Source organism: Paucibacter sp. PLA-PC-4, assembly GCF_026241155.1.
Lineage (GTDB): Bacteria > Pseudomonadota > Gammaproteobacteria > Burkholderiales > Burkholderiaceae_C > Roseateles_E.
Genome location: NZ_JAPFGP010000008.1, coordinates 1 through 221,913, shown reverse-complemented (window position 1 = coordinate 221,913; position 221,913 = coordinate 1). Strand labels below are relative to the sequence as shown.

Below are 221,913 nucleotides of genomic sequence, written 5' to 3'. Positions count from 1 at the left end.
TCGAGCCAGCGCATCTCATCGGCGTATGCCATCACCTGCAGGAAGTCGCCCGACGATTGCCGGCCGTGCTGTTTCTCGTACTGGCGCCGCTCCAACTCGACCAGCACGCGGTGCAGGTCGAGGAGCGCGATGCGCAGGGCTTGGCAGGGATCTTTTTGCATGGCTTGTGGCGGGATGGTTTGCTCGATTGTCATATCCATCCATACTGGGCCAGTCGCCAAACATGGACTTTCGAGGAGCTTGCATCATGAGTGGAAGCAGACAGCAGGACTTTCCGCCCGGCCTGCAGGGCGGGCTCGAGCACGACAACGAAGACCATCGCCTGGGCGAGACGGGGCAGACCGGTCCGGAGGCGCCGGGCGACGTCAATCGCAGCCATCCGGAGCTGGGGGACACCAAGTCGGACAAAGCGCATGACGAGCCCGCTGCGCCGAAAAGCTAGAGGCACGCCCCGACCCCTGATGTGTGGACAGGGGGCGCTACTTGATCTCAAGCACCTTCATCGCCTTGGCCAGCGTGTCCACGGACTCCTGGTGCTTGCCGGCCTTGTGCAAGGCTTCGCCGTCGGCGCGCAGCTTCTTCACATCACTCATCTGTTCGGCACTGAGCTTGGGGCTCTTGGCCAGCGCCTCGTCGATCTTTTTCATGTCGGCGGGGCAATGGAAGGCAAACGCCGCACTCGAAGCCATCAAGGCAGCCGCAGCGAGGTAGGAACGTAGCGTCATGCTGATCTCCAGTCGATGGGGGAAACGGGTCAAGCCCGGCGGCCGAGTCTAGTCCCGGCACCGGCCAGGGCCGTTGCCCCCTTTGAATGTGCGGGTATCGGTCGGTCGAGCCAGACGCTCAGCCCGGCCAACAGACCGCCCGACGCCGTCAACAGTGCGGCCATCCAGGGCAGGGCTTCGATGCTCGGCCCGCGCGCGACGACCCAGCCGCCAATCCCACGCCCGAAGGCTGACCCTGGCCGAGCAGGGACGCGCGCTGATTGGCGATCTGCAAGCCCTGACCGGCAAGCTGCGCGAGGCCGGCACGGACATCGCCGGCACCCTGCGCCTGACCACGTCGGCCACCTTGGGTCGCCAGTACGCCTCGCCGCTGCTGCCCGAGTTCCGGAGGCATCATCCGAAGCTGAAGATCAGCGTGGACCTGAGCGATCAGCGGCAGGAGTCGGTGGCCGCAGGCTTTGGTCTGTCGATACGCATCGGGGCACTGGACGACTCCAGTCTGGTCGCCCGACGCCTGAGCAGCAACCCGCGGGTGCTGAGCCGCCGCCAATGCCTGCTGCTGGCAATCAGGTCGGGCCGCAACAATCTGTGGCGCTTCACCGCGGCCGATGGGCGGGAGATCAGCGTGCAGGTCGACAGCCGCATCGACTGCCATCAGGGCGAGTTGCTGCGCGACGCCGCCGTCGCAGGCCTGGGCATCGCGATGCACTCGACCTGGCATATCTGCGATGACCGGCGCAGCGGCCGCCTGCAGGTCGTGCTTTCCGACGACGTCTTGCCCGACACGGGCATCCACGCACTGATGCCGCAACGCCGCCTGGTGCCGCCGCGCGTGCGGGCCTTCGTCGACATCATGGCCGAAAAACTTGGCGGCATGCAGCCCTGGGAGCGCGACCCGGACCGACGATCGGCCAGGAGTGCGGCGCGGCCATCGTCACACCAATGCCCGCCAGCGTTGCGTGCAGGGCCGCACCCCGAGCTCTGCGACCACCTTGCGGATCGGTTCGAACTGCTCGGCGGGGCCGCGGCCGAGGTGCAGGACCCGCGCAACTAGGCAGCGCTGGCACCACGCCCGCGCAGCATGAGCACGGGCGCCGGGCTGGTGCGCAACACCAATTCGGCATCGCTGCCCATCAGCAATCGGCTGAGTCCGCGCCGACCATGCGTGCCCATCACAATCAGATCGCATCCCTGCGCGCCGGCCTCATCGACGATCACGTTGGCGGCACGTTCACCCACCGCCTCGCGAACTCGGCGCGTCGTCTGCACCCCATGCTCAAGGGCCTGCAGGGCAGCCTTGTCCAGTAAATCCTCGCCGTGGGCGCGCAGCAGTTCCATGGAGTGCTGGAAAGCAGTTGCGCTGGCGTGCTCGGCAAACATCGGGTACGCATCGATCACATGCAACAGACTCAACCGGGCACCCACGGCCTCGGCTAAGTGGACGGCCTCATGAAGTCCGCGCTCGGCGGTAGCGCTGCCGTCCAGCGGCACGAGGATCAGCTTGTACATGAATGACTCCAGTGGCTGGCGCGCCCGGTGAGGGAACCCTCATTCTTGGTGATGCGCCGGGCCCGCCACTTGCGCTGCGTCAAGACGACTTGGCCGGATGCCCACGGCGGCGGGGCTTTGCCGAACTGCCGATAGGTAGCGTGACCGTGAACTGGCTGCCAAATCCGATTCCCGCGCTGCGCGCGACCACGCGTCCTCCGTGAGCCTCGACCAGATTTCGCACCAGGGACAGGCCGATTCCCAACCCGCTGTCGTTGAATCGCACGGCTTCATCGGTCTGCACGAACGGCTCAAAGATGTGGACAAGCCCCGCTGCTGCGATGCCGATGCCGTTGTCGGAGACCGTCATCGCGATGCGCTCGTTGTTTTGCCTCACCGACAACGTGATTCTGCCGCCGCAGGGTGTGTACTTGGATGCGTTGTCCAGCAGATTGCCGAGGATCTGCACGAGGCGTAGCGGGTCGCCGTAACACCGAAGCGCGGGCGTTGCCGGAATATCCAGGACGAGGTGCTGCTCGCGTGCGACCATGCCGGGCCGACAAGCCGCAATCGTCCGGGCCAGGACATCGGCCACGTCCGTATCGGTGCATTGCAGCCGAAGCTTGCCGTTGCCGGCTCGGGCGTTGTCAACCAGATCGCCGATCAGGCGCGACATGAGATCGAGTTGCTGCTCGATCGTCACTCGCAGGCGAGGCAGACGCGACTCGTCGCCATGAACTGCGCCGAGCTGCGCTGCAGCGAGGCGGATCGGCATCAACGCGTTGCGCAGTTCGTGGGCCACCGTATCCAGAACGCCAATGCGCAGGCGATGTTCATGCGGGTCCGCGCTCAAGCCCGGGCGCGGACACCACAGCCCCGTTCGCCGTACGGTCGCCAATGCATTCGGCAAGGGTTGGGAATCGCCGGCCTTGATTCCATGACCGTTGATCGGGAACGACTGCATCTGGATCTCCTGGCGGTGTGACACTGGCTGTTTGGCAGAGGACGATGTCCGCCGCGGCGCGCTGGCGTCGGAGCAGTGCTGCTTGGCCCGCGGCGTCAGTGAAGTGCTCGAGATGCTCATCCCTTGAAGATCGAGGGCTTCGGCCTGCGTCATGGGTGTCGTCATCGCGATTCAGAATAGGGGGTCACCAGCAGTTCTTATGTACGCTGCGGCACATAGCCGGATCGTTTTTCGGTCCTCGCACGGGCTCCTTGACCTGGCGCAAGGCCGCCCGCGACGACCGGCCCATTGCCGCGGTCTTTCGCCAGTCGCGCAAAAGCGTTGGCCAACAGGGCGGCGTTGAGTCGCGAAAAGTCGACAGGCAGGGGAATTCATGACGCTGCCGTCCGCCCCTCTTGAAAGCCTGCAAACCAACCCTATAATCCATCTGCTAGCACTCACCAAGATCGAGTGCTAACGATCCGAAACGGCTTCGCCATGACGGGTCTTCGCATGTGAATGGGTGCTCGATTCACAGTGCACCCAAAGATCCAGCACCAATCTCAAGGAGATGAAATGAAACTGCGTCCTCTGCACGATCGTGTGATCGTCAAGCGTCTGGAACAAGAAACCAAGACCGCCTCTGGCATCGTCATCCCCGACAACGCCGCAGAGAAGCCCGATCAGGGCGAAGTCCTGGCCGTGGGCCCGGGCAAGCGCAATGAGAAGGGCGACTTCATCGCCCTGAACGTGGCCGTCGGCGACCGCGTTCTGTTCGGCAAGTACAGCGGCCAGACCGTCAAGGTCGACGGCGACGAACTGCTGGTGATGCGCGAAGAAGATCTGTTTGCGGTCGTCGCCAAGTAAGTCGGCGCACCACAAGATCTGACACCTTAAAGAATTCGGAGAAATACATATGGCAGCAAAAGACGTGATCTTTGGCGGCGAAGCTCGTGCTCGCATGGTTGAAGGCGTGAACATCCTGGCCAACGCGGTCAAGGTGACCCTGGGCCCCAAGGGCCGCAACGTGGTGCTCGAGCGCTCCTTCGGCGCCCCCACCGTGACCAAGGACGGTGTGTCCGTGGCCAAGGAAATCGAGCTGAAGGACAAGCTGCAGAACATGGGCGCTCAGATGGTCAAGGAAGTTGCTTCCAAGACTTCTGACAACGCCGGTGACGGCACCACCACCGCCACCGTGCTGGCCCAAGCCATCGTGCGCGAAGGCATGAAGTACGTGGCCGCTGGCATGAACCCGATGGACCTCAAGCGTGGTATCGACAAGGCCGTCACGGCCCTGGTCGCCCAGCTGAAGGCCGCCTCGAAGGCCACCACCACCTCCAAGGAAATCGCTCAAGTTGGCACGATCTCGGCCAATAGCGATGTGGAAGTGGGCCGCATCATCGCCGAGGCGATGGACAAGGTCGGCAAGGAAGGCGTCATCACCGTTGAAGACGGCAAGAGCCTGGACAGCGAGCTGGACGTCGTCGAAGGCATGCAGTTCGACCGCGGCTACCTGTCGCCCTACTTCATCAACAACCCCGAGAAGCAAGCCGCGCTGCTGGACAACCCCTTCGTCCTGCTGTTCGACAAGAAGATCTCGAACATCCGCGACCTGCTGCCCACGCTGGAGCAAGTGGCCAAGGCCGGCCGTCCGCTGCTGATCATCGCTGAAGAAGTCGAAGGCGAAGCGCTGGCGACCCTGGTGGTCAACACCATCCGCGGCATCCTGAAGGTTGTGGCCGTCAAGGCTCCGGGCTTCGGCGACCGTCGCAAGGCCATGCTGGAAGACATCGCCATCCTGACCGGCGGCAAGGTCATCGCCGAAGAAGTCGGCCTGACGCTGGAGAAGGTCACGCTGGCCGATCTGGGCCAAGCCAAGCGCGTCGAAGTGGGCAAGGAAAACACCACCATCATCGACGGTGCTGGTGCTGCTGCCGACATCGAAGCTCGTGTGAAGCAAGTGCGCATCCAGATCGAGGAAGCCACCAGCGACTACGACCGTGAGAAGCTGCAAGAGCGCGTGGCCAAGCTGGCCGGCGGTGTTGCCGTGATCAAGGTCGGCGCAGCCACCGAAGTCGAGATGAAGGAAAAGAAGGCCCGTGTCGAAGACGCGCTGCACGCGACCCGTGCCGCCGTTGAAGAAGGCATCGTGGCCGGTGGTGGCGTGGCCCTGCTGCGCGCCAAGCAAGCCGCTGGCGAGATCAAGGGCGACAACGCCGATCAAGACGCCGGTATCAAGCTGGTGCTCAAGGCCATCGAAGCCCCGCTGCGCGAGATCGTCTACAACGCCGGTGGCGAAGCCTCCGTCGTCGTGAACGCCGTGCTGGCCGGCAAGGGCAACTACGGCTTCAACGCCGCCAACGACACCTATGGCGACATGATCGAAATGGGCATCCTGGACCCGACCAAGGTGACGCGCACTGCTCTGCAGAACGCAGCATCGGTCGCTTCGCTGATGCTGACCACCGAAGCCATGGTGGCTGAGTCCCCGAAGGACGACGCTCCGGCCGGCGGCATGCCTGGTGGCATGGGCGGCATGGGCGGCATGGGCATGGACATGTAAGACCGCGCCGGGTGCCTGCTGCACCCGTGCAACAAGTCTGACCGTCTCGAAAGGGGCCGCGAACGCGGCCCCTTTTTTCGTCCGGGCCCCGCCGCATAATCCGGTCAAGAATCGGTCCCGCCTCTCCATGCCCGCACCCACCCTCGCCGCCCTCGTCCAAGATGCCCACGCCCAGTTGGGTCTGCTCAGCCGCCATCTGCTGGACCGGATACAGGACGAGCTCGGCGGCCGCCCGCAGCAGCATGCGCTGCTGGACGCCTGGCAGCGCCAGCGCCTGCGTTTCGCCGAGCGCTTCGAGCAAGCCCTGACCCCCTTGCTCGAGGCCGCTGCCCGAGGCGAAGACCCTCTGCACCGCAAGCCGGTCAGCATCGACACGCTGAGCCTGGTGGACGAGCAGCAGGCGCTGCAGGACGTGGCCGTGGCTCATGTGATCCAGGCGGTCGATGACCACTGCCGCGCCGAGCTTCACCAGCTTGGCAACTTCTTTGCCGCGCTGCGCGGCACGGCCCGTCCTCGCAAGCAAGACAACCCATTGCGACCCGCGCTGTTTGCCCAGGCTCTGCTGCAGGCCCTGCGACCGGTGCAACTCGATGCCGAAGGCCAGTACGCGCTGATGCGTGCGGCCGCCCAGCCGCTGGCCCAGGGCCTGGGCAGGCTCTACGGCCAGCTCTGCGCGCAGCTGCGCGCGGCCGAGCTGACCCCGCTGATCGCCGGCAGCACGGCGATGCAGCAAAGTGATCAGCAGCGCCTGCGCCGCGCTGCCAGCATCTTTGTGGACTCAGGCCCAGCGACCGCCGAGCCGGTCACGCTAGACAGCCTGGCGCGCCGCGTCGACGCCTACAACTCGCGACCGCAGCGCCTGGGCCCCGCCGTGGCCAGCGGCGCCACCGGCAAGGACATGTTGTCGCGCCTGTATGACCAGATCCTGGCCGATCCCGAACTGCTGCCCCCGGTCAAGGCTTTGCTGGCGCGGCTGCAGGTCGCCGTGGCCCGACTGGCAATGAGCGACATCAGCCTCTTGCGCCGCCAGGACCATCCGGCCTGGCAACTGCTAAACCGAGTCGCCGCCCATGGCGCGGCTTTTGAGCGCGCCGACGATGCCGGGCTCCAGCAATTCCTGCAGTTCATGGATCAGCACATCAGCTCGCTGCTGAACCAGCCTCAACCCAGCGCGGCGCAGTTCCTGCAGCTGCTCGGTGAGGTCGATGCTCATATCGGCGCCCAGGCCCGCCAGCGCAGCGAGAGCAGCGCCAGCGCGCTGGCACTTCTGGAGCGCGAGCAGCGGCGCCAGCCCTGGCTGGCCCTGCTGCGCGAGCAGGTCCAGGCCCAGCTCGACGATGCGCCGGACGCGCAGACCACGCCGCTGCTGCGCCAGTTTCTGGACAAGGTCTGGACCCGCGTCATCGTCCAAGCCATGGTGGAGCACGGCCAGGACGCTCCTCAGGCCCATGCCCAGATCGCACTGGTCGACCAGTTGCTCGACAGCCTGCGCCTGCCGGCCGACGAGGCCCAGCGCCTGCGCCGCCGCGCCGAGCTGCCGGCGCTGATCCAGCGGCTGCAGGCCGGCTGCGATAGCGTGGCGTTGCCGCCCCCGCAGCGCCAGAGCCTGTTCGACGAGCTGATGCGCCTGCATGGCCGGCTGTTGCTGGGCCATCAGGTGGCCGCGCCGCAGCCCGAGCAGGGTCCCAAGCCCGACGCCGACCCCGAGGCGCGGCTGCGCCAACTGCTCAGCGAGCGCGAATCGCAGATGCCCTCGCGCTGGGCTCATGAGGCGGTCGACCGTGGCCGCCTGCCGACCGTGCCGGTCACCTTGTACGACCATCAGTTGGGTGCCGATCCGAAGCTGGCCTTGCAGACCTGGATCGAGAGTCTGCGCATCGGCGCCTGGTACCACATGTTTGTGCAGAGCCAGTGGCTGACGGCCCAGCTGGCCTGGGTCAGCGACAGCCGACAGTTTTTCCTCTTCGTCGGCCAGGACGCTGACGAACGCCACTCTCTGACCCGCGGCGCACTGGAGCAGCTGCTTGCCCATGGCTTGATCGCGGTGCTTGAAGAGGACGACCTGGTGCAGCGCGCCGTCGCGACGCTGATGCAAGACCTGAACGACGAGGCCTGATGAGAAGACCCGCCCTGACCCTGGCCCTGCTGCTGATCTGCGCCAGCAACACCTGGGCGCAAGACCCGACTTCTGCAAGCCCCTCGGCCACGGCCCCCCGCCCCAAGCTGGGCCTGGTGCTCTCGGGCGGCGGTGCCCGCGGCCTGGCGCATGTGGGCGTGCTCAAGGTGCTGGAGCGCGAGCGCATCCCGGTCGATCTGATCACCGGCACCTCGATGGGAGCCATCATTGGCGGGCTCTACGCCAGCGGCATGAGCGCCGCCGACCTGGAGCGCGAGCTGCTGCCGCTGGCTTGGGACCGGGTGTTCGCCAGTCGGGTTGAACGCCAAAACTTGTCGCAGCGCCGCAAGGAAGAGGACTTCGAGTTCTCCGCCGTGCTGGAGCTGGGCATGCGCGACGGCGAGTTCCGCGCGCCGCAGGGCACGCTGTCCAGCCGCGGCCTGGAGATCTTGCTGCGCCGCTACACCCAGCCGGTGCGCAATATCGAGCAGTTCGACGCGCTGCCGACCCCGTTTCGCGCCATCTCCACCGATATGGAGAGCGGCAGCCAGGTGGTGTCGGACCAGGGCGATCTGGCCCTGGCGATGCGCTCCAGCATGAGCGTGCCGGGCGTGTTCGCGCCGGTCGAGACCAAGGGCCGCATCCTCGGCGATGGCGGCTTGGTCAACAACCTGCCGGTCGATGTGGCGCGCCGCCAGGGCGCCGAGCGCCTGATCGCGGTCAATGTCGGCACGCCGCTGGCCGCGCGCGAGACCCTGTCCTCGCTGGTCGGCGTGACCGCGCAGATGATCAACATCCTGACCGAGCAGAACGTGCAGCGCAGCATCGCCAGCCTGTGGGCCGAGGATGTGCTGATCACGCCCGAGCTGGGCAAGCTGGGCTCGGGCGACTTCGACCGCGCCCGCGATCTAATACAGCAGGGCGAACGCGCTGCCGAAGCGATGCTGACCCAGCTGCGGCCGCTGGCGGTCAGCCCCGAGGCCTATGCACAGTGGCGGCTGGCCCGCACGCCAGGCGGCACGCCCAGTGCGCGGCTCAGCGCCATCGAATTCGAGGGCAGTGAGCGCAGCCATCCCGAGCGCTTTGCCGCCCAACTGGCCAGCCAGCCCGGCCAGGTTTTCGATGCCGCGCGGGCCGAGCGCGATGCCCAGCTGTTGGCCTCCTCGGGCGACTATGAGCGAGTCGACTTCCATGTCGCTGCCCGTGCCGAGGGCGATGCGCTGGTATTCGCGATGGAGGACAAGTCCTGGGGCCCTAACTACTTCCGCATTGGTCTGGACCTCAGCACCGACTTCTCCGGCGAAAGCGCCTTCAATATCCGCATCAGCCACAACCGCCATTGGCTAACGCCCCAGGGCACCGAGTGGCGCAACCAGCTGACGCTGGGCCAGACGCCGCGCCTGTACAGCGAGATCTACCACCCGCTGATCGCCAAGCTGGGCACATCGAACGACTGGTTTGTCTCCGGCTGGGGTGAACTGGAGCGGCGCTCGATCACACTCTACGACGAAGACAGCGGCCAGGGCCGTGCCCGTCTGGGCCGGCGCAGCGCCACGCTGGGCCTGGACATCGGCCAGCCCTGGGGCCGGCTCGGCGAGCTGCGCCTGGGCCTGATGCAGCAGAACTGGCGCATCAGCCCCGACTTGCTGACCATCGACGTGCCCGACGGCATCCTGAACCAGACCTGGCGCGAGCGCGGCGTGCGCATCAAAGCGGTGGTCGACCAGCTGGACTTCGCCAACTTTCCGCAGAACGGCTACCGCCTGCTGGCCGAACTGGCAGGCGGACGCCAGTCGGGGCCGGATGTCAGACGCGCCCATTTCCAGCGCCTGGAGCTGCAGGCCACCGGCGTCAAGAGCTGGGGCGCCCACACGCTGAACCTGCACACCCGCATCTTCGACGCCAAGCAGCGCGAGGACTCGACCCAAGGGCCTTATGCCCTGGGCGGCTTCCAACAGCTCTCCGGCTACCAGCCCGATCAGTTGGTCGGCCAGAGCCTGGTGTTCGGTCGCGCTACCTACTACATGCGTTTGCGCGAGACGCCGCTGCTGACGCGGGGCTTCTTCGTCGGCGGCTCGCTGGAGGTCGGCAATGCCTGGGCCAGCCGACACGAAGCCTCGTTACGCGATCTGCGCAAGGCCATGAGCGTCTTCGTCGGCGCCGACACCGGCCTGGGCCCGCTCTACCTGGCCCTGGGGCATGCGCCGCGCGGCAGCACAGCCATCTACCTCTTCATCGGCAGACCCTGAGAATCGCCTCGGCCAGCAGCGCGGGCCGCTCGTGGACGATCCAGTGGCCGGCACCGGCCACCCGCTGCAATTGCAGCAGCGGTACGAACTGCGCCAGTCCGTCAAGCATGCCGGGCGGCAGCGCGCGATCTTCCTCGCCCCAGATCACCAGGGTCGGCAGCCTGACCGTGACGAACTCGGGCGCAAAGCTCAGCGCCATCGCGCCGGGGTCCTCGGGTGTCGGCGGACGCATCGGCGAGGCGCGGTAGTAGTTCAGCGGCCCGCTCAGGCCCTGATCCCAGACCTCGCGGTAGCGCTGGCGCAGCGCATCGCTGAGCCATGCCGCGCCGCCCATCTCGGTGAAAAAGGGCCACATCCGCGCATAGTCGTCCGCAGCCAGCAAGGCCTCGGCATCGGGCCGGCACAGCCAATTCATATAGGCGCTGGCCTCGCGCTGCGCCGCATTGAGCTGCAGCTCGCGTAAAAAGGTGCCTGGGTGCGGCGAGTTGATGATGATCAGCTGGTGCATCAATGCCGGAGCTTGCACCGCCAGATTCCAGGCCACCGCCCCACCCCAGTCATGCGCGACCAGGGCCGCCAGCGGCTGCGCAGCGCTCCCTGTGGCCGCGATCAGGGCCTTGATATCGGCCATCAGATGCTTGGCCCGGTAGGCCTCGACCTCGGCCGGGCTACTGGAGCGCTCGTAGCCACGCAGATTCGGGGCGATGCAGCGAAATCGCGGCGAGAGCATCTGCATCAACTCGTCCCAGACAAAGGCCGCCTCGGGAAAGCCGTGCAGGAACACCAGCCGCGGCGCATCGCGCGGCCCGCAGGCGCGGCATGACAAAGTGATGCCGTGCGGCAGCGGCAGCTCGAAGGTCTCAATCATCGGCGGGCGCCTCCTCAGCAGGACAGTATCTGCCCGGGCGGCGACGCCGGCTTGTCATTCCGGCGACAGCGCCGCTTCGGGGTTGTCGCTGATTTTGGGTGCGGCCTGCACCCATTCGTAGAGGATTCGCGCCACATCGGCCACGCCCTGCTTCTTGAGCGCCGAGAACAGCGTCACCGCCACATCCGACTCCTCGGTGGCCAGCTCGCCCAGGAAGGCCTGACAGGCGGCCAGCGCAGCATTGGCCTCCTTGCGATTGAGCTTGTCGGACTTGGTCAAGAGCACCAGCAGCTTGACCTCGCCGTTGCCCACGCGCGGCGCGACGAACTCCAGCAGCTGCTTGTCCAGGTCGGTCAGACCAAGGCGCGAATCCACCATCAGCACGACGCCCGACAAGCTGCGCCGCACCTCCAGATAGTCGGCCATCACCTTTTGCCAGCGCAGCTTGGCCGAGCGGGCCACCGCCGCATAGCCGTAGCCGGGCAGATCGGCGAACCATGCATTGGCCTCGTCCTTGGGGCCGAGCTCGAACAAATTGATGTGCTGTGTGCGCCCAGGCGTCTTGGATGCGAAAGCCAGGCGCTTTTGCTGGGCCAGCGTGTTGATCGCGGTCGACTTGCCGGCGTTGGAGCGGCCGACGAAGGCGATCTCAGGCAGCTCATTGGGCGGCAGGTGGACCAGCTCGCTGGCGGTGGTCAGAAAACGGGCGGTGTGGGTCCAGCCCAACACCATCTTGTCAGTGAGCAAACCCGCCTCTGCGGCGTCGGTTTGCGGTGGGTTCGGGGTGGTGTTGGTCATGAAGATACCGGGCTTGTTGGATTGCCATTGTAAAATCCCGCAGTTGCGCTTACCGAACCTCGATAAAACTCATGAAGACTGCCGCTATCCTGTTGTCTGGTTTGACGTTTGCTGCCGCAGCCTTTGCGAGCGGTGCCCCGGTGCAAGCCAAGCCTGATCTGGCCAAGGGTCAGGCCATCGCCACCCAGGTCTGTGCCGCCTGCCACACAGCCGACGGTTCACGCGGCAGCCCCGCCAACCCCATCCTGCAGGGCCAGCACCCAGACTACCTGGTCAAGCAGTTGCTGGAGTTCAAGGAAGGCAAGCGCAATAACGCCATCATGAAGGGCTTCGCCGCCACCTTGAGCGATGAGGACATGAAGAATGTCGCCGCCTTCTACGCCAGCAAGCAAGCCAAACCCGGCTTTGCGAAGAACAAGGAGCTGGTGAGCCTGGGCGAGAAGATTTATCGCGGTGGCATCGCCGACCGCCAGATTCCCGCCTGCGCGGGCTGTCACAGCCCCAACGGCGCCGGCATCCCGGCCCAGTACCCGCGCCTCTCGGGCCAGCACAGCGACTACACCGAGTTGCAGCTGACGAACTTCCGCGTCAACACCCGTGCCAACAGCGCCCAGATGACGGCTATCGCGGCCAAGATGAACGACCGCGAGATCAAGGCCGTGTCCGACTACATCGCCGGCCTGCGCTGAACGCCCGGCGCCGCTTCACTTCCCCCGCTTTCTGAAAGCAAAGGCCGGCGCCCAGCTCCGGCCTTTTTTCATGGCGAGTTCCGCATCCACGGTCAGCCGCCACAATCCCCGCCATGTCCGAGTCCACCACCACCGCCCCCCCGCCCAGTTCCCGCCTGGGTCGCGATCTCTTCGATCTGCTGTCCTCGATGCGTTTCGCGATCGCGCTGCTAACGGTGATCTGCATCGCCTCGGTGATCGGCACGGTGGTCAAGCAGCGCGAGCCGTTGACCAATTATGTCAACCAGTTCGGCCCCTTCTGGTCCGAGGTTTTTGCCAAGCTGGACATCTACACGGTCTACAGCGCCTGGTGGTTTCTGCTGATCCTGGCCTTTTTGGTGCTGTCAACCAGCCTTTGCATCGCCCGCAACACGCCCAAGATCATTGCCGACCTTCGCAGCTACAAGGAGCACATCCGCGAGCAGTCGCTCCAAGCCTTCCCGCACAAGGCCATTGGCAGCCTGCCGGTACCGGCCGAGCAGGCCTACGCCCAGGTCTCGGCACTGCTGGACGCCGAGGGTTGGAAGGCGCGGGCCCAGGTCCGCGACAAGGGCACGATGGTGGCGGCGCGCAAGGGCGCGGCCAACAAGATCGGCTACCTGGCCGCGCACAGCGCGATCGTGCTGATCTGCCTGGGCGGCTTGTTCGACGGCGACCTGATCGTGCGGGCCATGATGTGGGCCCAGGGCAAGACCATCTACCAGGGTGGCGGGTTGATCATGAATGTCGAGCCGCAGCATCGCTTGGCTAGCAGCAACCCGAGCTTTCGTGGCAATCTGATGGTGCCCGAGGGCGGCCGCGCCACGACGGCCATCCTGTCCATGCCCAATGGGGTGGTGCTGCAGGACCTGCCCTTCGACGTGGAGCTGAAGAAGTTCATCGTCGAGTACTACGCTACCGGTATGCCCAAGTTGTTCGCTAGCGAAATCACGATACGCGACCACGAGACCGGTGCCACCCACGAGGCCTTGGTCAAGGTCAACGAGCCGGCCTATCACCGCGGCGTGGCCATCTACCAGAGCAGCTTTGACGACGGTGGCTCGCACCTGACCCTGCGCGCCCAGCCGCTGAGCAGCGCGGCGGCCTCCTTCGAGATCGAAGGCACGGTGGGCAGCAGCACCTCGCTGAGCAATGGCGACGACAAGCTAGGGCTGGAGTTCAGCGGCCTGCGGGTCATCAACGTCGAGAATATGAGTGCGCCCAGCCAGGGCGGCACCGATGTGCGCAAGGTCGATCTGGTCAGCTCGGTCCAGGCCCATCTGGGCAGCGGCGCCAAGGTCAAGACCGAGAAGGCCTTGCAAAACGTCGGGCCTTCGTTCAGCTACAAGCTGCGCGACGCCGCCGGCCAGGCCCGCGAGTACAACAACTACATGCTGCCGGTCGATCTGGACGGCCACAAGGTCTACCTGGCGGGTGTGCGAGACACGCCGGCCGAAGCCTTCCGATATCTGCGCATCCCGGTAGACGAGCAAGGTGAGATGGCCGGCTGGCTGGCGCTGCGCCGCGGACTTGCCGATACGGACCTGCGTGAGCGCGCCGCGCGCCGCTACGCCGAGGGCGCGACGCCCAGCGACAAGCCGCAGATGACCCCACAGCTGGAGGCCACCGCGCGGCGCGCGCTGGCGCTGTTTGCCGGCGCCGAGGGCATCAAGCCGGGCGCGGCGCCCGGCCCGGCGGTCGGCGGCCTGCCGGCGCTGTCGGCCTTCATCGACAGCGAGGTGCCCGAGGCCGAACGCAGCCGCGTCTCCGAGGTGCTGCTGCGCATCCTCAATGGCAGCCTGTTCGAGCTCTACAAGATCGTCCGCATCCAGGCCGGTCAGCCCACGCCCGAGGCCGGCGACAACACCCAGGCCTTCATGACCCAGGCGGTGCTGGCACTGTCCGACAGCATGTTCTACCCGGCCCCGGTGCTGCTGCAGCTGGCCGACTTCAAGCAAGTGCAGGCCAGCGTGTTCCAGGTGGCGCGCGCGCCGGGCCAGAAGCTGGTCTATCTCGGCGCCATCTTGCTGATCATCGGTGTGTTTGCGATGCTCTACATCAAGGAACGCCGGCTTTGGATCTGGCTGGAGCCGGTTCAAAATGGCACGACGCGGGTGCGTATGGCGCTGTCCTGCACGCGCAACTCGCCCGACACCGATAGCGAATTTGAGGCCCTGAGACAGGCCTTGTTGAAGGAGCAAGCATGAATACTGCCAGCGCATCACTGCCCTTGGGACGACGCGGCCTGATCGCCAGGCGCGACTGGCAGGACTGGATCTTCGCCTTGATGGTGGTCTGCGGCGGGGCCTTCGCCTTCGTGCGCTACGGCGCCTCGATGGACGGCTACGAGAAGGGCATCCTGGCCTTCGCGATCCCCTCGCTGATCGCCTTGGGCTGGTTTTGGAAGCCCTTGCGCCTGCTTTGCGTGCTGGTCGGCGCGGCCGCCCTGCTGGCGATCAATCTCTACAACCGCACGCCCGACAGCTTCGGCGCCGACCTGGCCGCCGCCGAGCAGGTCTTCCTGCTGAAGTACATGCTGTCCAGCCAGAGCGCGATCCTGTGGATGAGCCTGCTGTTCTTCATGGCCACCCTGTTCTACTGGGGCGGCTTCTTCACGAAGAGCGGCCAGACCAGCGCCGCCGAGGCCATCGGCACCCGGCTGACCTGGGGTGCCGTCTTCATGGCCCTGGTCGGCACCATGGTGCGCTGGTTCGAGAGCCACCAGATCGCACCGGACATCGGCCACATCCCGGTCAGCAATCTCTACGAAGTATTCGTACTGTTTTGCTGGATGACGGCGCTGTTCTATCTCTACTACGAAGAGCGCTTCAAGACCCGGGCGCTGGGCGCCTATGTGCTGCTGGTGATCAGCGCGGCCGTCAGCTTCCTGCTCTGGTACACGGTCAGCCGCGAGGCGCATGAGATCCAGCCGCTGGTGCCGGCGCTGCAGAGCTGGTGGATGAAGATCCACGTGCCGGCCAACTTCGTCGGCTACGGCACCTTCGCGCTGGCCGCGATGGTAGCCCTGGCCTACTTGCTGAAGACCGCCACCCAGCGCGCGCTGATCATCGGCCTGATTGGCGTGCCAGCCGCACTGATCGCGCTGATATTGGCAGTGCGCTTCGGCGCGGCGCTGCCGGCCGAGACCATCAGCGGCCTTGACGGCTGGGCCCGCAAGATGGGAGGCGTGCTGGGCTTCTTCGTGGTCTGTGTGCTGCTGCGCGACAAGCTGACCGCCCGCCTGCCCTCGCTGACCCTGCTCGACGACCTGATGTACAAGGCCATTGCGCTGGGCTTTGCCTTCTTCACGATCGCCACCATTCTGGGCGCCTTCTGGGCTGCCGAGGCCTGGGGCGGCTACTGGAGCTGGGACCCGAAAGAGACCTGGGCCCTGATCGTCTGGCTCAACTACGCGGCCTGGCTGCATATGCGGCTGATGAAGGGCCTGCGCGGCGTCGTCGCCTCCTGGTGGGCCCTGGTGGGCCTGGTGGTCACGACCTTCGCCTTCCTGGGCGTCAATATGTTCCTGTCGGGCCTGCACTCCTACGGCGAGCTGTAATCCCCGGCGGCAGCGAAGAGATGGCGCACAGCGTAAGCTTTGCGCCATCTGTCCGACTGAAGGTGCATTCCCGCACCGAAAGAGCCGCCATGCATTTCCATTCCGACCGTTTCGGGCGCATTGCGCCCACCGAGATCACCCCGCAAGCCGTCTACGAGAGCCGGCGCGACTGGCTGCGCCTGATGGCCGGCGGTGCGGCCGGAGCGGCACTGGCCGGCTGGGCCGGGCGTGAGGCGCTGGCCCAGTCTGCAGCCAAGCTGCCTGGCGCCAAGAGCGCCCTCCCCGGCGCACTGACCATGGAGAAGCCCACCAGTTTCAAGGATGCCAGCACCTACAACAACTTCTACGAGTTCGGCACCGACAAGGCCGACCCCGCGCGCGCTGCCGGCACGCTGAAGACCCGGCCCTGGACCGTGGCGGTCGAGGGAGAGGTCGGCAAGCCCGGCCTATTTGACCTCGACGCGCTGCTCAAGCTCAGCCCGATGGAGGAGCGTATTTACCGGCTGCGCTGCGTCGAGGGCTGGTCCATGGTGATCCCCTGGGTCGGCTATTCGCTGGCCGAGCTGATCAAGAAGGTGGAGCCTACCTCCAAGGCCAAGTACGTCGAGTTCGTCACCCTGGCCGACAAGGCCCAGATGCCGGGCCTGCGCTCGGGCGTGCTGGACTGGCCCTATACCGAGGGCCTGCGCATCGACGAGGCCATGCAGCCACTGGCGATGCTGGCCTTCGGCATGTATGGCGAGGTGCTGCCGAACCAGAACGGCGCGCCGGTGCGACTGGTCGTACCCTGGAAGTACGGCTTCAAGTCCGCAAAGTCCATCGTCAAGATCCGGTTTGTCGAGAAGCAGCCAGTGTCCAGCTGGACCCGCGCAGCGGCCCAGGAATACGGCTTCTTCTCGAACGTGAACCCCAAGGTCGACCACCCGCGCTGGAGCCAGGCCACCGAACGCCGCATCGGCGAGGACGGGCTGTTCGCGAAGAAGCGCCCGACGCTGATGTTCAACGGCTACGAGGCTCAGGTCGGCCAACTCTATGCGGGCATGGATCTGAAGAAGTTCTACTGACGTGGCACGACGCTCGTGGTGGCTGCACCCTGCAGCCAAGCCCCTGCTGTTCCTGCTCTGCCTGCTGCCCTTCGCAGACCTGCTATGGGGCGCCATCGCCAACACCCTGGGCGCGAACCCGGCCGAGGCGCTGATACGCGGCCTGGGCGACTGGGCGCTGCGCTTCATCTGCATCACGCTGGCGATCACGCCGCTGCGGGTGATCAGCGGCCAGCCGGCGCTGGCGCGCTTTCGGCGCATGCTGGGCCTGTTTGCCTTCTTCTATGCCAGCCTGCATCTGCTGGCATACGGCTGGCTAGACCAGGGCCTGGATCTGGGCGAGATCGCCCTCGACATCGCCAAGAGGCCCTTCATACTCCTGGGGTTCACGACCTGGCTGCTGATGCTGCCGCTGGCGCTGACCTCGTTCAACCGCGCGATCAAGACGCTCGGCGCCAAGCGCTGGCAGGCGCTGCACAAGGCCATCTACCTGCTGAGCCTGGTGGCGGTCGCGCACTTTCTGTGGCTACGCGCCGGCAAGAACAACTTCACCGAACCGCTGGTCTATCTGGCCGTGTTGACCCTGCTGCTGGGCTGGCGGGCCTGGCGGACGCTCAAGAGCCGGCTCAAAGCTGTCTGAACCACATGAGCACCAAGTAACTCAGGGCCAGCAACCCGTGCAGCCAGAGAAAGAACCTCACCGACGTTGGACGTCGCACGGGCTTTTGCTGCAAGGACGATGCGATCAGCGAGCCTTGGCCGTCAAGCGACTGGCCAAGCTGTACATCGAAACAGCCCAGCAAGCCTTCGTAGCGAATCAAACGCTCAATGCACTGCGCATAGAGCCTGAATAGCGTCTGGGTCAGCACCACGCCAACCAGCGCGATGGCCAACGGCACCAGCAGCAGCAGGCGCGACTGCATCGCAGAAAGGTGCTCGCCCAGTGACTGGCCGACAAAAATCGCCGCAGCTGAGATAATCAGCGTGTTGGCGTTGACAATCAATTGCTCGTAATGGCGCGTCCATTGCTGTGCCTCTCCGTAAAGCTGGCGCACCGTGCTCAATAGCGGTTCGGTGAGGTGGGTTTTCGGAGCTTCGGCAACGTTGGTCATGATGGCGATGATCGGGGCGAGAGTGAAGCCGAGCCGATTGTCCAACAGCCTGCGCCCGCCCACACCCACCAGAATTGCCTTGCATGAGTCCTCGCTCTGTTGTCCTGATCACCGGCGGCGCCCGCCGCCTTGGGCGTGCTATGGCCATGGAATTGGCCGCCGCGGGCTACCACATCGCCGTGCACTACCGCCAATCGGCTGACGAGGCTCACCATCTGCTGGTGGAGTTGCGAGCCGCTGGCGCAACAGCCCAGGCCTTCTGCGCCGACCTGGCAGATGAAGCACAGTGTGAGGCCCTGGTGCCAGCCGTGAGCACTCACTTCGGCCGGCTCGACGCCGTCGTCAACAATGCCTCGCTGTTCGAGTATGACGACGTCGAGAGCTTCAGCTATGCCCGCATGGACGCACACTGGCGCGCCAATACCGCACCAGCGATCGTGCTGGCACGCGCGCTGCATCGCCAGGCGGCCACTCAGCAAAGCCAGGCCTGCGTCGTCAATGTGTTGGATCAGAAGCTCTGGAACCCGAATCCGGACTATCTTTCCTACACCCTGTCCAAGGCCGCACTGGAAACCTGCAACACCTTGCTGGCACAGGCTCTGGCGCCAAGGCTGCGGGTCTGCGGCATCGCGCCGGGCGTGACGCTGGCCTCGGGCCCGATGAACGAGGCCGAGTTCAGCGCCGCCCACCGACTGACGCCGCTGCACTACTCCTCCACCCCCACCGACATAGCGCGCAGCGTGCGCTTTCTGCTGGAATCGCCGGCCATCACCGGCACGACGCTGCTGGTCGATGGCGGCCAGCATCTTGCGGCCCAGGCCCGCGACGTGATGTTCCTGACCCCCAAGACCGAACAAGGCCTTTGATATGCACAGCCCTCTTGCCCACCCGGCCCTGCTCGACTGCCGCCGCCTGTTTCTGCGCGACTACGAGGTCTGGATCAACATCGGCGTGCACGACTTCGAGAAGAAGGGCGAGCAGCGGGTGCTGATCAATGTCGATCTCTACATCCCGCTGGCCCAGTCGACACCGACCGCTGACGAGCTGCACGAGGTGGTCGACTATGACTTCATGCGCCGCACCATCGCCGAGCGCGTCGGCCGCGGCCATATCCATCTGCAGGAGACGTTGTGCGACGACATCCTGGCCCTGATGCTCGCGCATCCGCGAGTCAAGGCGGCCCGCGTCTCCACAGAAAAGCCCGATGTCTACCCCGACTGCGACGCGGTCGGCGTCGAGGTCTTCGGCCTCAAGCAATCGTAAGGATCAAGCCATGAGCGACACCCTGCTCGCCCAAGCCGAAGCACCGACTACCAGCAACGAGGCCGACAAGAAGGCCGCGCTGGAGATCAACAAGCTCTCCAAGCGCCTGCATCGACAGGTCGGCCAGGCCATCACCGACTTCAATATGATCGAAGACGGTGACAAGGTCATGGTCTGCGTGTCGGGCGGCAAGGACAGCTATTCGCTGCTGGACATCCTGATCAACCTGAAACAGCGCGCGCCAATCAAGTTCGACATCGTCGCGGTCAACCTCGACCAGAAGCAGCCTGGCTTCCCGGAAGACATCCTGCCGGTCTATCTCAAAAGCCGCGGTGTGGACTTCCATATCGAGGAGCAGGACACCTACTCCATCGTCAAGCGCCTGATCCCGGAAGGCAAGACCACCTGCAGCCTGTGCTCGCGGCTGCGTCGCGGCATTCTCTACCGCGTGGCGGAGGAAATCGGCGCCACCAAGATCGCGCTGGGCCACCACCGCGACGACATCGTCACGACCTTGTTCCTGAATATGTTCTTCGGCAGCCGAATGAAGGGCATGCCACCCAAGCTGGTCAGCGATGACGGCAGGAACGTTGTGATACGGCCGCTGGCCTATGTGCGCGAGCCGGACCTGGTGCGCTGGGCCGAGCACCGCGAGTTCCCCATCATCCCGTGCAATCTCTGCGGCAGTCAGGAAAATCTGCAGCGCGTGCAGGTCAAAGCCATGCTCAATGACTGGGACCGCCGCTTCCCGGGACGGGTCGAGAACATGTTCACCGCAATGAGCAATATCGTGCCCTCACACATGATGGACCGCAAGCTCTTCCCCTTTGAAACCATCAAGGCCAGCGGCCAACCCGAGCCCGACGGCGACATCGCCTTCGACGAGGACGAAGCCTGCGCAAGCCCGGCCGCGCCAGCCTCTGTGATCAAGCTTCACCGCGAAGAAGACTGAGCTTTACACGCGGCTAACAAGAGCGGTTCAGAATAGGCGCTTACCAAGGAGGCAAGAATCATCATGAAGCGACGTCACCTCTTGTTGAGCGCTGTGGCCCTGGCGGCCCTGAGTGCCTGCAGCGGCCCCTACACGATACGCTCCGAGGTCAGCACCTTCGGCACCTGGCCGGCAGGACGAGCGCCCGGCAGCTATGCCTTCGAGCGCCTGCCCTCGCAGCAGCAAGAAGGCTCGCGCCAAACCGAGCTTGAAGATGCCGCCCGCGTGGCGCTGGAGAAAGCCGGCTTCAGGCCCGCCGCCGATGCCAAGAGTGCCGATGTGCTGGTGGCACTGGGCGTGCGGGTCAGCGCACAGGAGCGCGCGCCCTGGGACGACCCGCTGTGGTGGCGCTGGCACGGCAATATCAACGCCTGGCGCTATGGCCGCATGGGGCGCTACTACTACCCGATGCACTACCCGGGGGACCGCCGCTACGACCGCGAGGTGGCTCTGCTGCTGCGCGACCGTGGCAGCAGCGAGCCGCTGTACGAGGCCCGCGCCAGCAATGACGGGCTGACCCAGGGCGATGCCGACCTGATCAGCGCGATGTTCGAGGCCGCGATGAGCGACTTCCCGAACACACGCCCCGAGCCGCACGCGATCGCGGTGCAAAGAGTTCGGTAAGCAGCGTCGTCGATAATCGCGGCTTCTCAAACCGCGCTGATCGCTATGACGTTGAACTTGGTCATCATGGCCGCGGGCAAGGGCACCCGCATGAAGTCCACCCTGCCCAAGGTCCTGCACAAGCTGGCGGGGCGCCCTCTGCTGAGGCATGTGCTGGACACGACGGCCGAGCTGGGCGCTGCCCAGCGCCTTGTGATCACCGGCCATGGCGCCGAGCAGGTCGAGGCGGCGGTTGCCGGTCCTGACATCGGCTTTGTGCGCCAGATGCCCCAGCTCGGCACCGGCCATGCGATTCAGCAGGTCGTACCCCATTTGCCCGACAGCGGCAGCACCTTGATACTCAACGGCGACACGCCCCTGATCAGTGCCGCGACGACGCGCCAGCTGGTCGAGGCCTGCGCCGGCGAGAAGCTGGTGCTGCTGACCATCGAGTACAGCGACCCGAGCGGCTATGGCCGCATCGTGCGCGAGGGTGAGAAGGTCAAGGCCATCGTCGAGCACAAAGACGCCACGCCCGAGCAGCGCCAGATCCGCGAGTGTTACACCGGCATGATGGCCGCGCCGACGGCGGCGCTCAAGCGCTGGGTCGGGGCCTTGACGAACGACAACGTCCAGGGCGAGTACTACCTGACTGACATCGTCGCAATGGCCGTGGCCGAGGGCGTGCCCGTGGTCAGCGTCAAGACCGGCAGCGAGACCGAGGTGCTGGGCGTCAACAGCCCCTTGCAGCTGGCCGATCTGGAGCGCCGCTTCCAGCATCTGCAGGCCGGTGCGCTGCTAGAGGCCGGCGTGCGCCTGGCCGATCCGGCGCGTTTCGATCTGCGCGGCTCGCTGAGCTGCGGCCAGGATGTCGAGATTGATGTCAACTGCGTCTTCGAGGGTCAGGTCGTGCTCGGCGACGGCGTACGCATCGGCGCCAACTGCGTGATCCGCAATGCCCGCATCGCGGCTGGCGCCCGCATCCATGAGTTCACCCATATCGACGGCGAGACTCAGGGCGTCACAGTCGGCGAGGGCGCGCTGATTGGCCCGTTCGCACGGCTGCGCCCCGGCGCCGAGCTGGGCGCCGAGGTCCATATCGGCAACTTTGTCGAGGTCAAGAATTCGACCCTGGCCAAGGGGGCCAAGGCCAACCACTTGGCCTATCTGGGCGACGCCACCGTGGGAGAGCGGGTCAACTACGGTGCCGGCTCCATCACCGCCAATTACGACGGCGCCAACAAGCACCGCACGGTGATCGGCGCCGATGTGCATGTGGGCAGCAACTGTGTGCTGGTAGCTCCCGTCGAGATAGGCGCCGGCGCGACGATTGGCGGCGGCTCCACGATCACCAAGCCGGTGGCAGCCGGCGAGCTGGCTGTTGCGCGCGGCAAACAAGTCGGCATCGCCGGCTGGACTCGCCCGAGCAAAAAGCGCTAAGCCGTGACAAATGCACGAGAATCCATGGCCATGCTCGCCAATAACCCTCAACAACCATGAACAAGGGACAGCTGCAGGACAGTCCGATGCCTAGCATTGGCAGCAGTTTCTCCTTCTTCAAGGCCTGCAGTCATGGCGATCCCGAACCGACAACGAGCTGGCACCTCCGTGCAGTCTGAACACGACTCCACCTGGCAAGGCCTGGATGAGTGCCGGGCCGAGGTCGATGAGGATTCGGCCGAGCGCAGCGCGGCGCTGGAGCAATTGGCGCTGGAGCATGCCCGCTGCGACGACGCCGCCAGCGCCTGTTGGTATCTGTGTCGCAGCCTGGGCGCGGCGCGCCAGCTGGAGCCTGGCGGCGAGCCGGGTCTGGAGCTGCTTTTCGAACTGCTGGGCGCGCTGGCCGATCTGCCGGCGCTGGCTACCGTCGCCACACCGGATGCGGTGGCCGGTGAGGCCGATGGCCTGGGCGTGTTCGAGCTATGCCAGCAGTTGCAAGCCGCCCGCGAGCAAACCCAGGAAGCCTGGCGCGAGCGCTCCGATCCGGACCGACCTGCGACTCTGCTTCACTGAGTCAGCGTCAGAAACCTCGAACCGGCAACTGCGGCCCGCGCTGCAGCCAGTTGCGCGGCGAATAGGTGCTGGCCGCATCGGTCACATGCAATGTGTAGGCATGGCGTGAGTGCGCCGAGCGGTTCGGCGCGCTGTAGTGCGGCAACAGGCCATGAAACAGCACCAGTGCGCCGGCCTCGACCTCCAGCGGCTCGGCCAGCGCATCAACCGAGGGCCAGGGCGTTTCGTCCAGCGTCTCCATCCAGGCCCGCCGGCCTTCGCGCACAAAGCGCTCGCGCAAAACGCCACGAGGCCCGCGATGGCCCCCCGGCTCGGCCCACAGGCAGCCGTTGTCGCGCGTCGCATCCTCCAGCGCGAACCAGAAGGTCGTCACGGTGATGGGGTCGCTGTCGAAGAAGCTGGCGTCCTGGTGCCAGCGCACCTCGCCACCTATTCCCGGCTGCTTGAAGATATACATGGACTGCCAGACCTGTGGCCGGCTCAGGCCCACATCGCGGGCCACGGCCGCCAGCGCCGGGCCGCTGGAAAACTCCCGGAACACCGGGTCCAGGTCATGCATCGCATGGCCGATCTTGTTGATCGACAAGGCTTTAGCCTGGCGCAGCCGGCCCTGGGCATCGAAGGCCTCCTCCTCGAAAAAGCAGCGCATCTTGTCGTCGGAGTCGAGGAAGTAGTCGTCGACGTTGCGCTCCTGCTCCTGCGTCGTGAAGATGGCGCGCTGCGCGGCAGGGTCGAAGGCCTCGACCAGGGCCTCGGCGCGCTCACGCAGCGCGGCGATCTGGGCGGCATTCTTGAAATGGGGCAGTATCAGGAAGCCCTGTTCGTCAAACTTAGTTTTCTGTTCTTGGCTCAGCATGGTTCACTCCTGGTGGACTGCAGTTTAGGGCCTGTCCCCCTTGCCGCCGGCGTGGCAAAGTCGCCAGCTGGCCAGCCAGGAGATCAACATGAAACTGCTGAAAGCACTCGCTGTTTTGCTGATGGGTCTGTTCGCGGTGCTGCTGCTGGGCGGCCTGCTGCTGTCGTCCAAGTTCACTGTGACGCGCACGGCACAGATCCAGGCCGCGCCGGACAAGATCTATGTGCTGGTGGCCAACCCGCGCCACTGGAAGCAATGGTCGGTGTGGAACCAGCGCGACCCTGCGATGCAGATCGAGTACAGCGGCCCGGAGTCGGGCAGCGGCGCCGTGTGGGCCTGGAAAAGCAAGAGCGAGGGCGACGGCCGCATGACTTTCACCACCGCCGAACCCGGCAAGCGCCTGGGCTACGAGCTGTTCTTCCCCGATTTCGGCACCACCTCGCAGGGCGAACTGCGCCTAGAGCCCAGTGGCACGGGCACGCGGATCAGTTGGGTGATGAACGGCGATATGGGCGCCAACCCGCTGTTCCGCTGGCTGGCTCTGTTCGGCGACCGTATGGTCGGCCCCGACTTTGAAGCAGGCCTGGCCAATCTGAAGGCGCTGGCCGAGAAAACCTAGCCTGCCTCATATTGCAGCAGACCAAGCAATCCCCTTAGGAATCAATCACTTGACGCCGCTGTGGGCAGCTTGCCCACGAACTTGTCCACAGCGGGCGGGGACAGTTCAGCGCAGGTGGCTTCGCACCTGGCTGCGCACATGGGTGGCCACTGCGGCCAGCGTCGCCGTCAGGCATTGCCGCAGCGGCTCGAAGCCGGCGTTGCGCTCGCGGCTGAGCTCGTCCATATACAGCGGGCGGCGGATCTCGATCTGCAGGCTGTGGCGCCGCTCGGCCGGCCGGCCGATGCGCCCGATCAGGGCCACGCCCTTGTAGGGATCGTTGCGCGCGACGCTGTAGCCGTGGCTGCGCAGGCTGGCCTCGATCACATCCAGCAGGGCCGGCTCGCAGGTCGTGCCGTCGCGGTCGCCCAGCACGAAGTCGGCCAGCGCATCGCTGCGCGCCAGGCCCAGGCGTTCAAATGCATTGTTGGGCATCGAGTGCAGGTTCAGATGCCAGACCGCGCCGAAGCGGGCATGGGCGCGCTCGACCGCCGCGTCAAGCGCCGCATGATAGGGCTTCCAGCAATTGTCGATGCGGGCCTGCACCTCGGCCACCGAGAGCTTGCGCGCGTAGATCAGCCGGTCTTTGGCCACTTGGCGCCAGATCAGGCCATAGCCCAGCCGGGTCTTCTCGCCGGGCGCCAGCGGCTCGGGCCAGGGCTGCGCCAGCAGCGCCGGATCAAGGTCGGCGAGCTCACGGTTGGGGTCGATGTAGCTGCGCGGAAAGCGTGCCGCCAGCAGCGTCGCGCCTTGAGCCGGCGCGGCCTGCCAGAGCACGTCCACATGGGTGTCCTCGCCGCGGCGCAGCGTCAGCGGCGGCAGGCAGCTGCCGAAGTCATCCGGGTAGTCGATGCCGCTGTGCGGCGAGTCGCAGACCAAAGGCAGCTCTTGCCCCTCGGGCATCTGCAGGCGGAACGCGGTGTCGGGCGTAAAGCGCATCGTGATCAGTCCAGGCGGATCTTGGCCTTGGTGACGATACGCTGATATTTGTCCAGCGCGGCGCGGATCTGCACGGCAAACTGCTCGGGGCTGTTGGCCATCGGGATGCCGGAGATCGACGCGGCCTTCTCCTTGAACTCCGGCGTCTGCATCGCCTTGTGGGCCGCCTCGTGCAGCTTCTTCAGCACCGCCGGCGGCGTGCCCGCCGGCGCTACCAAGCCGAACCAACCGCCCTCGGCCATCTCGGCAAAGCCCAGCTCCTTGTAGGTCGGCACCTCAAGCAGCACCGCCGCCCGCTGAGGCGCCAGCACGGCCAGCGCGCGCAGCCTACCGGCCTTGATATGGGGTAGGGTCGAGGGCAGGTTGTCGGTCATCGCATTGACGACACCGGCCAGAGCATCGGTCGAGGCCTGGCCCGCGCCCTTGTAGGGGATGTGCAGCAGCTCAATGCCGGCCAGGTCCATGAACTGCTCGATGTTCACATGTCCCAGCGAGCCATTGCCCGGCGAGGCGAAGCTGTACTTGCCCGGCGAGGCCTTGGCCAGCGCAATGAACTCCTTCATGGTCTTGGCAGGCACGCTGGGGTGAACGACGAAGACGCTGGGTACGGCCAGCACGTTGGTGATGGGGGCGAAATCCTTCACGGCGTCATAGGGCAGCTTGGTGTAGACGGCCGGGTTCGCGCCGTGGGTGCTTTGCGTCGCCATACCGATGGTGTAGCCGTCCGGCGCGGCCTTGGCCACCGCATCGGTGCCCAAGGTACCGCCACCACCTCCGCGGTTTTCGACCACCACGGTCTTACCCAGAAAAGGGCCCATCTTCTCGGCGAGCAGACGCGCCACCATATCGGTGGAGCCACCTGCCGCGAAGGGCACGATCAGCTTGACCGGCTTGTCCGGATACTCAGCCAGAGCCGCCAGCGGCGAGACGAGCAGCAGAGCAGCACAAAGGGCCAGCAGGGGGCGGCGGTGAGGGCGCATGGGAGGGGCTGAGGTGTTGAACAAGAGCCGCGATTCTCTGACCTGCGATCTGCGCATGAGGCGACAATTTCTCACGCAGGCATGCGCAACACTCATAGCAAAATCCGGCCATGCGCATCCGCTCCCCCTCTTTGCATGAACTGCATGCCTTTGCCGCGACCGCCCGGCTCGGCAGTTTCTCGAAGGCGGCCGAGCTGCTGTGCGTGACCCAGGGTGCGGTCAGCCGCGCCGTCGCCCGGCTCGAAGAGCATCTGGGGCAAAGCCTGCTGCTACGCCAGCCGCGCGGCAACGAGCTGACGCCGGTGGGCCGTAGCTATCTGGAACTGATTGAGCCGGCGCTGCAAACGCTGGAGTCGGCAGCGGTGGCGCAGCGCGCAGCCGAGGGGCCGACACGGCTGCGCATCTCGGTGGCCCCGACACTGGCGACCAAATGGCTGATCCCGCGCCTGCCCGACTGGCAGGCCTTGCATCCGCAGATTGCCTTGAGCCTGGCGCCCTACCGGCGCGACGAGGACTTCGGCGACCCCGATGTCGACGCCTGGCTGCGCCCAGGCGAGGACCTGTGGCCGGCCGCAGTCACGGCCGAGTACATCGTCGGTCGCGACATTGTTCCGATCTGCCGCCCGCAGGAGCTGCGTGGCCGCCAGGCGCTGCGCGAGCCGGCCGATCTGCTAAGCCGGCCCCTGCTCTATCACAGCAACTATCCGGACAACTGGCGGCAATGGCTGGAAGCGGTCGGTGTGCTGGGCGCTCAGCTCAAGCCCAGCGCCGATTTCGAGCAGGTGGCGATGCTGGTGCAGGCGGTCGTCTCCGGCCTGGGCGTGGCCGTCGTGCAGCGCTGCCTGATCGACGATGAGCTGGCCGCCGGCCGCATCGTCGTTCCGTTTGAGCAGCCGGTGCAAATCAGCCGCGGCTACATGCTCTGCACCCGCCGCGCCAGTCAGTCGCAGCGAGCGCTGCGCAGCTTGCGCCAATGGCTGCTCGCGCAAGGCAGCTAGCCCCAGCTACTCCAGCCCGAACAGTGCCGCGCCATTGCCCCAGGCGATCTTGCGCGCAGCTTCGATCGGCAGCTCGCCCAGCCATTGGCGGGCCTCGCTCATCAGGGCTTCGTAATGCTGCCAGCGCTGGTTGACCCAGGTGTCCGAGCCGATCAGGAAGCGCTCGGGCTGCTCGCTCAGCAGGGCCCGCCAGTCCGCGCTGAGGCGGCCGTTCTCGGTCAGGCCGGGCCGGTAGGACAGTTCGCCCAGCAGGCTCGGGTAGCGCTTGAGCAGCTCGCGCACCCGCGTGATCGGCACGCCGCCAATGCCGGTATGGGCCCAGATCAGCCGCGCCTTCGGTGCATGGACCATCAGCTTTTCGATCGCGGCATCGTCGACATGGGCCAAGACCACCAACCCTCGCTCGCCCGCCAACTGCATCAACTGACGTGCCACCGGGCCATCGGCATTGGCGCTGTCGTAGAGATGGAACTCGCCCAGGCCGCGATAGGGACCGGCCGGCGTGCCGCGCTTGAGCTCATCCAGCACCATCTGGTAGATGCTCGGGTCGGCAAACCAGCCGCTGTAGTCGGCGCGGTTGCGGTACAGACGCACAAAGGGCACGACCCGCAGGCCGGCCGCGCGGGTCGCCTCGCCAGCCCCGGCCAGGCTCAGCGTGCCGGTGTTGGGCCGGCTGTTCGCGACGATGGCGCGCACGCCGCTGCGCTGTATCCGGCCCAGCATATCAGGCAGCGGATGCGGGCCCTGGGCCTCGTCGTTGTAGTGCAGATGGGCATCGAACAGCGGGCCCTCGTAAGGCGCGGCCTGCGTAGCGCAGCCCCAAAAGGCCAGCGAGGCGAGCACGCAGGCGCTGTAGCGTGAAGCACTCAAGACTAGCTCACGATGCACTCAGACTGCGCTCGTGACCGGCGATCAGCCGGCTGATGCGCGACACCGAAAGACCCAGCTCGCCGGCCAGCACCGTCATCGACAGGCCGCCCTCGGTATGGGCGCGGTACAAGGCCTGCTCGCGCGAGGCACTGTCTCGCCGCCACTGCGCAAAGGCCTTGGGCGCCAAAGCCTTGCGCGGTGACCTGGCCACCCGGCCCGCGCCGCCGACCTGGGCCAGCATGCGCTGGGCAAAGGCCTCGTCGCCTAGAAAGATCTGGTGGCGCAGATGGACCCAGATGTCCAGCCCAGGCTCGGCCGCCAACAACTTGGCGTAGCGCTCGGCGGCTCGCTTGCGGTCGGCCACGCCCCGGGCCTCGCGGCCGAGCACATGGCTGAACAGACCTTGCACATCAAGCCATTCCGGCGCCAGCTGCTGGCCCAGGTGCGCGCCCAGGCTGTGCCAGGGCCAGTCTACGCCGCGCCGCACCAACCCAAGGCGCTCAACGCTCAGATCGACATAGCGGCAGGCATCGAGCAACAGCCTCTCCCGGTCCACCAGCACCGCCTTGAAGCGGCCCTGGAACAAGGGGCCGGTGCCGCCGTGGCGGCGGTTGAAGCTCTGCGTGTAGACACCGTTGAGATGGCGCATCAGGCGCGAGAGATTGGCTTGACGGGTGTAGATCAGCAGTTGGTAGGCATCGCCCGCAAAGCTGTAGGCCAGCACCTGGGCGTCGAAGCGCTGGGCCGCCTGGGCCATCACCGCCAGCAAGGTGCTGCGGTCGGCGTCGTCGCGAAAGATCGCCGCGCCCTGCTCGCCATGAGAGCTCAGCAGGTAGACTGCGCCGGCAAATTCGATGCGAGGGGGTCTGGCCATGAGGGAACTTAGGCCATCAAACCCCAAAAGGCAAGGCCTGACCCCGTTGTCGAGGCCCGCCGCCGACCGGCACGTCCGTTGTTTGAGGTACAAACTCGGCCTGACCACCGCGACCGAACCCACCTATGGCCTCCAGTCTGCTTGCCCTGCTCGATGACATCACCACGGTGCTCGACGATGTGGCCGTGCTCAGCAAGCTCGCCGCCAAGAAGACCAGCGGCGTGCTTGGCGACGATCTGGCGCTGAATGCCCAGCAGGTGACAGGTGTTGCTGCGGAGCGCGAGCTCCCGGTGGTCTGGGCCGTCGCCAAGGGCAGCTTCATCAACAAGCTGATCCTGGTACCGGCGGCGCTGGCCATCAGCGCCTGGGCACCATGGGCCGTGACGCCACTGCTGATGCTGGGCGGTGCCTTTCTGTGCTTCGAGGGGGTCGAAAAACTGGCCCACAAGTTTCTGCACAGTGCCGAGGATGCCGCTCACGAGCAAGCGCTCAGCGAGGCCGTCAAGAACCCGGCCATCGACCTGGTGGCACTAGAGCGCGACAAGATCAAGGGGGCCGTGCGCACCGACTTCATTCTGTCGGCCGAGATCATCGCAATCACGCTGGGCACGGTCGCGGCCAGCGACTTCACGACCCGGGTGCTGGTGCTCAGCACCATCGCCGTGCTCATGACGGTGGGCGTCTACGGCTTAGTGGCCGGCATCGTCAAGCTCGATGATGCCGGGCTCTATCTGAGCCGTCAGGCCGGTGCCTTGCAGCAGCGGCTGGGCGCGCTGATACTGGCGGCTGCGCCCTGGCTGATGAAGGCCTTGTCGGTGGCCGGCACGGCGGCGATGTTCCTGGTCGGCGGCGGCATCCTGACGCACGGCATCCCGGGTGCCCACGACCTGATCCATCATGCGGTGCAAGGCATCAGCGGCAACGGCTTCATCCAGGGCCTGCTGGGTCTGCTGGCCGATGCCGTCGTGGGCATCGTCGCCGGCCTGGTCGCGCTGGGTCTGGTCAGTGGCGTTCAGAAACTCTGGCGCGGGGTCAAGTCTTGAGTTCGCTGCCGCCCGGCACATCGTGCAGGTAGGGCGGCAGCTCGGCGCCGCAATCGCGGCAAAAGCGCGCCTCGGGCAGATGTCCCTCGCTGAGGCAGTCATGGCAGCTGCGCGTCGTCGTCGGCCGGCCGTGGCGCTGGGCCGTCATCTCGGCGGTGACGATGCCGGTCGGCACGGCCAGCACGCCCCAGCCCAGTAGCATCATCAGCGAGGCGATCGCGCGGCCCAGATCGGTCTTGGGCGTGATGTCGCCGAAGCCCACCGTCGTGATGGTGGAGATGGCCCAGTAGAGGCTGGTCGGGATGCTGGTGAAGCCGTTTCCCGGGCCCTCGACCACATACATCACTGTGCCGAGTATCAGCACCACCATCAGCACCACTGACAGGAACACCAGGATCTTGCGCGCGCTGGCGCGCAGTGCATGGGCCAGCATCGCATACTCGGCCACATAGGCACCCAGCTTGAAAATTCGGAACACCCGCAGCAGGCGCAGCACCCGCACATCGACCAAGAAGTACAGCTGCGGCGCGAACAGCGCCAAATAGGTGGGCAGCACGGCCAGCAGATCGACAATGCCGTAGAAGCTGCGCGCATAGCGCCAAGGATGGCGCACGCAGACCAGACGCAGCACATACTCGATCGTGAACAGCGCGGTGAAGACGAACTCCAGCACACGGAACAGTCCACCCCAGCGCGCCTTGATCGGCGCGACGCTCTCCAGCATCACCACCGCGATGCTGGCCAGCACCAGCGCGATCAGCGCCATGTCGAAGGCACGGCCGGCGCGCGTATCGGCCTCGAAGATGACGGTGTAGACCTTCAGGCGCCAGCCCGACAGCGGCCGACCCAGGCGATCCGCCTGTTGTTGCTGAAGCGGTGATCGCAGGCTGTTGTTATCGGTTCGCATAGCTGTTGGAATGTAGCGGCAAGCGCTGAGGTCTAATACCGGTCCGCGTTTTTGCAGATTCACGAGGATGGCCGCATGAAAATCCACAATGTCGAGATCCAGAAGTTCAAAGCCGCCTCCAACACCATCAACGGCCTGATGGTGTTCAAGGTCGATGCACTGGTGACGCCCAAAGCCCCGGTCGACGGGATCGAGCCCAGCAGCCTGATCAGCATGACCGAGGCCAACGCCCGAGTGCTGATGGCCTTGCTGAAGGCCCAGCTGGCCGAATTCGACGGCAAGAAGGCCAAGAGCCGCTTCTGAACCACAACGGCGACAATCGGGCGATGGAATACCCCCAATACAACCCCCAGTCCGACAACCTGCCCCTCTCCGACGAGGAGCTGTCGACGCTGGATGACATGCTGTCCCGGCTGCCAAGCGACGGCGCGATGAATATCGAGGCGCTGGACGGCTACCTGTCCGGCCTGCTGCTGAGCCCGCAGCCACTGGCCGAGCTGCCCGGCTCAGACTGGCTGCCCCTGGTCTGGGGCGGCGACGGCGAGGAAGGCCAGCCCGACACCTGGCCCTTCGTCAGCGGCAAGCAGAAAAAACGTGTGATGCTGCTCGTGCTGCGACATCTGCGCGCCATCGCCCATCAGTGGGAGCTGGCCGCCACGCGCCCCGAGGCCTGGGAGCCGATCTTCAGCATCGCCGAAGTGGATGAGCAGGACCTGACCGATGCCGGCGACTGGTCGCTGGGCTTTCTCAGCGCGGTCGACCTGGCGCCCGGCGCCTGGAAGCCATTGTTCGAGAACGCCGAGACCGCTGCGCTGCTGGAGCCCGTCACGCTGCTGGGCAGCGAGGAATCGCAACTCAGCGAACTCGACGCCGCCCGCCTGGCCGACCCGCAGCAGCGCGACGCGCTGAGCCGCGCGGTGCCGGACAACGTTCTACAGCTGCTGGCCTCGCGACAGGCCTCCTGAGCCATGCTCAGGGCTGGGCGCGGCCCAGCTGCTGCAGCCAGAAGGCCTCGTACTTGCGGTGCAAGCCGACGGTCTTGACCGCGCCGCCCATGGCGTGCTCGCCATCGGGGTCAAGGAAAAGATCGACCAGGGGCTGCTTGCCGGCCTCCATCAGGGCTCGGTAGACATTGACTGTGTCCTGGTACAGCACATTCGGGTCCAGCATACCGTGCACCAGCAGCAGCGGTTTCTTCAGACCCTTGGCCAGTGGCAGCAGCGAGTACTTGCGCAGCACCGGCTTCTTGCGGTCCACCGGGCCGATGGTGCGACCGCTGTACCAGCTGTTGTAGTTCTCCCATTCGGTCGGACCGGCGCCGGCAATGCCAGCGGCGAACAAGTCAGGCTTGGTGTACATCGTGTACTGGGTCTGGAAGCCGCCAAAGCTCCAGCCGTTCAAGCCCACGCGCGCCGGATCGACGCCAAGCTTCGCAACCATATGGCGGTGCAGGTCCTCCAGGTCCTCGGTCTGAGGCTGGCCCGGCTGCTCCCAGTTGGCGCCGGCGAAGCGGCCGCCGTAGTTGGAATGGCCGCGTGGGTCCACCGTCACCATTACATAGCCGTGGCGCACAGCCATGTACATCGCGAACAGATAACCTGTCGGCTGGAAGCTGTCGGTCTCGACCAAATGGCGATCGTTCAGCGGGCCGCCATAGGTGTAGATCACGGCCGGGCGGCGATCGCTGCCCTGCCACCCAGACGGCTTGAACACATAAGCCGCAATGCTGTCGCCATAGCGATTCTTGAAGCTCAAACGCTCGGGCCGCAAGCGGTCCACCTGGGCCCAAGCCGGGTCATGGCTCTGGGTCAGCACTCGCGATGGCTGGCCCTGAAACGTGGAGATCAGCTTCAGTTCGGGACGCTGAGCCCAGTGACCGGCGTTGGCGGCCAGCCAGCGGCCGTCCTGCGAGACCACGGCATTGCGGTGATAGTCGGGCGCTGCACCCAGCGCTTGCATTGCGCCGTCGGCCAACTCGACTTTGTAGAGGTTCATCGCGGCCGCATCGTCGCGGTTGGCCGCGACAAACATCGCGCGGCTGTCCGGCGTGAAACCCAGCACCTGATGCGCCTCGAACTCGCCCTTGAGCAGGGGTTTGAGCTGGCGCGACGCGATGTCCCAGGCCCAGGGCTGGCGGAAGTCATTGTCGGACAGCAGCGCGATCAGCCGCTTGCCGTCCGGCGTGAAGCGCGGTGAGAACACATTGACCAGCTCATGGTGCACGTCGCCGCGCCGCTCGATCACGATGTCCGGCTTGGTACCCTCTTCGGCGCGGCCCAGGTAGACGCGCAGCAGCTCTTTCTCGCGCTCCCATGTAGCGAAGGCGTAGTGGCTGCCGTCGCGGGACCAGGCCACCGGGCTGATCTCAAACCAGCCGTCGCCGCCGGCCTGGGTGAAGACAGGTGCCGGCTGGCGCGCCGGTGCGCCGTCAAGACCCGGCACCCGGCGGACGTAGAGCGCCAGCGGCTGCTGCATGCGCTTGTTGTCCGAGACCTCGCGGTCGACTTTCTTGGCCGACGCGAAGCGCTCGCCGTAATTCATGATCTCAACTTGGCGGCCGGGTTTGGGCGCCGGGCCGCTGCCGCCGGCAGGCGGCACCAGCGGCGCGCGCGCCAAGAGCGACATCCAGCGGCCATCCTCGCTGAGCACGGTGGACTCAATGCGGTATTTCTTTGCCGCCTCGTCCTCATCAGCATGGATCAGTTCGCGGTTGATCACCTGCACAGCCATGCCGGCAAAGCGCGCACGCAGCACCCGGCTCTCGTCCATATAGACAAAACCCTGGTCGTCGGGCGTGTAGGCCACGATGCGCAGCTGGCGCTGCGTGCCCAGCAAGGACGTGACGCGGTTGCCGTTGGCCTGCCAGCGGAACAAGCCGCCGCGGTACTGGAAGATCAGCTCATCGCGCTGACGCGCCCAGACGAGCTCGCTGACGCCGGGATAAAGGTCAGTCGGCTTGAGCTTGTCCTTGGCGAGCTTCTTCTTCAGCTCGTCGCGCCATTCCCAGAGTTCCTTTTCCTTCTCAGGCGCCGAGGCCGCGGCACTGGCCGGCGCGGCGGCCGGCGCGGTCGTCACCGGCTTGCCGGCACGCCGCGCGGCCAGGGCCTCGGCGGCGCGCTTCTCGGCGTCGGCCTCGGCCTTTTCGGCGGACTTCTGCGCGTCCTCGCGTTTGTTCTTCTCGGCGAATTCCAGCTTCAGGGCCGCGATCTGCTCGACTTCCCACTGCGCCAGGTCGACCGCCTCGCCGCGCAGGTAGGCAGACTGGGCTTCCTCGCGGGCCTGGCGCTCGGCCTGCTCGCGCTCGCGCTGCAGGCGCTTCTTCTCGAATCGTTCCAAATCCTCTGGCGCCTCGTAGTCCCGCATCAGCGCCGGCGAGGTCAGGCGCAGCGTCTTGCCGCTGCGCGTGTCATGCACATAAAGATCGCTACCGGGCTCGCCATGCGGATTCCACAGATACGCCAGATAGCGGCCGCTGCGGCTGAAGGCCAGCTCGCGGGCCGGCTCGCCCCGGTAGGGCTTGTCGCGAAACAGCGACTCCAGCGTCAACACCGACGGGTTCTGGGCCAGCACCGGCTGCGGGCTGGCGCTAAGGGACAGCGCGGCCAGCAAGGCGGCAGCCACAGAGAGGAACTTCCAGCGTGCCAAATCGTTAACTCCGACCAGCCCGTGCTTCGGGCGGGGGGGATTCTAGGGTTGCGCGGCCCGGCTGCCGCCGCCAGACATCGACAAAGCGCGCGCGGCAGCAGGTCTCTCAGTTAATATCCGCACTACCCGTCTTGGGTCCACCCGCCCGCCTCATGCTCGTCAAGATCTTTGCCAGCCTCGGCCTCGCGATCTGCCTCGTGCTGACCTTGCACATGTGCTTGAGCCGGCGCCATCAGCTGCGCATGGAAGCCTGGTGGGCCAAGAGCTGGCGCTGGATCTCAAAACGCGCCATCAGCCCTTTCGATGCCCGCGAACGCCGCCGTGCCGCGCACGAAGCCGCGATGGAAGCCATCAGCCGCGCCAAGCGCAGCGCCCCCGACACCGACCGCGGCCAGTGGGACGGCAACGTCTACCGCCCCAAGCAGTTCGACAAACCGCGCAAACCGCATTAGCGCTTCAGGCGGCTTGCCCCCGCAGCAAGACCGGCGCCAGCGCGCGGCCCGAATGCGAGCCCGACGCCACCACCTGCTCCGGCGTGCCGGCCACGACGATGCGCCCACCGGCCGTGCCACCCTCAGGGCCCAGGTCGATGACCCAGTCGGCTTCAGCGATCACATCAAGGTCATGCTCGATCACTACCACCGAATGCCCGCCGGCCACCAACCGGTGCAGCACACGGATCAGTTTCTCGACATCGGCCATATGCAGGCCCACGGTCGGCTCGTCCAGCACATACAAGGTGTGCGGCGCCTTCTGGCCGCGGCGCGTGACGTCGTCGCGCACCTTGACCAACTCGGACACCAACTTGATACGCTGCGCCTCCCCGCCCGACAGGGTCGGCGAAGGCTGGCCCAGGGTCAGATAACCGAGGCCCACATCCTTCAGCAATTGCAGCGGGTGCGCGATATTGGGCATGGCCGCGAAGAACTCAACCGCCTCATCGACCTCCATCGCCAAAACGTCGCCGATGCTCTTGCCGCGCCAGCTGACGCCCAGGGTCTCGGGATTGAAGCGCTGGCCGTGGCACTGGTCGCAGAGCACCTTCACATCGGGCAGGAAACTCATCTCGATGGTGCGCATGCCCTGTCCCTCGCAGCCGGGGCAGCGACCCTCCCCGGTATTGAAAGAAAAGCGCGCAGGCGCATAGCCACGTGCCTTGGCCTCCAGCGTCTCGGCGAAGAGCTTGCGGATCGCATCCCAGAAGCCGATATAGGTGGCCGGGCAGGAGCGCGGCGTCTTGCCGATCGGTGTCTGGTCGACTTCCAACACCCGGTCCACCTGCTCGTGACCCTCGATGCCGGCGCAGCCAATCCATGGGTTGGGGGCGCGACGCAGCGGCACGGCCTGGGCCATATTGGCCAGCAGCACATCGCGCGCCAACGTACTCTTGCCTGAGCCGGATACGCCGGTGATCGCGACCAGGCGATGCAGCGGCACATCGATGCTGACTTGCTGAAGATTGTGCAGGGTCGCGTCGAGCACGCGCAGCTTCGGCGCCCCATTGACCATCTCGCGCCGCGCCTGCAACGGGTGAAGCAGCGGATGGGCGAGGAAGCGGCCGGTGATCGAGTCGGGCTGCAGCGCAAGGTCGGCCGCCGTGCCCTCGGCGACAACGCGGCCGCCGCGCTTGCCGGCACCGGGACCGATGTCGATGATGTGGTCAGCCCGGCGTATCGTGTCCTCGTCGTGTTCGACGACCACGAGGGTGTTGCCCTTGTCGCCCAGCGTGCCGAGCGCCTTCAGCAAGATCTGATTGTCGCGCGGGTGCAGGCCTATGGTCGGCTCGTCGAGGATGTAGCAGACGCCCTGCAGATTACTGCCCAACTGGGCGGCTAAGCGGATGCGCTGGGCTTCCCCACCGCTCAGGGTCGGCGCGGCGCGGTCCAGCGTCAGGTAGCCCAGACCCACCTCTTCGAGGAACTCGAGCCGGCCCTTGATCTCGATCACCACATCGCGGGCGATGTCGGCATCGCGGCCGCTCAGTTCCAGCGCCTCGACCCAGGCACGTGCATCCTTGACGCTCCAGCCGGCCACCGTGCTGATGGCCTGATCCTCGAAGGTCACAGCGCGGGCGGACGGGTTCAAGCGCGAGCCCTGGCAATCCGGGCAAGGCTGATCCACCAGGCCCTCGACCTCGGCCTCCTCGGACGGGAAGCTCTGCTCGCGGCCCTTGTTGTCCTTGTCCTGAACCGAATCATCCAGCGCCTTACGCTGCTCGCGGGTCAGGGCAAGACCTGTCCCCACGCAGCTGGTGCACCAGCCGTGCTTGCTGTTGTAGCTGAACATGCGCGGGTCAAGCTCGCCATAGCTGGTGCCGCAGCTCGGGCAGGCACGCTTGGTCGAGAACACCTTGACGCTGCCGATCTGGGTTGTGCTCTGGCCGTCGGCAATCGCCGCGTGCAGGCCGTCCAGCGGGCTCAACAGGTGCAGCACGCCTTTGCCCAGGTCCAACGCTTTCGCCAGCAGCTCGCGCAGCTGGGCCTCGTTGTCGGGGCGTATCACCAGATCGCCGACCGGCAGCTCCAGCGTATGTTCCTTGAAGCGATCCAGGCGCGGCCAGGGCGCCGTCGGCAGGAACTCTCCGTCGACACGCAGATGGGTGTGGCCGCGCGCCTTGGCCCATTTGGCAAGATCCGTGTACAGGCCCTTGCGATTGACGACCAGCGGCGCCAAAAGGCCCACATGCTGGCCCCTGTGATCGCGCAGCAGCTGGGCAGCAATAGACTCGACGCTTTGTGGCTTGACCGGCGTGCCGTCGTGGACGCAGTGTTGGACACCCAGCTTCACATAGAGCAGTCGCAGGAAGTGCCAGACCTCGGTGGTGGTGGCCACCGTGCTCTTGCGACCGCCGCGCGAGAGGCGCTGCTCGATTGCGACGGTGGGCGGAATGCCCCAGACCGCGTCCACCTCGGGCCGGCCGGCAGGCTGCACGATGGAGCGGGCATAGGCGTTCAGCGACTCCAGGTAGCGGCGCTGGCCCTCGTTGAACAGAATGTCGAAGGCCAGCGTCGACTTGCCCGAGCCAGAGACGCCCGTGATCACATTGAACTTGCCGCGCGGGATAGACACATCCACCGACTTCAAGTTGTGCTCGCGCGCATTGACGATACGGATGGATTCGTCCTGAGCCTTGCGGCGCGCCCGCACCACGGTCTGCAGCGGCACCCCCTCCTCCAACGCGAGTGCCGGCCGGTCCATGTGCGCGGCGTACTCGCGCAGCGCCAGCGCGGTGTGCGATGTCGGGTGGTCCTTGACCTCCTCAGGCGTGCCCTGGCAGACCAGCTCGCCGCCCTGCTCGCCGCCCTCGGGTCCGAGGTCGATCAACCAATCCGCAGCGCGTATCACATCGAGGTTGTGCTCGATCAGAATCAGCGAATGACCTGCGCTCAGAAGCTTTCGCATCGCCCGCATCAGCTTCGCGATATCGTCGAAATGCAGGCCGGTGGTCGGTTCATCGAACAGGAACAGCGTGCCTTTCTTCGCAACGGCCTGTCGAGTCTTGCTGGCGGTGCTGGCGGCTTCGGCCAGAAACCCAGCCAGCTTCAGGCGCTGGGCTTCGCCGCCCGACAGCGTGGGCACCGGCTGGCCCAGCTTGATGTATTCCAGGCCCACATCGACGATGGGCTGCAGTTTGGCGACGACCTCGCGGTCGTCCTTGAACAGGCCCACCGCCTCGCTGACGGTCAAGTCCAACACATCGGCCACGCTCAACTCGCGCGGGCCGCGCAAGAGCTTCACATCCAGCATCTCGCCGCGGTAACGGCGGCCATCGCAGTCGGGGCAGCGCAGATAGACATCAGACAAAAACTGCATCTCGACATGCTCGAAGCCCGAACCGCCACATGTCGGGCAGCGGCCGTCGCCGGCATTGAAGCTGAACATGCCGGCCGTGTAGCTGCGCTCGCGCGCCATCGGCGCATCGGCAAACAGCTTGCGCAATTCGTCGAAGGCACCGACGTAGGAGGCCGGGTTCGAGCGCGCAGTCTTGCCGATCGGCGACTGGTCGACGAAGACCGCGCCGGACAGCCAGTCGGCGCCCAGCAGCCGGTCATGGGTGCCGGGCGTCTCGGTGGCCAGGCCGAAATGGCGGGCCAGCGCCGGGTACAGCACGTCCTGCATCAAAGTGCTCTTGCCCGAGCCCGAGACGCCGGTAACCACCACCATGCGTTGCAGTGGGAACTCGACCGTGACATTGCGCAGGTTGTGTTCGCGCGCGCCCTCAAGGATCAGCCTCGGCGTGCTGGCCTCTACCAAGCGCTTCAACCCCATGCCCACATGCTTGCGCCCGCCCAGATAGGCGCCGGTCAAGGTGTCAGCGGCACGTATAGCCTCGGGCGTGCCGTCAAACACGATCTCGCCGCCCTTCTCTCCGGGGCCAGGGCCCATATCGATCAGGCGGTCGGCCGCCAGCATCACGGCCGGGTCATGTTCGACCACCACCAGGGTGTTGCCGGCATCGCGCAGTCGGTGCATCGCCTGCACGATGCGATTCATATCGCGCGGGTGCAGGCCGATGCTGGGCTCGTCCAGCACGAACAAGGTATTGACCAACGAGGTGCCCAGCGCCGTCGTCAGGTTGATGCGCTGCACCTCGCCACCACTCAAGGTGCGGCTCTGGCGGTCCAGCGTCAGGTAGCCGATGCCGACATCGACCAGATATTTGAGCCGGTTGCGGATCTCGTCGAGCAAGAGCTTAAGCGCATCGTCCAGCAGGGTGCTGGGCAGCTGCAACTCGTCCATGAAGGCGCGCAGCCGGTGGATCGGCAGCTGCATCAGGTCGTGCAGGTTCAGGCCCGGCAGGGCTTCGAGCTGGTCGCGCTGCCAAGCGACACCCATTGGCATGATGCGCTGCTTGGCAGGCAGCACCCTATCGGCCAGGGCTTTGGAGCCGACACGCCACAACAGCGCCTCGGTCTTGAGCCGCGCGCCGCCGCAGGTGCCGCAGGGCGTGTAGCTGCGGTACTTGGACAAGAGCACGCGGATGTGCATCTTGTAAGCCTTGCTCTCCAGGTACTCGAAGAAGCGCTTGACTCCGTACCACTGCTTGTTCCAGTTGCCGCTCCAGTTCGGCGAGCCCTCGACCACCCAGTCGCGCTGGGCCGCGCTGAGCTGCATCCAGGCAGTGTCGCGCGGGATGCCGGCCTCGCCGGCGTACTTCATCAGGTCGGCCTGGCAGCTTTCCCAGGCCGGCGTCTGCATCGGTTTGATCGCGCCGCCGCGTAGCGTCTTCTTCTCGTCCGGGATCACCAGGCCCATGTCGACGCCGATCACGCGGCCGAAGCCGCGGCAGGTCTCGCAGGCGCCCATCGCCGAGTTGAAGGAGAACAGCGGCGGCTGCGGGTCCTGATAACGCAGGTCGCTGTCAGGGCAATGCAGGCCGGTCGAATAGCGCCACAGCTCGGTCTCGGCCCCCTCCTCGGCCGAGACCGCGTAGATATTCATGCGGCCGCTGCCGCGCTTGAGGCTCAGCTCGATCGCCTCCATCGCGCGCTGCTTGTCGGCGCCCTGAATGCGGAAGCGGTCCGCCACAACGTCGAGCACCTTGCGCGGCCCGGTCGGCGTGCCCACCTCCCGTTCGGCCTGCACACGCGTGAAACCGCTGGCCGACAGCCACTGCTCGATCTGCTCGGGCGTGGTGTTTCCGGGCAACTCGACCGGGAAGGTCAGTATCAGTCTGGGATCAGTTGCAGCTGTTCGCGCCAGCAGTTCGGCGTATATCGTCTGCGCCGTGTCATGCCGCACACCCTGCGCCGTCTGCTTATCGAACAACTCAGCAGCACGGGCATAAAGCAGCTTCAGATGGTCGTTCAACTCGGTCATCGTGCCGACCGTTGAGCGCGAGGTCCGTACCGGGTTGGTCTGGTCGATCGCAATGGCCGGCGGCACGCCGTCCACCTTGTCCACTGCCGGGCGGTCCATCCTGTCCAGGAATTGGCGCGCATAGGCGCTGAAGGTCTCGACATAGCGGCGCTGGCCCTCGGCATAGAGGGTGTCGAACACCAGACTGGACTTGCCCGAGCCGCTCGGGCCGGTGACAACCGTCAGCTCCGCCGTGCGAATGTCCAGATCCAGATTCTTCAGATTGTGTTGACGCGCGCCGCGTATGCGGATCAGACCTTCGGACATTGCTTGGCAGCCTTGGCAGGGAGGAGACCGGACATTCTAGGGAGCGAGCGGCACAATCCTGTCAGGAGGGCCGATGTCAAGGCCCGCAGTGCAGGGCCCCTGGGCGTTGCGCTGGGACGCTCGACAGGCAACAATTGACCCCACGCCCGGACCTCCACCCAAGAAATAAGGGATAACCCTTAAATCCAAGGAGGCGCCGGGGGCCCGGTGGCGATAGGCTTGGGAGCCACATCGCCGGCGGGATGCACCGCAGGTGCCGGGAGTTCAGCGACGGGATGGATGGGAAGCTTCGAGGCTTATCAATCAATGCAAACAACAACCCTCATCAATATCCACAGGCCGGGCCTGATGGCGCCGCTGCTGGCGCAGCCGGGCCATGAGTCGGGACCGCTGAGCCCGGGCGAGCACAACGACGCCTCACGGCCGCAACAAGCCACTGCGCTGCCCACCGTGCTGCTCGTCGAGGACAACCACATCAACCAGGTCGTCGCGCTGGAGTTCCTTGCCTTGATGGGGGTCCAGAGCCGGCTGGCGAAGAACGGCCTGGAAGCCGTGTCGCTGTGCCTGGAATCGCCGCCCGATCTGGTACTGATGGACATCCAGATGCCGGGCATGGACGGTCTCGAATGCGCCCGCCGTCTGCGCGAGCTGCAGCGCGAAGGCCAGCTGCCCGCCTTCCCCATCCTGGCCCTGACCGCCCACGCGTTGGAAGCCGATGTGCTGGCGAGCATGGACGCCGGCATGGACGAGCACCTGACCAAGCCGCTGGACTTCGTCGCGCTTCGCACCCGGCTGCATCGGTGGCTGAAGTTGCCGGGGTTGAATTGATCAAGGGATCCGGGCGCGGTTCCAACGTCGCCAAGATGTCAGGGACTCAACACAGTCCTGACATCATCTCTTGAACCTGTCTTGAAGATCGGTTTTCTTGATGTAGCCCCAGACCTTCTTGGAGGCAGCAGGCTGCGCAGCGGGCGTACCCTTGCGGGGTGGCGCCACTTCCTCGGCAGGCCAGAGCGCTTGGGCCACGGGCATCTTGCCGATCGCTTGCTGCTTCGCTTTGACCATATCGCCAGCCTCCTGCTTCGACCGGCTCGCCCCCAGCGCAGCCGCCTTGCATTTATAGGCGATGCGGCCCGACTTGACACCCGCTCGACTGCCGCCTCACATCCCACAGAAAAGCCGCTCCGCCAGCGCGAACTGCTCTGGAGAATCGGGCGTCAGCGCGTGGCCGCAGCCGGCAATCGTCGCGATCACCGCGCGGGGCAGCGGGTGCGAATCGCTTCGCCGGTTCCGGCCGTGGGCAGCTCACGGCCTTCGCCGCGCGGGCACTGCAACGGCAGTTCGAGGCTGTCCCAGGCGCCCCCAAGCTCGTAGTCCTGCGGGTGATGGCTGAACAGCTGGACCATGGCCGGGCCGTGATGCGGGCTGACGCAGCCGTCGGGCAGACGCCGCACCGAAGCCTCGGTCAGACGGCGTTATTGCGCATCAGCGCGCCAGCCATCCAGACAGTCACGCCGGCGCCACCATCTAGATCTTGAACACCGCCACCGTCGCCGTCAGCTGCTGGGCCTGCTGTTTCAGCGACTCAGCAGCCGCCGCGGTTTGCTCGACCAGGGCGGCGTTTTGCTGGGTCATGTCGTCGAGCTGGGCCACCGCCTGGTTGATCTGCGCAATGCCCTCGGACTGACCGGTGCTGGCCTGGCTGATCTCGCTGACGGTGGTCGTGACCCGCTGCACCGCGCCAAGGATGTCGCCCATGGTGTCGCCAGCACGGCTGACCTGCTGACTGCCGGCCGAGACTCGCTCGGTCGAATCGGTGATCAGGGCCTTGATCTCCTTGGCCGCCTGGGCCGAGCGCTGAGCCAAGCTGCGCACCTCGGCCGCGACCACCGCGAAGCCCCGTCCCTGTTCGCCGGCCCGGGCCGCCTCGACAGCGGCGTTCAGCGCCAGGATATTGGTCTGGAAGGCCACGCCGTCGATCACACTGATGATGTCGGTGATCTTGCGGCTTGCGTCCGAGATGCCGTCCATCGTCCGCACCACCTCCTGCATCGCCGCCGCGCCGGCGCGGGCCTGGCCGGCGGCCGTGTCGGCCAGTGCATTGGTTTGGTCGGCAGCCTGGGCCGAGTGGCGCACCTGCTGAGTCAGCTCCTGCATCGAGGCCGCCGTCTGCTGCAGATTCGAGGCAGCCTGCTCGGTGCGCGACGACAGATCCTGGCTGCCCAGCGCCACCTCGCTGGAGGCATGGCCGATCGACTCGGTGGCCTCACGGATCGCCCCCACCAGCTCGGTCAAGCGCTTTTGCATGGCCACCACCTCGCGCAGCACCAGGCCCAGCTCATCGGGCCGGCCGGGTTGGATGTCAGCACGCAGATCGCCACCGGCCACCGCGTGCATCAAGGCCTGCATGCTGGAAAGGCGCTTGCGCAAGCCGCGCACGAACAGCTCCACCCCTCCCAGCGCAAGGCCGCCGGCCAGCAGCACCAGCACCAGCGTGAACACCGCGTCCTGGCGCGCCACGGCCTTGACGTCGTCGACATAGACACCCGAGCCAATCACCCAGCCCCAGGGCTCGAAACCGAGCACATAGCTGCGCTTGGGCTCAGGGTCCTTGGCGCCGGGCTTGGGCCACAGATAGTCGACATAGCCGGAGCCGCTGGCCTTGACCACTTCGACAAACTCGATGAACAGGCGCTTGCCGTTCGGGTCCTTGTTCTGACTCAGGTCCTGGCCATCGAGCTTGGTGTTGATCGGGTGCATCACCATGCGCGGGCTCATGTCATTGATCCACAGGTACTCGCTGCCCGAGTAGCGGATCTTGCCAATCGCGGCCGCCGCGGCGGCCTTGGCCTCGGCCTCGGGCATCGCGCCGGACTTGGCCTTGTCGTAATGTTCGCGGGCGATCTTCTCGCCAAGCTTGACCTGATCCACCGTGGTCAGCATCTTCACACCCAACAGACTGCTCGAAGCCCGGTAGGTCAGCAGCAGCACCAGGGCCACGAAGCCGAGCACCACCACCAGCACCGCCAGGCGCAAACGGGTGGCCAACATCAGATTGCCCATGACTGTCCCCTTCTCATCGTCGCGATCACCGCGCAGCCACTATGCGTGTAAGCGTCGGCCCGGCGCAAGGGCGAGACGCGCACAAACAACTGATCTCGGGTCGGGTCGCCCCTTGGCTCGGTTTTAAGTCACAAGCGCCGCCGATATCGCGGCTCGGAGCCCCCTCGGGTCTACCCCGATGCGGGGTCTGCACAAGGCTGTAATTATGTAATCACCAATTTGCCTTAGCCCATGAACAGCTCCGATCTTCCCCTGCGCGGCAGCTCGATGCACGATGCGGTGGCGGCGCGCCTGCGCGCGATGATCTTCGAGCGCGAGCTGGCGCCGGGCGCGCTGGTCGACGAGAGGGCGCTGGCCGAGCAATGGGCGATCAGCCGCACGCCGCTGCGCGAGGCGCTGAAGGTGCTGGTGGCCGAGGGGCTGCTGGAGCTTGTACCGCGCCAGGGCTGCCGCGTGATCGAGATGCACGACGCCGACGCCAACGATCTGTTCCCGGTGATGGCGATGCTGGAAGGGCGCTGCGCCTTCGAGGCCACGCGCAAGGCCACGCCGGCCCAACTGCTGCAGTTGCAACAACTGCACGACCAGCTGGAGCTGGCCGCGCAGGTCGGTGACATCGACGGCTACTACCGCGTCAACCATGTTTTTCACAGCCTGCTGCAGACCTTGGCGGCGAATCGCTGGCTGGAACGCGCCACCGGCGACCTGCGCAAGTTCCTGCGCTTGCTGCGCGGCCGACAATTGAAGTCGCCGGGCCGGCTGCAGGCCTCGCTGGCCGAGCACCGCCGCCTGCTGGCCGCACTGCTGGCCGGCGACGCAGCCCGCGCCGAGGCCGAGATGCAAGCCCATCTGCTAGCCCAGCTGAGCGCCTTGCAGGCGATGAGCCACACGGCTCCCGCGGAGGTGAACCATGTTGGATGAGCTCAGACAGGCCTCGGCGCTGCGAGGGCTCAGACGCCAGCAGCGTCAGGTGCTGATCGATGCACACCGCCTGCTGTCCGAACGCGGCGAGGCCAACAGCCTGGGCCAGGCGCGCGAGCTTCTCGACAAGATCGCCAAGCTGCCCCCCGAGGGGCTGGATGAGCTGTTCGAGCGCCTGAGCCTGGACTTCAACCCCGATCCGCAGGCCGTCCTGGTGGCGGCCCAGGCCTATGCCGAGCAGCCCAATGCCGCCCACTTGCTGGCACTGACTCGTGCCAGCGAGCCGCCGCGCCAGGAACTGTTTCGCCGCCTCAACCGTGCGCCCGGCGCCACCGGTGTGCTGGTGCGGCTGCGCCGCAATCTGCTCAGCGGCTTGGCCAAACATCCGGAGTGGCGCAGCGTAGAGTCCGATCTGCTGCATCTGTTCGGCTCCTGGTTCAACCCGGGCTTTTTGCAGATGCGACAGGTCGATTGGAACTCGCCGGCCCAGTTGCTGGAACAAATCATCCGCCACGAGGCGGTGCATGAGATCGACGGTTGGGACGATCTGCGGCGCCGCCTGCAGCCGGACCGACGCCTGTTTGCCTTCTTTCACCCGCAACTGCCGGACGAGCCGCTGATCTTTGTGGAGGTAGCGTTGCTGCCGCAGATGCCGGCCGCGATCGGGCCGCTGATCGACAAGAAGGCCGAGACCGCGGCGCCGGACAAGTTCAAGGTCGCGGTGTTTTACTCGATCAGCAACTGCGAACCCGGGCTCAAGGGCGTGTCGCTGGGGAACTTTCTGATCAAGCGGGTGGCCGAGCATCTGCAGCGCGAGCATCCGAAGCTCAAGACTTTCTGCACCCTGTCGCCGATCCCCGGGTTTGCCGCGTGGCTGCAGCGCAGCGGCACTTCTTCCAACTTTGGAGCCGATCTGAACCAGCTGAAGAAGCCGCAGCTTGAGCGCGCCCGCGAAGCCCGCGAACTGCTGCTGCAGGCCAGCGGCGGCGATCTCGCCAAGCTGAGCCAGGCCGACACGCTGGCGCGCCTGGACAGCGCCGCACAGCAGGCGCTGCAGCGCCTGGCTGCGGTCTATCTGGTCGGCCAAACCACCGGAGTGCAGGGCGATCCCGTGGCGCGCTTTCATCTGGACAACGGCGCCCGACTGGAGCGGCTCAACCCGATGGGCAATCGCGCCGCCAAGGGACTGAAGCAAAGCTGCGGCATGATGGTCAACTATCTGTACGACCTCGGCAAGATCGAGGGCTATCACGAGGCTTTCACTCAGGGCGAGATCGCCTACTCGCGCGGCGTCGCCGCGCTGCTTTGATCCCTATCCACAAGCCGTCACACGCGGCAATTACAGGAGACAGACCGATGAAGCAAACCATGACACGCCGCTGCTTGCTGGCCGCCGCCGCCATCTTGGCCGCCACAGGCGTCCAGGCCCAGAGCTGGCCCAGCAAGCCCGTCACCTGGGTCGTGCCCTTCCCGGCCGGCGGCGGCACCGATGCCTTCGCCCGCCCGCTTACCGCCGTGCTCAGCAAGCAGACCGGAAAGCAGTTCATCATCGACAACAAGGGCGGTGCAGGCGGCACCGTCGGCGCCGGCATCGCCTCCAAGGCCGCTCCCGATGGCTACACCTTCTTTATGGGCGCGGTGCATCACGCGATCGCACCGTCCATGTATCCCAAGCTCGAGTACAAGCTGGAGGAGGACTTCGTGCCGGTGGCCCTGATCTCCAGCGTGCCCCAAGTCATCGTCGTCAACCCGGCCAAGGTGCCGGCCACCGATTTGAAGGGCCTGCTGGAATTCATCCGCAAGAACCCGGGCAAGCTGAACTACGGCTCGGCCGGCAACGGCACCTCACACCATCTGGCCGGCGAGCTCTTCAAGCTGCAGACCAAGACCTTCATCACCCACATCCCCTACCGCGGCGCCGGCCCGGCCCTGCAGGACCTGATCGCCGGCCAGGTGGACATGATGTTCGACGGCCTCGGCTCGTCCGCCACGCACATCAAGAGCGGCCGCATCAAAGCCCTTGCCGTGGCGGCCAACAAGCGTGCGCCCGGCTTCCCCGATGTGCCGACCAGTGTCGAGGGCGGCGTGCCGACCTACCAGGTTGCCACCTGGTACGGACTGTGGGCACCCAAGGGTACGCCCAAGGACGTGATCACCGCGATGCAGGGCGAGCTGCGCAAGGCCTTTGCCGACGAGGCCATCAAATCGGCCTGGAATGGGCTGGGTACAGAGGTGCCCAGCATGTACGGCGATGCCTTCGGGAACTTCGTCAGCAGCGAAGTCAAGCGCTGGGCCGAGGTCGTGAAAAGCTCTGGAGCGAAGCTGGACTGAGTCAGATGAAGAATGCCAACGTCTTCGCCGCGCTTCGCGCGGCTTTCCCGGCTGCTCTGGATGCCGTGGCCGTCGAATGCGCTGATGGCCACGGCCTGAGCTACAGCTGGCGCGACATCGAGCGCGCCACGGCGATGATGGCCAATTTGCTGGCCTCGCTGGACCTGCCGCCGGGCAGCCGGATCGCTGTGCAGACGGAGAAGAGCGTCGAGGCGCTGATGCTGTACCTGGCGGTGTTGCGCGCCGGCTACGTGTTCCTGCCGCTCAACACCGCCTACCAGGCCGCCGAAATCGAGTATTTCATCGCCAATGCCGAGCCGGCCGTGGTGGTTTGTGCCGGCAAGAACTTCGGCTGGGTGTCGAAAATCGCTTTCAAGGCCGGCACGCAGAACGTCTTCACGCTCAATGAGGACCGCACTGGCACCCTGTTGGACCGCGCCGCCGCAATGAGCGACCAGCACCAGCCGGCAATCAAGCGCGCCGATGAGCTGGCCGCCATCCTCTACACCAGCGGTACGACCGGCCGCTCCAAGGGTGCGATGCTCAGCCACGGCAATCTGCTGAGCAATGCGCAGACGCTGAAGGACTACTGGGGGTGGCGACCGGGCGATGTGCTGATCCATGCGCTGCCGATCTTCCATGTGCACGGCCTCTTCGTCGCCTCGCATGGCGCGCTGCTCAATGGCAGCAAGATGATCTGGTTCAGCAGGTTCGACCCCAGAGCGGTGATTGCGCGCTTTTCCGAGGCCACGGTCTTCATGGGCGTGCCGACGCTGTACGTGCGCATGCTGGGTGAGGCCGCGCTAACGCAGGCGGCCTGCAAGTCTATGCGCCTGTTCATCGCCGGCTCGGCGCCGCTGCTCTTGGAGACCTTCAAGGACTGGCAGACCCGCACGGGCCACACCATTCTGGAGCGCTACGGCATGAGCGAGACCGTGATGCTCACCTCCAACCCTTACCGCGCCGAGGATGGAGATCGCTTGGGCGGCACGGTCGGCTTCGCGCTGCCGGGTGTCGGCGTGCGGGTGCGCGACGAGCAGGGCCGCGACTGCGGACACGAGGAGATCGGCAATATCGAGGTCAGCGGCCCCAATGTCTTCTCGGGCTACTGGCGCATGCCCGAAAAGACCAAGGAAGAGTTCACGGCCGATGGCTGGTTCAAGACCGGCGACGTCGGCAAACGCGACGCACGCGGCTATTTCACGATCGTCGGCCGCAGCAAGGACCTGATCATCTCGGGCGGCTACAACGTCTACCCGGCCGAGATCGAAGGCTACATCAACGAGATGGCCGGCATCGCCGAATCGGCGGTGATCGGCCTCCCCCACCCTGACTTCGGCGAGGGCGCTGTGGCCGTGGTTGTGGCCAAGCCCGGGGCGCAGCTGGACGGCGAAGCCATCATCGCGGCGCTGAAAAGCAAAATAGCCAACTTCAAGATCCCGAAAAAGGTCTTCGTCGTTGCCGAGCTGCCGCGCAACACCATGGGCAAAGTGCTGAAGAACCAACTGCGCGAGCAGCACAAGACGCTCTTTGCCTGATGGACCCGACGCCGTCACCCGCCGCTGCCCTCAACGAGACCTGTCCGCGCTGCGGCGGGCCTTTCCACTGCGGCGCCGGCGAGGCGAGGTGCGACTGCTTCGATCTGCGCCTCTCGCCGGAGCTGATGAGCCAGCTGCGCGCCAGCTACCAGCGCTGCCTGTGCATTGCCTGCCTGAAGGCCTTGCAGGAAGGCGCGTCGGTGCTGCATCCCTCCTGAGGGTGTGGCGCCAAAGCGCCAGAACGCCTTGCCGAAAATACTAGGGTTTACGAGAATGCCGCACGCCTCCCACAAAGGGGGCGTTTTTTCGTTTAAGCAGTCCAAAACAATCCCTCGGAGGAATCCTCTCATGAAGAACATCATCGCCCTGGCCCTGGCCGCCACCCTGGCAGCGCCGGCTTTTGCCGCTTCCGACTTCTACATCGGCACCGATGTCGGCCAGACTCGAATCCACGAAGAAGGTGTCAAGGTCAAGAGCACCGGCATCAATGTCTATGGCGGCTACCAGCTGACCCCCAGTGTCGCGTTCGAAGCCGGCTATCGCAATCTGGGCAGCGACACCGTCCAGGGCGTCAAGATCAAGGGCTCGGCCGTGCAAGCCTCGGCCCTGTTCCTGGCTCCGCTGAGCACCGACTTCAGCCTGTTCGGTCGCCTGGGTGTCAATCGCGTCGAACTCAAGGCTTCGGCCGCCGGCAATAGCATCAAGGACAGCGAAACCAAGGCCTTCTTCGGTATCGGTGGTCGCTACGCGCTGAACCAGCAAGTCGGCCTGCGCGTTGAGTTCCAAAAGCCCCATAGCGATGTCAAGGTCTTCTCGGCCGGTATCGACTTCCGCTTCTGATCGTTGGCGTCCTGCCGGGCAAGGTCCTGGCAAGACCTGACACCAGGCCCGCAGCTGTAACAGGCTGCGGGCCTTTTGCCATGCTTGGCACAATGGGCGCACGATGAGCTCAACCCTCGATACAGCAGCTCGCGCGGCATCCCAGTCAGCGCCCGGCCGCTGGCTCGATTCGCGGGCCGGCCAACGCCTGCTCGCGGCCGGGCCTTTTGTCGCGCTGGGCCTGGTGCTGCTGATGCTGTGGGGCGTGGTGGCCTGGTTCTCCATCGCCTACCCGCAGCGGCTGATGGACGAGTACAAGCGCGAGTTAGCCAGCCAAACCGCCGCCGCGTCCGCCCAGACCGAGGCGGTGCTGCGCGATGCCGAGGGCAATCTGCGCACCCTCGATCTGTGGCTGCTGACCCGCAGCCGCGGCGACCCGCTCAATGATGCCTCGCTCATCCAGCTTGCCGAAACCCTGCGCGGCACCTCGCGCGAGCTTGTCGACGTGATGCTGGCCAGCGCCGATGGTCGCATCTACCGCCTGCCGGCCCAGCCGGACCAGCCCTTTGCGACCCTGCCCGAGGCCGACTTCATTACCTTGCTGGCCTCGCCCGAGGCCGAGGGGTCGATGTTGGGAGCGCCGCTACAGCTGCGCGCTGGCGGCCCGATCTATCTACCGCTGGCGATGCGCATGAGCGCGCCGATCGGCGAGCTGCACAGCCTGGTGGCCATGATCGACACCCGGCGCCTGACCGAGCTGCTGCGGCCTTACTCGCGTGGTGACGAGAGTGCAGTGGCACTGCTGCGCCGCGACGGTCTGGGCCTGCTGCGCGTGCCCGAGCTGGTCGGTTTCGTGGGGCGCGATCTGTTTGCCGGTGAGCCCAAGCGCCGCCAATCGCTGGCGGGCGCCAGCGGCAGTTTTGTCAGCAGCGGTGCCGCCACCGACGGCCTGGCCCGGCTGGTCAGTTTCGAGACGCTGGAAGACTTCGGCATCCAGGTGCTGCTGGCCCAGGGCCTCAGCGCGACCCTGGGCAACCATGCCGAGCAGCGCAACCTGCTGCTGACACTGAGCGCGGTCATCTCGGTCGCGGCTTTGCTGATCACGCTGATGCTGGCCCGCATGCAGCGGGCCGCGCGCGAGCGCGACGCCGCACTGCTTGCCACCAGCAATGCCTCGCCGCTTGGCCTGTTTCGCTGCGACGCCCAGGGCCGCATCGTCTACGCCAACGAGACCTATCTGCGCCTGCATGGCTTTGGCGCCGAGCGGCAGGAATGGGGCTGGCTGGAGATGGTGCCCGAGGCCGAACGGGCCCAGGTGCGAGAGCGCTGGCGCGAGCGCATCGGCCAGGGCGAGGCCATCAATGCGATGCGCCAGTTGCTAAGACCCGACGGCCACCAACGCCTATTCTCGGTGCGCACGGCGCCGCTGCGAGTCAACGGCCGGGTGGTCGGCGCAGCCGGCACGGTCGACGATGTCACCGAGCGGGTCGCGCAGCGCCAGGCCGAGCTGACCCTGGGCGCGATCTTCGACCGCACGCCGGACTATGTCTGCCAGTTCGACACTGAGGGCCGGCTGCGCTATCTGAACCCGGCCGGCCGGCAGCGCCTGGGTCTGTCGCCGGATGCTGCGCTGGACGGGCTGGACTTTCGGCGCTTCATGCGCAGCATCGAGCAGCGCGGCTTTCTCGACGCGATACCGACCGATGCCTTGCAGCAGGGCTATTGGCAGGGCCGCAGCGAGGTTCTGGACCTTCAGGGCCGGAGTGTGCCGGTGGCCAACACAGTGCTGGTGCATCGCGACGAGCGCCAGCAGATCGAGACTGTCTCGGTGCTGCTGCGCGACATCTCGACGCAGGTGCAGGCCCAGCACGAACGGGAGCGCAGCGAGGCGATGCTGAAGGCTGTGGCCGAGGCCGCGGCAACGATGATTGCCGTGCTGGACTGCGAGCAGCGCCTGCTGTTCTTCAACCGCGCCTTCGCTCAGCGCTTCCAGATCGAGCGGGCCCCCTGGCTGGGCCGCCCCCTGAGCGAGCTGCTGGGCGAGGCCGACTATGCACTGAGCAGGCCGCTGATCGAGGCCGCACTGGCCGGCCGCGTCGCCTATCTGGAGAAGCGCTATACCGACCCACCGCTGGTCATCGAGCTGCACTATGCGCCGTTGCAGCTTGAGAGCGGCGAGATCGAGGGCGTGATCAGCATTGCCCGCGACATCACCGAAGTCCGCACCGAAGAGGCGCGGCTGCGCGACGCCTCGCAGACCGACCCTCTGACCCAGCTGCTCAACCGCAGCGGCTTCGCGCTACGCGCCGATGAGCAGCTCGCCCATGCGCGTCAGCACAACAGCCTGCTGACCCTGCTCTATCTGGACCTGGACCGCTTCAAGCCAATCAATGACCAGCACGGCCATCCCGTGGGAGATGCCTTGCTGAAGGCGGTGGCGGGCCGGCTGCGCCATGCGCTGCGGCCGCAGGATCTGGTGGCTCGGCTGGGCGGCGACGAATTTTCGGTGCTGCTGCCGGCCCTGCCCTCGGCAAGGGATGCCGAGGCGGTGGCAGCCAAGCTGCTGCGAGTTTTCGCCCAGCCATTCAGCATCGAGGCGCTGGAGCTCAGCATAGGCGTGAGCATCGGCTTTTGCGTGGCCGCCGGCGGCTCGGCCGATCTGGACACCATGGTGGCCGAGGCCGACGCCCGGCTCTACGAGGCCAAACGAGCCGGGCGTGGCTGCTATCGGGGCGGCCCAACTACAGCAGCGCCGCCACCCGTTTGACTCTTTGCAGCGCCAACTGCAGTACCCGCGCGTCACTGCTGGCGCGATGACGGCGCAGGTTCTGCTCAGCCCGCACCTGCAGGGTCGTCTCGTGCCAGCGCGCCGCCTCAGCTTCGCTGAGCAGCATGCGCAGATCCTGCAGCTTGAAACCCGGCACTTGGCCGGTGCTCTCGAACAGCCGCGCCAGCCAGGGATAGTCATGGCCCCAGCCGTCGCAATAGACGGTCTGGCCATGCAGGCGACGGTTGATCTGTTGGGCCACCCAGTCGGCCGGCTTGCCGCGGCTGTGCAACACATCGCGGCTGATGCCGTGCAAGGCCTCGGCCTGCTCGTCCCAGTGCTGCCAGTCAGGCAGCGGCTGAATCAGGCTGCAGAACAGCGCCCCCTCGGGCTCGACGAAACCGACTTCGATTGGATAGCTGCCGCGGCCGAATCCGGAGGCTTCAACATCGAGAACTGTGGGCGGCAGCATGGTGGGGGTGTAGGACCTCGGCCCGAGCATGCTATGCCTCGCCGCAAGAATCAAGCCTTGTTTTCCGGGGGATGCCCCGGGCTTCAAGCGGCAAGCAACTGGCCCATGCGCAGGCGCTGGCCGCTGCCCACCTGTAGCGCCAGGCCCGGCGGCAGGAAGACGAGGATGGTCGAGCCATGCTGGAACCAGCCCATCTCCTGGCCCTTGCGATAGCTAGCATCGCAGGGCAGCTCATGCGGGCCGGCATAGCCGGTGTGCAGCAACAGGTCCAGCGCATGCAAACGCAGGCTGGACACCAGGATGGCCGCCACCGGCACCAGCGCAATCGGCCGACCATCGGCCAGGCGGGCATGCAGCGCGGCACGCTCGTTGCGGCAGAACAGGCGCTCGATGCGCTTGAGCGCAATTGGGTTGACGTTCCAGGTGTCGCCGGCGATGTGAGTCACATGCTCAACGCGCAGATCGGCTGGCGCATGGAAGCGGTGGTACATCGCCGATGTCAGGCGCAAGGTGACGAAGCTACCCTCGAGATAGGGCGCGGCGCGCGCGGCATCGCCGAACAAGTCCTCGATACGGTACGCAAAGCCCTTGGCCTGGTAGAGCTGGCCGGCCTCGACACGGCCGCAGGCGCCGACGATGGCATCGCAAGGGCTCAAGAGGGCGCCGGGCTCGGTGTCTAATGGCCGTGCACCGGGCTTGAGCTCACGGATGAAACAGTCGTGCAGGCTGCGAAAGCGGCTGTGCTTCGCGTCGCTGAGGTCCAGCTCGGTGAAAAGCCGCCAAACAGCGATCGACAAACGCGCTAGCAGCGGGCTTTCGATGCGGCTGAAGCGCCCCATCCAGCGGCTGACCGCGATACGGGGAATCCGGTTGGTCAGCAAGAAGTTCAGATCCTCCTGCAGCAGCAGGCGGTCGCGCCAGCGGGTGGCGGCGGCTTGAATGGCTTTCATCAAGGAGTCAAGAGCCTGGGTTACAGATGCAGTCTGCCCGTCCTCTGTGACATCTCGATGGTGAGCCGTGATGATTGAGACCCTGCCTGTTCTTCAGCTGACCCTGATTGCCGCTGCTGCTGCCGCCCTGCTCGCTGCGTTGCCACGCGCGCGCCAGCGCCTGCAGCTCTCACGCGCCAAGCACCGCTCGTTGGCCGGCCATTCGCGCATGGCCAAGCGGGTGGCCGGCTTGCTGCCCGGCTATGCCTATGACGAAGCACGCTTCTTCAGCGCCGATGCCGCCCCCGCCGACGTGCAGGAGCGGCGCCGCGCCGGCTTCGCCGCGCTGGCTGCCGAACTCAACAGCCGCCATACCCGGAGCATCGCGCTGACGGCCGAGGCCCGCGAGGCCATCTCAGATCTGCAGTTCACCGGCGCCTACCGCGTGCCCTTCCAGTTCAGTCCCTATCTGCGCGAGCACCTGAAACTGGGCAGCTTCATGCAGGCCAGCGACGGTCCGCGCCTGACCGATCTGGACGGCCATAACTATTGGGACCTAAGCGGCAGCTACGGCGTCAATCTGTTCGGTCACGAGTTCTACAAGCGCAGCATCGCCGAGGGCAGCGCGCGGGTGGCCCAGCTCGGGCCGCTGCTGGGTGCCTACCACCCGGTGGTGGCCGACAACGTCGCGCGGCTGCGCGAGATCTCGGGCCTGGATGAGGTGAGCTTTCATATGTCGGGCACCGAGGCGGTCATGCAGGCGGTGCGCTTGGCTCGCTATCACACGCGACGCAGCCATCTGGTGCGCTTTTGCGGCGCCTATCACGGTTGGTGGGAGGACGTGCAGCCCGGCCCCGGCAACCCGCAGCCGCCGCGCGACACCTACACGCTGAAGGACATGGACGAGAAGAGCCTGCAGGTGTTGCGCACGCGGCGCGACATCGCCTGCGTGCTGGTCAACCCGCTGCAGGCCCTGCATCCGAATCGCGGCGCGCCGGGCGACTCGACCCTGGTGGACAGTTCGCGCAGCGCCGGTTTCGACCGCGCCGCCTACACCGCCTGGCTGCAGCAGCTGCGCCAGGTCTGCAGCGAGCGCGGCATCGTCTTGATCTTCGACGAGGTCTTTGTCGGCTTCCGGCTCGCGCGGGGCGGCGCGCAAGAGTACTTCGGTGTCCAGGCCGATATGGTCACCTATGGCAAGAGCCTGGGTGGCGGCCTGCCGGTGGGCGTGGTCTGCGGCAAAGCCGCGCTGATGAAACGCTGGCGCGAGGAGCGGCCGGCAGACATCTGCTTTGCGCGCGGCACCTTCAACGCCCACCCCTATGTGATGGGCGCGATGGCGGTCTTTCTCAATCATCTGGAGCAGCCCGAGGTGCGGGTCCTCTACCGCAATCTGGATGCGCAGCAGGACGCGCGCGCCGCGCGCTTCAACCGCCTGATGAGCGAGGCCGGGCTGCCGCTGCGTGCCGCCCACCTGTCCTCGATCTGGACTCTGACCTTCGAGCTGCCCTCGCGCTACAACTGGATGCTGCAGTTCTATCTGCGTGAGCAGGGGCTGTGGCTGTCCTGGGTCGGCAGCGGCCGGCTGATCTTCAGCCTGGACTACAGCGAGGCCGACTTCGACGAGGTCTGCCGCCGCTGCCTGGCCGCCGCCCGGCGCATGCAGCAAGACGGCTGGTGGTGGCAGGGCGAAGGGCTCAGCAACAAGACCATCAAGCGCCAGATCCTCAGGGAGATGCTGGCCGAGCGGTTCTGAAGGCAGGGCAGGTCAAGCGGAATGCCGGGCGCATCGGGTGAAGGAGTCCGCTCCCGATACGCCCGGCAAGCGGCCGTGTGCGTTGCGCACGATAAGCATCAGCCTCGCTCGGCGGCATGTCCCATCGGATCGATCAGTTCGCCGCGCAGCAGGTGCAGCGGCGCCTTGCGGTAGAGCATGATGTCGTGGAAGGGGTCGGTCAGTATCTTGCTCATCCACACCAGGCCGGTCTGCACATCCTTGATGATGAAAAGGTGCAGGGTGCGGAACAGCAGGCCGGCCACACCCAGCCACAACCACATCATCCCGACCTGGCGCACAAACTCCAGCGGCGCCTCGGCCGGCTCGAATGCACCCAGCAGGGTCGGGTCGATATAGAGCAGCAGCGGCGAGGCGGCCCACAGCGCCATCAGCACCACCTTGCGCTGCAGGTTGTAGCCGACCTTGATTTCTTCCTTGTGCTCGTGCGTAGCCTTGTTCACATGGTCGTAGCCTTTGGGCTCGAAGAAGAAATGGCCAGCCTGGCGGCTGGTCATCGAGACCAGCCAGCCGATCAGCGCGGCCACCGCCGGGTCCTTGAACAGCATCAGATAGGCCAGCACAAAGCTCAGCGCGCTGAGCAGGTGCAGCGACTGGTTGATGCGGCTGTGGTGGTAGTAGCGGTGGTCATCCCAGCGCTGGATCTCGAGTGCCTTCAAAAAGTCTTTCACCGTCGCTCCTGTTGAACCCGCGCGCCAAGCGCGTGCGTGGCGGGATGGTGACGATGCTTTGTGAAATGTGGGTGACGGTCCGGACGGCGCGCTGCGCACCAGCGGCACTTTCCGATGCCCGCAGTTCAAGGCATCATCTGGCCAGCAATCACAAGCACCCACCATGCCCCTGCTCTTCTCCTACGGCACGCTGCAGCAAGACAACGTCCAGCTGTCCACCTTCGGCCGGCTGCTGGGCGGGCGGGCGGATGACCTGGTCGAGTTCGAGATGGCGATGCTGCGCATCGAGGATCCGGACGTCATAGCAACCAGCGGCAAGACGCACCACCCCATCGTCAAGTTCAACGGCGATGCGGCCAGCCGGGTGCCGGGCACGGTGTTCGAGATCAGCGAGGCCGAACTGGCCAGCGCCGACCGCTACGAGGTCGCGGCCTACAAGCGGGTGCTGGCCAAGCTCTCGTCGGGGCGGCAGGCCTGGGTTTATGTCGATGCACGTTTCGCACCGCCGGACTGAATGAACGGTCGCACCGCGCTGCGCGCCGCCACGCCGGCCGACGCCGCCAAGATAGCCCAGCTCTATCTGGGCTCGCGTCGACACTTCCTGCCCTATGCGCCGCTCGCGCACAGCGACGCGGACGTGCACACCTGGATCCGCGAGCACTTGCTGCCCTCGGCACAGGTCACGCTGGCGCTGGACGGCGGCGAACTTCTTGGCTTTATCGCAAGCACCAAGGGCGATGCGTGCCAGTGGGTCGACCACCTCTATCTGCGCCCCGCCTCGGTCGGCCTGGGCATAGGCTCGGCCCTACTGCAACCCATCATCGCCGGCCAGACCCGGGAACTACGGCTCTACACCTTCCAGCAAAACCTCGGCGCGCGGCGCTTCTACGAGCGTTTCGGCTTCGTGGCCATCGCGTTCAGCGACGGCAGCGGCAACGAGGAGCGCTGCCCGGATGTGCTCTACGAAAGGCCGGCGGCAGCGATGCCGCGCTGAACCGTCATCTCGCCGTCATCGAAGCGCCGCAATCCCGGCCCATGATGCACAGCATGAGGCTGCCCGCGCACACCGATATCGAGGTCGACGAGGCCCCGCCGCTGCAGCGTTTTCTGCGCGTGGCCATCGTCACCGAAACCTATCCCCCCGAGGTCAACGGCGTGGCCCGCACCATCGCCTGCCTAGTGGAAGGCCTGCGTGCGCGCAACCACGCGGTGCAGCTGGTGCGGCCACGCCAGTTAAAGGGTGAGCAGTCGGATGACGACGACGAGCGCTTCCACGAGGTGCTGATGCGCGGCCTGCCGATCCCGCGATACCCGCATCTGCGCATGGGCGTGGCCTCGAAGAAAAGCCTGGTCAATCTGTGGACGCTGCGCCGCCCCGACATCGTCCACATCGCTACCGAGGGCCCGATGGGCTGGTCGGCGCTGCAGGCCGCCAGCTACCTCAAACTGCCGATCTGCTCGGACTTTCGCACCAATTTCCACGCCTACAGCAAGCACTACGGCGTGGGCTGGCTGCACAAGCCCATCATGGTCTATCTGCGCAAATTCCATAACAAGACGCAGTGCACGATGGTGCCGGACGCCGGCCTGCGCCAGCAGCTCGACGAGCTGGGCTTCAAGGGCGTCAGCGTGGTGGCGCGCGGCGTCGATACCGCGCTGTTCAACCCCCTGCGGCGCAGCGCCGCACTACGTGAGGGCTGGGGTGCAGGCGCCGACGATCCGGTGGTCATCCATGTGGGCCGGCTCGCGTCAGAGAAGAACCTTGCCACGCTGGCCGACGCCTTCGAGGCCTTTCGCCAGGTGCAGCCGCACGCACGCCTGGTGCTGGTCGGCGACGGGCCGGCACGCAAGCAGCTGCAGGAGCGCCTACCCGAGGCGATCTTCGCCGGCATGCGCCATGGCGAGGACCTGGCCGCCCACTATGCCAGTGCCGATGCCTTTATCTTCCCCAGCATCACCGAGACTTTCGGCAACGTTACGCCCGAAGCCATGGCCAGCGGCCTGGCAGTGCTGGCCTATGACTATGCGGCCGCGTCCCAGCTGATCAAGCCCGGCCACAATGGTCTGCTAGCGCCCTTCGGCAACGGCCCCGAGTTCCTGAAACAGGCCACGCTGCTGGCGCGCGCGCCGGCGGCCCTGCGCGCGATGGGCCAGGCCGCGCGACTGACCGCCGAGGCGCAGAGCTGGGCCGGTATCGTCGCCAATGTCGAGACCATCTACGCGGCGGTGATCGACGGCCGGGCCCTGCCCGCCACGCCGGCGCGCGCCGACATCGCGGCAGCTCAACCCGGTTGCTGAATTCCGATTGAGGCTCGGCGCCAGCGCATCAGCGCGAGCATCACCAACGCGATCAGGCTGCCGAACACCGTCATCAGCGGCAGCAAAGGCGCGTCCAGCGCCAGCGCGCCGGCATACAGCGCCAGCATGCCCAGGATGCTCAGGTTCTCATTGAAGCCCTGAACGGCGATGGAGCGCCCGGCCGTCAGCAGCTGGTAGCCGCGATGCTGCAGCAGTGCGTTCATTGGCACCACCAGCAGGCCGCCGACCGCTCCTACAAGGGCCAGCAGGGGTAGGGCCAGCGCAAAGGAATCGACCCAGGCCAGCCCCGCCATCAGCAAGCCCAGCAGCACACCCAGCGGCAGCACCCGCAGCGCCCTCGTCAGCGGAACCCAGCGCCCGGCCGCAGCGGCGCCGAGCACCACGCCCACAGCCACCACCGCCTGCAGATAGGCGCTGCGGTCCAGCCCTAGCTGCAAGACCTGCTGGGCCCAGCGCAGCACCGCGAACTGCAGCGTCGCACCGACACCCCAGAATAATGTCGTCACCGCCAACGACACGCCACCCTCGGCATCGCGCCAAAGCGCGCGGTTGGCACGCAGGAAGTCGCGCAGCAGCGCCCCGGGTCGCAGGCTGGCGCTGCGGGCATAGCGCGCGCCGCTGTCCGGCACACCCAGCTGCGCCACGGCGGCCAGACCGTAGAGCAGCAAAAGCAACGCCAGCGAGGGGCTCAGGCTGGACAACAACCCGGGCAGCGACACCAGCGAAGCCAGCATCGCACGCAGCCCGTCGCTGACCAGCACCCCACCCAGCACCGTGCCCAGCAGCGCCGCGCCAACGATGGACACCTCCAGCCAGCTATTCGCCGCCACCAGCTGTCGCGGTGCCACCAGCTCGGTCACCAGCCCGTACTTGGCCGGCGCATAGCAGGCCGCGCCCAGGCCGACCACCGCATAGGCCGCCACCGGATGCAGGCCGGCCAGCAGTGCCACCAGACCCAGCATCTTGACCCCATTCATCCAGGCCATCAGCCGCGCCTTCGGCAGCGCATCGGCCAGCGGCCCGACCCAGGGCGCCAGCAGTACATAGGAAATCGTGAACGAGAACTTCAAGAGCGGCGCCCACCAGGCGGGCAGGCCCTGCTCGTGCAGCAGCGCGATCGTGACGATCAGCAGCGCGTTGTCGGCAAGCGCCGAGGCGAACTGCGCGGCGATCAGCAGATGAAAACCCGGCGGCATGCGCATGGCCACCATTGGCGCTGACACAGATGCCAGGGCGATGACGCCGACGTGACGCTTTCGCGACGGCCTCGCGGCCAGATCGACCGGTAAGACCTGTCACTATGATGCGCCGACACCCTGCACCGGCTCCGACAATGAACACGACGCCCACCGCCACGCTCGCCAGCCCGGCCGACGACCACGGCCTGATCTGCGGCTATCTGTTCCAGGCGGGCCAGCCGGCTCGATCCATCGCCACCGATGCCGCCCAGCATTGGCTGCACCGCGACGCCAAGACGGCTCAGGCCGACAGCGAGGCCGACTTCATCTGGCTGCACTTCAATCTGACCCACACCAGCGCCCATGGCTGGCTGCGCGCCCACACCAGCCTGCCGCACGACTTCCACCAGTCGCTGCGCGAGGGTTCGCGCTCGACCCGCATCACACGGCTGGGCGAGCGGCTGATGGCAGTGATCAACGATGTGACCTTCGATTTCTCCTTCGACCCCGAGAACGTTGCAACCCTGTGGCTGAGCCTGGAGCCCGGGCTGGTCGTCAGCGCCCGGGTGCAGCCGCTGCGCTCGGTGGACCGGCTGCGCCGCGCAGTCGGCGCCGGCGATGTGATCGCCAGCCCGGTGGCCCTGCTGGAGCATCTGCTCAGCGACCAGGCCGACGAGCTGCAGCACATCGTGCGCAGCGCCAGCGACAAGGTCGACGATATCGAGGACGCGATGCTGGCGCGCCGCAACAGATTGGAGGGTGGCGACGAGCTGGCGCGGCTGCGCCGCCTCTCGGTGCGGCTGCAGCGCCTGCTGGCGCCCGAGCCGGGCGCGCTGCTGCGCCTGCTGGCCAACCCGCCGGCCTGGCTCAATGCCGAGGAGCGCGACCGGCTGCGCCGCGTCAACGACGAGTTCGCGGTGGCACTGCGCGACATCGTCTCGCTGCATGAGCGGGTCAAGCTTCTGCAGGACGAGTCAGCCTCTCATGTGGCCGAGCAGAACAACCGCAGTCTGTTCACGCTGACCATGGTCACCGTGCTGGCCCTGCCCATCAATCTGTTCGCCGGCCTGATGGGCATGAATGTCGGCGGCATCCCGCTGGCCAATCACTCGTATGGCTTCTGGCTGATGCTGCTGTTGATCGCCACCTTCACCGCGCTGGCGGCCTGGCTGGCGCTGCGCCGGCTAACGAAGCGCCAGCGCTGATTCGCCCATGACGCCTGCTGCCCTTGCCCATGGACCCAGCCCGCGAGATCTTTGAACTCGGCGAGTGGCGGGTCGATGCCGCCGGCAACCGCCTACAGCGCGGCGCCGAAATCCGGCCGCTACGCAACAAGGCCATGGCTCTGCTGGTATTGCTTGCCGGCCGGCCCGGCGAGACCGTGAGCCGCGAGGAGATCATCGACACGATCTGGCAGGGCAACCGTTTTGTCGCCCCCAAGGCCATCAACACCGCCGTCTGGACGATTCGCCAAGCCCTCGGCGACGACCCAGAGGCGCCGCGCTATCTGGAGACCATCGCGAAGAAGGGCTACCGGCTGATCGCGCCGGTGCGTGCGCTGGCGCCGCCGCCACCAACGCAACCGCAGATCACGGTGCCACCGATCACAGCACCCGCGCCGACGCCAGCGCTGCCCCCGCCGCGCTGGCCGCTGCTGGCCGGCCTGCTGGTGCTGGCCGCCCTCCTCGCCGTCTGGTGGCTGCGGCCGGGCGGCACGGCGCCAGCGACCTTGCCCGAGGTCAGGCCGCTGACGCACCAGCCCGGCCATGAATACCTGGGGCAGCTCTCGCCCGACGGCAGGCTGCTGGCCTTCGCCTGGTGGCAGGGCAAGGGTGGGGGCCGGCTCCATCTGCGCCCAGCCGCCGAACTGGACGCCGTGCCCCAAGCCCTCAGCCCCGAGGGCATGGATGTGCAGGGCCTGAGCTGGTCGCCCGACGGCAACGCCATCGCCTACATCGCCGCGACCGCCGACGGGCAGTGCCAGCTCTGGGTGTACCGGCTGAGCGAGCCTGCTCAGCAGCAGGCACTGGCGCGCTGCAGCGCGCTGTTCACGCCCAGCGTCGCCTGGTCGCCTGATGGCAGCAACATCGCCTTCAGTGCCGAGGCCGACGGAGTCGGCGGCCTGTTCCTGGTGGCCCCCGATGGCAGCGGCCTGCGACGCTTGAGCAGCGCCCCGCCGGCCGCGATGCCTGACCACCAGCCGAGTTGGTCGCTGGACGGCCGGCGCCTGGTGTTTGCGCGCCAGGACCCGGCCGACGGCAGCCGCGACTTTTATGAGGCCGGCCTGGACGGCCAGGTGCAGCGCCTGAGCCAGATGCGCCTGTACCGGTTGCACGGCCTGACCCATGCTGAGAACGGCCGCGACCTGATCTTCTCGACCACCCGGCAAGACAGCCGGGTGCTGATGCGCTGGCAGCGCGAGACCGGGCAGAGCATTCCGCTGGGTCTGGAGGGCAGTGCGCCCCTGCGCAGCGCCGACGGCCCGCTCGTCTACGCGCTGATGCGCTCGCATATCGGCATCGCGCGGCTGGCCTGGGGCGCCGGTGCGCAGCCGCAACGCCTGCCCGGCGCGGTGGTCAACGACCGCGCCCCGACGTCCGATCCGGCGACCGGCGGCCTGTTCTTTGTCTCGGCACGCTCCGGCCGCGCCGAGCTGTGGCGCTCCGAGCCCCGCAGCGGCCAAGACGGCCGGACTCGGGCGCTAACCGCGCTGGACCTTCAGCCCGCCGCGCCGGCGGCCTCGCCAAGCGGCGAGTGGCTGGCCTTTCTTGGCAATTGCGGGCCCGGCAAGCGAGTCGGCCTGTGCCTGCTCGATGTGGCGAGCGGGCAGGTTCGGCCGCTGACGGCCGATGCGGCCCAGTACGGCCGGCCCAGCTGGCACCCCAGCGGCAGCGAGGTCTGGGTTGCAAGCGACCGCGGTGGGCGCTGGCAGCTCTGGCGCTTTGGCCTGGCCGGTAGCCCGGCCGCCACGCCGCTGGACACCGAGCGGCCGCCAGGCCAGGCGCTGCAGTGGGCAGTCGACGGCAGCGCCCTGTTCTACCAGGCCCGCTTCAGCGACGAGCTGCGCCGGCACCCGCTGGCAGGCGGGCCCGAGCAGCTGATCGCAACCGCCCTGCCTGAGGGCGAAACCCTGCTGGACTGGCGGCTGGGCCCGCAGGGGCTGGTGCTACTGACCCGCGGCAGCCAGGGTGAGTATTTCCGCCGCCTCGATCTGGCCGGCGAGCACCCGACCGAGCTGCTCAGCAGTCATGCGCTGGGCAGCTTTCCGGAGCGGGCCAGCTTCGCGCTGGACGCCGATGGCAGCGCCTGGGTGGAGCTGGCCAATACCGCCGTGGCAGATCTGATGCAGGCGCGCTAAGCCCGGTGGTGCACGCAAGTGCTTGTCAGGCCTTAAGAAATATTTTTTGGACAGGGTTTGGAGCGGACCGGGCTTGTGGGTCAGGCCCGGCTCGCGGCCTACTGCGGGCTTGCTGCCGGGACGGGCTCGGCGGCCGCTTGCAGGAGGCCGTGGTGCTGGACGACAACGTTGACGGTTCACGCCGTTGGTGCCTCAGGCTGAGCTTGGCGGTCGTGACGCTGGGGGCGCTGGCCTGTGGCGGCGGCAGCAGCCCGGCGCCGGCCGACTCGGCGGAGCAGCCGACGCAAACGGCACCCGCCGATGCCGACATCACGCTGCTGATGATGGGCAACAGCCACACTTCGCTCAACGCCCTGCCTCGGCAGCTGGAGGCCCTGCTGAGCGCCGGCCTGCCCGGCAAACGCGTGGCCGCCACCGAGGCACCGGGCTGGATGTTCCTCGACGAGCGCCTGGCCGATGCCGGCTCGATGGCCTTGCTGCGCGGCAGGCGATGGACCGTACTCGTGCTGCAGGCCCAGAAGTACAGTACCACCGGGCAGTACAGCTACTCGACCAGCGAGGCTCAAAGCCTGATCCGTGTGGCGCGCGAGCTCGGCGCGATGCCGGTGATGTTCCCGGAATGGCCGCGCCTGGGTGTGGCCGAGACTGAGCGCATCTACTCGCTGCACGCCGCCATCGCCGGCCAGCAGCCGGCTTGCGTGGCCCCGATCGGCCAGGCCTGGGAGCTGGCCCTGCAGCGCCACCCGGGGCTGGGCCTGTACGCCGGCGACGGTAACCACTCCTCCCCGGCTGGCGCCTATCTGACCGCCCTGATGCTGTACACCACCCTCACCGGGGCCTCGCCACTGGCCCTGCCCGCGCTGGCCAACAATGGCGTGCCCGCCGAACAGCAGGCCCTGCTGCGACAGGTGGCGGCCGACGCGGCAGCGGCCACCGCGCCGCGCCAGCATTGCCCGGGCGATGCGCCGCTGGGGCAGCGACCATGAAAAGGCGGCTGCGCGCCACGGCGTTGATCGCCGCACTGCTGCTGGCGCCGCTGCTGGGCATGGCCGAGGTGCAGGTGATGGTGCTGGGCAGCTACCACTTCGCCAACCCGGGGCTGGACCTGCACAACGCCCAGCTCGACGATGTGCTGTCACCCCAACGCCAGGCCGAGCTGGTCGAGCTGACCGAGCGCCTGGCCTCGTTCCGGCCCACCATGGTGGCGGTCGAAGCCCGCGCCGATGCCTTGCCGGGCCGGGCTGTGCCGGGCTATCGGCGCTATCTGAGTGACGTGGGCTCGCCCGATCGCAACGAGATCGAGCAGATCGGCTACCGACTTGCGCGCCGCATGGGACTGGCACAGGTGCTGGGCGTGGACGCGCCGGGCGAGTTCCCCTTCGCGGCGCTGCAGGCTTTTGCCGCCAAGATCGGCCGCGCCGCCGAGCTGCAGCGCTCGGTGGACGAGATCGGCGCGCGCACCCGAGCCTTCGAGCAGCGTGCGCGCAGCGCCAGCGTGGCCGCGCTGCTGCGCGAGATCAACCGCCCCGAGGCGATCCGGGCCGACCATGCTTGGTATGTTGGCGTGCTCGGCTATGGCGCCGGGGCCGAGCAGCCCGGCGCCGAGCTGCTCGGCCGCTGGCAGGCACGTAACACCGCGATCTGCGCCCGCCTGCGCCAGTCGGCGCGGCCCGGCGACCGGGTGCTGCTGCTGTTCGGTGCCGGCCACAGCCATCTTCTGCGCCAATGCGTGCTGGAGCAGCCCGGCTGGATGCTCGTCGAGGCCGAGCCCTATCTGCATTGATGGACAAACATAGGAACCGCGATGTGCAAGAACAATGCCCTAATCCTGTCACTGGCCCTGAGCCTGTCCAGCCTGCTCGCGGCGGCTCAAGTCCCCGCGGGCGGCGGCGCCAAGCCGGCGCAATGCCGCCAAGCCGTGGACACAGGCCTAGAGATGGCACGCCAACTGCCGGCACCTAACCCGCGCGAGCTCGAGCGCAAAAACGCGCTGCTCAGCCGGCTGCAAACCCTGGTCAGCGAGAACCGCAAGAAGCAGCTCGATGAGTGTCAGACTTGGGCCGAGTTCAACCGCATCGCCACTCAGCAGTAACTTAGGCCGGGTTCTCAATCACCGCTTCGCTTTCGAACAGCTCCTGAGCCGCCTGCGCCACCTTCAGCGTGTCGTAATAGGCATAGGCGCTGACCCCGGCCGCGCCCAGCAGAGGCACCCAGCGCCCGACCGATTTGGTCACTGCGCGCTGGCTCAGCTGCAGGCCCAGCGCTGCCGCGACACGGCTCAGGCTGGCTGCGGCGAGCGGTCGCACGAGCAAGCGCTCGCCGACCCGCACCGCCAGATCGCGCAGCGCCTGCGCCGCCGTGTGGCGAAACAGGCAGTACAGCATCTGCGCCTGCCCCAGCTCGGCGCTGCGCCCATACAGCGCGGCCACATCGGCCACCAGCTGCGCCTGGATGCGCCACACCGTCATCATCTCCGGCACCACCGTCAGCCAGCCCAGGGGCCCCGGCGGCAGCGCCAACGCGCCGGCCGCCAACGCCGCCTTCGACGCCGCCAGCCGCGCCAAACCGCGCGCCTCCTCGGCTGGGCGCGAACTCAGGCGCTGGGTTGAGCCGGGTGTCTGCGCCACCAGGGCCAGCACGGCGCCGGCGAAGCGGTCGGCGGGGGCGACAGATCTGCTGATTTCGCTGCTACTGCTCATGGCGGGCGTCCTTGCTGGAGAGGCTGGGAGCGATTGTCCATGCAGCATGGCAAAGGCTGCTGCTTCGGCTGTGACATAGCAGCCGAAACCGGGGCCAACTACAGTCAAGAAATCAGCAGTCAGGCCAACTGACCGCGCAGTCTCGGAGATGTTGAAGCCGGTGGCGGCCCGGATTTCGTGGATATATCCCCGCTCCAGGGTCTAGGTCCAAGAATGCGTTCGGCCCCTTTGACTCGCCCTCGCCCTAAATCGAGATCCCGTGAATGATCAGGCCTTCAATGGCCGCGAAATACTTGATGTTGCCAGTCAGCAGCGGCAGTCGATGCTCCTGGGCTGTGGCGGCGATCAGCGCATCGCCCATCTGCAGGCCATGGCTCAAGGTCAGCGCTTCCATCAAGCCGGTGGCCTGGCTTGTGATGGCTTCGGTCAGCGTCAGGACGGTGGCGCCGCGCCGCTCTAACATCTCTGTCAGCGCCGCGAGCTCGGCTTTGTTGCGCATGCCCTGCAGCAGCTCAAGATAGCTGACCGCCTACAGTGTGAGTGCGTCCAGCGCATCAAGCTGGCGCGTGGTCTGTGCGTAGCCGCGCAAATGCCAGACCAGCACATCGGTATTGACCAGCATGGTCGCGCGTCAGGTCGACTCCATGCGCGCGCCATCGCGGCCGTAGCGTGGGGCACGCAGCTGACGCACAGAGGCCTGAATATCGGCGAGGTCCTCGCGGTCGCGCCAGATGCCGAAGGCGGGATCGTCGCTCACAAACTCTGCGGCCGGCGCGGTGGCTTTGGCTTTGGCTTTGGCTTGCTCTTCCTTTTCGATGCGCACAGTGCCCAGGGTGTCCGCTGTCTGGGCCCGTTGAGCGCGCCAGGCCGGGGGCAAGTCAGCCACGGGCACATGCTCGATCACGATGGCAGTCATGGGGCGTCCTCCTTCACAGCAGCCTGCGTGGGACGGCCTTGCCAGGCTCGCGCCCAGTGTACGCGCCAGCAGGTCCGGCGCCTGCCATGCACTGATCCGACCTCGCGCGAACCTCCCCTACTTCACCCGCTGCTTCTCCAACTTCCTCGCCAGCGTGCGCCGGTGCATGCCCAGGCGCCGCGCGGTCTCGGAGATATTGAAGCCGGTGGCGGCCAGGGTTTCGTGGATGTGCTCCCACTCCAGGGTCTTGATCGAGGTGGTGCGCTCGGTCAGCTCGACTTCGGCGTCGCCCTGAGCGCGGGCGAAGGCGGCTTCGATATCGTCGGTGTTGGCGGGCTTGGCCAGGTAATGACGGGCGCCGAGCTTGATGGCTTCGACGGCGGTGGCGATGCTGGCGTAGCCGGTCAGCACAACAATCAGCATCTGCTCGTCATGGGCATACAGGGTCTGCACGCAGGCTAGACCCGAATCGCCGCCGGCGAGTTTAAGGTCAACCACCGCATAGCCGGGGTTGTGGGTGCTCAGCAGGGCCTGGACCTCGCCGAGCTGGGTGGCGCGCAGCACGCGGTAGCCGCGCCGCTCGAAGGAGCGCAGCAGGGTGCGGGCGAATGCGTCGTCGTCCTCGACGATCAGCAGCAGGCGTTCGTCGTCGTGACTCATTCGTCGTGCTCTTTCTGATGCGGGCTCAGCGCGGCCAGCGGCAGCCGCATGCTGACCTCGGCGCCACCGTCGGGGCGGTTGCGCGCCTCGATGCGCCCACCCAGGGTGCGGGCCACGTTGACCGACAGAAACAAGCCCAGCCCGCCGCCGGGCTTGCCCTTGCTGGACTGGTAGGGTTTGCCGAAACGCTCCAGCATCGCCGGAGCAAAACCTGGCCCCCGGTCCAGCACGCGCAGCACCAGGGTCTCGTCCTCGCAGAAGGCCAGCAGGCGCAGCGGCGCCTGCGGCGCGGCCTCCAGCGCGTTGTCCAGCACATTGCCGACCATCTGCTTGAGCGCGAAGTCGGAGATGATGGGCAGATCGGGCAGGCCGTCGCGCTCGTAGTGAAGCTGCTGGCCCGGCCGGGTGCTGCGCCACTCGGCCACCAGCTCGTCGAGGAAATCGTGCAGGCCGCGCTCGATCGGCGCCTCGCCGCGCGCCTCGCCGGCCGACAGCAGGATGCCGCTGACGATGGTCTTGCAGCGCTTGAGCTGCACCTGCATCTCCTCGATCTCCTCGCGCAGCTCGGGGTCGCCGGCAAACGGCGCCATGCGCGACCAGTCGCCCAGGATCACCGACAAGGTGGCCAGCGGCGTGCCCAGCTCATGGGCCGCGCCCGAGGCCAGCAGGCCCATGCGCACGATGTGCTCCTCCTCGGCCGCGCGCTGGCGCAGATCCGCCAGCCGGGCATCGCGCTGGCGCAGATTGCGGCCGATGCGAGTGATGAAGATCACCAGCAGGGCCGCGTTCAGCGTGAAGCACAACAAGAGGCCACCGACGTAGTGCGTGGACAACGCCGGGATGCTCAGATCGGGCAGGCGAAGCGGCCGGTGCCACTGGGTCAACACGATAAAGCACAGACTCGTCAGTGCAACCATCGCCCAGATGTAGCGGGGTCGCAGCAGCACCGCGCCGACCGCCACTTGCAGCAGGAACAGGAAGATGAAGGGGTTGGTGATGCCGCCGCTGTAGAACAGCTGGCCGCTGAGCACGCCCACATCGACCAGCAGGCCAGCGAACAGCTCGCCGTTGAGCACACGGCTGCCGACGCCGGTCGCAACCCGGCTGCGCAGCCAGCTCGCCACGTTGAAAAGCGCCAGCGCCGCCAGCAGGGTCAGCATCTCCAGCAGCGGCAGCTGTACATCGAGCGCGAAATGCACGCAGAGAATGGTGGCCAGCTGCCCGGCCACCGCCAGCCAGCGCAACTGCACCAGCTGCAGCAGATTGTTGCGGCCGGCCTGGTGCTCGGGGGCCTGGCCGCTCTCTGCGGAGGGCATCGGCCGTGCTTCAGTCTCGGTGGGGGACAAGCGTCGGTTCTCCAGCGGCATGATGGCGCCACAGCAAGACGGCTGCGCCGCCCACCATGACCGCCAGCGCAAACCAAGTCAGCGCGTAGACGAAGTGATTGTTGCTGAACTGCAGCACTGTCAGGCCGGGCCGCGGCCAGGCCACGGCGGTGGCAGGGTCGTCGGCACCGGCATCGATGAAATAGGGGGCGACCGGGCCCTTCAGGCCCTGCGCGGCGGCAACGGCCGCCACATCACGCGAGTACCATCGGCCGGCGGACGCGTCGTTGCGGCGCAGCAGGCTGCCGCCCGGCTCACTCAGGCGCAGCAGGCCGGTGATCTGCTGCGGGCCTTGCGGCTGCGCGCGGCCGGCCGGATCGCGCTGCTCGGGCGGCACAAAGCCGCGGTTGACCAGCAGCCAAAAGCCCGCTCCGGCGGCCTGCTGTTCAACGACCCACAGCGGCGTCAGCACCCAGTAGCCGCTGCCCAATGCGGTGCTGGCCCAGACCTGGACCTCGCGTGTGTGGTCGAAGCGGCCCTGCACGCGCAGGCGGCGATACTCATGTTCTGCGCGATTCATCGAGGGCCAGGTCTTGCCATCGGACAACGGAGAGGGCGCGCCCACAGGCTCGGCGCCCAGGCGCTCCTCGACGCGAGCGATCAGGTCCTGCTTCCATGCCAGGCGCTGCAACTGCCAGACGCCCAGGGCCAGCAGCCCGGCAAACAACAAGGCCGCGAGCAGCAGCAGCGCCACGAGGGCGCCGCGCCGACGCGGCCCAGGAGCAGCAACGAATGCCGTCACGGATCAGGGCATGTTGCGCATATCGTGCACGGGCATCATGTTCTCATTGAGGTGGAACATCACCCAGATCGAACCGGCCAGCATGATGACGACCAACACGATGGTGAAGATCAGCGCGAGCATGGACCAACCGCCCTCGATCTTGGCATTCATGTGCAGGAAGTAGATCATGTGGACGACGATCTGCACGGCCGCGAAGCCGAGGATCACGAAGGCCGTCAGGCTCGACGAAGGCAGAACCTTGCCCATCACCAGCCAGAAGGGGATGGCCGTCAACACCACCGACAGCACGAAGCCAATCACATAGCCCTTGACGGTGGCGTGATAGGCCGCGCCGTCATCGTGATGATCGTCGTGGTGGTCGCCGCCGTGTTGCTGGCCGTTTTGCTGACTCATGGCAGCACTCCCATCAGATAGACAAAGGTGAAGACACCGATCCAGACAACGTCCAGGAAGTGCCAGAACATCGACAGGCACATCAGGCGGCGCTTGTTCTCAACCGTCAGGCCCAGCTTGTTGACCTGCACCATCAGCACGAGCAGCCAGATGATGCCGAAGGTGACGTGCAGACCGTGGGTGCCGACCAGGGTGAAGAAGGCCGACAGGAAGGCGCTGCGCTGCGGCGTGGCACCCTGCGCGATCAGGTGGTGGAACTCATAGAGCTCCAGGCCCAAAAAGGCCAGGCCGAACAGGCCGGTGATCGCAAGCCAGGTCAGCACGCCCTGCTTGCGGCCATGCTGCATTGCGATCATCGCCAGACCGTAGGTGATGGACGAGAACAGCAGCATCGCGGTGTTGATCGCGACCAGCTGCAAGTCGAACAGATCGGCGCCGGAGGGGCCGGCCGCATAGCTGCGGCCCAGCACTGCATAGACCGCGAACAGCACCGCGAAGATCAGGCAGTCGCTCATCAGATAGAGCCAGAAGCCCAGGAGCGTGCCTTGCTGCGGGTGGTGATCGCCGTTGTCGTAGAACACCGGGGATCCGTGGTTAGGGCCGGCGGTGAGCGTGGGAGAGGTTTGCATGGTCGGGGTCGCTCTCAGGCAAGGGCCGCCAGGGCCTTTGTGCGGGCGTCTTCGCTGCGCGTTACAGCATCGGCAGGGATGTAGAAGTCGCGCTTGTAATTGAACGTGTGGGCGATGGAGGCGATCACGGTCAGCGCGAAGCTCAGCCCGGCCAACAGCCACATATGCCAAACCATCGCGAAGCCGAACACCGTGCACAGCGCCGCGATCACGAAGCCGGCCGCAGTGTTCTTGGGCATGTGGATAGCCTTGAAACCGGCAGTCGGACGCTGCGCGCCGCGCTGCTTCATATCGTGCCAGGCGTCGAGCTCGTGCACGACCGGTGTGAATGCGAAGTTGTAGTCAGGCGGCGGCGACGACGTCGACCACTCCAGCGTGCGACCACCCCAGGGGTCACCCGTGTGGTCGCGCAGTTGCTCGCGACGCATATAGCTGACCACCAGCTGGATCAAGAAGGCAGCAATGCCCAGCGCGATCAGCACCGCACCGAAAGCGGCGATCTGGAACCAGATCTGCAGCGAGGTGTCTTCGAAGTGGCTCATGCGGCGGGTCACGCCCATCAGGCCCAGCACATACAGCGGCATGAAGGCCATCCAGAAACCAACCAGCCAGAGCCAGAACGATGTCTTGCCCCAGAACGGGTCGAGTTTGTAGCCGAAGGCCTTGGGGAACCAGAAGCTAATGCCGGCGAACAGGCCGAACAGCACGCCGCCGATGATGACGTTGTGGAAGTGGGCAATCAAGAACAGGCTGTTGTGCAGCACGAAGTCGGCCGGCGGCACGGCCAGCAGCACGCCCGTCATGCCACCGATCACGAAGGTCACCATAAAGCCTATGGTCCACAGCATCGGCACTTCGAACTCGATGCGGCCGCGGTACATCGTGAACAGCCAGTTGAAGATCTTGGCCCCGGTCGGGATCGAGATGATCATCGTCGTGATGCCGAAGAAGCTGTTGACGCTGGCCCCCGAGCCCATCGTGAAGAAGTGGTGCAGCCACACAAGGTAGGACAGGATGGTGATCACCACCGTCGCGTAGACCATCGAGGCATAGCCGAACAGCTTCTTGCGGCTGAAGGTGGAGACCACCTCGGAGAAGATGCCGAACACCGGCAGTATCAGGATGTAGACCTCGGGGTGGCCCCAGATCCAGATCAGGTTCACATACATCATGGCGTTGCCGCCAAGATCGTTGGTGAAGAAGTTGGTGCCGACGTAGCGGTCCAGGCTCAAGAGCACCAGCACGGCAGTCAGCACCGGGAAGGCGGCGACGATCAGCACATTGGTGCACAGCGAGGTCCAGGTGAACACCGGCATCTTCATCATCGTCATGCCCGGCGCACGCATCTTGATGATGGTGGCGATCAGGTTGATGCCCGATAGCGAGGTGCCGACGCCGGCGATCTGCAGGGACCAGATGTAGTAATCCACCCCGACGCCAGGGCTTTGCAAAATGCCCGACAGCGGCGGATAGGCCAGCCAGCCGGTGCGCGCGAACTCGCCCACGAACAGCGAGATCATCATCAACACCGCGCCGCTGGTGGTCATCCAGAAGCTGAAGTTATTCAGGAAGGGGAAGGCCACATCGCGCGCGCCGATCTGCAGCGGGATGAGGTAGTTCATGAAGCCGGTCACCAGCGGCATCGCGACGAAGAAGATCATGATCACGCCGTGCGCCGTGAAGATCTGGTCGTAATGGTGGGGCGGCAGGAAGCCCGCGTTGTCGCCAAAGGCCATGGCCTGATGGGCACGCATCATCAGCGCATCGGCAAAGCCGCGCAGCAGCATCACAATGCCCAGCACCATGTACATGATGCCGATCTTTTTGTGGTCGATGCTGGTGATCCAGTCGCGCCACAGCGGGCCCCAGACCCGGTACTTGGTCATCACTGCCAGCAGCGCCGTGCCGCCCAGCAGCACCATCGCGAAGGTGGCCCAGATGATGGGGTCATGGGGAATCGCATCCGGACCAAGGCGGCCGAACAGGAGCGTGTTGAAATCTTGCATGGAGAGGGTCTCGCTCTGTATCCGGTTCGCGTCAGGGCTGGCTGCGTGCGAGGCTGAAATCGCCAGCGTTCTCGGGCGTGCACAGCGCAGCCACATAGCTGCGCTCGACGCTCCGCCAGGGCTTGGTCGACAGGCCGTCGATGCTGCCCTTGCCCAGGCCGCCGGCGGCGTCAATGGCCATCATCTGGGCCATGCACATCTTGCTGCCGTCGACGCAGCGGTTCAGGATCGCGTCGTACAGGCCAGGTGCCACCGTCGCATAGCGGCGCACCGGCTCGCGCGCGCTGGGCTGCTCCAGCTGCATATAGTCGGCGCGGGTCAAGGCCAGACCCTCGGCCTTGTTCTTCTGCACCCACTGATCAAAGTCGGCCTCGGACAAGCCGTGGAACTTGAAGCGCATGTGCGAGAAGCCATCGCCGCTGAAATTGGCAGAGAAACCATCAAACGCGCCGGGCTTGTTGATCACCGCATGCAGCATGGTTTGCATGCCGGGCATCGCATAGATCTGGCCGGCCAGCGCCGGGATGTAGAAGGAGTTCATCACCGTGGACGCGGTGATCTTGAACTGGATGGGCCGGTCCACCGGCGCGGCCAGCTCGTTGACCGTCGCGATACCCTGCTCGGGGTAGAGGAACAGCCACTTCCAGTCCAACGCCACGACCTCGACCACCAGCGGCGCCTGCCCCTGGGGCACCGGCCGGCCTTCCGCGATGCGGTCCAGCGGGCGGTAAGGGTCGAGCTTGTGGGTGCTGATCCAGGTGATCGCGCCAAGCGCGATGATGATCAAGAGCGGCGCGCCCCAAATCACCAGCTCCAGCCGGGTCGAGTGATCCCAGTCGGGACTGTAGGTGGCGGACTTGTTGTTCTGGCGGTAGCGCCAGGCGAACAACAGGGTCAGCGCGATCACCGGCACGATGATCAGCAGCATCAGAATCGTCGAGGTGACGATCAACTGCGCCTGCTGCTGGGCGATATCGCCCGAGGGTTTCATGACCACCATATTGCAAGCGCCCAGCGGCAGGGCTAGGGCCAGCAGGCCCAGTCGTGCTAAGGTGGTATCGACTAAAGGTTTTGGGGACATCGGGAATACCAGGCCGGCGGGAAAACGCTAGTTGCGCATCGGTCAGAAATGTATCTTGATTGACCCAAATCAACGATAGGACATTTTGTCCAAGGCAAGCGAGACATGGCCAGCAGTAGCACCCTCACCCATCCCGGCATCCAGGGCTCTCAGCCCGAGCACAGTCTGGCGCCCGGCGATATCGCCGTCGGCGTCGTGATCGGCCGAGCCTCCGAGTATTTCGACTTTTTCGTCTACGGCATCGCCTCGGTGCTGGTATTTCCGGCGGTTTTCTTCCCCTTCGCCGACCGGCTGGAGGGCACGCTGTACGCATTCGCGCTGTTCGCCTTTGCCTTTGTCGTGCGGCCGATCGGCACGGTGGCCGGCATGGCCATCCAGCGTCGCTGGGGCCGCAGCGCCAAGCTGGCCTCAGCGCTGTTCCTGCTGGGCTGCTCGACTGCCGGCATGGCCCTGCTGCCCGGCTATCACAGCCTAGGCCTGGGCGCCATCGCACTGCTGGCTCTGTTCCGCATCGGCCAGGGCCTGGCCCTTGGCGGTTCCTGGGACGGCCTGCCTTCGCTGCTGGCGCTGAACGCTCCGGAAAACCGCCGAGGCTGGTACGCGATGCTGGGCCAGCTCGGCGCGCCGCTAGGATTTCTGATCGCCTGCGGACTGTTTGCCTACCTGTGGGGCAATATGTCCGAGCACGATTTCCTGGACTGGGGTTGGCGCTTCCCCTTCTTTGCTGCCTTCGCAATCAATGTCGTGGCGCTGTTCGCGCGGCTGCGTCTGGTGGTCACTCATGAGTACGAGCGCGAGCTCGATGCCAAGGAACTGGAGCCCTGCGATGTTGGCGAGTTGCTGCGCAGCCAGGGCAGTAATGTGCTGATCGGCGCCTTCGCCGCGCTGGCCAGCTATGCGCTGTTCCACATCGTCACGGTGTTCCCGCTGTCCTGGATCATGTTGTTCTCGGAGCGCCCGGTCAGCGAGGTGCTGGTCGTGCAGGTGATCGGTGCGCTGCTGGCGGCTGGCGCAATGCCGCTGTCGGGACTGCTGGCCGACCGCATCGGCCGGCGCCGCACCTTGGGCATGCTTGCGACGGCCATTGGCGTGTTCAGTCTGTTCGTGCCGCTGCTGCTGGATGGCGGTCAGGCGGGCCAGGATGCCTTCATCTTGCTCGGCTTCGTGCTGCTGGGCCTGAGCTATGGCCAAGCGGCCGGCGCGGTGACGGCCAACTTCCTGCCACGCATGCGCTACACCGGCGCAGCGCTGACGGCGGATCTGGCCTGGTTGATTGGCGCCGCCTTTGCGCCACTGGTGGCGCTGGGCCTGTCGGCCCGCTTCGGCCTCGGCGCCGTCACGCTCTATCTGCTGTCGGGCGTAGCCTGCACGCTGCTGGCGCTGCGCGCCAACCGCCTGCGCAACGCCCGCGACTGACTCAGCTCACTGCTGCTGCCTGGCGCGCCCGGCGCCAGCCTAGCAGAGTGAGGCCCAGGGCCAGCAAGGCCCAGCTCTGCGGCTCGGGCACCGGCGCCGTGTTGCCGAAGCCCTCGCCATAGTCAAAGCCGCTGTCCGAGCGCAGGTAGTAGGTGGACGGGTCGAGCAGGGCACCGCTGACGCCGTCGTACACCTTCAGCCCTATGAAACTGGCGGTGTTGCCATAGTCGGCGCTGTAGCTGCAACCACCCGACGGGGCCGGCAGATGAGGCGGCAGGGCCGAGAGCGTGAACAGGCATTGCGCCCGCAGATCCAGCGTCCAATCCACATCGAAACGGTAGGTCCCGAACTGCGGTTTCGGGCCAAGCCTCATGCTGAAGCCGGTGGCCGTGACATCGAAGAGGCCGCTACTGGCCAGCGTCGTGCGCGTCTGGCCGCCGGCCAACACATCGTGCGTGGCCCAGGTGCGCTCGGTCACGCTCATTCCCTCGGGACCGAACCGCATGCGCAGCTCGGCCACGATGTCCAGCTCGTTGCCGTACTCGGTATTGGTCTCGATGCGCCCGCCAGCCTGGCCGCCGAAGTGGTAGTCAATGCGCACCACCGCGCCCTCCTTGATCCCCGCGCCGTCCAAGCCCACCATGTCCTCGAAGGAGGCCGAGCGCCCACTGCCACCGATGCCAAAGCGGCTGCCATCCGTCGCGAAGGCCCGGCCCGAGCCGAACTCGGCCACGCGCAAGCGGCCCAGCTCGGCCGAGACCAGGCCGCTGGTGTTGGTCGCATCGTTCTGCCAGGTCATCTGCAGCACCTTGCCGGGCAGCGGGTTGAAACGGTTGCTGCTGCCATAGGGCTGGCCGCCGTAGGTGTAGGTGTAGCCCGGCGTGCCCGCGCCCGGACCGCCTACCGTCAGAACTTTCTGGGTGGAGGCCTGGGCGGCCAGGGCCGCAAACGCCCACGGCAGGGCCAGCAGCAATGGCGACGATCTTGACTTCATGATGAGCTCCCTGGGGAAACGACAGGAAAATTCCTTGTCGCAGGGGCATACGCCAAAACGCCGCCAACGCGGACAGGCCCGTCCAACACAAATTAGGGGGTCGAGCGGGTCAGGGAGTGCGTCGGCCCGAGCTGGGTCAGCAGGCCGGCCCGGCCCTCGCTCAGCAGTTCGGCGGCACCAGGGCCACCGCTGCGCTGCAGCGCCTGGCCCAGGCGCAGGCGGGCCAGGGCCAGCTCCCAGGACTGCGCCCACAGCAGCTGCTCGCGCAGCCCCAGCGCGGCGCGCAGCGGCACCACCGCCTCCGATGCCCGGCCCTGGGCCAGCAAGGCCTCGCCCAGGCCCAACCGGGCCTCGGCCAGCGCGGTCAGCGCCGGCGCGCCCAGCGCCTCCAGCGGTGCCAGCAAGGCCTCGTACCGCCGCTGAGCACTGGCATGGTCGCCGCGCTGCGCCGCCAGCCGGGCCCGTAGCAGGCCCAGGCGCAGGGCCAGCAGATGGCCAGGCCCCAGGCGCTCGACCAGCCGAGCCTGGGCCGCATCCAGGCTGGCGGTGGCCCCGGCCAGATCACCTGAGCCCATTTGCGCCTCGGCAAGAATCAGCCGGCCGCGCAGCGCCAGCGGGCTGGCCGGGCCGGCAAAGCGCTCGGCCAGGGCCAGGGCCTCGCGCAGCACGGGCAGGGCCTCGCCCCAGCGCTCGCGCTGGCTCAGCGCCGCGCCGTACATGCCCATCGCGGCAGCTACGGCCGCCGAATCGCCGCCGCGCCGGCGCTGCGCCTCGAAGGCGGTCTTCAGCACCGGCTCGGCCTCGGCCAGCCGCCCCAGGCGCAGCGCCAAGGTGCCGGTGTTGCCGCGTATCACTAGCGCGTCCAGGTCCTCGGCGCGGCCCAGTTGCTCGAAGATGACCAGCGTGCGGCGGTAAGCGGCCAGGGCCTCGTCGAGCCGGTTGGCCACCGTCAGCGTGATGGCCATCGAGTTGTAGAGCAGGGCCGTTTCGCGGTGCCGCTCGCCCGAGAGCGCCTGCCGCTGGGCGATGGCGCCGCGAAACGTCGCCAGGGAGCCCTCCAGATCGCCCTGCGCCCGCTGCAAGCTGCCCCGTATCAGAAGACCCTCCAGCAGCGGCTCGCGATGGACTGCGGGCGCAGTCGCCCAGAACGCCTCGGCCTTGGCCAGCTGATGCGCAGCCGCCGCCACGCGGCCGCGCAGCAGCTCGACATTGGCCAGCTTCTGCCGCACCAGGGCCAGATCCTGTGCATCGGCCTGAGGCCCGGCCGCCGCCAGAAAACCTTCGAGCAGCGGCAGCTGGCCCTCGACATCGCCCAGCGCCCCATACAGATCAGCCAGCGTGATGGTCAGCTTGCCGGCGCGCTGCGGGTCGTCGCGATACTCGGCGATCACCCGTGCGGCGCTGCGGTCCAACATCGCCTTGGCGGTCAGCGGGCCGGCGGCCATCGCCGCGCTGGGATCGGCTATCGCGCTGCGGAATAGGCCGATCAGCTGGTAGCGCAGCGCCTCCTCGCGCGCCGCCGCCCGCTCGGCCACCGCGCGCTGCAGCTCGGCCCGCTGCATCTGCCACAGGCTCAGCCCCAAGCCGCCGGCCAGCGACGTGAACAACAGGCCGCCGCCGGCCACCCACCAACGGTAGCGACTCAGAAAACGGCCCAGCAGATAGCCACCCGAGCGGCCGCGCACCGCTAACGGCGCGCGGGCCAGATGGCGCTCGATGTCCTTGGCCAGGGCATCGACGCTGGCATAGCGAGCAGCCGGATCCTGGTTTAGGCAGCACATCACCAGCGCATCCAGATCACCGGCCAACACGCGGCGCCAACTGCTCGGCGGCCTGATGCCCAAGCCCGCCAGCGCAGCCCCCATCGCCTCGGCCGAGCCGGCCGGCAGTCGGTAGGGCCGCCGGCCGCTGAGTAGCTCGTAAAGCACCACACCCAGCGAGTAAATATCCGAGGCGGTGCCCAGGCTGCGCCCGGCCAGTTGCTCGGGCGCGGCCGCGTCGGGCGTGAATGTGTGCCCGTCCAGCGGCAGAGCCGTGCCCAGCAGATGGGCGATACCAAAGTCCAGCAGCTTGACATGGCCATCGGGCGTCACCAGGATATTGGACGGCTTCAGGTCGCGGTGGATGACCAGGGCCGAATGCGCATGGCCGACCGCGCTGAGCACTTGTAGAAACAGCCGCAGTCTTGCTGCCAGGTCAAGGCGGTTCTGATCGGCATAGCGCGTGAGCGTCTGCCCGCGCACCCATTCCATCGCCAGATAGGGCTGGCCGTCGATGGCGAAGCCGGCGTCATACAGGCGCGCGATATGCGGGTGCTCCAGCCCCGCTAGCAGATCGCGCTCCTGGATGAAGCGCCTGGAGACGCTCGCGGCAGCGGCCTCCTCCGTCTCAGGGCCTAGGCCGCGATGCGGCAGTTTCAGCGCGACACGGCGCAGCACATGCTCGGTCTGCTCGGCCAGCCAGACACTGGCCATACCGCCTTGGCCTAGCGGCTCGATCAACCGGTAGCAATCGACCATCGCACCCGGCACCAGCGCCGCGCCGGCCCGCTCGACCAGGGCTTGGGCCACCAAGCCCGCGGGCGCGGCCGCCAAACTGCCGTCATCGGCCTGCTCATGGGCAGCAAGCAGGCCGCGCAGCGCAGCCCCGATCTCCGGCTCGCTGGACTCCAACGCCACCAGCCAGGCCGCGCGCAGCGTCGGCGCCAGATCCAATGCCTCGTCGAAGCGTCGCGAGATCCGGGCCCATGCGGCGGCATCGACCGGCGCGCGCATCAGGCGTTGCCCTGCAGCCGCAGCCGCATGAAGGCGCGCGCCTTGTCCCAGTAGCGGCGCACGCTGCGGTCGGTGATGTCCATGGCCAGCGCGATCTCGGCATCAGTGCAGCCGCCGAAATATCGCATCTCGACCACCTGGGCCAGCTTGGCATCGAGCAGCTCCAGCTCGTTGAGCACGCGTTCGACATCGAGTACGGCGGCGGCATCAGCGCCCTGCCCCGCGCCCACATCGGACGCGCGCTGGGTATCGAGAGTTAGGTCTTGCCCACCGCCGCCACGCCGGGCCGCGTTGCGGTGGCGAGCGAAGTCGATGACGATGTGGCGCATGGTCTTGGCGGCGTAAGCAAAGAAATGCTTGCGGTCCGCTATCGTCAGCCGGGCGCCCTGGACGAAATGCAGAAAGCTCTCGTGTACCAGAGCCTGGGTGTTAAGCAGGGTGTCGGGCCGGTGGCTGCTGCGCAGGCGCGCGCGGGCGATGCGCAGCAGGTCAGGATAGAGCTCGGCAAAGGCCCGGTCGGCTGCGGCCCGGTCGCCGCCATGGGCGGCGCGCAGGAGGGCGGTCAGCGACTCGGGGGGCGGCGGGCGGTCCATGCTGAGCCCAGTATCACATCAAGCCCGGGCCGGATCTTGCGGGCCAAAGCGCCAAACTTGGGGATCGACATGCGCGCAGAAAACCTCGCGGCCCGGCCGCGAGTCCCTCAGGCTTTGGTCGTCATGCGCTCGACCGCCTTCCTCGCCAGCGGCGCGACCAGCAGCACGGCGGGAAAGGCCACCAGCCAGGCAGTCAGCCAGGCGGCGATCCACAGGCCGGCGAAGTCGGGCGACAGCCCGAGGGAGCGCCAGGTCGCGATGCCCGAGACCAGCAGGGACATCAGGCCGGACAGGATCAGGCCGAACAGCAGGGGGGCGTATTGCTTGGGAATCATCAGAATCTCCGGATGAAGTGAAAAAACAGACCCGCTCGTGGGTCCGGGTGAAATGCTGTGGAGTGCCGTGAAATTCCGCTCAGGCAGACGCCATCAGAGACGGCTCAGCACGGCGGCCGACAGGTAAAGCCCCAGGCCGAAGACCAGATGGTTGGCCAGACTGCGCAGGCAGTTCTTCAGCGGCGTCGGCGTCTTCGACGATGCGATGCCCGCGCCCATGGCCGGCTGCATCACGAACAGCGGTGCCAGCACGGTCGCCGCCCCCCAGACCAGCGCCGGCACCAGCGTGGGCTGCCGGGCCCAGCCCAGGCCCTGCACACCCACCAGCAAGGCCGCAAACACGACACCCGTCCCGTAGTGCGTCAGCCAGCCCAGTGCCCGCTCACCGGGCACGGCCGCAGCGGCGCCGATCGGTGCGTGGCGGAAGCGGCCGCGCGGCAGATGCCCGATCCAGCGCCCGATCAGCGCGAAGTTCAGCGTCGGCAAACCCAGGCGGCGCAGCAGCCAAAGCCAGCCGTCCATCACAAGGGTGGCGCCGGCGCCGATGAGGACGACACGAGAAATGTCCTGGAGCGATGTCATGCGAGGTATGCCTTTGCGGTTGACTTGATTGCGACTTGTGCTCAGGATAGAAGTTAAAGTCAACTTCAAGTCAAGCGGTGATTGCCTGGACTCAAAACGCATGGACATCTCTGAAGTCGCCAAACGCTCAGGCCTGGCCGCCTCCACGCTGCGCTACTACGAGAAGCGCGGGCTGATCGCTTCGCTGGGGCCGGAGGGCACGCGACGCCGCTTCGCGCCCGCAGTGCTGGAGCAGCTGGCGCTGATCGCGCTGGGGCAGGCGGGCGGGCTGTCGCTGGACGAGATTGGCGCCATGCTGACCCCGAGCGGCCCGCCCCGCATCGACCGCGAGCTACTCGCGGCCAAGGCGGAGGATATCGACCAGACCATCCGGCAGCTGCGGGCCATCAGCCGCGGCCTGAGGCACGCCGCCGCCTGCAGCGCGCCCAGCCACGCGCAATGCCCGACCTTCCAGGGCCTTCTGAAGGCGGCCGCATCCGGCGCGCTGGACCGGCAGCGCCAGGGCCTGCGTGCCGCCGTGCGAGAACAGACCGGCACCGCGCCAGACGCCGGGTCTAGCGCCGCTGCAACAGCACGCCGCGCCCGTCCGCGAAGCTGATAGTCGCCAGCGCGCCATTGATCAGTGTGAACTGCGGCATCTTGTGGCCGATGTCCAGGTCGATCAGCACCGGGCAGGCCAGCTCGCCCAGCACCGAGTCCAGCGCGTCCCGGTAGGCAAGGCCATCGGCTTGGAGCGCCTCAGGCCCGCTGTTGCGGCCGACCAGCAGCCCGGTCAGGCCGTCGAACCAGCCCTGGCGGCGCAGGCTCCACAGCGCACGCGCCAGCGTCGGCGGGTTCAGCTCGCAGTTCTCCAGATACAGCAGCGTGCCCGCAGTGCCGCAAGCGCGGATGAAGTTCGGCACCGCGCCATAGCGCGTGCCGGCCAGCCAGGCGATGGTGTCGATGCAGCCGCCGATCAGATGGCCCTGCAGGCTCAGCGCGCCGTACCGCCGTCCAGCCGCTGCCATGCCACAGGCTCGCTGAGCAGCAGCGGCACATCGGGCCGTGCCGCGAAGTCACCCCAGCGGCCTTGATAGAGCGGGCCCGGCCGCTGCAGCACCGGTTCGCGCCAGTCGGCCGCCAGCACCGCCATCACCTGGGTGGTCAGCGGATCGGTCTGGCTGGGCACCAGGTCCATCAGATTGGCACCATGGGCCGAGGCCCAGCCGCTGCACAGGGCCAGCGGCAGCTGCAGCGTGCTCAGGTCCGAGAAGCCCAGCAGCCATTTCGGCGGCAGCCCGCGCAGCGCCTCGAAGTCCAGCCGGTCCAGCAGCTCGGTGGCCAGTTCGCCGCCCCAGGGCGGCAGCACCGCCGCGACGGAGGGGTCGGTCAGAAAGCGCATCAGCTCGGCCGCCCGCTCAGCCGCTGGTGCGCTGGCATCCTTGTGCTCGGCACGTAGACAAGCGCCCTCGATCACTCGATAGCCCTGCGCCCGCAGGTGCGCGATCACCAGGTCCAGCCGCGCATGCAGCGGCGCAGGCACGCCCGACGAAGGCGCGGTGACCGCGATCAGGTCGCCAGGGCGAAGCGGGGCGGGAAAGTTCAGCATCGGGGCAAGATAGCAAGGGTGGGGTCAGGTTTTGCTATACACAGTGTGACAGGTGCGCCGCCAGGACCGAGCCCCCCACAGGGATGATTGACGGGCGACACGCGCTTGCATCCAATCGGCGGCACGCGCGCGTCCATCGGACTCGCGGCCCGCAACGCGGGCCCTAACTCAAATCCTACGCACCAACACCACCACCATGCGACCCAGCCTCCTTGGCATCGTGAACACAGACTGGCCGGCGCTCTTTGCCGCGATAGGCCTGCCGATGATTCTTGTGATTGCGGCGCTGTATCCGCATGGCTTTCCGGTCGCCGGCTCCAAGTGGGCGCTGCTGCTGGAGGTCGGACTGCCTCTTGCTGCGGCGTGTGCCGGCCTCCTCGCGTGGCGCTGTCTGCGTGTTCTTGAACTGTTTCGCAGCGGCATTCCATCCGCTGGGCATATCACGCAGATCCAGCTGGTGAAAGATCGGGGGCGCATTGATTTCTCGTATGAGCTCAACGGCGCGACCCACCGATGCTGGCAGCCGGTTCATCGAACCAGGCGGGTGCTCGCACTTGAAACCGGCCAGGACGTACAAGTCCTGGTACACCCGCGCAAAGCGGGCGTGGCCATCATCAAGGACATCTTTCACAAGAGCGGGGAGGCCTAGCCTCTTGCTGGCCTTCCCTGCAGCCTGAACCAGATCGCATTGAGTCTTCTCTACCCACACTGCCCCGCATACCCACAAGCCGTGCAGAAATCGCAGCCGTCCTTGTTAAACATGGCCGCGTTGCCGCATTCCGGGCAGGGTTTGCCGGTCTGGTGCCGGTACGCGGCTCCTCGCGGCTGAACATCGCGTCGATCACCGGGGCCGGTCCATCCTCCTACAGCGCACTGGGCTGCTCGCAGCGCCTGCGGATCACGGCTGCGGGAGCCATCAGGCCGCCTGAACGAAGCGGAGCGGGATAGCAGGAAGCATGGTCTGGCCCGCAAGGACTTCTTGCTGTTTCGAGCACCGAGCAGCAAGACCTGACCCTGAAACGTCTTTGCTTTGAGGGCTTGTGTAACGTACTGTATGGCCTTGCCACAAGCGCTACACAGGCACACGAGAACCGCGCAAAAAGGCGGCCGCGCCCAAACAATGAAGGCTCCACCTCAGTTCAGGAGCATTCTCATGTCCAAGATCGATCAAGTCATCTACACCGGCTGCACCCACACCACCGGGGGCCGCGAGGGCGCGGCGCGTAGTGCCGACGGCCGCCTGGATGTCCAGCTGTCCCGCCCCGGCAGCAGCGGCCCCGGCACGAATCCAGAGCAATTGCTCGGTGCCGGCTGGTCGGCCTGCTTCATCGGCGCCATGGGCCACGCGGCACGGCAGCTGAACGTGAACCTTCCCGGCGATGTGGCAGTGACGGCCGAGATAGATCTCGGCACCGGTGAGGGCGGCTTCTTCCTGCAGGCGCGCCTGCAGGTCAGCCTGCCCGGCCTGCCGCGCGACGCGGCCCAGGCCTTGATCGATGCCGCCCACCAGACCTGCCCGTACTCCAAGGCCTTGCGTGGCAATATCGACGTCGCGACCGAACTGGTGTGAGCTCGCACCGTTGGCTCGGCCGCAAAGGACCTGGCATGCAGACCCGCACTGACCCACCCGGCGTTCCGAGCGCCAGCGGCTGGCGCCGCTGGATGCCGAGCACGTTGTTCGCGCGTGTCGCGCTGATCATCGTCATCGGGCTGGCGATCGCGCAGCTGCTGGCCTTCGCGTCGATCCGCTACGAGCGCGGCCTTGCGATGCGCGCGCTGATGATGAGCGGCATCGAGATGGACATCGCCAGTTCGGTGGCGATCCTGAACCGGCTGCCGGCCGCCGAGCGCGCCGACTGGCTGGACCGGCTCGAACGCCCCAACTACCGCTTTGCTCTCACGGGCACAGTGCAGGGTGCCGCGCCTGCCTCGTCATTGATGCGCAGTTTTGCCGCAGCGATCACCGAGGCGGTGCGGCCGTTCCCGGTGATCGAGGTCGTGCAGCCGCCCGAGCTGCATCAGAGCCTGCAATTGCAAATCCGGCTGAGCGATGGCAGCGATCTGATCGTGCATGCCCGGCGCGTCGAGCGGCCCATCTCAGCCTGGGTGCTGTGGGCGCTGGCCTTGCAGCTGGTGGTGTTGGCTTGCTGCGCCTGGCTTGCAGTGCGGCTGATCACGCGCCCGCTGCAGCAACTGGCGGCGGCGGCCGATGCGCTAGGTCCCGACCTGAAAGGGGTGACGCTGGACGAGGCCGGGCCCAGCGAGGTGGCTCGGGCCGCACGCGCATTCAACGCGATGCAGCGCCGCATCACCCTCTACACGAACGAGCGGGTCGAGATCCTCGCGGCCATCTCGCATGATCTGCAGACGCCCATCACGCGGATGCGCTTGCGCGCCGACATGCTGGGCGACGAGACCGACCGGGAGAAGTTCCGACAGGACCTGGAGTCGATGGACGCGCTCGTCAGGGAGGGCGTCAGCTATGCACGCACCCTGCATGGCGACACCGAGACACCACGGCGCCTGGACATCGACGCGCTGCTGGCCAGCATGAGCGCCGACTATGAGGACTGCGGCCAGGCGGTCCAGCTGGAGGGGCGGGTCGGCGAGCCTGTGCTGACGCGGCCGCATGCGCTTCGCCGCATCCTGATGAATCTGATCGACAACGCGCTGAAGTTCGGACGCGAGGTCCGGGTGCAGGTGCGCACGGAACCAGAGGGTCTGGTCATCGCGGTGCTTGACGATGGCCCGGGGATTCCGGCCGAGCAGCTCGACGCGGTGCTGCAACCCTTCTACCGGCTGGAGGGTTCGCGCAACCGCAGCACCGGTGGCACCGGCCTGGGCCTGGCAATCGCGAATCAGCTGGCCATGGCGATGGGGGCCCAGCTGGCACTGGTCAATCGCCCCGATGGCGGTCTCGAAGCACGCCTCACGCTGAGCCTCTAGCAAGCGCCTCACGACACAGCGACGCAAGCCGGCGTCGTCCCCCCAAAGAACCGAGAACCTCCGATGCTGATCCTGCTGGCCGCCTATCTGGGCGGCGTCTTCACCCTCCTCAGCCCCTGCATCTTGCCGGCGCTGCCCTTTGTTCTCAGTCGGGCCGACCGCCCCTTCGGCTCGCACGGCCTGCCGCTGCTGACCGGCATGGCGCTGGCTTTCGCTGCTGTCGCGTCGCTGGCTGCCGTGGGCGGAGGATGGGTCGTGGCGACCCACGAGACCATGCGTTGGCTGGCGCTCGCGGCCTTCGCGCTGTTTGGGATGAGCCTGTTGTGGCCCTCGCTGGCCGCTTGGCTGAGCCGGCCATGGGTAGCGCTGGGCGGCCGCCTCGTCGCCGCCAGCCCCGCCGGCAACGGCAGCCACTCGCGATGGGCCGCGCTGGTGCAAGGCGTCGGTACCGGGCTGCTGTGGACACCCTGCGCCGGTCCGATCCTGGGCCTGATACTGACAGGCGCCGCCTTGCATGGTGCCAGCGTCGGTAGTGCGCTGCTGCTGCTGGCTTATGCGGCCGGCGCCTGCAGCGCCCTGGCCGTCGTACTGCTGCTGGGACGCCGCATCGGCGTAGCGGCGCCGCTGTCCTTGCTTGGCGGCGCGCTGATGCGACGCATCGCCGGTGTTGCGGTGCTGGCCTCCGTCAGCGGCATCGCGCTGGGTGCCGACACCGGGCTGCTCGCACGCCTGTCCTCGGGACCGACGGCAGCACTGGAGAACCTACTGCTGCAGCGGCTGGGTGGCGCCACGGAGTCGGGCTCGGCGGGCCCGCAGGCCGACACGCCGCGCGCGCTGTCCCCCGCCTTGCCGGTCGAAGGCCTGATGCCGACGCTGGACGGCGCCGTCGGCTGGATCAATTCGCCGGCGCTGACCACGGCCTCGCTACGCGGCAAGGTGGTGCTGGTCGACTTCTGGACCTACTCCTGCATCAACTGCCTGCGCACCCTGCCCTATGTGCGCGCCTGGGCCGACAAATACCGCAGCGCCGGACTTGTGGTGCTGGGCGTGCACACGCCCGAGTTTGCCTTTGAGCGCAAGCTCAGCAATGTGCAGCGTGCCACCCAGGACCTGGGCGTGAACTTTCCCGTCGCCGTCGACAGCGACTACAAGATCTGGCGGGCCTTCCGCAACCAGTACTGGCCGGCCCTGTACTTCGTCGACGCGCAGGGGCGTATCCGCCACCACCAGTTCGGCGAGGGCAGCTATGCACGGTCGGAGCGCGTGATCCAGCAACTGCTGCGCGAGGCGGGCCAAACCCAGCTCTCCGAGGAACTGGCCGCGCCCCAGGGCAGCGGCACCCAGGCCGCACCGCCGGACACACGCGCCGCCTCGCACGAGACCTATCTCGGCTTCGCCCAGGCGCAGGGCTTTGCGCCGGCCGGAGGTCTGGTTCGCGGGCGGGCCCATGACTATCGCGGGGCATCGCCGCTGCGCGGGCAGCAATGGGCGCTGGACGGCCGCTGGCAAGTGGAGGATGAGAGCGCGCTCGGACTTGCCGGCGGCGGCCGTGCCATGCTGCGCTTTCGGGCCCGCGATCTGCATATGGTGCTGGGATCAGCCGACGACGGCCAGCCGGTGCGATTCCGCGTCCGCATCGACGGCAAGCCGCCGCTAGACGACCACGGCACCGACATCGACCGGGAAGGCCAGGGCACCATCACCGGGCACCGGCTCTACCAGTTGCTGCGACATCGGCAGCAGCTCGGCGAACGACTGTTCGAGATCGAGTTCCTCGATCCCGGCGCACGCGCCTACGCCTTCACATTTGGTTGAGAGAAACGCTCAGTGGGAGAACGTCTGATGCAAGTGAAGCCAAGCGATCATGTGCTGCTGGTCGACGACGACCGGGAGATCCGCAGCCTGCTTACCGAGTACCTGAGCCGCAACGGTGTGCGCGTGGCGGCGGTACCGACCGGGCGGCATATGCGTGCCGCGTTGGAAGAGTCGGGGCCGTTCGATCTGATCATCCTCGACCTGATGCTGCCCGGCGAAGACGGCCTAACGCTGTGCCGGGATCTGCGCAGCGGCAAGCACAAGGCCATCCCCATCCTGATGCTGACCGCTCGAGGGGAGGAGGCGGACCGCATCCTCGGCCTGGAGATGGGCGCCGACGACTATCTGGTCAAGCCCTTCGCACCCCGCGAACTGCTCGCCCGACTGCGTTCGGTGCTGCGGCGCACACGCATGCTGCCACCCAATATGCGGGAGGCTGAGAACACATCCGTGCTCGCCTTCGGCGAATGGCAGCTGGACACCATCGCGCGTCATCTCGTCGACGCCCAGGATGTGGTGGTGCCGCTCAGCGGCGCCGAGTACCGGCTCCTGCGCGTCTTCCTGGATCACCCGCAAAAGGTGCTCAGCCGCGACCAGCTGCTGAGTCTGACCCAGGGCCGCGAGGCCGAGTTGTTCGAGCGCTCGATCGACCTGCTGATCAGTCGCCTCAGGCAGCGCCTGCGCGACGACGCGCGCGAGCCACGCTACATCAAGACGGTACGCAGCGAGGGCTATGTCTTCTCGACCCTGGTCGACAAAGGCTCGCCATGAGCGAGCTTTTGTCCTGCCACGTCAGTAGCATCGCCTTGAGTCTTCTCTACCCACACTGCCCCACATAACCACAAGCCGTGCAGAAGTCGCAGCCGTCCTTGTGGATCATGGTCGCATTGCCGCATTCCGGGCAGGGTTTGCCGGCCTGGGGCCGGACGCTAAGGCCGACGGCGGCTTTGGCGACCGGGGCCTGCAGCAGGCCCATCTCGACCAGGGGCTGACCTTGCTCGTCGAGCACGCCCAGCATCGCATAGCGGTGAATGATCAGCCGGGCCACATAGGCCACTGTCGAGGGCCAGATCTGCTGGCGGCGCTCGCCTGAGAGCGTGGGAACAGGCGCCATGAAATGACCCAGCGGCTCGCCGACGTTCAGCAGCTTGCGCAGCTTCATGCCTATCCAGGCCGGGTCCATCACCCGCATGTCCAGCGACAGCAGCCGCGCCATGCCGTCCAGCGCCTTCGGGTAGTTGCCCGAGAAGCCCATGGCGCAGGGCCGGGTGATGTGATGGCCGCCCTCGGGGGTCGGTAGGCTGACCTCCTTGAGCGTCAGCGTGAACTGCTCGCCAGTGGCGGGGTTGTCGACGTCGACCGCCCAGGCCAGCGTGCCCATGGTGCTGGTGCGCGGCTCCTCGCGGCTGAACATCGCGTCGATCACGGGGGTCGGGCCGCCCTCTTGCAGCGCGCCGAGCTGCTCGCAGCGCCAGCGGATCACGGCCGCAGTCGCGGCCACAACGCCGGGGAACAAGCGCTTGTCGCCGCCCGGCGGCATCGGCATCTCGAAGGCACGCTCCTCGGCCACGGTCGCCAGCGCGTCGAGCTTCAGACGCAGCCAGGCGGCGTCATTGGTGCGCAAGTCCATCGACAGGGTCTTGGCCAGCGCGGCCAGGCCGCGCGGCTGCTCGGCGCCGTTGATCCAGACCTCGAAGGGCAGGGTCTTGCCGAACAGGCCGGCATCCGGCCCCTCGGCCGGCAGTTCGCCGACGAAGAGCGCGAAGTCGCCATGCGGGTGGCGGATCATGTAGCTCCAGGCCGGGTTGCCGCCGGGCAGCTCGGGTCGGCTGGGCCAGCGCAGCGAGGCCAGCACCTGCTTGGGCAGGCGCTCGACACGCAGGCGCTGGTTGCTGCCGTCCTCGGCCACCACCGGCTTCAGCGGCTCGGGCGCCGTCACCGTAGGCTCGACGCTCAGCACCGAGCCGAGGATGCTGTTGGGCCGGTAGGTCGCCAAGCCCTTGAGACCGCTCTTCCAGGCCTGGGTGTAGAGGTCCTGGAAGTCGATATAGGGATAGTCGGCCGGCACATTGACAGTCTTCGAGATCGAGGTGTCGATATAGGGCGCGACCGCGGCCACCATCGCCGCATGGTCGGCCGCGCTGAGCTCCAGCGCGGTGACAAAGGCCGGCGACAGCGCCGCCTCGGTGCCAAACAGATGGCGGTAGAGCCGCCAGGCATGGTCCTCGACCTGGTATTCCTTGAAGCCGCCGCCCTCGGCCTGGCCCAGACGCTTCTTGCGTGTGTAGGCCCAGCTGAAGGCCGGCTCAATGCCGTTGCTGGCATTGTCGGCAAAGGCCAGGCTGATGGTGCCGGTCGGCGCGATCGACAGCAGGTGCGAGTTGCGCAGGCCCTGGGCGCGGATCTTGTCCTTCAGCGTCTGCGGCAGGCGTGTCGCGAAGCTGCCGCCGGACAGATAGAGATCGGCATTGAAGAGCTTGAACGGCCCCTTCTCGGCCGCCAGATCAGCGGACGCACCATAGGCCGCGTCACGCATCAGCTCGCTGATGCGGCGGGCCTGTTCGCGCGCGGCCTCGCTGTCGTAACGCAGATTCAGCATTACCAGTGCATCGCCGAGGCCGGTGAAGCCCAGGCCGATGCGGCGCTTGTTGGCGGCCTCCTGGGCCTGGGCCGGCAGCGGCCAGGGCGTCACGTCGAGCACGTTGTCCAGCATTCGGGTGGCCAGCGCGCAGACCTCGGCAAAGCCGGCCTCGTCGAAGGCCGCCTTGGCGCCGAAGGGCTCGCGCACGAAGCGGGTCAGGTCGATCGAGCCCAGGCAGCAGCAGCCGTAGGGGGGCAGGGGCTGTTCAGCACAGTTGTGGACATAGAGCCCGTTGGCGTCAAAGGCATGGATGTGTTCGATCGTGACGTCGAACACATCCTCGCTGCCGTCCGGCGTTAGCGACTCGACGGTGGCGACGAAGCGCTCGCGATTGAGCTCGCGCCGGTAGCTGCCCAGCAGCTGTTCCAGTCGTTCGCGCTTGGCCAGATCCTCGAAGCCCACCAGCTCGGCATAGCGCAGCAGATTGACGCCGCTAATGATCAACTCATGCATGGCCTGAGTCGGATAGTCGCGCCGGCCGCCCAGCCCATCTGGCAGCGGAAGCCGGCCGGCCGGCCGGCGCCCACGGTAGATGGAGGAGGAAATACCCAGGCGCTGCAGCATGCGCTGCGCCGCCCTCAAGTTCGCCAGATCGGCCTGACTCAGACGCACGCTGACGCCCTTGACCCGGTTGCCCTGCACCGAGCCATCTGCATCAAACAGGCCACGCAGCAGTGCACGATGGAAGTCGGAGGACGTGGCCTCCATCGAAGGCGTGATGCACTTGTGGCACGGCGCAGCCCCCATCTGCAGCGCCAGATCGCGCAGCGCGGTCGAGGCCATGCGGAACTCCCCACGGCCGGCAATCGGCCGTTGCCAGCCCTTGAAATCGCTGCGATGCACCAGCGTGGCGGCAGCCGCCTCCGCCGCCGCCATCACAGCGCCCACACTGCGCGGGCGGTGCTCACTGGGGGCGACATCGCTGCCCACCACTTTCAGCTCCGGTGCCCACACCGACAGCACCGCCTTGTCGGTCTTGAGCGTGCCATCGCCGATCAATAGGCCCAGCAAATAGCCCTCAGCCGCCGTGCCGCGCCCGTCCCAACCCTCCAGCGCTCGGTGGTCATGCAGCACCACCTCGTCACCGGGCTGCAGCTCGCCGGCCGGCACCCAGGCGCTCTCGACCAGGTAGCGGGTCTTGCGCATGACCTTGCGAACCGGGTGATCGGCCGTCAATCGCAAGACCTGACCCTCGGCCAGGCCGAGTTTGAACACCGGCTTCTGGCCGGTCGGGAAAAATCCCTCGGATTCGCTGGCATAGGGCTTGCCATCGACCACCGCCGTGAAGCGCCGGCCGAGCAGCTGATGCACCTGACGCGGGCCGTCGGCCGTCATCACCCAGGTATCAGCCGTCACGCAGGGATTGGTCGCCGCGATCGACTCGCAGTAGTGCAGATTGTTGTCGGCATTGATGCGGTCCAGGAACAGCACGCCGGGCTCGGCATGGTCATAGGTCGAGCGCATCACCTGGTCCCACAGCTCGGCAGCGGCCAGCTTGCGGTAGACCCACAGGCCATCATCGCGCTGGTAGGCGCCCTCCTCCTTTTGCGCGGGGCCGGGCTCGGCCCTGTGCACCAGCTCCACCAGGCCGCGCGCCAGCACCGCCTCCATGAAGGCATCGGTGACGCCGATCGAGATATTGAAGTTCTTCAGGTCGCCCTGGTCCTTGGCGCGGATGAAGTCGACGATGTCCGGATGGTCGCAGCGCAGCACGCCCATCTGCGCGCCGCGCCGGCTGCCGGCGCTCTCGACCGTCTCGCAGCTGCGGTCGAACACCCGCATATAGCTGACCGGACCCGAGGCATGGCTTTGCGTCGAACCGACCCAGGCACCCTTGGGGCGGATGCGCGAGAAGTCGTAGCCGACTCCGCCGCCACGGCGCATGGTCTCGGCGGCCTCGGTCAGCGCGGTGTAGATGCCAGGATGACCATCCTCCACCGAGGCGATCGAGTCGCCGACCGGTTGCACAAAACAATTGATCAGCGTGGCCGAGAGCTCGGTACCGGCAGCCGAGAGGATGCGCCCGGCCGGAATGAAGCCTCGCTTCTGGGCCTCGAAAAAGCGTGCCGTCCAGCCCTCCCGCTGAGCCGGCTCCTCGGCCTCGGCCAGCGCACGGGCGACTCGCTGGCGCAGCTCGTCCAGCGTACGCTCCTCGCCCTTAGCATATTTTTCCTGCAGCACCTCGGCGCTGATGTCCTGGGCCGGCAGCGAGGCCACCGGCGCCTGCGGCGTAGGGGCGAGAAAGATGTCGGACTGGGTAGGACTGTGCTGGGCCATGCTGATCTCCGGAACCTCAAGCCATCTTAGCGAAGTGAGATGGCGATCCTCTTGATCCAGACGAAGCCGAGGCCAGGGGCAGGAAACATTTGAAACAAAGCCCCAGTTGTTGGAAATCCGGCTGATACCGGCCCCGCCGAAAGTCCTGTCATTCACTCCCGGGAGCACCTCCATGCCGCAAGCCCTCAGCAATCCCGTCTGGCCCGCCTGTGAGCGCCTGCTGGCAGGCCAGATCACGGCCCGCATCGAAAGGCATGCCGCGCTGCAGCGCGCCGAGGAGCGCACCCGCGAGCGGCTCAAGAGCCTCAGCTTCGTCGACACCCGCCCGGCCCTCACCCGCAGCGAGGCGTTTGCCGAAGACCTGATGGAGCTGACGACGCCGATCCATGAATCGGGCGTCGGACGCGCGCTGATGCGGGGTTTGGCCGGTGTTGCGCTGGGCCGCCGGCTGGCATGATCGCCCGGTCGCCACGCACTCTGGCCCGCCCATGAGCCCTCCGACCTCCTTGCTGCTGGTTGATGACGAAGCCGAGCTCCGCGAGCTGCTGGCCGAGTATTTCACGCGCCAGGGTTTTGCGGTCCGCTGCGCCGCCGACGCGGTCGAGGCCCGCCGCCTGCTGGCTGAGGCCCGCCCCGAGATGGCCCTGCTGGACCTGAACATGCCCGGCGAGAACGGCTTATCGCTGGCGCGCTGGCTGCGCGAGGCCCATCCGCAGGTGGCCATCCTGATGCTGACCACGGCCAGCGACGCGGTGGACCGTGTGGTCGGCCTGGAGCTGGGCGCCGACGACTATGTGGCCAAGCCCTTCGATCTGCGCGAGCTGCTGGCAAGGGTGCGCGCAGTGCTGCGCCGCACCCAGGCCGTCGCGGCGCCCCCCGCCACCCCGGCCACGGCGCCCGCCAGCAGCGGCCGCCGAGTCGCCTTTGGCGCCTGTGCGCTGGACCTGGATGAGCGCAAGCTATGGGATGCGCAGGGCCAGGAGGTCACAATTACCGCCGCCGAATTCGATCTGCTGGCGCTGTTCGCGCGCCACCCGAACCGGCCGCTGAACCGCGACCAGATCATGGAGCAGGCCCACAACCGCGGCTGGGACGTGTTCGACCGCTCCATCGATCTGCGCATCATGCGGTTGCGCCGCAAGGTCGAGCGTAATCCCGACAAGCCCGAAGTCCTAAAAACCGTCCGTAACGTCGGCTACGTCTTCGTCAGCACTTGATGCCCGCGGCGCAAGAACCGGCCCTGCAGCAGCTGGCGGCCACGCGCCGCCTGATGGCCTGGTTCGTCGCGCCGATGGCCCTGCTGCTGCTGGTGCTCAGCGCTCTCCAATACCAGCAGCGCATGGCCGAGGCCGAAGCCGCGCTGGAACGCGCCGCACAGCAGCATGCGCAAGACCTGCAGCTGCTGGCGCGCCCTGCGATGGACCATGTGCAGGACCTGCGCCGGCTGATGGAGGCCGTCTGGGAGCAACCACCAGACCCCGGGCCGGCACTGGCCCAGGCGCTGCAGCCGCAGCAGCGGGCCGGCCAGCCGGACGGCGTCGCGATCACCGGCCACAGCGCCGGCCTGCAATGGGGTCAGGTCTGGTGGTCGGCGCCCGACGGGCGGCCCGTCGAGCCGCTGTGGCTTCGCCGCGCTGCCGCGTTCGTGAGCCAGGCCCGCATCGCCCATGCCCGCACCCCGGGCTTTGAGGCCACCTGGTTTGCTGGCATTGATGTCAACACCTCATTTGGCTACCCCTGGATCTCGACCGACAGCATTCTGCAAAGTCTGGGAATGAGCCGCATGCGGGAGATCGCCGCGCTGCGCGCGCTGGCGGCGCAGCGCACCCGCGCGCGGCTGGCGCGCCAGCCGGCCGATTCGCACTGGGGCCCGCCCTACGCCAGCCAGCTGGCCGGCCATCTGGTGGTCTCACACACCGCACCGGTGCATGCCGGCGGCGAGCTGGTCGGCGAGGTCTCACTGGACTTCCGGCTCGACGCTTTGCAGGCCAGCGTAAGGCAATGGGCACAGCCTCAGGAGCGCGCCTGGATCGTCGACAAGGCAGGCTATGTGCTGGCCGATTCGCAGCAGCCCCTGCTCGGGCCCAGCGGTCCGGGCCAAGGCGACCAGCACGTCAAGACCGCTTGGGCCGAGCGTGCGCCGGCCGGGCTGGGCGAGGCCCAACTGCAGGCCGCGCTGGAGGCGGCCGGTGGTCGCGTCCGGGCCGATGACTGGGCGCTGGTAGCAGCCGGCCGGCCGGACTCGCCCTGGCTCTATGTCTCGGCCACGCCAGTGGCTGAGCTGCGCCAGCGCATCCTGCCCAGCTTGCTACCGCATGCCGCGCTAGCCCTAGCCCTGCTGGCAAGCCTGCTGATCGGCCAATGGCTGCTGGCACGCCACTTTGTGCGTCGTCAGCATGAGTTGATGCGCCGCGAGCGCGGCAGCGAGGCCCGCAAGTCAGCCATCCTCGACCATGCGCTCGAGGCCATGGTATCGACCGACGAGCAGGGCCGCATCCTCGAGTTCAACCCGGCCGCTGAGGCCATGTTCGGCCGCAGCCTGGCCGAGGTGCGCGGCGCCGATGTGGCCGACATCATCATCCCCGAACGCCATCGCGAACGTCACCGCACCGGCATGGCGCGGCTGCGCACCGGCGGCAGCCCGGCCCTGCTGGGCCGTCGCCTGGACATGCAGGCGCTGCGCCGCGACGGCAGCGAGTTCGCGGTCGAGATGGTGCTGTGGCGCAGCGAGCTGGAGGGTCAGGAGCACTACACCGCCTCGCTGGTCGACGTGTCGGAGCGGCTGCAGGCGCGCCAGGAGATCGAGCGCCAGCGCGAGTCGCTGCGCCAGACCGAGAAGCTCGGCGCGATGGGCAGCCTGCTGGCCGGTGTTGCCCATGAGCTGAACAACCCGCTGGCCATCGTGATGGGCCGGGCCAATCTGCTGGAGGACAAGCTGGCCGGCAGCCCGCTGCAGGACGATGCCCAGCGCATCCGCGAGGCCGCCGAGCGCTGCGGCCGCATCGTGCGCACCTTTCTGAACATGGCGCGAGCCAAGCCGGCGCGCCGCGCGCCCGTGGCGCTCAACGACATCGTCCACGCCGCGGCCGACATGCTGGGCTACACGCTGCGCAGCCACGGCATCACGCTGGAGCTGCGCCTCGATCCGCAGTTGCCACAACTGATGGGTGACGCCGACCAGTTGGGGCAGGCGCTGCTGAACCTGCTGATCAATGCGCAACATGCGCTGGCCGGCCAGGACGAGGCGCGCCGCATCACGGTCAGCACCGGGGTCGAGGCGCGCCGCGCGGGCCGCGCGCCACGCATCTGGCTGCGCGTGCAGGACAACGGCCCGGGTGTGCCGCCCCAGGTACGCGAGCGCTTGTTTCAGCCCTTCTTCACGACAAAGGGGGAGGGCCTGGGCACCGGCCTGGGGCTGTCGGTCTCGCGCTCGCTGCTGCGCGAGCATGGCGGCGATCTGCTGCTCGAGCACAACGGCCAGCCAGGCGCCAGCTTCCGTCTGAGCCTGCCGATCAGCGGCGCGCCCGAGTCGGACGGCGAGACCGCCGAGGCACCGGCCGGCACGGACAGCCAGGCACTGCGCCTGCTGGTGGTCGACGATGAGCCCGAGCTGGCCTCATTGATGCGCGAAACCCTGGAGGGCGCTGGCTACGAGGTCGCCACTGCCGAGGACGGCGCGGTCGCACTGGCCTTGCTGATGGAGGCGCGCTTCGACGCGATCGTCAGCGATCTGCGCATGCCCGAGGTCGACGGCGCCGAGCTGTGGCGCGCGGTCCAGGCCCTGCAGCCCGACCTGGCGGCGCGCATGCTGTTCGTCACCGGCGACATCCTCTCGCCAGCCGCCGCCGAGTTCTTGAAGGAATGCGGCTGCCCCGCCCTTGAAAAGCCCTTCCAGCCCGACGACCTGCTGGCCGCCGTGCGCCGCCTGGAGCCACTGCCATGACCCCGCCTACCGATCTGCACGCCAGCAGCGCCGCCCGGCTGGTGCAACGCTATCACCGCCTGCTGTGGCTCGTCAGCCTACCGCTGCTGCTGCTGGTGCTGCTGTTGGGCATCGGCCAGGGCCTGGCAGCGCACCGCAATGCAGTCGGCGAATTGGAGCGCGGCGCGGCGCGCCAGCGCGCGGCGCTGCAGGCGTTGGCGCGCGCGGCCGAGGACCATGTGCAGGACCTGCGGCGCTTCGCCGAGCGTGAGCTGATCACGCCGGCGCGCGCCCCCGACGCGCTGCTGGCCGAGGCGCTGCGCGCGCGCGACGGCGGCTTCACCTTGGACGAGCTGCCGCAACTGCTACAGCCGGGCCTGGCCCAACTACTGTGGCCCGGCGCCGAGCGGCCGGACATGGCCGCGCTGTGGCGGCTGCAGGCATTTGCGACGCTGGCCGAGGCCGCCCACAACCGCCATGCCGATCTGGCCCGCTCCTACTGGCTGGCCTGGCCGCAGCGACATGCCCTGCTCTACCCCTGGCTGCCCAGTGGCAATGTGTTGCTGGGCCTGGGCCGGCCCGAGCTGGGCGGCGCGCTGGACGCCTGGTATGCGCAGGCCGAGTTCGTCGCCGCCACACCGGAGCGTAACAACGCGCAGCGCAGCTTCTGGCTGAGCCGCACGGCCGAAGGCCGGCTGATGCACGGCGCGCCGGTCTATGCCGGCGAGGAATTCCGCGGCCTGGTGGCCACCGAGCTGCGCCTGAGCGATCTGAGCCGCGCCGCCAAGCTGGTGGACGGCGGCTGGCGCTGGTGGCTGCTTGGCGAGGACGGCCGGACGATTCTGCAAGACCGGCCCGGCGCGTTGCCACATGGCCCCGAGGTGCTGGAGCGGGCCCTGGGGCTGGAGGGCCGCGCTCTGGCCGACCACGGCCAGCGCCTGCTGGCGCTGCCGCTGCGCAGTGCGCCGTGGACCCTGGTGGCCACGCAGTCGGAGGCCGCCCTACTGACCCGCATCGCCCCCGAGCTGCTACCCTTCGGCCTGATCGCCTGCGGGCTGCTGGCCCTGATCCTGCTGGGCCAGTGGCTGCTGCGCCGGCGCGTGATCGAGCCGGCCCTGGCGGTGATGCGCTATCTGTTCGAGCGCTCGCGCGATGCCGCCACGCCAGAGCCGCAGTTGAACGCGCGCTGGCAGCCCTGGGTCGACATGGTCAGTACCACCTTTGCCGCGCAGCAGGAGGCACGCGAGCGCGAGCGCCGCAGCGAGGCCTACAAGTCCGCCATCGTCGACCATGCGCTGGCCGCCATCATCAGCACCGACGAGAGCGGCCGGGTGGTCGAATGGAACCCGGCGGCGACCGCGATGTTCGGCCACCCGCGCAACGCGGTGCTGGGCCGCGCGGTCGGCGAGTTGATCATTCCCGATCGGCTGCGCGCGGCGCACGAGGCCGGCATGGCCCGGGTGCGCGGCAGCGGCGCGATGATGTTGGCCGGCAAGCGCCTGGAGATGAGCGGGCGGCGCGCCGACGGCAGCGAGTTCCCGATCGAGATGGTGCTGGCCCGCACCGATGTGGCAGGCAGCCACCACTACACCGCCTTCATCAACGACGTCAGCGAGCGCCAGCAAGCCGCGCAGGAGATCGAGCGCCAGCGCGAGGCCTTGCGCCAGAGCGAGAAGCTGACCGCGATGGGCAGCCTGCTGGCCGGCGTCGCCCATGAGCTGAACAACCCACTGTCCATCGTACTGGGCCGGGCCGCGCTGCTCGAAGGCAAGGCCTCCGGTGGTGCGCTGGGCGACGACGCGCGACGCATCCGCGAGGCCGCCGAGCGCTGCGGCCGCATCGTGCGCACCTTTCTGAACATGGCACGCGCCAAGCCCGAGACCCGCGCCGCCGTGCCGCTCAACGAGCTGGTGCGCGCCGCCGTCGAGCTGCTCGGCTACAGCCTGCGCTCCGGCGGCATCACGCTGGAGCTGGCGCTGGCCGCCGACCTGCCCGAGCTGCCGGCCGATCCCGACCGGTTGGGCCAGTTGGTGATGAATCTGATCGTCAATGCCCAGCAGGCGTTAAGCAGTCAGGACGGTGAGCGCCGCATCCGCATCGACAGCGGACTCGATGCGGACAGTCAGCGCGTCTGGCTGCGCGTCGCCGACAACGGTCCCGGCATCGCGCCGGGCCTGCGCGAGCGCATCTTCACGCCCTTCTTCACGACCAAGGGCGCCGGAGAGCTGCAGGGCACCGGCCTCGGGCTGGCGGTGGCGCGCGGCGTGGCGCGCGAACATGGCGGCGAGCTGCTGCTGGAGGAAGCGGCCGGCGGCGCCAGCTTTCTGCTGCGCCTGCCGCTGGCCGGAGGCACCCAGCCAGCCGCCGCCGCACCGGCGCCGATCGCCGACGCACCCCAGCAGCTGCGCATCCTGGTGGTGGACGACGAGACCGAGCTGGCCGCGCTGATGCGCGAGGCACTTGAGGGCGCCGGCTACGACGTGATGACAGCCGAGTCCGGCCTGGTGGCGCTGGAGCTGCTGGAGGAAGCTCGCTTCGAAGCCATTGTCAGCGATCTGCGCATGCCCGGCATGGACGGCGCGGCGCTGTGGCGCTCGGTGCGCGAGCGCCAGCCACAGCTGGCCACCCGCATGCTCTTCGTCACCGGCGACACTCTGAGCCCTGGGGCGGCCGAATTCCTGCGTGAGGCCGGCTGCGCGGTGCTTGAAAAACCGTTCGCACCTGCCGAGTTGGTTGCGAGGGTGGCGGCGCTTACAAGTGCCACAGCGCCATAAGACACCCGATCACGGCGGCGCCAGCCCCAAGAATTCAGCCATGCGGGCCAGTTCGGCGTGCAGCGCTCGGGCGTGGCCGGCCTCGCGCGGCGGCCTGCCGGCGACATAGGCGATCTGGGCTTGCAGCCGCCCCTCCATGGCCGACAGATTACCCCAGCCCAGCACCTGACCGCGCCACAGCAGCGGCAGCGCGTAATAGCCGAGCTTGCGCTTGGGCGCCGGTGTGTAGGCCTCAAAACGGTAAGCCCAGCCCCAGAAACGCTCGAAGCGCACACGGTCCCAGACGATGGGGTCGAAGGGCGCCAGCAGGCGCAACTCCTCATCGAACTGCCAGCGCCGCGCGCGCGGATCCTCGCCCTCGGGCCAGAGCCAGGCCTGGCCGTCCAGCTCGACGCTGGGCAGCCGCTCACGCGTGTGCGACAGGGCCTGCCTGATCTCGGCATGCAGATGCGGGGCGCCGTAGCCCAGATGGCTGCACAGCTGGCCCAAGCTGCGCGAGGGCAGTGGCGCGTACTTGGCCAGCACCAGGTCGATCAAAGCCTGGGCCTTCTCGGCCGGCTCGCGCGGATCGGGCGCATGCGCCGCGGCGGCATACACGCGCAGGCCCTGCTCGCGCCGCACCACCCGCAGCAGGCCGCGGTAATGCATGCCGTCCAGCAATTGGGTCACCGCGTTCGAACTGCCGCCCCAGGCGTTGCGAGTGCTGCCATGGTCGAACTCAGCCTGCACCTGGCGCGGGTGGGCCTCGCCACAGGCGCGCACAAAGTCCAGCACCGCGGCGGCGCGGCGTTCGGTCTCGCCATCCCAGCGGCGCTCGGCCTGCCGCGGGTGCATCAGGCGCAGATGCTCGCGCGGCAGAAAGCCGTAGTTGACGAGGCAGTCCTCCTCGATCTGGAGTCGCGCATAGCGCCGCTCAAGATCGCCGACCCGGTAGTCACGCACCCGCAACCGCAGGGTAAGGTCTTGCGCACGGGCCGGCGCGCGGATAGGGTCCGCCTGCACAAAGCCAAGGCGCCGGATCGCCTGAGGAAGGCTGGTCGGTTTGAACAGGCTGCGCGCCACCGCGTGGCGGCGCAGATCGTCCAGCGTGATCGCTTTTTTGGCCATGGCGGACAGCCCCAAAACTGTTTATTTTTACAGTATTCTAAATTGCGTAGCATCCCACCCATGACGCTAGAAACCCTTGAACTGCAAACACCCGTCGAACCAAGCGCCAGCCTGATCGTGCTGCACGGCTTGGGCGCCGATGGCAGCGACTTCGTGCCGGTCTGCGAGGCCTTGGACCTGAGTCCGCTGCTGGCGCAGGGCGGCGGCCTGCGCTGCGTGCTGCCGAACGCGCCGGTGATGCCGGTAACCATCAACGGCGGCTACCGGATGCCGGCCTGGTACGACATTCGCGGCACGGCGCTGGATCGCCAGGAGGACGAGGCCGGCCTGCGCGCCTCGCAACAGGCCATCGAAGCCCTGATCGCGCGCGAGGTCGAGCGAGGCATCCCGGCCTCGCGCATCGTGCTGATGGGCTTCTCGCAGGGCTGCGCGATGGCCTTGATGACGGGGCTGCGCCACCCGCAGCGCTTGGCCGGCATCATCGGCCTGTCCGGCTATCTGCCGCTGCTGCCCAGCACGCAGGCCGAGCGCCACGCGGCCAATGCCGATCTGCCGATCTTCCTGGCCCACGGCCTACAGGACCCGGTCGTGCCGCTGGCCCGCGCCCACGCGGCACGCGCTGAGCTGCAGCGCCTGGGCTATGCGCTAGAGTGGCACGACTATCCGATGGAGCACTCGCTGTGCAACGAGGAGGTCGCGGATCTGAACGCTTGGCTGCTGCGGGTGCTAGCCCCGGCCTGAGCGGCGCCCCGGCAGCTCGCCGTAGCGCTGACGGTAATAGGCCGCGAAGCGGCCCAGATGGGCGAAGCCGCAGCCCAGTGCCACCTCGGTGACGCTGAGTTCCGGATCGGTCAGCAGGCGTGCCCGCGCTGCCTCCAGCCGCAGTTGGCGCAGGACCGCCATCGGCGCCATGCCCAGCGTGCGGTGGCACAGCAGGTTCAGCGAGCGCTGGCCCAGGCCGGCCGCCGCGGCCAGCTCCGTCAGGCTCAGCGGCTCGGCCAGATGGGCACGAATATGGCGCTGCAGCGCGGCCAGGCGCGTGCCGTCGCTGTCGGCCTCGACCCGCTCGATCCCGAGCAGTGCAGAGGGGCCGCGATGCGCCTGCACGAACAACGCCAGCGTTCGCTCGTAGTGGTTCAGCCAGCCGGCATCCGCCTGCTCGCCCATGTCCAGCGCGCCCAGCAGGCCTTGCAGCAGCAAGGTCCATTGGGCATTCAGCGGCGCCACCCAGCCTTGCAGCGGGGTCAGGTCTTGCGCGCCAGCAATGCTGCGCAGCAGCGCGCCGGGCAGCTTCAGGATCAGGCGCTCGGCCCCGGCCGAGCAGCGCAGCCGCACGCGCCGGCGCGGCGCCAACACGGCGGCCTGGCCGGCACGCAACCCCAGCATCCTGCCGTCGACCTCGATCTCGGTATGGCCGCGCAGCACCAGATGCACCAGGGCAAAGTCGTCGAAGGGGGCCGAGTCGATCTCGACCGCGGCGCCGTAGCGCAAGCCGTAGAGCTCCAACTGCGGCGACTGCAGCTTGAACAGGGCCGTGTCGGCCGCGCCGCCACGCCAGTGCAGATCGTGGGCGCAGAGCTCGCGCGCCATCAGCGCATGGCTGGCCACCCGCGCCGGCGAACGCAGCACGCAACGCCGGTATAACGGGGCCAGATCGAGAGCTGGGGTCGGAAGCATGCACGTTTATAGGCCAGAGTGGCCGCTGCAAGAACTGGATTTGCCCTAGGGCAGGCGCTGCAAAAAGCGGCTAGCGGCTGCCCTGCTCGCTGCGCAGAATCGGCCGCCATACCTCCCAACGCAGCCACCCACGCCATGCACGCACCCCATCACCTCGCCCTCATCGCCCTGCTGCTGGCCGCCGGCAGTGCGCAGGCGCAAAGCGTCACGATCTACGGCATTGCCGATCTGGCGGTCGAGCACCTGACCCGCGTCAATGCCGCCGGCGACTCGATCCAGCGAATGCCCAATTTGAGTGGCTCGGTGCCCTCGCGCCTGGGCCTGCGCGGCAGCGAAGACCTGGGTGGCGGCCTGCGGGCGATCTTCCAGCTCGAAAGCGGCATCGGCATGGACACCGGCGGCCTCGGCAACGGCGGCCGCTTCTGGGGCCGTATGGCTTTTGTCGGTCTCAGCGGCCCATGGGGCACGCTGAGCGTGGGCCGCATGGCCAACATGACCTTCGCCGCCGCCGGCATCGAAACGCTGGGCGGCAATCTGTACTCTAACGCGTCGTTGGACCCCTACATCCCGAACGCGCGCAGCGACAACAGCATCGGCTACCAAGGCCAGCTTGGCGCCTTCAGCCTTGGCGCGACCTACAGCCTGGGTCGCGACACGGTCAACGGCCTGGGCCCGGCGGCCACCAACTGTGCCGGCGAGTCGGCCGACAGCAAGGCCTGCCGGCAATGGACGGTGATGGTCCGCTACGACAGCAAGCCATATGGTCTGGCCCTGGTGCACGACCGGATGCATGGTGGCCCCGGCGCCACCATGGGCCTGGGGAGCAGCGCCTACACCGACACGCGCAAGACCATCAACGGCTATCTGATGCTGGGCCAGACCAAGCTGACGGCCGGCGCGCTGCTGCGCGAACGCCGCACTGCCACGACCTTCGAGTCGACCTTACTGTTCGCCGGCGCCAGTCACCCGCTGAGCCCGCAGCTGACATTGGACGCCCAACTGAGCCGGCTAGATGTCAAGAGCAGCGCCGACGATGCCCAGCTGCTGGCCGCCCGACTGGTCTACGCGCTGTCCAAGCGCAGCGCGGTCTACGCGATGGCTGGCCAGATGCGTAACCGCGGCCGCTCGGCGTTGTCACTCAGCGCCGGCGCTACCGTGGGCATGGGCATGACGCAGAGCGGCCTGGCGATGGGCATGCGTCAGGTGTTCTGACGCTTACTCTCGGCCAGCAGCGCTTCGCAGCGCTCCTCGTGCTGGCTGATCTCGGCCAGGGTGACCTCGATATCGTCGAGCTGCTGCTCCAGCTGGCGGCGGTGCTGGCGCAGCACTTCGAGAAAGGCCGTCAGCTGCGGCGCGGCATCGGACTCGGAGTCATACATGTCCACCAGTTGCTTGACCTCCTGCAGACTAAGGCCGAGGCGCTTGCCGCGCAGGGTCAGCTTCAGGCGGGTGCGGTCGCGGTGGGTGTAGACGCGGTTGCGGCCGTCGCGACTGGGTTCGAGCAGGCCCATGTCCTCGTAAAAGCGGATCGCGCGCGGAGTGATGTCGAACTCGGCGGCCAGCTCGGTAATGGTGAAAAGGCGGCCGGAGCTCTCGGCGGAGGGGGTCGAGCGGGGGGCAAGGCTCATGGCTACACTGGCGCTGAAGGATGACGTTAACGTAAACGGAAGTCTAAGGCACGAGCACACCATGGCGAACCCACGCGAATCCGAACTTTCCTACCCCCTGGGCGACGCCCTGCCCGAGCCCGGCACAGCGCTGGAGATCGGCCCGGGCGTGCGCTGGCTGCGCATGGGCCTGCCGTTCGCGCTGGACCATATCAATCTCTGGCTGCTGCGTGACGAGATCGACGGTCAAGCAGGTTGGAGCATCGTCGATTGCGGCATCAGCAGCGACGCCACCAAGGCAAACTGGGAACAGGTGTTTGCCGAGCATCTGGATGGCCTACCGGTGCTGAGGGTGATCGTCACGCACTTCCATCCCGACCATATGGGCCTGGCCTATTGGCTGACCGAGAAGTGGAACTGCCGCCTGTGGATCAGCGCGACCGACTTCCATCTGGCGCGACTGGCCAGCGCCTCGACGGTGGGCATGGGTGGTGAGGCGGCCGCGGCCTTCTTCGCCAGCCACGGCCTGAGCGACCCGCAGGCTCTGGCCAAGATTCGCGGCCGCGCCAGCTACTACCCTAGCATGGTGCCGGCCGTGCCAAGCAGCTTTCGCCGCCTGATGGGCGGCGCCCGGCTGCGCATCGGCGGCCACGACTGGACCTGCATTGCCGGCTTCGGCCATGCGCCCGAGCACATCAGCCTGCACTGCGAGACGCTGGGCTTGCTGATCTCCGGCGATATGGTGTTGCCGCGCATCTCGACCAATGTCTCGGTAGTCGATGTCGAGCCCGAGGCCGACCCGCTAAGCCTGTACCTGGCATCGCTGCAGCACATGCTGGATCTGCCCACCGACACCTTGGTGCTGCCCTCGCATGGCAAGCCCTTCCGCGGCCTGCATGCCCGCGTGGACCAGCTGCGCGAGCACCATGACGAGCGCCTGGCCGAGGTGGCCGAGGCCTGCGCGGCCAAGCCCTGCCATGCGGCCGAGCTGCTGGATGTGCTGTTCAAGCGCAAGTTGGACCTGCACCAGACCACCTTCGCGATGGGCGAGTCGGTCGCGCATCTGAACGCACTGTGGTTGGCTGGTCTGCTGCTGCGGCGGCTGGGTGAGGACGGGGTGTACCGCTTCTCGACGGTGTGAGGAGCGGTAAGAGTCAGTGGCCGCCGCCGACCGCGTGAGCGGGCGGCGGCGGTCTGATCTTTGACGACGCATCCACTTTTCGGTGCAGCTGCCAGGGTCTACCCAGAAAACCTGGGGGCCGTGGTGCCACCGGGAGAACGGCAAAGACTGACGCCGAACTCAGATGCTTCGTGATGACAGCTTGTGGAACGCAGTGTGCTTGCCGGACCGCCGCGCCACAAGCCCCCCTGAAGAGGGAGACGCCCGGCAAGTCGTCAATCGCCCAGTTGGGGAACAGCCTCGTCGCGCAGCCGCTCACGGGCCTGCTCATAGTCGGGCACAACCGAGCGCACCACCTCCCAGAAACGCGCGCTGTGGTTCATCTCGCGCAGATGGGCCAGCTCGTGGGCGACCACATAGTCGATGATGGCCGGCGCGAAATGGATCAGCCGCCAGTTCAGGCGGATCGCGCCGCTGGCGCTGGCGCTGCCCCAGCGGGTCTGGGCAGAGCTCAGCGACAGCCGGGTGTAGCGCACGCCCAGCGCGGCGGCGAAATGGGTGCAGCGTCGCTCGAACAAGGCCCGTGCCTGGCGCTGCAGCCACGCCTGGACCGCGTCGCGCATCTGATCAGGCGTGACGTTTGATGGCAGGCCCAGGTGCAAGACCCGACCCTCGGCGTCATAGCGCGCCAGACCGCCAAGCCGCAGGCGCAACGGCGCGCCCAGGTAGGGCAGGCTGGCGCCATCGGCCCAGACCACACGCGCCGCTTGCAGTGCTTTCGCGCGTTCACGCTGCTCGACAAGCTTGCGCAGGATCCAAGCCTGCTTGTCGCGCAGAGCCTGCTCAATATCGGCCACACTGACCCAGCGCGGCGCGCTGACCTTCAGCCCATCGGCACTGACGGTGAAGCCGATGCTGCGCCGGCGTGCGCGCCTGAGTTCGTAGCCGACGCTGTGGCCGTCCAGCAGCAGGGCCCGATGCGAGCGCGTCTGGGGCAGCACGGCAGGCGCTGCGACGACGGGCATTGGCGGCGGCGCCTCCGCCTCGAACAGCGAGAGCTGATCCACTTGAAGCAGGCTGGCCAGGCGCTTCAGCATCGACATCGCGCTCAGCTGCTCAAGCCAGCGCTCCGGGGCTGGTGTCGGGCGCCATCTGCTCGCCGCGCGCATCGGCCTTGGCGCGACGATCGCGCTGGATCAAGTATTCGGCGAACGCCCCCAGATTCGCATGCACGGTAGTGCCGGGCACCTGGGCCACCAGGGCCGCCAGCTGCGCCTCGTCGAGCGCGCCGAGCCGATCGCTGCGCAGCAGATGCGGGATGCAACCGGCAGCCTGCGCGGTCTGCAGATCGCGCAGCGAGGCGCCCACCATATGGACCAGGGACAGATCGGCACCGAAGCGCTCGCCGATCTGCTGGATCAGGCCCGGCAGCGGCTTGCGGCAGCTGCAGCCTTCCTCGGGCGTGTGCGGGCAGAAGAAGGCCGCATCCAGCCGCCCGCCCTTCTCGGCCAATAGCTGACTGAGGCGCATATGGATGGTGTTGAGCGAGGCCATGTCCAGCAGACCGCGGCCGATGCCGGGCTGGTTGGTGGCCATCACCGTGTGCCAGCCGGCATGATTGAGCCGGGCCACGGCCTCCAGCGCACCGGGCAGGGGCTGCAGCTCGTCGACTGACTTCACATGGTCGTCGCGGTAATGATTGATGGTCCCGTCACGGCCCAGGATGACGAGCTTCATGCTGTGGCTGTGGTCGGGTCGCATCGGCATACCTCGTGTGCTCGTATCAGCTGGCCAGTCGAGACAGATCGGCGACGCGGTTCATCGCTTCATGCAGAGTCTTCAGCAGGCCCAGGCGGTTGGCACGCAGCGCTGGATCGTCGGCATTGACCATCACGCCGTCGAAGAAGGCATCGACTGGCGCCTTCAGCGCCGCCAGTTCGCGCAGCGATGCCGCGTACTCGCCTTGCTGGAACAGCGCATCGGCCTTGGGCGCGATGCCGTCCAGCGCGGCCGCCAGATGCTGCTCGGCAGCCTCCTGCAGCAGCGCCGCATCAATCTTGGCGTCGACCGCCGTCTCGCTCTTCTTCAGGATGTTGCCGATGCGCTTGTTGGCTGCGGCCAGCGAGGCGGCCTCGGGCAGGGCCGCGAAGGCGCGGACGGCTTCCAGGCGCTTCGTCACCTCGGACAAGCGCAGCGGACGCAGGGCCAGCACGGCATCGACTTCCTGGGCCGTGTAGACCTCACGCCAGCTCACCGCGACACGATCAAAGACAAAGTCCACGAGCTTGGCGCTGGGATCCTCGATCAGGCGACCGAAGGCCGGCACGGCGGCAGCGATGACCTCGTCAAGACTGAGTTGTCGCGTCAGCGACGACTCCGACAGCATGCGCACCACACCCAGCGCATGACGCCGCAGCGCAAATGGATCTTTGTCGCCGGTGGGCAGCTGGCCGATGCCGAACAGTCCCACCAGGGTCTCCAGCTTGTCGGCCAGTGCGACTACCACGCCGGCATCGTTACGCGGCAGCGTGTCGCCCGCGAAACGCGGCTTGTAATGGTCTTCGACGGCGAAGGCCACGGCCTCGCTGAGGCCATCGTGACGGGCGTAGTAGCCCCCCATGATGCCCTGCAACTCGGGGAATTCGCCGACCATATCTGTCAGCAGATCGGCCTTGGCCAAACGCGCGGCCTGGTCGGCATCAGCCGCCAGTGCGGCGCCGCCCAGCATGCCGGCAATCGCCTTGGCAATGGCGCGCACTCGCTCGACGCGCTCGCCCTGAGTACCCAGCTTGCCGTGATAGACCACCTTGGCAAGACCCGGCACCCGCTCTGCCAGACTCTTCTTGCGGTCCTGGTCGAAGAAGAATTTCGCATCGGCCAGGCGCGGGCGCACGACGCGCTCATTGCCCTGGATCACCGCGCTGGCGTCGGCCGGGCGGATGGCACTGACGACAAGGAAGTGGTTCGTCAGCTTTCCGGCGGCATCGAGCAGCGGGAAGTACTTCTGATTGGCCTTCATGGTCAGGATCAGGCATTCCTGCGGCACGGCCAGGAACTCTGGCTCGAACTTGCAGCTCAGCACATTTGGACGCTCGACCAGGGCAGTGACCTCGTCCAGCAAGTCTTCGTCGTCGATTGGCGTCAGGCCACCGGCGGCGGCCTGCAACTGACGCGCGATCTCGGCGCGGCGCTCGGCAAAGCCAGCGACCACGGCGCCCTGCTCGCGCATCTGCGCGGCGTAGCTGTCGGCGCTTTCAATCGTCAACTCGGGCGCGCTGGCCTCGAAACGATGGCCGCGTGTGATGCGGCCCGATTGCAGGCCGAGGGCCGAGACATCCACCAGATCGGCGCCATGCAGGGCGACGATGCCATGGGCTGGGCGCACGAACTTCACATCGGTCCAGCCATCTTTCAGCTGGTAGGTCATGACCTTGGGGATGGGAAGCTTGGCAAGGCTTTCGTCCAGAGCTTTTTGCAGGCCCTCAGCCAGGGTGGCACCTGGTACCAGTTGATCCAGAAACAGGGCATCGGCCTTGCCATCGGGCAAGCGCTTGAGTTGGGGCAGCACGGAGGCGTCGGCACCGACGCTGGCCAGTTTCTTCAGCAGGGCCGGCGTGGCCTGGCCCTCGGCCGTCAGCGCCACGGCCACCGGCATCAACTTCTGCTGCACGGCGCGGTCGGCAGCCTTAAGTGCCACCTTCGTCAGGTGCAGGCCGAGGCGGCGCGGTGTGGCGATGGCGGTCGCCTGCGCGCCTTCGCCCACCAGGCCTTGGGTCCTGAGGCTGTCCACCAGTACAGCGGCGAAGGCCTCGCCCAGCTTCTTGAGCGCCTTGGGCGGCAACTCTTCCACAAACAGTTCGATCAGCAGATTCTTCTCAGCAGTCGTCATGGCTCAGGCCGCCTTCTTCTTTTCAATCTGGGCGATGACTTGATCGGCCCATTCCTTCGGTGCCATGGGGAAGCCCAGGCGTGCGCGGCTCTCCAGATAGCTCTGTGCGACGGCGCGAGCCAGATTGCGGATGCGGCCGATGTAGGCGGCGCGCTCAGTCACGCTGATGGCGCCGCGCGCGTCCAACAGATTGAAGCTGTGGCCGGCCTTGAGCAACTGCTCGTAGGCCGGCAGCGCCAGTTGCTGCTCCATCAGGTGCTTGGACTGCTTCTCGTGCGCGGCGAAAGCGGTCAGGAGGAACTCGACGTCACTGTGTTCGAAGTTATAGGTCGACTGCTCGACCTCGTTTTGGTGGAAGACATCGCCGTACTTGATGTCCGGCGCGCCGTCCTGACCTTGGACATAGACCAGGTCATAGACCGACTCCACGCCCTGCAGGTACATGGCCAGGCGCTCGAGGCCGTAGGTGATCTCGCCGGTGATGGGCTTGCAGTCGATGCCGCCGACCTGCTGGAAATAGGTGAACTGGGTCACCTCCATGCCGTTGAGCCAGACCTCCCAGCCCAGGCCCCAGCAGCCGAGCGTCGGGTTTTCCCAATCATCCTCGACAAAGCGCACATCGTTCTTCTTCAGATCGAAGCCCAGCGCCTCCAACGAACCCAGGTAGAGCTCCAGGATATTGGCCGGCGCGGGCTTGAGCACGACCTGGTACTGGTAATAGTGCTGCAGCCGGTTCGGGTTCTCGCCGTATCGGCCATCCTTGGGGCGACGGCTGGGCTGCACATAGGCGGCCTTCCAGGGCTCGGGACCCAGGGCGCGCAAAAAGGTGGCGGTGTGGCTGGTGCCCGCACCCACCTCCATGTCATAGGGTTGCAGCAGGGCGCAGCCCTGCTTGGACCAGTAGTCTTGCAGGGTCAGGATGATTTGCTGGAAGCTCAGCATGGAGATGTCGGTGTCTGAAGTGAGGGAGGGGCAAACAAGCGATCGCCCTGGATTCTACGAGGCACGGCGGCGCAGCCACGCCAGCCCCAAGCCGGCGAAGGCGACAAAAACCAGGGGCCAGAGCCCGCAGGCGGCCAGCCAGCGCGCATAAGGCGTGCTGCCGCTGCGCCCCTCGACCGAAGCCTCCAGCACCACGCTGCGCGCCTGCGGCGCGGCGGCGGTGATACGACCGCGATGATCCAGCACGGCGGTGGCGCCGGTATTGGTCGAGCGGATGAAGGGGCGCTGGAACTCCAGTGCGCGCATCTGCGAGAACTGCAGATGCTGATCCTGCACCATCAAGGTGCCGAACCAGGCCAGATTGCTGACATTGACCAGCACGGTGGCCGCCTCGGTGCCGACCACGCTGCCGACAAAGTCTTCGCCGAACAGGTCTTCGTAGCAGATCAGGGGGCGCAGGCGCTGGCCGGCCACCGCGAAGGATCGCTGGTGCTGGCCGCGCGCCTGGTCGTCCATTGGGATGCCCATCGCTCGCACAAACCAGTGAAAACCCGGCGGGATGAACTCGCCGAAGGGCAGCAGATGGCGCTTGCCATAGCTGTAGTTCGCATGCACGCCAATCGCTATCAGCGAGTTGACATAGCCATCCTGCTCATTGCCCAGAAAGGTGCCCAGCAGCAGCGGCCGGCGCATTGCGCTGCGCTGCAGGCGCTGCATATAGTCTGGGGCCAGATAGTCCAGAGGCAGCGGCACAACCGACTCCGGCGTCACGACGATCTGGCCTTGCGAGGCCTCGATCTGCTGCGCCAGGCGGTCAAGATTGGCCTCCATCAGCGCGCGGTCAAACTTCTGATCCTGTGGCACATTGGGTTGCAGCAAAGAGACGCGCAAGCGGCCTGTGCTTTGTGTGAAATCGTGCGGCAGCACCTGACCCAGCGCGAGCAGCCCAAGCACCACGGCGGCCGGCTGCCAGCTGTGCCGGCCCAGCGCAGCAAACGCGGCGGCGCCGCCGGCCGCCAGCAGCGTGATGCCGTAGACGCCGATCCACGGCGCCCAGTCAGCCAGCAGGCCAACGCTGTGCGCATAGCCGCTGGCGATCCACGGGAAGCCGGTGAACAGCGTGGCCCGGCCCAGCTCGGCCAACAGCCAGCACAGCGCCCAGGTCAGCGCATGCCAGCCGGGGCTGCCACCCTTGCGCAGCCAGGCCGCCAGAGCAAGCGCGCCGGCGTAATAAAGACTCAGAAAGGCCGACAGCAACAGCACCGCCAGCGCCGCCAGCAGCCAGGGGATATGGCCGAACTGGTGCATGCTGATATGTAGCCACCACAGGCCGGAGGCCAGCCAAGCGATGCCGAAGGCCGCACCCAGCGCCGCCGCGCGGCTCGGACTGGCGCTCCAGGACAGATGGGCCAGCCAAGCCAGCGCAAGGATCTGCAGCCACCAGGCTTCAAGCGGGGCGAAGGAGGCGGTGTGCAGCACACCGGCCGCCGCAGCGGCCAGCATCGCGTAGCGGCCCCGCATCAACCGTCCAGACTCTCTGCGGGCGCGCGCGTGACTTTGAACCAACGCACCGAGCCGCCACGCGTCAGCATCACGGCAAAGCGCAGGCCGCCGATATCAACCGCCTCGCCGCGCCGCGGCACGCGGCCATGCTCATGGGCGACCAGGCCGCCGATGGTGTCGAACTCGGCCTCGGGCAGGGTCACGGTAAAGGCCTCGTTGACAGCCGCAATGTCGGCGTCGCCAGCGACGCGCTGACTGCCGTCGGCCAGGGTGTAGATGCTGGACTCGCCGTCCTTGTCGTCGAACTCGTCCTCGATCTCACCGACGATCTCCTCCAGCACATCCTCGATCGTGATCAGGCCGGCGGTGTTGCCGAACTCGTCGATCACGATGGCCAGATGGTTGCGGTTGGAGCGGAAGTCGCGCAGCAACTCGTTGAGGCCCTTGCTCTCGGGCACGAACACGGTCGGCCGCAGCAGCGCGCGCAGATTGAGTTCGGGTGAGCGCTGCATCTTCAGCAGGTCCTTGGCCAGCAAGATGCCGATGATGTTGTCGCGCTGGCCCTCGAAGACCGGGAAGCGCGAATGCCCGCCGCGTATCACCAGGCCCAGCAGTTCGTCATAAGGCGCCTCGATGTCCAGCAGGTCCATGCGCGGCGCGGCCACCATCACATCGCCGGCGCTGAGCTCGGCCATGCGCAGCACGCCCTCCAGCATCTGGCGCGATTCGGGCTCGATCAACTCGCGCTGCTCGGCATCGGCCAGCGTCTCTATCAGTTCGCTCTTGGAGTCGGGCCCGGGGTGGAGGAACTCCAGCAGGCGTATCAGCAGGCCGCGCGGCTCGGCTGCGGCAGTGGATTTGTGGCCCCCTCGATGAGAGGGCCGACTAGGCTGAGGCTCAGACACTGGTGCGTCGGGCAGTTGCAAGGCCCACAGAATAACCCATTGACATTGCACCCCTCTTGCACCACAGTCAGCCGCCCCCATATTCGGGGCTGCTTCCTTACTGCTCTCAGCGCTTCATCACCATGTCCCAAGGTCTCATCCCCGCCACCATACTGACCGGTTTTCTGGGCTCTGGAAAAACCACCCTGCTCAAGCGCATCCTGTCCGAGGCGCATGGGCAGAAGATCGCCGTGATCGAGAACGAGTTCGGCGAGGAAAACATCGACACCGACATCCTGGTGGCCGAGACGACCGAGCAGATCATCCAGATGAGCAATGGCTGCGTCTGCTGCACGATCCGCGAGGATCTGCGCACCACGCTGAGCGATCTGGCCGAGAAGCGCCGCAAGGGCGAGCTGGATTTCGAGCGCGTCGTCATCGAGACCACCGGCCTGGCTGACCCGGGCCCGGTGGCGCAGACCTTCTTCATGGATGACGAGATCGCCGAGAGCTATCTGCTCGACTCGATCCTGACCCTGGTCGATGCCAAGCATGCCGAGGAGCAGCTCAACAGCCGCCAGGAGGCGCGCCGCCAGATCGGCTTCGCCGACCAGATCTTCATCAGCAAGTCCGACCTGGTCGATCCGGCCGCGGTCGAGGCGCTGACGCACCGAATCAAGCACATGAACCCGCGCGCGCCTGTGCAAACCGCCCATTTCGGCGAGGTGGCGTTGGCCCAGGTCTTCGATTTGCGCGGCTTCAACCTGAATGCCAAGCTGGAGATCGATCCCAGCTTCCTGACAGTCGACGACCACGACCACGATCACCACCATCACGATCACGATCACGTGCACGACGAGCACTGCGATCACCCGCACCACCATGCGCATGACGACGATGTGAAGTCCTTTGTGTTTCGCTCCGACAAGCCCTTCAACCCCGCGAAGCTGGAAGATTTCCTGGGCGCCATCGTCCAGGTCTATGGCCCCAAGATGCTGCGCTACAAGGGCGTGCTAAATATGAAGGGCACCGACAAGAAGGTGATCTTCCAGGGTGTACACCAGCTGATGGGCTCGGATCTAGGCCCGAAATGGCTGCCGGGCGAGAAAAAGACGAGCAAAATGGTTTTCATCGGCATCGACCTGCCCAAAGACATTCTGATGCAAGGGCTGGAAGGTTGCCTGGCCTGAGCTCCCGAGGAGGTGTCAGCATGCTGGGGATTCATCATGGCTACAATGCGCCCCGCCCGACCCCGGCGACATCGCCCCAGGAAAGCTGGTCAGCTTTGCCATCTAGCCCTTCAGAGCAGGTATAAAGCCCAGCAGTGAGGAGATTCAACGTGAGCAAGACCCCGGCCCCCAAACCCACCCCGACCACTGCCCAGGCAGACGAAGGGCGGCCGGCCGTCAAGGCTGGCAAAAGCAGCCCAAGCGGCAGCAGCGCGAAGGCCAAGGCCGCCGCACTGGATTCCTCCTCCTCCGCCTCGGTAGCCACACTTGAGGCGGCAGCACCACCCCTCGGCAGCAGCCGGTTTGCAGATCGTTTTGCGCCACCGAAGCCGCCGACGCGACAAATGAGTACGCCCGTGATTGAAAGTCCCAAGAGCGCCGCCAAGGCCGACCCCAAACTCGTCAACGCCTGGAAGACCAAGGCCGGTCATGAACTGACCGACGCCGAAGTCATGGCCATGCCCGAAGCCGAGTACATGAACGACAAGCAGATCGAGTTCTTCCGCGCCAAGCTGACGGCGCTGAAGGACGGCGTGCTGTCGAACGCCGGTGAGACCACCGAGCATCTGCGCGAAGACACCTCCATCGTCCCGGATCCGGCCGACCGTGCCACCATCGAGGAAGAACACGCGCTGGAGTTGCGTACCCGCGACCGCGAGCGCAAGCTGCTGAAGAAGATCATGCAGTCGCTGGCACGCCTGGATACCGGCGAGTACGGCTATTGCGACGAGACCGGCGAGCCCATCGGCCTGGGCCGGCTGATCGCCCGCCCGACCGCCAATCTCTCCCTGGAAGCCCAGCAGCGGCGTGAGCTGAAGCAGAAGATGTTCGGGGACTGAGCCCGTCCTGTCCTCTCACCCCCCAGCCAAGGTCCGGCGCGCATGACAGAACCGAAAGACGGCGAGAGTTTCTTCCGCAAGGTCGCGCGCTTTGTGGCCAACCCGACGACCGACTGGGCCGAGATCAATTCGCGCCAGGACGACCCCGAGGGCGATCTCGCCAAGGCCGAGTTGCGTGCGATGGTGGAGCGCAAGCGCCGCAATGATTTCGTGCGCAAGCGCGAACTCGACATGCTGCGCCGCGTGCGCCGCGAAGGGCTCAGCCCCGAGCAGCTCGCCGCCCTGGGCAGCAGCAGCTCTCGCATCGACGAGATCGAGCGCAGCAGCGATCTGAACTCCAAGATCGACTTGGGCGTCAAGGCAAAGATCGACGAGATCGAGCAGCAGATGGTCGGCGAGAGCTTCGCACCGACACAAATCGCCGGCAACCATCCGCCGGGCTTTTTCGAGACCAGCACCCGGCCGGTGCATTTCTCCGCCACAACGACCACCGCTGCGCCGCCGGCACGCGTTAGCCAATTCGCCACACCCGAGGAGGTCGAACGGCTGGAGTCGGTGCCACCACCGGCCGCTGCCGTGATGGGCGCGGGCCTGCCGCCGCTATCGGATGCCAAGCCCAGCGTGTTGCCCTCGTTGCAACCGCTGAGCTTCAGCAAGGACAGCCGCTCCTTCGCACTGCCGCCCAGCGCAGCGCCGCTGAGTTTCCGAGCGGTAGACCCGGGCGCCCTGGCGGTCAACGAGATGGTGCACGACCCCGAGCTCGACGAGATGGTGATCGCATTTGCCAACGCCGACTACGCGAGCTGCGAGCAGGGTCTGACGGCCCTCATCAAGCCCGGGGGGTCCCGCCATCAGCATGCCGAAACCTGGCTGGTTGCCTTCGATCTCTACCGGGCTACCGCCCAACAGGCCAAGTTCGAGTCGCTGGCGCTGGACTATGTGCACCTGTTCGGCCTGTCGCCACCTCAGTGGTTCTCGCTGCCCAAGCTGGTGGCAGAAAGCCTCAGCAAGGAGCGCGCACCCATGGGCGCGGCCGGCGGCGTCTGCTGGGCCGCCCCCGAGTATCTCGACGCCGAGTCGGTGGCCCAGCTGCAAAAGCGCTGTGAGAACCTGCCCATGCCCTGGGTGCTGGACTGGGCCGCGCTGCGCCGCCTCGACACCGAGGGATGCGCCAAGCTGCGCGAGCTGTTTAGGCGCTGGGCTGGCCAGCAGGTCGATATGCGCTGGCTGGCCGGCGACCAATTCCTGCAGCAGCTGCGCGAGCTGGCGCCGGTCGGCGCCCGCGATGTTGACCCCGCCATCTGGATGCTGCGCCTGGAAACACTGCGTCTGGTCAACCGGCCCGACCAGTTCGACGAGGCCGCAATTGACTACTGCGTGACCTACGAGGTTTCGCCGCCGTCTTGGGAGCGTTCGGTCTGCCGTGTGCGGGTCAGCGGTCTGACCCTGTCCACCAGCAGCCCGCCCAGCAGCAATGCCCATCCCGATTCGGTCGCGGTAACCACCAGCTTCCTGGAATCGACCATCACCGAACAGACCCGCATGCCCTCGGCCGTGCAGTTGGAGTTGTCCGGCCAGCTCAGTGGCGACATCAGCGAGACCCTGCAGCTGATGACGGCCGAGCTCGGCGCGGCCACGCTGGTGACCATCGCCTGCCCCAAGCTGATACGCCTGGACTTCATGGCCGCCGGCGATCTGCTGAACTGGGTGCTGAGCCGGCGCAGCGAGAACCGTGCGGTGGTGTTCAGCGAGGCGCACCGCTTGGTTGCGCTGTTCTTCGGCGCGATGGGGATCAACGAGCACGCCAAGGTCAAGGTCCGCCAGGCCTGACGGCGCGCGAAATGCCTTTCTGGCGTCCTTGCCCGGCCTCGCCGTACCCTCGCTATTGTCTTCGGCCCGACGTCTAGCCAGTACCGGCTTCGCCGGGCATTGTGCGCACCGACGCTTGAATACATCGGCGGCGGCACCACCTGAGAATCCTATGGACCAACAACAACATCCCGCTTATCACGGCACGACCATCGTCAGCGTGCGCCGCGGCAACCAGGTTGCCATTGGCGGCGACGGCCAGGTGACGCTGGGCCACATCATCGTCAAGGCCAGCGCCCGCAAGGTGCGCAAACTGCATCACGACAAGGTGCTAGCCGGTTTCGCCGGGGCCACCGCCGACGCTTTCACGCTGTTCGAGCGCTTCGAGGCGAAGCTGGAGAAGCACCAGGGCCATCTCGTACGCGCCGCCGTCGAGCTGACGCGCGACTGGCGCACCGACCGCGTGCTGCGCCGGCTCGAAGCCATGCTGGCCGTGGCCGACCGCACGGCCTCGCTGATCATCACCGGCAACGGGGATGTGCTGGAGCCCGAGCAGGGCATCGTCGCAATCGGCTCGGGCGGTGCCTATGCCCAGGCCGCCGCCAAGGCGCTGCTCAACCACAGCGAGCTGAGCGCCGCCGACATCGTCAAGCAGTCGCTGGTGATCGCCGGCGAGATCTGCATTTACACCAATCTGAACCACACGATCGAGACGCTGGACTGAAACCATGAGCAGCATGACCCCCCAGGAAATCGTCTCCGAGCTGGACCGCCACATCGTCGGCCAGAATGCCGCCAAGCGCGCCGTCGCGATCGCGATGCGCAACCGCTGGCGCCGCCAGCAAGTCGACGAGAAGTTGCGTGGCGAGATCACGCCGAAGAACATCCTGATGATTGGCCCCACCGGTGTGGGCAAAACCGAGATCGCACGCCGCCTGGCCAAGCTAGCCGATGCGCCCTTCATCAAGGTCGAGGCCACCAAGTTCACCGAGGTCGGCTACGTGGGTAAGGACGTAGACTCCATCATCCGTGACCTGGTGGACATGGCGATCAAGCAGGAACGCGAGCTTCAGATGCGGCGCCAACGCACCCGCGCCGAGGATGCTGCCGAGGACCGCGTGCTGGACATCCTGGTGCCCGGCAGTGAGCCCGACAACAGCACGCGCCAGGTGATGCGCAAGCGCCTTCGCGAAGGACTGATGGACGACAAGGACATCGAGGTCGACCTGCTCGACGCAAAACCGACGATGGAAATCCTCGGCCCGATGGGCGGCCAGGGCATGGAAGAGATGGCAGAACAACTCAAGGGCATGTTCTCACAGCTCGGGGCCGGCAAGCGCAAGACCAGAAAGCTCAAGATCGCCGAGGCGATCAAGCTGCTGGTCGAGGAAGAGGCCGCCAAGCTGCTCAATGAGGACGAGATCAAGGCCGCCGCCCTGGCCAATGCACAGGAGAACGGCATCGTCTTCATCGACGAGATCGACAAGGTGGCCAGTCGCGCCGAGCATGGCGGCGCCGATGTCTCGCGTCAGGGCGTGCAGCGCGACCTGCTGCCACTGGTAGAGGGCACAACGGTCAACACCAAGTACGGCATGGTCAAGACCGACCACATCCTCTTCATCGCCTCCGGAGCCTTCCACCTGAGCAAGCCCAGCGACCTGATTCCAGAGCTGCAGGGCCGTTTCCCGATCCGCGTCGAGCTGGGGTCGCTGTCGGTGGAAGATTTCGAGGCCATCCTGAAGAGCACCCATGCCAGCCTGGTGAAGCAGTACCAGGCCCTGTTGGCCACCGAGGGTCTGACGTTGGAACTCAGCGACGACGGCATCCGCCGCCTCGCCCAGATCGCCTACGAGGTCAACGAGCGTACCGAGAACATCGGCGCGCGCCGCCTGGCCACCGTGATGGAGCGCCTGCTCGACGAGATCAGCTTCGACGCCCACAAGCTCGCAGGCCAGACCGTAACCCTGGACGGCGCGGCGGTGGACGCTAAGCTGGGCGAGCTAGCGCGCAACGAGGACCTCAGCCGCTTCATTCTCTAAAGCGCCAGGCGGTGCGCCTGCAGGGTCAGAATCCCGTCGAAGATCAAACTTTCGATCAGTTCATGCTCGATATCCAGCGCCGGTGAGACCTTCCAGCCGGCACCGCCGGTCATCAGGGTCAGCGGCTCATGGCCGGCACGCTGCTTCAGGTGGCGATGCATGCGCTCGATGGCGCCGGTGATGGCGTAATTGCCACCGCTGGTCAACGCATCCGAGGTATTGGTTGGAAACTCGCGCACCTCGCCGGTCGGCACACGCAGGCCCGCCGTGCCGCCCTCCAACGCGCGCAGCATGATGCCGTGGCCCGGCAGGATCAGGCCGCCGAGGAAGTGGCCCTGGGCGTCGATGGCATCCACCGTAACGGCCGTGCCCACCATCACGACCAGCGCGGCCCGGGCCGGGCCGCGCGCTAGCACATGATGACGGCCGCCGATCAGCGCGACGAAACGGTCGGTGCCGAGGCGGCCGGGGTGGTCATAGCCATTCGTGATGCCTCCGGCATGGGCCGATGACACGACCCAGCGCGGTTCGATATCCCACAGCTCCAACTGCTCTTCGACCCGGCGACGCACCGCGTCACCGGCCACATTGCAGCCCAGCACGCTGTGCGGCAGCGCAAGCTCGCGCCACTCGGCCTCGGCCAGGCGGTCGATGTTCTCCAGAAACACCGCGCCATGGGCCAGCAGCACCGCGCCGGGCTGGGGCGAGGCGTAGAGCGCCCACTTGAGACGGGTGTTGCCGATGTCGATGGCCAGAAAGCTCATGGCGGAATAGGTGGGGGTTGGTCCGATGCAGTCGCCAGCCTAACAGAGCGCATAGTGCTCAAGGTCTGGAGAGGCACGCCGATAAGCATCGATAGGGCATGGCCTCGCCGTGGCTCCGGACAACGACAAGGAGACCGTTCCACATGAAGTCCCTCTCAATCGCCACCAAGCTGTGGCTGCCCGTCATTGCGCTGGCTGCGACGGTGGTGCTGATGACGGTAGCCTCGGCCACCCGCACCGCCAAGCTGCAAACCCAGGCTCAGCAGACCCAGCAGGCCCAGCAGCGCAAGTTCGAACTGTCGCTGCGTTGGCGGGGCCTGACCGAGGCCAATGCGGCGCGCGCCGCCGCTGGGCTTCTAAGCAGCGATGTGGCTGTGGCCTCGACCTTCAAGCCACAAATCGATGCAACCACGGCCACCATCTCCGAGATGCAAAAAGAGCTCGAAGCCCTGGCCACCTCGGATGAAGAGAAGGCCGCGATGGCCCGTATCGCCGACACCCGCAAGATCTATATCGCTAGCCGCAACGAGGCTGGCAAGCTCAAGATCGAAGGTCAGGCCGAGGCCTCAGTGGCGGCACTGCAGGGCAAAATGCTGCCGGCCATTGCGACCTATCTGGAGGCGCAGGCCGACTTCGTCAAGCTGCAGCAGCAGCGCTCCGACGCACTGCGCGAGCAGGCCGGCGCCGAGCGCATGCGCACGGTATGGATCGTCGCGCTGGTGATGGGCCTGATCGTGCTGGGCCTGGCCGTGGCGACCTTCTACCTGGTACGCTCGATCTCGACGCCGCTGCGCGAGCTGGTGGGCCAGGCCGAGCGCATCGGCCAGGGGGACCTCAGTCAGCGCATCGCCGCGCAGCCGCGGGACGACGAAATCGGTGACCTGCAACGCGCACTGGGCGCGATGCGCGAGGCGCTGAACCGTGTGGTCGGCGAGGTGCGCCACAGCGCCGACAGCATCCAGACTGCCAGCCGCGAGATCGCCACCGGCAACACCGACCTGAGCCAACGCACCGAGCAGACCGCATCGAATCTGCAGCAGGCAGCCAGCTCCATGAGCGAACTGACCGGCACCGTGCGCCAGAGCGCCGACGCCGCCAGCACCGCCAACCAGCTGGCCCACAGTGCCGCCCAGGTGGCGCAGCGCGGCGGCACCGTGGTGGGCCAGGTGGTCGCGACGATGGACGAAATCAACAGCAGCTCGAAGAAGATCGCCGACATCATCGGCGTGATCGACGGCATCGCCTTCCAGACCAATATCCTGGCCTTGAATGCTGCCGTTGAAGCCGCTCGAGCTGGCGAGCAAGGTCGCGGCTTCGCGGTGGTGGCCAGCGAGGTGCGCTCGCTGGCGCAGCGCTCGGCCGAGGCTGCGCGCGAGATCAAGGGCCTGATTGGCACCAGCGTCGACAAGGTCGAGACCGGCGCCCGCCTGGTGCAGGACGCCGGCAGCACAATGGACGAGATCGTCGCCAGCGTGGGTCGCGTCACCGACATCATTGCCGAGATCAGCGCAAGCACCGTCGAGCAAAGTCAGGGCCTTGGCACGGTCAATGCTTCGGTCGGTCAACTCGATCAGATGACGCAGCAGAACGCCGCGCTGGTAGAAGAAAGCGCGGCAGCGGCCGAGTCGCTGAGCGAGCAGGCGCTCAAGCTGGCCGAGTTGGTCAGCAGCTTCAAGCTCTGAACTTCCTTCCGCTTTCAAAGGTCCCCATCGATGTTGCGCAATTTCAAGATCCGCCCCCGCCTGCTGCTGAGTTTCGGCCTGCTGGTGCTCATGACGGCTCTGCTGGTAGCCATCGGCGGCTTCGGCATGCATGTGGCCCAACAAGGCCTGGCCGGCATCACTCAGCAGCTCATACCTGTCAACAACGCCACCGTGGCGGCACGCAGCAAGCTGCTGGAAAGCCAGGCCGCCACCGCGACCATGGTGGCATCGATCTTCCAGGACACCGAGACCAAGGCTGCCAAGGCGGCCTGGGACAAGGCTCAGCAGGGGCTGGATCAGGCGATGGAGGACTTCGGCAAACTCGCCGCCACGCAGCAATCGCAGGACAATCTGCAGCGCTTTCGCGGCCATATTGCGATCTATCGCCAGGCGGTCGTGCCGGTGGCCGCCCAGCTCCTGGCCAGCGGCTATGCCGACGCCCAGGAAGCCCAGGCCGCGATGAAGGCCGCCGACGCCGGCTATCAACCGGCCGCTGCGATGCTGGCCGATATCGAAGCCACTTTGAATAAGACCGCCGAGGCGGTATTTAGCAAGGTCGACGGCATGGTGCAAAGCATCTTTGTCGGCTTTCTTCTGGCTTTCGCAGTCTTTGTCGCAGTGGCCCTGCTGCTGGCCTGGCGCATCGCGCTGTCCATCGTCGCGCCGCTGACCGAGGCGCAGCAGGTGGCCAGCCGCATCGCCGCCGGCGACCTCGGGCGCGCCCCGGCCGCCCAGGGCCGCGATGAAGCCAGCGCGATGATGGCGGCACTCGGCCAGATGCAGCAGTCGCTGGCCGATATCGTCGGTCAGGTGCGCCAGGCCTCAGAGAGCATCCAGGTGGCCAGCAGCGAGGTGGCAAGCGGCAATCTCGACCTGTCGACCCGCACCGAGCACACCGCCTCGAATCTGCAGCAAAGCGCCAGCGCGATGAGCGAGCTCAGCGGCACCATCAGCCACAGCGCCAGCGCCGCCGCCACCGCCAAGCAACTCGCCGGCACCGCCGCCGAGGTCGCGCAGCGCGGCGGCGCCGTGGTCGGCCAGGTGGTCGCGACGATGGACGAGATCAACAGCAGCTCGAAGAAGATCGCCGACATCATCGGCGTGATCGACGGCATCGCTTTCCAAACCAATATCCTCGCCTTGAACGCCGCCGTTGAAGCGGCCAGAGCTGGCGAGCAGGGCCGCGGTTTCGCGGTCGTGGCCGCCGAGGTGCGCAGCCTGGCGCAGCGCAGCGCCCAGGCCGCCCGCGAGATCAAGGGCCTGATCGGCGCCAGCGTCGACAAGGTCGAGACCGGCGCCCGCCTGGTGCAGGACGCCGGCAGCACGATGGACGAGATCGTCTCCAGCGTCGGCCGGGTCAGCGACATCATCAGCGAGATCAGCAGCGCCGCCAGCGAGCAGAGCGGCGGCATCACCCGCATCAGCGGCGCGGTCGGCGAGCTCGACCAGATGACGCAGCAAAACGCAGCCCTGGTCGAAGAAAGCGCGGCCGCCGCCGCCTCACTGCAGGATCAGGCGGTGAAGCTGGCGGGACTGATGAGCAGATTCAGGTTGGGATGAGGCCGGGGCGGGCTCAACTGTGATCAGCAAGCCTGTTCAGCCGAAGGCCTGCACCTCGCCACCGATCTGCTGCGGCACGACCGCCGCCAGATCGACCACCTCCCCGATCACCAGAATAGCCGGGCTGCCCAGCCCTTGCGTGCGTATCGTCTCGCCCAGTTCGTCCAGGGTTGTCAGCGCCTGGCGCTGCCGCTCGGTATGCGCTGCAGCAATCACCGCGGCCGGCATGTCGCCGCGCATGCCGGCGGCGCGCAGCTGGGCCACGATCTCGGCGCAGCGGGCCACGCCCATATAGATCACCAGGGTCAGGCCGCTCCTGGCCAGCGCCGCCCAGTCGGGCGCGCGGCCGCCGTCGCCGCTGCCCTCTGCGCTATGGCCAGTCACCAGGGCCACGCCCGGCGTGCAGCGGCGGTCGGTCACCGGGATGCCGATACTGGCCGGCCCGGCCAGGCCGGCGGTCAGGCCGTTGACGATCTCGACCTCCAGGCCGGCGGCGCGCAAGGCGTCGACCTCCTCGCCGCCACGGCCGAAGACGAAGGGATCGCCGCCCTTGAGCCGCACAACGCGCGCGCCGTTGCGCGCCTCGCGGATCATCAGCTCGTGGATGAAGCGTTGCTCGGTGGACACACATCCGCCCCGTTTCCCCACCTTCAAAACTCTTGTGTCTGGCCGCAGCAGCGCCAGCGCGCGGGCATCAACCAGATCGTCGACCAGCACGACATCGGCCGCCTGCAGGCGCTTGAGCGCCTTGACGGTCAGCAGCTCCGGGTCGCCGGGACCGGCACCGACAAGGGCGATGGGATAGCTTGGGGTGGTGTTCATGCTGTCAGCTCGCAAGGGGTGGCATCGACCAGCCGGCGCAAGGCCGGCAGGCAGGAACCGCATTGGGTGCCGCAGCGCAGTGCGCCCTGCAGGGCGCGCAGACGCTCAGCCGGATCGGCACCGGCGCATTGCGCCAGCTGGCCCCGGATGCAGGCTTCGGAAACATCGAAACAGTTGCAGACCTGCGGGCTGCGCGGGGCCAGGTCTTGCGCCGGACCTGCCTCGGGGGCCAGCAGGCGGCGTCCATGCGGCGCCACGGCGCCGGCCTCGCGCCACAGCGCCTGCAGCCAGGCGCCCTCGCCCGCCTCGCCGACGCGCAGCAGACCATGCAGGGTCTGGCCGCCGTCATCGAGCTTGAGCAGGCGGGCGCGGCCGCGGCGCGTGTCGGCATAGCGCAGCACCGAAGGCCCCCGCAAGCCCAGCGCAGCGGCGAAGCGCTCAATCTGCGGCGACGCCAGCGGGGCGGCGCTGGCGCCCTCGAAACACCAGCCCTGGCGCCCCTCGGGGCCAGCGACCGGGACACAGTGCCCATAGTCCAGCTCGCCCAGCAGCGCGCGCAGCGCGGCGCCTGCCTGATCGTCCCAGACCGCGCCCGAGAGCCGCCAGGGCAGCTCCAGGCGCAGAATGTCGACCGCAGCGAACTTCAGCTCGGGCTGGCGCGAGTCGGGGCAGAAAGCCGGCTGAGTGATGGCATTGATGCCCAGCAAGGTCCGGCCCTCGGCGTCGCGGCCGGAGACGAACTCCTGGCCCCAGTGCATCGCCACATAGGCCTGGGCCGGCCCGATCGCGGCATCGCCCAGCAGCGGCAGGGTCAGCGCGCCGCGGGCCGAGCGCACACTCACCAGATCGCCGTCCTTGAGGCTGCGGCGCGGCATGTCCTGCGGGTTCATGCGCAGCAGCGGTGTGCCCTCGTGCCCGAACAGCCGGGGCACAACGCCGCTGCGGCTCATGCCGTGCCACTGGTCGCGCAGTCGGCCGGTGCTCAGCACAAAGGGATGTTTGGCATCGGCGCGCTCGCGCGCCGGCCTGAAGGGCTGGCTGATGAAGCGGGCACGGCCGTCGGGGGTGGCAAAGCGCCGGTCCTGGTAGAGCCGCGCCTGGCCGACGCCGGCGCCCTCGGGGAAGGGCCATTGCTGGGGGCCGGCGCTATCCAGCAGACCATAGCTGAGGCCGGTGATGTCGAGGTCGCGGCCGCGCGTGGCCTCGCGGTGCTCGAGCCACAGCTGCTCGGGCCGCTCGTAGCCAAAGCGGCGCGGTGCGCCCAGGCGTTTTTCCAGCAGCTGTGCAACGTCCCGGACGATTTCCCAGTCGGCGTGCGCGCTGCCGGGCGGCGGCACGGCAGCGCGCACCCGGCTGATGCGGCGCTCGCTGTTCGTCACCGTGCCCTCCTTCTCGCCCCAGGTGGCGGCCGGCAGCAGCACATCGGCATAAGCGGCGGTGGCGGTGTCGGCAAAAGCCTCCTGCAGTATCACCAGCTCGCAGCGCTCCAGCGCCCGGCGCACCAGGGCCTGCTCCGGCAACGACTGGGCCGGGTTGGTGCAAGCGATCCACAAGGCTTTGATCTCGCCACGCGCGGCGGCCTCGAACAGCTCGATGGCCGTCTTGCCGGGCGCCTCGGGCAGCGAGTCGACCTGCCAGAGCTTGGCGATCTCGGCCCGGTGGGCGGCGTTGGCGGGGTCGCGGTGTCCGGGCAGCAAGGTGGCCATGCCGCCGGTCTCGCGCCCGCCCATCGCATTGGGCTGGCCGGTCAGCGAGAAGGGGCCGGCGCCGGGCCGGCCGATCTGGCCGGTGGCCAGATGCAGATTGATCAACGCGGTGTTCTTAGCCGTGCCGCTCGTGCTCTGGTTCAGGCCCATGCAGTAGAGCGACAGGCTGGCCGGCGACTGGGCAAACCACTGCGCGGCCTGCAGCAGATCGGCCTCCTGGATGCCGCAGATCCTGGCGGCGGCGGCGGGCGTCATCGCCCGCACCAGGGCCTTGAGCTCGGCAAAGCCCTCGGTATGGGCGGCGATGAAGCCCTGGTCTATCCAGCCCTCCCAGATGCAGGCGTGCAATAGGCCCTGGAACAGCGCGACATCGCTGCCTGGCTGAATCTGCAAATGCAGGTCGGCAAACTCGGCGCTCTCGGTTCGGCGCGGGTCGACGACGATGATCTTCATCTGCGGCCGCTTCAGCCGTGCATCCTCGATGCGGCGAAACAGGATCGGATGGGCCCAGGCCGGGTTAGCGCCGGCGATGAAGATGCAGTCGCTGTGCTCCAGGTCTTCGTAGCAGGCCGGCGGCGCGTCGGCACCAAGGCTTTGCTTGTAGCCGACCACGGCCGAGCTCATGCACAGGCGCGAGTTGCTGTCGATATTGTTGGTGCCGATCAGCGCGCGGGCCAGCTTGTTGAAGGCGTGATAGTCCTCGGTCAGCAACTGGCCGGAGATGTAGAAGCCGATCGCATCGGGGCCATGTTCGGCGCGGATCGCGGCGAGCCGCTCGGCGATATGCGTGTTGGCCTGAGCCCAGCCGACGGCCTCGGCCGCAGCCCCTCGCACGGCGCGCAGGGCCGGCTGCAAGAGGCGCCGGGTCTGAAGCGCCATGGGCGTGGCGGTCAGGTGCAGGGTCGAGCCCTTGCTGCACAGGCGGCCGAAATTGGCCGGGTGATCGGGATCGCCGCGCACGCCGGTGATCTGCGTGCCCTCGCTCGCGATGATCACGCCGCAGCCGACGCCGCAGTAGGGGCAGGTGCTGCGGGTCTCTTGCCGCATGATCTCAGCAGGCCCGTGTGCAGGGGCCGGCCTTGACCGGCGCCAGCTCGATGCCCAGCGTGTCCAGCTCGGTCCGGTTCAGCAAGACCTGGCCCCCTTCGATGCGCACGCTGAAGCGGGGCGTGCTGCCCTCGTCGGGCTCGCGTGCGCAACCGGTGTCCAGCGCAATGGTCCAGTTGTGCAGCGGGCAGGCCACGGCCTTGCCGAACACGATGCCCTGGCTCAGCGGCCCGGCCTTGTGCGGGCAGCGGTCCAGCAGGGCATAGACCTGATCGTCGGCGGTGCGGAACAGCGCCACTTGCGGCCCCTGGGCGCGCTTCACGCGGCGCGAGCCCAGCACCGGGATGTCGGTCAGGGCACAGATTTCCTTCCAGATCTCGCTCATCGCTCAAGCTCCTTGCAGCGCGTCGAACTGACGCAGATCGACCTTGGCCTTGTCGAAATCGAACCAGGGGTCGGGCTCGCCGTCGAGCGCGTGCTGCAGCTCGGCCCACAGCGTGCGGCGCAGCTCGTGGTCGTCGAGGATCCTGGCCTTCACATAGTCCAGGCCCACGCGGCTGACGTAATGCACGGTGCGCTCCAGATACCAGCCCTCCTTGCGGTAGAGCTGCATGAAGGCACCGGTGTACTCCAGCACCTCGGCGGCGGTCTTGAGCTTGGTGAAGAAGTGCGCCACCTCGGTCTTGATGCCGCCATTGCCGGCCACATACATCTCCCAGCCGCTGTCGACGCCAATGATGCCGACGTCCTTGATGCCCGCCTCGGCACAGTTGCGCGGGCAGCCCGACACCGCGAACTTGACCTTGTGCGGCGCATACATTCGCCACATCGCACGCTCCAGATCCTTGCCCATCTGCGTCGAGTCCTGCGTGCCCATGCGGCACCACTCGGAGCCCACGCAGGTCTTCACGGTGCGCAGCGCCTTCGCATAGGCGTGGCCCGAGGGCATGCCGATGTCCTTCCAGACATTGACCAGGTCTTCCTTCTTCACGCCCAGCAGGTCGATGCGCTGGCCGCCGGTGACCTTGACGGTGGGGATCTGGTACTTATCCACCGCGTCGGCAATGCGGCGCAGCTCCGAGCTCGTCGTCTCGCCGCCCCACATGCGCGGGATCACCGAGTACGTGCCGTCCTTCTGGATATTGGCGTGGGCACGCTCATTGACGAAGCGGCTTTGCGGGTCGTCCTGCGCCTCCTTGGGCCATGAGGAGATCAGGTAGTAGTTCAGCGCCGGTCGGCAGCTCGAACAGCCGTTGGGTGTCTTCCAGGTCAGCGCCTTGTAGACGGCGTCAAGACTGGTCAGGTGCTGGTCAAAGATCGCATCGCGCACGTCCTGGTGGCTCAGCTCGGTGCAGCCGCAGATCGCCTTCTTCTTCGGCGTGGCCGAGTAGTCGCCGCCGGCGGTGAACATCAGCAACTGCTCGACCAGGCCGGTGCAGGAGCCACAGCTGGCGCTGGCCTTGGTGTGCTTGCGCACCTCCTCCAAGGTGAACAGGCCCTTGTCCTTGATGGTCTTGCAGATCGCGCCCTTGCTGATGCCGTTGCAGCCGCAGACCTCGTCGCTGTCAGCCATGGCCATCGCTTTGCTGACGCCCTGATGGCCCACATCGCCGATATTGCTCTCGCCGAACATCAGCTTGTCGCGGATGTCGTGGATCTTGCGGCCCTCGCGCAGCAGCTTGAAATACCAGCTGCCGTCGACTGTGTCGCCGTAGAGGCAGGCGCCGACCAGCTTGTCGTCGCGTATCACCAGCTTCTTGTAGACGCCAGCGAAGGGGTCGCTCATCACAACTTCTTCGCAGCCCTCGCCCCCCATGAAATCGCCGGCCGAGAACAGGTCGATACCGGTGACCTTGAGCTTGGTCGATGTCTGGCTGCCCAGATAGCGGCCGATGCCGAACTGGGCCAGATGGGTGGCGCAGACCTTGCCCTGCTCGAACAGCGGCGCCACCAGGCCGTAGGCGATGCCGCGATGCGCGGCGCATTCACCGACCGAGTAGATGCGCGGATCGGTCACCGTCTGCATCGTGTCGCTGACGACAATGCCGCGGCTGCAGTGGATGCCGGCGGACTCGGCCAGCGCGGTATTGGGTCGGATGCCGGCGGCCATCACGACCAGGTCGGCGGGGATCTCCTTGCCGTCCTTGAACTGGACCGCCATCACTCTCCCGTCCTTGCCGCCGATCAGCGCCTGAGTCTGCGCGCCCAGCATGAACCTCAACCCCCGCGCCTGCAGCGACTTGCGCAGCAGCTCGCCGGCCTGGTCGTCGAGCTGGCGCTCCATCAGCCAGTCGCCGATGTGCACGACGGTGACCTGCATGCCGCGCAGCATCAGGCCGTTGGCCGCCTCCAGGCCCAAGAGGCCGCCACCGATCACGACCGCATGCTGGTACTTGGTCGCCGCGTCAATCATCTCGTTGGTGTCGGCGATATCGCGGTAGGCGATCACGCCGCCCAGCTCCTTGCCCGGCACCGGCAGGATGAAGGGGCTGGAGCCGGTGGCGATCAAGAGGCGGTCGTACTCGGCTTCGATGGACTCACCTTTCGGGTCCTCGGCAACCACCTTGCGGCGGATGCGATCGATCTGCGTGACCGTCTTGCCCAGATGCAGGGTGATGCCCTGCTCGGCATACCAGGACAGCGGATTCAGGATGATCTCGTCGATCGTCTGTTCGCCCGCAAGCACTGGGCTCAAGAGGATGCGGTTGTAGTTCGGGTGCGGCTCGGCGCCGAACACCGTGATGTCATAGAGATCGGGGGCGATCTTCAGGAGCTCTTCCAGGGTGCGCACGCCGGCCATGCCGTTGCCCACCATCACCAGCTTCAGTTTCTTGTCGTTCGTCATCATCACAGCAGCTCCAGGCTGAGCGCCGCCCCGCCCAGCCCCAGTGGAGCTAGCGAGCAGCGGCACCACGAAGAATCAATCAGGCGGCTTTTTTCTCGACCGGCGCGGCGTGGCGCGTGTAGAGGAAATCGATCACCGCCTTGCGCGCATGCACATAGACCGGGTCCTCGACCAGCTCGACCCGGCTGCGCGGGCGAGGGATGTCGACCGCATAGATCTCGCCGATGGTGGCGGCAGGTCCGTTGGTCATCATCACGATGCGGTCGGAGAGCAGCACGGCCTCGTCGACATCGTGCGTCACCATCACCACGGTGCTGTGCGTGCGCGCGACGATCTTCAAGAGCTCGTCCTGCAGATGAGCGCGGGTCAGCGCATCGAGCGCGCCGAAGGGCTCGTCCATCAAGAGCACCTTGGGCTCCATCGCCAGCGCACGGGCGATGCCAACCCGCTGCTTCATGCCGCCGGAGATCTCGTGCGGGCGCTTGAACATCGCATGGCTCATTCCCACCAGCTCCAGCGCCGCATCGGTGCGCTCGGCCAACTGACGCTTCAACTCGCGCCCGCCAAACACCGACTCGACGCCCAGATAGACGTTCTCGAAGCAGGTCAGCCAGGGTAGCAGCGAATGGTTCTGGAATACCACCGCGCGCTCCGGGCCGGGCTCGGTGATCTCGCGGTTGTCGCACAGCAGCACGCCGGACGTGGGCCGCAGCAGGCCGGCGATCAGGTTTAGCAAGGTGCTCTTGCCGCAGCCCGAGTGGCCGATCAGCGTGATGAACTCGCCCTTCTGAACCTGCAGATGGATGTCGCGCAGCGCGTGGAACTGGCCCTTGCGGGTGTTGAACACCATCTCGGCCGACTGCACTTCGATAAAGGCTTTGTTTGCGCTCATGGCTCGGCTCCGTCAGTCGTTGTAGGAGAAGTGCTTGGCCACCGCCATCAGCAGCCATTCGAGGGCCAGGCCGACGATGCCGATCACGAAGATCGCGATGATGATGTGCTGGACATTGAGGTTGTTCCACTCGTCCCAGACCCAGAAACCGATGCCGACGCCGCCGGTCAGCATCTCGGCCGCGACGATCACCAGCCAGGCCGTGCCGACCGAGAGGCGAACGCCAGTGAGCATATAAGGCAGCACGGCCGGGAACAGGATCTTGCTGATGATCTTCCACTCGCTGAGCTTGAGCACCCGCGCGACGTTCAGATAGTCCTCGGGTACCCGCTGCACGCCCACCGCAGTGTTGACCACCATCGGCCAGATCGAGCAGATGAAGATGGTCCAGATCGCGGCCGGATTGGCGCTCTTGAAGACCAGCAGGCCGATCGGCAGCCAGGCCAGCGGCGAGACCGGCTTGAGCAAGCTGATCAGCGGCGAGCACATGCGGTTGGCGAACTCGAAGCGGCCGATGATGAAGCCCAGCGGAATGCCTACCGCTGCGGCCAGGCCGAAGCCCACCGCCACGCGCTGCAGCGAGAAGAGGATGTTCCAGCCTATGCCCTGGTCGTTCGGCCCATTGCTGTAGAAGGGGTCGGCGAACAGCTTGACGGCGGCGTCGAAGGTGGTGCCCGGCGTGGGGAAGCTACCGCCCTTTTGCGTCAGCAGCCCCCAGATGCCGATCAGCAGCGCCATGCCCAGCACCGGCGGCAGCACGCGCATCCACAGGCTGTTCAGGTCGATGCGCCGGCGCGGCCTGGGCACAAGGGGCACAGCCACCGGCGGGGCATCAGGCGTGGGCAGAGACACCGCAATCGCTGCGCTGTGCTCACGGGGAGAATGAAAGACGGCACTGACCATGGGGAGCTCCTCAGGCTTTGACGCGGAATCCATCGGCATATTTGGCGGGGTCCTTGCCGTCCCAGACCACGCCGTCGATCAGCTTGGAGCTGCGCATCAACTCCTTGGGCACGCTGATCTTCAGTTGGCTGGCGGCCTGCTTGTAGAGTTCCACCTGGTTGATTTGCTTGGCCACGCCCAGATAGTCCGGGTGCTCCTTGATCAGGCCCCAGCGCTTGTGCTGGGTCAGGAACCACATGCCGTCCGAGAGCCACGGGAAGTTCACCGCGCCGTCGTTGAAGAACTTCATGTGATTGGGGTCGTCCCAGGTCTTGCCCATACCGTTCTGGTAGCGGCCCAGAATGCGTTGATTGATCGCGTCGACGCCGGTGTTGACATAGCTCTTCTCGGCAATCGTCTCGGCCATCTTCAGCTTGTTCTGCAGGCCGGCGTCGATCCAGCGGCTGGCTTCCAGCACGGCCATGATGACGGCGCGTGCGGTGTTCGGGTACTTCTTGACGAAGTCGCCGGTGGTGCCCAAGACCTTCTCGGGATGGTCCTTCCAGACGTCCTGGGTGGTGACTGCGGTGATGCCGATGTTGTCGACGATGGCGCGGTGGTTCCAGGGCTCGCCGACGCAGAAGCCGTCCATATTGCCGACCCGCATATTCGCCACCATTTGCGGCGGCGGCACGGTGATGACTTTCGCATCCTTCATCGGGTTGACGCCGACGCTGGCCAGCCAGTAGTACAGCCACATCGCGTGGGTGCCGGTCGGAAAGGTCTGCGCGAAGGTGTATTCGCGCTTTTCCTTGCCCATCAGCGAAGCCAAGCTGGCACCGTCGACCGCGCCCTTGTCGGCCAGCTTCTTCGACAAGGTGATCGCCTGGCCGTTATTGTTGAGTGTCATCAGCACAGCCATGTCCTTCTTCGGACCGCTGACACCCAGATGCACACCGTAGATCAGGCCGTAAAGCACATGGGCCATGTCCAGCTCGCCGTTGACCAGCTTGTCGCGCACGCCGGCCCAGGAGGCTTCCTTGGTCGGGATGATCTTGATGCCGTACTTCTTGTCGAATCCCAGCACCGAGGCCATCACCACCGAGGCGCAGTCGGTCAGCGGGATGAAGCCGATGCGGACCTCTTCCTTCTCCGGCTTGTCGGAACCGGCCGCCCAGACCGTCGGGCTCAGGCCGCCGACGGCCGCCGTCATCGTGGCGCTAGCACCACCCACTAGGAGCTTGCGTCGCTCTTCACTCATGAGCCCACCACCATCCTTCGACGTATTGCTGAAACGCATTGAGAAGACCTCCGAGACAAACCAGAAATGAAAAAAGGCGTCACGATCACCGACCACTCGTGCGACGAGCGGAGGAGATCGGACGCCTTTGTCCTAGAACCTTGTTGAGAGCGGGGCCCACGCCGTTGCGGGCCTCGTGGTCTGTCTAGCAGGAGCCGTGCCAGCGGTATGCCCAGGGAGCGACGCAAGCAGCTGCGCGAAAAGCGCACCGATTGCCGGCGCGATGCGCCAGCCTGGTGCGATCGGGCCTCATGTCGGGCCTCATGTCGGCCGCAGCAGGTTCTGAGCATCGATAACACGCTCCGCGACTTCGGCCAGCGGCACGCCGCGATCCATCGCCAGGCGGCGCAGGCGCTTGTAGGCGGCGTCCTCGTCCAGGCCCGCCTCGCTCATCAGAATGCCTTTGGCACGCTCGATCAGCTTGCGCGCGCTGAGTTGGGCATGGGCCTTGTCCAACTCCTGGCGCAGCGCCAGGTCCTGCTCAAAGCGGGCGATCGCCACCTGCAGCACAGGCGCCAGGCGGTCCGGGCGCAGCCCCGCCACCACATAGGCGCTGACCCCGGCCTTCAGCGCCCGGCGCATCGGGTCATCGCTGCCGTCCTCGGAGAACACCACCACCGGCCGTGGCATCTGCGCATTCAAGGTGGCCAGGTTCTCCATCGTGTCGCGGGTCGGCGACTCGCTGTCGACGATCACCACATCGGGCTTGAGCCGCAGCACGCAGTCATGGATCAAGGTCGCCGAATCGATCACACCAACAACATCACAGCCCTGCCGCGCCAGCTCCTGCTGGATCAGATCGACCCGGTGCGCGCCGTCATCGATCAGCAGCACGCGCAGGCCTGGGGTGGGGGTGTCGGGCGGGGGGCTCATGATGGGCGGGGTGGATATTGCTGCGCTGCAATATCTATGCCGCGAGCGCCACAGTAACTTAACGTTTACGTAAACGTCAATCAAGCCCTAGAATCCAGCCACCCATGCTGCTAAAACGCGGGGACGAAGCCCGGCCCGGCCGAGCCAACACCGCGCAGGAGACATCCAGATGACCGATCTGTCCGCCGAGTACAAGGCCCTGGCCGAGTACCGCCCCACGCACAAGGTGCGCTTCGTCACCGCCGCCAGCCTGTTCGACGGCCATGACGCCGCGATCAACATCATGCGGCGCATTCTGCAGAGCATGGGCGCCGAGGTCATCCATCTGGGCCACAACCGTTCGGTCGACGAGGTCGTCAACGCGGCGCTGCAGGAAGATGCGCAGGGCATTGCGATCAGCTCCTACCAGGGCGGCCATGTCGAGTATTTCAAGTACATGGTCGAGCTCCTGAAGGCGCGCGGCGGCGAGCATATCCAGGTGTTTGGCGGTGGCGGCGGCGTCATCGTGCCCGCTGAGATCCGCGATCTGGCAGCCCACGGCGTGCGCATCTTCAGCCCCGAGGACGGCCAGCGCATGGGCCTGGCCGGCATGATCGGCGAGATGGTGATGAAGAGCGACCAGGACTTCACGGTCCATGCGCCGAAGTCGCTGTCCGCGATCCAGGGCCATGGCGAAGGCGCCTGGCGTGCGCTGGCGCAGCTGATCACGGCGCTGGAAAACGGCAAGGCCGATGCGGCCATCGTGGCCGAACTGCAGGCTGCGGCCAAGACCATCAAGACCCCCGTGCTGGGCATCACCGGCACCGGCGGCGCCGGCAAGAGCAGCCTGACCGACGAGTTGATACGCCGCTTGCGCCTGGACCAGAGCGATGCGCTGCGCGTGGCCGTGATCTCGATCGACCCCTCACGCCGCAAGAGCGGCGGCGCGCTGCTGGGTGACCGCATCCGGATGAACGCGATCAGCCCCTGGAGCCAAGGTCCGCGCGTGTTCATGCGTTCGCTCGCGACGCGCGACTTCGGTTCCGAGATTTCCAAGGCCCTGCCCGATGTCATCGCAGCGGCCAAGCTGGCCGGCTTCGATCTGGTCATCGTCGAGACCTCGGGCATCGGCCAAGGGGACGCGGCCATCGTGCCCCATGTCGACGTGCCGATGTATGTGATGACGCCCGAGTTCGGCGCGGCCAGCCAACTCGAAAAGATCGACATGCTGGACTTCGCCGAGTTCGTCGCGATCAACAAATTCGACCGCAAAGGCTCGCTGGATGCGCTGCGCGATGTCGCCAAGCAGGTGCAGCGCAACAAAGAGGCCTGGGGCAAGAAGCCCGATGAGATGCCGGTCTTCGGCACCATGGCCAGCCGTTTCAACGACGACGGCGTCACCGCGCTGTACCAGGCGCTCAAGGGTCGGCTGGCCGAGCTGGGCCTGCAGTTCGGCGAGGCAAGGTTGCCCATCGTCGACACCCGCCACAGCACGCACCAGACTCCCATCGTGCCGGCCGCGCGTTCGCGCTATCTGGCCGAGATCGCCGACACGGTACGCGGCTACAAAAAGGCCGCCCGGGAGCAGGCCCGCATCGCCCGCGAGGCCCAGCAGCTGCGCGCCTCAATGGCGATGCTCAAGGCCGCCAACCCGGACAAGCACCGCGCGATGGATGCCTTGAACGAGCTGGCCGAGAAGCGCGAGACCGCACTGGATAAGGCCGCCGCCCAGCTGATCGCCCAATGGCCGGACATGCAGAAGGCCTATGCCGGCGACGAATACGTCGTCAAGATCCGTGACAAGGAGATCCGCACCGCCCTGGTCTCGACCAGCCTGTCCGGCACCAAGATTCGCAAGGTCGTGCTGCCGACTTATGAGGATCATGGCGAACTGTTGAAGTGGCTGCTGCTGGAGAACGTGCCCGGAAGTTTTCCCTACACCGCAGGCGTTTTCGCCTTCAAGCGCGAGGGCGAGGACCCGACCCGGATGTTCGCCGGCGAAGGTGATGCCTTCCGCACGAACCGACGCTTCAAGTTGGTCTCCGAGGGCATGCCCGCCAAGCGGCTGTCGACCGCCTTCGACTCGGTGACCTTGTATGGCGCCGACCCCGATCCGCGCCCCGACATCTACGGCAAGGTCGGCAACTCCGGCGTCAGCATCGCGACGCTGGACGATATGAAGGTGCTCTACGACGGTTTCGACTTGTGCAGCCCCACGACTTCCGTCTCGATGACGATCAATGGGCCTGCACCCTCGATCCTGGCGATGTTCATGAACACCGCCATCGACCAGAACCTCGCCAAGTTCAGGAGCGACAACGGCCGCGAGCCAACGGCCGATGAAGCCGCAAAGATCAAGGACTGGGTGCTGGCGAATGTGCGCGGCACGGTGCAGGCCGACATCTTGAAGGAAGACCAGGGCCAGAACACCTGCATCTTCTCGACAGAGTTCTCGCTGAAGGTGATGGGCGATATCGCCGAGTACTTCGTCCACCACAATGTGCGCAACTTCTACTCGGTCTCGATCAGCGGTTATCACATCGCCGAGGCCGGCGCGAATCCGATCAGCCAGCTAGCGCTGACCCTGTCGAACGGCCTGACCTTTGTCGAGGCCTATCTGGCGCGCGGCATGCACATCGACGACTTCGCGCCGAACCTGAGCTTCTTCTTTTCCAATGGCATGGACCCCGAGTACACGGTGCTGGGCCGCGTCGCGCGCCGCATCTGGGCCGTCGCGATGCGCGACAAGTACGGCGCCAACGAGCGCTCGCAAAAGCTCAAGTACCACATCCAGACCTCGGGCCGCTCACTGCACGCGCAAGAGATCGCCTTCAACGACATCCGCACCACCTTGCAGGCGCTGATCGCGATCTACGACAACTGCAATAGCCTGCACACCAATGCCTACGACGAGGCGATCACGACGCCCACCGAGGAAAGCGTGCGCCGTGCGATGGCCATCCAGTTGGTGATCAACCGCGAATGGGGCCTGGCCAAGAACGAGAACCCCAGCCAGGGCGCCTTCATCATCGAGGAGCTGACCGAGCTGGTCGAGGAAGCGGTGCTGGCCGAGTTCGAGAAGATCGCCGAGCGAGGCGGCGTATTGGGCGCGATGGAGACCGGCTACCAGCGCAGCAAGATCCAGGAAGAGAGCATGCACTACGAGATGCTCAAGCACACCGGCGAGTACCCCATCATCGGCGTCAACACCTTCCGCAACCCGCATGGCGAGACCGTGCCGGAGACCATCGAGCTGGCCCGCTCGACCGACGAGGAAAAGCAGTCGCAGCTGGCACGGCTGGCCGACTTCCATGCCCGCAACGCGGCCCAAGCGCCGGCCATGCTGGCCCGTCTTCAGCAAGCCGTGATCGAGAACCGCAATGTCTTCGAGGTGCTGATGGAGGCCGTGCGCGTCTGCTCACTGGGCCAGATCACCAGCGCGCTGTTCGAGGTGGGCGGGCAGTACCGGCGCAGTATGTGAGTCCGGGCGGCAACGCCAGCACAAAGCGCTTTTTGTCCAGCGCGGTCGCGCCGGCGCGCAAGTAAAAGCGCTGCGCGCCCTCGTTCCAGTCCGGCGTCTGCCATTGCAGCTCGGCGCATCCCTGCGCAGCCGCAAAGTCCAGGGCCTGGCGCAGCAGCTTAGCGCCCAGACCCTGGCCGCGCGCCGCTGGCCGCAGATACAGACAATCCATATGGGCGAAGGGCTGCGCGCCCAAAGTCGCGAAGTCCAGCGTCAGGCTGACATAGCCCAGGGCCTGACCTTCACGCCAGGCCAGCCAGGTGTGCAGCCGCCGCGCGGCCAGCGCCGCCGCCAGCCTCGCCTCGAAACCGACATCATCGACACAGGTTGCGAGGCGCTCATAGGCCGCATGCTCGCGGCACAGCGTTGCCAGTGCTGGGGCATCGCCAGGCCCAGCGGCGCCCAGTTCCGCGATCAACTCAGCACTCACAATTGATGGCCGCCGGGTCCATGCTGCCGGGCTGCGCGCCGGTCGCGACCGGATGGCCGTCGCGCTTCCAGAAGTCCAGTCCGCCCAGCAGCTCCTTCACCGAGAAGCCTTGCGCGGCCAGCTTGTAGGCGCCCTTGGTCGAACCATTGCAGCCGATGCCGTCGCAGTAGCAAACATAGGTCTTGCTGCGATCCAGCTGCGCGGTGCTGGACGCATCCATCTTGCGATGCGGGAAGGAGATGGCGCCGGGCACATGGCCGGCGGCATAGGCCTCGGCCGAGCGGGTGTCGACCACCACCAGGGAGCGAACGCCGGCGCGCAGGTCCTCCGCCACATCCCAGGCGTCGGCGTGGTAGTGCAGCTTGGCCAGCATGAAGTCGCGGCTTTGATCGGGCGCCGGTGCAGGATAGGACAGGACGATGGACTCGAAGACTTGCAGTGACATGGTGGATTCCGTCTGAAGTGGTGATGGGGAGCAGCGCCAGTGTCGAGCGGATTGGACTTAGCATTGAGACCGATTTATTTCATGAGATAAGGCCAATGTCACCCACCCGCCTATGGCTTCAGTTGTTCGAGCGCCAGTCAGGCCGAGGACTGGGTCGTCGCGAGCAGCTCTGCGCCAGCCTGCGCCAGGCCATGCTGGGCGGCGAGCTGGCTCATGAGGAGCGGTTGCCCGCCAGCCGGGTCCTTGCGGCCGATCTGGGTCTGTCGCGAGTCACCGTGGAGGCGGCCTATGTCCAGTTGGAGGCCGAGGGCTATCTGCGGCGCCAGACCGGGCGCGGCAGCTTTGTCGCCATCGAGGCCCAACCTCGACCGATGGCGCGGCGCAACCTGGCGCCGCAGGCCGCTGGGCAGACGCTGTCGCAGCGCGGCCAGGCGATTGCGGCGACGGGGGGCTGCGAGGACCCGCGCAGCCCGCGCGCCTTCGCGGCCGGCAGCCCTGATTTGCGCGCCTTTCCGCTGGAAACTTGGCGCCGGCTGATCAACCAGCGCCTGCGCCGCGAGCCGGCGCTGCTGGGCTATGGCGACCCGCAAGGTCATGAGGATCTGTGCGCCGCCATCGCCGGCTATCTGCGCCAGTCGCGCGGCCTGCGCTGCAGCGCCGAACAGGTGCTGGTGCTGACCAGCTCGCAGCAGGGCCTGCAACTCGCGGCGTCGATGCTGCTGGATGCCGGCGACACGGTGTGGATGGAAGAACCCGGCTATCGCGGCGCCAGCACGGCCTTTGCCGCCGCAGGCGCCCGCCTGCAGCCAGTGCGACTGGATACCCAGGGCCTGAACCCCGAGGACGCCACCCTGCCCGCGCCGCGCCTGATCTATCTGACCCCGTCGCACCAATACCCATGCGGCATGGCCCTGAGCCTGGAGCGCCGCCTGGCCCTGCTGGCGCTGGCGCGGCGGCAGCAGGCCTGGATTGTCGAAGACGACTACGACAGCGAGTTCCACTACGAGGGCAGGCCGATGCCGGCGCTGCAAGGCCTGGAGGAGGCGGACGACCCCAGCCGGGTGATCTATCTGGGCACCTTCTCGAAGGTGCTGTTTCCGTCGCTGCGCCTGGCCTATATGGTGCTGCCTGCGGCCCTGGTCGCGCCGCTGGCGGCGGCACGTAGCATCCAGGACGGCCATAGCGCTCAGCTGGCGCAGGCAGTCACCGCCGACTTCATCGGCCAAGGTCATTTCGCCGCCCATCTGCGCCTGATGCGCAGCCTCTACCGGCAGCGCCGTGAAGTCCTGCTGGAGGCGCTGGGGCCGCTGCAGGCCTGGCTGCGGCCCCAGCCCAGCGCCGGCGGACTGCAGCTGGCGGCCCTGCTGCCCGAGGGCAGCGAGGCCGAGCTCAGCCGCGCCGCCGCGTTACAGGGCTTGGTCACGCCTTCGCTAAGCCGGCTCTACCTCTCGGCGCCGCGCCAGGACGGCTGGCTGCTGGGCTATGCGGCCTTGACGCCGACCGAACTCCGCAACGCCGTCCAGCAGTTGGCTCGGCTGAGCATCCCCGCACAGTGATAGTCTTGGTGCTAAGTCAGCCACGCGAGGAGACCTTATGGGCCAAGGCTTCGGAATGGAGACACCCGCCAAGCACCATCCCGGCGCGCTGCGCCAGGCTGCCCGCTATCTGGTGGTGATCGAGTCCGGCGGCGTGATGCTGGCGCGGCTGTTTCTGGAGACACGCGAGCAGATCGCCGAGTTCGATGCCAGCACCGAGGAGATGGCCTCCATGATCAGCGGTGCCGAAGCAACCCAGGGCGCCGGTGGCGCGCAATGGGACCGAGCGCTGGCCGGCCACAGCGCCGACGAGCGCGCGGCCGCCAAGGTCTACCGACTCGCCATCTAGCGACCCAGGCCCTTGCTGACCCTGCACCACTGCCTCAGCGCCCGCTCCTTCCGCCCATTGTGGGCGCTTGAAGAGCTTGGCCTGAACTACCAGCTGATCGTCCTGCCCTTCCCGCCGCGCGTGCACGACAAGGGCTATCTGGCATTGAACCCGCTGGGCACGGTGCCGCTGCTGCTGGACGGCGAGACGCGCATGACCGAATCCGCTGCGATCTGCCAGTATCTGGCAGCAAGACATGACCCCGGCGGTCTTGATGTGGGCATGTCCGAGGCCGATTACGGTGCCTATCTGAACCTGCTGCACTTCGGCGAAGCCACGTTGACCTTTCCGCAGACCCTGCTGCTGCGCTACCGCTTCTTCGAGCCGGCCGAGCGCCGCCAGCCCCAGGTGGCCGAGGACTATGCCAAATGGTTTCTGGCCCGGCTGCGCACGCTGGAGCCGCGCCTGGCTGAGCAGGACTGGCTCTGCGCCGGACGATTCACGGCGGCCGACATCTCGGTGGGCTATGCACTGATGCTGGCCAGCCATCTGGGGCTGGATGCGCAGTTCTCGCCGGCCGTGGCCGCATACTGGGCGCGGCTGCAGCAGCGCGACGGCTGGCGCCGCGCGTTGGCCGTGCAGACTGAGGCCGCCCAGGCCCAGGGCATCTCGCCCATCGCCGCGCCCGATATCCGCCCCTAGGACAGGTTAAACGAGAAGCGGCCAGAATCCGCCCCCATGGATTCACTCTCGCAAATCGCGCTGGGCGCCGCCGTCGGCGTCGCTGTGATGGGCCGCCGAACGGCCTTGTGGAAGGCAGCGGCTTGGGGTGCCGTTTGCGGCACCCTGCCCGATCTGGACGCATTCATCGACCACGGCGATGCGCTCAGCAATATGGTGCTGCACCGGGGAAATAGCCATGCGCTGTTCTGGCTGAGCATGGCCGCCGTGCCGATCGCGGCCGGCATTGCCGTGCTGCAGCGCGAACGCGCGCTGTTCGGGCGCTGGCTATTGGCGGTCTGGCTCGCCCTGATCACGCATCCGCTGCTGGACTACATGACGATATACGGTACTCAGCTGCTGCGCCCCTTCAGCAGCGAGCCGCTGGGCCTGGGCAGCATCTTCATCATCGACCCGCTCTACACGCTACCACTGCTGATCGGCACCGGCGCTGCCCTGGCCGGCGGCGCGCGGTCGCTGCGCTGGAACGCGGCCGGCCTGCTGCTCTCGACCGCCTATCTGGGCTGGAGCGCACTGGCCCAGCAGCATGTCGAGCAGCTGGCGCGTCAGAGTCTGACCGGTCAGCCTGTGCAGCGGCTGCTGGTCACGCCCAGCCCCTTCAACACGGTGCTGTGGCGCATCGTCGCGATCACTCCCGATGGCTATCGTGAAGGCTTCTACTCGCTGCTGGATGCCGGCGCGACGATACGCTTCGAGCGCTTTGAGCGTGGCGAAGCGCTCTACGAGGCCTTGAAGACCCACCCGCCGGTCGCGACCCTGGCCGACTTCAGCGACGGCTTCTTCAAGCTGGAGCGCAGGGCCGACCAGGTGCTGATTACCGATCTGCGCATGGGCCAGGAACCGAACTACACCTTCAGCTTTGTCGTCGCCGAGCAGCACTCGCCCTTGCGGCCGCTGGCCCGCCCGCAGCTGGCCGGCTCGCGCGGCGATCTGCAGGCGGGTCTGGCCTGGCTGTGGCGCCGCCTGCGCGGCGAGGACATCGCGCCGCCGCGCTGAACTTCTCGCTGGCATGCATCCTGCTGATGCAGAATCAGTGCGACAAAGCGCCAGGGAGCGTCCAATGGAACTGCTGCGGAATCTGCGTATCGGCCGGCGTCTGGGCCTGGCATTCGGACTGGTCCTGCTCTTGCTGGCCGTCGTCAGCTGGGTCGGCGTGCAAGGCAGCACGCGCGTCTTTGCGGACCTGAAGACGATTTACGAGGACCGCACGATTCCGCTCAAACAGATCGGCGAGGTCGACGGGCTGATGCTGCGCAACCGCATCCTGGTGATGGAGATGCTGCGCGACCCGGCCGCGCTGCCGGCGCTGGACAGCCAGCTGCAAGCCAATATCGCCCAGGTCAGCAAGACCTGGAAGGCTTATATGGACAGCTATCTGACGCCGCAGGAAAAACAGCTGGCCGAGGCCTTCACCCAGGTGCGCGGCAGCTATGTGCGCGATGGCCTGCTGGCTGCCCGCGACGCGCTGAAGGCCGGCGAGGTGGAGCGCGCCCAGACCCTGTACGGCGAACGCATCGTGCCACTGGGCCAGCAGGCCAAGGACGGCATCGACGCGCTGATCAAGCTGCAGATCGAAGTGGCCGCCGCCAGCTACAGCCAGGCCCAGGCCACCCGCGACAGCGTGCGCGCCTGGAGTTTTGGTGTCAGCCTGGCCGCGGCGCTGATCGCGGTGGTGGCCGGCCTGATGAGCACCCGCTCGATCACCGGCCCGATGCGGGAGGCGGTGAGCTTCGCGCAGACCGTGGCCAGCGGTGATCTGCGCGCCGCAGCCGCCGTCCAGGGCCGCGACGAGGCGGCCCAGCTGATGACCGCGCTGAACCAGATGAACGGCTCGCTGGTGCAGATCGTCTCCCAGGTGCGCGACAGCAGCGAGAGTATCGCCACCGGCTCGCGCGAGATCGCCAGCGGCAGCATCGACCTGTCCCAGCGCACCGAAGAGCAGGCCAGCAATCTGCAGCAGACAGCCGCCTCGATGGAAGAACTCTCCAGCACGGTGCGCAACAACGCCGACACCGCCGCCCAAGCCAATGCGCTGGCCTCGGCCGCCGCTGCTGCCGCCGGCCAGGGCGGCACGGTGGTGGCCCAGGTCGTCAACACCATGCAAGGCATTGCCGAGGCCTCCAAGCGCATCGCCGACATCATCGGCACCATTGACGGCATCGCCTTCCAGACCAACATCCTGGCGCTGAACGCGGCGGTGGAAGCGGCTCGGGCCGGCGAGCAGGGCCGCGGCTTCGCGGTCGTCGCCGCCGAGGTGCGCGCGCTGGCCCAGCGCTCGGCCCAGGCGGCGCGCGAGATCAAGGTGCTGATCAATGACAGTGTCAGCCAGGTCGAGTCGGGCTCGCGCCTGGCTGACAATGCCGGCAGCGCGATGGGTGGCATCGTCGAGCAGGTGCGCCAGGTCAGCCAGCTGATCGCCGAGATCGCCGGCGCCAGCAGCGAGCAAAGCAAGGGCATCGGCCAGATCGGCGACGCAGTCAACCAGCTCGATCAGGTCACGCAACAGAACGCCGCCCTGGTCGAGGAAAGCACCGCCGCTGCCGAAAGCCTGCAGCACCAGGCCGCCGAGCTCGCGCGTCTGGTCGGGGTGTTCCAGCTGGCACGTTGAGCAGGGCCTCGGAGGCTGAAAATTTTTCGGAGCGAGCCGTTGCCAGACTAGGCGGACGCAACACACGAACCGGTGCGTACTTGGGTACGTGAGGATTCCGAGCACCGCCCGACGGCACATCGCGGCGGCGCAGCAGAAAAATCCTCAGGCTCTCAGCCCGGCTTCTGGAACTCCGCCGCGATCCAGGCGCTGGCGCTGGCGCGGCTGAGCTTAAAGCTCGGCCGCACCTTCACCTCGGCCAGCTGCGTGCCCATCTCATCATGCGCGCTCAGCAGCGCATAGGGCTCGTCCTCGTCGGGCACGATGTCCAGCCGCACCTCGATCTGGGCGCTGTCGGTGGTGATGCGCAGGCTCTGATGCAGCTGAGCATGCAGCTGCTGCTCATGGCGGCGCAAGACCTCGGAGGCGGTCTTCACCAGTGTGTTGAAGGCGTTGACGTCCAGCGGCTTGGGATTCTTCTTGTCGCGCCCCATGGTCCAGGGGCCAACCAGGGCCGGCTCGCTCTGGCCTGCCAGAATCATCGCGACGGCCCAGCCCTCGTCGTCCTCGTTCTTGATCACGCGGGCGGTCCAGCGGGCGTCCTGCCACAGGCGCGGCTCCTGGATATCGGGGCGTTCGGTGTTGTCGGCGTCGGACATGGCGGCTTCATTCAGGGCGGGCGCGCAGCATACCTCGCCGCCGGGCCGCCAAGGGTGTAAAACAGAGGTCCCGACGCCCGATCACGGAGGCTGCCCATGAGTTCTCTCTCGCCCACCCTGCCGTCCCTTGCACCGCTGCCCGAGCAGGCGCTGCTGATCGATGTGCGCTCCTACAGTGAGTACATGTCCGGCCATGTGCCCGGCGCGCGCTGCATCCCGCTGCCGCAGCTGGCCGAGCAGATTGCCCATCTGGCGCCGGATCGGGCCACGCCCATCATCCTGTACTGCGCCTCCGGGGCGCGCTCCGAGCAGGCCCTGGGCCTGCTGCAGCAGCAGGGCTATACCGAGGCCTATAACGGCGGCGGCGCCGTGCAGCTGGCTGAGCGGCTGCGATGTCCGCTGGAGCGGGGCCTGTGAGCACGCTGGCCCAGTACCGCCGGCGTGCCCCCTTCTACGATCTGGAGCTGGCGCCCTTCGAGCCGCTGCGGCGCAGCGCCATTGCCAGTCTCTGCCTGCAGCCCGGCCAGCGCGTGCTGGACCTGGGTTGCGGCACCGGCCTGAGCCTGCCGGGCCTGCTGCAGCAGGTCGGGCCCCGCGGCCATGTCACAGCGATCGAGCAATGCCCGGAGATGCTGGAGCAGGCCCGCCGTCGGGTCGCCGCCCAGGGCTGGCGCAATGTCTCGCTGCTGGCCGCCGGGGTGGCCGAGGCACCGCTGAGCGGGCGCTGCGACGCCGCGCTTTTCCATTTCACGCACGACATCCTGCAGCAGCCGCAGGCGCTGCGGCATGTGGCCGCGCACCTCAAGCCGGGAGCGGCGCTCGCGGCCACCGGCCTGGTGTGGGCGCCGCCCTGGGCGGTGCTCAGCAATCTCTTCGTGCTCGGCGCGGCCCTGCATTCAATGGCCTCACTGGCCGGCCTGGACCACCCCTGGGCCGGGCTGCTGGAGCTGACCGGCGAGCTGGACCTGCGCTACCACTGCATGGGCACGGTCTACCAAGCCACAGGCCGCATGCTCTGATCCTTCGCTCAGGGCACGACCGCCAGGAACAGAAACACCGCGAACAGCACCAGGTGTACCGCGCCCTGCAGCACCGTCGCACGGCCGGCGCCCAGGGTCAGCGTGCCGACGACAAAGGTCAGCAGCAGCAACACCATGCTGACCGGCTCCAGCCCCAGCACCAGCGCATGCGGGAAGAACAGCGAGAGCACGGCCACCGCCGGAATCGTCAGTCCGATGCTGGCAAGGCCGGAGCCCAGCGCCAGGTTCAGACTGGTCTGCAGCCGGTTGTGCATCGCCGCGCGTACCGCGGCCAGCGTCTCCGGGGCCAGCACCAGCAGGGCCACGATCACCCCCACCAGCGCGCTCGGCGCGCCGATGCTGCGCACCGCGTTCTCGATGCTGGGCGCCAGCAGCTTGGCCAGACCGACAACGCCGACCAGGCAGACCATCAGCAGCGCTAGGCTGGCCAGCGCGATCTTGTTGCCGGGCGGCGCGGCATGGGCGTGGTGATCGTCCACCCCCTCGGCCGGCAGGAAGTAGTCGCGATGACGCACCGCCTGCACGAACACAAAGGCCGCGTACAGCACCAACGAGACGACGCCGGCAAACATCAGCTGGCTCTGCGAGAAGGTGGGGCCGCGTGTGCTGGTCGTAAAGGCCGGCAACACCAGGGTCAAGGTCGACAGCGCGGCCAGCACCGCCAGCGTCGGGCTCGTGCCCTCGATGCGGAAGGCCAGCACCCGGTGACGCATGCCGCCGACCAAGATGCACAGACCCACCACACCGTTGCAGACGATCATGATGGCCGAGAACACCGTGTCGCGCGCCAGCGCATTGGCACTCTCGCCGCCGGCCAGCATCAGCGACACGATCAGCGCCACCTCGATAATGGTGACCGCCACCGCCAGCACCAGCGATCCATAGGGCTCGCCGACACGGTGGGCCACCACCTCGGCATGGTGGACTGCGGCCAGCACCGCAGCGATCAGGCACAGCGACACCAGCGCGATCAGCAGTCCCGACAAGGCCGCGCCACCCAGCAGCAGCAATAGGGCCACTGCCGCCAGCGGCGACAGCAGGCTCCACAGGGGCAGGGCGAGGGGGAGTTTCTTCAGTGGATTTGGCATGGTTCGAGCATAAAGGCAAGACCGAACCCCGCCGTGGGTGTGCCGGCTAAGGTGTCGGATCCGCGCGGGTCGCGACCTGCGGCGATGGCGGATCGGAGCGCGGGCGAGGCGGCAGCAAGCGGTCGAACTCGCGCAGCGTCTGGTCCACGTCGAGCGGCTTGGTCCAGTAGCCGACAAAGCCCTGCGCCCGCGCGGCCGCCACATCCTCTTCCGCCGCCGCCGCCGACACCATGATGGCAGGCACGTCGGCCATGGCCTCGATGCGACGCAAGGCCGGCAGCAGCGCCATGCCGCTGATATCGGGCAGGTGCATATCGAGCAGCAGCAACTCGGGAGGCGCCGCTCGGGCGGCCGCCAAGGCGCTGGCACCATCGGTGGCCAAGCTCAGTCGCAGACCTGGTCGCATACCGACAATGGCCTCCATCAGCATCGCGTTGACCGGATTGTCCTCGACATAGAGTACCGTGCCACACGCGCCGCCGGCCCCTGCGTCGAGCGCAGCCGCCGGGTGGTCGCCGGGCCGGTCGAACGCTGCACCCAGGCCGACCGGCATCGCCAGATGGACCTCGAAGCGGCAACCGGCACCGGGCTCGCTGTGCAGGGTCAGACGGCCACCCATCAATGTGACCAGATGCCGCGAGATCACCAGCCCCAGGCCATAGCCCTCCACGGTGGTCTTTTCGGCGCCCAATCGCTGGAAGGGTTGAAACAGCTCGGCCTGCTGTCGCGCCGACAGTCCTGGTCCGGTGTCGGACACCGCGATGCACAGCCCGCCGTCGAGCTCCTGGACGCTCAGGCGTACATGGCCGCCGGGGCGGTTGTACTTGATGGCGTTAGACAGCAGGTTCAGCAGTACCTGCTGCAAACGCAGCGCATCGGCCTGCACGGCCAGCCCGGCCGCCACCTCCAGTGGTAGCAAGGCCACGCCGGCTGAACCTGCCTGCGGCTGCATCTGGCTTAACGCCAACTCCAGCTGCGGCGCCAATTCCAGCGTCTGCATCTGAACCTCCATCTGCCCCGCCTCCAGCCGCGTCACTTCCAGCACCTGATTGATCAACTGCAGCAGATGCTGGCCGGAGCTGCGCAACAGGCGCAGCCGCTCCTGCTGCTCAATGCTGAGGTTGTCGGCCTTATCGCTCTCCAGCAGTTGGGCAAAGCCCAGGATGCCATTCAGCGGCGTGCGCAGCTCGTGGCTGACGCGCGACAGGAACTCGTTGCGCGCACGATGCACCCGCTCAAGCGTCTGCTGCTCAGCCACCGCCGCCTGCATTTGCTTGCGCTCGGTGATGTCAGCGATATGCCCATGCCAGAGTATGGAGCCATGGGCCAGATGACGCTGGGTGGCCTGCAGCTCATGCCAGCGCGGACTGCCATCCGGCGCGCGCAGGCGATAGATGCAGTGCAAATCGCTGCCCTCGCGGGCGGCCTGTCGCATCGCAACCTGCAGCGCCTGCCGGTCGTCGGCATGGAGCTGACGAAACACTTGATCGGCCGAGGCCCGCGCCTGGTCCGGCGTGACTGCGTAGAGCCGACGTATCGCCTCACTGGCATACGGAAAGTGCAGACCCCCATCGGCCAGTTGCAGCAACTGGAACACCAGGCCAGGCGCCTGGTCGGCGGCACGCTTGATGCGCAGCATCTCGTCCTCGATGCGCCGGCGCTGGCGTATCGGCGCCAGCACCATGTCGAGCACGGCGCTGTCATCGGCCTCTCGCCTACCGGTGTAGACCAGCACATCCGGACTGCCGCCTTCCGACTGGCGCAGCGTCAGCGCGAATTCCTCGACATGGCCGTGCAGCTGCAACAGTGGTTGGAGGTAGCTCTGGTAGAGCACCCGGGAGGCATTGCTGAGCAGCCGGTCGAAAGGCTGACCGACGATCTGCTCGGCCGACAGTTGCACCAGGCGGCACAGCGCCCGGTTCACCGTCAGCACGATGCCGCGCGCATCCAGGCTGAGGCAGCCGCAGGGCCACGTGGCCAACTCGGCAGCCTCCACCGGCAGGGACGGAGCGCCTGACTGCACGGTCTAGTGCTCCGCCAGGTAGCGGCGAATCAGCTCGGCCGTTTCCTGCGGGTGAGTCATGTGGGGGCAGTGCCCCGAGGCCTCGATCACGGCCAGCGTGCTGGCCGGCAGATGGCTATGCACATACTCGCCGACGGCACGCGGCGCGATCGCGTCGTCCGAGCACTGGATCACCAGCGACGGCACCGGCGCCAGCGTCAGATCGGCCCGGTTGTCGGCAAAAAAGGTCGCGATCGCAAAGCGGTGCGCGATATAGGGGTCGGAGGCGCAAAAGCTCTCACGCAGCTCTCGGGTCATTTCGGCCGAGCTGCCAGCCCCCATCACCTGAGGCGCAAGGAAACTGGCCCAGCCCACCATATTGCTCTCCATCATATCGATCAAGCCATCGATGTCTTCACGCTCGAAGCCTCCGATGTAGCCGGTCGGCGGCTCGTTCAGATAACGCGGCGACGGCCCGATCATCACCAGCCGCGAAAAGTGTTGAGGCGCAGCAATCGCGGCTAGCAAGCCGATCATCGCGCTGACGGAGTGGCCGACAAACACTGCATCGCTGAGCTCGGCGGCCGCCATGATCTCCACCACATCCTGCGCATAGCCGCGCAAACTCGAGTGGCGACCCGGCTCATAGGCGGCCGTGTCCGAGCGGCCGCAGCCGATATGGTCGAACAGCAGCACCTGATGATCGGCCTCGAATTGTGGAGCGACAAAGCGCCACATCTGCTGGTCACAGCCGAAGCCATGGGCGAACACAAGCGTCGGCTGGCCCTGTCCGCGCTGCACCACGTTATTGCGTTTGAAGATATCGATTGCCCCGGCCATCAGTCGCCTCCGTCGGTCGTGGATCTTGCCTCTCAACACGCAAATGCAAGCGGCAAAAATACCGCAATCAGCGCTCAATTGTGCGACCCAAGCACATTGTGCAACCAGAGCTCTAGATCCTGTGGCGCCAACGGTCGTGCAAACAGATAGCCTTGGGCAACCGGGTAGCCCTGTTGCTGCAGTATCTGCTGCTGGCCAGGGGTTTCGACGCCCTCGGCCACCACCGTCATGCGCAGGCTCTGGCCAATGCCCAGGATGGCGCTGCTGAGCGCCTGCGCGGCCTCGTCATGCGCCAGATCGGCGACAAAGCTGCGGTCCAGCTTGAGCTCGCTGACCGGCAGCCGGCGCAGATAGCCGAGGCTGGAATAGCCGGTGCCGAAGTCATCCATTGATAGACGCACGCCCAGCGCATGCACGGCCTCGATGGTCTTGAGCGTGCTCGGATGGGTATCCATCAGCACACTCTCGGTGATTTCCAGGGTCAGGTCTTGCGGCAACAGCCGATGATGCTGCAGCGTGTCGGCAATCATGCGCGGCAGCGCGAGGTCGTGAAAACTGGTGGCCGACAGATTGACGGCTATCGCAGGCACGGCCAGATCGCGCCCCCGCCAGTCACTGAGCTGGCGGCAGGCTTCGCGCAGCGCCCAATGCCCGAGCTCGCCGATCAAGCCACATTCCTCGGCCAGCGGGATGAAGCGCGCCGGCGAGATCTCACCGAGCTCGGCATGACGCCAGCGTGCCAGGGCTTCGACACCATAAAGTCGTCCGTCGCGCAGATCGATCTGCGGCTGGTAGTGCAGATACAAGCCACCGTCTCGCAGCGCCGCGCGCAAGGCCGACTCCAGCGCCAGCCGCTCTTGGGCGAGCTGGTTCATTTCATTGCTGAAGAAGCGGAAGCGGCTGCGGCCGCCGGTCTTGGCCTGGTACATGGCCACATCGGCACGGTGCAACAGGGTCGCCATGTCGCGGCCGTCGGCCGGAAACATCGCGATACCGACGCTGGCCGACGGGCTCAGCGTGGCGCCGGCCACCACACAAGGGCGGCCAAGCGCCGCCTGCAGTCGCTCGACGGTATCGGCCGCCTGATCGGCATCGCACTGCGGCAGCACCACGATGAACTCATCGCCCGACAGACGCGCTGCAATGTCCGAGACACGCACCTCGGTCTCGATGCGCCGCGCCACAAGGCGCAGCAGCTCGTCGCCGGCAGGGTGACCCAACGAGTCGTTGACCCGCTTGAAGCGGTCGAGATCAATGAAGAGTACAGCGAGCTCTTCACCATGGCGTGTTGCGCCCGCAATCACCTGGTCCGCCTTGGCATGCAGCAAACTGCGGTTGGGCAGGCCGGTCAGCCCGTCATAGAAGGCCAGCTGGCGGATTCTCAAGCGCGAGCTTTCGCGCTCCAGCGCCAGCGCGCACAGATGAACGCAGGCCTCGACCAGTTGCTGGTGGAAGGGGTCAGGGCCGCCTGGTCTCCGGTAATAGAAAGCAAAGGTGCCGACGACCCGGTCCTGGCTGTTACGTATCGGGGTAGACCAGCAGGCGGCATAGCCCAGCGGCAGAATCATGTGCTTGTAGTCGGCCCATAGCGGATCGCTGGCGATGTCGCTGACCAGAACGGACTCTTTGCGAAAGGCCGCCGTGCCGCAGGAGCCGGCCTGCGGTCCGATCGCCAGGCCGTTCAGCGCCTGCGAATAGTCGGGCGGCAGGCTCGGTGCAGCCAGTGGGTGGAGCAAGCCCCGTTCGTCGACTTCGAGAATGGTCGCCGTCACCTCGGGCGCAATGCGTTCGACCTCACGGCACACCAGCTCAAGTACATCGGCCAGTGGCTGATCACGGGCCATCGCTTCCAGCACACGCTGCTGCAGCACCTCATGCATTTTGGCGCGGGTGATGTCGGTCAGCACGGTGACGGTATTGAGCAGCCGGCCATCCGGGTCCAACACCGCATTGCTGACCGCATTGACCCAGTAGCGCCGACCATCCCTGCCGCTCAGGATGGCCTCGCGCCGCACCGTACGGCCAACACGCAGCGCGCCCCGGTAGTCCTCAAGTTCATCCGGCGACGCCAGCGGCGCCAGCAACTGCAGTGGCGAGCGGCCTTGCAACTCATCCAGACCCCAGCCAAACAGACGGCTGAAGCCGGCGTTCACATGCAGGGTGCCCCAGTCGCCATCGGTGATCACGACCGCGCTGTCGGTAGCGTCCGCCACGAGGGACAGGCGTCGCATATGTTCATGCTGATCGCGCTCACGCCGTACCCGGGCACTGACATCGGTGGCGATCTCGAGCACGCCACAGACCCGCCCCGCCTCGTCACGCAGCGGGGCGTAACTTGCCTCAAGCCAGCAGGGGCTGCCATCACGACGGCGGCGCTCACAAACTCCGGAAAACTCGGCTCCGCCGATCAAGCCGCGCCAAAACTGCTGGTAGTCGGCCGAGGCGGCATAGTCGGGCGGGCAAAAGCTGGCATGGGGTTGACCCAGCGCTTGCGCCGCGCTGTGACCCAGCATCGCCAGGCAATTGGCGTTGGCGCGCAGCAGCCGGCCTGAAGCATCGAACTCTGCAATGCTCATGACGCGATCCAGCGTCTGCAGCAGCAACTGATGATCGGCCGGCTGATCGCCGGTACGCTCCGCCTCAGACATTCGCCCAGCCCCCTGTTACCCGGCTAATCTTAGGCTCATGCAAAGGCACAGGCCTTGATGCGCATCACCCGAGTTTCAAGGGGAATGATAAAGGCCTTGCCCGCTGGCGCAGCGGGGCGGGGCGGCGCTCAGAAGCTGTGGCGCATCCCGAGCTCAACGCCGCTGGAATTGCCACTGCCGGCGAGGCCGCTGGCACCGCCGGGGATCACATAGGTTGACGCCCCCTTGTTGTCGACGCGTGAAACCGTGCCGTAGAGCACACTGCGCTTGGACAGCTCGTGCACATAGCCCAGGCCCAGCTGGCTGGCCCCATTGGCGCCGATTGCGGTGCTGCCGACACGGCCGGCCAGATCCACCTGGTTCCAGCTCAGCTTGAACTGCCCGTTCGTGCCCGCCGGCAGCCAGGCACCCAGCAGGGTGTGGGTCTGGCGCGCATCGCCGATCTCGAAACGGCGCCAGGCGGCCGACAACTTGATGATGCCCAAGTCATAGCTGCCGCCCAGGGCCAGATCGTCGAGCTGGTTCGAGCCGGTCAGATTGTTCTCGCTGCGGGTCAGCGCGGCGGCGATGTTGAAGGTCTTGGTTGCGTAGCCCAAACGCGCGCCGAGGACCTTGTGCTGGCCGGCAGCCGCCGTGCCGCCCTCACCGGCGGCCGCCATCAATCCACCCTCCCAGCCGCCCAGACCGCCGGGCAGTAGGTACTGGAGAGCGTTGCTGGACCGAACCGTGGTGTTGGCACCCGAGCCAAAGGCCGAGCGCAGCGGGCCGACCGGCGAGGCCGAGACGAAGTTATTGGAACCCGCGACACCGACATAGCTGAAGGGGTCGTAGCGACTCCAGTTGCTGTAACTTGGCACGAAGTCTCGGCCGGCGCGCAGCTCGCCCCACTGCTTGCTGATCAGGCTGACGGTGGATCTGCGGTCCCAGAACATCGTGGCGTTGGCTTGGGTGCCGCTGTCCAGCAAGATGCCGTGCTCCAGATGGAAGCCGGCCGCGAGGCCGCCGCCCAGGTCTTCGCTGCCGCGGATGATGATGCGGCTGGTCGAATTGCCGCCGCTGACCAGGGAGCTGACGCCACCACGGCCTTGGTTGCTGACATGGCGCACGGCCGCATCGGCGATGCCACCCAAGGTCACGTTCTGCGCGCCTGCCGCCAGCGCGGCGCTAGCGCCGAGCAGTGCCACCATAGTCGCCTTGAAATTGTGTTGCATACCGGTTTGTCTCCTGTTGTTATCGGGGCTTGATCGCGGCGGCTCAATCGGCGCTCAGCTTGGCCTGCACGACGACGCGCTTCCACTTGGCCAGCTCGCTCTTGACCAGGGCGCCGAATTGCTCGGGCGTGCTGGTTTCGACATCGGCGCCGTGGTCCTCGATGCGCTTGATCGTGTCTTTGTCGGCCAGCACCTGGTTGAGCGCCTTGTTGAGCTGCTCGATGATGGGCCTGGGTGTCTTGGCCGGCGCGAAGAAACCGTACCACTGCTGCACCTCGACCCCGTCGATGCCGGACTCCTTCAGCGTCGGCACATCGGGCAGGGCGGCCAGGCGCTTCGGACCGGCGACGGCCAGCGCGCGCAGCTTGCCGGACTTGACATGGGGGTAGGCGGTGAAGACGCTGGGGAACATGAACTGGGTCTGGCCGGCCACCGTGTCGGTGACCGCCGGGGCCGAGCCCTTGTAGGGCACGCCGGCCATCGAGACGCCGGCATTGAGCTTGAAGAGCTCGGCGGCGAAATGCGGCGCCGTGCCGTTGCCGGCCGAAGCGTAGAAGTAGGCCTCGGGCTTGGCCTTCAGCTGAGCCAGCATCTCCTTGACGTCCTTGATCGGCAGCTTGGGATTGGCCACCAGCAGGGTCGGCGAGTAGCCGACCAGGCCTATCGGTTCGAAGTCGGCCACCGGGTCGTAGCGCAGCTTCTGCAGCACCGGGTTCATGCCATGGGTGGCGATATAGCCGAAGAACAGGGTGTAGCCGTCCGGCGTCGCACGGGCCACATACTCGCTGGCGATAGAACCGGTGGCGCCGGCGCGGTTGTCGATGATGATGGTCTGGCCCAGCAGCGTGCCGAGCTTCTGCGCGATGCTGCGTGCCATCGCATCGTTGCCGCCGCCGGCCGCAGTCGGCACGACGATGGTGATGGTCTTGTCCGGATAGGCCTGCGCGGCGGGCGCGGCCGTCGCCAGCGTGGCGGCCAGGGTCACGGCCTTGAGCGCCGGGGCGATTGCTTGCTTGAACATCGGATCGTCTCCTTGTGTAGGTCTTGAAAAAACATAGTCCGGGATGTGCAGCTGGCCCTGCAGAATCTTGCGGGCCGTGCGCAGCAGGGCCGCACGCTGGATCTGGGCGAGCTCGCCGCTGCCGGCCAGCTCGACCTCGACCTCGATGCGGCCCTGGGGATGCAGCACCGCAATGCCGCGGCTGCCGCTGCGCTGCAGTGCACCGCTGGCCACCGTGCCGGGCAGCGCGAAGGCGGCGGCCACACCAATGGCGCCAGTCACCGCATGCGAGGCATGGCAGCGGCGCGGCGTGAAGTAGCGCGAGCGGATGCTGTGCTCGTCATCGCCGGGGCTGACGATTACCGGCTTCGGGATCACGCTGGTCGATACATCGCCCAGCCCCATCAGTTCACCGGCGGCGCGGCGCAGCGCCTCCAGGCGCTCCAACAGCGGCAGGTCAGCGTCCAGCTCGGCGGGCGACTCACGGCCGCTCAGGCCCAGGTCGGCGGCACGTACCAGCATCAGCGGCATCGCCGCGTCAATGCAGGTCATCTCGATGCCGTCGATGCGGTCGATGCGGCGGCCGCTCGGGAACACCGCGCCGGTCACGGCACCCCAGGCGTCCAGGAACTCCAGCTTGATCGGTGCAGCCGTTCCGGCCACGCCGTCAATGCTGGTCAGACCCTCGTAGCGGATGCGCCGCTGCGGCGTCTGCACCGTGACATCGATGCGTGAGCGGGTGTTGACATTGAAGACCCGCACCGTGGTCTCGCCCTCGTCGGCCTCGATCAGGCCTTGCTCCAGCGCGAAGGGCACGACGCCCGCCAGCATGTTTCCGCAGTTGGGCCGGGTGTCGACCGAGCGCTGGCCGACGCCGACCTGAGCGAACAGGTAGTCGAGCGCGCAGCCCGGCTCGCGGGATCGCGAGACGATGGCCACCTTGCTGGTCAGCGAGCTGCCGCCGCCGACGCCGTCGACCTGAAGCAGGTCGGACGCGCCGATCGCGCCGATCAGGGCCTGGTCGCGCAGGTCCTCGTTCTCGGGCAGCCATTCGCGAAGGAAGAAAGGGCCGCGCGAGGTGCCAGCTCGCATCAGGAAACAGGGAATGGTCAGGGCTTGCATGGGACGGATCTTGGGCGATCCACTCATGCATGTGAATTGCATAGTTATGATCGATTGATCCACCACACGCATCAGTCAACATGGCTATCAATTTCGACCTGAACGATCTTCTGGCCTTTCGCGCGGTGGCCGAGCTGGGCAACTTCCGGCGCGCGGCCGAGGCCGTTCACATCTCGCAGCCAGCCTTCAGCCGCCGCATCGACAAGCTGGAGCAGGCGCTGGGCGTCAAGCTGCTGGACCGCACGACGCGCCGCGTCAGCCTGACCGCGGTGGGCCGCGATTTCGCCCGCAAGGTACAGCAGCTGCTCGACGAGCTGGACAACACCTTGCTGGGCATACGCGGGGTATCGGCCACCCGCATGGGCGAGGTCAGCATCGCCTGCGTGCCGTCGACCGTCTACTACTACCTGTCGCGCGTGATCGGCCGCTACCGCGAGCGCTATCCGAAGATACGACTCAAGGTCTTCGACGCCGGCGCCGGCGCGGTGCTGGACGCGGTGGCACGCGGCGAGGTCGATTTCGGCCTGAACTTCATCGGCAGCCAGGAGCCCGATATCGAGTTCCATGCGCTGCTGGAGGAGCGCTTCGTCGCTGCCTGTCGGCGCGACCATCCGCTGGCCCGCAAGCGCCAGGTGGCCTGGCACGAGCTGGCCGCCTACGACTACATCGCGGTGGCCAAGAACTCGGGTAACCGGCTGCTGCTGGACCAGGCGCTGGCCGGTGTGGCCGGCCTGCCGGAGGCCGTCTACGAGACCCAGCATGTGACCACCACCCTGGGTCTGGTCGAGGCCGGGCTGGGCGTGGCGGCGGTGCCCTCGCTGGCGATGCCGGACAAGAGCCATCCGCTGCTGGTCAGCGTGCCGCTGGTCGAGCCGGCAGTGAGCCGCCATGTCGGGCTGATACGGCGCAAAGGCCGCAGCCTGTCGCCGGCGGCCCAGCAGCTCTATGACTTCTTCGTCGAGATGAAGCTCAAGCCAGCCGCGCGCAAGAAGGCGGGCTGAGGGCTCAGCCGGGCACGCGGCGCGAGCCGAGCACCGGCGAAGGCGCGGTCACGCTCGGATCGAATGGGTGGCTGCGCTGGCCGCCGATCGCGGCCAGGATGCGCCGCACATACATCCGCGTCTCGGCGTAGGGCGGCACGCCGCGGTAGCGGTCCACCGCGCCCTCGCCGGCGTTGTAGGCCGCCAGCACCAGGGACAGATCACCCTCGAAATAGGCCAGCAGCCAGCGCAGATAGGCCATGCCGCCGCGGATGTTCTGCACCGGGTCGGTCATCTTCCTGACCTTGAAGCGGGCCGCCGTGTCGGGGATAAGCTGCATCAGGCCCTGGGCCTTCTTCGGCGATTCGGCCAGCGGGTCGAAGTTCGACTCGGTGGCCATCACGGCCAGCACCAGATGCGGGGCCAGCTGGTAGTCGGGCGCCACCAGATTGACGAAGCGCACGATGGGCTCTGGCGCATTGGCCGGCGGGGGTGGGGGCGGCAACGGCGGGAGCTTGGCCGCCTGGCCGGGCTTGAGCGGCGCAGGGTCGGTGTCGGGCGGGCGCAGGCAGGCTGGCGGCGCGCCGCGCGGCGTACCCATGGCCTTGAGCATATTCTCCGCCTGCTGCAGGCCCTGCTCGGCAGCGGCGGCGAACAGATGGGCGGCCTGGGCATCGTCGCGCTCGATGCCGCGCGCGTTGGTCAGCATCCAGGCCAGGTTGTACTGCGCGGCGGCGTCGCCATAGCGGGCGGCTCGGCAATAGAGCTGAGCCGCCATCACCGGATCGCGCGGCACGCCGTCGCCATGCTCGTAGGCCTCGCCCTCGCGGCGCCAGCGCTGCACCTGGGGCGGCACCACCGGCCCGATCTCGGGCGGCGGTGTCGTGGGCCGGGGCAGGCCGTCAAGGGTCGGCAGGGCCGAGGGCGGCAGCTGGGCATGCGCGGCCCCGGCACAAGCCAGCAGCAGCGTGGACAGCCTCAGCATTGACAGGGGTTGCAAGCGCACGGCAAGAGGAAGGAGATCAGCGGAACCCTCAGTTTAGCCAGGGCCAAGAGCCCCGGCCGGCCGCAGGTCGATACGGACCTCCAGCCCCCTGCCCGCATGCGGCGCCTGAAGCAGCAGCCGGCCGCCGTGGCGTTCGATGATGGTGGCGACGATGGACAGGCCCAGCCCATAGCCTACGCCGACCCGTCGCTGGTGCCGCTGCGGGATGCAGGCCAGCGCCGCAGCCGGAACGCCTGGGCCGTGGTCGCGCACCCGCAAGGTCGCCGGTGCCTCGACGCTGAGCTCGATTAGGCTGCCAGGCGCATGGCGCTGGGCGTTCTCGATCAGATTGCGCAGCACGATGGCCAGCGCATCAAAGTCGCCCAGCGCCAGCACATCGCAGTCCTCGGGCACCTGCAGGCGCAATCGCTCCAACAGATCGGCATCGGCCCAGAACTCCTGGGCCACGCCGCCGGCCAGCCCGGCCAGATTGACCGGCGCGCTGCTCAGCGCGGCGCCGGACTCGGCACGCGAGAGTTGCAGCAGCTTCTCGGCGCGTCGGCCGAGTCGCAGCAGCGCTTGCTCGGCGCTGAGGGCCTGGGCGCGTGCGGCCGGTGCCAACCCCATATCAAGCAGCTGGTGCAGGCGCAGGCGAACGGTGGCCAGCGGGGTGCGAAGCTCGTGGGCGGCGTTGGCGGCCAGCGCCTTCTCGGTGTCCAGCGCCTCGGACAGGCGCAGCAGCAGATGGTTGGTGCTGGCGCCGATCTGCTGCAGCTCGGCAGGCAGCACGGCTGTGTCGGTTATGGGGCTGAGGTCCTGGCCGCTACGCCGTCCGATCTCGGCGGCCAGCTGGCGCAGCGGCGCCAGGCCGCGCCGCACCCGCCAGCGGATCAGCAGAGCCAGCGCCGGCAGCATGGCCAGCAGCGGCAGCACAAAGCTCAGTGCGTTCTCCAGCATGGCCTCGCGACGATGGTCCAGGTCGTCGGCCACATGGATCCACAGCGGCAGCGTGGCATGGCGCTGGCTGTAGACGCGCCAGCCCGGCAAGTCGACAAAGCCCGCAGCCAGCGGCACCGCCAGCGCCTGCGCGGGTGCGTCCGGCGAGCGCTGTAGCACCCGGCCATACAGGTCCACCAGCTGGTAGAAATGGTGATCGTCCGGCCCCGCCGGCGCCCAGGGAAGCTCCGCCGCCGGCCCGGCCATCAGCAGCAGACGCGCGGCACTGTCCATCAGGGTGCTGTCCATGCCCTCGCTGATCTCGGCGCGCGCATGCCAGGCTCCCAGCGCCGCCGTCAACAGCCAGGCACAGCAGACCAGGCACAACAGGCTGCGCGTCAACTGGCCGGTCAGGCTGGTCGGCACGGCGGGCGCCTCGCTCATCGGGTGCCGCCGCTGAGCCGGTAGCCCAGGCCGCGCACGGTCTGGATGCTGTCCGTGCCGAGCTTGCGGCGCAGGTTGTGGATGAAGACCTCGACGGTGTTGCTGCCCACCTCGTCATCGAAACCGTACAGCGCCTCCACCAAGGCGCTTTTCAGGTGGATGCGATCCAGCCGCAAAGCCAGCACGCGCAGCAGGCTCCACTCCTTGGCGGTCAGAGTCACCGGCTCGCCATCGCGGCAGACCGCCATGCGGCTCAGGTCGATCTGCAGCGCGCCGGCCTGCACCAGGGCAGAGTCCGCACCGCCGCGACCGCGCCGCTCAACCGCGCGCAGCCGCGCCAGCAGTTCGTCGGGATCGAAGGGCTTGACCAGGTAGTCATCGGCGCCGGCATCGAGGCCGCGAATGCGGTCACTCACCTGATCACGCGCGGTCAGCACGACGATGGGCAGCGCCGGTGCGCGGTGGCGTATCGCCGGGATCAGCTCCAGACCATCGCCATCGGGCAGATGCAGATCCAGCAGCACCGCATGCCAGGGCGCCAGAGGCAAGGCCGCGCGTGCCGCCGCCAGACTGGCCACGCGGTCCACGGCAAAGCCCTTGCATTCCAGATAGGCGGACATGGCCTCGGCCAGCGCGGCATCATCTTCGACAAGCAGAACTCTCATGATCGGCAGCGACGCTTCATGCTCGCATCAGACCCGGCAGCGATGAAGCGCAGCTTAAGCTGGGCTTCAGGAGGCCGAAAAAAAGTGCGAGGGATTCGCGCTGCCCTCGGAGAGGCCTCACGATGTCCGACCTGCCACACGCCATCTTCACCACGCTGCTGGCGGCGCTGCTGCTGAACCCGGTTCATGCCGGCCGGCCGCTCAATATCGATGACGCCAATGTCAACGAGGCCGGCGCCGGCCATCTGGAGGCCTGGTATGCGCGCCAGCCCGGCGATGCGCGGCTGTGGACCGTGGCCCCCGCCTATGCCCCCTGGCAAGGCATCGAACTCGGCGCCGCCTGGTCTCGCGAGCATGGCAGCGCGCTCAGCAGCACGAGTCTGCAGAGCAAGATTCAGCTGAGCGCACCCCACGAGGGCCGCTGGCACCATGCCGCCGTGCTGGGCCTGACGCACACCCGGTTTCAGCACGGCGCCACGCGCTATGCCACGCTGATTGCCAGCCGCGAGTTCCCAGCGGGTGCGCTGCACATCAATCTCGGGGCCAGCCGCACGCCCGGCGGCCCGACACTGCCGGCGCTGGGCCTGGCCTGGGAGCAGGCCTTGGGCACGGCGACCGGGCATCTGGAATGGCTGGGCCAGCGCCAGTCCAAGCCGCTGTTCGGCCTGGGCCTACGCCGTGAGGTCTTCAAGGACCTGCAGCTCGACGGCAGCCTCGGCCGCAGCGGCGGCAGCACGCTCTACAGCCTGGGTCTGAAACTGCAGTTCTGATCTTCAGCTGGGCTTCATCGGCGCCATCTGAAATAGGGCTACCGGCAGATGCCGGGATCACTCAACCCTCAGGAAACCCGCCATGAAGACTGTTCTGATCGCCCCGCTGTTGATCGCCCTGTCCGCCACGGCCCTGGCCGGCCCGAGCTGCCAGGTACCCGAAAGCCAGTGGATGAAGGAAGCCGACTTCCGCAAGACCGTCGAAGCCCAGGGCTACCAGATCAAGACCTTCAAGCTCAGCAAGGGCCGCTGCTACGAGATCTACGGCCAGGACAAGGACGGCCGCAAGGTAGAGATCTACTTCGACCCGGCCAGCGCCGCCGTGCTGGAGCGCAAGTGAGCCGCACCTCCGGGCCGCAAGGTCCCATGCAGACAGGGGCCGAGGCGCCGGTCTGGGACCGCTTCGTGCGCCTGTTCCACTGGAGCCTGGTGGCCTGCGTGATGTTCAATCTCTTAGTGCTCGACGACGGCGAGCCGCTGCATCGCTGGTCCGGCTATCTGGCCAGCGCCCTGGTGCTGGCCCGCATCGTCTGGGGCTTCGTCGGCAGCCGGCATGCCCGCTTCGCCGACTTCTTCCCGACGCCGGCGCGCCTGGCTGCCCATCTGCGCGCGCTGCGCTCCGGCGAGCTGCCGCCCCAGCGCGGCCACAACCCGCTGGGCGCGCTGATGATGCTGGCGCTGCTGGCCCTGGTGCTGTTGCTCGGACTGAGCGGCTGGATGCAGGGTCTCGATGCCTTCTGGGGCGAGGAGTGGCTGGAAGAACTGCACGAGGGCCTGGCCAACACCTTGCTGGGCCTGGTCGGCGTGCATGTGGCGGCCGCACTGCTGATGGGGCGACTGGAACGCACGCGGCTGATCCGTGCCATGGTCACCGGCGTCAAGCAGCGCTGGTGACTTGGTGACTCAGGGGCCCGAGCGCCAGACCGCCGCAAAGGCCCGCAGCTTGGCCATGCCGGGCAGGCGCTCGTCGGACAGCACATCGAGGAAGTCCGACAGGCGCTTGGACTTGACCATGGTGTAGATCGTCAGCGCCACCGTCGCGCCCAGGGTCAGGCCGAACACCAGCAGCCGATACCACAGCGGCGCCTCCGACTCGGCCAGCAGATTCATGCCAAGAAAGCCGGTGGTGATGGTGCCGATCAGGCCGAAGATGGTCACCACGGTCAAGCGTACGACGGTATTGGCCTGGCGGCGCACGCTGTCGGTTTCCAGGTAGTCGCTCATATCGCTGATGCGCGACTTGACCTCGGCATAGAGCGAGTCGAGCTCCAGATGCTGGGCGCTCATGCGGTATAGCGCGCGGGTCTGTGCCTGCTCGGCCACCGCGTGAAACCAGTAGCGGTGCGAGAAGCGCAGAAAGCCCTCGAAGCTGGCACGGATCGCGCGTTTGAAGCGCCTCACATTGTCGGCGTCGTTGACATTGAGCCGGCGCAACGCTTCGACCAGGCGGTCCGAGAACATCAAGAGCGCAGCCTTCTGGAAATGTGCGATCAGAAAGACCAGGAAATGCTGGTGGCGGAACTGGGCCAGGACGCCGCGGTCGCGGCAGCAGAAGAACTCGGCGTCGGCGCGGCCGATCACGATCAACGCATGGCCGCTGCACAGATAACGGGTCTGCGGCGCCGCGCCGGCGGCGCTCCAGAAACGGTCGTAGCAATAGCGCTGCTCGAAGTCCTGCAGATAGGGCTCGCTGAAGGGCAGGCCGCTGTCATCGGCCGCCGCACCGGTCACCAGGCCCAGGCGCACGAAGTCGCTACGCGACAGTGCAGCGGGATCGTCCAGCGCCAGATAGGCCATCATCGGCATTCGGTAGTACTCGATCTGGCGAAAACGCAGCACGCCGGGCGCCTGCGACTGGTCGCTGACCAGAGGCCGCAGCAGCCAGTCCCAATGCGCCGACAGCCGCGGCGCACGGTGCTCGGCCACATGGGCTATGAAGCGCTCGCGCTGTCCCGCATCCGAGGCGGCCAAGACCTGGCCCCCGTGCCCCAGCCACTCGGCCTCGGCCAGCGTGTGCAGTGGCAGACCCTGCGCGTCCCAGCCCGAGGGGTAGGCGCGGCCCAGCCGGTACAGCAGGTCCTGGGCCTGGCGCAGCTCCAGATCGCTGGCCGCCAGTTCCACGTTCAGCAGTACCACATCGACATCGAAGAAGAAATACAGATCGACATGGATAACGTCCAGGCACAGCTGCGCCTCGCCCGGCCGGCTGCGCAGCCGCAGGCTCGCCACATCGTCGCGGCGCAGCACCTTCATGCCTGATTCGCCCAGCGCATCGTCGGGCCGTGAGCGCCCCTCGCCATAGAGAAAGCGCTGCACATAGGGCAGGAAGGTGACGAACTCCTGGTAGTGGCGCTCGTGAAAACGCGCCGCGTCGCCGGTGTACTCGTCCACAACCTCGCGCCAGGGCTGATCGCCCTGGGCCAGCAGCAGCTCCCAGGGACGGCGCGGGGCGCCGGGCGCGGCGCCGATGGGCATCAGGCGCAGCGGCCACAGCAAGATCTGGTGCAGGCGCCGGACCTGCTTGGCGGTCGTCGCGACAGGCTCACTCATGCAGGGCTCCCGGGGCTAAGCGCCTATCTTGCATCAAGTCTTGGCTCAGGGGTTGGTCAGATGGGCGCTGCGCACCGCGCCGGGAAGGTCCTCGGCCGAGAATCCATAGGGCTCGATCGCCCGCAGATGGCGAGGCGAGCCCATCAGTGCGGCCTGGGCTGCCATCCAGTTCTGCTGCAGGGTCAGGTCTTGCAGATGAAACTGAAACGCCGCATAGGCCAGGGCAGGCGCGCCCGGCTCCTGGCGAAGGCGCAACGCCTGCAGGTCCTCGGGCCGCTGGGCCGCCAGATGGCGCACAGTCGGAAAGGACAGGCAAAGGGCCTGAACCCGATCAGCCAGCAATGCCGCATGGGCGGCCGAAGCCGTGTCGTACTCGATCAGCCGCGTCGCCGTCAGACCCAGTTGGCGCAAACGCGCCGCCTCCACCGAGCCCTGCAGGACGGCCACCCTGGCGCTGCGGCTGTCGCGCAGATCGGCCTCGCTGCGCAGGCCATGCGGATTGCCTCGGCGCACCAGCAGGCCAGGCAGCACCCGCACGCTTGGGTCGGAGTAAAGCACCCGGCGGGCACGCTCAGGCGTCACAAACATGCCCGCCGCCACCACGTCGAAGCGCCGTGCCTGCAGGCCCGGGATCAGCTCGTCGAAGCTGCTGCGCACCCATTCGATACGCGGCAGGCCCAGATCCTGGGCGACCAGCCGCGCCACCGTCGGCGCCTCGCCCAGCACCGCGCCATCGTCGCCCAGCATCGCATAGGGGGCCTCGACCGCATAACCGATGCGCAACACGCCTGCGCGCTGCACGCGCGCCAGCGAACCGTCGCCCTGCAAGGCCCACCAGGCGCCAAGCAGCACCAGCATGCAAAAGCCGCCTACGAACCATGTTCGCGACAACGCGCGATTCTTCATGGACGCTCCCTGATTTCGCCCTCGCCGCACCGCTAAATGAGGCAAGAGCTGACCCCCGGGTATACCGCAGGCTGCTGGCCGGCGTCAAGAATGACTCAGGCCAGGCGCCGGATCAGGGCCTGGGCCGCCGCCGGCGCGCGCTCCTTGGCGCCGCTGATGAAGAACATGAAAACATCGCGCGGCGCTGCCGGTGGCGCGGAGGCCGGTTCGACCAGCGGCAGCCCGCTCGGCTGCCCGCCGTCGCCCCAGCGCCGCGCGCAGGCGGCCAGCTGGTCCAGCGTGGCCGGCGGGCAGCCCTCGGGCAGGGCCGATTCGGTGCGCATGATGCGGCTGTAGACGAAGCCGCCGGTCAGGTCGGCGATGGCCGGATAGTCGTCGGATTCGGTCAACACGGTGGACGCGCCATAGCGGCGCGCCAGCGCCAGGTACTCGGGTGTGCGGAAGCTCTCGTGCCGCACATCGAGCGCATGGCGCAGGGCCAGGCCTCCGACCTGGGCCGGCAGCAGCTGCAGAAAGGCCTCGAAGTCGACCGGATCGAAGCGCTTGGCTGGCGCAAACTGCCAGACGATAGGCCCAAGCTTGGGACCCAGCTCGGCAATGCCGCTGTCGACGAAGCGCCGCACCGACTCGCCGGCCTCGGCCAGCACGCGGCGGTTGGTCGCGAAGCGATTCGCTTTCAACGCGAACACAAAGCCCGGCGGCGTCGCGTCGCGCCACTTGGCGAAGGTGGGCGGCTTGAAGGTGCTGTAGTAGGTGCCGTTGACCTCGATCGCGCTCAGCTGGCGGCTGGCGTACTCCAGCTCGCGCGCAGCCGGCAGGCCAGGCGGGTAGAAGGTCTGGCGCCAGGGCTCGAAGTTCCAGCCACCGATGCCGACGTAAATGCCTGTGCTCATGTGCTCACCCCCTCCAGCAGTTGTTCCAGGCCAAGCCGACCGCGCCGGGTCGGTCGCAGCGCGCGGCTGTCCAGCTCGGGCTTGAGCCAGCCCCGTGCCAGCAGGGCTTGCAGCCAGGCAGCGCCCAGCGCGCCGCCCAGGTGCGGACGACGCTCGCTCCAATCCATGCAGGCGCAGGCCAGGCGGCGGCGCCGCGCGGCCTGCGCCGCCAGGACATCGACGCCCAGGCCAGCCAGGGCTTTCGTGCCGGCCTCGGTCAGCGCATAGCCGCGTGCCTCGCTGGGCACGGCCCGGATCCAGTCGCGGCGCAGCGCATGGTCGTGCAGGCGCACACCCCACTCGCCGGCCAGATGGTCATAGCAGCGCCGCGCCTGCCGCAGGCCATCTGGCGTGCTGGGTTGGAAGGCATCGACCTTGCCGCCGGCCAGCACCAGCAGGGCCTCCAGCGCCTGGCCCACCTCGTTGCAGGCCAGCCGATAGTAACGATGCTTGCCCTGGGCCAGACACTCCAGAAGGCCCTGGGCGAGCAGCTTTGACAGATGCGCACTGGCGGTCGACGCGCCGATCTCTCCCACCGCCGCCAACTCGGTGGCCGTGCGCGCATGGCCGTCGAGCAGGCAGCACAAGATGCGCGCCCGCGCCGGGTCGGCCATTAGGGCGGCCACCTGCGCCAGTCTCTGATCGGCCGGGCCGGCCGGCGGCGTTATGACAGTCATGCTTCGATGGTAGACGAAGCATTGCAAGGCGTCGATGGCGAGACTGTCGCCATGACTCAAGCCCTTCATCATCAAGCGCCTGCACAACGCGTCATCACGCCGTCGGTGCTGTACTTCGGCACGCCGGTCGCGCTGCTCTCCACCGTCAACCCGGACGGCAGCAGCAATCTCTCGCCGAATTCCTCCGTCTGGGCGCTCGGTGACCGACTGGTCATCGGGCTGGGTCTGGGCGGCCAGGGTCTTGAGAACCTGCGGCGTGACGGCGACTGTGTGGTCAACCTCCCGTCTGCTGCGCAATGGCCCCAGGTCGAATCTCTGGCACGCGCCACCGGTCGCAGCGAGGTGCCGCCGCGCAAGCGGGCCATGGGATACCGCCATGTGGCCGATAAGTTCGCACTCGCCGGCCTGCAACGACTGCCGGGCGAGCTGGTCCGGGCGGCACGGGTGCTCGACTGCCCGCTGCAAATCGAGGCCCGCTTGCAAGGCTCGCTCGACGAGGCCGGCGCCACGGCGCGCGGCTTCGCCATTGCGGAGTTGCAGGTCTTGCGCGTGCATGCGCACGAAGACATCACCCACGCCGGCAGCCACCACATCGACACCTTGCGCTGGCAGCCTCTGCTCTATGTCTTCCGCCACTACTGCGGCACTGGCACACCGCGAGGGGCAAATTTCCGGGCAGAGACCGCGCTGCCCCCGCAGCAGGCCACCGGCGCCGCCGCGTGAAGCCACAGTCGCACTCGGAGAACCCCATGCCCTGCCCCCATGCTTTGCAACACCGCCCGGAGCTGCGCCTGTGGCAGGCCGAACATCCAGCACTGAGTGCTGCGCTGCTGCAGCGCCCCGAGCTGGGGGTGCGCCCGCCCGGCAAGCCACTGCCGGCCCATCTCGAGGGCAGCCGGCTAGGCCGGCTGTTCGGGCTGTGGCTGCGCCAACGTGACGACGCCTCACGCAGCACGCCCAAGCAGGCCCTGGTCAGGGCGCTGAAGGCTCTGCCTGCCGCAGAGCTGCGGGCGCAGGCACGGCGCCAGGCCGCACTGGCCTTGACCGGAGGCTGGAACCACTGGGTCTGGGCCACACCGTCGGCCAGCATCGCCGCTGTACTGGGACTGCCCCTGGACAGCCTGTCCGATCAGCGCTGGCTGCACGAGCAGTTGCGGGCGATTGCCGGCGCCCTGCAGGACGGACAGGCGGGAGCCGCTGACCCGGCTTGTGCGGCCCTGCTGCAATCCCTGGCTACGCCAGCAGCGGCGGCGGCACCCCTGCAGGCCTGCCTGCACCGGCTTGGGCCGGCGCAGCATTGGCCGGGCGGCGTCGAAGAATTCGAGGCCAACCGCCTGGCCCTGCTATGGCAGAGTCATGAGGCCGGCGCCGCGCTGCTCGGCAACGCACTGGCGAGGCTGGCCACGGAACCGGCGCTGCGCCGGCCCGGCCGGATGCTGGATTGGCTGCCGACCCTGCTGCGCGAGGGCGGTGGCGTGCGCAACACCCGCCGCTTCGCACTGGAATCGCTGGAGATCGGTGGGGTACGGCTGCGGCCAGGCGACGCCTTGCTTCTGAACCTGGCCGGCAAGACCACCGAAGCCGATGATGTGGGCTTCGGCGCTGGCGCCCACCGCTGCCCTGGGCAAGACCTGGCTCTGGAGACGGCCGCGGCTGCGCTGGAGCTGCTGCTCGCTTATCAGGACGGCCGGCGCTGGCCGACACCCACGCAAGGCGTGACCCTGGCCAATGCCTACATCCCGGCCTTCATCGACCCACAGGAACACGCCACCCCATGATCGCCATCATTTTCGAAGTCCAACCCCGGCCCGAGGGCCGTCAGCGCTATCTGGATCTGGCCGCCGAGCTGAAACCGGTGCTGGAACAGATGGACGGCTTCATCAGCATCGAGCGCTTCCAGAGCCTGAACGATCCAGACAAACTGCTGTCGCTGTCGTTCTGGCGCGACGAGGGCGCCGTACAGGGCTGGCGCCGGCTGGAGGCGCACCGGGCGGCCCAGAGCGAGGGCCGGGCCGGGGTATTTGCAGATTACCGGCTGCGGGTGGCGGCGGTGCTGCGCGACTACGGCCTGCATCAGCGCGAGCAGGCGCCGGCAGACAGCCGCTGCCACCATGACTGAGGAGCGCCCAAACGCGACTTGAACTTCGACCCTCACCCCACAGATGATGCCAGTCAGAAGCCCTGACGGTAGCCGAACTTGAGGACCGGCCTTATGCTGGCCCACCCAAGCTCCGCTTCTTCCCCTCACTGGAGTGACATCATGTCCCGCAAGACCCCCATCGAGCGCTATCGCAATATCGGCATCTCCGCCCATATCGACGCTGGCAAGACCACCACCACCGAGCGCATCCTGTTCTATACCGGTGTGAATCACAAGATCGGTGAAGTGCACGATGGCGCGGCCACGATGGACTGGATGGAGCAGGAGCAGGAGCGCGGCATCACCATCACCTCGGCGGCCACCACCTGCTTCTGGAAGGGCATGGACCTATCGCTGCCCGAGCACCGCATCAACATCATCGACACCCCCGGCCACGTCGACTTCACGATCGAGGTCGAGCGCTCGATGCGGGTGCTGGACGGCGCGGTGATGGTCTACGACTCGGTCGGCGGTGTGCAGCCGCAGAGCGAGACCGTCTGGCGCCAGGCCAACAAGTACAAGGTGCCACGTCTTGCCTTCGTCAACAAGATGGACCGCGTCGGGGCGGACTTCTTCCGCGTGCGCCAGATGATGGTGGATCGGCTGAAGGCCAATCCAGTGCCCATCGTCGTGCCTATCGGCGCCGAGGACCATTTCCGCGGCGTCGTCGACCTGCTGAAGATGAAGGCCATCCTCTGGGACGAGGCTTCGCAGGGCATGAAGTTCACATACGAAGAGATCCCGGCCGAGCTGCTGGAGACCTGCAAGACCTGGCGCGAGAAGATGGTCGAGTCTGCTGCCGAGGCCGACGAGGCCTTGATGAACAAATACCTGGAGGCCGGCGAGCTCAGCGAGGACGACATCAAGCTGGGTCTGCGCAAGCGCACCATCGCCGGCGAGATCCAGCCGATGCTGTGCGGCTCGGCCTTCAAGAACAAGGGCGTGCAGCGCATGCTGGATGCCGTCATCGAGCTGATGCCCTCGCCCATCGACGTGCCGCCGGTGCCGGGCACCGATGAGGACGACAAGCCGACGACGCGCGATGCCTCCGACGATGCCAAGTTCTCGGCCCTGGCCTTCAAGCTGATGACCGACCCCTATGTCGGCCAGCTGACTTTCGTGCGCGTCTATTCGGGCGTGCTGAAGTCGGGCGACTCGGTGTTCAACCCGATCCGCGGCAAGAAGGAGCGTATCGGCCGTATTCTGCAGATGCACGCCAACCAGCGTGAAGAAATCTCGGAGATCCTGGCCGGCGACATCGCCGCCTGCGTGGGCCTGAAGGATGTGACGACCGGCGAGACGTTGTGCGATCCGGAATCGATCATCACCTTGGAAAAGATGGTGTTCCCGGAGCCGGTGATCTCGCAGGCCGTTGAGCCCAAGACCAAGGCCGATCAGGAAAAGATGGGTATCGCGCTGGGCCGCTTGGCCAAGGAAGATCCGTCCTTCCGTCTGCGCACCGATGAAGAGTCGGGCCAGACCATCATCTCGGGCATGGGCGAGCTGCACCTGGAAATCATCGTCGACCGCATGAAGCGTGAGTTCGGCGTGGAAGCCAACGTCGGCAAGCCGCAAGTGGCCTACAGAGAGACAATCCGCAAATCGGTCAGCGATGTCGAGGGCAAGTTCGTGCGCCAGTCGGGCGGCAAGGGCCAGTACGGCCATGTGGTGCTGAGCGTCGAGCCGCAGGAGCCGGGCAAGGGCTTCGAGTTCATCGATGCGATCAAGGGCGGTGTCGTGCCGCGCGAGTTCATCCCGGCGGTCGAGAAGGGGGTGCGCGACACCTTGCCCAACGGCGTGCTGGCCGGCTATCCGGTGGTGGACGTCAAGGTCACGCTGACCTTCGGCTCCTACCACGAGGTCGACTCGAACGAGAACGCCTTCAAGATGGCCGCCAGCATGGGCTTCAAGGAGGCTTGCCGCAAGGCCAGCCCGGTGATCCTGGAGCCGATGATGGCGGTCGAGGTCGAGACGCCCGAGGACTATGCCGGCACGGTGATGGGCGATCTGTCCAGCCGCCGCGGCATGGTGCAGGGCATGGACGATATGGTGGGCGGCGGCAAGGTCATCAAGGCCGAGGTGCCGCTGTCCGAGATGTTCGGCTACTCGACCACGCTGCGTTCCGCCACCCAGGGCCGCGCCACCTACACGATGGAGTTCAAGCACTACAGCGAGGCGCCAAAGAACGTCGCCGACGCCATCATCACGGCGCGGGGCAAATAGGTTGGCTGAGGCGCCTCGCGGCGTCGTGCTTCGTCCGATGACGGAGCACGACGTACCGCTGATCCATCGCTGGCTGCAAGACCCGCACCTCGCTCCATGGTGGGGTGACGCGGGGCTCACGCTGGCCGAGACCCAGGACAGCTGTTCGCCTGCGGTGTTGGCGGCCGACCAGCACACGCCCTATGTCGCGATGCAGGGCGAGCGCGCCATCGGCTTCGCCCAGTCCTATATCGCGATGGGCAGCGGCGACGGCTGGTGAGACTTCGTGACCGACCCCGGCGTGCGCGGCATCGACCAGTTCCTCGCGCACGGCGAGGATCTTGGCCGGGGGCTCGGCACGCAGATGGTCGAGGCCCTGGTCGAGCTGCTGTTCCGCGACCCGGCGGTGACCCTGATTCAGACCGATCTCGACCCGGGCAATCATCGCGCGATCCGCAGCTACGAGAGGGCCGGGTTTCGCGCGGTCGAGCTCGTCACGGCGCCGGATGGGCCGGCGCTGTATATGGTCGGGGCCCGGGGCGCCGAACAGCGATGAACACTGTCGCCCGGCCCGAGCACTGACATGCCCATCACCCCCCTTACATTTCGGCCTCGGCGGCGCCCTGCACGCCGCCGCGCCTCACCGCATCAGCTTTCTGGCCTTCTGCGCGGCCAACGTCTTGATCGATATCGAGTCGCTGGTCAATCTGATCCGGCACCGCCAGCCGGTTCATGCCTTTCTGCACAGCTATGTCGGCGCCGCACTGATGGTCGGCGCAACGCTCGCCCTCTTCCTCGCGCTGCGCGAGTTCGCTGCGCGGTTCTGGTTGCCGAATCCGCTGCGCTGGCAAGACCTGACACCCATGGCGGTCGCCATCGGCGCCGCGCTGGGGGCCTTCTCACATATCCTGTTCGACAGCATCATGCATGCCGATATGCGGCCGCTCGCGCCCATCAGCGATGCCAACGCCCTGCTGGGCCTGCTCAGCCTGGCCGAGCTATATCTGCTGTGCCTGGGGCTTGCCGTGCTGGGCATCGCCGTCCTGTGCCTGCGCCGCCTGCATGCGGGTTACGATTGATCCACGTTCCTTTCACAGACTGGAGCTCACCATGTCCGAACCCAAGGCACTCTTCGGCGCCGTGATCTTCGCCAAAGACCTGCAGCGCCTGGCGCGGTTTTACGAGCAGGTGATAGGGTTGAGCCGGCAGCAGGAGGCGGCCGACCATGTGCTGCTGGCAGGGTCTGGCTTCGAGCTGGTGATACACGCAATACCGGCCCGCATCGCGGCTGATATCGTGATCACGACGCCGCCCGAGCGGCGTAGCGAGACGCCGATCAAGCTGTTCTTCAACATCGCGAGCCTGCAGGTCGCCCGGGAATCCGCCCAGCGCCTGGGTGGCGACATCGTTGCGGACGAGCAAGGCTGGCTGATTCGCGGCGCCCGCGTCTGCGACGGCCTCGACCCCGAGGGCAATGTGCTGCAACTGCGGCAGCACCTGGCCTGAGCCCGGCCCCGATGGCCAGCGCTGTCACCTGGGCGCCAGGCGCTCGCTTCGTCGGCTGCTAGCCTCAGCGCCGGCTGGTGTCGATGCGCCCGGCCGGGATACAACCGCGAGGACAGCACCGATGGTCAAGATCAATGGCAACTACCGATGGTTCGAGGGTGCGCGTTTCGATCACGCCTACTATCGGGCCGAACATATGCGACTCACCCGCGAACTGCTGCGGCCGCTGGGCCTGCAGCGACTGGAGAGCGATAGAACCCTGTCCACCCACCCGCCGGCACCGGGCCAGATCATCGCCACCTCCAACGCCTGGTTCGCGACGCTCGCCGCCGCCCAGGCCGCGCTGCAACAGGCCGGCGCCGCCCTGCTGGCCGATCTGCCGAACTACACCAACATCCGGCCCGAGTTGCATCTCAGCGAGGTCGACAGCCATCCGCTGGATTGAGGCGGAGCGCGTCTTAAACTCCACGCCCACCGCAGACCGGAGCCCCAGCGTCATGAACACGCTGACTGCCCACCGCCGCCTCTACGCCCGCTTTCATCGCCGCGAGCAGCGGAGCCAGCGATGAGCGCCTGGCTGCGGCCTTCGAGACGGTGCCCACAGAGGACTATCTCGGGCCGGGGCCGTGGCCGGTGTTCATCGGCTCCGGCTATCTGCCGACGATCTCCAATGATCCGGGCCTGCTCTACCAGGATGTGTTGATCGGCCTGGCGCCGGAGCGTGGCATCAGCAACGGCCAGCCGAGCTTGCATGCACGCTGCTTGGCGGCACCGGCATCCGGCGAGACCGTGCTTCATATCGGCGCCGGCACCGACACCGGCTATTACACGGCAGTGCTGGCGAATCTGGTCGGCCCGGATGGCAGCGTGCCGGCCTACGAGATCGAAGCCGATCTGGCCGCGCGGGCGCGCCAGAACCTGAGCTGGGCGGGCGAACGGGTCGAGGTGGTCGCCGCCTCGGCCAGCGCCGGGCCACTGCCAGCCAGCGATGTGATCTATGTGAATGCCGGCGCCACCCATCCGCTCGCCGCCTGGCTGGACGCGCTCAAGATCGGCGGCCGTCTGATCATCCCGCTGACGCCCGATACGGGCATGGGCTGCATGCTGCGCGTCACCAGGCTGGGCGAACGCAGTTATGCGGCCACGGCCCTGATGCGCGTCGCCTTCATTCCCTGCATCGGCGCGCGACCAGGCCGCCTCGCAGTCGCTGGCGGCGGCGCTGGAGCGGCAGTCGCTGGGCGCGGTGCGCTCGCTGCAGCGCGACAGCAGACCTGACGCCAGCGCCTGGTGCGTCGGGCCAGGCTGGTGGCTGTCGACAGCCGAGCCCGGGCGCTGAAGCCCGCTGCCCCTCAGCCTGCCGGCTCGGCCAGGAAGATCTCGACGCGGCGGTTCTGCGCGCGACCGGCGTCGTTGGCATTGCTGGCGACCGGCTCGCGCGCGCCCCGACCTTCGACCGCCATGCGGCTGCGGCTGACGCCGCGGTTGGCCAGGTAGTCGCGCACCGATTCGGCACGGTCCATAGCCAAGGGCTCGTTGATCGCGTCATTGCCGGTGCTGTCGGTATGGCCGACCACGGTCACCCGCACCTTGGGGTCAAGGTTGCGGCCGATCTCATCGAGCACCGGGCGCATCTGCGGCTTGATGTCGGCGCGGCCGACATCGAAGGAGAAGTCGCTGGGCACGTTCAGCTTGAGCTGGTTGTCGGCGGTGCGGTCGACCTCGATGCCGGTGCCGGCGCTTGCAGTGGCCAGGGCCTTGCGCTTGTCTTCGAGATGCTTGGACCAGAGGTTGCCGGCCACCGCGCCGATGGCGCCGCCGATCACCGCGCTCTGCCCGGCCTTGCCTCCGGTGGCCGAGCCCAGGATGGCACCGGCCACGGCGCCGACCGCCGCCCCCTTGGCCGTGCCCTGCTCACGCTCGCTCATCGACGCGCAGCCGGCGGCCAGCAAGGCAAGGGAAACGGTGGCCACGATCAGGGCGGGGCGGCGGACCGAGGGACGGGGGATGGACTTCATTGGCAATGGCTCCGGGTGCTGAATTTGTGGGTGTCGGGCGGCGGCAGGCGGGCGCAGGACTGCTGCGCCAGGGCCTGCTCGGTGGCCTGTAGTTCGTCGGCGATGCGGTCGATCTGGCTGCTCTGCCATGGCAGGTCGCGGTAGGCGCGTGCCAGGTCTTGCTGCAGCCGTCGATATCGCTCCATCAAGCTCTCGTCAAACTCCATCACAAAACTCCATTCGATGGCCGCCAGTATGGCGTTCGCCCCAGGGGGCGGCTGTAGGACTAGAACCCATTTGCAATTTCATACAGGACCGCCGCGCCGGCGCAGCCAGGCCAGGCCGGCCAGGCCCAGCAGCAGCATTGCGTAGGACGCCGGCTCGGGCACCAGACGCACCACCACGCCGTTGATGCCCACGGCATAGAGCCCGCCATTGCCGTCCTCGCCGAAGGAGGCCAGCCCGCTCAGGCCGCTGCCGCCGATAAAGGCCTCGGTGTCGTCGCGCAGATCGCTGGGCGCCCCGCCAACGCCGATCGCAAAGGAGAAGATGCGGTTGCTGACGAAGTCGCCAAAGAAGTAGCGACCGTCGGCATCGGCAATGCTGGGGCCCCGGTAGACATAGCCGCCGGTGATCGAGTTGCCGAGCCCACCGGGGCTGCCCAGATGGCCGTAGTCGAACACCGGATCGGTCAGCCCGGGCGCGGTACCGCCGACACCGGGAGTCGCGATCGTGCCTTCGCGCAGGCGCCAGCCATAGTTGTGACCGCCGGCATCGCCGCTGACCTCGAGGTTGATCTCCTCGCGTCGGCCCTGGCCCACATCGGCGATCCAGAAGTCGCCGGTCTGGCGATCGAAGCTGTTGCGAAACGGGTTGCGCAGGCCCAGGGCCCAGATCTCGGGGGCCACATCGCTGCGGCCGGCGAAGGGGTTGTCGCCCGAGATCGCATAGCCGGCCGTGTTGCCGCGGACATCGATGCGCAGCATCTTGCCGAGCAGGCTTTGCGGATTTTGCGCGTTGTTGCCGGGATCGTTGCCGCTGCCGCCGTCACCGGTGGCGATGTAGAGGTTGTTCGCATCACCGGGGCGAAAACCTATCCAGCCGCCCTTGTGGTTGTCAAAGCCGGGCTGGGCGATGCTCAGAATAGGTTGGGCCAAGCCCACGTCGACGACGCCTCCGGCCACCTGGTAGCGCGCCACCACGGTGTTCAGCGTGGTCTTGTCCACATAGTTCACATAGAAGCGGCCGTTGTCTACAAAACCGGGGTCGAAGGCCAGTCCAAGCAGGCCGCGCTCGCCACCGGTAGCCACCTGACTAGACAGGTCGAGAAAGGGCGCGGCCTGAAGCACGCCGCCAGATATCGTGCGGATTAGCCCGCCCTTCTCGACGACGAACAAGCGAGCATCGCCGTCGGGCGCGCTCAGCAGCAAGGGCTGATTCAGCCCGTTGGCGACCACAACCTGCCCGCCCAACGCTTGAGCGGCACCGGTCGCCAGCCACAACAGACCGGGCAGCAAGGCCCGCACCATCATCCACTTGCCAGAAAAGCCAACGGCCATGGCCAAGCTCCTTGCGGGACGCTGCCAGGGCGCGTCGACCCGGTGCGGCAGGTCGCCGCATCCCAAATTTAGCGCGGGAACCCGTATCCTGTGTAGGCGAAGATCGTGACGCTTTGTAAGCGAGCGCCGTGCGTTCAGTCCGTCAGCCAAGGGCCAGGCCTCGTCCACAATGGCTCCATTGCCCACCACCAAGGGAGCCCCCGTGCCGCCGTTTTCCGTGCAATGCATCGACCATATCGTGCTGCGTGTCCAGGACCTGGAACGCTCGATCCGCTTCTATGCCGAGCTGCTGGGTTGCGAGTTGGTCCGACGCCGCGACGACCTGGGCCTGGTGCATCTGCGTGCAGGCAGCTCGTTGATCGATCTGGTCTCGGTCAACGGCCCACTCGGCCGCAAGGGCGGCGGCGCCGCCGGCGAGCAAGGCCGCAATATGGACCATGTCTGCCTGCGCATCGAGCCCTTCGACGAAGCGGCCATCATCGAGCACCTGCTCGCCCACGGTTTGCCGCGCAGCGCAGCGGCCCAAGTCAACTTCGGCGCCGAGGGCAACGGCCCCTCGCTCTATCTGGCCGACCCTGACGACAATCAGATCGAACTCAAGGGCCCGGGCCTGGCCCACTGAAGAACGTCTTGATCACAAGGAGCTTCCGAGATGAAAAAAACATGGCTGTCCCTGCTGGGACTGGCGGCGCTGGCTGCCTGCGTGCAGGCTGAACCGGTGGGCGAGGTGGACACGGTGTTCAAGTTCCTCGGGCCGGACCACAAGATCGTCGTCGATGCCTATGACGACCCCAAGGTGTCAGGTGTCGCCTGCTATGTCTCGCGCGCCAAGACCGGTGGCATCAAGGGAGCGCTGGGCCTGGCCGAGGACAAGGCCGAGGCCTCGATCGCCTGCCGCCAGGTCGGCCCGATCAGCATCGCCAAGCCGCTGGCGCAGCAGGAGGAAGTGTTCAACGAGCGGATCTCGCTGGTATTCAAGAAGCTACGTATCGTCCGCATGGTCGACGTCAAACGCAACACCCTGGTCTATCTGACCTACTCGGACCGGGTCATCGAGGGCTCACCGCAGAACAGCGTCACTGCCGTGCCGGTGGATCGCGCCACGCCGATACCGATGCGCTGACACCCCCAAGAGTGGGGGGCGGCAAGCGAAGCCGGGCCGGACAGAATGCCGGGGGTCAAATCTTGCCCCCATCCAATGAAAACCTTCTTCATGAAGACGGCCGTGCTCGGCCTGAGTGTCTGCTGCGGCACCGCGCTGGCCAACCCGGCCGAACTCTTCCCCACCCCCGGCGCCTACACCCAGGACTACGCCACCGCCTGGTTCACCGAAGACCTGAGCGCCAGCACCAAGTTGTTCCAGTACGCGGTGATCAATCTGGGCACAGAAGCCCTCCAGGAGCAACGGAGCCAGACCGGCCCCAACAGCTGGAAGCGCGACTGGCGCAGCGACATGCCGATGCTGCGCACCTATGAGGCGCCCATCCTGACCCCGTTCGCCCTGAGCGCGATCAAACAGGACACCATCTTCCAGCCGGACGGCTGGTCCTACCGCTTCATCGATCCCAGCCAACAGCCCGGCGCGTGGGTCAACACCACCGGCGACGCCGCCTTCGACTCGCCCTACCGCATTCTGCAGTGGTATGTGAACACCGACGGAGTGGCCGACCCGGCCGAGCACATGGCCAATAGCGCGATCGCGCCGACCACCTGGTTGAACCGCGACTCGCTGATCGAGAACATGGCCAACCCCGACGCGAGCGCCAAGTTCGGCGGCACCGGCTGCGGGCTGCTACTGTGGAACGAAGGCTGCGCCGGGCTGGGTTTCGGCTTCGAGGCCGAGGCCGGCGAGATGCTGGGCCCGGACCAGGCAGCCTGGACCCTGGTGACACGCATGGGCACCGACAACATCATCGTCAACCCGCTGCCGCCGCAGATCGGCGACCCCGACCTGCCGGTGGGCCGCAACGGCCTGAGCTTCGGCGGCGGCATCGCGATGGTCGCACCGACGGCCGCCGTGCCCGAGCCCGGCACTTACGCGCTGATGCTGGGCGGCCTGGCGGTGCTGGCCGTGCTGGCGCGGCGTCGCCGCCACGCCTGATGAGGCTCCAACGCCAAGCATCCTGTCCGCAAGGTTGAATAGCCAGATCGACACGAGACTCCTCCCGCTTCTGTGTCACGATCTGCCGATGAAAACCCTGCTGCGCGCGTTTCCTGTCATCCACGGCCTGATGGCAATCCTCTTTGCCTGCGCTGCTCTGATGCTCACCCTGATTGCCGCCAAGGTGGGCTGGCTGGCATTCGAGGGCGGGCTGAACCGCGGGGCCGCCCTGCAGATCATTGAAGCGGTTGGCTTGCTTGCCGCCGCTGTGGTTGCACTGCAGATTGCGCAGACCATTGCCGAGGAGGAGGTCGTGCGCGACGCACACATCAGCGGGCCGACCCGCGTGCGTCGTTTCCTGTCGAGGTTCCTCGTTGTCGTGGTCGTGGCGCTGGCCATCGAGGGCCTGGTGGCCACCTTCAAAGCCGCGCACGAAGATCCCGCGCACATGCTCTACGCCGCCTGCATCGTGCTGTCGGCCGGCGCTTTACTAGCGGGCTGGGGTTTCTTCATCCGCATGAACCGCCACGCCGAGGAACTCGAGCCGGAGGCGATGGAGGAAGCGAAACGTGAGGACACCAAGCTCAAGTGAAGGCCCGAATTGGGTCTGCCGGGGGTTTACGGCTTGAATGCGGAAACTCGAATGGAGAGCATCGGCCAGCAAGCTCGCCCGCTCCACCCCCAGGCCTGCGCTTCTTGCTTGCGACATAAACTGTAGGTGAGCTTCTGAACCGCGACCAACGGCGTGAGGTGCTCCTCCCGCTCCTGCTGCAGCAACACGAAGGGTGCGCCAGACTCCGCGAGCCGACCGCCAGCGCTGTAACGCACGACCGGCCGTCCACTGCATTTCTCTGGGCCATCCTCCGCAAAGGTCGCCACGATGACATGACCGCCCGGCCGGACGGCGTGCAGCACGGCACTGACATAGGCCTCGCGCTCCTGGCGAGAGGTGTGGAAGTGAAACACCGCTCGGTTGTGCCGGACGTCATGGCTGTGCTGCGGAAGTTCGATCCGCGTGATGTCGCCGACCAGCCAATCAACACGCGCCGCCAGCGCACCCAGGCGCGGCCTGCGAAAGGACTAGCACGGTGAGATCAGAGTAGCCCTCGGCAAGCAGATCATCAACAAGCGTCGAAGCACCGCCGCCCACATCGATGACTCTCGCGTTTGACGCCACACCTGTTTTTCCAATCAGCTGGACTGACTGCCGCGGATGCTCTTGAAACCAACTGACTCCAGTCGTGGTCTTCGTCGCGTACACCTGCTCCCAGTGTTCCTCGGTCTGCATCTGGGCATCCGTTTTACCGTGGCCTGAATGTACTGCGAGGCGGCCATCATCCACCGGCCACGCCGCACCTACTGGCGTCAACCCTTGAAGGAAAGAGCAGCCATGGGCATCGGCTGGACCATCTTGATCGGGTTTCTTGCGGGGCTGGTGCGCGTGCCGTTAAGCCGGGCGACGACTCGGCCGGCTACATCGTGACCACGCTGATCGGCATGGCGGCGCCTTGGCCGCCACCTTTCTGGGACAAGCGCTGGGCTGGTCTACCGCTGGCCACGGCGCGGGCTTCATCGCTTCGGTGGTCGGCGCCGCCGTGCTGCTCTTTGTCTGGGGCATGCTCAAGAAGAAAGGCTGAACAGGGGCTCAGCCGAACACGGCCGCCGCGGGGCTGCCCACCGCAGCGTACTGTTCGGCAAAGCGCAGCCCGCCGTCGGCGCGGCTGCGCGCAAACACCGCCACATGGTCGCTGTTCTGGTTGCACACCAGCAGCCAGCGGCCGCCCGGATCCAGCGCGGCGCTGCGTGGATAGCTGCCGCGCGTCCACTCCAGGCCGCGCAGGCGCGGCGCGCCATCGGCCAGCAAATCGAAGATGGCAATGCTGTCATGCAGGCGGTTCAAGCTGTAGATCTGGCGGGCGTCGGGCGAGACGAGCAGGCCAGACGCGAAGCTGGTGCCCATGAAGCCGGCCGGCAAAGCGCTGACCTCGCCCAGCGGCACGAGCCCGCCCGCGACCGCGTCGAGGCGCAGCCAGCTCAAAGTCGACGCCTCCTCGTTGAGTACATAGACGAGCTCGGGTCGCTGCGGATGAAAGACGAAATGACGCGGCCCGGCACCCGGCGAGACCGGCGTGGCCTGGGGCGAGCTCAGGCGGCCGGTGGCGGCGTCGAAGCGCCAGACGATCAGCAGGTCCAGGCCCAGATCGCAGGCGATCACGAAGCGACCGCTGGGATCGCTGGCCACCATATGGGCATGGGCAGCATCGTGGCCGCTGATCGCAAAACTGCCCTCGGGGGCGCGTGCGGCGCGCTGCGGCCCGGGCCGCAGCGCCGGTGCGAAAGCAGTGGGCCGCACATCGAGGATCGCACCCGGCCGGCCATCGTCCAGCAGCGGCAGCACGGCCACCGTGGCCCCGCCATAGTTGGCGACGAAGAGATGGCGGCCCGCCGGATGCAGGCTCAGATGCACCGGGCCGGCCCCGCCCGACTCGGTCGAGCCCAGCGGGCGCAGCGCGCCATTCGCCGCCAGCGCATAGGAACCGACCGAGGCAGCACCCTCGTTGGCACTGTAGAGCAGCCGACGACCGGCGTCTAGCGCCAGCCAGCTGGGGCTTTGTTCATTAGGAGTCAGGTCTTGCAGTGTCAGCGCGCCGCTGACCGGGTCGAGGCCAAAGCGATGGATGCCCCTGGACTTCGGGGCATAGCCGCCGATATAAACGGTCAGGGCCTGATGGCTCGTGGCGAGGGTGGTCGCAGCGCTCATGATCGGCAGGGCGGCAAGAGTCAACAGCAGGGTGTGGCGACGATTGGGCATGGTCAGAGAGCCTAGCCGACCTGCAGACCGCTGTCCGGATCGAACAGCAGACACTCGTGGGGGAGGATGTCCAGCGCCAGCGAGACACCGGCCATTGCCCGGCAGCTGGGCTGGATGCGGCAGCACAGCCGCTGGCCATCCAGCGCGACCATCACATACGTGTCGGCACCGGTGGGCTCGACCAACTCGACCACCGCCTCGAAGTGATGGCCGCCCGGCGGCGTCTCGCCCTGGGCATTGACGATCAGCTCGGGCCGCAGGCCCAGCAGCAGCTCGCGGCCGGCCCAGGCGGCCAGCCGCGGGTTGGCGAGCGCCAGGCCCATGCGGCTGCCGGCGTCGGCCAGCCGCAGCAAAGGCGCGCCGTCTTCGACATCAACGCGCACGCGCAACCAGTTGATGGCCGGCGCGCCCATGAAGCCGGCAACAAAGACATTGGCCGGGCGAGCGTAGATCTCGACCGGCGTGCCGAACTGCTGGATCTGGCCGTCCTTCATCACCGCGATCTTCTGTCCCAGCGTCATCGCCTCAACTTGGTCATGCGTGACATAGACGGACGTCGTGCCCAGGCGCTGCTGCAGCAGCTTGATCTCGGCGCGCATCTCCACGCGCAGCTTCGCATCGAGATTGGACAGCGGCTCGTCAAACAGAAATACCTTGGGCGAGCGGGCCAGCGCCCGCCCCATCGCGACGCGCTGGCGCTGGCCGCCCGAGAGCTGGCCGGGCCGGCGCGCCAGCAGGGTCTGCAGCTGCAGCATCTCGGCCACGCGGGCGACAGTGGCCTCGCGCTCGGACTTGGGCACCTTGCGCATCTCCAGGCCGAAGCCAAGGTTCTGCGCCACCGTCATGTTCGGGTAGAGGGCATAGCTCTGGAACACCATCGCGATATCGCGGTCCTGCGGACTCAGCTGTTCAACGCGCCGGCCGCCGATATGGATCTCGCCGGCATCCGGCGTCTCCAGCCCGGCGATCAGGTTCAACAGCGTGGACTTGCCACAACCCGAGGGCCCGACCAGTATCAGGAACTCGCCCTCGGCAATCTCCAGCTCGATGTTCTTCAACACCGCCTGGGCACCGAAGCCCTTGCTCAAACTCTTGATCGCAAGCCCAGTCATCTGTACTCAACCTTTTACTGCACCGGCCACCAGGCCGCGGGTGAAATGCCGACCGGCCACCAGGTAGACGGCCAGGGTCGGCAAGGCCGCCAGCAACGCTCCGGCCATCTCGACGTTGTATTGCTTGACCCCGCCCTCGCCGGCCGCGCCGAGCTGCGCAAGCGCGGCGGTGATCGGCCGGTCGCCGTCGCCGGTGAAGACCAGACCAAACAGGTATTCGTTCCAGATCGTCGTGAACTGCAGGATCACGACGACGACGAACACCGGCTTGGACAACGGCAGCACAATGCGGGTGAACCCGGCCCAGAAGCCGGCACCGTCGATCCGGGCGGCGCGCAGCAGTTCGTCCGGAAAGCCCAGGTAATGATTGCGGAAGAACAGCGCCAGCGGCAGGCTGTAGATGACATGAATGGCGATCAGGACGCCCAACGACTTGTCCAGGCCCAGCTTGGCTAGGCTGATGGCCAGCGGCAGCAGATAGACCTTGATCGGCAGGAACAGCGCCACCAGCAAGAGCAGGAATACCGCGTCGCTGCCGCGAAAGCGACACTTGCAAAGGATGAAGCCGTTCAGCGCCGCCAGGAGGCTGGACGCCGCCACCACCGGCACGGCCAGCAGCAGGCTGTTGCCGAAACTGCCGCCCAAGGCGGCCCAGGCCTGGCGCCAGCCGTCAAGACCCGGCACCTGGGGCCAGCCCAAAAAGCCGCCCTGCTGCAGCTCGGCTGCGCTCTTGAAGGAGTTCAAGAGCATGAAGGCCAGTGGCAGGATGAAATAGATCGCGAACAGCGCCGCCAGCGCGTAAGCCAGACTGCGCTTAAGCATGCTCGGCTCCCCGTAGGCCAAGTGCAGAGGCCGAATGCGCGCGTCCGCGTGCATAGGCATACGGCAAGGCAATCGACAGCACCATCATCATCATCACCATCGCACTGGCCGCGCCCAGGCCCAGCCGGCTGCGCTCGAAGGCCATCTGGAACATATACAGGGCCGGCAGCTCGCTGGCGTGACCAGGCCCGCCGTCGGTCAGCGCCACGACCAAATCGAAACTCTTGATCGACGCCGGCAGCAGCACCAGCAGGGCCGAGAAAAGGCTTGGGCCCAGGGTCGGCAGCAGGATGCGGCGGTACAGCGTGAAGCCGCGCGCGCCGTCGAGCCGGGCGGCATTGACCACCGCGTCGTCCACGCCGCGCAGGCCGGCCAGGAACACCGCCATTACAAAGCCGGTGATCTGCCAGACCGCCGCGATCACCAGCGCGAAGAGCGCCTTCTCCTCGTCGGCCAGCCAATCGAAGCGGAAGTCGCTGAAGCCCAGCTGACGCACGCCCTGGGGCAGACCCAGCTCGGGGTCCAGTAGCCAGCGCCAGACCGTGCCGGTGACGATCAGCGACAACGCCATCGGGTGCAGATAGATCAGGCGCAGCGCGCCCTCGGCGCGCAGCTTCTGGTCAAGCAGCACCGCCAGCAGTAAGCCCAGGGCCAGCGGGATCACTATGAAGAGGCCGGCGAAACGGGCCAGATTGGCCAACGCGACCAGCCAGCGTTCATCAGCAAACAGGCGCTGGTACTGCATTCCGCCGACGAACTCGTTGCTGGGCAACAGGCCCGAGCGCGTCACCGAGATCCAGCCGGTCCAGGCCATGAAGCCGTAGAAGAACAGCAGGCAGACGATCACCGAGGGCGCGATCAGCAGCGGCGGCAGGTGGCGTTGCAACCAGGACTTCATCGTCATCATCAATCGACCACCCGGGCCGCTTTCACGAGACGCGCCTGCGCCTGCTCGGCCGTCATTCGATCGCTGGCCCAGAAGGCCGCGACCACATCGCGGTAGGCGCCGTGGGTGGCCTCGGGCAGCTGAGCACCCAGGGCAAGGGTCAGGCGGCCGTCGGCGCCGCTGCGCTTGAAGTCGGCATAGGAGCGCTGGGCGCAGACGTTGAAGCCGGCCAAGTCGGCATCAACCCGCACCGGGATTCCGCCCTTGCTGCGCGCAAAACGGGTCGACGCTTCGGGCTGCAGCAAGGCCTCGGCGAGGCGCGCCTGCTGGCGCGCCTGGGCAGCGCTGGCGGGCTTGAAGAACAGGATGCGGTCGAACTCGAAGTAGTGCAGATCGCCATGGCCCGGCGCGGCCGTGCAGTCATAGTCGCGCCCGGCCACCCAGCCGGCCTTCAGGAACTCGCCATTGGCCCAGTCGCCGGTAAACTGCATCGCGGCCCTGCCCTGTATCAGCAGGCTGGTGGCCACGGCCCAGTCGCGTCCGACCTGGCCGGCATCGGTGTAGCGCTTGACGCGCTTGAAGTCGCGCAGCATCGCGAGCATCTGCGGCCCGCCCAGCAGCGCGACATCACCCTTGACTAGGGCCTGGCGGAAGAAGCCCGGCCCACCCTGCCCTAGCACGACATTGGCGAACACGCTGAACTGCTGGCCGACCGTGCCGCCTATGGCCAGCGGAATCACGCCGCCCGCCTGCAGCGCCTCGGCGACCGCGAAGAACTCGGGCCAGCTACGCGGCACGGCCAGGCCATGGCGCTTGAGCAGAGCCGTGTTGCTCCACAGGCTGTTAAGGCGATGCACATTGATGGGCACCGCCACCGCCTTGTCCTGGTAATGCAGCTCGGTGTAAATGGCCGCGGGCAAGACCTGGCCCCAACGCTGGGCCTGCGCAACCGCAGTCAGGTCGGCCAGCGCCACGGCCTCGCCCCACACCCAGACGGCCTTGTCGAGCTGTGCCAGCGCCGGCGGGTGTCCGGACAGGAAGCGGGTCTTCAACAGGGTGTTGGCATTGCCGGCCCCGGCTACCGAAGACTCGCGCCAGTCCACCCCGGCGGCCCTCGCGGTCTGGCGCATTTCGGCCAGGGTTTGGGCCTCGCTGCCCGAGGTCCACCAGTGCAGCAGATCCAGCGGCTGGGCCCAGGCCCCGCTACCGCCAAGCAAGCCCATCATCAGCAGAGTCAATCTCAAGAGCAGGCCTCCAGCAAGCTTTCCAGCGCCGGCACCAGGGCCAGAACCACTTCGTCGACCATGGGCGCGGCGGAATCCAGCTGGTCCTGAACAGAACGTCGCCGCGCTTCTGTCAAGACCTGGCCCTGCGTCATGGCCTCCAGCAACTCCAGGCCCAGCGCGCGCAGCCCGGGCAGGCGCTCGGCAAGCGGCAGCAGCGCCGCCAGACCGGCGTAGTCACGCAGCAGGGCCGGCAGCCCCCGCCAGTCCTCGGCCAGCAGCGCGCGCCAGCGCGCCGCATCGATGGGTGCACGCGCCAGCTCCTGCATCAGCCGGTTCTCGGCCGGCAGCACATCCGCCAGGCGGTCCAGCGGCTCGTCCAGGTGGTAGCTACCGCTTTGCTTCTTGCGATGCTGGCGGGCGTAGTAGCCGGCCGGCTCTAGCAAGAGCACCAGGCGCTGCAGCTCGGCCAGCGCGCGCTCGTCGCCGTCTACCAGGGCCAGCAGGCCCCGTCGATGCTGGGCCTCGTGCTGCAGACCGAGATCGCGCACGGCCCACAGCGAGACCGCATCAAGGCGCTGCAGCATGGCCGCCTCGCCGGGCGGCGGCGCTGCCGACCAGAAGCGCTCGGCCACAGCGAACAGTCGCGGCCACAGGCGCAGATCAATATTGTGGACGTCTGCCAGCTCGCCCCACAGCGCCGCCTCGGCCCCGCGCACCCGCGCGAGCGCCACCTCATCCAGCAGCGCCGGCGCAGCGCTCGGCTCGGCCGGCGCATACAGGACTTCGCCCTCAGCCGGGTAAAGCACATTGGCAATACGCATCACGCCCCGCAGCCCTGCCGACGGCAGTTCCTCATGCAGCCGCGCGCTGAGCTCACCCATCCAGGTATCGAGGTGAAAGCGCAGCTCGGCGCCGCGCCAGGCCAGCGTCTGCAGGGCCAGCGGCGTCTGGCCCTCGAAGGCGATCCAGCCGCGCCATTGGCCGGCCTTTTCTTCGATCAGGCCCAGCTCAGCACGCAGCTGCTGCACGCCCAGGTCCAGATGCACACGCCAGTGGCGTGCCAATTCGCCGGGCAGGCAGCGCAGTTGGGGCGCGGGAGGCGGCAGCACGGGTCGGCGCCAGTGGTAGGCGCTGGCATGGGGCTGGTCAAGATAAAAACCGGCCGACAGCAGCACCGCATGGCCGCGCCGCGCTAGCCGCACCAGGCTGTCAGGTCCTCGCCAGGACTGGACCATCACCTCGGCTGGCAGCGCCTCGTCTTCGCCAAGCTCGTCCCAGCCCAGCATGCGTTTGCCGTGGCGGGCCAGGATCTCCAACAACCGGCGATTGAACAAGGCCTGGGTGGCGCGCGGCGACAGGCCCAAAGCCTGCCAATGGCTGCCCTCGACCTCGTCACCGCCGATATGCACAAAGGGATCGGGGAAGACCGTGGACCACTCGGCCATGATGTGATCGAGGAACTCGTAGACCTCAGGCTTGCGCGGATCGAGACAGGGCTTGAAGACGCCGAAGCCTCGTTCGATCTGATAGGGTCCCGGCGCGCTGAACAGCTCGGGATAGGCGGCCGCCAGCGCGGTCGTATGGCCAGGCACATCGAGCTCGGGCACTACTCGGATGCCGCGCTCGCTCGCATAGGCCACCAGCTCTCGGGCCTCGGAGAGGCTGTAGCACCGGCCACCGCTGGCATGGGTCTGCAGGCGAGTGAATCGCGCGGAGGCGAGGCGCCAGCCCTGATCGTCGGTCAGATGCCAGTGCAGCACATTGAGCTTGGCGGCGGCCATGCCGTCGATCTGGCGCTTGAGAACCGCAAGCGGCAGCCAACGCCGCGCCACATCGATCAAGAGACCACGCCAGGGATAGGTCGGCGCATCGATGATCTCGACGCAGGGGCAGGTCTTGCCGTCAGCTGCGCGCAGCTGACTCAGCGTCTGCAGGCCTCGGAGCGCGCCGAACGCCGTGGCCGCATGCAGCACGATGCCGTTCTCGCGCACCGCCAGGCGATAGCGCTCGTCCATGCCGGGTGGTGGCGGCGCGCCGTCGTCGGGGCTGTCGAGCAGCAGGGTCAGGCCGGGCTGGTGATGCAGCGTCGCGCGGGTGACCGGCACGGCCGAGCCAGCATCACGGGCCAGCCGGCCCTCCAGGCGCTTGAGCTCGCGCGGCCAGGGCATCAGGGGCAGGAGCGCGGGGGTCAGGAACACTGGGCAGACGAGATCGGCAAAGGAAAGGAAGGCGGCGCGGGCCGGCGGGTAGGTCATCCGAGACCGTTGCAACTGTCGCAGGCATCCGCGTCGAGCTGGCTCAATATTGGATTAAGAGGCGCAGGATTCCCGCCCGTTCAGGTCTGCTCCAATTGAGGCCAACCATCCCCGAGGTGGTTTTCCGATGGAGCACGCATGAGCACCGAGACCCTAATGGCCCCGCCGCCGGCGCACCAATCCTTGTTCAACCGCACCATGGGCGCGGTGTTCGCTGTGATCTTCCTGACCTGGGCCGGGCTGATCGTGCGCGAGCTGGCTGACATCAGCCTGCTGCAAAGTCGCAACGGCCAGGCAGAGAACAAGCTCTGGGCTCAGCTGGTGCGGGCGCAGCTGCAGGACAAGCTTGATGACCCCAAAGCCATCCATGCCGCGCTGGGCGATCTGGAGGAGCTGCGCAACGCCGAATGGCGCCAGAAGGGCCACCGGACGCCGCACAGCGTGGTGCAGGTTTGGCAACACGGCCAACTGCGCCAGCAGCTTGCGCCCCCCGATCCGAAGGACCGTCCGCCGCCCCAGCTGGACCGGCTGGAGAGCGACAAGCTCTGGCTCTACACCGAGGCCAGCGCACCCGAACAGGGCCTGACCGTGCGGCGCTGGCAGGAGATGCCGGGCGACTGGCACTTCAGCGTCAAGGGATTCAGCTACTACGCCCGCCCGCTGCTCTACGGCCTGCCTCTGCTCGTGCTGCCGGTCTGGCTGCTGTTCCGGCGCGGCTTCGCGCCGCTGCGGCGCATCGGAGCACAAATCTCGCAGCGCTCGGCCAAGGACCTGTCGCCACTGCCCAGCTCGCCCTATGTGGAGCTGGCACCGGTCGTCAATTCGGTTAACGCGCTGATGAGCCGGTTGCAGCAGCGCCTGGAGCGCGAGCGCGAGTTCCTGCTCGACGCCGCGCACGAGCTCAAGACGCCGTTGGCGGTGATACAGCTGAATGCCGAGCAGTTGGAGGGCAACGCCGCGACAGGGCGCCAGGCCGAGGCCGCGCAGCGCCTGACCGAAGGCGTCAGGCGAGCCACACACACGGTGCACCAATTGCTGGCGCTGGCGCGCTCGGGCGCCGATCTGGACGCGATGGACATGCGCGAGCACGACCTGGTGACGCTGACGCGAGATCGCATCGTGCTGGCCAGCCAGCTGGCGCTGCGGCGGGGCATCGAAGTGGAACTGAGCGCGCCCGAGGAATGCCGGATTCGCATGAACCGCGAGAACATGGGCTCGTTGATCGACAACTTGGTGGACAACGCCGTCAAGTACTCACCGCCCGGCAGCCAGGTGCTGGTGCGCCTGGCACCGAAGCCCGGGGGCGGCCTGGGGCTGTCGGTCTGCGACCAGGGCCCGGGCATACCGGTGGCGCTGCGCCAGAAGGTGTTCGAGCGCTTCTTCCGCCTGCACGACGGCGAGCAGCCCGGCAGCGGCCTGGGGCTAGCCATCGTCGAGCGCGCAGCAGCCCAGCATGGCGCGCTGCTGCGCATGGACGACGGACCCGATGGCCGCGGCCTGTGCGTCAGCCTGAGCTTTCCGGCAGCCTAGCTCGAGAATCGAGTAGGGTGAGGAGTCACCCCTCAGCCCTCTCACACCACCGGACATGCGAGTCCGCATCCGGCGGATCTCCTTGCCGGGCCGGTTGAGAACTTTCACCTCCAAGTAGGTGCGCCCTGGGCGCACCCAGAAAAAACGGGCCGGGAAATCCCAGGCCCGTTGGGGTCAGAGCAGGCGGCAGAGAGCGGCAACACCAGCGTGTTGCCGGCGCTGCATCAGTAGGTGAAGCGCAGCGTGGCCATATAGCGGCGGCCTGTCTTGTAGATGCCGCGCGTCAGCTTCTCGGTGGCCGCCACCCCGGCCACTTCGGCGTAGGAGCGGTACTCGCTGTCCAGCAGATTCATGCCATCGAGCCCCAGGGTCAGCTTGTCGGTGATTTTGAAGTTGATATTGGCTTCCAGCGAGCCGTAGTCATCGGTAACCAGGAAGTTGCCGCGGTCGGCCTGCGTGTAGTACTTGGAGCGCCAGGAGTAGGTAGCGCGGGCACTCCAGCGATCGGTCTCATAGAACGGGCTGAAGGTCACTTGATGCTTGGAGTTGAAGGGCAACCGGGCGCCCGTCGCTGCCTTGGCCTCGGCATGGGTGTAGTTGGTCAGCAGGCCCAGGCCGTTGCCAAAGGTCGCCTGATAGGCCAGAGAGAAGCCCTTGATCGTGGCGCTGCCCGCGTTGCTGGGGCGCGAGATGTCGTACTCCTCGTTGCGCTGACGGTTCTGGTTGTAATGGGTCTCCTTGCGAGTGGTGGTCAGGATGTAGTCGTCCACCTTTTTGTGGAACAGGGTGCCGGCCAGGATGGCGTTGCTGGCAAAGTACCACTCGGCCGAAAAGTCCAGATTGGTGGACTTGTAGGGCTTGAGGTCGGGGTTGCCGCCGCCGCCCGTCAAGGTCGCGTCGGCGATCCACAAATAGCTGGACATATCGCCGTAGTTCGGGCGCGCCATGACCTTGGCCGCCGAGCCTCGCAGCACCACACTGTCGTTCAGGTCATAGACCACGTTCAGGCTCGGCAGGGTGTTGGTGTAGCTCTTCTTGACGCTGGTTGGGGCGTACTTGTCAGCCGGGCAGGGGCTGGTGTTGACGGTACAGGCCCAGCCCATGCTATTGGACTCGGTCTTCACGAGACGCACACCTACATTGCCGCGCAGCCGGTCCTGACTGAAGTCGGCCTGCACATAGCCGGCATTGACGTTCTCCTTCACCACCCAAGTGTTGGCAGCATAGGAGGGATCGCTGAAGGTACTCGGCGTAGGCATGGTCTGCCAGGGCGCCAGCCACTTGCCGCTGTTGATGTAGTCAGCCAGGGCCCAGCCGTCGATCATGAAGCGCTTGCTGAGGTCGCCCACATCGCCAAACCCAGCCAGATAGCCGCTGGGCACCGATTTCGGGCTGAACTGGGTGGCGCTTAGATCCCCATAGCCTTTGATCGAGGCCAGCGACACGCCGGACATCGTTTGCCCAGTCTCGTGCTCGCGGCGCTTGATGCCGAAGCGAACCTGGTGAACCGGCGAGTCGACGAACTTGACGCCGAAGTCGAGCTGGAAGTACTTCTCCTCGTCTTTGGTCGGTTTGGCGACGATATTGCCGCCCCAGCCCGCGCCCCAGTTGGTCGCGTTCGGCGGATTGGTGTGCCAGCCACCGGCAGGTCCGCCTCCGTCGAGACGGAAGCCCTCGGCGTCGTTAAAGGGGCTGCCCGATTTGGCCGGCGGCATGTGCACGGCGATGTCGCTGATTGGCGCGGTCTGGTAGCCGGTGAAGTTCAGTTTGGGCACCGAGCCGCTCAGGTCATAGCTGTAATTGGCCTTGCCGAGGAATTCACCGAACACCTGGCGGTCAGTACCGCCGGTGGCCTTGGAACTGCCGGCATGGGCCGAGGCGAACCAGCGGTCTTCCTTCCAGGTCAGCTTCAGATCGTGTGAATCGGTGTTCACCGTGGCGCGGCGGTTGATCAGGTCATAGACCGTCAGGCCGTTGCGGAATGATGCCTTGTTGATGACGCCGCCATCGACGCTCAGATCGGTCAACGCGTTCAGCGAGTTCCAGGGATTGCCATTGAAGGCGAACATTGAATGCGTGATGTTGTCGTACTTTGCCTTGACATCCAGCAGATTGAATTCGACGTCGAGCTTCTTGTGCGGCCGGGCCTGCAGCGACAGAGACAGCGTGTCGCGATCACGGGTCTGGTCGAAGTAGTGCGCGCTGATCGAGTTCGGGGCGATGGCGTTCGGGTTGGCCAACAGCGTGGTCTTGCAGTTGCCGACACAGCTCGGGGGCATGGTTGCCGGCGGGTTCTGCGACCAGTCGGTGCTGGTGGTGGTGACCGAATTGGGCGAGCCGCCCACGCCGTTGATGTAGGCGCTGCCGCGCACGGTGCCGTAGGACTCAACGCCGTCACGACGGATGCGCTCCTCCGAGCGCTGCGCCGACACCAGCATGCCAAACGTATTGGCCTCGTTCTTCCAGCCGAACAGGCCCGACAGCGTAGGCTTGCCATTGCCGACGCGATCGTTGTAGAGATAGTTCACCGAGCCGGCCAGGGTCAAGCCCTTCATGTCCAGCGGCTTGCGGGTACTGATATTGACCGTGCCGCCCACCGAGCCTTCGTCCAGCCAGGCCTCCGGCGACTTGTGCACCTCGACCTTGTTCACCAGCTGCGGGGCCAACAGCGTGTAGTTGAAGCTGCGGCCCTGCTGCTCAGCCATGAACCAGTCGCCCGAGGCGATCGCCTGACCGTTGAGCAAGGTGCGGTTGAGTGCCGGGTCGGTGCCCAGGATGGAAATCTTCTCGCCCTGGCCGAAGGCCTTGTCAATAGTGACGCCGGGAATCACCGTGATGGCCTCGGCCACATTGGTGGCCGGGAACTTTCCCACGTCCTCGGCGGTAACGACGTCGATGATGGATTCGGCATCGCGTTTGGTGTCCAGCGCCTTCTTGAGGCTGGCTCGGATGCCGGTCACAACAACAGTCTCCAGCTTCTTGGCGCCGTCCTGCTTGGGGGTTTCCTGTGCCTGGGCGGGCAGGCTCAGGCTCAGCAGCACGGCGGCTGCGATGGCGGACTGTCTGTGCATCGTCTTCTTCTCTCGCATGGTCTTGGACTCCGGTAATCAGCACCCCAACGGGTGCAAAAGGGGAACGCCAAACAGCTGACTGGCGTGTTTGTAAAAATCAATGCGCCGCTGGTTCTTGCGCAGCGCGTCAGGGTCGGCGGGCTTGTCACACTCCAGCGTGCCGTTGATGGCACGCGTGGTGGCACCGAAACCAAGTTGGTCGCGCAGCGCCTGGTGCGGTGAGCGCGCCGACTCGCCGGGCTGAGTCATCCAGTACCAGAGGGCGGTGCGCCAGGCGACGGTGGCGTCGCGCGCGACCAGGTCTGGGTCGGACCACAGGTCCAGACCGAGGAAATCGCCCGCGCGCTTGTACTGGTAGTTCCAACTCAGCTGAATCGGGCCGCGGCCGTAATACTGCTGGCCTGGCGCGCAGGACTCGCCCGGGCCCTGGCGGCAGTAGTTGCCCCAGTTCTCCTTACGATACTCGCGCTGGGCGCGTAGCTCGTCTGACTCATGGGCGATCTGCCCCAGGAAAGCTGCCATCTCCTGGCTGCGCTGCTCGTCGCTGCCCCAGGCGGCGAAACCCGGGGTTTGGCGCACGGCGGCCACAAAACCCTCGTAGCTGTAGAAGGCAATGCGCTGCGGGAACAGGGTGTCGAACTGCGCCTTGCTGGGTAGCATCTGCGCAGCCGGAGCCGCCGTCGCAAGCGCAGCAAAGGCCGACATGGCCCAGATTGCCGAACCGGCAGAAACGGCCAGAAGGCCCTTGAACACTCGCATCTCGCCACACTCCTCTGGTTTTTCCCGCTGTCCGGTGCAAGGGGGCACTGGTACGCTATTGGTTGTATGAATCATCCGATGGATAGCGCTCGCGGTGGCTCAAGAGATGATTAAGAGTGCACCAATGCGACGCCACAGAAGGACGCGGCGATGAAGATCTGCCTGGTAGAGGACGACCTGGAGCTGGGACGCTCACTGCATGCGCTACTGAGCGAGGGCGGTCATGAATTGGTCTGGGTCCGGCGCCTGGTCGACGCCCAGCAGCAGTTGCTGGAGCGGCGCTTCAGTGCCCTGGTGCTGGACCTGGGTTTACCCGATGGCTGCGGGCTGGCGCTGCTGCTGAAGCTGCGCCAGCAGGACCCACAGCTGCCAGTCATCGTGATCACCGCACGCGACGGCATCGAGGACCGGCTGGAGGGTCTGGACAGCGGCGCGGACGACTATCTGGTCAAGCCCTTTGCAAGCGCCGAGCTGCTGGCGCGGCTGCGCGCGCTGGCGCGGCGCTCGGGCCTGCAAGGCTCACACGATGAGCCACTGGCATGGCAGGCCCGCGATCTGTCGCTCGACGAGGGCCGCATGGCGCTGACGCGCGGCAACCAGGCGATCAATCTCTCGCGCACTGAGTTCAGCATCCTGCTGACCCTGATCAAGCGCAGTGGCCACGTCGTGACACGCCGCGAGCTGGAGGCGCAGGCCCTGCCCCACTCGGACAGCCATGCGCTGGATGTGCACATCTTCAATCTGCGCAAGAAGATCGGCGATGGCTATGTGCGCACGGTGCGCGGCGTCGGCTTCGTTCTCGAGGCCGCCTGAGGCTTGACGGCGCCCAGCAGCGCGTCCAGCACCGGCCAGACCGCGGGCGCCAGCAGCTCGCGCGGCCGGTGCACCAGGCCCAGCTCGCGCCATAGCGGCGGCGATAGGGGTCGCAGCTGCATCGCATGTCGATCCGGGGCTTCGGCCTCGATCGGCAGGATGGCCGCGCCGTAGCCGGCCGCCACCAGGCTCTTCATCGCCTCGTTGTAATTGAGCTCGATGCCGGGCCGCGGCACCTGGCCGGCCGCGCCAAACCAGGCCAGCGTGAGCCGCTGCATCTGGGTGCTGGCGTCGTTGACGATCATCGGCCGATCGGCCAGCCAGGCCGGCGTGATCCGGGCCGGCGCCGACCAGCCTGATGGCAAGCAGGCCAGCATCGGATCGCGGCGCCACGGCCGGCACTGCAGGCCCGGCTGAGGTTCGATCGGCAGGGTCACGATGCCGATGTCCAGCGTGCCGGCCAGCAGGCCCGCCAGCGTGTGATGGGTACCCAGCACACTCAGCGCCAGCTCGATCGCGGGCCGCTCGGCCGCCAACGGCAGCAGCAGCGGCGGCAGCACATGGGCCGCCACGCCGGTCTGCGCAGCCAGCCGCACCCGCCCGGCCAGGCCCTTGGCATGGCGACCCAGCTCGGCCAGTGTTTCATCGGCCTCGCGCAGCAGGCCGCGTGCGCGCTGAACCAGCAGGGCGCCGGCCGAGGTCGGCAGCGCGCCGCGCCGGCCACGCTGCAACAGCTGGGCGCCGACGCGCGACTCCAGCTCGCTGATCTGCAGGCTGATGGTCGGCGCTGCCAGGTGCAGGGCCTGGGCGGCGGCGGCAAAACTGCCCAGGTCGGCAATCGCCACCAGGCTGCGCAACTGGTCAAGATTCAGACTACGCATAGGATTTCCTGTGGTCTGTCGTCAGATGATTCAACTTTTCAAATCTTAGTCGCGGACCGAGCATGGCGAGCATCACCACCGGAAACCGCCATGCCAGACGATCATGCCCCGACGCTTTTGCAATGTCTCAGCCAGCGCTGGCATACGGCGCTTCGCCGGCACGCGGCACGCCGCCAGCTGCTGGCGATGAGCGAGCGTGAGCTGCTGGACCTGGGATTGGGGCGAGGAGAGCTGGAGGCCTGCGCTGCCGCGCCACAATGGCGCCATGATGAACAAGCCGCCCTTCTTCGCCCCCATCGCGTTTGACCAGGCCGAGGCCGCGCTGGCGCGCGCCCAGGAAATCTACGCCGCCAGCGTCGCCAGCCTGCGCGAAGCGCTGCAGCGCTTCGTCGCCGGCGAGGAGATCAGCCGGGTACGCGCCTGCTACCCCTTTGTGCGCATCCACACCCGCACGGTGGCACGCGCGGTCTCGACCCTGGCCTACGGCTTTGTCGCCGGCCCCGGCAGCTACGAGACCACGCTGACCCGGCCCGATTTGTTCGGCGACTACTACCTGGAACAGTTCCGCCTGCTGCTGATCAACCACGGCGTGAGCCTGGAGGTGGGCACCAGCAACCAACCGATCCCACTGCATTTCGCGCTCGGCGAGCACGACCATGTCGAAGGCGCGCTGAGCGCCGAGCGCCGCCTGCTGATGCGCGACCTGTTCGACCTGCCCGACCTGGCCGCGATGGACGACGGCATCGCCAACGGCACCCACCAGGGTGCGCCCGGCGCGCCGGCGCCACTGGCCCTGTTCACCGCGCCGCGGGTCGACTACTCGCTGCACCGGCTGCGCCACTACACCGGCACCTCGACCGATCACTTCCAGAACTTCGTGTTGTTCACCAACTATCAGTTCTATATCGACGAGTTCGTGCGCCTGGGTCACGAGCTGATGGCGCGCACGCCCGACCCGGCCCATCCCCATGAGCACGACGACTGCATCGCTTTCGTCGAGCCCGGCAATCTCGTCACGCGCCGCGTCGGCCTGTCGGCGGAAGCGGCCGATGCTTTGGGCCAGGCCCTGCCCCGGCTGCCGCAGATGCCGGCCTATCACTTGATTCGCCAGGACCGCAGCGGCATCACAATGGTGAACATCGGCGTCGGCCCCGCCAATGCCAAGACCATGAGCGACCATATCGCGGTGCTGCGCCCACATGCATGGCTGATGCTGGGCCACTGCGCTGGCCTGCGCAACAGCCAGGCACTCGGCGACTATGTGCTGGCCCACGGCTATGTGCGAGAAGACCATGTACTCGACGAGGAGCTGCCGCTGTGGGTGCCGATCCCGCCGCTGGCCGAGATCCAGCAGGCGCTCGAAGAAGCGGTGGCCGAGGTGACAGGTCTTACCGGCCCGGCGCTCAAGCAGATCTTCCGCACCGGCACCGTCGCCTCGACCGACAACCGCAACTGGGAGCTGCTGCCCAACCATGTCGACGGGGGGCCCGAGCGCCGCTTCAGCCAGAGCCGCGCAGTGGCACTGGACATGGAGAGCGCCACACTGGCGGCCAATGGTTTCCGCTTCCGCGTGCCCTACGGCACCCTGCTGTGCGTCTCCGACAAGCCGCTGCATGGCGAGATCAAGCTGCCCGGCATGGCCAACCAGTTCTATCGCGAGCGGGTTGACCAGCATCTGCGCATCGGGCTGCGCGCGGTCGAGCTGCTGCGCAAGCGCCACCTGACGCAGCTGCACAGCCGCAAGCTGCGCAGCTTTGCCGAAGTAGCGTTTCAGTAGCCCAGACCGCGCAGCAGCCGCAGCGCGGTCTCGAAATCGAAGGCGCGGATTCGCTCGCCGAGCTCGTGGGCAGGTGCCCCATGCCTGGCACTTAGCGCCGAAGCCAGCTCGCGGTAGCGCTCAAGGGCGCGAAAATCCCCGGCCGCCAGCAGCGCCGCCAGCCCGGCCAGTTTGGCCGGGTCGGGGGCCGGTTCGTCGAGCTCGGCCGGTCGCGTCTCCTCCATCAGCGGTGCGGCCCGCAGATCTTGCACGAGCGCATCCAAGGCCCCAGAGGTGCGCTCGACCAGCGAACGCATCTGCGCCGCCGGCAGCTCGTCGCCGGCCTCAATACGGCCCGCCAACTCGCTGAGCTGCTGAGCCCCGACCGCCGCCGCAGCGCCCTTGAGCGAGTGTGCAAAGCGCCGCAGCGTGTCGCCAGCGCCGACCTCAACGCCGACAGCCAGGGCCGGCATGCCGTCCTGGAAGTGGTGGGCGAACTGCTGCAGCACACGCCAGTAGGTGGCCGCCCGCCCGCCCGTGTAGCGCAGCCCCTGCACCACATCCAGGCTCGGGATCCGCGTCAGCCAGTCTGGCAGCACCTCGGTCTCGCTGGCCACCACATCGCACAGCGGCTCGGGTGGCGGCGGCAGCGCCTCGACCGTGTGAGTGCGCGCGGGCAGCCACTGCAGCAGGCGTGCATAGAGCTCGGCCGGCGCCACCGGCTTGGCGACATGGTCGTTCATGCCGGCGCCCAGGCAGGCGGCGCGGTCCTCGCCAAAGGCATTCGCCGTCATCGCAACAATCGGCAGCGCCGCCATGCCCGGCAGGCGGCGGATCTCGCGGGTCGCCTGCAAACCGTCCATCACCGGCATCTGCATATCCATCAGCACCAGCTGGTAGTCGTTGCGCTGTACCAGCTGCATGGCCTGATGGCCATTTGAGGCCAGGTCCACCGTCAGCCCGGCAGCGTGCAGCAGTTCCTGGGCCACGTCCTGGTTGATCGGGTTGTCCTCGACCAGCAGAATGTGCGCGCCGCCATGCCGACTGGCCAGCTGGTCCAGCGCCTCGCGCTCGCTGCCCGCCGCCGACGCCATCACGGCGGTCGCATCGGCGGCCGGCAAGCGCGCAGTGAACCAAAAGCGGCTGCCCCGCCCCGGTTGGCTGTCGACACCGACTTCGCCGCCCATCAGCTCTGCCAGGTGGCGGGTAATGGCCAGCCCCAGACCGGTACCGCCGTAGCGACGCGTGGTCGAGCTGTCGCCTTGTTCGAACACACGGAACAGGCGCTGCTGCTGCTCCGCAGTGATGCCCATGCCGGTGTCGCTGACCTCAAAGCGCAGCAGCTGCGGACCCAGCGGTTCGCCGTGCAGCCGCACCGAGCCCTGCTCGGTGAACTTGATCGCATTGCTGAGCAGGTTCAGCAGCGCCTGCGACAGGCGGGTCGCGTCGCCGCGCACCCAGGCCGGCAGCGCGTCGGCCACCAGGCTCAGCTGTAGCCCCTTGTCGCGCGCGCGCTCGCCGACCAGGTCGCAGCATCGCGTCAGCAGATCGTGCAGCGCGAAGGGCTGATCCTCCATCTCAAGCTTGCCAGACTCGATTTTCGAGAGATCCAGGATGTCGTTGATGACCTGCAAGAGGTGCTGGGCCGCGCCGTCGAGCTTGGATAGCCGGTCCTGGGCCTGCGCATCGCGGCTGTCGCGCCGCAGCAGATGGGTCAGGCCGATGATGGCATTCATCGGCGTGCGGATCTCGTGGCTCATGTTGGCCAGGAAGGCGCTCTTGGCCAGGCTGGCGGCCTGGGCCGCCTGGGTGGCCTCGGCCAGCTCGGCGGTGCGCGCCTGCACCAGGTCCTGCAGATGGTGGCGATGCTGGTCGAGCTCGGCGCTCTGGCGCTTGTGCGCGCTTATGTCCTCGCCGATCGCCAGCACATGGGTGACGCGCCCGTCGGCCTGGCGGATCGGCGCCATATGGACGAACTCGTGGAAGATCTCGCCGTTCTTGCGATGGTTCAGCAGCTCGCCCGACCAGTTCTGCCCCTGCTGCACCGCCCGCCGCATCTGCTGCACGCGCTCGCGCGGACCGCGCTGTGGCTGCAACTCCAGCCGGGTGCGTCCCAGCACCTCCTGGCGGCTGAAGCCGTTGATGCGGGTGAAGGCCGCGTTGACGTATTCGATCGCCCCGGCCAGGTCCGAGATCAGGATGCTGGTCGGGCTTTGCTCGACCGCCAGTGAGAGCTTGCGCAGCAGCTGTTCGCTGGAGCGCCGGTCGCTGATGTCGGTGAATGAGCTGACAACGCTGACGATGCGCTGGCCGTCGGTCGAGCGCAGAGGCTCAGCATTGAGCTTGAGCCAGCGCCGCAGGCCGGCCTGGCTGCGCACGCCCAGCTGCAGGCCCTGCTGGCCATGGCCGGTGCTCAGCACGCGGTTCAGCGGCAGCTCGCTGGGTGCCAGCGGCTGGCCCTCGTTGTCGCACATCTCGAGCGAGCGCCATTGCCAGTCGACCGCTTGCATCTGCGCCTGGCTGTAGCCGAGGATGCGTTCGGCGGCCGGGTTACTGGCCAGCACGCGCCCACCAATGTCGAAGATGATCACGCCCTCGCTGAGGGCCGAGACCATCGAGCGGTACAGACGCTCGCTCTCCTGCAGCGCCTGCTCGATGCGCTGGCGCTCGTCGATGTCCGAGCGCAGCAGCTCGGACGACTCCTGCAGCGCCTGCTCGATGCGGCGGCGCTCGCCGATGTCGCTGACGATACCCAGCACCGCAGGCCGGCCCTGGTAACTCATGCGGCTGGCGCGCAGCTCAATCCAGACGCGTCCGCCCTGTTTGTTGAACCAGCACAGCTCGTAGTGGCGCTGGGGCTCCGGGCCGGCGCCGGTGCGCGCCAGGAAGCGCGCGGTCCACAGATCCAGGAACTCGGGCGCCACCACCGCCGCGAACGGCAGGCCGACGAATTCGTCCTCGGTATAGCCCAGCAGCTTGGGCAGGGCCGGATTAGCGAAGACGAAATGCAGATCCTGGGCCACGAAGACCCCGTCCGCAAGCGCTTCCAGCAGCGTGCGGCTGCGCAGCTCGCTTTCGGCCAGCAGCGCCTGGGCCCTGCGCTGCCGCCGCAGCCGCCAGACCACGGCGGCGATCAGCATGGCCAGCAAGGTGCTCGCGCCGATCCAGCCCGCCTCGCTCCAGACCTTGGCGTCGATCTCGGCACGCGCGACCTTGCTGACCAGCAGCCAATCGGTGCCGGGCACGGCACGCAGCGCGCCCAGCGAGGGTACGCCGGCGTAGTCGAGGCCCGCGATGGTCCGGCCCGGCAGCGCGCCCTCCCGCAGCGCCTGGCCCACCAGCAGCTCGGGCCGGTCCAGCGGCCGGCGCAGCCGGCCGGCCGAGCCTGGCTGCTGGCGCAGCTCGCTGAGCGCCAGCGCCTCGTCGCCGACGCGCTGCCACAGCACCGACTCGCCGCTCTGGCTGGGCAACGGCCAGGCAGCGAGCAGCGGGTAGAGCTGGTCCCAGGGGCTGATGCGCAGCGCCACGGCGCCCGGCGGTGCCGAAGCGGCGCGCGCTCGCAGCGGCACGACGATGTCCAGCCGCTCCGGCAGCGTGGCCGACTCGACCACATAGATGTCGGTGCGCGCGGTCTTGCCGCTGGCCAGCGCCTGCTGCACGGCGGCGCGCAGCTCGGGGGGCGGCTCGTCAGGACCAGGGTTCTCGCGCGAGACGATACGGGCCTGAGCATCGAGCAGCAGTGCGCTGCGCATCTGCATGGCGCCGGCAAAGCGGGTCAATTCCTGCATCAGGCGCTGCTGCGCGGCGGCGTCGGAGCGCTCGGTCCAGGCCTGGTACCACTCGCCCAATTGGCCATGATCGGCAACAAAGCTGGCGGCGCGCAACTGCGTCTCAAGCCAGGCCCGCACCTGACTGGCGCGCAGTTCGGCAATAGTCTCCAGCCGCGCCGCCTCCTGGGCGCGGTGCTGACGCCGCGAGTAGTCGATAGCCAGCAGGCCCAGCAGCAGCAGACCCAGCAGTGTCGCCAGCAGGGTCAGGTATTGCCCACGACGCGCCGGCACAGGCTCATGCTGGGGCCGAACGCCTGGCATCTAGCGCTCGGCGACCGCTGCGGCCGAGGGTGGATGCCCGGGGTCGGCCAGGCGCCGTGCGATCGCGCAGAACTCGTCGAAGCTGGCGACAAAGGCTTCGACGACATCCGGATCGAAATGGCTGCCGCGCTGCTCGACGATGTAGGCTCGCGCCGCCTCGTAGCTCCAGGCCTTCTTGTAGACGCGCGGACTGATCAGCGCGTCGAACACATCGGCCAGCGCCATCAACCGCGCCGCCAGCGGGATCGCCTCGCCCACCAGACCTTGCGGGTAGCCGCCGCCATCCCAGCGTTCGTGATGGCTGCGCGCAATGTCCTTGGCATAGTGCAGAAAGTCGACACCGCCGCCCGGCCCGGCATCGCGCTCTGCCAGCTCGATGGCCTCTGCACCGATCGCGGCATGGGTCTTCATGATGAGCCACTCGTCGGCGTCGAGCTTGCCGGGCTTGCACAGAATGCGATCCGGTATGCCGACCTTGCCGATATCGTGCAAGGGGGCCGAACGCGCCATCAGGTCCACTGTTTTTACGTCAAGGCGCCGCGCGAAACACGGCTTGCCGATCAGCTGCGTGCCCAGCTGACGCACATACTCGCGGGTGCGGCGCAGATGGTTGCCAGTTTCGTTGTCGCGGGTCTCGGCTAGGCGGGCCAGCGCATGGATGCCGATATCGCGCAGGCGCTGGTTTTCGGCCATGCGGCGCTCGATCTCAAGTTCCAGATCATGGTTCTGGTCGGCCAGCCGTTCGCGCGCGCGGCCCAGCTCAACATGGGCGGCCACCCGGGCCAGCAACACCGTCGGCCGCACCGGCTTGGTGATGTAGTCCACCGCGCCGTGCAGCAGGCCGCGCTCCTCGTCCTCGGTAGCCCCCATCGCGGTGACGAAGATCACCGGCACGCTGCGGCTGCGCGGCTCGGCACGCAGCCGCTCCAGAACCGCATAGCCGTCCAGGCCAGGCATCATCACATCCAGCAACACCAGGCTGGGCAGCGGGTCCAGCCGCATCAGTCGCAGCGCCCGCTCGCCCGAGTTGGCCGCCCGCACTTGGTAGAGCGGCTGCAACAGTTCACCCAGCACGGTCAGGTTCTCGGCGTTGTCGTCCACGATCAGGACGACCGGCCGCTGGCTCATTGGCATTTTTGGCTCCCTGCACTGCCCGACGACCGATGGTCGCATTTGCCGCGCATCAAGCCAAGCCCGCGCGCGCCAGATTGCGCACCGCACGCGACAGATTGGTGCGCGGCCCGAAATGCCACCACAATGCGTGGGCCACAGGCCTGCTCATTCAGACCGCCATGCACTTCGACATCGCCACGCTTTTCAGTTTGCTCGTGATCCAGGCCCTTGCCCTGGCCCTGGTGCTGCCTGTGCTGATGGGCTGGCGCAGCGCCAGCCCCGGTGCCCGCCATGCCCAGGTTGGCATGGGTTTGCAGGGCGCCGGCTGGCTGGCCCTTCTGCTGGCCTCGGTGCTGTGGGACCGGGCGCTGGGCACGCTGGCGATGGGCCTGATCAGCGCTTCGCTGAGCGCCTTGTGGCTGGCGATGAACGCCTGGCTGGGCACCCGCCGCGGCCGGCGCCTGATGTTAGCGCTGCCGCCGGGAGTGGCCCTGCTCTATCTGCTGAGCTTCGATAGCTATGTTTGGCGGGTCGGCTTGTCCAATCTGGTCTTCGTGCTGCAGCTCTTGATGATCTGTGTCACGCTGGCCCAGCCGCCCAAAGCCCTGGAGCCCGAGCTGGCGCGGCCCAGCCGACGCTGGCGCGGCCTGCTGCTGGGCTGCCTGCTGCTACTGGCGGTGCTGACCCTGTGGCGTGCCTGGCTGGCGGTGTTCGCCACCGCTAGCTACCCCGACTTCTACACGCCGCACCCGGTCAATGTGTTGGCCGCCGTGCTCAGCAATGTCGCGGTGACGCTGAGCCTGGCGGCCGTGCTGGTGGCCTGGCGCGGCGAGACCGAGGGCGCCTTTCTTCGCCTGGCCCAGACCGATGTACTGACCGGCCTGAACAACCGCCGCGCCTTCAGCGCCCGCGCGGTCGACATGATCTCGATGGCGCGGCGCTACCAGGAGCCGCTGGCCCTGATGATGCTGGATATCGACTTCTTCAAGGCCGTCAACGACAGCCACGGCCACGAGGTCGGCGACAAGGCGCTGCAGCTGTTCGCCCGCTGCCTGCGCGAGCAGCAGCGGCTCGGCGATCTGGTCGGCCGGGTCGGCGGCGAGGAATTCGCGGTGCTGATGGCTCGCTGCGACGCCCAAGGCCCGCAGGCGCTGGACAAGCGCATGCGCGACGCGCTTGCCCTGACGGCCCCCAAGGAACTGGGCTTCGCGCTCGACTTCAGCGCAGGCTGGGCCCGACTGCGCCACGGCGACCGCAACATCGACGACCTGATGCGCCGCGCCGATGCCGCACTCTACGAAGCCAAGCGCGCCGGACGCGGGCAGCTGCTGGCCGAGCCGGGGCTGGACGGCTGAGAAGAGCGGCGGCGGCGCAATAACGGCAGACCCGCGAGCCCGCCGCTCATCAGCAGCCAGGCCGCAGGCTCGGGCACTGCTGTCATGAACTGTCCCGAGGCCGAGCTGTAGCTGACGCCCTCGGGCAGGGTCCAGTTGAAGTGAAGGGTGTTGCCGAAGTCGGCCACCGCGTCCCAGCCACCGCCCTCCCAGTTGCCTACCGCCAAGGCCGACACCGTCAGCTCGGCGTAGACAAAGAAGGTCGACCTTCCCAGCGGCAGTGCCAGGCCGTCATCGAGGACCGTGGTGCCATTGCTCAATGCCCGGGTTTCGGCGTAGCGATCAACATTGCTCCAGAAATCACCAGGCTTGCCGCCGATGTACCAGCGCACGCTGGCACGGCTGCCCTGCTCGCTCATCACGCCGTCGATGCTCAGCTCGATATCGGCCAGACCGAGGTTCTGACCGTTGACGAAGCTGATGGTGTCCCAGTAGATCGCGGTCGCGGTGGCGCCTGTCTTCGTATGGCAGCCGCGCGGCCCGCAGGACATGCGCGTGGCAGTGGCCGACGCATGCAGCTTGCCATCGGCCAGCGAAGCCTGCGCCCAGTTCTGCGTGTAGCGGTTCGGAAGGCTGGCGACGCTAGCACTGAACTGCCCGCTGCCACCGCGCCACCCGCCGGATGAGCCGCCCACATAGGCGCCGAAGTTGCCGTTAAAGGGCGAGGCCGCGGGCTCCACGACATTCACGGCCAACGCCGGGACTGCAGCGGTAAGGGCAAGCGTCGCCAGCCCAAGCAGCCACGCTGGGCGTGGCTGCTTGGGCCGCGCCAAGCGGGAACGCAGTGCGCCCAGAAGGGGCAGCATAGAAGTGAGGTTCATCAGGGTCTCCAAGGTTTCTTTCAGTTGATGAGCGCGGCCAGGCGCGCGAAGTCGAGTGCGGCGATGGCGTCGCGCATCGGTGGGTGGTAGCTGGGGCTGCGTTCCAGTTGGGGGGCGCAAACGGTGATCAGTTGGATGCGACCTCGGTGCTTGCCGTCCCAGGGGAAGCTGGGGTCGAGCTTGACGATGCGCTTGGGCGGTCGCGCGGCTTCCGCCGCCGTTTGCAGGCGGTGCGGGCCGGTGCCTAGGTAATAGGGCTGCGCCAACTCGACAGCGCTCATGGCCGCGAGCGCCGCACGCAACCGCTCCAGCTCATCGACCTGCCGCTGCCGCTGTGCGCGCAGCTGTGCGTGGTAGCCTGCCTCGCCTTCTTTGCGCTGGCGCGCCAACTTCAGCATCAGCGCAGCGGCCTGGGCGTTTTGCGCGCTGATTCGGGCCGCCTCGCGTTCGGCGGCGGCCAAATCGAAAGGCTGCAGTGTGCGCTCGTGGCTGCGGTCCCAATCGGCCAGTTTGCGCTGCTGGTCGCGCTCGTAGTAGGCCAGCATCTCGCCCACCGTCACCGCGATCCACGGCAGGCGACGCTCCTTGCTTAGCACTGCGCATTCGCGATAGGTCGGCCAGCCCTGGAACGAGGGCGTGAGCTCGCCCTCCAGGTAGGTGACGAGCTGCTCGTCATGCTCCCACCTGTTCATCGTCGCGGTGGGCACATTGATGAAGACCGAGATGCCGGCGCGCGGGCCCAGGCGCTCGGCCTGTGGGATCACCTCGCACGACCCGCGTCCCCAGGCCTTGGGTCCGAAGCCGTGGGCATGAATGACCGCCTCGTACGGCATTCGCTGTGGGTCGATCGCGCCGAGCACAGCGCGCTTCAGGCGCAGCCGCACCTCAGGCAAGGCGAGCAGGCCAGGGTTGGGTCGGACCATCGCCTCGACGACATCCATCGCCGCATGTATTGGCTTGTAGGCGGGATGGTGGATCGGCCGGTCCTCGGCGCTGATCGGCTCATCGACGTTGGCCGCCCAGCAGTTCGGTTCGGCCCGCACGACACCGGCGATCAGCAGCGCGGAGATCAATAGAAGTCGCTTCATCACAGTCCCCACCTCATTGCGGTCTCAAGGACCAGCGAAGCCGCGCGCTGCCGACCACGCCGGGGAACTCGCGATGGCTTTCGGGGTCAACCCACTCGGCGCGGTCGCGCTCGCCCAGCAGCGCCGGCAGCAGCCGCTCCTGGCCAAAGGCGCGCCGCCCGGCAAGCGCATAGTCGGCGATGCGAAACGACAGGCCGCTGAGCTTGGCATCCATCTCTTGGGTCACGCCTTGGAAAGTGCGCAGATGCCGAGCTGCCACCGGCACATAGCCGATGAAGTCCATCTTGCAGGTATGCAAATTGAAGAAGGCTCGCAGCAGCGGCACGTTCGGATCGACCCAGGGCGTGCCCAGGGCCATGACCTGGATGGTGTCGGGTGCATGGGTACTGCTGTAGAACTGGTCAACGCCGACGCTACCCGTCTGCGCGCTGCCGGAAAACCACACCGAGCCGACAGGAGACAGCGGGTCGCGCCGCAGCGTGCCGGCTACACGGGCGCGGTGCTCGTAGCGGGCGCTGCCTTCGGCATCGCCTCCGGCCCAGCGGTAGTCCTGCTGCAGCTCCAGCGACAGGGTGTTCACACCCTGAAGCCAATCACAGCCGGCCTGCGGATCGATCACCGTCAGATGGGCGACCAGCTCGGTGGGGCCATCGACCGAGTCGAAGGGGTCATCGAAACGCACCGAGACGGCCACCGGGTTCAGCGCAGGCAGCGCCGCCGGCGCCCGATAGCTTCGCTGCGAGCGCTGGCCATCATCGCTGCCGCTGAGCGTGCCCACACCGGAGTTGCCACCGGCCACGCCATTGACCGACCAGGCCTCAGTGGCCAGCGGGATGCGTCCGTCCTCGTGGCAGGCGAAGTGCAATTGCTGGCCAGGCAGCGCAGCGTCGTCGCCACGGCCGCAGATTTGCACCGTCAGCAGCTGGGTCTGCTGCAAGCCGAGCTCGGCAGCGCCGGGACGCAGCTGCGCACCGGCGACCAGCGACCAGTCGCTGAAATGCGTGCTCGTGCTGCGCACCAGGCCGTCGGCATCGCGGCTCGAAGCCGCGCTGCGCCAGACACCGTCGGCCCCCTGCGTGGCGATGCGCAGATGCCTGGCGCCGTTGCGCTCGGCGGCACTGGGCTGCCACTCCAGGGCGATCGGCCGCTTGGCCTGCAGCCCCTCGGGGCCGACGCGCCAGGCCGCGCCGCGCGCGCCCGGCGCCTTGTTCTCGATGGGCTGCAGCGTCAGCAACTGCTCGGCGTCGAAGGCGTCCGGCGGCACGATGATGGCCAGGCCATAGTCAGGCGCATCCAGACGGCCGCCAGCGGCACCGATGCGGGCGCTGGCCACCACGGCACCCAGCGGGGCACCGACCGCCGTGACGGCCGGCACCGGCATCGGCATCGGCACCGGCATCGGGGTCGGGGTCGGGGTCGGGGTGGGCGCGGGGCCGGGAGCTGGGGCCGGGCTGGGTGCAGGAGCGGGCACTTGCGTCGGGGCGGGGGTAGGTGTCGGCGTTTCGCCCTCGCCGCCGCCACAGGCTTGCAGCAGGGTGGCGGCGAGCAGGGTGCTTATCAGGCTAGGACAGGGTCTCATTCGATCTCCAATAGGCAAGGCTTCGCCCCGACCAGGCCAGGGCGGCTCCGGTCAACGGCGATTCGGGGGCGGGGCCGGCGCGCTGCCGGCATGGGCTCTACTGTGGGCGCCGCGGGCGCCCCGCGCTGCTAGTTATCGCTTAAGCGCTTGTTAAGTGTTTGCTAAGCCGCCGCCGGCCCTTGATCTAAGATTCGCTGCCTCAACGCCAAGTCGCCATGCACCGCCTTCCCGCCCACTGGATCGACCACTTCAGTCTGGGGCCGACGCTGCGCGTCGGCAGCGTCACGCCGCAAGGTCAGCCCGAGCTGGCGTTTGCCCATGCCGCCCGGGTCCTGGCCGATGGCCGCATCGAGCTGCTGGCGCTCAGCCAGCAAGCTGCGGAACTGCTGGCCGCCATCAGCGCCAGCCGCCGCGTCGCTGTATCCGCCGGCCTGCCGAGCAATTACCGCGTGCTGCATGTCAAAGGCGCCGATGCCGAGGTGCTGCCGCCGCGCGATGAGCACGGCCCGGTGTTCGCCGCCTACTTCGAAACCTGGCTGCAGCAGATCGAGGCCTTCGGCGCCGACCGCCGCCTGATCTATGCCACGCTCGGTGATCTGTCGCTGGACAAGCTCAGCTGCGTGCGCTTCACGCCGATGGGCGCCTGGGACCAGACCCCCGGCCCCGGTGCGGGCCAGGCCATCGACCTGCTGCCATGAGCACAACCCCACAGACCGAGCGCCGAGCCCTCAAGCTGCGCGATGTGCGCCGCCTGCTCGAAGGCGTGATCCCGCCGGCGATGTGCTCGGTGGGCACCGACGGCATGCCGCATGTCAACTATCTGTCGCATGCCGAGTACATCGACGAAGAGCATGTCGCGCTGACCTACCAGTTCCTCAACCGTGCCCGCGCCAACATCCTGGCCACCGGCCGTGTCGCGCTGAGCGTCGAGGATCCGATGTCCGGCGTCTCGGTGCTGCTACAGCTGCGCTATCTGCGCACCGACACCGTGGGCCCGGTGTACGAGCGCCTGCGCGCCAAGCTTGCCGGCATCGCCGCGCAGACCGGCATGGAGAGGGTTTTCCATCTGCGCGGCGCCGACCTCTACCGCGTCGAGTCGCTGCGCAAGCTTGATCCGGTGCGCCCGCTGCCCGGGATGGCGCCGCGCTGCGATCTCGCGGCCGGCGTGCGCCGCCTGAGCGAGCAGCTCGCGGAAGCTGCCGATCTGCGCAGCCTGCTGAACGCCTTCACCCAGGGTCTGCAGCAGGACCTCTGCATCAGCCACGCCATCGTCTGGCTGCTCGACGAGCACGGCCAGGGCCTGTTCACGCTGGCCAGCATCGGCTACGAGCAGGCCGGCAGCGGCGCCGAGCTGCCGCTGGCCGAGGCCGGCCTGGCGGGGGTCGCGCTGCGCGAGAACGTGCCCATCCGCATCGGCCACATGAGCCAGATGTACAGCTATGGCATGAGCTGGCGCGCCAAAGCCGAGCAGCTCGGCTTGCAGGCCGCAATGGCCGACACCATCCCGCTACCGGGGCTGGCGGCACCGCGCAGCCAGCTCGCCGTGCCCTTGCGCGCGCGCGGCCGCAGCGTCGGCGCCTTGCTGGTGGAGAGCGAGAACGACCAGTTCTTCAGCTACGACGACGAGGACGCGCTGACCGCCATCGGCGCGCAGCTGGCGCAGGGCCTGGCCGCGCTGCACAAGGCCGAGCTGATCGACGCGCCGGCGCCGCCCACCGAGCGCACGCCGACCAGTGGTGCGGCGCTGCGCATCCGCCACTACCCGCGCGACCACAGCGTCTTTGTCAACGATCAGTACCTGATCAAGGGCGTGGCGGGCGCCATCATCGCCAAGCTGGTGCGCGACCAGATCGCCAGCGGCCGCGCCGGTTTCAGCACCCGCGAACTGCGCCTGGCCGGCGACGATCTGCGTCTGCCCGAGGTGCAGGACAACCTCGGCGTGCGACTGCTGCTGCTGGAGCGCCGGCTGGCCGAGCGCGACTTCGGCCTGCGCATCGAGCGCAGCGGACGCGGCCAGTACCGGCTGAGCGCCAGCGGACCGCTGGAAATCGTGGCCGCCGATTAGGGCGACTCAAGCCCGGTCGCAGCCGGCTGGCACGCCGCTTGCATAAGGGAATACCAGGCCCCGCCGCCTCCAGAAGAAGCGGTGGGTTCCCGGCCCGATCAGCAGTCCACCACCCGCCATGTTCCTCCGCCAAGCCAAGTCCGCCCTCGTCTCACCCGCTGCCCGCGACCTGGGTTTCCAGGCCGAGCTGTATGAGCTCAGCACGCAGCGCCAGACCCGCTACGAACCCAGCCTGCCGGCGGTGCGGCGCCTGAGCTCGCGCGATCTGCAATGGCTGCCGGCGCTGTGCGATCTGCTGACCGACAGCGTGCATCACGGCGCCTCACTGGGCTTTCTGGCGCCGATGTCGCGCTATGCGGCGCTGGACTACTGGCACGGCGTGTTCGCCAAGCTGGGCCAGCACCACAGCCTGTGGATCGCCTGCGAGGGCCAAGCCGACCGGCCCGCCCAGCTGCAGGGCGCGGCCCAGCTATCGCTGTGCCCGCAGGCCAATGCCCACCACCGCGGCGAGGTGCAGGGCCTGATGGTTCACAGCCAGTCGCGCGGTCGCGGCATCGCCAGCCAGCTGATGACCAGCGTCGAATGTGCCGCCTTGCAGCAAGGCCGCACGCTTTTGGTGCTAGACACCCCGGCCGGCAGCCAGGCCGAGGCCGTCTATGTCCACCTCGGCTGGCAGCGCGCCGGCGAGATTCCCGACTACGACAGCTGCGCCGAGGGCAGGCTGCACAGCACCGCGCGCTACTACAAGCGCCTGCAGATGCCGGGCTGAAACGCCCCGCTCAGGCGGCCGCCACCAGTTCGGCGACGGCCGTGATGCGGGCCTGCAGCTCGCGCCAGGGCCAGGTCTTGCCCGAGCCCGGCACCAGCGCGATCTCCAGCAGGGCCGCACCGTGCAGCGCGGCCCAGACCGTCTGGGCGCGCAAATCGGCGTCGCCGCCCGGCAGCCGCGTCAGCAGCTCGCGCAGCAAAGCATAGGCGTCGGGCTCGCTAGCGGCATCCGGCGCGGCCGGCAGCGGGTCCAGGGTCAGCAGCCGGTAATGGTGCGGATGGGCCACGGCCCAGCGCAGGTAGGCGGCGGCCACGCGGCGCAGCGCGGCACGCGCATCGCCGGGGCCGCAGAGCTGGCCTTCCAGCGTCGCCCGCAGGCCCTCGCGGCCCTCGACACCCAGCCGTGCCAGCAGCGCCGCCTTGTCGGCGAAGAAGCTGTAGAGCGTGGCATGAGAATAGCCGACTGCGGCCGCGACCTCGCGCAAGGTCACCGCCTCCTGCCCCTGCGCGACAAACAGCGCCCGCGCCGCGTCGACGATGCCCTGCTCGAGCGCCTCTTTGTGCGCGGCCCGGCGCAAGGCCGAGGCCGTCGCTTTCTTGAGCGGCCCCTCGGGCTTGGGCGTCTTGACGCGTTGGCGCGGCTGCGGCTTGGCCAGGGGCTTTTGCAGCGCGTCGGGCGCCGGCGAGACCACCCCCGAGGCGCGGTGCATCCCCTTGGCGCCGCTGGCGCGCGGTGGCGGGTTCAAATGTGGATTTGCAATCTTGCTAACCATTGGTTAGTATTTTGTCATTGGATATTCAATCCGCAAGACTACACCAGGACACTGCAAGCAATGAGCGAAGGACTGCATCTTGAAACCGTCGCGCGCGGCGACACACGCGCCCTGCCCCAACTGGCGGCCCTGCTGCTCGATGCGGTGGCGCATCAGGCCTCGCTGGGCTTTCTGGCCGCGCTGGACGAGGCAGAGGCCGACGCCTACTGGCAGGCAGTGCTGGCCAGGCTGGGCCCGACCCACAGGCTGTGGATCTTGTCCCAGGGCGGGCAATTGCTGGGCACGGCCCAGCTCTCGCTGTGCGAGAAGCCCAATGGCCGCCACCGCGCCGAGGTGCAGAAGCTCATGGTGCACAGCAGCGCGCGCGGTCGTGGCCTGGCCTCGGTACTGATGCAGGCGCTGGAGCGGGCCGCACGGCTGGAAGGTTGCAGCCTGCTGGTGCTGGACACCGAGGCCGGCTCCCTTGCCGAGACTGTCTACCGCCATCTGGGCTGGCTCAAGGCCGGCGAGATCCCGCGCTATGCCGCCAGCCCCGATGGCCAGCTGGCCGCCACCGCGCTCTACTACAAGCTGCTGGACGAGGACGAGCCGGCCAGCCTCGACGCGAAGCGCCTCTAGGGTCCGCGCAGCGCCTCGCGCATGGCCTGCAGATAGGCCTCGAAATTCTGCAGATCATTGTGGCCGGCGCCCGCGATGCGCAGCAGCCGGGCCTGCGGCGCGTGGGCCAGCAACTGCTCGGCCTGCTGCGGCGGGATCAGCGCATCCTGCTCGCCATGCAGCAGCAGCACGGGGCCCTTGGTGCGCGCGACATCGGCGGCGGTATCGAGCGGATAGCGTAGCAGCCGCCCCGGCACCCAGGGGTAGTGCAGGCGCATCAGCGCCGCCATGCTGGCATACGGCGAGACCAGCACGGTCAGCTCAGGGCGGACCTCGGCCGCCAGACCGGACGCCAGTGCCGTGCCCAGCGAGCGGCCGTAGATCACGCGCCGCAGCCCCTGGTAGCGCGGCGCGACCTGCTCCCAGGCGGCCCGCACATCGGCGCGCAGTTGGGCCTCGCTGTCGATCCGGCCGCTGCTCTTGCCATAGCCGCGGTAGTCCAGCATGAAGAGGTCGTAGCCGGCGCGGCGGTAGAAGTCGGCATTGACGAACCACGTGTCCAGATTGCCGGCATTGCCGTGCAGAAAGAACACCAGGCCCCGGGGCGCCGGCAGGCGCAGATGCAAGGCCGAGAGCCGGGCGCCGGGCACCTCGATTTGCAGCTCATGGACATCGTCGCCCAGTGCGAAGCGGTGCGCGGCCGGCAGCGGCTGGGGCATGAAGAGCAGGCGCTCCTGGCGCCAGTACAACCAGGCCAGCAGCGCGCCATAGACCAGCAGCGCCAGCGCGACGACGAGCAGCAGCCGGCGCATCATCGATCAAGCCCTCAGCGCGCCAGCCGTATCAGCTTGCCGCTGTCGGTCAGCAGCAGCAGCGCGCCGTCCGGCGCCTGGCGCACATCGCGGAAGCGCTCGCCGAGGCTCGCGAACATCGCCTCGCGCGAGGCCACCGTGTTGCCGCTGAGCTGCAGCCGCCACAGGGCCTGGCCGGCCAGCGCGCCGGAGAACAGCTGGCCGCGCCACTCAGGGAACATTGCGCCGGTATAGAAGACCAGGCCGGCCGGCGCCACCGAGGTCGGCACCCAGTAAGTCAGCGGTTCGATAAAGGCCGGCGCATGGACACCGCCGCCGAGCCTGCAGCCCTCGCTGATCGGCGAGCCATAGTTGCAGCCATAGCTCTTGACCGGCCAGCCGTAGTTGGCACCGGCACGGGCGATATTGATCTCGTCGCCGCCCTGCGGTCCATGCTCGCTGAGCCAGAGCTCGCCGCTGGTCGGATGCAGGGCCGCGCCCTGCGGGTTGCGGTGGCCATAGCTCCAGATGCCGGGCCGCGCACCGGCGCCCAGCGCCGGATTGCCGGCCGGGATGCTGCCGTCGCGGTTGATCCGCACCACCTTGCCCAGGGTCTGTGCCAGGTCTTGCGCGGGACTGCCGAGCTGGCGTTCGCCCAGCGTGATGAACAGGGTCTTGTCGTTCGAGAACACCAGGCGAGAGCCGAAATGCCCGCCCCCGCTGACCTTGGGTGCCTGGCGGAAGATCACCGCGACATCCTGCAGCGCATTGCCGACCAGGCGGCCGCGCGCCACGGCGGTGCCGCTGCGGCCCGCTTCGGCACCGCTGCCCGGCTCGGAATAGGACAGATAGACCCAGGGCGTGCTAGCGAAGTCCGGGTCGAGTGCGACATCGAGCAGACCGCCCTGGCCGGCCGAGACCACCGCCGGCACGCCGCTGATCGTGGCCAGCGTGCTGCGGCCATCGGCGCTGAGCAGCAGCAGGCTGCCGGCCTTTTGCGTCACCAGCATGCGGCCATCGGGCAGCAGAGCCAGGCCCCAGGGGTTGGACAGGCCGCTGTGCAGGGTCGTCAGTTGCGGCGCCGCTGTTGATGGCGGTGTCGGGGTCGGCGCGGCGACCACCTCGCCGCCGCCGCCACCGCCACAGGCCACGGCAAGAAACACACTGGCAACAGCAAGACTCAGTTTGGACATGGATTCCAGAGGCATCGTGAACTCCCGCACGGGGATGGCCCGCCAGCTTACTGCAGGCGACAGACGCCCCGCCCGCGCAGGGTTGACGCCCCGACCAGGCCCCGCCTACACTCGTCCCCGGATTCAGGAGAGAGCATGCCGCAACGCATGCCGCCGAAGGCGCAAGCTCCCATACTCGCTCAGGCCCCGTACTGGATCCGTCACAAGCCGAATGCTGGAGAGCGCGGTCCGCAAGGGACCGCCACCGAAGGAGCAAGGCGCGCATCGGGTGATGGGCGCTGAATCTCTCAGGTATCAGGGACAGCGGGAGCGGCGCGCGTCAGGCGCACGCATGCCCGGGTTTCTTCCCTCCATAACCCACGTCCGTCTGGCGCTCAGCTCCTCCTGGAGTTCAGCATGCATGTCATCGTTCTCGGCGCCGGCGTCACTGGCATCACCACCGCCTGGTATCTGCGCCAGGCCGGCCACGAGGTCACCGTCATCGAGCGCCAGCCGGCCGCCGGCCTGGAGACCAGCTTCGCCAACGGCGGCCAGATCTCGGTCTCGCATGCCGAGCCCTGGGCCAATCCTGGCGCGCCGCTGAAGGTGCTGAAATGGCTGATGCGCGAGGATGCGCCGCTGCTGTTCCGCCTGCGTGCCGATGCCGCGCAATGGCGCTGGGGCCTGCAGTTCCTGCGTGAATGCACACCGGGCCGTACCGCCCACAATATCCGCAACATCGTCAGCCTGGGCCTGTACAGCCGCGCCAAGCTGCAGGCGCTGCGCGCGGCCACCGGCATCGAGTACGCGCAGCGGACCCAGGGCATTCTGCATTTCTACACCAGCGAGGCCGAGTACAACGCGGCCCAGGAGCCGGCCCGCCTCATGCGAGAGCAGGGCTGCGAGCTGGACATGAAGAGCCCGGATGAATGCGTGGCCATCGAGCCGGCGCTGGCGCAGTGCCGCTCAAAAATCGTCGGCGGCAGCATGACGCCCAGCGACGAGTCGGGCGACGCGCACCTGTTCACGCAGCAGTTGGCGCGGCTGTGCGCGGCGGCCGGCGTGCAGTTCCGCTACGAGACCCGCATCCTGGGCTTCGAGCGCAGCGGCGACCGCATCGATCAGCTCGTCGTGGCCGATGCGCGCGGCGAGGTGCAACGCCTGCAGGCCGACGCCCATGTGCTGTGCCTGGGCTCATTCAGCCGCGGCCTGGCGCGCGAACTGGGTGTCGATCTGAACATCTATCCGGCCAAGGGCTACTCGGTCACCTTGCCGGTCACCGCCCCCGAGCACAGCTACCAGGTCTCGCTGACTGATGATGAGTACAAGCTGGTGTTCTCACGCCTGGGCGACCGGCTGCGCATCGCCGGCACGGCCGAGCTCAACGGCTATGACACGAGCTTGAACCTGGCCCGCTGCGAGGCCATCGTGCGGCGCACCCGCGAGCTGTTCCCGCAGATGAGCGACGGCTCGGGCGCGCAGTACTGGACCGGTCTGCGCCCCGCCACCCCGTCCAATCTGCCCTATATCGGCCGCAGCAAGATCGGCAACCTCTTTCTCAACACCGGCCATGGCACCCTGGGGTGGACCCACAGCTGCGGCTCGGGCGCGGCGATTGCCGACATCGTCGGCGGCCGCGTGCCGGAGCTGGATTACGCCTTCACAGCGGCCAGCCGCGAGGCGGCGCGCCCAGGGAACAGGCCTCTTGTGCCGCAGCCGCGCTTGCCCTAGGCTCTGCCCAAGCCGGGGCTCAAGACCCGGCACCGCTTCAGCCGTCATCCGTATGCAATGACCGAAGGAGTGCGCCCATGCCCGCCAGCCACAGCAAGGCCCCAGAGACTGCCGCCCCGGGCAGTCCGGGCCTCTTCGCGCAGATCGCCCAGATCCGCGCGCTGGCCCTGGTCGGGCCGGCCGGCGCCGGCAAGACCAGCCTGCTCGAGGCCTTGCTGCATCAGGCCGGCGCGATCACCGCGGCCGGCTCGGTGGAGCGCGGCAACACGGTCAGCGACTTCGACCCGCTGGAAAAGCGCGCCCAGCATTCGCTGCATGCCTCGGTCGTGCACATGAATCATGGCGGCCTGCGCATCCATGCGATCGACACGCCCGGTGCGCCGGACTTCATCGGTCAGTCGCTGCCGGCGCTGGAGGCGGCCGACACGGCCATCGTCGTGATCAATGCGCTCAACGGCATTGAACTGATGGCCTCGCGCATGATGGAGACCGCCGCGCAGCGCGGGCTGTGTCGCCTGATCGTGATCAACCGCATCGATGCGCCCGGTGTGCAGCTGCCGGCGCTGCTGGAGCAGCTGCGTGCGAGCTTTGGCCGCGAATGCCTGCCGCTGAATCTGCCGGCCGGCGGCGGCGCGCGGGTGCAGGATTGCTTCTACAGCAGCAGCGGGGCCAGCGATTTCTCATCGGTGGCCGAGGCCCACCGTGCCTTGGTGGAGCAGGTTGTCGAGGTCGACGCCGCTTTCGTCGATCGCTATCTGAACGAGGGCGATGTCGACGCCAGCGAGTTGCATGCACCGCTGGAGCAGGCGCTGCGCGAAGGCCATCTGATCCCGGTCTGCTTCACCTCGGCGCGAACCGGCGCGGGCGTGGCCGAGCTGCTCGATGTGATCGAGCGCCTGCTGCCCAATCCGATCGAGGGCAATCCACCGCTGTTCCTGCGCGGAGAGGGGCCGGATGCGCTGCCGCTGCAGGCCCTGCCCGAGCCGGGCGCCCATGTGCTGGCCCATGTGTTCAAGATCAATGCCGACCCCTATCTGGGCAAGATGGGCGTGTTGCGCGTGCACCAGGGCAGCTTGACGAAGAACAGCCAGCTCTTTGTCGGCCATGCGCGCAAGCCCTTTCGTGTCGGCCATCTATTCCTGCTACAGGGAAAGGAGCATGTCGAGATCGAGCAGGCCCTGCCGGGCGATATCTGCGCGATCGCCAAGGTCGAGGAGCTGCACTATGACGCGGTGCTGCATGACGCGCCCGAGGACGAGCACATCCACCTGGCGCCGCTGGAGTTCCCGGTGCCGGTCCACGGCCTGGCGATCAGCCCGGCCCGCCATGGCGACGAGCAGCGGCTGTGGGAGATCCTGAATCGCCTGATCGACGAAGACCCCTGCCTGAAGGTCGAGCATGCCAGCGCAACCAACGAGACCCTGGTCTACGGCCTGGGCGAGCTGCATCTGCGCATGCTGCTGGAGCGGCTGCGCGAGACCTACAAGTTCGAGGTGCTGACCCAGCCGCCGCGCATCGCCTACCGCGAGACCGTCTCAAGCCCAGCCGAGGGCCACTACCGGCACAAGAAGCAGAGCGGCGGGGCCGGCCAGTTCGGCGAGGTCTGGCTGCGCGTCGAGCCGCTGGCGCGCGGCGCCGGCTTCGAATTCGTCGACGCGGTCAAGGGCGGCACGATCCCGGGCCAGTTCATGCCGGCGGTCGAGAAAGGCGTGCGCTCGGCGCTGGACAGCGGCGTCGTCGCCGGCTATCCGCTGGTCGATCTGCGGGTCACGGTGTTCGACGGCAAACACCATTCGGTCGACAGCAAGGAGATCGCCTTCGTCACCGCCGGACGCAAGGCCTTGATCGCGGCGGTGCGCGAGGCCCGGCCCCTGGTGCTGGAGCCCATCGTCCATGTCGAGATCAGCACGCCCGAGGCGGCGATGGGCGATATCACAGGCGATCTGGCGGCGCGGCGCGGCCAGGTCAACGGCACGCGCTCGGCCGTACCCGGCGTGATCACGGTGCAGGGCCTGGCACCGCTGGCCGAGCTGGCCAGCTACCAGACCCGGCTCAATGCGATGACCAGCGGCCAGGGCCGCTACACGCTGGCACTGTCGCACTACGAGGCGGTGCCGCCCAACACCCAGACAGCGCTGATCTCGTCCTACAAGGTCAAGGACGACGACTAACTACTTGGCCGGCGCCGAGGCCGCCGCCTGGGCGCGCCACTGCGCCAGCTGGGCCAGCCACGCGGTCCAGTCCTGCGGACCGCTGTCATAGCGCTTCTTCAGATTGGCCAGCACATTGCCCCAGGCACGGTCGAAGTAGGCATAGGCCTTGTCCCATTCACCGCCCTCACCCCAGCCGGTGTGGTGCAGGCGCAACCGGGTCTCGGTCTCGCTGACCGGCTCGAAACGCAGGATCACGAAGGTGCGCTGGGCCCGCGCCTCGGGCAGATGCGGCGGCGCATTCCAGTCGAAGCTGAGCATCTTCTTGGGCTGCAACGCCAGAAAGCGCATCTCGTCGGCGCCCTTCATGCCCGGCGTGGCGCCGGGATCGATATAGATCTGGAAGGCGCCGCCGACCCGCGGCTCGATCCTCGCATCGGGCGCGAAGAAGGCGACGATGCCCTCGCGCGTGGTCCAGCTCTGCCAGGCTTGGTCCAGGCTGGCCTTGATGATCACTTCTTTATCAATACTGCGTTCAGCGGCCACGGCCGGCAAAGTCGCGACGCACAGCGCCCATAAGACGCCAGCGCGCAGCAGAGAAGCCATGAAAAAAGTCATCTCGCTCTCCTCGGCCAGCCCCGGGCCAGCGGCCCAGGATGAAGGGAGCTTTATCATACGCAGATGTCATCCGAACCCCGGGACACCGCACAAGTCCGTTTGGACAATGCGATGCGCCTGTTTGAAGAATTCGTCGCCGCCACCGTCAAACACCCCGATGCTGCCACCTTGCGTGGGCTGGAGCGGCGTTTCGCGGAGCGCTTGCAGATCCAACCGAGCTACTGGAGCCAGATCAAGGGCCGCTCTCGCCAGATCGGCGAGCGGCTGGCACGCCAGTTCGAGCAGCTGTTCCACAAGCCACCGGGCTGGATGGACCATGACCACCCGGCCACGCCGGCGGCCAGCCCGGTCCAGGAGGCCACGCCCAGCGTGCCGCAGGACGATGACGAGCGCTTCATCGTCGGCCTGGTGCTGACCTATTACCGCCGCCACCCGCAGCGCGCCCGCACCCGTTTGCTGGACCTGCTGGGCGAGGTGTTGACGCCGCCGCCCGCCGAGGCAGCGGCGGTCAAGCCGGCAGCCGCAGGCACAGCCACCACGCGCAGCGCGGCCGGCAGCACCCGGCCGGCGGCACTGGCGCAGATGGCCGACGATGTCGATGCCTGGCGCAAGCTGCAGCAAGGCATCGCGCCCTTGAAGCCGAAGAAGCGCTGATCCCTAATTTCTTTATCAATCACGATAAAAAGCACTTGCGCAAGATAATCAATCGTTTATCATTTGCGCAAGTTGTGGCCTGGTTCACCACAGCGACACCGTAACGCCAACACTTCAACCCGCAAGCCCTGCCCGGCTTGCGACGCTGCCGCCCACCATCCCTGGGGTCCGAACCTGGCCCCGGATCGGCGCCAGCCGTTCCCGCTCCAAGAGCCCGCCCTGCCGGCTCTGCATATCTGGTCCCGTTTTTTCTGGTCCCGCTACGTTTCACGCTGCCCGCGCCGCAGTGGCGCCGCCGCATTGTTTATCTCGCCGCGAACCCGGTTCGCAAGGAGTGTTTTGATGACTCAGTTCACCTCCCCCCGGCCGCAGATCCTGAATCTGCGCAAGCCGCGCAATCCTCTGGTCGCGCCCAGCCTGATGCGTCAGGCCGGGCGCCACGGCAGTGCGCCGAAGGCGCAGCGCCAACAAGCCAATCTCGAACTGCGCCAGCAAATCTGGCGCAGCGACAGCGATCGCAGCCCCTGAGACGGGCGGCGACACCGATGGAGAAGAATCATGCTGAGACAGCAACAAGTTCATGCGCTGCGTCGCTGGCCCGAGGCCGCGGTCAGCCAGCAAGGCTGGCGGCATAGCCTGGCCGGCGGCCTGCGCAGTGCCAGCGCCCGCTTGGCCCGCCTGGCCGAGCGCCTGAGCGGCGCTCACGGCCGCAGGCGCCGCGCGCCGGAGCTGGAGTTCTACGCCGAGGCCGGCGCGCCCGAGGGGGCGCTCTATGTGGACGGCCGACTGGTCGGCACGCTGCACGGAGTGACACGGCTGTGATGCCAGCACTGCTGGGTCTGGTGGCGCTGGCGGTATGGGTCAAGATGGACGCAGGGATGCCGATATACGATTACCGCCCCCCCTGCACCAGCAACCCGACCCGCACCCATGCCCGCGTCCACCAGCCCCATTCCGCTGCGCAAGGCCCTGCCCGATCTGTCCTGGTGGACAGCGGTGTTCCGCGACGCGGAGATTCCCGTGCTCGCAGCGACTGCCGAGTCGCTGGAGCTGATGCGGGCCAATGAGGACGCCTTCGATGCCAACAGCATCGGTGAGATGGTCGCGACCGACCCGCTGATGACCTTGAAGGTGCTGGCCTATGCGGCCTCGCATCGCTCCAGCCGGCTGCTGACCGATGCCGAGACCGTCACCGCGGCCCTGGTGCTGATGGGCATCACACCCTTCTTCACCGCCTTCGGCCCGCAAGCGACTGTGGAGGACCGGTTGGCCGGCCAGCCCGGGGCGCTGCAAGGCCTGCGGCGGGTGCTGAAGCGGGCCGAACGCGCGGCCCGCTTTGCACTGGGCTTTGCCGCCCATCGCATGGACCCGGACGCGGCAGTGATCCACAGTGCCGCGATGCTGCATGACTTTGCCGAGATGCTGCTGTGGTGTCACGCGCCCGAGCTGGCGCTGCAAATCCGCGCACGCCAGCAGGCCGACCGCCATCTGCGCAGCGCGGCGGTGCAGCGCGAGATACTGAACATCGAGCTGGCCGATCTGGAGCAGTCGCTGATGAAGGCCTGGCACCTGCCCGAGCTGCTGACTCATATCACCGACGACAAGCGCCTGCTTGACCCGCAGGTGCAGTGCGTGCGCCTGGCCGTTCGGCTGGCACGCCACACGGCCGATGGCTGGGACGACGCCGCCATTCCAGATGACATCAGCGAAATCGCGGCGCTGCTGAATATGCGGCAGGAGCCGACCCTAAAGCTGCTGCACGAGCTCTATTGAGATGGCCGGCCCGACGCAGGATTTCTGGCAGCAGCGCTTCGAATCCGGGCAGACGCCCTGGGACCGAGGGGCACCGCATCCGCAGCTGCAGCTGTGGCTGGATCAGGGCCTGCTGGCTCCTGAGCACGCGGTGCTGGTGCCCGGCTGCGGACGCGGCCATGAGCTGCTGCAGCTAGGCCAGGCCGGTATCGCGGCCACCGGGCTGGACTATGCGCCCGCTGCCGTGTCACTGGCGCGCGAGCGCCTGGGCACGCTGCCGGGCCGAGTCGAGCAGGCCGATGTACTGCAGTGGCAGCCCGCCGTACCGGCGGACCGAGTCTATGAGCAGACCTGTTTGTGCGCGCTGCATCCCGATCAATGGCGCGCCTATGCCGATCAGCTGCAGCGCTGGCTCAAGCCCGGCGGCCTGCTGCTTGCGCTGTTCATGCAAGCACGGCGCGAATCGGCGGCCCAGGGTTTCGTCGAGGGTCCGCCCTATCACGGCGATATCAACGCGATGCGCGCGCTGTTCCCGGCCGAGCGCTGGCGCTGGCCGACACCGCCCTATGCGGCGGTCGCCCACGGCCAGGGCTGGTCCGAGCTGCCGGTGGTGCTCACCAGGATTTAGACCGGCACCGCGGTCGTGTTCTTGACGCGGTCCAGCACAAAGCTGGTCTTGCAGTCCTGCACGCTGGGATGCTTCAGCAGGGTCTCGGTGATGAAGCGCGCATAGTGCGCCATGTCCTGCACGAGCACGCGCAGCAGATAGTCCATCTCGCCGGTCAAGGCCGCACACTCAACGACCTCGGGCCAGGTCTGCACCGCCGCGCGGAACAGATCCATCGGATTGCGCTTGTGGCTCTCCGTGTGTTTCTCCAGCCGGACGTTGATGTAGGCGGTCAGCGCCAGGCCCACCGCCTCGGGCCGCACCAGAGCCACATAGGCAGAGATCGCCCCCGACTCCTCCAGCCGCCGCACCCGGCGCAGCACGGCCGAGGCCGACAGATTGACCTGGGCGGCCAGCGCGTCATAGGTGACGCGGCCATCGAGCTGCAGCGCCCGCAATATGCGCCGGTCTATCGCATCGAGCTGGGATCCGTTTTCCATAGCCGATATTTTTGCAGGATTTCTGCGCGCCGGAAGAGTTCAGCGCCGAAACTCGCAGGATTCCTGCGCCCGCTCGCGCCTACAGTCTTGATCCATCGCAAGGCATACGCAGGAGACCCCGCCATGGCAGCATTTACCCCCTGGGACAACCCGATGGGCACCGACGGCTTCGAGTTCATCGAGTTCGCCGCCCCCGATCCGGCCGCTTTGGGCCAGCTCTTCGAGACCATGGGCTTCACCGCCGTGGCCAAGCACCGCCACAAGAACGTCACGCTGTACCGCCAGGGTGGCGTGAACTTCATCATCAATGCCGAGAGCGACAGCTTCGCCCAGCGCTTCGCGCGCCTGCACGGCCCGTCGATCTGCGCGATCGCCTTCCGCGTCAAGGACGCCGCCCAGGCCTACAAGCGTGCGCTGGAATTGGGCGCATGGGGCTTTGACAACAAGGCCGGCCCGATGGAGCTAAACATCCCGGCGATCAAGGGCATCGGCGACTCGCTGATCTACTTCGTCGACCGCTGGCAGGGTAAGAACGGCGCGCCCACCGGGGCGATCGGCAATATCAGCATCTACGACGTCGACTTCGTGCCGCTGCTGGATGCGCAAGGCCTGCCGGTCGATGCCAACCCGGTCGGCCACGGTCTGACCTATATCGACCACCTGACGCACAATGTGTTCCGCGGCCGCATGAAGGAATGGGCCGAGTTCTACGAGCGCTTCTTCAATTTCCGCGAGGTGCGCTACTTCGACATCGAGGGCAAGCTGACCGGGCTGAAGAGCAAGGCCATGACCAGCCCCTGCGGCAAGATCCGCATCCCGATCAACGAGAGCAGCGACGACAAGAGCCAGATCGCCGAGTATCTGGACCTCTACCACGGCGAAGGCATCCAGCACGTCGCGATGGGCAGCGACGACATCTACAAGACCGTCGAAGGCATGCGCGGCACCGGCGTGCAATTCCAGGACACCATTGGCACCTACTTCGACCTGATCGACAAGCGCCTGCCGGGCCATGGCGAGAACGTCGAGGAACTGCGTCGCCTGAAGATCCTGATCGACGGCGCCGCCCATCTGGACGCGCCCAACGAGCTGCTGCTGCAGATCTTCACCAAGGAGGTGATCGGCCCGATCTTCTTCGAGTTGATTCAGCGCAAGGGCAATGAGGGCTTCGGCGAGGGCAACTTCAAGGCCTTGTTCGAGAGCATCGAGCTGGACCAGATCCGCCGCGGCGTGCTCAAGGCCGAGGCCTGAAGTCAGAGGCGTTCAGCTCGCCCAGCACCTCATCGAGCACCACGCTGTCGAAAGCCAATCGGAGGTGGCCGACACCAGGCTTGTAGCGAGCCTCGGCGTCGGGCAGCATTGCAGTGCCGGCCGGGCAGACGATCTGGTCGCAGTTGCTGTAATAGCAGATGAAGCGCTGACGGAATTCGGGCGATTCCTGCGCGGCCAGTTCCTGCAGCCAGGCGCTACCGCGCCGCATCTGACGGGCGTTGGTGGCCGATGAGAAATTGGCCATCAATGTGCCGGAATGTGGACTGCCCAGCGTGACGATACGGTGCAGGCGGGCGGTATCGCCGCCATGGCTGCGCCACCAGGCCCGCACCGCCAGTCCCCCCATGCTGTGGGCGACGATCAGCGGCGGCCGGCCGGTCGCCTGCGTCAGGCGGCGCACCGCCGCCTCGATGGCGTCCGCATAGGCGTCGATCGACCCGAACGCGGGCTCCATGCTCAGCGCCACATAGGCATGCCCGCGCTGACGCAGCCGCGGCAACCAATGATTCCACAGCCCCCGGTTGCAGGTATAGCCATGCAACAGCAGCACGCCGCGCGGAGCCTGCACCGATGTGCTCGGCGGCGGCAGATGATCGGGCAGGCGCTGCTCCGCGAAGGGCTGCTGGACACCAAACACCCACTCGCAGGTCCAGAACTCGGTCCACCAGGCGCGCAGCAGCTGCAGCGCGCCCGGCGCCGTGGTCGCACTCGCGTTGATGCGCAGCAAGAGGCCGAAATTCAACGCCATCACCAGGCCATAGAACCAGAATAGAAGCAGGCCGGTCGAGATCGCCAGCACCGGCCCGTGTGGCCACAGCCATAGCAGCGCGCCCAGGGCCAGCAGCAGGCGCAGCATCATTTGAAAACGTTGGATACGAGCATTCATCTCGGCATCATCGCCGATGGGCAAGCATGCATAGCCCGGCACAATTGCCGCTTACTGCTCCAGATCACGCCACCAGCCGCCATGCCCACCGAGACCGCCAGCCAAGCCCAGCGGATCCTGAACCATCTGCAGATCGTCAGCGCACAGCTGGCCTTGCGGGCAGCCTCGCCCCCGCTGCTGGCCAAGGTTCAGGCGCTCAAGCGCTATCAACAGGCACGCTTCGAGCGCAGCTATGCGGATCTGCTGCAAAGCCCGCGCTATGCCGGCGCCGCCCGCTTCTTTTTGGAGGAGCTGTACGGCCCGGGCGACTTCAGCCGCCGCGATGCGCAGTTCGCGCGCGTCGTGCCGGCCCTTGTCAGGCTTTTCCCGGCCGAGGTCGTCGGCACGGTGGAGAAACTCGCGCAGTTGCACGGCTTGTCCGAGCAGCTCGACACGCGGATGGCCCAGCAATTGGACGGCCCGGCACTAGACCGGGCCGCCTATATCGGCGCCTGGCAGGCCGTGGCCAGCCCGGCCGAGCGAGAGCAACAGATCGCTCTGACACTGGCCATCGGACGGGCCATGGAGGGCTTCACACGCAAGCCGCTGCTGCGCCAGGCCTTGCGCATGATGCGCGGGCCAGCGGCGGCGGCTGGCCTGTCGGAGTTGCAGCACTTTCTCGAAATCGGCTTCGACACTTTCAAGGCAATGCAGGGCGCGCAAGAGTTTTTGGACATCGTGCGCCGGCGCGAACAAGCCCTCGCCGATGCGCTGCATGCGCCCGATGCGCTGGCGCGGCTGGCGGCTTGTCCCCCAGGTGACGAGTCACTAGGGCAATTACCCTAGCCCTCGCCCCCCTGCGCAGCCGAGTATCAGTCACCGCAAACAAGACCGTCCCCACGCAGGGACGCAAAGGAGACAACGGTGCAAGATTTGGCGACCAAGCCCTGGCTGAAGAGCTACCCGGAGGGCGTGCCGGCGGACATCCGTGTGGACGCGTACAAGTCGCTGGTGGAACTGCTGGAAGAGGCTTTTCGTAAACACGCCGGTCGCGATGCGGCGGTCTGCATGGATCAGCGCCTGCGTTTTGGCGAAATCGACGAGTTGTCTCAGGCGCTGGGGGCTTGGCTGCAGTCCAAGGGCCTGCAGCGCGGCACGCGCGTCGCCATCATGATGCCCAATGTGCTGCAGTACATGGTGGCGATCGCAGCCATTCTGCGCGCGGGCTATGCGGTGGTGAACATCAATCCGCTGTACACGCCGCGCGAGCTCGAACATCAGCTCAAGGACTCGGGCGCACAAGGCATCATCGTCCTGGAGAACTTCGCGACGACTTTGGAAGAAGTCATCGAGCGCACACCGGTGCGCCATGTGCTGCTGACCGGGTTAGGCGATATGCTGAGCTGGTGGCGCGGGCCGCTGATTAACTTTGCAGTACGCCATGTGAAGAAGATGGTGCCCGAGTTCCGCTTACCCACCGAGCAGGGACGCAGCGTGACCCGCTTCAATCGCGCACTGGAAGAAGGCTCGCGCATGAATCTGTCGCGCGTCGATGTGGGGCCGGATGACGTCGCCTTTTTGCAGTACACCGGCGGCACGACCGGCCTGTCCAAAGGGGCGACCCTGCTACACCGCAATGTGGTGGCCAATATCCTTCAAGCCGAGGCATGGTTCGCACCGATGATGGCCAAGCTCGGCAACAAGCCAATGACCACGGTCTGCGCGCTGCCGCTGTACCACATCTTCGCACTGACGGCCTGCTACATGCTCGGTGCACGCCTGGGGATGACGAATCTGCTGATTCCCAACCCGCGCGACATCCCGGGCTTCATCCGCACCCTGCAGAGCTACAAGGTGAACATGTTCCCGGCGGTCAACACCTTGTTCAACGCGCTAGCCAATGAACCGGCATTTGCCCGGCTGGATTTCAGCGAGCTGGTGATCTCTAATGGCGGCGGCATGGCGGTGCAGCAGGCCACGGCCGAGAAATGGCTGCAGATCACCGGCTGTCCCGTGGTGGAGGGCTATGGCCTGTCGGAAACGGCGCCGGTGGCAACTATCAACCGAATGGATGTGCATGAATTCAATGGCTCGATCGGCTTGCCGGTGCCGTCGACCGAGATCGCGATCCGCGATGACAACGGGCAGGACATGCCACTGGGCGAGCGTGGCGAGATCTGTATCCGAGGCCCGCAGGTGATGGCCGGATATTGGAATCGCCCGGACGAGACCGCCAACGTGATGTGCGCGGACGGCTTCTTCAAGAGTGGGGATATCGGTGTGATGGATGCCGACGGCTATATCCGCATCGTCGACCGCAAGAAGGACATGATTCTGGTGTCCGGTTTCAATGTCTACCCGACCGAGATTGAGCAGGTCGTCAATATGCATCCCGGCGTGCTGGAATGCGCAGCAGTCGGCATTCCAGATTCGCGCTCCGGAGAAACGGTCAAGCTGTATGTCGTCAAGCAAGACCCGGCGCTGGCCGAGGAGGATCTGAGCGCCTTCTGCCATCAGCAACTGACGGCCTACAAGAGGCCCAAGTACATCGAGTTCCGCGATGAGCTGCCGAAAAGCAATGTCGGCAAGATCCTGCGGCGCGAGCTCCGTACCGCGGCCTGATGGCTCCACAACTCGGAAACCCTCGCTCGCTGCCACCAGGCCTGCAGGTCATCGAGCGGGGTTGGCTGTCGTCCAACTCCGTTCTGCTGGGCGGGGACGAGCGCGGCGCCATCCTTATCGACAGCGGCTATTGCACGCATGCGCAACAGACGGCATCCTTGCTAGCCGCAGCCCTGGCGGTCGATGCGCCCGGCAGTGCCCTGCGCCTGATCGTCAATACCCACCTCCATTCCGATCACTGTGGCGGCAACGCGCATCTACAGGCCCTACACCAATGCCCGATCTGGATTCCGCCCGGTGACTTTGAGGCGGCCAAAGACTGGGATGAAGCCAAGCTCAGCTACGGCGATACGGGCCAACAGTGCCCCCGATTTACACCGACCCAGCCCCTTGCGCCGGGCGAGCGTCTTCGCCAGGCAGGGAGGGACTGGGAAGCTCATGCCGCGCCCGGTCACGACCGCCACTCGATCATCCTGTTCGAGCCGCAATCGCGACTGTTGATATCGGCCGATGCGCTATGGGAGAGGGGCTTCGGCATCGTGTTTCCAGAGATCGATGGTTTGGACGCCTTTGACGACGTTGAAGCCACGCTGCATCTGATCGAGTCCTTGAATCCCGCACTGGTGGTCCCGGGTCACGGCGCACCATTCGACGACATCCCTAGCGCGCTGGGTGAAGCACGTTCACGCCTCGCCTTCTTCCGGCAACGCCCCGACCGCCATGCACGCCATGCGGCGAAGGCCTTGATCATGTTTCACCTACTGGAGGCAAGCAGCCAGGCTCCAGGGCTTTTGCTGGACTGGTTGATGGTGACGCCAATCCATCGCAAACTATGGCAGGGCTATTTCAAATCACAAAGCCTGCAGGGGTGGAGTATCGAGTTGATCGATGAGCTACTGAAGAGCGGCGTTGTACGGCAACATGACGGGAAACTGCAGCCGTCCTGAGCTAACTGAAACCAGCCGCAAAGCAAAAACCCCCGCCTCTGTGGGAGACGGGGGTTTTTGGGGATATTAGCCTGACGATGACCTACTTTCACACGGGAATCCGCACTATCATCGGCGCTGAGTCATTTCACTGTCCTGTTCGGGATGGGAAGGAGTGGGACCAACTCGCTATGGTCATCAGGCTTGACTG

At 67.0% G+C, this 221,913-nt stretch carries 202 protein-coding genes, 1 rRNA gene, 4 pseudogenes and 2 riboswitches (1 of these 209 only partly in view); of the genes and pseudogenes, 107 read left to right on the top strand and 100 right to left on the bottom strand.

The window, feature by feature from the left end; genetic code table 11:
• On the bottom strand, positions 1-161 hold the 5' end (the start) of the coding sequence (locus OOZ63_RS14595) for a hypothetical protein (protein ID WP_266006264.1). It extends 247 nt beyond the left edge of the window; the window shows 161 of its 408 coding nt (coding positions 1-161); its start codon is at positions 159-161; its stop codon lies off the left edge, out of view.
• Between the two features lie 86 nt (positions 162-247).
• Here OOZ63_RS14595 and OOZ63_RS14590 point away from each other — a divergent pair, with 86 nt between their 5' ends.
• A complete protein-coding gene (locus OOZ63_RS14590) occupies positions 248-442 on the top strand; it encodes a hypothetical protein (RefSeq protein WP_266006263.1) in 195 nt (64 codons plus the stop codon).
• Positions 443-479: 37 nt separating this feature from the next.
• On the opposite strand, the gene OOZ63_RS14585 is transcribed toward OOZ63_RS14590, so the two are convergent.
• The gene (locus tag OOZ63_RS14585) at positions 480-725 is read right to left on the bottom strand and encodes a hypothetical protein (protein ID WP_266006262.1); all 246 of its coding nucleotides are present in this window, start codon (positions 723-725) and stop codon (positions 480-482) included.
• A gap of 154 nt (positions 726-879) precedes the next feature.
• On the opposite strand from OOZ63_RS14585, the gene OOZ63_RS14580 reads away from it, so the two are divergent.
• Positions 880-1,779 carry a substrate binding domain-containing protein gene (locus tag OOZ63_RS14580; RefSeq protein ID WP_266006261.1) on the top strand — a complete coding sequence of 300 codons (900 nt, stop codon included), beginning with the start codon at positions 880-882 and terminating at the stop codon, positions 1,777-1,779.
• Here OOZ63_RS14580 and OOZ63_RS14575 read toward each other — a convergent pair.
• Together OOZ63_RS14575 and OOZ63_RS14570 are read right to left on the bottom strand one after the other, a co-directional pair.
• Positions 1,776-2,234 (bottom strand): universal stress protein, encoded by a 459-nt coding sequence (locus OOZ63_RS14575; RefSeq protein ID WP_266006260.1) that lies wholly within the window; start codon positions 2,232-2,234, stop codon positions 1,776-1,778. The two genes, OOZ63_RS14580 and OOZ63_RS14575, sit on opposite strands and share 4 nt — an antisense overlap.
• A gap of 79 nt (positions 2,235-2,313) precedes the next feature.
• Positions 2,314-3,330 carry a sensor histidine kinase gene (locus OOZ63_RS14570; protein WP_266006259.1) on the bottom strand — a complete coding sequence of 339 codons (1,017 nt, stop codon included), beginning with the start codon at positions 3,328-3,330 and terminating at the stop codon, positions 2,314-2,316.
• Positions 3,331-3,732: 402 nt separating this feature from the next.
• On the opposite strand from OOZ63_RS14570, the gene groES reads away from it, so the two are divergent.
• The 4 genes from groES (at position 3,733) to OOZ63_RS14550 (ending at position 10,084) form a co-directional block, all read left to right on the top strand.
• The gene (groES, locus tag OOZ63_RS14565) at positions 3,733-4,023 is read left to right on the top strand and encodes a co-chaperone GroES (protein WP_137943681.1); all 291 of its coding nucleotides are present in this window, start codon (positions 3,733-3,735) and stop codon (positions 4,021-4,023) included.
• 49 nt (positions 4,024-4,072) lie between these two features.
• Entirely contained in the window at positions 4,073-5,719 is a 1,647-nt protein-coding gene (groL, locus tag OOZ63_RS14560) for a chaperonin GroEL (RefSeq protein ID WP_137943680.1), read from the top strand.
• Between the two features lie 127 nt (positions 5,720-5,846).
• Positions 5,847-7,835 (top strand): DUF1631 family protein, encoded by a 1,989-nt coding sequence (locus tag OOZ63_RS14555; protein ID WP_266006258.1) that lies wholly within the window; start codon positions 5,847-5,849, stop codon positions 7,833-7,835.
• Complete coding sequence (locus tag OOZ63_RS14550; RefSeq protein WP_266006257.1) at positions 7,835-10,084, top strand: patatin-like phospholipase family protein; 2,250 nt, start codon at positions 7,835-7,837, stop codon at positions 10,082-10,084. The genes OOZ63_RS14555 and OOZ63_RS14550 overlap by 1 nt, the downstream gene beginning before the upstream one ends.
• On the opposite strand, the gene OOZ63_RS14545 is transcribed toward OOZ63_RS14550, so the two are convergent.
• Positions 10,068-10,952 (bottom strand): alpha/beta fold hydrolase, encoded by an 885-nt coding sequence (locus tag OOZ63_RS14545; RefSeq protein WP_266006256.1) that lies wholly within the window; start codon positions 10,950-10,952, stop codon positions 10,068-10,070. The genes OOZ63_RS14550 and OOZ63_RS14545 overlap by 17 nt on opposite strands.
• A 54-nt stretch (positions 10,953-11,006) precedes the next feature.
• Complete coding sequence (gene yihA, locus OOZ63_RS14540) at positions 11,007-11,750, bottom strand: ribosome biogenesis GTP-binding protein YihA/YsxC (RefSeq protein WP_416234735.1); 744 nt, start codon at positions 11,748-11,750, stop codon at positions 11,007-11,009.
• Between the two features lie 71 nt (positions 11,751-11,821).
• Here yihA and OOZ63_RS14535 point away from each other — a divergent pair, with 71 nt between their 5' ends.
• The 5 genes from OOZ63_RS14535 to OOZ63_RS14515 all read left to right on the top strand — a co-directional run bounded on the left by OOZ63_RS14535 (position 11,822) and on the right by OOZ63_RS14515 (position 17,699).
• Complete coding sequence (locus tag OOZ63_RS14535; RefSeq protein WP_266006255.1) at positions 11,822-12,439, top strand: c-type cytochrome; 618 nt, start codon at positions 11,822-11,824, stop codon at positions 12,437-12,439.
• Positions 12,440-12,552: 113 nt separating this feature from the next.
• Positions 12,553-14,664, top strand: a complete 2,112-nt coding sequence (locus tag OOZ63_RS14530; RefSeq protein ID WP_266006254.1) for a cytochrome c biogenesis protein ResB — start codon at positions 12,553-12,555, stop codon at positions 14,662-14,664.
• On the top strand, positions 14,661-16,016 hold the full coding sequence (gene ccsB, locus OOZ63_RS14525) for a c-type cytochrome biogenesis protein CcsB (RefSeq protein WP_266006253.1): 1,356 nt from the start codon (positions 14,661-14,663) through the stop codon (positions 16,014-16,016). The genes OOZ63_RS14530 and ccsB overlap by 4 nt, the downstream gene beginning before the upstream one ends.
• An 89-nt stretch (positions 16,017-16,105) precedes the next feature.
• Entirely contained in the window at positions 16,106-17,080 is a 975-nt protein-coding gene (gene msrP, locus OOZ63_RS14520) for a protein-methionine-sulfoxide reductase catalytic subunit MsrP (RefSeq protein WP_266006252.1), read from the top strand.
• A gap of 1 nt (position 17,081) precedes the next feature.
• The gene (locus OOZ63_RS14515) at positions 17,082-17,699 is read left to right on the top strand and encodes a sulfite oxidase heme-binding subunit YedZ (RefSeq protein ID WP_266006251.1); all 618 of its coding nucleotides are present in this window, start codon (positions 17,082-17,084) and stop codon (positions 17,697-17,699) included.
• Here the strand turns inward: OOZ63_RS14515 and OOZ63_RS14510 are convergent.
• A complete protein-coding gene (locus tag OOZ63_RS14510) occupies positions 17,686-18,216 on the bottom strand; it encodes a hypothetical protein (RefSeq protein WP_266006250.1) in 531 nt (176 codons plus the stop codon). The two genes, OOZ63_RS14515 and OOZ63_RS14510, sit on opposite strands and share 14 nt — an antisense overlap.
• A 38-nt stretch (positions 18,217-18,254) precedes the next feature.
• Between OOZ63_RS14510 and OOZ63_RS14505 the strand changes: the two genes are divergently transcribed.
• The 6 genes from OOZ63_RS14505 to OOZ63_RS14480 all read left to right on the top strand — a co-directional run bounded on the left by OOZ63_RS14505 (position 18,255) and on the right by OOZ63_RS14480 (position 23,041).
• Positions 18,255-19,037, top strand: coding sequence for an SDR family oxidoreductase (locus tag OOZ63_RS14505; protein WP_266006249.1), 783 nt, complete (start codon positions 18,255-18,257; stop codon positions 19,035-19,037).
• Between the two features lies 1 nt (position 19,038).
• Entirely contained in the window at positions 19,039-19,434 is a 396-nt protein-coding gene (locus OOZ63_RS14500; RefSeq protein ID WP_137943669.1) for a dihydroneopterin aldolase, read from the top strand.
• A gap of 10 nt (positions 19,435-19,444) precedes the next feature.
• Positions 19,445-20,386 (top strand): tRNA 2-thiocytidine(32) synthetase TtcA, encoded by a 942-nt coding sequence (ttcA, locus tag OOZ63_RS14495; protein WP_266006248.1) that lies wholly within the window; start codon positions 19,445-19,447, stop codon positions 20,384-20,386.
• Positions 20,387-20,449: 63 nt separating this feature from the next.
• Positions 20,450-21,049, top strand: a complete 600-nt coding sequence (locus OOZ63_RS14490; RefSeq protein WP_266006247.1) for a DUF4136 domain-containing protein — start codon at positions 20,450-20,452, stop codon at positions 21,047-21,049.
• A gap of 45 nt (positions 21,050-21,094) precedes the next feature.
• Positions 21,095-22,468, top strand: coding sequence for a bifunctional UDP-N-acetylglucosamine diphosphorylase/glucosamine-1-phosphate N-acetyltransferase GlmU (glmU, locus tag OOZ63_RS14485; protein WP_266006246.1), 1,374 nt, complete (start codon positions 21,095-21,097; stop codon positions 22,466-22,468).
• 168 nt (positions 22,469-22,636) lie between these two features.
• Entirely contained in the window at positions 22,637-23,041 is a 405-nt protein-coding gene (locus OOZ63_RS14480) for a hypothetical protein (protein ID WP_266006245.1), read from the top strand.
• 7 nt (positions 23,042-23,048) lie between these two features.
• On the opposite strand, the gene OOZ63_RS14475 is transcribed toward OOZ63_RS14480, so the two are convergent.
• Positions 23,049-23,897, bottom strand: coding sequence for a phytanoyl-CoA dioxygenase family protein (locus OOZ63_RS14475; RefSeq protein ID WP_266006244.1), 849 nt, complete (start codon positions 23,895-23,897; stop codon positions 23,049-23,051).
• A gap of 88 nt (positions 23,898-23,985) precedes the next feature.
• Between OOZ63_RS14475 and OOZ63_RS14470 the strand changes: the two genes are divergently transcribed.
• Complete coding sequence (locus tag OOZ63_RS14470; protein ID WP_266006243.1) at positions 23,986-24,516, top strand: SRPBCC family protein; 531 nt, start codon at positions 23,986-23,988, stop codon at positions 24,514-24,516.
• A gap of 105 nt (positions 24,517-24,621) precedes the next feature.
• On the opposite strand, the gene OOZ63_RS14465 is transcribed toward OOZ63_RS14470, so the two are convergent.
• Complete coding sequence (locus OOZ63_RS14465) at positions 24,622-25,494, bottom strand: N-formylglutamate amidohydrolase (protein WP_266006242.1); 873 nt, start codon at positions 25,492-25,494, stop codon at positions 24,622-24,624.
• 5 nt (positions 25,495-25,499) lie between these two features.
• Entirely contained in the window at positions 25,500-26,474 is a 975-nt protein-coding gene (locus OOZ63_RS14460) for a tripartite tricarboxylate transporter substrate binding protein BugE (protein ID WP_266006241.1), read from the bottom strand.
• Positions 26,475-26,584: 110 nt separating this feature from the next.
• Here OOZ63_RS14460 and OOZ63_RS14455 point away from each other — a divergent pair, with 110 nt between their 5' ends.
• Entirely contained in the window at positions 26,585-27,472 is an 888-nt protein-coding gene (locus OOZ63_RS14455; RefSeq protein ID WP_266006240.1) for a LysR substrate-binding domain-containing protein, read from the top strand.
• A gap of 6 nt (positions 27,473-27,478) precedes the next feature.
• Here the strand turns inward: OOZ63_RS14455 and OOZ63_RS14450 are convergent, their stop codons facing one another.
• Positions 27,479-28,342 carry an amidohydrolase family protein gene (locus OOZ63_RS14450; protein ID WP_416234734.1) on the bottom strand — a complete coding sequence of 288 codons (864 nt, stop codon included), beginning with the start codon at positions 28,340-28,342 and terminating at the stop codon, positions 27,479-27,481.
• Positions 28,343-28,349: 7 nt separating this feature from the next.
• Positions 28,350-29,216 carry a transposase gene (locus OOZ63_RS14445; RefSeq protein WP_266006239.1) on the bottom strand — a complete coding sequence of 289 codons (867 nt, stop codon included), beginning with the start codon at positions 29,214-29,216 and terminating at the stop codon, positions 28,350-28,352.
• Positions 29,217-29,341: 125 nt separating this feature from the next.
• On the opposite strand from OOZ63_RS14445, the gene OOZ63_RS14440 reads away from it, so the two are divergent.
• Positions 29,342-30,259, top strand: a complete 918-nt coding sequence (locus tag OOZ63_RS14440; protein ID WP_266006238.1) for a DUF808 domain-containing protein — start codon at positions 29,342-29,344, stop codon at positions 30,257-30,259.
• On the opposite strand, the gene OOZ63_RS14435 is transcribed toward OOZ63_RS14440, so the two are convergent.
• Positions 30,249-31,166 (bottom strand): ion transporter, encoded by a 918-nt coding sequence (locus OOZ63_RS14435; protein ID WP_266006237.1) that lies wholly within the window; start codon positions 31,164-31,166, stop codon positions 30,249-30,251. The genes OOZ63_RS14440 and OOZ63_RS14435 overlap by 11 nt on opposite strands.
• Positions 31,167-31,241: 75 nt before the next feature.
• Here OOZ63_RS14435 and OOZ63_RS14430 point away from each other — a divergent pair, with 75 nt between their 5' ends.
• Both OOZ63_RS14430 and OOZ63_RS14425 read left to right on the top strand, forming a co-directional pair.
• Positions 31,242-31,469 carry a hypothetical protein gene (locus tag OOZ63_RS14430; protein WP_266006236.1) on the top strand — a complete coding sequence of 76 codons (228 nt, stop codon included), beginning with the start codon at positions 31,242-31,244 and terminating at the stop codon, positions 31,467-31,469.
• A gap of 23 nt (positions 31,470-31,492) precedes the next feature.
• Positions 31,493-32,131 carry a UPF0149 family protein gene (locus tag OOZ63_RS14425; RefSeq protein ID WP_266006235.1) on the top strand — a complete coding sequence of 213 codons (639 nt, stop codon included), beginning with the start codon at positions 31,493-31,495 and terminating at the stop codon, positions 32,129-32,131.
• A 7-nt stretch (positions 32,132-32,138) separates the two neighbouring features.
• Here OOZ63_RS14425 and OOZ63_RS14420 read toward each other — a convergent pair whose 3' ends face one another.
• On the bottom strand, positions 32,139-34,811 hold the full coding sequence (locus OOZ63_RS14420; RefSeq protein ID WP_266006233.1) for a prolyl oligopeptidase family serine peptidase: 2,673 nt from the start codon (positions 34,809-34,811) through the stop codon (positions 32,139-32,141).
• Positions 34,812-34,963: 152 nt separating this feature from the next.
• Here OOZ63_RS14420 and OOZ63_RS14415 point away from each other — a divergent pair, with 152 nt between their 5' ends.
• Positions 34,964-35,263, top strand: coding sequence for a hypothetical protein (locus OOZ63_RS14415; protein WP_266006231.1), 300 nt, complete (start codon positions 34,964-34,966; stop codon positions 35,261-35,263).
• A 4-nt stretch (positions 35,264-35,267) separates the two neighbouring features.
• Here the strand turns inward: OOZ63_RS14415 and uvrA are convergent, their stop codons facing one another.
• Positions 35,268-40,937, bottom strand: a complete 5,670-nt coding sequence (gene uvrA / locus OOZ63_RS14410; protein ID WP_266006230.1) for an excinuclease ABC subunit UvrA — start codon at positions 40,935-40,937, stop codon at positions 35,268-35,270.
• A gap of 306 nt (positions 40,938-41,243) precedes the next feature.
• Here uvrA and OOZ63_RS14405 point away from each other — a divergent pair, with 306 nt between their 5' ends.
• Positions 41,244-41,765 (top strand): response regulator, encoded by a 522-nt coding sequence (locus tag OOZ63_RS14405; RefSeq protein ID WP_266006228.1) that lies wholly within the window; start codon positions 41,244-41,246, stop codon positions 41,763-41,765.
• Positions 41,766-41,828: 63 nt separating this feature from the next.
• Here OOZ63_RS14405 and OOZ63_RS14400 read toward each other — a convergent pair whose 3' ends face one another.
• The 3 genes from OOZ63_RS14400 to OOZ63_RS14390 form a co-directional block, all read right to left on the bottom strand.
• Positions 41,829-42,002, bottom strand: coding sequence for a hypothetical protein (locus OOZ63_RS14400; RefSeq protein ID WP_266006227.1), 174 nt, complete (start codon positions 42,000-42,002; stop codon positions 41,829-41,831).
• A 185-nt stretch (positions 42,003-42,187) separates the two neighbouring features.
• Positions 42,188-42,343 carry a hypothetical protein gene (locus OOZ63_RS14395; RefSeq protein ID WP_266006226.1) on the bottom strand — a complete coding sequence of 52 codons (156 nt, stop codon included), beginning with the start codon at positions 42,341-42,343 and terminating at the stop codon, positions 42,188-42,190.
• A gap of 121 nt (positions 42,344-42,464) precedes the next feature.
• Positions 42,465-44,000: a methyl-accepting chemotaxis protein gene (locus OOZ63_RS14390; RefSeq protein ID WP_266006225.1), complete on the bottom strand. Its 1,536-nt coding sequence runs from the start codon at positions 43,998-44,000 to the stop codon at positions 42,465-42,467.
• Between the two features lie 231 nt (positions 44,001-44,231).
• On the opposite strand from OOZ63_RS14390, the gene OOZ63_RS14385 reads away from it, so the two are divergent.
• The 7 genes from OOZ63_RS14385 (at position 44,232) to OOZ63_RS14355 (ending at position 52,376) form a co-directional block, all read left to right on the top strand.
• On the top strand, positions 44,232-44,921 hold the full coding sequence (locus tag OOZ63_RS14385) for a GntR family transcriptional regulator (protein WP_266006224.1): 690 nt from the start codon (positions 44,232-44,234) through the stop codon (positions 44,919-44,921).
• Positions 44,911-46,230 (top strand): malonyl-CoA decarboxylase, encoded by a 1,320-nt coding sequence (locus OOZ63_RS14380; protein WP_266006223.1) that lies wholly within the window; start codon positions 44,911-44,913, stop codon positions 46,228-46,230. Before OOZ63_RS14385 ends, OOZ63_RS14380 begins: the two co-directional genes overlap by 11 nt.
• Positions 46,231-46,289: 59 nt before the next feature.
• Positions 46,290-47,252, top strand: a complete 963-nt coding sequence (locus OOZ63_RS14375; RefSeq protein ID WP_266006222.1) for a Bug family tripartite tricarboxylate transporter substrate binding protein — start codon at positions 46,290-46,292, stop codon at positions 47,250-47,252.
• A 5-nt stretch (positions 47,253-47,257) separates the two neighbouring features.
• The gene (locus OOZ63_RS14370) at positions 47,258-48,790 is read left to right on the top strand and encodes a malonate--CoA ligase (RefSeq protein WP_266006221.1); all 1,533 of its coding nucleotides are present in this window, start codon (positions 47,258-47,260) and stop codon (positions 48,788-48,790) included.
• On the top strand, positions 48,790-49,008 hold the full coding sequence (locus OOZ63_RS14365) for a cysteine-rich CWC family protein (RefSeq protein ID WP_266006220.1): 219 nt from the start codon (positions 48,790-48,792) through the stop codon (positions 49,006-49,008). The genes OOZ63_RS14370 and OOZ63_RS14365 overlap by 1 nt, the downstream gene beginning before the upstream one ends.
• A gap of 130 nt (positions 49,009-49,138) precedes the next feature.
• The gene (locus tag OOZ63_RS14360; RefSeq protein WP_266006219.1) at positions 49,139-49,630 is read left to right on the top strand and encodes an outer membrane beta-barrel protein; all 492 of its coding nucleotides are present in this window, start codon (positions 49,139-49,141) and stop codon (positions 49,628-49,630) included.
• 103 nt (positions 49,631-49,733) lie between these two features.
• Positions 49,734-52,376, top strand: coding sequence for a bifunctional diguanylate cyclase/phosphodiesterase (locus OOZ63_RS14355; RefSeq protein WP_266006218.1), 2,643 nt, complete (start codon positions 49,734-49,736; stop codon positions 52,374-52,376).
• Here the strand turns inward: OOZ63_RS14355 and OOZ63_RS14350 are convergent.
• Together OOZ63_RS14350 and asd are read right to left on the bottom strand one after the other, a co-directional pair.
• Positions 52,351-52,848, bottom strand: a complete 498-nt coding sequence (locus tag OOZ63_RS14350) for a hypothetical protein (protein ID WP_266006217.1) — start codon at positions 52,846-52,848, stop codon at positions 52,351-52,353. The two genes, OOZ63_RS14355 and OOZ63_RS14350, sit on opposite strands and share 26 nt — an antisense overlap.
• 83 nt (positions 52,849-52,931) lie before the next feature.
• Complete coding sequence (asd, locus tag OOZ63_RS14345) at positions 52,932-53,798, bottom strand: archaetidylserine decarboxylase (protein ID WP_266006216.1); 867 nt, start codon at positions 53,796-53,798, stop codon at positions 52,932-52,934.
• 70 nt (positions 53,799-53,868) lie between these two features.
• On the opposite strand from asd, the gene OOZ63_RS14340 reads away from it, so the two are divergent.
• The gene (locus tag OOZ63_RS14340) at positions 53,869-55,533 is read left to right on the top strand and encodes an aminotransferase class III-fold pyridoxal phosphate-dependent enzyme (protein WP_266006215.1); all 1,665 of its coding nucleotides are present in this window, start codon (positions 53,869-53,871) and stop codon (positions 55,531-55,533) included.
• A 98-nt stretch (positions 55,534-55,631) separates the two neighbouring features.
• On the opposite strand, the gene OOZ63_RS14335 is transcribed toward OOZ63_RS14340, so the two are convergent.
• Positions 55,632-56,243 carry a hypothetical protein gene (locus OOZ63_RS14335; RefSeq protein WP_266006214.1) on the bottom strand — a complete coding sequence of 204 codons (612 nt, stop codon included), beginning with the start codon at positions 56,241-56,243 and terminating at the stop codon, positions 55,632-55,634.
• A gap of 163 nt (positions 56,244-56,406) precedes the next feature.
• On the opposite strand from OOZ63_RS14335, the gene OOZ63_RS14330 reads away from it, so the two are divergent.
• The 3 genes from OOZ63_RS14330 to OOZ63_RS14320 are packed head-to-tail and all read left to right on the top strand — an operon-like array spanning position 56,407 to position 58,541.
• Positions 56,407-56,757, top strand: a complete 351-nt coding sequence (locus tag OOZ63_RS14330; protein ID WP_266006213.1) for a gamma-glutamylcyclotransferase family protein — start codon at positions 56,407-56,409, stop codon at positions 56,755-56,757.
• Complete coding sequence (locus OOZ63_RS14325) at positions 56,758-57,237, top strand: GNAT family N-acetyltransferase (RefSeq protein WP_266006211.1); 480 nt, start codon at positions 56,758-56,760, stop codon at positions 57,235-57,237.
• Between the two features lie 53 nt (positions 57,238-57,290).
• Positions 57,291-58,541, top strand: a complete 1,251-nt coding sequence (locus tag OOZ63_RS14320; RefSeq protein ID WP_266006209.1) for a glycosyltransferase family 4 protein — start codon at positions 57,291-57,293, stop codon at positions 58,539-58,541.
• Here OOZ63_RS14320 and lplT read toward each other — a convergent pair.
• On the bottom strand, positions 58,526-59,758 hold the full coding sequence (lplT, locus tag OOZ63_RS14315) for a lysophospholipid transporter LplT (protein ID WP_416234737.1): 1,233 nt from the start codon (positions 59,756-59,758) through the stop codon (positions 58,526-58,528). The genes OOZ63_RS14320 and lplT overlap by 16 nt on opposite strands.
• Before the next feature lie 137 nt (positions 59,759-59,895).
• Between lplT and OOZ63_RS14310 the strand changes: the two genes are divergently transcribed.
• The 5 genes from OOZ63_RS14310 to OOZ63_RS14290 all read left to right on the top strand — a co-directional run bounded on the left by OOZ63_RS14310 (position 59,896) and on the right by OOZ63_RS14290 (position 65,190).
• Positions 59,896-60,945: a transporter gene (locus OOZ63_RS14310; protein ID WP_266006206.1), complete on the top strand. Its 1,050-nt coding sequence runs from the start codon at positions 59,896-59,898 to the stop codon at positions 60,943-60,945.
• A 29-nt stretch (positions 60,946-60,974) separates the two neighbouring features.
• Positions 60,975-63,098 (top strand): winged helix-turn-helix domain-containing protein, encoded by a 2,124-nt coding sequence (locus tag OOZ63_RS14305; protein WP_266006205.1) that lies wholly within the window; start codon positions 60,975-60,977, stop codon positions 63,096-63,098.
• Positions 63,099-63,250: 152 nt separating this feature from the next.
• Positions 63,251-64,084, top strand: coding sequence for a hypothetical protein (locus OOZ63_RS14300; RefSeq protein ID WP_266006204.1), 834 nt, complete (start codon positions 63,251-63,253; stop codon positions 64,082-64,084).
• Positions 64,081-64,881: a DUF5694 domain-containing protein gene (locus OOZ63_RS14295; protein WP_266006203.1), complete on the top strand. Its 801-nt coding sequence runs from the start codon at positions 64,081-64,083 to the stop codon at positions 64,879-64,881. The genes OOZ63_RS14300 and OOZ63_RS14295 overlap by 4 nt, the downstream gene beginning before the upstream one ends.
• 21 nt (positions 64,882-64,902) lie before the next feature.
• Positions 64,903-65,190: a hypothetical protein gene (locus tag OOZ63_RS14290; RefSeq protein ID WP_266006202.1), complete on the top strand. Its 288-nt coding sequence runs from the start codon at positions 64,903-64,905 to the stop codon at positions 65,188-65,190.
• A 1-nt stretch (position 65,191) separates the two neighbouring features.
• Here OOZ63_RS14290 and OOZ63_RS14285 read toward each other — a convergent pair whose 3' ends face one another.
• The 10 genes and pseudogenes from OOZ63_RS14285 to cyoA all read right to left on the bottom strand — a co-directional run bounded on the left by OOZ63_RS14285 (position 65,192) and on the right by cyoA (position 73,612).
• Complete coding sequence (locus tag OOZ63_RS14285) at positions 65,192-65,797, bottom strand: hypothetical protein (RefSeq protein WP_266006201.1); 606 nt, start codon at positions 65,795-65,797, stop codon at positions 65,192-65,194.
• A 244-nt stretch (positions 65,798-66,041) separates the two neighbouring features.
• Positions 66,042-66,311 (bottom strand): annotated as a pseudogene (locus OOZ63_RS14280) (PIN domain-containing protein); the annotation flags it as partial.
• A 117-nt stretch (positions 66,312-66,428) separates the two neighbouring features.
• Positions 66,429-66,713 (bottom strand): hypothetical protein, encoded by a 285-nt coding sequence (locus OOZ63_RS14275; protein ID WP_266006200.1) that lies wholly within the window; start codon positions 66,711-66,713, stop codon positions 66,429-66,431.
• A gap of 117 nt (positions 66,714-66,830) precedes the next feature.
• Entirely contained in the window at positions 66,831-67,373 is a 543-nt protein-coding gene (locus tag OOZ63_RS14270) for a response regulator transcription factor (protein WP_266006199.1), read from the bottom strand.
• Positions 67,370-68,689: an ATP-binding protein gene (locus OOZ63_RS14265; RefSeq protein ID WP_266006198.1), complete on the bottom strand. Its 1,320-nt coding sequence runs from the start codon at positions 68,687-68,689 to the stop codon at positions 67,370-67,372. The genes OOZ63_RS14270 and OOZ63_RS14265 overlap by 4 nt, the downstream gene beginning before the upstream one ends.
• Before the next feature lie 10 nt (positions 68,690-68,699).
• Positions 68,700-69,500: an SURF1 family protein gene (locus OOZ63_RS14260; protein ID WP_266006197.1), complete on the bottom strand. Its 801-nt coding sequence runs from the start codon at positions 69,498-69,500 to the stop codon at positions 68,700-68,702.
• A gap of 3 nt (positions 69,501-69,503) precedes the next feature.
• On the bottom strand, positions 69,504-69,896 hold the full coding sequence (cyoD, locus tag OOZ63_RS14255; RefSeq protein ID WP_266006196.1) for a cytochrome o ubiquinol oxidase subunit IV: 393 nt from the start codon (positions 69,894-69,896) through the stop codon (positions 69,504-69,506).
• A complete protein-coding gene (cyoC, locus tag OOZ63_RS14250; RefSeq protein WP_266006194.1) occupies positions 69,893-70,525 on the bottom strand; it encodes a cytochrome o ubiquinol oxidase subunit III in 633 nt (210 codons plus the stop codon). The genes cyoD and cyoC overlap by 4 nt, the downstream gene beginning before the upstream one ends.
• A gap of 14 nt (positions 70,526-70,539) precedes the next feature.
• On the bottom strand, positions 70,540-72,531 hold the full coding sequence (gene cyoB, locus OOZ63_RS14245; RefSeq protein ID WP_266006193.1) for a cytochrome o ubiquinol oxidase subunit I: 1,992 nt from the start codon (positions 72,529-72,531) through the stop codon (positions 70,540-70,542).
• A 31-nt stretch (positions 72,532-72,562) separates the two neighbouring features.
• Positions 72,563-73,612, bottom strand: coding sequence for a ubiquinol oxidase subunit II (gene cyoA / locus OOZ63_RS14240; protein WP_266006192.1), 1,050 nt, complete (start codon positions 73,610-73,612; stop codon positions 72,563-72,565).
• Positions 73,613-73,717: 105 nt separating this feature from the next.
• Here cyoA and OOZ63_RS14235 point away from each other — a divergent pair, with 105 nt between their 5' ends.
• Complete coding sequence (locus OOZ63_RS14235; protein ID WP_266006191.1) at positions 73,718-75,028, top strand: MFS transporter; 1,311 nt, start codon at positions 73,718-73,720, stop codon at positions 75,026-75,028.
• A gap of 1 nt (position 75,029) precedes the next feature.
• Here the strand turns inward: OOZ63_RS14235 and OOZ63_RS14230 are convergent, their stop codons facing one another.
• The 5 genes from OOZ63_RS14230 to OOZ63_RS14210 form a co-directional block, all read right to left on the bottom strand.
• Positions 75,030-76,022, bottom strand: coding sequence for a PEP-CTERM sorting domain-containing protein (locus OOZ63_RS14230; protein WP_266006190.1), 993 nt, complete (start codon positions 76,020-76,022; stop codon positions 75,030-75,032).
• A gap of 92 nt (positions 76,023-76,114) precedes the next feature.
• Positions 76,115-78,796, bottom strand: a complete 2,682-nt coding sequence (locus OOZ63_RS14225) for a serine/threonine-protein kinase (protein ID WP_266006189.1) — start codon at positions 78,794-78,796, stop codon at positions 76,115-76,117.
• Positions 78,796-79,389 carry an ECF-type sigma factor gene (locus OOZ63_RS14220; RefSeq protein ID WP_266006188.1) on the bottom strand — a complete coding sequence of 198 codons (594 nt, stop codon included), beginning with the start codon at positions 79,387-79,389 and terminating at the stop codon, positions 78,796-78,798. The genes OOZ63_RS14225 and OOZ63_RS14220 overlap by 1 nt, the downstream gene beginning before the upstream one ends.
• Before the next feature lie 107 nt (positions 79,390-79,496).
• A complete protein-coding gene (locus tag OOZ63_RS14215) occupies positions 79,497-79,724 on the bottom strand; it encodes a DUF2798 domain-containing protein (RefSeq protein ID WP_266006187.1) in 228 nt (75 codons plus the stop codon).
• Positions 79,725-79,817: 93 nt separating this feature from the next.
• Positions 79,818-80,306 carry a DUF2938 domain-containing protein gene (locus tag OOZ63_RS14210; RefSeq protein WP_266006186.1) on the bottom strand — a complete coding sequence of 163 codons (489 nt, stop codon included), beginning with the start codon at positions 80,304-80,306 and terminating at the stop codon, positions 79,818-79,820.
• Positions 80,307-80,406: 100 nt separating this feature from the next.
• Between OOZ63_RS14210 and OOZ63_RS14205 the strand changes: the two genes are divergently transcribed.
• The gene (locus OOZ63_RS14205) at positions 80,407-80,904 is read left to right on the top strand and encodes a helix-turn-helix domain-containing protein (protein ID WP_266006185.1); all 498 of its coding nucleotides are present in this window, start codon (positions 80,407-80,409) and stop codon (positions 80,902-80,904) included.
• Here OOZ63_RS14205 and OOZ63_RS14200 read toward each other — a convergent pair.
• Both OOZ63_RS14200 and OOZ63_RS14195 read right to left on the bottom strand, forming a co-directional pair.
• Entirely contained in the window at positions 80,861-81,313 is a 453-nt protein-coding gene (locus tag OOZ63_RS14200; protein ID WP_266006184.1) for a hypothetical protein, read from the bottom strand. The two genes, OOZ63_RS14205 and OOZ63_RS14200, sit on opposite strands and share 44 nt — an antisense overlap.
• Positions 81,280-81,894, bottom strand: coding sequence for an LD-carboxypeptidase (locus tag OOZ63_RS14195; protein WP_266006183.1), 615 nt, complete (start codon positions 81,892-81,894; stop codon positions 81,280-81,282). The genes OOZ63_RS14200 and OOZ63_RS14195 overlap by 34 nt, the downstream gene beginning before the upstream one ends.
• Positions 81,895-82,090: 196 nt before the next feature.
• Between OOZ63_RS14195 and OOZ63_RS14190 the strand changes: the two genes are divergently transcribed.
• The 5 genes from OOZ63_RS14190 to OOZ63_RS14170 all read left to right on the top strand — a co-directional run bounded on the left by OOZ63_RS14190 (position 82,091) and on the right by OOZ63_RS14170 (position 87,426).
• Entirely contained in the window at positions 82,091-82,543 is a 453-nt protein-coding gene (locus OOZ63_RS14190) for a hypothetical protein (protein WP_266006182.1), read from the top strand.
• Between the two features lie 504 nt (positions 82,544-83,047).
• Entirely contained in the window at positions 83,048-83,464 is a 417-nt protein-coding gene (locus OOZ63_RS14185; protein ID WP_266006181.1) for an organic hydroperoxide resistance protein, read from the top strand.
• A gap of 35 nt (positions 83,465-83,499) precedes the next feature.
• Positions 83,500-84,840 carry an ATP-binding protein gene (locus OOZ63_RS14180; RefSeq protein WP_266006180.1) on the top strand — a complete coding sequence of 447 codons (1,341 nt, stop codon included), beginning with the start codon at positions 83,500-83,502 and terminating at the stop codon, positions 84,838-84,840.
• Positions 84,841-84,903: 63 nt separating this feature from the next.
• Complete coding sequence (locus tag OOZ63_RS14175; protein ID WP_266006179.1) at positions 84,904-86,655, top strand: cytochrome c biogenesis protein DipZ; 1,752 nt, start codon at positions 84,904-84,906, stop codon at positions 86,653-86,655.
• 27 nt (positions 86,656-86,682) lie between these two features.
• On the top strand, positions 86,683-87,426 hold the full coding sequence (locus tag OOZ63_RS14170; RefSeq protein WP_323055751.1) for a response regulator: 744 nt from the start codon (positions 86,683-86,685) through the stop codon (positions 87,424-87,426).
• A 46-nt stretch (positions 87,427-87,472) separates the two neighbouring features.
• Here OOZ63_RS14170 and OOZ63_RS14165 read toward each other — a convergent pair whose 3' ends face one another.
• The gene (locus OOZ63_RS14165) at positions 87,473-91,573 is read right to left on the bottom strand and encodes an LAGLIDADG family homing endonuclease (protein ID WP_266006178.1); all 4,101 of its coding nucleotides are present in this window, start codon (positions 91,571-91,573) and stop codon (positions 87,473-87,475) included.
• Positions 91,574-91,745: 172 nt separating this feature from the next.
• Between OOZ63_RS14165 and OOZ63_RS14160 the strand changes: the two genes are divergently transcribed.
• The 4 genes from OOZ63_RS14160 to OOZ63_RS14145 are packed head-to-tail and all read left to right on the top strand — an operon-like array spanning position 91,746 to position 98,269.
• Positions 91,746-92,030, top strand: a complete 285-nt coding sequence (locus OOZ63_RS14160; protein WP_266006177.1) for a hypothetical protein — start codon at positions 91,746-91,748, stop codon at positions 92,028-92,030.
• Between the two features lie 31 nt (positions 92,031-92,061).
• On the top strand, positions 92,062-92,790 hold the full coding sequence (locus OOZ63_RS14155; protein ID WP_266006176.1) for a response regulator: 729 nt from the start codon (positions 92,062-92,064) through the stop codon (positions 92,788-92,790).
• Positions 92,790-95,516, top strand: coding sequence for a PAS domain S-box protein (locus OOZ63_RS14150; RefSeq protein WP_266006175.1), 2,727 nt, complete (start codon positions 92,790-92,792; stop codon positions 95,514-95,516). The genes OOZ63_RS14155 and OOZ63_RS14150 overlap by 1 nt, the downstream gene beginning before the upstream one ends.
• Positions 95,513-98,269: an ATP-binding protein gene (locus tag OOZ63_RS14145; protein WP_266006174.1), complete on the top strand. Its 2,757-nt coding sequence runs from the start codon at positions 95,513-95,515 to the stop codon at positions 98,267-98,269. Before OOZ63_RS14150 ends, OOZ63_RS14145 begins: the two co-directional genes overlap by 4 nt.
• A gap of 9 nt (positions 98,270-98,278) precedes the next feature.
• Here OOZ63_RS14145 and OOZ63_RS14140 read toward each other — a convergent pair whose 3' ends face one another.
• The gene (locus OOZ63_RS14140; RefSeq protein ID WP_266006173.1) at positions 98,279-99,376 is read right to left on the bottom strand and encodes a DNA glycosylase AlkZ-like family protein; all 1,098 of its coding nucleotides are present in this window, start codon (positions 99,374-99,376) and stop codon (positions 98,279-98,281) included.
• 60 nt (positions 99,377-99,436) lie between these two features.
• On the opposite strand from OOZ63_RS14140, the gene OOZ63_RS14135 reads away from it, so the two are divergent.
• Complete coding sequence (locus tag OOZ63_RS14135) at positions 99,437-100,117, top strand: alpha/beta hydrolase (RefSeq protein WP_266006172.1); 681 nt, start codon at positions 99,437-99,439, stop codon at positions 100,115-100,117.
• Here OOZ63_RS14135 and OOZ63_RS14130 read toward each other — a convergent pair.
• Positions 100,103-101,053, bottom strand: coding sequence for an AraC family transcriptional regulator (locus tag OOZ63_RS14130; protein WP_266006171.1), 951 nt, complete (start codon positions 101,051-101,053; stop codon positions 100,103-100,105). The two genes, OOZ63_RS14135 and OOZ63_RS14130, sit on opposite strands and share 15 nt — an antisense overlap.
• A gap of 135 nt (positions 101,054-101,188) precedes the next feature.
• Between OOZ63_RS14130 and OOZ63_RS14125 the strand changes: the two genes are divergently transcribed.
• Positions 101,189-102,265: a porin gene (locus OOZ63_RS14125; RefSeq protein ID WP_266006169.1), complete on the top strand. Its 1,077-nt coding sequence runs from the start codon at positions 101,189-101,191 to the stop codon at positions 102,263-102,265.
• On the opposite strand, the gene OOZ63_RS14120 is transcribed toward OOZ63_RS14125, so the two are convergent.
• On the bottom strand, positions 102,253-102,681 hold the full coding sequence (locus OOZ63_RS14120) for a MerR family transcriptional regulator (RefSeq protein ID WP_137943587.1): 429 nt from the start codon (positions 102,679-102,681) through the stop codon (positions 102,253-102,255). The two genes, OOZ63_RS14125 and OOZ63_RS14120, sit on opposite strands and share 13 nt — an antisense overlap.
• A gap of 61 nt (positions 102,682-102,742) precedes the next feature.
• On the opposite strand from OOZ63_RS14120, the gene OOZ63_RS14115 reads away from it, so the two are divergent.
• Positions 102,743-103,801 (top strand): MBL fold metallo-hydrolase, encoded by a 1,059-nt coding sequence (locus OOZ63_RS14115; RefSeq protein WP_266006168.1) that lies wholly within the window; start codon positions 102,743-102,745, stop codon positions 103,799-103,801.
• 254 nt (positions 103,802-104,055) lie between these two features.
• Here OOZ63_RS14115 and OOZ63_RS14110 read toward each other — a convergent pair whose 3' ends face one another.
• Genes OOZ63_RS14110 through OOZ63_RS14085 form a run of 6 tightly spaced genes read right to left on the bottom strand, consistent with a single transcriptional unit; the run spans position 104,056 to position 111,019 of the window.
• On the bottom strand, positions 104,056-104,883 hold the full coding sequence (locus OOZ63_RS14110; RefSeq protein WP_266006167.1) for a M48 family metallopeptidase: 828 nt from the start codon (positions 104,881-104,883) through the stop codon (positions 104,056-104,058).
• Positions 104,884-104,896: 13 nt separating this feature from the next.
• Positions 104,897-105,517 carry a D-glycero-beta-D-manno-heptose 1,7-bisphosphate 7-phosphatase gene (gene gmhB / locus OOZ63_RS14105; protein WP_266006166.1) on the bottom strand — a complete coding sequence of 207 codons (621 nt, stop codon included), beginning with the start codon at positions 105,515-105,517 and terminating at the stop codon, positions 104,897-104,899.
• 46 nt (positions 105,518-105,563) lie between these two features.
• Positions 105,564-107,669: a glycine--tRNA ligase subunit beta gene (gene glyS, locus OOZ63_RS14100; protein WP_266006165.1), complete on the bottom strand. Its 2,106-nt coding sequence runs from the start codon at positions 107,667-107,669 to the stop codon at positions 105,564-105,566.
• A gap of 3 nt (positions 107,670-107,672) precedes the next feature.
• Positions 107,673-108,611, bottom strand: coding sequence for a glycine--tRNA ligase subunit alpha (gene glyQ / locus OOZ63_RS14095; protein ID WP_266006164.1), 939 nt, complete (start codon positions 108,609-108,611; stop codon positions 107,673-107,675).
• A 54-nt stretch (positions 108,612-108,665) separates the two neighbouring features.
• Positions 108,666-110,132, bottom strand: coding sequence for an apolipoprotein N-acyltransferase (gene lnt / locus OOZ63_RS14090; protein WP_266006163.1), 1,467 nt, complete (start codon positions 110,130-110,132; stop codon positions 108,666-108,668).
• Positions 110,132-111,019, bottom strand: a complete 888-nt coding sequence (locus OOZ63_RS14085) for an HlyC/CorC family transporter (RefSeq protein ID WP_266006162.1) — start codon at positions 111,017-111,019, stop codon at positions 110,132-110,134. Before OOZ63_RS14085 ends, lnt begins: the two co-directional genes overlap by 1 nt.
• A 122-nt stretch (positions 111,020-111,141) precedes the next feature.
• Here OOZ63_RS14085 and OOZ63_RS14080 point away from each other — a divergent pair, with 122 nt between their 5' ends.
• The 5 genes from OOZ63_RS14080 to hslU all read left to right on the top strand — a co-directional run bounded on the left by OOZ63_RS14080 (position 111,142) and on the right by hslU (position 116,914).
• Positions 111,142-112,188, top strand: coding sequence for a CobW family GTP-binding protein (locus tag OOZ63_RS14080; protein ID WP_266006161.1), 1,047 nt, complete (start codon positions 111,142-111,144; stop codon positions 112,186-112,188).
• A gap of 134 nt (positions 112,189-112,322) precedes the next feature.
• On the top strand, positions 112,323-113,066 hold the full coding sequence (dksA, locus tag OOZ63_RS14075; RefSeq protein ID WP_266006160.1) for an RNA polymerase-binding protein DksA: 744 nt from the start codon (positions 112,323-112,325) through the stop codon (positions 113,064-113,066).
• Positions 113,067-113,108: 42 nt separating this feature from the next.
• The gene (locus OOZ63_RS14070; protein WP_266006159.1) at positions 113,109-114,896 is read left to right on the top strand and encodes a hypothetical protein; all 1,788 of its coding nucleotides are present in this window, start codon (positions 113,109-113,111) and stop codon (positions 114,894-114,896) included.
• 151 nt (positions 114,897-115,047) lie between these two features.
• Positions 115,048-115,599 (top strand): ATP-dependent protease subunit HslV, encoded by a 552-nt coding sequence (gene hslV, locus OOZ63_RS14065; RefSeq protein ID WP_266006158.1) that lies wholly within the window; start codon positions 115,048-115,050, stop codon positions 115,597-115,599.
• Positions 115,600-115,603: 4 nt separating this feature from the next.
• The gene (gene hslU / locus OOZ63_RS14060) at positions 115,604-116,914 is read left to right on the top strand and encodes an ATP-dependent protease ATPase subunit HslU (RefSeq protein ID WP_266006157.1); all 1,311 of its coding nucleotides are present in this window, start codon (positions 115,604-115,606) and stop codon (positions 116,912-116,914) included.
• Here hslU and OOZ63_RS14055 read toward each other — a convergent pair.
• Positions 116,911-117,678 carry a type III pantothenate kinase gene (locus OOZ63_RS14055; RefSeq protein WP_266006156.1) on the bottom strand — a complete coding sequence of 256 codons (768 nt, stop codon included), beginning with the start codon at positions 117,676-117,678 and terminating at the stop codon, positions 116,911-116,913. The two genes, hslU and OOZ63_RS14055, sit on opposite strands and share 4 nt — an antisense overlap.
• 143 nt (positions 117,679-117,821) lie before the next feature.
• On the opposite strand from OOZ63_RS14055, the gene OOZ63_RS29095 reads away from it, so the two are divergent.
• The gene (locus tag OOZ63_RS29095; protein ID WP_323055750.1) at positions 117,822-119,360 is read left to right on the top strand and encodes a methyl-accepting chemotaxis protein; all 1,539 of its coding nucleotides are present in this window, start codon (positions 117,822-117,824) and stop codon (positions 119,358-119,360) included.
• Between the two features lie 30 nt (positions 119,361-119,390).
• Positions 119,391-120,941 carry a methyl-accepting chemotaxis protein gene (locus OOZ63_RS29090; RefSeq protein ID WP_323055749.1) on the top strand — a complete coding sequence of 517 codons (1,551 nt, stop codon included), beginning with the start codon at positions 119,391-119,393 and terminating at the stop codon, positions 120,939-120,941.
• 36 nt (positions 120,942-120,977) lie between these two features.
• On the opposite strand, the gene cobA is transcribed toward OOZ63_RS29090, so the two are convergent.
• The 8 genes from cobA to OOZ63_RS13995 form a co-directional block, all read right to left on the bottom strand.
• Entirely contained in the window at positions 120,978-121,763 is a 786-nt protein-coding gene (gene cobA / locus OOZ63_RS14030; RefSeq protein ID WP_266006155.1) for a uroporphyrinogen-III C-methyltransferase, read from the bottom strand.
• The gene (locus OOZ63_RS14025) at positions 121,760-124,516 is read right to left on the bottom strand and encodes a nitrate reductase (protein ID WP_266006154.1); all 2,757 of its coding nucleotides are present in this window, start codon (positions 124,514-124,516) and stop codon (positions 121,760-121,762) included. The genes cobA and OOZ63_RS14025 overlap by 4 nt, the downstream gene beginning before the upstream one ends.
• A gap of 4 nt (positions 124,517-124,520) precedes the next feature.
• The gene (nirD, locus tag OOZ63_RS14020) at positions 124,521-124,901 is read right to left on the bottom strand and encodes a nitrite reductase small subunit NirD (protein ID WP_266006153.1); all 381 of its coding nucleotides are present in this window, start codon (positions 124,899-124,901) and stop codon (positions 124,521-124,523) included.
• Positions 124,902-124,904: 3 nt separating this feature from the next.
• Positions 124,905-127,364: a nitrite reductase large subunit NirB gene (gene nirB, locus OOZ63_RS14015; RefSeq protein ID WP_266006152.1), complete on the bottom strand. Its 2,460-nt coding sequence runs from the start codon at positions 127,362-127,364 to the stop codon at positions 124,905-124,907.
• Positions 127,365-127,440: 76 nt separating this feature from the next.
• The gene (locus OOZ63_RS14010; RefSeq protein ID WP_266006151.1) at positions 127,441-128,253 is read right to left on the bottom strand and encodes an ABC transporter ATP-binding protein; all 813 of its coding nucleotides are present in this window, start codon (positions 128,251-128,253) and stop codon (positions 127,441-127,443) included.
• A 12-nt stretch (positions 128,254-128,265) separates the two neighbouring features.
• On the bottom strand, positions 128,266-129,156 hold the full coding sequence (gene ntrB / locus OOZ63_RS14005; RefSeq protein ID WP_266006150.1) for a nitrate ABC transporter permease: 891 nt from the start codon (positions 129,154-129,156) through the stop codon (positions 128,266-128,268).
• Between the two features lie 10 nt (positions 129,157-129,166).
• Positions 129,167-130,348, bottom strand: coding sequence for a CmpA/NrtA family ABC transporter substrate-binding protein (locus OOZ63_RS14000; RefSeq protein ID WP_266006328.1), 1,182 nt, complete (start codon positions 130,346-130,348; stop codon positions 129,167-129,169).
• Positions 130,349-130,696: 348 nt separating this feature from the next.
• Positions 130,697-131,308 (bottom strand): ANTAR domain-containing response regulator, encoded by a 612-nt coding sequence (locus tag OOZ63_RS13995; protein ID WP_266006149.1) that lies wholly within the window; start codon positions 131,306-131,308, stop codon positions 130,697-130,699.
• Between the two features lie 169 nt (positions 131,309-131,477).
• On the opposite strand from OOZ63_RS13995, the gene icmF reads away from it, so the two are divergent.
• Entirely contained in the window at positions 131,478-134,768 is a 3,291-nt protein-coding gene (gene icmF, locus OOZ63_RS13990; protein WP_266006148.1) for a fused isobutyryl-CoA mutase/GTPase IcmF, read from the top strand.
• On the opposite strand, the gene OOZ63_RS13985 is transcribed toward icmF, so the two are convergent.
• Positions 134,719-135,225 (bottom strand): GNAT family N-acetyltransferase, encoded by a 507-nt coding sequence (locus tag OOZ63_RS13985; protein WP_266006146.1) that lies wholly within the window; start codon positions 135,223-135,225, stop codon positions 134,719-134,721. The two genes, icmF and OOZ63_RS13985, sit on opposite strands and share 50 nt — an antisense overlap.
• Position 135,226: 1 nt before the next feature.
• Entirely contained in the window at positions 135,227-135,682 is a 456-nt protein-coding gene (locus tag OOZ63_RS13980) for a rhodanese-like domain-containing protein (RefSeq protein WP_266006145.1), read from the bottom strand.
• 95 nt (positions 135,683-135,777) lie between these two features.
• Here OOZ63_RS13980 and OOZ63_RS13975 point away from each other — a divergent pair, with 95 nt between their 5' ends.
• The 5 genes from OOZ63_RS13975 (at position 135,778) to OOZ63_RS29085 (ending at position 140,894) form a co-directional block, all read left to right on the top strand.
• Positions 135,778-137,238 (top strand): PLP-dependent aminotransferase family protein, encoded by a 1,461-nt coding sequence (locus OOZ63_RS13975; protein ID WP_266006144.1) that lies wholly within the window; start codon positions 135,778-135,780, stop codon positions 137,236-137,238.
• 37 nt (positions 137,239-137,275) lie between these two features.
• Positions 137,276-137,566, top strand: coding sequence for a hypothetical protein (locus OOZ63_RS13970; RefSeq protein WP_266006143.1), 291 nt, complete (start codon positions 137,276-137,278; stop codon positions 137,564-137,566).
• 12 nt (positions 137,567-137,578) lie between these two features.
• On the top strand, positions 137,579-138,247 hold the full coding sequence (locus tag OOZ63_RS13965; protein WP_266006142.1) for a glutathione S-transferase family protein: 669 nt from the start codon (positions 137,579-137,581) through the stop codon (positions 138,245-138,247).
• 36 nt (positions 138,248-138,283) lie between these two features.
• Positions 138,284-139,282, top strand: a complete 999-nt coding sequence (locus OOZ63_RS13960; protein ID WP_266006141.1) for a metal-dependent hydrolase — start codon at positions 138,284-138,286, stop codon at positions 139,280-139,282.
• 64 nt (positions 139,283-139,346) lie between these two features.
• The gene (locus OOZ63_RS29085) at positions 139,347-140,894 is read left to right on the top strand and encodes a methyl-accepting chemotaxis protein (RefSeq protein ID WP_323055748.1); all 1,548 of its coding nucleotides are present in this window, start codon (positions 139,347-139,349) and stop codon (positions 140,892-140,894) included.
• A 152-nt stretch (positions 140,895-141,046) separates the two neighbouring features.
• Here OOZ63_RS29085 and OOZ63_RS13945 read toward each other — a convergent pair whose 3' ends face one another.
• The gene (locus OOZ63_RS13945) at positions 141,047-141,532 is read right to left on the bottom strand and encodes a hypothetical protein (RefSeq protein WP_137944820.1); all 486 of its coding nucleotides are present in this window, start codon (positions 141,530-141,532) and stop codon (positions 141,047-141,049) included.
• Between the two features lie 96 nt (positions 141,533-141,628).
• Between OOZ63_RS13945 and OOZ63_RS13940 the strand changes: the two genes are divergently transcribed.
• Entirely contained in the window at positions 141,629-141,949 is a 321-nt protein-coding gene (locus tag OOZ63_RS13940) for a rhodanese-like domain-containing protein (RefSeq protein ID WP_266006140.1), read from the top strand.
• Complete coding sequence (locus OOZ63_RS13935) at positions 141,946-142,551, top strand: class I SAM-dependent methyltransferase (RefSeq protein ID WP_266006139.1); 606 nt, start codon at positions 141,946-141,948, stop codon at positions 142,549-142,551. The genes OOZ63_RS13940 and OOZ63_RS13935 overlap by 4 nt, the downstream gene beginning before the upstream one ends.
• A gap of 8 nt (positions 142,552-142,559) precedes the next feature.
• Here the strand turns inward: OOZ63_RS13935 and OOZ63_RS13930 are convergent, their stop codons facing one another.
• From OOZ63_RS13930 to OOZ63_RS13905, 6 genes are all read right to left on the bottom strand, one after another.
• Positions 142,560-143,660 carry a calcium:proton antiporter gene (locus OOZ63_RS13930; RefSeq protein ID WP_266006137.1) on the bottom strand — a complete coding sequence of 367 codons (1,101 nt, stop codon included), beginning with the start codon at positions 143,658-143,660 and terminating at the stop codon, positions 142,560-142,562.
• Positions 143,661-143,706: 46 nt separating this feature from the next.
• A complete protein-coding gene (locus OOZ63_RS13925) occupies positions 143,707-145,683 on the bottom strand; it encodes a PAS domain-containing hybrid sensor histidine kinase/response regulator (RefSeq protein ID WP_266006136.1) in 1,977 nt (658 codons plus the stop codon).
• A 3-nt stretch (positions 145,684-145,686) separates the two neighbouring features.
• Entirely contained in the window at positions 145,687-146,502 is an 816-nt protein-coding gene (locus OOZ63_RS13920) for an alpha/beta fold hydrolase (RefSeq protein ID WP_266006135.1), read from the bottom strand.
• Between the two features lie 74 nt (positions 146,503-146,576).
• Entirely contained in the window at positions 146,577-149,150 is a 2,574-nt protein-coding gene (locus tag OOZ63_RS13915; RefSeq protein WP_266006133.1) for an EAL and GGDEF domain-containing protein, read from the bottom strand.
• A gap of 128 nt (positions 149,151-149,278) precedes the next feature.
• Positions 149,279-150,361 carry a porin gene (locus OOZ63_RS13910; RefSeq protein WP_266006131.1) on the bottom strand — a complete coding sequence of 361 codons (1,083 nt, stop codon included), beginning with the start codon at positions 150,359-150,361 and terminating at the stop codon, positions 149,279-149,281.
• Positions 150,362-150,404: 43 nt separating this feature from the next.
• A complete protein-coding gene (locus tag OOZ63_RS13905) occupies positions 150,405-152,483 on the bottom strand; it encodes a 4-oxalomesaconate tautomerase (RefSeq protein ID WP_266006129.1) in 2,079 nt (692 codons plus the stop codon).
• 80 nt (positions 152,484-152,563) lie between these two features.
• Here OOZ63_RS13905 and OOZ63_RS13900 point away from each other — a divergent pair, with 80 nt between their 5' ends.
• Complete coding sequence (locus OOZ63_RS13900; RefSeq protein WP_266006128.1) at positions 152,564-153,484, top strand: LysR family transcriptional regulator; 921 nt, start codon at positions 152,564-152,566, stop codon at positions 153,482-153,484.
• Between the two features lie 4 nt (positions 153,485-153,488).
• Here OOZ63_RS13900 and OOZ63_RS13895 read toward each other — a convergent pair whose 3' ends face one another.
• Genes OOZ63_RS13895 through OOZ63_RS13885 form a run of 3 tightly spaced genes read right to left on the bottom strand, consistent with a single transcriptional unit; the run spans position 153,489 to position 156,493 of the window.
• On the bottom strand, positions 153,489-154,448 hold the full coding sequence (locus tag OOZ63_RS13895; RefSeq protein WP_266006127.1) for a transglycosylase SLT domain-containing protein: 960 nt from the start codon (positions 154,446-154,448) through the stop codon (positions 153,489-153,491).
• Positions 154,449-154,502: 54 nt separating this feature from the next.
• Complete coding sequence (locus OOZ63_RS13890; protein ID WP_266006126.1) at positions 154,503-155,828, bottom strand: ATP-binding protein; 1,326 nt, start codon at positions 155,826-155,828, stop codon at positions 154,503-154,505.
• On the bottom strand, positions 155,825-156,493 hold the full coding sequence (locus OOZ63_RS13885) for a response regulator transcription factor (RefSeq protein ID WP_266006125.1): 669 nt from the start codon (positions 156,491-156,493) through the stop codon (positions 155,825-155,827). Before OOZ63_RS13885 ends, OOZ63_RS13890 begins: the two co-directional genes overlap by 4 nt.
• A gap of 122 nt (positions 156,494-156,615) precedes the next feature.
• On the opposite strand from OOZ63_RS13885, the gene OOZ63_RS13880 reads away from it, so the two are divergent.
• The 3 genes from OOZ63_RS13880 to OOZ63_RS13870 all read left to right on the top strand — a co-directional run bounded on the left by OOZ63_RS13880 (position 156,616) and on the right by OOZ63_RS13870 (position 158,157).
• Complete coding sequence (locus tag OOZ63_RS13880) at positions 156,616-157,263, top strand: hypothetical protein (protein WP_266006124.1); 648 nt, start codon at positions 156,616-156,618, stop codon at positions 157,261-157,263.
• Between the two features lie 82 nt (positions 157,264-157,345).
• Positions 157,346-157,603 (top strand): PepSY domain-containing protein, encoded by a 258-nt coding sequence (locus OOZ63_RS13875; RefSeq protein ID WP_266006123.1) that lies wholly within the window; start codon positions 157,346-157,348, stop codon positions 157,601-157,603.
• Complete coding sequence (locus OOZ63_RS13870) at positions 157,600-158,157, top strand: cytochrome b/b6 domain-containing protein (RefSeq protein ID WP_266006122.1); 558 nt, start codon at positions 157,600-157,602, stop codon at positions 158,155-158,157. Before OOZ63_RS13875 ends, OOZ63_RS13870 begins: the two co-directional genes overlap by 4 nt.
• Before the next feature lie 9 nt (positions 158,158-158,166).
• Here the strand turns inward: OOZ63_RS13870 and OOZ63_RS13865 are convergent, their stop codons facing one another.
• From OOZ63_RS13865 to OOZ63_RS13850, 4 genes are all read right to left on the bottom strand, one after another.
• Complete coding sequence (locus tag OOZ63_RS13865) at positions 158,167-159,813, bottom strand: CorA family divalent cation transporter (protein ID WP_266006121.1); 1,647 nt, start codon at positions 159,811-159,813, stop codon at positions 158,167-158,169.
• Between the two features lie 45 nt (positions 159,814-159,858).
• Positions 159,859-160,719 carry a transporter substrate-binding domain-containing protein gene (locus tag OOZ63_RS13860; protein WP_266006120.1) on the bottom strand — a complete coding sequence of 287 codons (861 nt, stop codon included), beginning with the start codon at positions 160,717-160,719 and terminating at the stop codon, positions 159,859-159,861.
• Between the two features lie 95 nt (positions 160,720-160,814).
• Complete coding sequence (locus OOZ63_RS13855; RefSeq protein WP_266006119.1) at positions 160,815-161,612, bottom strand: DUF72 domain-containing protein; 798 nt, start codon at positions 161,610-161,612, stop codon at positions 160,815-160,817.
• On the bottom strand, positions 161,609-162,328 hold the full coding sequence (locus OOZ63_RS13850) for an ArsR/SmtB family transcription factor (protein WP_266006118.1): 720 nt from the start codon (positions 162,326-162,328) through the stop codon (positions 161,609-161,611). The genes OOZ63_RS13855 and OOZ63_RS13850 overlap by 4 nt, the downstream gene beginning before the upstream one ends.
• Before the next feature lie 51 nt (positions 162,329-162,379).
• Between OOZ63_RS13850 and OOZ63_RS13845 the strand changes: the two genes are divergently transcribed.
• The 9 genes and pseudogenes from OOZ63_RS13845 to OOZ63_RS13805 all read left to right on the top strand — a co-directional run bounded on the left by OOZ63_RS13845 (position 162,380) and on the right by OOZ63_RS13805 (position 169,451).
• On the top strand, positions 162,380-163,051 hold the full coding sequence (locus OOZ63_RS13845) for a flavin reductase family protein (protein ID WP_266006117.1): 672 nt from the start codon (positions 162,380-162,382) through the stop codon (positions 163,049-163,051).
• 26 nt (positions 163,052-163,077) lie between these two features.
• On the top strand, positions 163,078-164,106 hold the full coding sequence (locus tag OOZ63_RS13840) for a hypothetical protein (RefSeq protein WP_266006116.1): 1,029 nt from the start codon (positions 163,078-163,080) through the stop codon (positions 164,104-164,106).
• A complete protein-coding gene (locus OOZ63_RS13835) occupies positions 164,103-164,447 on the top strand; it encodes an antibiotic biosynthesis monooxygenase family protein (RefSeq protein WP_266006115.1) in 345 nt (114 codons plus the stop codon). Before OOZ63_RS13840 ends, OOZ63_RS13835 begins: the two co-directional genes overlap by 4 nt.
• A 141-nt stretch (positions 164,448-164,588) precedes the next feature.
• Positions 164,589-166,691 (top strand): elongation factor G, encoded by a 2,103-nt coding sequence (fusA, locus tag OOZ63_RS13830; protein ID WP_266006114.1) that lies wholly within the window; start codon positions 164,589-164,591, stop codon positions 166,689-166,691.
• Between the two features lies 1 nt (position 166,692).
• Positions 166,693-167,226, top strand: a pseudogene (locus tag OOZ63_RS13825) (GNAT family N-acetyltransferase).
• 124 nt (positions 167,227-167,350) lie between these two features.
• Entirely contained in the window at positions 167,351-167,749 is a 399-nt protein-coding gene (locus OOZ63_RS13820) for a metal-dependent hydrolase (RefSeq protein WP_266006113.1), read from the top strand.
• 31 nt (positions 167,750-167,780) lie between these two features.
• Positions 167,781-168,176, top strand: a complete 396-nt coding sequence (locus tag OOZ63_RS13815) for a VOC family protein (RefSeq protein WP_266006112.1) — start codon at positions 167,781-167,783, stop codon at positions 168,174-168,176.
• A 121-nt stretch (positions 168,177-168,297) separates the two neighbouring features.
• Positions 168,298-168,621 carry an EthD family reductase gene (locus OOZ63_RS13810; protein ID WP_266006111.1) on the top strand — a complete coding sequence of 108 codons (324 nt, stop codon included), beginning with the start codon at positions 168,298-168,300 and terminating at the stop codon, positions 168,619-168,621.
• Positions 168,622-168,770: 149 nt separating this feature from the next.
• The gene (locus OOZ63_RS13805; RefSeq protein WP_266006110.1) at positions 168,771-169,451 is read left to right on the top strand and encodes a protein-L-isoaspartate O-methyltransferase family protein; all 681 of its coding nucleotides are present in this window, start codon (positions 168,771-168,773) and stop codon (positions 169,449-169,451) included.
• Between the two features lie 74 nt (positions 169,452-169,525).
• On the opposite strand, the gene OOZ63_RS13800 is transcribed toward OOZ63_RS13805, so the two are convergent.
• The 3 genes from OOZ63_RS13800 to OOZ63_RS13790 all read right to left on the bottom strand — a co-directional run bounded on the left by OOZ63_RS13800 (position 169,526) and on the right by OOZ63_RS13790 (position 171,729).
• Positions 169,526-170,191, bottom strand: coding sequence for an OmpA family protein (locus OOZ63_RS13800; protein WP_266006108.1), 666 nt, complete (start codon positions 170,189-170,191; stop codon positions 169,526-169,528).
• Entirely contained in the window at positions 170,188-170,397 is a 210-nt protein-coding gene (locus tag OOZ63_RS13795; protein ID WP_266006107.1) for a hypothetical protein, read from the bottom strand. Before OOZ63_RS13795 ends, OOZ63_RS13800 begins: the two co-directional genes overlap by 4 nt.
• Before the next feature lie 78 nt (positions 170,398-170,475).
• Complete coding sequence (locus OOZ63_RS13790) at positions 170,476-171,729, bottom strand: PQQ-dependent sugar dehydrogenase (RefSeq protein ID WP_266006106.1); 1,254 nt, start codon at positions 171,727-171,729, stop codon at positions 170,476-170,478.
• A gap of 202 nt (positions 171,730-171,931) precedes the next feature.
• On the opposite strand from OOZ63_RS13790, the gene OOZ63_RS13785 reads away from it, so the two are divergent.
• The 4 genes and pseudogenes from OOZ63_RS13785 (at position 171,932) to OOZ63_RS13770 (ending at position 174,422) form a co-directional block, all read left to right on the top strand.
• Positions 171,932-172,351 carry a VOC family protein gene (locus OOZ63_RS13785; protein ID WP_266006105.1) on the top strand — a complete coding sequence of 140 codons (420 nt, stop codon included), beginning with the start codon at positions 171,932-171,934 and terminating at the stop codon, positions 172,349-172,351.
• Between the two features lie 30 nt (positions 172,352-172,381).
• Positions 172,382-172,852, top strand: a complete 471-nt coding sequence (locus tag OOZ63_RS13780) for a CreA family protein (protein WP_266006104.1) — start codon at positions 172,382-172,384, stop codon at positions 172,850-172,852.
• Between the two features lie 888 nt (positions 172,853-173,740).
• A pseudogene (locus OOZ63_RS29210) lies at positions 173,741-173,830 on the top strand (PEP-CTERM sorting domain-containing protein); the annotation flags it as partial.
• 88 nt (positions 173,831-173,918) lie between these two features.
• A complete protein-coding gene (locus tag OOZ63_RS13770) occupies positions 173,919-174,422 on the top strand; it encodes a hypothetical protein (protein ID WP_266006102.1) in 504 nt (167 codons plus the stop codon).
• A 26-nt stretch (positions 174,423-174,448) separates the two neighbouring features.
• Here the strand turns inward: OOZ63_RS13770 and OOZ63_RS13765 are convergent, their stop codons facing one another.
• Complete coding sequence (locus OOZ63_RS13765; RefSeq protein WP_323055747.1) at positions 174,449-174,796, bottom strand: hypothetical protein; 348 nt, start codon at positions 174,794-174,796, stop codon at positions 174,449-174,451.
• Positions 174,797-174,866: 70 nt separating this feature from the next.
• On the bottom strand, positions 174,867-175,118 hold the full coding sequence (locus OOZ63_RS13760; protein WP_266006101.1) for a hypothetical protein: 252 nt from the start codon (positions 175,116-175,118) through the stop codon (positions 174,867-174,869).
• Between the two features lie 102 nt (positions 175,119-175,220).
• Between OOZ63_RS13760 and OOZ63_RS13755 the strand changes: the two are divergent.
• Positions 175,221-175,467: pseudogene (locus OOZ63_RS13755) on the top strand (GlsB/YeaQ/YmgE family stress response membrane protein).
• 8 nt (positions 175,468-175,475) lie between these two features.
• Here OOZ63_RS13755 and OOZ63_RS13750 read toward each other — a convergent pair.
• Genes OOZ63_RS13750 through OOZ63_RS13725 form a run of 6 tightly spaced genes read right to left on the bottom strand, consistent with a single transcriptional unit; the run spans position 175,476 to position 182,943 of the window.
• Positions 175,476-176,642: a lactonase family protein gene (locus OOZ63_RS13750; protein WP_266006100.1), complete on the bottom strand. Its 1,167-nt coding sequence runs from the start codon at positions 176,640-176,642 to the stop codon at positions 175,476-175,478.
• An 11-nt stretch (positions 176,643-176,653) separates the two neighbouring features.
• Positions 176,654-177,754 (bottom strand): ABC transporter ATP-binding protein, encoded by a 1,101-nt coding sequence (locus OOZ63_RS13745; RefSeq protein WP_266006099.1) that lies wholly within the window; start codon positions 177,752-177,754, stop codon positions 176,654-176,656.
• Between the two features lie 6 nt (positions 177,755-177,760).
• Positions 177,761-178,576 (bottom strand): carbohydrate ABC transporter permease, encoded by an 816-nt coding sequence (locus OOZ63_RS13740; protein WP_266006098.1) that lies wholly within the window; start codon positions 178,574-178,576, stop codon positions 177,761-177,763.
• Positions 178,569-179,483 (bottom strand): carbohydrate ABC transporter permease, encoded by a 915-nt coding sequence (locus OOZ63_RS13735; RefSeq protein ID WP_266006097.1) that lies wholly within the window; start codon positions 179,481-179,483, stop codon positions 178,569-178,571. The genes OOZ63_RS13740 and OOZ63_RS13735 overlap by 8 nt, the downstream gene beginning before the upstream one ends.
• Entirely contained in the window at positions 179,483-180,706 is a 1,224-nt protein-coding gene (locus OOZ63_RS13730) for an ABC transporter substrate-binding protein (RefSeq protein ID WP_266006096.1), read from the bottom strand. Before OOZ63_RS13730 ends, OOZ63_RS13735 begins: the two co-directional genes overlap by 1 nt.
• Positions 180,703-182,943: a family 20 glycosylhydrolase gene (locus tag OOZ63_RS13725; RefSeq protein WP_266006095.1), complete on the bottom strand. Its 2,241-nt coding sequence runs from the start codon at positions 182,941-182,943 to the stop codon at positions 180,703-180,705. The genes OOZ63_RS13730 and OOZ63_RS13725 overlap by 4 nt, the downstream gene beginning before the upstream one ends.
• A gap of 138 nt (positions 182,944-183,081) precedes the next feature.
• Here OOZ63_RS13725 and OOZ63_RS13720 point away from each other — a divergent pair, with 138 nt between their 5' ends.
• The gene (locus OOZ63_RS13720; RefSeq protein ID WP_266006093.1) at positions 183,082-184,473 is read left to right on the top strand and encodes a sensor histidine kinase; all 1,392 of its coding nucleotides are present in this window, start codon (positions 183,082-183,084) and stop codon (positions 184,471-184,473) included.
• A gap of 224 nt (positions 184,474-184,697) precedes the next feature.
• On the opposite strand, the gene OOZ63_RS13715 is transcribed toward OOZ63_RS13720, so the two are convergent.
• Both OOZ63_RS13715 and OOZ63_RS13710 read right to left on the bottom strand, forming a co-directional pair.
• On the bottom strand, positions 184,698-187,544 hold the full coding sequence (locus tag OOZ63_RS13715) for a TonB-dependent receptor (RefSeq protein WP_266006091.1): 2,847 nt from the start codon (positions 187,542-187,544) through the stop codon (positions 184,698-184,700).
• Positions 187,545-187,580: 36 nt separating this feature from the next.
• Positions 187,581-188,303: a chitinase gene (locus OOZ63_RS13710; protein ID WP_266006089.1), complete on the bottom strand. Its 723-nt coding sequence runs from the start codon at positions 188,301-188,303 to the stop codon at positions 187,581-187,583.
• A 150-nt stretch (positions 188,304-188,453) separates the two neighbouring features.
• Between OOZ63_RS13710 and OOZ63_RS13705 the strand changes: the two genes are divergently transcribed.
• Positions 188,454-189,116 carry a response regulator transcription factor gene (locus OOZ63_RS13705; protein WP_266006087.1) on the top strand — a complete coding sequence of 221 codons (663 nt, stop codon included), beginning with the start codon at positions 188,454-188,456 and terminating at the stop codon, positions 189,114-189,116.
• Here the strand turns inward: OOZ63_RS13705 and OOZ63_RS13700 are convergent.
• Positions 189,068-189,997: a LysR family transcriptional regulator gene (locus OOZ63_RS13700; protein ID WP_266006086.1), complete on the bottom strand. Its 930-nt coding sequence runs from the start codon at positions 189,995-189,997 to the stop codon at positions 189,068-189,070. The genes OOZ63_RS13705 and OOZ63_RS13700 overlap by 49 nt on opposite strands.
• 90 nt (positions 189,998-190,087) lie before the next feature.
• Here OOZ63_RS13700 and OOZ63_RS29205 point away from each other — a divergent pair, with 90 nt between their 5' ends.
• Positions 190,088-190,303 (top strand): DUF1127 domain-containing protein, encoded by a 216-nt coding sequence (locus tag OOZ63_RS29205; RefSeq protein WP_416234733.1) that lies wholly within the window; start codon positions 190,088-190,090, stop codon positions 190,301-190,303.
• The gene (locus tag OOZ63_RS13690; protein ID WP_266006326.1) at positions 190,266-191,774 is read left to right on the top strand and encodes an AMP nucleosidase; all 1,509 of its coding nucleotides are present in this window, start codon (positions 190,266-190,268) and stop codon (positions 191,772-191,774) included. The genes OOZ63_RS29205 and OOZ63_RS13690 overlap by 38 nt, the downstream gene beginning before the upstream one ends.
• On the opposite strand, the gene OOZ63_RS13685 is transcribed toward OOZ63_RS13690, so the two are convergent.
• Positions 191,768-195,814 carry a PAS domain S-box protein gene (locus tag OOZ63_RS13685; protein WP_266006083.1) on the bottom strand — a complete coding sequence of 1,349 codons (4,047 nt, stop codon included), beginning with the start codon at positions 195,812-195,814 and terminating at the stop codon, positions 191,768-191,770. The genes OOZ63_RS13690 and OOZ63_RS13685 overlap by 7 nt on opposite strands.
• A 30-nt stretch (positions 195,815-195,844) precedes the next feature.
• Positions 195,845-196,978, bottom strand: coding sequence for an HD-GYP domain-containing protein (locus tag OOZ63_RS13680; RefSeq protein ID WP_266006082.1), 1,134 nt, complete (start codon positions 196,976-196,978; stop codon positions 195,845-195,847).
• Between the two features lie 158 nt (positions 196,979-197,136).
• On the opposite strand from OOZ63_RS13680, the gene OOZ63_RS13675 reads away from it, so the two are divergent.
• Complete coding sequence (locus tag OOZ63_RS13675; RefSeq protein WP_266006080.1) at positions 197,137-198,312, top strand: sensor domain-containing diguanylate cyclase; 1,176 nt, start codon at positions 197,137-197,139, stop codon at positions 198,310-198,312.
• On the opposite strand, the gene OOZ63_RS13670 is transcribed toward OOZ63_RS13675, so the two are convergent.
• Genes OOZ63_RS13670 through OOZ63_RS13660 form a run of 3 tightly spaced genes read right to left on the bottom strand, consistent with a single transcriptional unit; the run spans position 198,252 to position 201,839 of the window.
• Positions 198,252-199,172, bottom strand: a complete 921-nt coding sequence (locus OOZ63_RS13670; protein ID WP_266006078.1) for a PEP-CTERM sorting domain-containing protein — start codon at positions 199,170-199,172, stop codon at positions 198,252-198,254. The genes OOZ63_RS13675 and OOZ63_RS13670 overlap by 61 nt on opposite strands.
• 20 nt (positions 199,173-199,192) lie before the next feature.
• Positions 199,193-200,260, bottom strand: coding sequence for a hypothetical protein (locus OOZ63_RS13665; RefSeq protein WP_266006077.1), 1,068 nt, complete (start codon positions 200,258-200,260; stop codon positions 199,193-199,195).
• Between the two features lie 13 nt (positions 200,261-200,273).
• The gene (locus OOZ63_RS13660) at positions 200,274-201,839 is read right to left on the bottom strand and encodes a hypothetical protein (RefSeq protein ID WP_266006076.1); all 1,566 of its coding nucleotides are present in this window, start codon (positions 201,837-201,839) and stop codon (positions 200,274-200,276) included.
• A gap of 215 nt (positions 201,840-202,054) precedes the next feature.
• Here OOZ63_RS13660 and OOZ63_RS13655 point away from each other — a divergent pair, with 215 nt between their 5' ends.
• From OOZ63_RS13655 to OOZ63_RS13645, 3 genes are all read left to right on the top strand, one after another.
• A complete protein-coding gene (locus OOZ63_RS13655; RefSeq protein WP_266006075.1) occupies positions 202,055-202,537 on the top strand; it encodes a hypothetical protein in 483 nt (160 codons plus the stop codon).
• Positions 202,534-203,904: a GAF domain-containing protein gene (locus tag OOZ63_RS13650; RefSeq protein ID WP_266006074.1), complete on the top strand. Its 1,371-nt coding sequence runs from the start codon at positions 202,534-202,536 to the stop codon at positions 203,902-203,904. Before OOZ63_RS13655 ends, OOZ63_RS13650 begins: the two co-directional genes overlap by 4 nt.
• A gap of 118 nt (positions 203,905-204,022) precedes the next feature.
• Positions 204,023-204,673: a GNAT family N-acetyltransferase gene (locus OOZ63_RS13645; RefSeq protein WP_266006073.1), complete on the top strand. Its 651-nt coding sequence runs from the start codon at positions 204,023-204,025 to the stop codon at positions 204,671-204,673.
• A 10-nt stretch (positions 204,674-204,683) separates the two neighbouring features.
• Here the strand turns inward: OOZ63_RS13645 and OOZ63_RS13640 are convergent, their stop codons facing one another.
• Positions 204,684-205,445: a TetR/AcrR family transcriptional regulator gene (locus tag OOZ63_RS13640; protein ID WP_266006072.1), complete on the bottom strand. Its 762-nt coding sequence runs from the start codon at positions 205,443-205,445 to the stop codon at positions 204,684-204,686.
• 60 nt (positions 205,446-205,505) lie between these two features.
• Between OOZ63_RS13640 and OOZ63_RS13635 the strand changes: the two genes are divergently transcribed.
• A complete protein-coding gene (locus tag OOZ63_RS13635; protein ID WP_266006071.1) occupies positions 205,506-206,063 on the top strand; it encodes a GNAT family N-acetyltransferase in 558 nt (185 codons plus the stop codon).
• Here OOZ63_RS13635 and OOZ63_RS13630 read toward each other — a convergent pair.
• A complete protein-coding gene (locus OOZ63_RS13630; RefSeq protein WP_266006070.1) occupies positions 206,060-206,857 on the bottom strand; it encodes an alpha/beta hydrolase in 798 nt (265 codons plus the stop codon). The two genes, OOZ63_RS13635 and OOZ63_RS13630, sit on opposite strands and share 4 nt — an antisense overlap.
• 11 nt (positions 206,858-206,868) lie before the next feature.
• Positions 206,869-208,041 carry a PQQ-dependent sugar dehydrogenase gene (locus OOZ63_RS13625; protein WP_266006069.1) on the bottom strand — a complete coding sequence of 391 codons (1,173 nt, stop codon included), beginning with the start codon at positions 208,039-208,041 and terminating at the stop codon, positions 206,869-206,871.
• Positions 208,042-208,140: 99 nt separating this feature from the next.
• A riboswitch (glycine riboswitch) is annotated at positions 208,141-208,230 on the top strand.
• Positions 208,231-208,340: riboswitch (glycine riboswitch) on the top strand. It begins immediately after the preceding riboswitch.
• Between the two features lie 82 nt (positions 208,341-208,422).
• On the opposite strand from OOZ63_RS13625, the gene OOZ63_RS13620 reads away from it, so the two are divergent.
• Together OOZ63_RS13620 and fusA (OOZ63_RS13615) are read left to right on the top strand one after the other, a co-directional pair.
• Positions 208,423-209,736 (top strand): D-amino acid dehydrogenase, encoded by a 1,314-nt coding sequence (locus OOZ63_RS13620; RefSeq protein ID WP_266006068.1) that lies wholly within the window; start codon positions 208,423-208,425, stop codon positions 209,734-209,736.
• A 77-nt stretch (positions 209,737-209,813) separates the two neighbouring features.
• The gene (fusA, locus tag OOZ63_RS13615; protein ID WP_266006067.1) at positions 209,814-211,907 is read left to right on the top strand and encodes an elongation factor G; all 2,094 of its coding nucleotides are present in this window, start codon (positions 209,814-209,816) and stop codon (positions 211,905-211,907) included.
• On the opposite strand, the gene OOZ63_RS13610 is transcribed toward fusA (OOZ63_RS13615), so the two are convergent.
• Positions 211,908-212,504, bottom strand: a complete 597-nt coding sequence (locus tag OOZ63_RS13610; RefSeq protein ID WP_266006066.1) for an SRPBCC family protein — start codon at positions 212,502-212,504, stop codon at positions 211,908-211,910. It abuts the gene before it with no gap.
• A 111-nt stretch (positions 212,505-212,615) separates the two neighbouring features.
• Here OOZ63_RS13610 and OOZ63_RS13605 point away from each other — a divergent pair, with 111 nt between their 5' ends.
• The 5 genes from OOZ63_RS13605 to OOZ63_RS13585 all read left to right on the top strand — a co-directional run bounded on the left by OOZ63_RS13605 (position 212,616) and on the right by OOZ63_RS13585 (position 215,538).
• Entirely contained in the window at positions 212,616-213,158 is a 543-nt protein-coding gene (locus tag OOZ63_RS13605; RefSeq protein ID WP_266006065.1) for a hypothetical protein, read from the top strand.
• Between the two features lie 342 nt (positions 213,159-213,500).
• The gene (locus OOZ63_RS13600) at positions 213,501-213,686 is read left to right on the top strand and encodes a hypothetical protein (protein ID WP_137944755.1); all 186 of its coding nucleotides are present in this window, start codon (positions 213,501-213,503) and stop codon (positions 213,684-213,686) included.
• Between the two features lie 30 nt (positions 213,687-213,716).
• Positions 213,717-213,980 (top strand): hypothetical protein, encoded by a 264-nt coding sequence (locus OOZ63_RS13595; RefSeq protein ID WP_266006064.1) that lies wholly within the window; start codon positions 213,717-213,719, stop codon positions 213,978-213,980.
• A gap of 108 nt (positions 213,981-214,088) precedes the next feature.
• Complete coding sequence (locus OOZ63_RS13590) at positions 214,089-214,931, top strand: HDOD domain-containing protein (RefSeq protein WP_266006063.1); 843 nt, start codon at positions 214,089-214,091, stop codon at positions 214,929-214,931.
• A gap of 1 nt (position 214,932) precedes the next feature.
• Positions 214,933-215,538: a methyltransferase domain-containing protein gene (locus tag OOZ63_RS13585; RefSeq protein WP_266006062.1), complete on the top strand. Its 606-nt coding sequence runs from the start codon at positions 214,933-214,935 to the stop codon at positions 215,536-215,538.
• Here OOZ63_RS13585 and OOZ63_RS13580 read toward each other — a convergent pair.
• A complete protein-coding gene (locus OOZ63_RS13580) occupies positions 215,535-216,017 on the bottom strand; it encodes an Lrp/AsnC family transcriptional regulator (protein WP_137944751.1) in 483 nt (160 codons plus the stop codon). The two genes, OOZ63_RS13585 and OOZ63_RS13580, sit on opposite strands and share 4 nt — an antisense overlap.
• 123 nt (positions 216,018-216,140) lie before the next feature.
• Between OOZ63_RS13580 and hppD the strand changes: the two genes are divergently transcribed.
• On the top strand, positions 216,141-217,268 hold the full coding sequence (gene hppD / locus OOZ63_RS13575; protein WP_266006061.1) for a 4-hydroxyphenylpyruvate dioxygenase: 1,128 nt from the start codon (positions 216,141-216,143) through the stop codon (positions 217,266-217,268).
• Here hppD and OOZ63_RS13570 read toward each other — a convergent pair.
• A complete protein-coding gene (locus tag OOZ63_RS13570; RefSeq protein ID WP_266006060.1) occupies positions 217,252-218,175 on the bottom strand; it encodes an esterase/lipase family protein in 924 nt (307 codons plus the stop codon). The two genes, hppD and OOZ63_RS13570, sit on opposite strands and share 17 nt — an antisense overlap.
• An 81-nt stretch (positions 218,176-218,256) precedes the next feature.
• Between OOZ63_RS13570 and OOZ63_RS13565 the strand changes: the two genes are divergently transcribed.
• From OOZ63_RS13565 to OOZ63_RS13555, 3 genes are all read left to right on the top strand, one after another.
• Positions 218,257-219,000, top strand: coding sequence for an FFLEELY motif protein (locus OOZ63_RS13565; protein ID WP_266006059.1), 744 nt, complete (start codon positions 218,257-218,259; stop codon positions 218,998-219,000).
• Positions 219,001-219,087: 87 nt separating this feature from the next.
• A complete protein-coding gene (locus OOZ63_RS13560; RefSeq protein WP_266006325.1) occupies positions 219,088-220,776 on the top strand; it encodes a long-chain-fatty-acid--CoA ligase in 1,689 nt (562 codons plus the stop codon).
• Entirely contained in the window at positions 220,776-221,723 is a 948-nt protein-coding gene (locus tag OOZ63_RS13555; protein WP_266006058.1) for an MBL fold metallo-hydrolase, read from the top strand. The genes OOZ63_RS13560 and OOZ63_RS13555 overlap by 1 nt, the downstream gene beginning before the upstream one ends.
• Positions 221,724-221,792: 69 nt before the next feature.
• Here OOZ63_RS13555 and rrf read toward each other — a convergent pair.
• Positions 221,793-221,905: ribosomal RNA gene (gene rrf, locus OOZ63_RS13550) — 5S ribosomal RNA — on the bottom strand.
• Between the last annotated feature and the right edge of the window lie 8 nt (positions 221,906-221,913).

Excerpts from the sequence above, each read along its gene's own strand:
- fusA (WP_266006114.1), top strand. The coding sequence starts at position 164,589 with ATGTCCCGCAAGACCCCCATCGAGCGCTATCGCAATATCGGCATCTCC.
- OOZ63_RS14135 (WP_266006172.1), top strand. The coding sequence starts at position 99,437 with ATGACGCTAGAAACCCTTGAACTGCAAACACCCGTCGAACCAAGCGCC.
- OOZ63_RS13675 (WP_266006080.1), top strand. The coding sequence starts at position 197,137 with ATGCACTTCGACATCGCCACGCTTTTCAGTTTGCTCGTGATCCAGGCC.
- OOZ63_RS13650 (WP_266006074.1), top strand. The coding sequence starts at position 202,534 with ATGAGCACAACCCCACAGACCGAGCGCCGAGCCCTCAAGCTGCGCGAT.
- OOZ63_RS13630 (WP_266006070.1), bottom strand. The coding sequence starts at position 206,857 with ATGATGCGCCGGCTGCTGCTCGTCGTCGCGCTGGCGCTGCTGGTCTAT.
- OOZ63_RS14385 (WP_266006224.1), top strand. The coding sequence starts at position 44,232 with ATGAACAGCTCCGATCTTCCCCTGCGCGGCAGCTCGATGCACGATGCG.
- OOZ63_RS14405 (WP_266006228.1), top strand. The coding sequence starts at position 41,244 with ATGCAAACAACAACCCTCATCAATATCCACAGGCCGGGCCTGATGGCG.
- OOZ63_RS29085 (WP_323055748.1), top strand. The coding sequence starts at position 139,347 with ATGGAACTGCTGCGGAATCTGCGTATCGGCCGGCGTCTGGGCCTGGCA.
- OOZ63_RS14545 (WP_266006256.1), bottom strand. The coding sequence starts at position 10,952 with ATGATTGAGACCTTCGAGCTGCCGCTGCCGCACGGCATCACTTTGTCA.
- uvrA (WP_266006230.1), bottom strand. The coding sequence starts at position 40,937 with ATGTCCGAAGGTCTGATCCGCATACGCGGCGCGCGTCAACACAATCTG.
- cyoC (WP_266006194.1), bottom strand. The coding sequence starts at position 70,525 with ATGCAAACCTCTCCCACGCTCACCGCCGGCCCTAACCACGGATCCCCG.
- OOZ63_RS13905 (WP_266006129.1), bottom strand. The coding sequence starts at position 152,483 with ATGCAAGCCCTGACCATTCCCTGTTTCCTGATGCGAGCTGGCACCTCG.
- OOZ63_RS14585 (WP_266006262.1), bottom strand. The coding sequence starts at position 725 with ATGACGCTACGTTCCTACCTCGCTGCGGCTGCCTTGATGGCTTCGAGT.
- OOZ63_RS14310 (WP_266006206.1), top strand. The coding sequence starts at position 59,896 with ATGAACACGACGCCCACCGCCACGCTCGCCAGCCCGGCCGACGACCAC.
- lnt (WP_266006163.1), bottom strand. The coding sequence starts at position 110,132 with ATGCGGGGCCGCTACGCGATGCTGGCCGCTGCGGCGGCCGGTGTGCTG.
- hslU (WP_266006157.1), top strand. The coding sequence starts at position 115,604 with ATGAGCAGCATGACCCCCCAGGAAATCGTCTCCGAGCTGGACCGCCAC.
- OOZ63_RS14400 (WP_266006227.1), bottom strand. The coding sequence starts at position 42,002 with ATGGTCAAAGCGAAGCAGCAAGCGATCGGCAAGATGCCCGTGGCCCAA.
- OOZ63_RS13740 (WP_266006098.1), bottom strand. The coding sequence starts at position 178,576 with ATGCTTAAGCGCAGTCTGGCTTACGCGCTGGCGGCGCTGTTCGCGATC.
- OOZ63_RS13920 (WP_266006135.1), bottom strand. The coding sequence starts at position 146,502 with ATGGCCGGGGCAATCGATATCTTCAAACGCAATAACGTGGTGCAGCGC.
- OOZ63_RS13725 (WP_266006095.1), bottom strand. The coding sequence starts at position 182,943 with ATGACCTACCCGCCGGCCCGCGCCGCCTTCCTTTCCTTTGCCGATCTC.
- OOZ63_RS13875 (WP_266006123.1), top strand. The coding sequence starts at position 157,346 with ATGAAGACTGTTCTGATCGCCCCGCTGTTGATCGCCCTGTCCGCCACG.
- OOZ63_RS14380 (WP_266006223.1), top strand. The coding sequence starts at position 44,911 with ATGTTGGATGAGCTCAGACAGGCCTCGGCGCTGCGAGGGCTCAGACGC.
- OOZ63_RS13625 (WP_266006069.1), bottom strand. The coding sequence starts at position 208,041 with ATGCCTCTGGAATCCATGTCCAAACTGAGTCTTGCTGTTGCCAGTGTG.
- OOZ63_RS14555 (WP_266006258.1), top strand. The coding sequence starts at position 5,847 with ATGCCCGCACCCACCCTCGCCGCCCTCGTCCAAGATGCCCACGCCCAG.
- OOZ63_RS13690 (WP_266006326.1), top strand. The coding sequence starts at position 190,266 with ATGAACAAGCCGCCCTTCTTCGCCCCCATCGCGTTTGACCAGGCCGAG.
- OOZ63_RS13600 (WP_137944755.1), top strand. The coding sequence starts at position 213,501 with ATGACTCAGTTCACCTCCCCCCGGCCGCAGATCCTGAATCTGCGCAAG.
- OOZ63_RS14265 (WP_266006198.1), bottom strand. The coding sequence starts at position 68,689 with ATGCCCTCCGCAGAGAGCGGCCAGGCCCCCGAGCACCAGGCCGGCCGC.
- OOZ63_RS14025 (WP_266006154.1), bottom strand. The coding sequence starts at position 124,516 with ATGCGGCAAGAGACCCGCAGCACCTGCCCCTACTGCGGCGTCGGCTGC.
- OOZ63_RS14460 (WP_266006241.1), bottom strand. The coding sequence starts at position 26,474 with ATGCGCCCTCACCGCCGCCCCCTGCTGGCCCTTTGTGCTGCTCTGCTG.
- OOZ63_RS14395 (WP_266006226.1), bottom strand. The coding sequence starts at position 42,343 with ATGGTCCAGCTGTTCAGCCATCACCCGCAGGACTACGAGCTTGGGGGC.
- OOZ63_RS14200 (WP_266006184.1), bottom strand. The coding sequence starts at position 81,313 with ATGGCAGCGGCTGGACGGCGGTACGGCGCGCTGAGCCTGCAGGGCCAT.
- OOZ63_RS14165 (WP_266006178.1), bottom strand. The coding sequence starts at position 91,573 with ATGGCCCAGCACAGTCCTACCCAGTCCGACATCTTTCTCGCCCCTACG.
- OOZ63_RS14110 (WP_266006167.1), bottom strand. The coding sequence starts at position 104,883 with ATGTCGATGCTGAAGCGCCTGGCCAGCCTGCTTCAAGTGGATCAGCTC.
- OOZ63_RS14505 (WP_266006249.1), top strand. The coding sequence starts at position 18,255 with ATGAGTCCTCGCTCTGTTGTCCTGATCACCGGCGGCGCCCGCCGCCTT.
- OOZ63_RS13980 (WP_266006145.1), bottom strand. The coding sequence starts at position 135,682 with ATGTCACTGCAAGTCTTCGAGTCCATCGTCCTGTCCTATCCTGCACCG.
- OOZ63_RS14305 (WP_266006205.1), top strand. The coding sequence starts at position 60,975 with ATGGACCCAGCCCGCGAGATCTTTGAACTCGGCGAGTGGCGGGTCGAT.
- fusA (WP_266006067.1), top strand. The coding sequence starts at position 209,814 with ATGCCCGCCAGCCACAGCAAGGCCCCAGAGACTGCCGCCCCGGGCAGT.
- OOZ63_RS13555 (WP_266006058.1), top strand. The coding sequence starts at position 220,776 with ATGGCTCCACAACTCGGAAACCCTCGCTCGCTGCCACCAGGCCTGCAG.
- glyQ (WP_266006164.1), bottom strand. The coding sequence starts at position 108,611 with ATGCTGAGCTTCCAGCAAATCATCCTGACCCTGCAAGACTACTGGTCC.
- OOZ63_RS13620 (WP_266006068.1), top strand. The coding sequence starts at position 208,423 with ATGCATGTCATCGTTCTCGGCGCCGGCGTCACTGGCATCACCACCGCC.
- OOZ63_RS13815 (WP_266006112.1), top strand. The coding sequence starts at position 167,781 with ATGTCCGAACCCAAGGCACTCTTCGGCGCCGTGATCTTCGCCAAAGAC.
- OOZ63_RS13780 (WP_266006104.1), top strand. The coding sequence starts at position 172,382 with ATGAAAAAAACATGGCTGTCCCTGCTGGGACTGGCGGCGCTGGCTGCC.
- OOZ63_RS14375 (WP_266006222.1), top strand. The coding sequence starts at position 46,290 with ATGACACGCCGCTGCTTGCTGGCCGCCGCCGCCATCTTGGCCGCCACA.
- OOZ63_RS14390 (WP_266006225.1), bottom strand. The coding sequence starts at position 44,000 with ATGGGCAATCTGATGTTGGCCACCCGTTTGCGCCTGGCGGTGCTGGTG.
- OOZ63_RS14325 (WP_266006211.1), top strand. The coding sequence starts at position 56,758 with ATGAACGGTCGCACCGCGCTGCGCGCCGCCACGCCGGCCGACGCCGCC.
- OOZ63_RS14290 (WP_266006202.1), top strand. The coding sequence starts at position 64,903 with ATGTGCAAGAACAATGCCCTAATCCTGTCACTGGCCCTGAGCCTGTCC.
- OOZ63_RS13845 (WP_266006117.1), top strand. The coding sequence starts at position 162,380 with ATGACTCAAGCCCTTCATCATCAAGCGCCTGCACAACGCGTCATCACG.
- OOZ63_RS13910 (WP_266006131.1), bottom strand. The coding sequence starts at position 150,361 with ATGCAACACAATTTCAAGGCGACTATGGTGGCACTGCTCGGCGCTAGC.
- OOZ63_RS14425 (WP_266006235.1), top strand. The coding sequence starts at position 31,493 with ATGGAATACCCCCAATACAACCCCCAGTCCGACAACCTGCCCCTCTCC.
- groL (WP_137943680.1), top strand. The coding sequence starts at position 4,073 with ATGGCAGCAAAAGACGTGATCTTTGGCGGCGAAGCTCGTGCTCGCATG.
- OOZ63_RS14010 (WP_266006151.1), bottom strand. The coding sequence starts at position 128,253 with ATGAGCGCAAACAAAGCCTTTATCGAAGTGCAGTCGGCCGAGATGGTG.
- OOZ63_RS14490 (WP_266006247.1), top strand. The coding sequence starts at position 20,450 with ATGAAGCGACGTCACCTCTTGTTGAGCGCTGTGGCCCTGGCGGCCCTG.
- OOZ63_RS13665 (WP_266006077.1), bottom strand. The coding sequence starts at position 200,260 with ATGAAGCGACTTCTATTGATCTCCGCGCTGCTGATCGCCGGTGTCGTG.
- OOZ63_RS13790 (WP_266006106.1), bottom strand. The coding sequence starts at position 171,729 with ATGGCCGTTGGCTTTTCTGGCAAGTGGATGATGGTGCGGGCCTTGCTG.
- OOZ63_RS13640 (WP_266006072.1), bottom strand. The coding sequence starts at position 205,445 with ATGGTTAGCAAGATTGCAAATCCACATTTGAACCCGCCACCGCGCGCC.
- hppD (WP_266006061.1), top strand. The coding sequence starts at position 216,141 with ATGGCAGCATTTACCCCCTGGGACAACCCGATGGGCACCGACGGCTTC.
- OOZ63_RS14550 (WP_266006257.1), top strand. The coding sequence starts at position 7,835 with ATGAGAAGACCCGCCCTGACCCTGGCCCTGCTGCTGATCTGCGCCAGC.
- cobA (WP_266006155.1), bottom strand. The coding sequence starts at position 121,763 with ATGAACACCACCCCAAGCTATCCCATCGCCCTTGTCGGTGCCGGTCCC.
- OOZ63_RS14370 (WP_266006221.1), top strand. The coding sequence starts at position 47,258 with ATGAAGAATGCCAACGTCTTCGCCGCGCTTCGCGCGGCTTTCCCGGCT.
- OOZ63_RS14235 (WP_266006191.1), top strand. The coding sequence starts at position 73,718 with ATGGCCAGCAGTAGCACCCTCACCCATCCCGGCATCCAGGGCTCTCAG.
- lplT (WP_416234737.1), bottom strand. The coding sequence starts at position 59,758 with ATGCCGCCGGGTTTTCATCTGCTGATCGCCGCGCAGTTCGCCTCGGCG.
- OOZ63_RS14210 (WP_266006186.1), bottom strand. The coding sequence starts at position 80,306 with ATGACATCGCTCCAGGACATTTCTCGTGTCGTCCTCATCGGCGCCGGC.
- OOZ63_RS14590 (WP_266006263.1), top strand. The coding sequence starts at position 248 with ATGAGTGGAAGCAGACAGCAGGACTTTCCGCCCGGCCTGCAGGGCGGG.
- OOZ63_RS13585 (WP_266006062.1), top strand. The coding sequence starts at position 214,933 with ATGGCCGGCCCGACGCAGGATTTCTGGCAGCAGCGCTTCGAATCCGGG.
- OOZ63_RS14465 (WP_266006242.1), bottom strand. The coding sequence starts at position 25,494 with ATGCGCTTTACGCCCGACACCGCGTTCCGCCTGCAGATGCCCGAGGGG.
- OOZ63_RS13995 (WP_266006149.1), bottom strand. The coding sequence starts at position 131,308 with ATGAGCCCCCCGCCCGACACCCCCACCCCAGGCCTGCGCGTGCTGCTG.
- OOZ63_RS13700 (WP_266006086.1), bottom strand. The coding sequence starts at position 189,997 with ATGCGTAGTCTGAATCTTGACCAGTTGCGCAGCCTGGTGGCGATTGCC.
- OOZ63_RS14160 (WP_266006177.1), top strand. The coding sequence starts at position 91,746 with ATGCCGCAAGCCCTCAGCAATCCCGTCTGGCCCGCCTGTGAGCGCCTG.
- OOZ63_RS13835 (WP_266006115.1), top strand. The coding sequence starts at position 164,103 with ATGATCGCCATCATTTTCGAAGTCCAACCCCGGCCCGAGGGCCGTCAG.
- OOZ63_RS14270 (WP_266006199.1), bottom strand. The coding sequence starts at position 67,373 with ATGAGTCACGACGACGAACGCCTGCTGCTGATCGTCGAGGACGACGAC.
- OOZ63_RS29095 (WP_323055750.1), top strand. The coding sequence starts at position 117,822 with ATGAAGTCCCTCTCAATCGCCACCAAGCTGTGGCTGCCCGTCATTGCG.
- OOZ63_RS14055 (WP_266006156.1), bottom strand. The coding sequence starts at position 117,678 with ATGAGCTTTCTGGCCATCGACATCGGCAACACCCGTCTCAAGTGGGCG.
- OOZ63_RS13750 (WP_266006100.1), bottom strand. The coding sequence starts at position 176,642 with ATGCCCAATCGTCGCCACACCCTGCTGTTGACTCTTGCCGCCCTGCCG.
- OOZ63_RS13635 (WP_266006071.1), top strand. The coding sequence starts at position 205,506 with ATGAGCGAAGGACTGCATCTTGAAACCGTCGCGCGCGGCGACACACGC.
- OOZ63_RS13900 (WP_266006128.1), top strand. The coding sequence starts at position 152,564 with ATGGCTATCAATTTCGACCTGAACGATCTTCTGGCCTTTCGCGCGGTG.
- OOZ63_RS14330 (WP_266006213.1), top strand. The coding sequence starts at position 56,407 with ATGCCCCTGCTCTTCTCCTACGGCACGCTGCAGCAAGACAACGTCCAG.
- OOZ63_RS13800 (WP_266006108.1), bottom strand. The coding sequence starts at position 170,191 with ATGAAGTCCATCCCCCGTCCCTCGGTCCGCCGCCCCGCCCTGATCGTG.
- OOZ63_RS14185 (WP_266006181.1), top strand. The coding sequence starts at position 83,048 with ATGTCCAAGATCGATCAAGTCATCTACACCGGCTGCACCCACACCACC.
- OOZ63_RS14435 (WP_266006237.1), bottom strand. The coding sequence starts at position 31,166 with ATGCGAACCGATAACAACAGCCTGCGATCACCGCTTCAGCAACAACAG.
- cyoD (WP_266006196.1), bottom strand. The coding sequence starts at position 69,896 with ATGAGTCAGCAAAACGGCCAGCAACACGGCGGCGACCACCACGACGAT.
- OOZ63_RS13710 (WP_266006089.1), bottom strand. The coding sequence starts at position 188,303 with ATGCGAGTGTTCAAGGGCCTTCTGGCCGTTTCTGCCGGTTCGGCAATC.
- OOZ63_RS13745 (WP_266006099.1), bottom strand. The coding sequence starts at position 177,754 with ATGACTGGGCTTGCGATCAAGAGTTTGAGCAAGGGCTTCGGTGCCCAG.
- OOZ63_RS13885 (WP_266006125.1), bottom strand. The coding sequence starts at position 156,493 with ATGAGAGTTCTGCTTGTCGAAGATGATGCCGCGCTGGCCGAGGCCATG.
- OOZ63_RS14455 (WP_266006240.1), top strand. The coding sequence starts at position 26,585 with ATGCGCATCCGCTCCCCCTCTTTGCATGAACTGCATGCCTTTGCCGCG.
- OOZ63_RS13855 (WP_266006119.1), bottom strand. The coding sequence starts at position 161,612 with ATGAGCACAGGCATTTACGTCGGCATCGGTGGCTGGAACTTCGAGCCC.
- OOZ63_RS14145 (WP_266006174.1), top strand. The coding sequence starts at position 95,513 with ATGACCCCGCCTACCGATCTGCACGCCAGCAGCGCCGCCCGGCTGGTG.
- OOZ63_RS14365 (WP_266006220.1), top strand. The coding sequence starts at position 48,790 with ATGGACCCGACGCCGTCACCCGCCGCTGCCCTCAACGAGACCTGTCCG.
- OOZ63_RS14125 (WP_266006169.1), top strand. The coding sequence starts at position 101,189 with ATGCACGCACCCCATCACCTCGCCCTCATCGCCCTGCTGCTGGCCGCC.
- ccsB (WP_266006253.1), top strand. The coding sequence starts at position 14,661 with ATGAATACTGCCAGCGCATCACTGCCCTTGGGACGACGCGGCCTGATC.
- OOZ63_RS13895 (WP_266006127.1), bottom strand. The coding sequence starts at position 154,448 with ATGCTGAGGCTGTCCACGCTGCTGCTGGCTTGTGCCGGGGCCGCGCAT.
- OOZ63_RS14230 (WP_266006190.1), bottom strand. The coding sequence starts at position 76,022 with ATGAAGTCAAGATCGTCGCCATTGCTGCTGGCCCTGCCGTGGGCGTTT.
- OOZ63_RS13595 (WP_266006064.1), top strand. The coding sequence starts at position 213,717 with ATGCTGAGACAGCAACAAGTTCATGCGCTGCGTCGCTGGCCCGAGGCC.
- OOZ63_RS14530 (WP_266006254.1), top strand. The coding sequence starts at position 12,553 with ATGTCCGAGTCCACCACCACCGCCCCCCCGCCCAGTTCCCGCCTGGGT.
- OOZ63_RS13770 (WP_266006102.1), top strand. The coding sequence starts at position 173,919 with ATGAAAACCCTGCTGCGCGCGTTTCCTGTCATCCACGGCCTGATGGCA.
- OOZ63_RS13960 (WP_266006141.1), top strand. The coding sequence starts at position 138,284 with ATGGATTCACTCTCGCAAATCGCGCTGGGCGCCGCCGTCGGCGTCGCT.
- OOZ63_RS13865 (WP_266006121.1), bottom strand. The coding sequence starts at position 159,813 with ATGAGTGAGCCTGTCGCGACGACCGCCAAGCAGGTCCGGCGCCTGCAC.
- hslV (WP_266006158.1), top strand. The coding sequence starts at position 115,048 with ATGGACCAACAACAACATCCCGCTTATCACGGCACGACCATCGTCAGC.
- OOZ63_RS14275 (WP_266006200.1), bottom strand. The coding sequence starts at position 66,713 with ATGACTGCCATCGTGATCGAGCATGTGCCCGTGGCTGACTTGCCCCCG.
- OOZ63_RS14205 (WP_266006185.1), top strand. The coding sequence starts at position 80,407 with ATGGACATCTCTGAAGTCGCCAAACGCTCAGGCCTGGCCGCCTCCACG.
- cyoA (WP_266006192.1), bottom strand. The coding sequence starts at position 73,612 with ATGTCCCCAAAACCTTTAGTCGATACCACCTTAGCACGACTGGGCCTG.
- OOZ63_RS13930 (WP_266006137.1), bottom strand. The coding sequence starts at position 143,660 with ATGCCAAATCCACTGAAGAAACTCCCCCTCGCCCTGCCCCTGTGGAGC.
- OOZ63_RS14535 (WP_266006255.1), top strand. The coding sequence starts at position 11,822 with ATGAAGACTGCCGCTATCCTGTTGTCTGGTTTGACGTTTGCTGCCGCA.
- OOZ63_RS13735 (WP_266006097.1), bottom strand. The coding sequence starts at position 179,483 with ATGATGACGATGAAGTCCTGGTTGCAACGCCACCTGCCGCCGCTGCTG.
- glmU (WP_266006246.1), top strand. The coding sequence starts at position 21,095 with ATGACGTTGAACTTGGTCATCATGGCCGCGGGCAAGGGCACCCGCATG.
- OOZ63_RS13840 (WP_266006116.1), top strand. The coding sequence starts at position 163,078 with ATGCCCTGCCCCCATGCTTTGCAACACCGCCCGGAGCTGCGCCTGTGG.
- OOZ63_RS13715 (WP_266006091.1), bottom strand. The coding sequence starts at position 187,544 with ATGCACAGACAGTCCGCCATCGCAGCCGCCGTGCTGCTGAGCCTGAGC.
- OOZ63_RS14470 (WP_266006243.1), top strand. The coding sequence starts at position 23,986 with ATGAAACTGCTGAAAGCACTCGCTGTTTTGCTGATGGGTCTGTTCGCG.
- OOZ63_RS14360 (WP_266006219.1), top strand. The coding sequence starts at position 49,139 with ATGAAGAACATCATCGCCCTGGCCCTGGCCGCCACCCTGGCAGCGCCG.
- OOZ63_RS13645 (WP_266006073.1), top strand. The coding sequence starts at position 204,023 with ATGTTCCTCCGCCAAGCCAAGTCCGCCCTCGTCTCACCCGCTGCCCGC.
- OOZ63_RS13680 (WP_266006082.1), bottom strand. The coding sequence starts at position 196,978 with ATGCCAATGAGCCAGCGGCCGGTCGTCCTGATCGTGGACGACAACGCC.
- asd (WP_266006216.1), bottom strand. The coding sequence starts at position 53,798 with ATGAAAGCCATTCAAGCCGCCGCCACCCGCTGGCGCGACCGCCTGCTG.
- OOZ63_RS13655 (WP_266006075.1), top strand. The coding sequence starts at position 202,055 with ATGCACCGCCTTCCCGCCCACTGGATCGACCACTTCAGTCTGGGGCCG.
- OOZ63_RS14190 (WP_266006182.1), top strand. The coding sequence starts at position 82,091 with ATGCGACCCAGCCTCCTTGGCATCGTGAACACAGACTGGCCGGCGCTC.
- groES (WP_137943681.1), top strand. The coding sequence starts at position 3,733 with ATGAAACTGCGTCCTCTGCACGATCGTGTGATCGTCAAGCGTCTGGAA.
- OOZ63_RS14080 (WP_266006161.1), top strand. The coding sequence starts at position 111,142 with ATGTCCCAAGGTCTCATCCCCGCCACCATACTGACCGGTTTTCTGGGC.
- OOZ63_RS14415 (WP_266006231.1), top strand. The coding sequence starts at position 34,964 with ATGCTCGTCAAGATCTTTGCCAGCCTCGGCCTCGCGATCTGCCTCGTG.
- gmhB (WP_266006166.1), bottom strand. The coding sequence starts at position 105,517 with ATGAAGCTCGTCATCCTGGGCCGTGACGGGACCATCAATCATTACCGC.
- OOZ63_RS14130 (WP_266006171.1), bottom strand. The coding sequence starts at position 101,053 with ATGCTTCCGACCCCAGCTCTCGATCTGGCCCCGTTATACCGGCGTTGC.
- OOZ63_RS13660 (WP_266006076.1), bottom strand. The coding sequence starts at position 201,839 with ATGAGACCCTGTCCTAGCCTGATAAGCACCCTGCTCGCCGCCACCCTG.
- cyoB (WP_266006193.1), bottom strand. The coding sequence starts at position 72,531 with ATGCAAGATTTCAACACGCTCCTGTTCGGCCGCCTTGGTCCGGATGCG.
- OOZ63_RS14320 (WP_266006209.1), top strand. The coding sequence starts at position 57,291 with ATGAGGCTGCCCGCGCACACCGATATCGAGGTCGACGAGGCCCCGCCG.
- OOZ63_RS13705 (WP_266006087.1), top strand. The coding sequence starts at position 188,454 with ATGAAGATCTGCCTGGTAGAGGACGACCTGGAGCTGGGACGCTCACTG.
- yihA (WP_416234735.1), bottom strand. The coding sequence starts at position 11,750 with ATGACCAACACCACCCCGAACCCACCGCAAACCGACGCCGCAGAGGCG.
- OOZ63_RS14225 (WP_266006189.1), bottom strand. The coding sequence starts at position 78,796 with ATGCGCGCGCCGGTCGATGCCGCCGCATGGGCCCGGATCTCGCGACGC.
- OOZ63_RS29090 (WP_323055749.1), top strand. The coding sequence starts at position 119,391 with ATGTTGCGCAATTTCAAGATCCGCCCCCGCCTGCTGCTGAGTTTCGGC.
- icmF (WP_266006148.1), top strand. The coding sequence starts at position 131,478 with ATGACCGATCTGTCCGCCGAGTACAAGGCCCTGGCCGAGTACCGCCCC.
- OOZ63_RS14000 (WP_266006328.1), bottom strand. The coding sequence starts at position 130,348 with ATGACGGCGGCCGTCGGCGGCCTGAGCCCGACGGTCTGGGCGGCCGGT.
- OOZ63_RS14285 (WP_266006201.1), bottom strand. The coding sequence starts at position 65,797 with ATGAGCAGTAGCAGCGAAATCAGCAGATCTGTCGCCCCCGCCGACCGC.
- OOZ63_RS13720 (WP_266006093.1), top strand. The coding sequence starts at position 183,082 with ATGAGCACCGAGACCCTAATGGCCCCGCCGCCGGCGCACCAATCCTTG.
- OOZ63_RS14140 (WP_266006173.1), bottom strand. The coding sequence starts at position 99,376 with ATGGCCAAAAAAGCGATCACGCTGGACGATCTGCGCCGCCACGCGGTG.
- msrP (WP_266006252.1), top strand. The coding sequence starts at position 16,106 with ATGCATTTCCATTCCGACCGTTTCGGGCGCATTGCGCCCACCGAGATC.
- OOZ63_RS14350 (WP_266006217.1), bottom strand. The coding sequence starts at position 52,848 with ATGCTGCCGCCCACAGTTCTCGATGTTGAAGCCTCCGGATTCGGCCGC.
- OOZ63_RS13565 (WP_266006059.1), top strand. The coding sequence starts at position 218,257 with ATGCCCACCGAGACCGCCAGCCAAGCCCAGCGGATCCTGAACCATCTG.
- OOZ63_RS13760 (WP_266006101.1), bottom strand. The coding sequence starts at position 175,118 with ATGCAGACCGAGGAACACTGGGAGCAGGTGTACGCGACGAAGACCACG.
- OOZ63_RS13590 (WP_266006063.1), top strand. The coding sequence starts at position 214,089 with ATGCCCGCGTCCACCAGCCCCATTCCGCTGCGCAAGGCCCTGCCCGAT.
- OOZ63_RS14120 (WP_137943587.1), bottom strand. The coding sequence starts at position 102,681 with ATGAGCCTTGCCCCCCGCTCGACCCCCTCCGCCGAGAGCTCCGGCCGC.
- OOZ63_RS14500 (WP_137943669.1), top strand. The coding sequence starts at position 19,039 with ATGCACAGCCCTCTTGCCCACCCGGCCCTGCTCGACTGCCGCCGCCTG.
- OOZ63_RS14170 (WP_323055751.1), top strand. The coding sequence starts at position 86,683 with ATGCAAGTGAAGCCAAGCGATCATGTGCTGCTGGTCGACGACGACCGG.
- OOZ63_RS14295 (WP_266006203.1), top strand. The coding sequence starts at position 64,081 with ATGAAAAGGCGGCTGCGCGCCACGGCGTTGATCGCCGCACTGCTGCTG.
- OOZ63_RS13945 (WP_137944820.1), bottom strand. The coding sequence starts at position 141,532 with ATGTCCGACGCCGACAACACCGAACGCCCCGATATCCAGGAGCCGCGC.
- OOZ63_RS13810 (WP_266006111.1), top strand. The coding sequence starts at position 168,298 with ATGGTCAAGATCAATGGCAACTACCGATGGTTCGAGGGTGCGCGTTTC.
- OOZ63_RS14070 (WP_266006159.1), top strand. The coding sequence starts at position 113,109 with ATGACAGAACCGAAAGACGGCGAGAGTTTCTTCCGCAAGGTCGCGCGC.
- OOZ63_RS13880 (WP_266006124.1), top strand. The coding sequence starts at position 156,616 with ATGTCCGACCTGCCACACGCCATCTTCACCACGCTGCTGGCGGCGCTG.
- OOZ63_RS14355 (WP_266006218.1), top strand. The coding sequence starts at position 49,734 with ATGAGCTCAACCCTCGATACAGCAGCTCGCGCGGCATCCCAGTCAGCG.
- ttcA (WP_266006248.1), top strand. The coding sequence starts at position 19,445 with ATGAGCGACACCCTGCTCGCCCAAGCCGAAGCACCGACTACCAGCAAC.
- OOZ63_RS13605 (WP_266006065.1), top strand. The coding sequence starts at position 212,616 with ATGCGCCTGTTTGAAGAATTCGTCGCCGCCACCGTCAAACACCCCGAT.
- OOZ63_RS14570 (WP_266006259.1), bottom strand. The coding sequence starts at position 3,330 with ATGACGCAGGCCGAAGCCCTCGATCTTCAAGGGATGAGCATCTCGAGC.
- OOZ63_RS13670 (WP_266006078.1), bottom strand. The coding sequence starts at position 199,172 with ATGAACCTCACTTCTATGCTGCCCCTTCTGGGCGCACTGCGTTCCCGC.
- OOZ63_RS14115 (WP_266006168.1), top strand. The coding sequence starts at position 102,743 with ATGGCGAACCCACGCGAATCCGAACTTTCCTACCCCCTGGGCGACGCC.
- OOZ63_RS13580 (WP_137944751.1), bottom strand. The coding sequence starts at position 216,017 with ATGGAAAACGGATCCCAGCTCGATGCGATAGACCGGCGCATATTGCGG.
- OOZ63_RS14220 (WP_266006188.1), bottom strand. The coding sequence starts at position 79,389 with ATGGACCGCCCGCCGCCCCCCGAGTCGCTGACCGCCCTCCTGCGCGCC.
- OOZ63_RS14445 (WP_266006239.1), bottom strand. The coding sequence starts at position 29,216 with ATGGCCAGACCCCCTCGCATCGAATTTGCCGGCGCAGTCTACCTGCTG.
- OOZ63_RS13850 (WP_266006118.1), bottom strand. The coding sequence starts at position 162,328 with ATGACTGTCATAACGCCGCCGGCCGGCCCGGCCGATCAGAGACTGGCG.
- OOZ63_RS29205 (WP_416234733.1), top strand. The coding sequence starts at position 190,088 with ATGCCAGACGATCATGCCCCGACGCTTTTGCAATGTCTCAGCCAGCGC.
- OOZ63_RS14195 (WP_266006183.1), bottom strand. The coding sequence starts at position 81,894 with ATGCTGAACTTTCCCGCCCCGCTTCGCCCTGGCGACCTGATCGCGGTC.
- OOZ63_RS14175 (WP_266006179.1), top strand. The coding sequence starts at position 84,904 with ATGCTGATCCTGCTGGCCGCCTATCTGGGCGGCGTCTTCACCCTCCTC.
- OOZ63_RS13970 (WP_266006143.1), top strand. The coding sequence starts at position 137,276 with ATGGGCCAAGGCTTCGGAATGGAGACACCCGCCAAGCACCATCCCGGC.
- OOZ63_RS14340 (WP_266006215.1), top strand. The coding sequence starts at position 53,869 with ATGATTGAGACCCTGCCTGTTCTTCAGCTGACCCTGATTGCCGCTGCT.
- nirD (WP_266006153.1), bottom strand. The coding sequence starts at position 124,901 with ATGAGCGAGATCTGGAAGGAAATCTGTGCCCTGACCGACATCCCGGTG.
- OOZ63_RS13890 (WP_266006126.1), bottom strand. The coding sequence starts at position 155,828 with ATGAGCGAGGCGCCCGCCGTGCCGACCAGCCTGACCGGCCAGTTGACG.
- ntrB (WP_266006150.1), bottom strand. The coding sequence starts at position 129,156 with ATGGTCAGTGCCGTCTTTCATTCTCCCCGTGAGCACAGCGCAGCGATT.
- OOZ63_RS13860 (WP_266006120.1), bottom strand. The coding sequence starts at position 160,719 with ATGAAGAATCGCGCGTTGTCGCGAACATGGTTCGTAGGCGGCTTTTGC.
- OOZ63_RS14430 (WP_266006236.1), top strand. The coding sequence starts at position 31,242 with ATGAAAATCCACAATGTCGAGATCCAGAAGTTCAAAGCCGCCTCCAAC.
- OOZ63_RS14180 (WP_266006180.1), top strand. The coding sequence starts at position 83,500 with ATGCAGACCCGCACTGACCCACCCGGCGTTCCGAGCGCCAGCGGCTGG.
- OOZ63_RS13795 (WP_266006107.1), bottom strand. The coding sequence starts at position 170,397 with ATGGAGTTTGACGAGAGCTTGATGGAGCGATATCGACGGCTGCAGCAA.
- OOZ63_RS14440 (WP_266006238.1), top strand. The coding sequence starts at position 29,342 with ATGGCCTCCAGTCTGCTTGCCCTGCTCGATGACATCACCACGGTGCTC.
- nirB (WP_266006152.1), bottom strand. The coding sequence starts at position 127,364 with ATGATGACGAACGACAAGAAACTGAAGCTGGTGATGGTGGGCAACGGC.
- OOZ63_RS13915 (WP_266006133.1), bottom strand. The coding sequence starts at position 149,150 with ATGTCTGAGGCGGAGCGTACCGGCGATCAGCCGGCCGATCATCAGTTG.
- OOZ63_RS13975 (WP_266006144.1), top strand. The coding sequence starts at position 135,778 with ATGTCACCCACCCGCCTATGGCTTCAGTTGTTCGAGCGCCAGTCAGGC.
- OOZ63_RS14150 (WP_266006175.1), top strand. The coding sequence starts at position 92,790 with ATGCCCGCGGCGCAAGAACCGGCCCTGCAGCAGCTGGCGGCCACGCGC.
- OOZ63_RS13610 (WP_266006066.1), bottom strand. The coding sequence starts at position 212,504 with ATGACTTTTTTCATGGCTTCTCTGCTGCGCGCTGGCGTCTTATGGGCG.
- OOZ63_RS14215 (WP_266006187.1), bottom strand. The coding sequence starts at position 79,724 with ATGATTCCCAAGCAATACGCCCCCCTGCTGTTCGGCCTGATCCTGTCC.
- OOZ63_RS13940 (WP_266006140.1), top strand. The coding sequence starts at position 141,629 with ATGAGTTCTCTCTCGCCCACCCTGCCGTCCCTTGCACCGCTGCCCGAG.
- OOZ63_RS14155 (WP_266006176.1), top strand. The coding sequence starts at position 92,062 with ATGAGCCCTCCGACCTCCTTGCTGCTGGTTGATGACGAAGCCGAGCTC.
- OOZ63_RS13570 (WP_266006060.1), bottom strand. The coding sequence starts at position 218,175 with ATGAATGCTCGTATCCAACGTTTTCAAATGATGCTGCGCCTGCTGCTG.
- glyS (WP_266006165.1), bottom strand. The coding sequence starts at position 107,669 with ATGACGACTGCTGAGAAGAATCTGCTGATCGAACTGTTTGTGGAAGAG.
- OOZ63_RS14575 (WP_266006260.1), bottom strand. The coding sequence starts at position 2,234 with ATGTACAAGCTGATCCTCGTGCCGCTGGACGGCAGCGCTACCGCCGAG.
- OOZ63_RS14475 (WP_266006244.1), bottom strand. The coding sequence starts at position 23,897 with ATGCTGAGCCAAGAACAGAAAACTAAGTTTGACGAACAGGGCTTCCTG.